Here is a 230686-nt window from a genome sequence, read left to right as displayed (position 1 = left end):
TGAGGTGCACGTACTTGTCGGGGTGGACGGACACGTTCACCCCGCCCGCGAGGGCGTAGGAGCACTCGCCGCGCCGGATGCTCTCGCAGGCCTGGTGGAGCGCCACCAGGGAGGCCGAGCAGGCGGTGTCCACCACGACGCTGGGCCCGCGGAAGTCCCCGAAGAAGGAGACCTGGTTGGCGATCGAGGACCGGTTGGCCAGCACCACCTGGTGGTTGCCCCGGGCGGACTCGGTGGCCGCCAGGACGGCGTAGTCGTCCCACATCACGCCGACGAACACGCCGACGTCGTGGCCCTCGCCGCCGAACCGCGGCGCCGGGATGCGCGACGGCGGGTACCCGGCGTCCTCCAGCGCCGACCAGGCCGTCTCCAGGAACAGCCGCTCCTGCGGGTCCATCGAGCGGGCCTGCTTGGGCGAGATCTGGAAGAACAGGGAGTCGAACGAGTCCACGTCGTCCAGGAAGCCGCCCCACCGGCCGTAGCTGCGGCCGGGCGCGGCCGGGTCCGGGTCGTACAGGGCGTCGGCGTCCCAGCGGTCGGCGGGGACCTCGGTCACGCAGTCCCGGCCGGCCGCCAGGTTGCGCCAGAACTGCTCCAGGTCGGCCGCCCCGGGGTAGCGGCCGCTGATCCCGATGACGGCGATCGGCTCGTCCGGCTCCGCCGGGCGGGATGCCCGGTCGGCCGCCGGGTCGGTCACCGGCACGGTCACCGACCCCGGCACCGGGGCGCCCAGCGGGACGGCCCGGCTCCCGGTCCCGGTCCCGACCTCGACCTCGGCCTCGACCTCGGCCGGGAACAACCGGGCCACCGCGTCGGCGTGGTCGGCGAGCAGGTGGTCGGTCAGTTCGTCGACCGTCCGGTACTCGAAGAACACGCTGCCGCTGAGCCCCGGGAAGTCCTTGCCCAGCAGGGAGTTGGCGTCCATCACCAGCACCGAGTCCATGCCGTAGTCCTGCAGCACGACCCGGCTGTCGAGCCGGCCGACGGGCAGCTTGAGCACCCCGGCCACCACGCCGCGCAGGTGCTCCAGCAGCCGGGCCCGGTGGCCGGCCCCGGCCGGGCGGCCCGCCGCGGGGGCGACGGCCGGAGCGAGCGCCGGTACGACGGCCGGGGCGGGCCCGGCCGGGGCGCCCGCGAGCGCCGCGTCCAGCGCCGCCGGGTCGCCCCAGGCCGGCACCAGCCAGGGCCGCCCGGCGGCGAGCGCCCGTTCGAAGGCCTCGACGCCCTGCTCGGCCGTCAGCGCCGCCATCCCGGTGCGCCGGGTGTACGCGGCCAGCTCCTGCTGCCCGACCAGTCCGTCCACGCCCCCGACCGCCCAGAGCGGCCAGGCGAGCGACAGGCTGCGGCCGTGCCGCGTCCCCTCGCGGGTCCGGTCGTCGCGCAGCGCCGTGTAGAGGTCCGCGAACCGGTTGCCGGTCGCGTAGCTCGCCGCGCCGAAGTCGCCGACCAGCGAGGAGACCGAGGAGAAGACCACGAAGAGGTCCAGCTCGTCGTCCCGGGTCAGCCGGTCCAGGTGGACCAGGCCGTGGGTCTTGGCGGCCAGCACCCGGCCGAACCGGACCCGGTCCCCGTCGGTGACGTGTCCGCCGTCGGCGACGCCGGCCAGGTGGAAGACGCCGTGCGGGGCGCCGAAGCGGGCCCGGGCGGCGGCCAGCGCGGCGGCGAGCTCCTCGGGCTTCGCCACGTCGGCGCGCAGCGCGCAGACCTCGGCGCCCAGCCCGGCGAGCTCCCGGTGCCGGTCCAGCGCCGCGGCGTCCGGCTCGGAACGGCCGATCAGCACCAGCTTCGCGCGGTACGTCCGGGCCAGGTGTCCGGCGAGCGCGTGCCCGATCGCCCCGCTGCCGCCGGTGAGGACGTAGACGCCGCCCTCGCGCAGCCGGGGGCGCTCGTCGGCCGTCTCCCGCTCGGCGCCGGTCAGCGGCCGCAGCACCCGCACCGCGCGCCCGCCGTCCGCCGTGCGGCGCACCTCCGCGCCGGCCACCGCGGTCGCGGCGGACAGCTCGACCGCGAGGGCGGCGGCGAGTTCCTCGGCGGGGGTCCGCCCGTCGACGGCCAGGGTCAGCAGCTCGAAGCGGGGCGCGACGGCGGCCGTGGAGCGGGCGAAGCCCGCCAGCGCGGCCCACTCGGGCCGGTCCCGGCCCTCGTCCTGGGTGTGCACCAGGGCGCAGCGGACCCGGCCGGGCAGCGCGCCGGAGCGCACCGCGTCCAGCACGTCGAGCACCGTGGCACAGGTGCGGTCGAGCAGGTCGGCCGGGGACTGCCCGGCGGCCGCGGCGGCCCCGGGGAGCACGGCCAGGTCGAGGCCGTCGGCACCGCTCAGGTCGGCCAGCGTCTCGCCGAGCCGCGGGCCCTCGGCGACGGTCACCACCCGGCGCCACACCCCGGCGGCGGCCAGCGCCGCCTCCAGCTCGGGCCGACGGCCGATCAGGGCCAGGGTGCCGGCCGGGCTCTGCTGCCCCGGCTCGGCGGCGGGCTGCCAGTGCGGCGCGTAGAGCCGCACCTGTCCTGCCGCAGCGGCAGGCGTCGACGCCGAAGCCGTGCCCGCGGTGGTCCGGCCCGCGAAGTCCCGCAGCTCGGCCAGGACTCGGCCGTGCTCGTCGTACAGGGTGAGGTCGAAGTGGCGGACCCCGGCCGTCTCACCAGTCAGCCGGGCGTGCGCGTACCGGACGGCGGTCGACCGGTCGGGCCCGTCGAGCGGGCCGACGGGGTCGAGCGGATCGACGGGGTCGAGTGCCCCCAGGCTGAACGGCACCGCCAACTCGCCCCGACCGGGGGCGGCGGTCCGACCGGCCCAGTGACAGGCCCGCAGGGCGCCGTCGAGCAGCGCCGCGGACAGCTCCGGCCCGTCGACCGCCCCCGACCCGCCGAGCCGGACCAGTGCCTCCCCCGGCCCGCTCCGGACCTCCTCGACGACCTGGTACGACTGGCCGTACGCGAAGCCCGCGGCCCGGTAGTCGGCGTACACGGACGCCCGGTCCCGGACCGGCGCCAGCCGGCCGCGGACGTCGTCCAGGCGCTGCGCGCCGGCCCCGGCCGCCGGGGCGGGCACCACGCCGCCCCGGGCATGGGTGGTCCGCCCGTCGCCCTGCCCGCTGTACACCTCGAAGCCGAGCCGGTCCCCCTCGGGCCGGAACGCGACGTACAGGTCCAGTTCGCCCCGGGGCAGTTCGACCACCCGCCCCCAGACCACGTCCCGCAGGGCGTGCCGCACGCCCGGCTCGGCCAGACCGGCCGCGGCCCGGACGAACTCCAGGGTGGCGGCACCGGCGAGCAGGGCCCGGCCCTCGATCAGGTGGTCGCGCAGCAGGCGGTCGGCCGCGCGCAGGGTCTTGCGGAACCGCACCTCCGCGACCGTCGACTCATTGGCGTCCACCAGCGGGTGGGGCGCCGTGACGCCCAGGTCCGGGTCCAGCGGGATCCAGTAACGCTCCGGCGCGAACGGGTAGTTCGGGGCGCCGACCCGGCGCGGGGCCGGGCCCGGCCGGGCCGCGTGCCAGGCCGCCCAGTCGACGTCCGCGCCGGCCAGCCAGCGGCGGGCCGACTCCGCCAGGGCGTCGTCACCGGTCACCGCGGGGACTGGCCCGCCGTCGGCGTAGCCGCGCAGCGCGGCGAGGAGGTCGGCGCCGTCGGTGGCGACCACCGCGAGCCGGGCCCGCATCGCCTCGCGGCCCACCTGAGTGGTGAAGCAGAGGTCCGCCAGCGGGACGCGGGCGTCCGCCAGGAACTCCGCCGACCGGGCCGCGTAGGCGCGCAGCCGCTCCTCGTCGCGGGCGGAGAGCAGGTACAGCACCGGCTCGTCGGCGCGCTGCTCCCCGGCCGGCCGGCCGGCCGACGGGTCGGGGCGCGGCGACTCCTCCAGCACCAGGTGGGCGTTGGAGCCGCCGGCGCCGAAGGAGCTCAGCCCGGCCCGGCGCGGCCCGCTGCCCTCCGGCCAGGCGGCCGTCCCGCGCTGCACCCGGAACGGGGAGCGGTCGAAGTCGATGTTCGGGTTGAGCTCGGCGCTGTGCAGCGAGGGCACCAGGGTCCGGTGGGCGAACTGCAGCAGCACCTTGGTCAGTCCGGCCATGCCGGCGGCGGACTCCAGGTGGCCGACGTTGGACTTGACCGAGCCGATCGGCCAGGTGCCGGGAGCGGCACCGGCCTCGCGGTAGGCGTTGGTCAGACCGGTCAGCTCGATCGGGTCGCCGAGGTCGGTGCCGGTGCCGTGGGCCTCCAGGTAGCCGATGTCCGTCGGGGTCACCCCGGCCCGGGCCATCGCGTCGGTGATCGCCCGCTGCTGCGCCCGGGGGCTCGGCACGGTGTAGCCGTTGGTCCGGCCGCCGTGGTTGACGGCGCTGCCCAGGATCACGCCGTGGATCCGGTCGCCGTCCTCGACGGCCCGGCGGTACGGCTTGAGCAGGACGGCGCCCACGCCCTCGCCCGGCACGTAGCCGTCCCCGCCGGCGCCGAAGGCCCGGCAGCGGCCGTCCGAGGAGAGGAAGCGGCCCTGGCTCAGGAACGCGTACTTGTACGGGTGCACCGAGACGTTGACGCCACCGGCGACGGCCAGCTCGGTCTCGCCCCGGCGCAGGCTCTCGCAGGCCAGGTGGATCGCGGTGAGCGAGGACGAGCACATGGTGTCCAGGGCCATGCTCGGGCCGGACAGGTCGAGGGCGTGGCTGACCCGGTTGGCGATGGTCGCGAAGGACGAGCCGGTCAGCGGCCGGCCGCCGCGCAGCGCGTCCAGCGCGCCGTGGAACTGGTACTCGCCGTACATGACGCCGACGTACACGCCGACCGGGCGGCCGGCCAGGTCGGCCCGGCGGTACCCGGCGTCCTCCAGCGCATGCCAGGAGGTCTGCAGGAACAGCCGCTCCTGCGGGTCCATCACCTCGGCCTGGCGGGGCGAGATCCCGAAGAAGACCGGGTCGAAGCGGTCCACGTCGCGCAGGAAGCCGCCCCAGCGGGTGTGGGCGCGGCCGGGCGCGGCCGGGTCGGCGTCGTACCAGCGGGTGTGGTCCCAGCGGTCCGCCGGGATCTCGGTGACGCAGTCGCGGCCGGCCAGCAGGTTGCGCCAGAACTCGTCCAGGTCGTCGGCCATCGGGAAGCGGCCGGCCAGGCCGATCACCGCGATCGCCTCGTCCTCCGGCAGGGGGGCCGCGTCCTTCCCGGCGAACCCGCGCCGGACGGAGCGGGCCGGGCGCCCGACGGCCTTGGTCGCGGTCGGCGCGGAACCGGCCCCCGGGGCGGACGCGGCCCCGCCCAGCAGGACGGCGGCGTGCTGCTCGGCGAAGAAGTCGGCCAGCTCGCCGAGGGTCGCGTACTCGAAGAACAGCGTCTTGGAGAGTCCCTCGAAGCGCTGGTCCAGCTCCCGGTTGAGCTTGGTGATCACCAGCGAGTCGATCCCGTAGCGGTCGAACGGGCCGTCCTCGGCCAGTTCCTCCGGGCCGAGACCGGTCTCGGCGGCGATCAGCCCGCGCAGCAGCCGCAGCGCGGCGGCCCGCGGCTCGCCGTCGGCGCCAGGGTCGTTGTCGTCGAGCACGGGCGCCGGCACGACAGCGGATGCGGCGGCCCTGGGCGCCGCCGGGGCGGTGAGCGCGGCGGCGATCCGCCCGGTGTCCCCGTACCCGGCGATCAGCGCACCGCCCGCGCCGAGCGCCCGCTCCAGCAGGGCGAGGCCGGCCGCGGTGGGCAGGACGCCGAAGCCGGTGCGGTCGGCGATCCCGGCCGCCGCCTCGGCGCTCTGGCGCATGCCGCCGTCGGCCCACATCGGCCAGGCGATCGCGGTCACCCGCCGATCGCGCTCGGCGTACGCCTCCAGGAAGGCGTTGGCGTACGCGTAGTCGCTCTGCCCGACGCTGCCGATGTGGGCGGCGATCGAGGAGAAGGCGACGAAGAAGTCCAGCGGATCGTCGGCGGTGGCCGCGTCCAGCGCCCGCAGCCCGGCGACCTTGGGCGCCAGGACGGCGGCGAAGTCCTCGGCGGACTTGGTGAGGGCGAAGCCGTCCCGGAGCACGCCCGCGGCGTGCACCACGCCGTTCAGCGGCCCGAACTCGGCCCGGACCTCCGCCAGCCGCTCGGCCAGCGCGGCCGGGTCCGACACGTCGGCGCTGCGGTACGCCACCCGGGCGTCCAGCGCCGCGGCCGGCTCCGCGGCCCGGCCCAGCAGCACCACCCGGGCGTCGGCACGGCTCAGCAGCCAGTCGGCGACGGCCCGGCCCAGTCCGCCCGCGCCACCCGTGACGAGGTAGACGCCGCCGTCGCGGATCCCGACCGCCGGGGCCTCCTCGGCGACGCCGACCGCCGGGACCAGGCGGCCCGCGGCCGCATGGGCGACCTCGGGGTCGCGGCCGTCCCCGGCGAGTTCGGCGGCGAGCGCCGCGGCCTCGTCCACCCCTTCGGCCAGGCCCACCGCCTGGACGGCGAGCAGCGGGTTCTCGGCCCGGACGGCGCGCGCGAAGGCCGCCAGCGCGGCGCGCTCGGGGAGCGCTCCCCCGGCGTCGTGACGGTGCAGCAGCAGCACCCGGACCGGCGCGGTCGGGCGTGCCCGGAGCAGCTCCCGCACCAGGCGCAGGGCCTGCTCGGGCGCCGGCTCGTCCACCAGCAGGACGGCGGGGGCCGCGGCCGGGAGGTCCTCGGCGTGGTCGACGGCGGTGACGTCCGCGACACCGCCCGCGGCCAGGATCCCGGCCAGCCGCTCCCGGCGCTCCGCCGTCCCGGCGACCACGACGGCCCCGGCCACGACGGCCGCAGGCGCGACAGCATCGACCGGCGCCTCGACCGGTGCGTCGACCCAGCGGCGGACCAGCAGCGCCGAGCGGTCCGACCCGCGCAGCACCCGGACGGCGAGTTCGCGCAGCTCCGCCAGCACCCGGCCGTCCGGGTCGACCACGGTGAGGTCGGCGCGGGCGACCTTGTCGCCCAGGTGGGAGACCGTCACCCGGACCCGGCACGGCCCGGCCACCGGCCCGTGCGCGACCAGCTCGCCGAGCGCCATCGGCAGGAAGCCGTCGGCCGCGTCGCCGTAGGAGCGGGCGAGCAGGACCACCAGTGCGTGCAGGGCGCCGTCCATCAGCGCCGGGTTGAGCAGGGCGCCGTCCAGCGCCGAACCGGCGGGCGGCTCCAGGGTGCCGAGCGCCTCGCCGTCGCCCAGCCGGACCTCGGTCAGCGCCCGCATCCGGGGCCCGTAGTCCAGTCCGCGCGCCCGCAGGGCGGTGTAGCAGTCCCGGTGGGCGACCGGTTCGGGGCAGCGGGCGGACAGCACCGCCAGGTCCACCGGGTCGGCCGGGTCGGCCGTCGCCGCGCGGAACCCGCCCGCCGCGTGCACCAGTTCGCCGTCGGCGAGCTCGAAGCCGCCGCCGTCCGGCTCGCGCCAGAGCGAGGCCAGCACGGTGCGCGGCCCGGCCGCGTACGAGAGCGGCTGCTCGAAGCTGACGCCGTTCAGCCGGACCGGGCCGCCGAGCGCCGACTCGCCCGCCGCGCGCGCCAGTTCCAGCGAGCCGACGGCCGGCATCACCGGTTCGCCGCCGACCCGGTGGTCCGCCAGGTAGAACTCGGTACCGGTCCGCGCACTGCTGAAGGCAAGACCGTCCAGGTCCGAGACGTTCCGGTCGAGCATCGGGTGCGGCCCGCCGTCGCCGGCGACCGGCGCGGCGGCGGCGTCCGGGCCGGCCATCCAGCACCGGCGCCCCTCGAACGGGTAGGTCGGCAGCGGGACCCGGCCGCGCCGCTCACCGGCGAACCACTGCGCCCAGTCCACCTCGGCACCGGCCGACCAGGCGCGGGCCACGGCCGCCCAGGGGCCGTCCGCCACGCCCAGCGCCGGGCCCTGCGGTTCCTCCCCGGCCGGGCGCAGCGGGATCCGCGCGGACCGGCCGGCGGCCGCGGCGGGCACCTCCCGGCCGGGCTCGGCCAACCCGGCGACGCCGTCGGCGAGTTCGACCGCACCGGTCGCACAGGCGGCGGCCCAGCCGGCCACCCCGTCCCCGTGCACGGCCGCCGGGCGCAGGCCCCAGTCGAGCCAGAGCCGCCCCAGCGCGTACTGCAGGGCGAAGACCAGGCCGGGCTCGCCGTGCCGGTCCGCGCCCGCCGCGAGCGCGGCCCGGTGGTGCTCGGCGAAGGCCGGCTCGGCGGCGCACCAGCGCTCGGCGAGCGCCCCGGCGTCGGCGACCCGCTCGGTGAAGACGAAGGACGGCTTCCCGGCGGCCGGCCGCTCGGGCAGCTCGGCCGTGCGCAGCGCGTCGGCCAGGGCCGCGCGGTCGGCCCCGGCGACGGCGAGGCGGTACTCGTGGACCCGGCGGCCCACCGCCAGGGTGTGGGCGACGTCCGCGAGCGCGGCCTGCTCCCCGCCCTCCAGGTGGGCGGCGAGCCGGTCGGCCGCGGTGCGCAGGGCGGTCGTGGTCCGCGCGGACAGGACCAGCACCTGGGTGGCGCGGGAGCCGTCGGCGGCGGGCGCCGCCGGGGCCTCCTGGAGGACGGCGTGGGCGTTGGTGCCGCCGATGCCGAAGGAGCTGACGCCGGCCCGCAGCGGCCCTTCGGCGGTCCACGGCACGGTGTCGGTGCTGATCCTGAACGGGGTGGTGGCGAGGTCGAGGGCCGGGTTGGGCTCGTGGTGGTTGACGGTCGGGACGAGCGTGCGGTGGCGCATCATCAGCGCCGTCTTGATCACGCCCGCGACGCCGGCCGCGGCGTCCAGGTGGCCGATGTTGGACTTCACCGAGCCGATGGCGCAGAAGCCGGACCGCTCGGTGCCCGCCCGGAACGCCTTGGTGAGCGAGGAGACCTCGACCGGGTCGCCGAGCCGGGTGGCGGTGCCGTGGGCCTCGACGTAGCCGATCGACTCCGGGTCGACGCCGGCCACGGCGTGGGCCTCGCGGATGACGGCGACCTGCCCGGCGGCGCCCGGGGCGGCGAAACTGACCTTGCCCGAACCGTCGTTGTTGGTCGCCGAGCCCTTGATCACCGCGTGGACGGTGTCGCGGTCGGCGATGGCGTCGCGGAGCAGCTTGAGCACCAGGACGCCGACGCCGTTGCCGAGCACCGTGCCGCTGGCCCCGGCGTCGAAGGTGCGCACATGGCCGTCCTTGGACAGGATCGCGCCCTCTTCGTACAGGTAGCCCTTGGTCTGCGGCAGCTTGACCGTGACGCCACCGGCCAGCGCCAGGTCGCACTCGCCGTTGATGAGCCCCTGGCAGGCGAGGTGGATGGCCACCAGCGAGGTGGAGCAGGCGGTCTGCACGGTGTAGCTCGGGCCCCTGAGGTCGAGCTTGTAGGAGAGCCGGGTGGCCAGGAAGTCCTTGTCGTTGCCGACCATCACCGCGAAGTGGTTCGACGTGGTGGTCTGGTCGACGCGGGGCAGCACCTCCTGCTGGAGGTAGGTGTTGATCGCCGCCCCGGCGTACACGCTGATCAGTCCGTCGTAGCGGGCCGGGTCGTAACCGGCGTGTTCCAGGGCGGCGTGACCGGTCGTCAGCAGGACGCGGTGCTGGGGATCGGTGATCGCGGCCTCGGCCGGGGTGTACTCGAAGTACCCCGTGTCGAAGAGGTCGACGTCCGGGATGACGCCGTGGGCCGGCACGTAGTCCGGGTCGTCCAGCAGCCGGGCGGGGACGCCCGCCGCCGCCAGTTCCTCGCGGCTGAACCGGGTGATGCCCTCCCGGCCCTCGCTCAGCAGGCGCCAGAAGGACTCCAGGTCGTCGGCGCCGGGGAACCGGCCGGCCATCCCGACGATCGCGACATCCGTCTCGGCCACCTCGGCCTCGGAACTGCTCACTGGCCCAACTCTCCCAACGTCCGGGCGCCCGTCCGGGCGGCGCAGGCGGTGTCGTTCCGTACCACGGCAGCTGTCGGCCGACCTTTTCGGACGGCCGATGAATGACAAGCGGGACGCACGCAAATGACCTCCGGAATACGACGTCCGGAGATCTCTCAGGGAATTCACAGGAAGATTGGCATAGAAGCCGGCCCCCCGACTCCGCGATACCCCCCGATACCGCGCCCCGAGCCTAGCCCGACCGACCCGGGCAGCACCAGGATTGATCGAACAATTGTGGCCGACCTGCCTGCCAGGCAAATGTCACGCACGCGTCAAAATGCCGTGCGGCGACGCGCCCCCACCCCTTCGGCCGCCCCGCTCGGGCGCACACGAGCAAACCCCGTCAGGACGGCGGGGTGCGGCTCATGATCGTTTGCTGCAACGGACTTGACAGCTCAGCAGGTGTCGGCGGCGCCACCGGGCGACGGCACACGGCCGCCCACGAGCCCCCTGCCGAAAGCGGCGGGAATCCGCCGGGTAATGGTCGATCCGAAAAACGTGGACGACTCTACTGAAGCCTCGTGAGAAAACCGAGGAAGGAGGAATGAACGCTCCGCGACAACTTCATCGTCTTACCCCCGCCGAAAATAACTGGAGATCAAGCTTCCGAATTTGATCGAATACCGCGGAGACTATGCCCACCAGCGACGCACTGTCAACGGTCGACTTCAGCCGCACGATGAACCCGGCACGAACGGCGGCCCGTTCGCACCCCGACCATCCCACCCCCCGGAGTCCACCCCCGGACGCCGCCGCCGGCCGCTCCCCGGCGCGGCCGCATCACCAAGATCATGAATATTCACAGGCGACAGCGTGAACCTATGCAAAATCCAAAGGTGAAGTAGGTTACAAACCTTGCAATCAAAGCCACCCGGTTTGCCCACATGCTGAGATCCATGCGATAGTCGAGCCATCGAACTTCGGCGGGCCCGACCTGGCACTGCCGACGCCCATCGCGCGACACGCACCCCCTTGGCCGCGCGATGACCTGCACGGGCCCCCACCCGCCGGACCACGGCGACACCGGGGGCCCTGCGCGTATCCGGCGCCTCAGCCGCGCTCGCGGACCTTCAGCTCGAACCAGACGCCCTTGCCGCGCGGCAGCAGGTCCGCACCCCAGCGGTCGGCGAGGTCGTCGACGATCTTCAGCCCGCGGCCGCGCTCGTTCACCGGCCGGGGCTCGGCGAGGATCATGCAGGGCAGCGAGCGGGAGGAGTCCCGGACCTCGACCCGCAGCCAGCCGGGCTTGCGACTGACGTGCAGTCCGATGGTGCGCCCGGCCGCGTGCCGCACCGCGTTGGCCACCAGCTCACTGGTGAGCAGCTCCCCGGCCTCCAGGTGCTGGTGGAGCTCCCAGGACTCCAGGACGTTCAACACCAGCCGACGGGCCACCGGGCCGGACTCCGGCCGGGACGGCAGCCGCACCTCGTTCGGCGCGGACTGGTCGCACAGCCTGCCGGAGTACATCTCCTGCAGCTCCTCGGGACTGAGCCGTTCCAGCGCCGAGAGCGCACTCCGGCCGTCGGTCCACGACGCCTCCGCGACCACTCCGGCCGCCGGAACCGGTGACTGATCTGTTTCGCCCCAACCCGCCATGCGGACCATCATTGCGGAACGCAAGCGGCCGCGTACGGACAATGAGCAAACGATCTCCCCCGAGTCGGCATATGCCCGGGGCAGGAAAGCATCGACCCGGACCGACCGAAGTCAAGCCCGGGTTGACGTGAAACCGCCGTCACCTGGCGGATCGTGCGGCTACCAGTTGCTCCACGGCAGGTTCCAGCCGCTCAGCCCGTTCGACGGGTCGAGGGTCTCCTTCTTCACCGAGTTCTTCACGATCACCACGTCCCCGACGAGCGAGCCGTCGTAGAACCTGCCCATCGTGGTGGAGTCCCCGCCGCCCTTGACGTCCTTGAGGCCCACGCAGCCGTGGCTGACGTTGTCCTCGCCGAAGCTGTTGCTCCACCAGTTGCCGTGCACATAGGTGCCCGAGGTGGTCAACCGCATCGAGTGCGGCACCTGGAGGTCGTAGGGCGCGCCGGTCATCCCGGGCAGGGTGCTGGACTGCATCCGCACCGTGCCCTCCTTGGACATGATCACCATGGTGCCGTTCCAGGTCGGGTGGTCGTCCGAGCCCGAGGTGATGTCGATGTCGGTGCTCTGCCCGCCGTCGGCGACCGTCATCCGGTGCGCGGCGGCGTCAACCGTCGAGATCTGGGATCGCCCGATCGTGAAGGGCTCGTCCCGGTCGGAGCCGTACACCCCGGGGGCGATCTCCACGCTCTTCAGGCGGTAGTGCACCGTCACCTTGGTGCCCGGCTTCCAGTACTGCTCCGGACGGAAGTCCAGCCGGCGGTCGTCGAACCAGTGGCCCTTGACCACGGTGCCGTCACTGGTCTCGAACGTGATGCCCTTCAGCACCGCGTCCCGGTTCTTCACGTCCTTGCTGAAGTCCACCGAGACGATCATGCCGACGCCGTAGGTGGCGTTGTCGTCCACGTTGTCGGAGGCCTTCGCCAGCGCCGCCGGGGTCAGCGTGGTGAAGCTGCTGTCCGCCTCGGCCACCGCACCGGCGGCGTCCGCGGCCATCGCGCTGACCTGGTAGGCGGTGCCCACCGCGAGCCCGGTGGTCGGGGTCCAGCTGGCGCCGTCCGCGGCGATCGTGCCGGGGACCTCCTTGCCGGACCTGTCGCTCACCTTGACGGTGGTGAGCTTCCCCCCGGTCGCACCGATCCTGAGCGCGCCCGGCGCCACGTCCACCGCGCCGTTCTTCGGCTCGATGCTCACCGCGGCCGTGGACGCCTTCGGCGCCGCGGTGGAGGGCGCCGTCGTCGCGGACGCGGTCGCCCCGGCCCCGGCTCCCAGATCGGCCTTGGCGGCCCCGCTGCCGCTGCCGCCCCCACTGCCCCCGCCGCACGCGGCCGTCAGCGCCATCGCCCCGCCGACCAGACCGGCGGCCACCACTCTGCGTATCGATCTCAACGCCGTTCCCTCCCTTGCTCCCCGCGGCCACGACGGACCCGAACCGTAGATGTGCCGGACCGTCGGAAAGGTTGCGCCGCCCGAGGGGCTTTCTGCCCCGAAAACCGAGCGGCCCGACCACCCCAACGGGTGAGTCCGGGCCGCTCGTCCAGAACCCCCGGGTCTACCAGTTGGCCCAGGTGATGTTCCAGCCGCCCAGCCCGTTGGAGGGCGAGACGGTCTTCTCCTTGCTGTTCACGACCTTCACCACGTCGCCGACCATCGACTCGTTGTAGAACGTGCCGGCCGACGAGGAGTCGCTGCCGCCCTGCACGTCCTGCATCGAGATGCAGCCGTGGCTGCCGTTGAGGTTGCCGAACGGCATGCCCTTGTACCAGTAGTTGCCGTGCACGAAGGTGCCGGAGGTGGTCAGCCGCATCGCGTGCGGCACGTCCGGGATGTCGTACTCGCCACCCAGACCGACGGTGTGCGAGTCCATGTGGGTGACCTTCTCCTTGGCCATGACCACCATCGTCCCGCTCCAGGACGGCGTCGCGTCGGCGCCCATGGTGACCGGCAGGGTGCTGCTCTTGCCGTCCCGCTCGACCGTCATCTTGTGGGTCTTGGCGTCGGCGGTGGAGACCATCGAACGGCCGATGGTGAACGGCTCGTCCTTGTCCACGTCCCCGTAGACGCCCGGCGCGACCTCGACGCTCTTCAGCCGGTACTTGATGGTCACCTTGGTGCCCGGCTTCCAGTACTCCTCCGGACGGAAGTCCACCCGGCGGCTGTCGAACCAGTGACCCTTGACCACGGTGCCGTTGTCGGTCTGGAACGTGATGCCCTTCAGCACCTCGTCCTTGTTCTTGACGTCCTTGGTGAAGTTCACCGAGACGATCATGCCGACGCCGTAGGTGGCGCCGTCGGCGATGTTGTCGTTGGTGGACACCTTCTTGTCCGGCGTCAGCGTGGTGAACGAGGTGGTCGACGCGGACACCAGCCCGGCGTCGTCCTTGGCCTGCGCGTCCACCTTGTACGCCATGCCGACCGCGAGCGCCGCGGCCGGCTTCCAGCCGGTGCCGTCCGGGGTGATCGCCCCCTCGACGGGCTTGCCGTTCTTGTCCGTCACCTCGACGGTGGTCAGCTTGCCGTTGCTGACGGACACCTTCAGCGCGCTCGGCGCGACGTCCTGGGCACCGTCCTTCGGCTCGACCGCGAGCACGGCCGCCGAGGCCTTCGGCGAGGCCGCGCTCCCCCCGGGGGCGGCCGTCCCGTTCGCGTCCGCGGACGCCGTCGCGGCGGCGTCCGCGGACTTCCCGCCCTTGTCGTCGTTGCACGCCGCGGTCAGCAGCAGCACCCCGCCCATGGCCAGCGCCATCGCACCTCTGCGTATCGCGGCCCCGGCCGTCTTCCCCGTCTTCACGGAATCTCCCCTCCCGATGTTCACTCACTTGACGCGGCGAGCACCCCGAGAAGTTGCACCGGATCCCGATCTTTCGTACAGCCGCTCGCCGGTGGTGCGCTCCCGGGGCGGCCTCCGACGCGCCGGAGCAGCATAGCCGGGCCCTCCCGGTGAACTCCGGGGGGAGGTGTGAAGACCACTACCGCAGGGCGCTCCCGGCCACCCACTGGTCCCACGGCACGTTCCAGCCGTTCAGCCCGTTCGACGGCGGGACGAAGTCCCCGGCCGAGGCCTTCACCTCCAGCACGTCCCCCGGGACGGTGTGCTCGAACAGCCAGCCCGCCGGGGTGTCCTTGCCGGTGCCGCCCTTGCTGTCGGCCAGCCCGATGCACCCGTGGCTGGTGTTGGCGGTGCCGAACACCCCTGGATCGGCCCAGTAGTTGCCGTGCACGAAGGTGCCGGAGGTGGTCAGCCGCATCGCGTGCGGGACGTCCTTGATGTCGTACTCGTCGCCCATGCCGACGCTCTGCGAGTTCATCCGGGTCACCTTGTACTTCTCCGACACCACCATCACCCCCCGGTAGGTGGAGTGGTCGGGGCTGCCGCCGGACACCTTGAGCACCTTCACCACCTTGCCGCCCGCACCGGCCCGGACGGTCAGCGTGTGCGCGTCCAGGTCCACCGTGGACACCTGCGCCCGCCCCACCGTGAAGTGCAGGTCCCGGTTCTGGCTGCCGAACTCCCCCGGCGAGCCCTGCACGTCCTTCAGCCGCAGCGCCACCGTCACCCTGGTGCCGGCCGCCCAGTACTGCTGCGGGCGGAAGTCCAGCCGCTGGTTGCCGAACCAGTGCGCGGCCACCGGCACCGGCGGGTCCGCGCCGACCTGCACGGCCCGCTCCACCGCCGCCCGGTCCCCGATCGGCCGGCTGAACCGCAGCGAGACCGGCATCCCCACCCCGACCGTCGACCCGTCCTCCGGCGTGAAGAAGGCCACGAAGGTGTGCGCCCGGGCCACCGTGGAGAACGCCGAGTGCTGGGCGGCCCGTTGGCCCTGGTCGTCCTCCGCGACCGCGTCCACCGTGAACGCCGTACCGAGCGGCAGCGGTCCGTCCGGCGCCCAGCCGGCCCCGTCCGCCCCGATCGTCCCCGGCAGCTCCGTCCCCTTCGCGTCCGCCAACCGCACGGACACCAGCCGCCCCTGGGTCACGTTCACCCGCACCGGCCCCTCCGGCGGCACGTCCTGCGCCCCGTCCGCAGGCAGCGCACTCAGCACCGCCCGCGACGGCGGCGGCGCCGGAGTGCGCGGACCGCCCCCGACCGCGTCCCCACCCGCCCCACCAGAAGAGCCCCCACACCCGGCGAGCACCGCCAGGCCACAGAGCCCCGCCGCAACCCGCCGCGCCCACATCCCCACTCGGCGCCGCATCCCGGGGCCTCCCACTGTTCACGTCCGATGCCCACGGAACAACGACAACCCTCCCGACAGAGACACGCCAACCCCCGAAACCCCAGCCCCACACCCCATCTCCCCCGGGCGCGCGGGCCCCACCCCGCGCGCCCGAAGCACCCCCAACCCGCACCCACCCACCCCCAGCACCCCCACCCACCTCCCCCCTCCCCTCCCCTCCCCTCCCCTCCCCTCCCCTCCCCTCCCAGGCGAGAGGGACGCGCTGCGGGAGGGGGCGGTGGAGGGGGTGGGTGCGGAGAGGGGCGTAACGGGTGATTTTCAGACTGCCAACGGCGGCCAGGCATACGCAGACAGGGTCGGCAGTCCGAAAATCACCCAGCCCCCGGAGCACCCACCCCCGGAACCGCCCCCGGCCTCACCCACCCTCCCGAGAGCCCACCCCCCAAAAACAGAACCCGCTTCCTTCCCCCACAATCCGGGAAAGAGAAGGTGAACGGGTTCCGGGACACCCCGTTCAGGGAGGGTTCGACCATGGCGTCAAGGCAGGAGCTGGAAGCCGGGGTACGGCCGGACGGCGGCCCGCACACCGCCGCACCACCGTGGCCAGGCAGCCGGCATCCCCTCGGCGCCCACTTCCGCCCCGACCGCACCAGCGGCACCAGCGGCACCGACCACACCGGCGGCCCCGACCGCCCCCGCGGCTCCGGCACCAACTTCGCCCTCTGGGCGGCCGGCGCCGAAGCCGTCGACCTCTGCCTGTTCGACGAGGCCGACCAGGAGACCCGGCACCGCCTCACCGAGCAGGACTGCCAGATCTGGCACGGCTTCCTGCCCGGCGTGCGCCCCGGCACCCGCTACGGCTTCCGGGTGCACGGCCGCTGGGACCCGTGGACGGGCGCCCGCTGGAACCCGGCGAAGCTGCTGCTCGACCCCTACGCCCGTGCCGTCGACGGCAGTTACACCTCCCACGACGCGGCCTGCTCCGCCGTCCGCAACTGGCCGGAGGCCGATGTCGCCGACACCGTCCGGGACAACCGCGACTCCGCCCCCTACGTCCCCAGATCCGTGGTCGTCCACGACGACGACGACTGGTCCGACGACCACCGCCCGAGAACCCCGTGGGCCGAGACCGTCCTCTACGAACTGCACGTCCGCGGCTTCACCATGCGCCACCCCGAGATCCCGCCGCCGCTGCGCGGCACCTACGCCGGCCTGGCCCACCCCGCCGCGATCGCCCACCTCACCCGCCTGGGCATCACCGCCGTCGAACTGCTGCCGGTGCACCAGTACGCCAGCGAGGACCACCTCCAGGCCCGCGGCCTGGTCAACTACTGGGGCTACAACACGATCGGCTACTTCGCCCCGCACGCCGGCTACTCCGCCGCCGGCTCCCGCGGCGGCCAGGTCGGCGAGTTCAAGCGGATGGTCCGCGCCCTGCACGCCGCCGGGATCGAGGTGATCCTCGACGTGGTGTTCAACCACACCGCCGAGGGCGCCGAACTCGGCCCGGCGCTGTCGCTGCGCGGCATCGACAACGCCGCCTACTACCGCCTCGCCGCCCACCGCCCGCGCGGCTACGCCGACTACACCGGCTGCGGCAACACCCTGGACACCCGCCGCCCCCAGGTGGTCCGGCTGATCACCGACTCACTGCGCTACTGGGTCACCGAGATGGGCGTGGACGGCTTCCGCTTCGACCTCGCGGCCGCCCTGGCCCGGACCACCGACGGCGTCGACATGGACCACCCCTTCCTCGCCGCGGTCGCCCAGGACCCGCTGCTCAGCCGGGTGAAGCTGATCGCCGAACCCTGGGACGTCGGCCCCGGCGGCTACCAGGTCGGCGGCTTCCCCCCGCTGTGGGCCGAGTGGAACGACCGCTACCGCGACACCGTACGGGACTTCTGGCGCGGCGCCCGACCGGACGTCCGCGAGCTCGGCTACCGGCTGGCCGGCTCCTCGGACCTCTACCAGAACAACGGCCGCCGGCCCTACGCCTCGGTCAACTACGTGACCGCGCACGACGGTTTCACCCTGCGCGACGTGGTCTCCTACGACCGCAAGCACAACGAGGCGAACGGCGAGGCCAACCGGGACGGCACCGAGGACAACCGCTCCTGGAACCACGGCGTCGAGGGCGAGACCACCGACCCGGAGGTCAACGCGCTGCGGCTGCGCCAGCTGCGCAACCTGATGGCCACCCTGCTGCTCTCGGCCGGCGTCCCGATGATCACCGCCGGGGACGAGCTCGGCCGCACCCAGGGCGGCAACAACAACGCCTACTGCCAGGACGGCGAGGTCAGTTGGCTGGACTGGTCGCTGCTGGAGCAGCCCGCCTGGCGGGGCCTGTGCGAGCTGACCGCCCGGCTGGTCCGGCTGCGCCGCTCCCACCCGGTGCTGCGCCGACGGGCGTTCTTCTCCGGCCGGGCCGCCGTCCCCGGCGGACAGCCGGACCTCGCCTGGTTCACCCCGCTCGGCAAGGAGATGACCGAGGCGGACTGGTACGCCCCGACGGCCTGCCTCGGCATGCTGCTGTCCGGCGCCGCGATGTCCGAACAGGACGACACCGGGCACCCGTTGGCCGACGACAGCTTCCTGCTGCTGCTCAACGCCGGCCACGAGCCGACCGTGTTCACCCTGCCCGGGGAGCCCTGGGCGGAGCCGGAGGCCGGGTACCGGACGCTGCTGGACACGGCCGCCGCGGGCACGGGCGAGCCGTACCCGCGGGGCGCGGTGGTGCTGGGCGGGCGCTCGCTGCAGCTGCTGCGCGTGCCCACCCGGCCGTAGCGGATCAGCCGCGGGCGTGCCCGACCTCGACGTTCTCCAGCACGCCGATCGCGTCCGGCACCAGCACCGCCGCCGAGTAGTAGGCGCTGACCAGGTAGCCGGCGATCGCCTTCTCGTCGATGCCCATGAAGCGGACGTTCAGGCCCGGCTCGACCTCGTCCGGGATGCCGACCTGGGTGAGGCCGACCACGCCCTGGTTGTCCTCGCCGACCCGCATCGCGATGAAGGAGGTGGTCTGGTCGCCCGCCACCGGGATCTTGTTGCAGGTGAGGATCGGCACCCCGCGCCACACCGGGCGCTGCTTGCCCAGCACGTCCACCGTCCCCGGGTAGACACCGCGCTTGGTGCACTCCCGCTCGAAGGCGGCGATGGCCCGCGGGTGGGCGAACAGGTAGTCGGTGTCACGGCGCATGGCCAGCAGGTCGTCCAGGTCGTCCGGGGTGGGCGCGCCCGCGTGGGTCTGGATCCGCTGGTCGAAGTCGGCGTTGGCGAGCAGCCCGAACTCCGGGTTGTTGATCAGCTCGTGCTCCTGCCGCTCGCGCAGCGCCTCGACGGTCAGCCGCAGCTGCTCCTCGGTCTGGTTCATCGGCTGGCTGTAGAGGTCGGCGACCCGGGTGTGCACCCTCAGCACGGTCTGCGCGACGCTCAACTCGTACTCGCGCGGCTCCAGTTCGTAGTCCACGAAGGCGCCGGGCAGCTCGAACTCGCCCTGGTGGCCGGCCGAGAGGTCGATCTCCGCCTCACCGTGGGCGTTCTGCGCCTGGGCGGCGTCGGTGGCGAAGCCCAGCAGCTGCTCGCGCAGGCTCGCCGAGCGGTCGATCAACTCCTGCAGCTGGGCGGCGTTCAGGGCCATCGCGACACCGGAGGTGGCCGCCTTCACGGTGTACGGCCAGGTGCCGCCCGGCTCGGTGATCACCTCGTCGCCGACGTGGTCTCCGTCCGCGAGGGTGCCGAGCACCGCCTTCTCGCCGTACTTGCCGGTGCCGATCCGGTCGACCTTGCCGTGCGCGATCAGGAACACCTCCTCGATCGGCGCCCCCTCCCGCACCAGCTCGTCGCCCGGGGCGAAGTCCCGCTGGACGAACCGGCGGGCCAGCTCGGCCAGCACCTCCTGGTCCTCGAAACCGCGCAGCGCCGGCACCTCGGCCAGCGAGGGGGCGATCACCGTCACCGAGGAACCGGTCTTGGCGAAGCTCACCCGGCCGCGCCCCGGGGCGTAGCTCAGCCGCCGGTTGACCCGGTAGGTACCGGCACTGACGTTCACCCACGGCAGCATCTTGAGCAGCCAGCGGGAGGTGATCTCCTGCATCTGCGGCTTCGACTTGGTCGTCGTCGCCAGGTTCCGTGCCGCGGTGGTGCTGAGACTGAGCTGGGCCCGCACCTGTACCGTCGCGGCGCCGGGGCCGGGGCCGGGGGTGGGCTCGGCGTCGACCGTCATGTCGGCACTCCTGTCACTCGGGTATCCATGGGTATCCGTCAGGAGATGTAATCGGCCGTTCGGCAGGCGCTCGCAAGAGGCGCACGGCGCATTCCTCCCCGCACGAACGGCCGTGCGCGCCCCGTGCTCCGCCCCTGTCTCACCCGTCCGAGTGGCCGGTTATCGCCGGACGCCACCGACAGGGGCGAAAAACCGGATGAGAAATGACGTGCTGTCCGCCTACCCTCACCGCGATGGCCGAGAACGGACAAGACGTCGACCGGACGACCGGGAGCCACCGCTCCACGGTCCACTCACTGCTGCGCCTGTGGCCCTACGCCCGGGCCGTGCGCGGCCGACTCGTCGTCTCGGTGACGGCCGCCACGCTCGCCATGCTGAGCACCCTCGCCGTCCCGGTGGTGCTCGGCCGGATCGTCGACGGCCCGCTGGCCCGGCACGACCTCCACGCCCTCTGGCCGCCGGTCGGCCTGCTGCTGCTCCTCGGACTGGTCGAGGCCGCCCTGTTCTACACCCGCCGGGTGGTCCTGTCCCGCCCGCTGGGCCGGCTGGAGGCGGACATGCGCAACGACCTCTACGCCAAGCTCCAGCGGCTGCCGGTCTCCTTCCACGACCGCTGGGGCTCCGGCCAGCTGCTCTCCCGGGCCACCACCGACATGAACGCCATGCGGCTCTTCCTGGCCTTCCCGCTGGTGTTCCTGATCGTCAACTCGGTGACCTTCCTGGCCGGCGCCGCCCTGATGCTCACCCAGGACTGGCGGCTCGCGGTGATCGTCCTGCTGCCCGCCGTGCCGCTGACGGTGCTCACCCGGCGCTTCGAGGCCGGCTACTCGCTCGGCGCCCGGCGCGCCCAGGACCAGAACGGCGACCTCGCCACCGTGGTCGAGGAGTCCGTCCTCGGCATCCGCATCCTCAAGGCCTTCGGCCGGCACCGCGCGATGGCCGAGCACTTCCGCGAACAGTCCCGGCTGCTGCGCCGCACCGAACTCGGCAAGGCCCACCAGCTGGCCATGATGTCGGCGGTCGCCGTCGGCCTGCCGGAGATCGCGCTCGCCTGCGCCGTGGCCGTCGGCGCCTACCTGGTCGCCCACGACCAGCTGAGCGCCGGCACCCTGGTCGCCTTCCTCTCCACCGCGCTCGCCCTGCGCTGGCCGGTCGAGTCGCTCGGCTGGCTGCTCGCCTACGCCAACGAGGCCGCCACCGCCACCGACCGGTTCTTCGAGGTCATCGACGAGCCCGAACCGGAGGCCCCGGTCACCGCCGCCGCGCCCGGCCGCACCCCCGACGGTCCCACCGCCGGCCCCCCGGACGGCATCCGCTTCACCGGCGTCCGGTTCCGCTACCCGGACGCCCCCGAGGGCAGCCCCGACCTGCTGACCGGCATCGACCTGCACGTCCGCAGCGGCGAGACGATGGCCCTGGTCGGCGCCACCGGCAGCGGCAAGACCACCCTCACCGCGCTGGTCCCCCGGCTGTACGAGGCGACCGGCGGCCGGATCACCCTGAACGGCCGGGACATCGCCGCACTGCCCCGGGAGGAGCTGCGCGCACTGGTCTCGGTCGCCTTCGAGGAGCCCACCCTGTTCTCCGCCACCGTCCGGGAGAACGTCCTGCTGGGCGCCCCGGGCGCGGACGAGCGGCAGTTGGCCTCGGCCCTGGCGACCGCCCAGGCCGGCTTCGTCGAGCGGCTCCCGGACGGCGTGGACACCGAGGTCGGCGAGCAGGGCCTGAGTCTGTCCGGCGGCCAGCGCCAGCGCCTCGCGCTGGCCCGCGCGGTGGTCGGCGACCCGCCCTTCCTGGTCCTGGACGACCCGCTGTCCGCGCTCGACGTGCACACCGAGGCGCTGGTCGAGCGGGCGCTGCGCGAGGTGCTCGGCTCCACCACCGCCCTGGTGGTCGCCCACCGCCCCAGCACCGTGCTGCTCGCCGACCGGGTCGCGGTGCTCGCGGACGGCCGGATCGAGGCCGTCGGCACCCACCAGGAGCTGCTGCGGGACTGCCCCCGCTACCGCGAACTGATGTCGGGCGAGGCCGCCCTCCGGCCCGAGGGGAGCACCGTGTGACCACCACCGCCGAACCCGCGAAGGCCGAGGCCGCCGAGCCGGCCGAGGAGGAGCTTCCGCCGTCCCCGACCGACGAGGAGGACATACCGGTCCCGCCCGGCGCCCCCCGGGCGCTGCTGCGCTCGCTGCTCGGCCCGCACCGGGCCCGGATCGCCGTCGCGATGGGCGTGATCCTGGTCCAGCAGGCCGCCCTGCAGTCCGGCCCGCTGCTGGTCGCGGTGGCGATGGACCGCGGCATCCCGGCGCTGCGCGCGCACGACTCCGGCCCGCTGGTCGCGGTGGTGGCCGCCTACCTCTTCTGCGCGCTGCTCAGCCCGGTGCTGCAGTGGGCGTTCACCAAGATCAGCGCCCGGGTGAACCAGGACGTCGTGCTGGAGCTGCGCGGCCGGATCTTCCGGCACGCCCAGCGGCTCAGCCTGGACTTCCACGAGCGCTACACCTCGGGCCGGATCATCTCCCGGGCGACCAGCGACATCGACGCGCTGCGCGAGCTGCTCTCCGAGGGCCTCCAGGAACTGCTGACGGTCCTGCTGTCGGTCTGCTACATCTCGGTGCTGCTGGTGGTGATGGACTGGCGGCTCGGCCTCGCCTCGCTGGTGTCCTTCCTCCCACTGGCGCTGATCGCCCACTCCTTCCGCACCCGCTCCAGCCGGGTCTACCGCCGCTCGCGCACCGCCGCCGCCTCGATGATCGTCCGCTTCACCGAGACCATGAACGGCATCCGCCCGGTGCAGGCGTTCCGCCGCGAGAAGGCCAACAACGCCGCCTTCGCGGTGGTCAGCGGGCAGTCCTCGACGGCCAACGCGGAGGGCTTCCTGGAGCTCGCCCGGTACGTCGGCCTCTCCCGGCTCACCGCCAACATCTGGTTCACCGGCATCGTGCTGCTGGGCGCCTACCTGGTCACCGAGGACGCCCTGGAGCTGGGCGTGCTGACCGCCTTCGCGCTCTACCTGCGCCGCCTGTACGACCCGCTCGACCACCTGGCGATGTTCCTGAACAGCTACCAGTCCGCGGCCGCGGCCCTGGAGAAGATCTCCGGCCTGCTCGCCCACGAGCCGACCGTCACCGAGCCCGCCGAGCCGACGGAGCTGCCGGAGGCCGCCCACAAGGGCCGCGAGGTCTCCTTCGAGCGGACCCGCTTCGCCTACCGCACCGGCCGGGAGGTGCTGCCGCCCTTCGACCTGCTGATCCCGGCCGGGCAGACGGTCGCGGTGGTCGGGGCGACCGGCGCCGGCAAGTCGACGCTCGCCAAGCTGCTGGCCCGCTTCTACGACCCGACCGACGGCCGGATCCGGCTGGACGGCGTGGACCTGCGCGAGCTGGCCACCCCGGAGCTGCGGCGCGGGGTGGTGATGGTGACCCAGGAGTCCTTCCTGTTCTCCGGCACCGTCGCCGAGAACATCGCGATCGGCCGCCCCGGTGCCACCCGTGCCGAGGTCGAGCAGGCCGCCCGGGACATCGGCGCGTACGACTTCATCGCCGCGCTGCCGGACGGCTTCGACACCGACGTGCGCAAGCGCGGCGGCCGGATCTCGGCCGGTCAGCGCCAGTTGGTCGCCTTCGCCCGCGCCCTGCTGGCCGACCCGGCCGTACTGATCCTGGACGAGGCGACCAGTTCGCTGGACGTGCCCGGCGAGCAGGCCGTGCAGCGGGCGATGCGCACCGTGCTGGCGGGCCGCACCGCGGTGATCATCGCCCACCGGCTGTCCACCGTGGAGATCGCCGACCGGGTGCTGGTGATGGACCTCGGCCGGATCGTCGAGGACGGCTCCCCGGAGCGGCTGATCGGCGGCGAGGGCCGTTTCGCCACCCTGCACCGTGCCTGGCGGGACAGCCTGGTGTAGAACTCCCCACAGTGGCGCCCCACCGGGGAGCCCCACAGTTGTGCCCGTCCGGGTGCGCCGTCACGCACCCGGGCGGGCCGCCCCGTCCCCCTGAGGCCCGAGGGCCGGTCAGTTCACGGTCACCACGTAGTCGGTGTGCCAGTAGGGCGTCCAGCAGTCCTCCACCGCGGCCACCACGTCCAGCGTCCCGCCCGGCAGCACCTGCCCGGCGACGGTCGAGGAGTCGATCACCACGGACGGATTGATGAAGATCGCGTCCTCGAACCGCGGCCCGCTCTGGTAGGCGCACACCAGGGTGCGCGGCCCGGTGCTCTTGCAGCCGTAGGGCACCGTGCCGGTCAGGGTGGTGCGCTCGGGCACGGTGATCGCCACCTCGATCGGGTGCCGGGAGTACGAGGGGCCCGCGTTGTACACCCACAGCGGCAGCGAGATGGTCGCCCCGGGGTGCCCGGTGAGGTCGCCCGGCTGCGGGATCGGGTGCCCGGCCTGCCAGGCCGAGGAGGCCCCGGTCATGAAGGTGGCCCGGGTGTCGGCGGTGGTGAAGCTGTACTGGGTGGTGTGGCCGGACTGGTCCGGGTCACCGGGGTAGTACACCTGGACGTCGCCGCTGATGGTCTGGTACGACAGGGTGATCGGCGCGACGTGCAGGGCCAGCCGCTCGACCGAGCTCGCCCCCGGCGCCAGCCCGGCCGGGATCTTGTAGGAGCTGCCGGTGCCGAAGTAGGTCAGGGCGACGGCCGGGTCGGCCGACTCCACCACGGCCGGGGCCGGGAGGTGCACCACCACCAGGGTGTCGTCGGTGGTGGTGGACGGCCCCTGGTTGGTGACCTTCACCTTCAGGGTCCCGTTCGTGCCCGGGACCACCGGGCCCTGCGGCGGGGAGATCTCCAGGGACAGCTGCGCGGTCGCCGGCGGCGCCGCGAGGGGGGCGGTGGCGGCCTGGGCCGGCCCCGCCACGAGGAACACGGAGAGCGCGGCCAGGACGGCCGTGCGAATGGTTCGCATCATGAGCATCACGCTCCCCCCGTGCGACACGCAGGGCAACCGGATGACAGCCGTCCGTAGCACGCCCGGACGGCGGTCACCCGTGCCCCGGCGTCAGCGCAGCAGCCCCGCGTCCATCCCGGCGGACTCGGCCGGCAGGGCGACCAGCCCCAGTTCGGCGGGCGAGGCCAGCCGCGGGTGCGCCGGCAGGACCCGCACGGTGTAGCCGAACGGCCCGGTGCGGCTGAGCTCCAGCGAGCCCTCGTAGCGGGTGCGGCCGTCCAGGTCGGGACCGCCGACGGGCTTGAGGGCGAGCGCCGCGGCGTCCGAGATGCCGTCGGTCTCGTCCACCCGGCCGGCGACCACCTGCACCTCGACGTCGCCCGGCTCCAGCGACCCGAGCGCGACCTGCACCCGCAGCGCCAGCGAGCTGCCCAGCTCCTGCGCCTCGGCCGGGCAGTCCGCCTCGACGTGCTCGACCCGCACGCCCGGCCAGCCGTCCCGGACCCGGCCCTTCCACTCGGCCAGCTCCCGGGCGCCCGCGTGTCCGCCGACCGCCAGCTCACGCTGGGCCAGCGCCGCCGGGGCGTACAGCCGTTCGACGTACTCGCGGACCATCCGCCCGGCCAGCACCTTGGGCCCGAGGGTGACCAGGGTGTGCCGGACCATGGCGATCCAGCGGTGCGGCAGCCCGTCGTTGCCCCGGTCGTAGAACCGGCCGGCCACCTGCTCCTCGATCAGGTCGTACAGCGCGGCGGCCTCGATGTCGTCCCGCCGCTCGGCCTCGCTGCTCTCCGGGTCGAGCACCCCGGCGCCCTCGTCGGCGGTGGGGATCGCCCAGCCGTTCTGGCCGTCGTACCACTCGTCCCACCAGCCGTCCAGGACGGACAGGTTGAGGCAGCCGTTGAGCGCGGCCTTCATCCCGGAGGTGCCGCAGGCCTCCAGCGGGCGCAGCGGGTTGTTCAGCCAGACGTCGCAGCCCGGGTAGAGGTGCCGGGCCATCGCCATGTCGTAGTCCGGCAGGAAGACGATCCGGTGGCGCACCGTCGGGTCGTCGGCGAAGGCGACCATCCGCTGGATCAGCCGCTTGCCGCCGTCGTCGGCCGGGTGGGCCTTGCCGGCGACCACGATCTGCACCGGCCGGGTGGGGTGCAGCAGCAGGGCGCGCAGCCGGTCCGGGTCGCGCAGCATCAGGGTGAGCCGCTTGTACGAGGGCACCCGGCGGGCGAAGCCGATGGTGAGCACGTCGGGGTCGAGCACCGAGGAGACCCAGCCGAGCTCGGCCTCGCCGGCCCCGCGCTGGCGCCAGGAGGCGCGCAGCCGACGGCGGGCCTCGTCCACCAGCTGGGCGCGCAGGCTGCGGCGCAGGTCCCAGATCTCGGTGTTGCCGATCCGCTCCAGTCCGGTCCAGCGCTTGGTCTCGCCGGTGGTCATCGCCTCCTCGGCGCGCTCGGCGCCGAGCTCGGCGGCGCCCAGGCGCACCACGGCCGGGTCGATCCAGGTGGCGGCGTGCACCCCGTTGGTGACCGAGGTGATCGGCACCTCGGCGGGATCGAAGCCCGGCCACAGGCCGTTGAACATCGACCGGCTGACCTCGCCGTGCAGGGTGGAGACCCCGTTGGCTCGCTGGGCCAGCCGCAGGCCCATGGCGGCCATGTTGAAGAGCTTCGGGTCCCCGTCGGGCCAGGTCTCGGCGCCGAGCGCGAGCACCGACTCGACCGGGACGCCGGGGAGCGCCGCGTCGCCGCCGAAGTGGCGGGCGACCAGGTCCCGGTCGAAGCGGTCGATGCCGGCCGGGACGGGGGTGTGGGTGGTGAACAGGGTGCCGGCCCGGACGGACTCCAGGGCGGCGGCGAAGTCCAGCCCGGCGGTGCGGTCGGCGACCAGTTCGCGGATCCGCTCGACCCCGAGGAAGCCGGCGTGGCCCTCGTTGGTGTGGAAGACCTCGGGGGCGGGGTGCCCGGTGAGCCGGCCGTAGGCGCGCACGGCCCGGACGCCGCCGATGCCGAGCAGCATCTCCTGGAGCAGCCGGTGCTCGCTGCCACCGCCGTAGAGCCGGTCGGTGACGTCCCGCTCGGCGGGCGAGTTGGCCTCGATGTCGGAGTCCAGCAGCAGCAGCGGGACCCGGCCGACCTGGGCCCGCCAGATGTGCGCGGCCAGGGTGCGGCCGCCGGGCAGGGCGAGGTCGACCCGGCTCGGGGTGCCGTCGGCCTCCCGGAGCAGGCTGACGGCCAGCTCGTCCGGGTCCAGCAGGGGGTAGCGCTCCTGCTGCCAGCCGTCCCGGTCGAGGGACTGCCGGAAGTAGCCGTGCCGGTAGAACAGCCCCACGCCGATGATCGGGACGCCGAGGTCGCTGGCGGCCTTGAGGTGGTCGCCGGCCAGGATGCCCAGGCCGCCGGAGTACTGGGGCAGCGCGGCGGCGATGCCGTACTCGGGCGAGAAGTAGGCGACCGCGGCGGGCGGCGGGGTGGTGCCGTCCTCCTGCCGGGCCTGGTACCAGCGCGGGCCGGTGAGGTACTCACGCAGGTCGTCGGCGAGGTCGCCGAGTCTGCGCAGGAACCGCCGGTCGGCGGCGAGCGCGGCGAGCCGGGCGGCCGGGACCTCCCCGAGCAGCCGCACCGGGTCCTCGCCGGTCGCGGCCCAGACCTCCGGGTCCACGGACCGGAAGAGGTCCCTGGTCTCGGGGTGCCAGGACCAGCGCAGGTTGAGGGCCAGCTCGTGCAACGGCTGGAGTTGTTCGGGCAGGACGGTGCGGACGGTGAATCTGCGGATTGCCTTCACAGCCGTGAAGCGTAGCCGCGACGCTCGGCCTGACAGTGGGTCAAGCGGGCTATTGGGCATCCGTTCGGCCTATTGATGAGATCGCATTCGGCGCACTGGTCTGCACGGGGGGCGCGCGAGGCGCACATTTCCGGGCACCGCGCTACCAATGCGTGAACGCTGTGGAACAGGTCGATTTCCGGTGGCTCATCCACTCCGGACAAAGCCCGAAACTACTGTCGTACCGCTGCAAAAACCTTGTCGCCGGTGCGAGGATGACCGAAGGTCGTTGCTGTCGCGGGGACCACGACGGCGGGTGGCGTCCCCCGTGGAACAGCACGTCCGAATCCTTTTCGCGTTGATCGTTCCCCTTCTTCCTTAGCCCGTTCGGCGCTCACCCCGGACCGGCGCGTGTCCTCGCGCCCGGTCGGCTCGTTCACGGGTCGACCGGGCCGCCCAGGGGCGCGCCCCCGGAGGCGTGCGCCGGGACGCGCACGGGTTCCGGGGCGTCCCGCCGCCGGTTCGCCGGACGCCGGGCAGGTTGCCGGGGACAACGACGCGGGCAGGCTCCGGTCGCACGTCCACCCCACCCAGCAGTCCTCCCGGTACTCCCCTGGCCCGACCCCCCGGCCCGCGGGAGCTGCCGCTGATCTCGGGCAGGAGTTTGGCATGCACGGCGACACGCGGGACCAGTCCACACCGGTGGCCGACACCGTCGACGCAGCGGTCGCGGAATCCGCCGGACGGATGGATTCTGACACTCGAACAGACCCGGCGATGCCGTCGCCCCGGGTCTCCGGAGCGGTCCGTACCGAATCCTCCGCAGCACGACCCCCCGCAGCACAGCCCTCCGCGGCGGCCCCACAACCCGGGGCCGAGGAGGGCCCGGCGGCGGCACCGCGCAAGCGCACCACCACGCGCCGCAGCACCGCCACCGCGAAGGCCGGCACCGGGGCCACCCCCGCGGACCCCGCAGGGGCCGCCGCGAAGAAGCCCGCCCGCAAGGCCCCCGCCCGCGGGAGCGCCGCCAAGACCGCCACCAAGCCCTCCGCCCGCAAGACGACAGAGAGCGACACCGTGATCGGCCGCATCCCCGTCCTGGACGTCAGCCCCCAGATCGACGCCGGCCGCCGCCCGGCCAAGGCCGTCGTCGGCGAGACCTTCCCGGTCACCGCCACGGTCTTCCGCGAGGGCCACGACGCCGTCAACGCCAACGTGGTGCTGCGTGACCCGCGCGGCCGCAGCGGCCCGTGGACCCCGATGCGCGAGCTCGCCGAGGGCACCGACCGCTGGGGCGCGCACATCACCCCGACCGCGCCCGGCCGCTGGTCGTACCTGGTGGAGGCGTGGAGCGACCCGATCGCCACCTGGCGGAAGACCGCCGCGGTGAAGCTGCCGGCCGGGATCGACACCGCGCTGGTCCTGGAGGAGGGCGCCCGGCTGCTGGAGCAGGCCGCCGCCGGAGTGCCGAAGAAGGACGGCCGGGCGCACGTGCTGGCCGCCGCCGACGCGCTGCGCGACCCGGGGTTGCCGCCGCTGTCCCGGCTGGCCGCCGCGCTCGCCCCCGAGGTGCTGGAGCTGCTGGCCCGCCACCCGCTGCGCGAACTGCTCAGCGCCTCCCGCCCGCTGCCGCTGCAGGTGGACCGCGAGCGTGCGCTGTTCGGGTCCTGGTACGAGTTCTTCCCCCGTTCGGAGGGGGCGGTGGTGGACCCGAACGGGGTCGAGCCGCCGCGTTCCGGCACCCTGCGCACCGCCGCCGAACGGCTGCCGGCCGTCGCCGCGATGGACTTCGACGTGGTCTACCTGCCGCCCGTGCACCCGATCGGACGAGCCTTCCGCAAGGGACCGGACAACACCCTGACGGCCGGTCCGCACGACGTCGGCTCGCCCTGGGCGATCGGCTCCCCCGAGGGCGGCCACGACGCGGTCCACCCGGACCTCGGCACCATCGAGGACTTCGACCACTTCGTCGCCGAGGCCGAGGCGCTGCACCTGGAGGTGGCGCTGGACTTCGCCCTCCAGTGCTCCCCGGACCACCCGTGGGTGAACAAGCACCCGGAATGGTTCAGCCACCGCGCCGACGGCACCATCGCGTACGCCGAGAACCCGCCGAAGAAGTACCAGGACATCTATCCGATCAACTTCGACCAGGACATGGACGGAATCGTCAAGGAAACCGTCCGAACCCTGCGGTTCTGGATGTCCCACGGGGTGCGGATCTTCCGGGTCGACAATCCCCACACCAAGCCCGTGGTGTTCTGGGAGAAGGTGCTCGGCGACATCGCCCGGACCGACCCCGATGTGGTGTTCCTGGCGGAGGCCTTCACCCGCCCGGCGATGATGCACACCCTCGCGAAGATCGGCTTCCACCAGTCGTACACGTACTTCACCTGGCGCACCACCAAGAACGAACTCACCGAGTACCTCACCGAACTCACCGGCGACGCCGCCGCCTACATGCGGCCCAACTTCTTCGCCAACACCCCGGACATCCTGCACGCCTTCCTCCAGCACGGCGGCCGCGCCGCCTTCGCGATCCGCGCCGTGCTCGCCGCCACCCTCTCCCCCAGCTACGGCGTCTACGCCGGCTACGAGCTGTTCGAGAACGAGCCCGCCCACCCGGGCTCCGAGGAGTACCTGCACTCGGAGAAGTACGAGCTGCGCCCGCGCGACTGGAACCGCACCGACACCCTCGCCCCGCTGCTCACCGTGCTGAACCGGCTGCGCCGTCGCCACCCCGCCCTGCGGCAGCTGCGCGACCTGCGCTTCCACCCCACCGACAACGACCAGGTGCTCGCCTACTCCAAGACCGCGACCACCCCCGAGGGCCTGACCGACCACGTGATCACGGTGGTCAACCTGGACCCGCACCACGTCCAGGAGGCCACCGTCACTCTCGACGGCGACGGCCCGTACGCGGTGCACGACGAGCTCACCGGCGCCGCCTACACCTGGGGCCGGCACAACTACGTCCGGCTCGATCCCTCAGCCGAGCCGGCTCACCTCCTCACGGTTCGGAGGAACCCAGCGTGACAGTGAACGAGCCCGTCCCCGACACCTTCCCGGAGACCTCGAAGAAGCACCTGGACCCGGAGTGGTTCAAACGGGCGGTCTTCTACGAGGTGCTGGTGCGGTCCTTCCAGGACAGCAACGGCGACGGGGTCGGGGACCTCAAGGGGCTCACGGCCAAGCTCGACTACCTGCAGTGGCTCGGGGTCGACTGCCTCTGGCTCCCGCCGTTCTTCGCCTCGCCGCTGCGCGACGGCGGGTACGACGTGGCCGACTACAAGTCGGTGCTGCCGGAGTTCGGCGACCTCGCCGACTTCATGGAGTTCACGGACGCCGCCCACGCCCGCGGCATGCGCGTGATCATCGACTTCGTCATGAACCACACCAGCGACCAGCACCCGTGGTTCCAGGCCTCCCGCTCCGACCCGGACGGGCCCTACGGCGACTTCTACATGTGGGCCGACGACGACAAGCAGTACCCGGACGCCCGGATCATCTTCGTCGACACCGAGACCTCCAACTGGACCTACGACCCGGTCCGCAAGCAGTACTACTGGCACCGCTTCTTCTCGCACCAGCCGGACCTCAACTACGACAACCCCCGGGTCCAGGACGAGATGATCGCCGGGCTGCGGTTCTGGCTCGACCTCGGCATCGACGGCTTCCGGCTGGACGCGGTGCCCTACCTGTTCGCCCGCGAGGGCACCAACTGCGAGAACCTGCCGGAGACCCACGAGTTCCTCCGGCGGGTCCGCAAGGAGATCGACGCCGACTACCCCGACACCGTGCTGCTCGCCGAGGCCAACCAGTGGCCGGAGGACGTGGTCGACTACTTCGGGGACTTCACGGCCGGCGGCGACGAGTGCCACATGGCGTTCCACTTCCCGGTGATGCCGCGGATCTTCATGGCCGTGCGCCGGGAGTCCCGGTACCCGGTGTCGGAGATCCTGGCCAAGACCCCGGCGATCCCGGGCGGCTGCCAGTGGGGCATCTTCCTGCGCAACCACGACGAGCTGACCCTGGAGATGGTCACCGACGAGGAGCGCGACTACATGTACGCGGAGTACGCCAAGGACCCCCGGATGCGCGCCAACGTGGGCATCCGCCGCCGGCTCGCCCCGCTGCTGGAGAACGACCGCAACCAGATCGAGCTGTTCACCGCCCTGCTGCTCTCCCTGCCCGGCTCGCCGGTGCTCTACTACGGGGACGAGATCGGCATGGGCGACAACATCTGGCTGGGCGACCGGGACGGCGTGCGCACGCCGATGCAGTGGACCCCGGACCGCAACGCGGGTTTCTCCTCCGCCGACCCGGGCAGGCTCAGTCTGCCGCCCATCATGGACCCGGTGTACGGCTACCAGGTGACCAACGTCGAAGCGCAGCAGAGCAGTTCGAGTTCACTGCTGCACTGGACGCGTCGCATGATCGAGATCCGCAAGCTCAACCCGGCGTTCGGCCTGGGCACCTACACCGAACTGCCGTCCAGCAACCCCGCCGTGCTGGCCTTCGTGCGCGAGTACGAGGGGGACCTGGTCATGTGCGTGAACAACTTCTCGCGGTTCGCGCAGCCGACCGAGCTGGACCTGCGGCAGTACGGCGGGCGGTACCCGGTCGAGCTGATCGGCGGGGTGCGCTTCCCGTCGATCGGCGAGTGGCCCTACCTGCTCACGCTGGCCGGACACGGCTTCTACTGGTTCCAGCTCCGGCAGCCACCGCGGCTGAGCGGGACCAGGCGGTCGAAGTAACGATCCGCCGCGCCTGCCACCCGCGGCCCGCACCGCACCACCAGACCCTCCGGGGGCGCGAGTTGACCCCCGCGCCCCCCGGAGTTCTCTGCACCACCGCGTACGGAGAACAGCCCAACGGCCACCCACACGAAGGCGTGACACCCGAGCCGTGCTCGCGTGCCGCGACCGCCGCGCCGCCGAAATCCGGAAGACTGACGGACCCCGGCCACGACCCGTCGGGCAGTCCGCGTGCTTCCGGGGAAAGGGAGTCATGTCCGAAACCTCCCGTTCTCAAGCCCATGTGCAGCACGACGCCCCGGCCGGCTCCGCCGCGCACCCGGGCGCGCGGGGCGCCGGGGCCCGGAGAACCGCCCCGGGGGTCAGTGAGCTCGTCCACGCGGCCCTGCCGCTGATCGCCGAATGGCTCCCCACCCAGCGCTGGTACGCCGGGAAGGGCCGACCGATCACCGGACTCGTCCCGGTGGTCGGCACCCCGCTGCAGGTCGGCGACCCCGCCCTGCTGCACCTGCTGCTGCGGGTCGAACACGCCACCACGGCCGGCGCCCCGCACGGCGACACCTACCAACTGCTGCTCGGCATCCGCTCCCAGGGCCCCGCGGACATCGAACCCGGCGCCGTGCTCGGCCGGCTCAACCAGGGCCCGTACGACGGAGCCGCCCTCTACGACGCGGTGCACGACCCCGAACTCACCGGACGACTGCTGGAACACCTCGCCACCGGCGACCGGTTCGGCTCGCTCTCCTTCCGCCGCACCCCCGGCTCCGGGCTGCCCGCCAACCTCCCCGGCCGCGCCTCCACCGCCGAACAGTCCAACAGCTCGGTCATCTACGGCACCTCGTACATCCTCAAGCTGTTCCGGCGCATCCACCCCGGCACCAACCCGGACCTGGAACTCTCGCTCGCCCTCTCCCGGGCCGGCTCCACCCGCATCCCCCGGGTCGCCGCCTGGTTCGAGAGCCGACTGGAACGCGCCGAACCCGCCACCCTCGGACTGCTCCAGCGCTACCTGCCGGACGCCGAGGACGGCTGGGAACTCGCCCTCGACCAGGTCGGCCGGCTCAAGGGCGACCGCTCCCCCGGCAACTTCGCCATCGAGGCGCACCGGCTCGGCCGCGCCACCGCCGAGGTGCACCGGGTGCTCGCCCGCTCCATGCCGGTCGCCCGGCTCGACCGCACCCAGACCGGCCGCCTCGCCACCGCGATGGCCGACCGGCTGGACAGCGCGGTCGCCGCCGTCCCCGGACTGCTGCGCTTCCGGGCCGCCCTGCGCACCGCCTTCCAGCAGCTCGCCGACGCCCACCCGGACGGCCTGCCGGTCCAGCGCATCCACGGCGACCTCCACCTCGGCCAGGCCATGCGCACCCCGCACGGCTGGGTACTGCTGGACTTCGAGGGCGAACCCGCCAAATCCGTCAGCGAGCGCCGCGAGCCCCAGCCCGCCCTGCGCGACATCGCCGCGATGCTGCGCTCCTTCGACTACGCGGCCGCCCACCTGCTGGCCGGCGGCCCGGTCGACCCGGAACTGGCCCACCTCGCCGCCGCCTGGGCCCAGCGCAACCGCACCGCCTTCTGCGCCGGCTACACCGCCGGCGGCGGGGCCGACCCGGCGGCCTCGCCGGAACTGATGCGGGCGCTGGAGATCGACAAGGCGGTCTACGAGGTGGTGTACGAGGCCCGGCACCGGCCCAGCTGGCTGCCGATCCCGCTGGCCGCGATCAACCGGCTCGCCCTGTCCGTCTGATCGCCCCCGTCCGCCGATCGCGCCCCCGTTGACCGCCCATCCCCGCCGCAGGAGGACCACGCCGTGACGTCGCTCGACCCGACCGGCCGCCCCACCCGCCCCGTCCCGGCCACCTTCCTGGCCGGGGCCCCCGAACGGGGCGAGCCCCGGGCGGCCGACGAACCCCGGGCGGCCGACGAGCCCGCCCCCCCGGTGGACACCCCGCTCGGGGCGCTGCGCCTGCCCGAGGCGCCGCTGCCGCCGGCCGAGGTCGACCGGCTGGTCGGCGGACAGCACCACGACCCGCACGCCCTGCTCGGCGCGCACCCGGTGCACGGCGGGACGGCGATCCGGGTGCTGCGCCCGTTCGCCGAGCGGGTGGTGGTGGAGACCGACCAGGGACCGGCCGAACTCACCCACCAGCAGGGCGGGTTGTTCACCGGCCTGCTGGCCGGCGGCGAAGTCCCCGACTACACCCTGCTGGTGTCCTACCCCGACGGCGAACCACTGCGCCAGCACGACGGCTACCGCGTCCCGCCCACCCTCGGCGAACTCGACCTGCACCTGATCTCCGAGGGCCGGCACGAGCAGCTCTGGCAGGCGCTCGGCTCGCACGTGCGCACCGTCGACGGCATCCCCGGCACCGCCTTCGCGGTCTGGGCGCCGAACGCCGTCGGGGTCCGGCTGATCGGCGGGTTCAACCACTGGAACGGCACCGGCCACCCGATGCGCTCGCTCGGCTCCTCCGGCATCTGGGAACTGTTCGTCCCCGGCCTCGCCGAGGGCGCCACCTACAAGTACGAGATCCACACCCGGCAGGGCTGGGTGCTCGACAAGGCCGACCCGCTGGCCCGGGCCGCCCAGTGCCCGCCCGGCACCGCCTCCGTGGTCACCTCCTCCGCGTACCGCTGGCAGGACGACGAGTGGATGGCCCGCCGGGCCCGCACCGCCCACCACCGGGCACCCATGTCGGTGTACGAGCTGCACCTGGCCTCCTGGCGGCCCGAACTCACCACCTACCGCGCCATCGCCGAGGAACTCCCCGGCTACCTCAAGGAGTTGAACTTCACCCACGTGGAGTTCATGCCGGTGATGGAGCACCCCTTCGGCGGCTCCTGGGGGTACCAGGTCTCCGGCTACTACGCCCCCACCGCCCGGCTCGGCGGCCCCGACGACTTCCGGCACCTGGTGGACACCCTGCACCGGCACGGCATCGGCGTGATCGTCGACTGGGTGCCCGCGCACTTCCCCAAGGACGACTTCGCCCTCGCCCGCTTCGACGGCGAACCGCTGTACGAGCCCGCCGACCCGCTGCGCGCCGAACACCCCGACTGGGGGACGCTGGAGTTCGACTACGGCCGCACCGAGGTGCGCAACTTCCTGGTCGCCAACGCCGTCTACTGGTGCGAGGAGTTCCACATCGACGGCCTGCGGGTGGACGCCGTCGCCTCGATGCTCTACCTCGACTACTCCCGCGAGGGCGGCGCCTGGACCCCCAACCAGTACGGCGGCCGGGAGAACCTGGACGCGGCCTCCTTCCTCCAGGAGATGAACGCCACCGTCTACCGGCGCTGCCCCGGCGTGATCACCATCGCCGAGGAGTCCACCGCCTGGGACGGCGTCACCCGCCCCACCGACACCGGCGGCCTCGGCTTCGGGCTGAAGTGGAACATGGGCTGGATGCACGACTCGCTGGTCTACATGTCCAAGGAGCCGGTGCACCGCAAGTACCACCACAACGAGATCACCTTCTCGATGGTGTACGCCTACTCCGAGAACTACATCCTGCCGATCTCGCACGACGAGGTCGTCCACGGCAAGCAGGCCCTGGTCTCCAAGATGCCCGGCGACTGGTGGCAGCAGCGCGCCGACCACCGCGCCTACCTGGGCTTCATGTGGTCCCACCCCGGCAAGCAACTGCTCTTCATGGGGCAGGAGTTCGCCCAGGGCGCGGAGTGGGACCACGAGCAGGGCCCGCAGTGGTGGGTGCTCGACGAGCAGTGGCCGGCCCACCGGGACCACCTCGGCGTGCGCCGCCTGGTCCGCGACCTCAACCGGGTCTACCGCGACACCCCGGCCCTCTGGGAGCTCGACACCACCCCGGACGGCTTCCGCTGGCTCGACGGCGGCGCCGCCGAGGACAACCTGCTCTCCTACCTCCGGTACGCGGCCGACGGCACCCCGCTGGTCGCCGTCTGCAACTTCTCCCCCGTCGTCCGGCACGGCCACCGGGTCGGCCTGCCCGCCCTGGACGGCCGCGAACAGCTCTGGGAGGAGCTGCTCAACACCGACGCCGAGACCTACGGCGGCAGCGGCGTCGGCAACTCCCGCCCGATCAAGGCCGACCCGGTCGAGTGGAACGGCCAACCCCGCTCCGCCGAACTCGTCCTCCCCCCGCTCGCCACCCTCTGGCTCCGCCCGGCCTGAGCCCGTAGGCTCCCCGCCCAGGACTGATCGTCGGCGGGCGGGGGGCTTGCTCATGCTGTGGTTCCTGGGACTGCTCTACCTGGGGCTGCCAGTGGTCTGCTGGGCCGTCCTGGTCCGCACCCGGGTGATCGGGGTGACCGTCCTCGTCGTCCTGGCCGGCCTCGCCTTCGCCCTGTTCGGCCTGGAACGGGAGTGGTACTTCACCCGCGCCACCGCCGAACTGGAGATCGGCTACCCGCTCGTCACCGGCCTGGTGCTGCTGGCGGGCGGGCTGGCCGAACAGCGGCTGCGCGGCCCCCGGCCGGCGAAGGAGACCGACCACCGGCTCGGCGGCTCGATCGCCGCCGTCACCGCCCACGTGCTGGCCGGCATCGTCCTCGCGGTCGGCTACCGGCTGCTGTCCTACGACGCCTTCCTCCCCAGCGCCGCCGAGGTCCCGCCACCCCCCGGCCTCACCGTCACCCACGTCGACCCGGGCTACTGCGGCTCCAACTTCTGCTCCCGCACCCTGGCCTTCGGCAGCACCGCCGGCCTGCCCCCCGCCGAGATCGAGGCCCGCCTCCGCGCCACCCTCACCGCCGACGGCTGGACCCCGGGCCCCAACGGCTCCCTGGTCCACCCGCACGGCTGGCTGCTCGACGACCGCCTGTCACAGGCCTACGTCACCGGCGCCACGGTCGAACTCTCCGGCTCGGAGTCCGTCAACGCCGCCCGCTGACGCCCGACGTGCCCGCCCGGTGCGGATGCATCGAGGCAACCGTCGACCACAGGCCCTTGGTCCCTTGCCTCTCCGCCCGCCCTCTGCTCGCGGACAGGCGTTCGCAGTGCGAAGGTATGGTCGATATGACCAGCTTCCGAGGCGACGGGACGGAGACATCCGCGTGGCGCGCAGCGTGTACGTGACCGGGATCGACCGGGGGGACGGCCGGCAGGCGGTCGAACTCGGGGTCATGGAACTGCTCACCCGCCAGGTGGACCGGGTCGGGGTGTTCCGCCCGCTGGTGCACGCCGCCGCGCCCGGCGAGCCCGGGACGGACCACATGGTCGAGCTGCTGCGCGGGCGGTACCGGATCGACCTGCCGAGTGCGGAGCTGTACGGGCTCACCTATGACGAGGCCGCCGCGCTGCAGGCCGCGCAGGGGCAGGACGAGCTGGTCTCCGCCCTCGTCGACCGGTTCCGCGCGGTGGAGCGGCGCTGCCAGGCGGTGCTGGTGCTGGGCACCGACTTCGCCGACACCAACATCCCGGACGAGCTGGCCTTCAACGCCCGGCTGGCCAACGAGTTCGGCGCCGCCGTGCTGCCGGTGGTCGGCGGACAGGGCAAGGAGGCGGAGGCGGTGATCGCCGAGGTGCGCAACGCCCACCGGGCGTACACCGACCTCGGCTGCGAGACCCTGGCGATGATCGCCAACCGGACCGCCCCCGGCGCCAAGCAGCGGATCCAGCGCACCCTCACCGAGAAGCTGCCGATCCCCGCCTACGTCATCCCGGAGGAGCCGGCCCTGGCCGCGCCGACCGTCGCCCAGCTGGTGGAGGCGACCGGCGCCGAGGTGCTGCTCGGCGACGCGGCCGGCCTGGCCCGGGACGTGCGCGGCTTCGTCTTCGGCGGCGCCATGCTGCCGACCTTCCTGGACGCGCTGACCGACGGCGCCCTGGTGGTCACCCCCGGGGACCGCGCCGACCTGGTGATCGGCTCGCTGGCCGCGCACGCGGCCGGCGCCCCGCCGATCGCCGGCGTGCTGCTGACCCTGGGCCAGCACCCCGGCCCGAACGTGCTGGCGCTGGCCGCCCGGCTCGCCCCCGGCACCCCGGTCGCGGTCGTCCCGGAGGGCAGCTGGCCCACCGCCGCCACCCTGACCCATCTGGAGGGCAAGCTCGGCTCGGCCAGCCCCCGGAAGGCCGAGATCGCCCTCGGCCTGTTCGAACTGCACGTGGACACCGCCGAGTTGACCAACCGGATCGAGGTCGGCCGGTCCGAGCGGGTGACCCCGATGATGTTCGAGCACGAGCTGCTGGAGCGGGCCCGGGCCGGCCGCCGGCACGTGGTGCTGCCGGAGGGCACCGAGGAGCGGGTGCTGCGCGCGGCCGAGATCCTGCTGCGCCGCAACATCTGCGACCTCACCCTGCTCGGCGACGTGGACGAGGTCCGCCGCAAGGCCGCGGGCCTGGGCATCGTGCTCCCGCAGGACGACCGGGGCGCCGACCGCGCCCAGGTCCGGGTCGTCGACCCGACCACCAGCCCGCTGCGCCGCCAGTTCGCCGAGCTGTACGCCCGGCTGCGCGCCCACAAGGGGATGACCGTCGAGCTGGCCCTGGACGTGGTCACCGACGTCTCCTACTTCGGCACCCTGATGGTCCAGGAGGGCATCGCCGACGGCATGGTCTCCGGCGCGGTGCACTCCACCGCGGCGACCATCCGCCCCGCCTTCGAGGTGATCAAGACCTCCCCGGGCGCGTCCATCGTGTCCAGCGTCTTCTTCATGTGCCTGGCCGACAAGGTGCTGGTGTACGGCGACTGCGCGGTCAACCCGGACCCGGACGCCCAGCAGCTGGCCGACATCGCGATCCAGTCCGCCGCCACCGCCGCCCAGTTCGGGGTGGAGCCGCGGGTCGCGATGCTCTCCTACTCGACCGGCACCTCCGGCTCGGGCGCGGACGTCGACAAGGTCCGCAAGGCGACCGAGCTGGTCCGCGCACTGCGCCCGGACATCCTGGTGGAGGGCCCGATCCAGTACGACGCGGCGGTGGACGCGAACGTCGCGGCGACCAAGCTGCCGGGCTCGGCGGTGGCCGGCCGGGCGACCGTGCTGATCTTCCCGGACCTCAACACCGGCAACAACACCTACAAGGCCGTCCAGCGCTCGGCCGGCGCGGTCGCGGTCGGGCCGGTGCTGCAGGGGCTGCGCAAGCCCGTCAACGACCTCTCGCGCGGCGCGCTGGTGCAGGACATCGTCAACACGGTGGCGATCACCGCCATCCAGTCCCAGGACGACAAGGAGCCGCAGGCATGACCGGAGGAACGCGCGTCCTCGTCCTCAACGCCGGCTCCTCGTCGGTGAAGTACCAGCTGATCGACATGCTGGACGGCGCCCGGCTGGCCTCCGGGCTGGTCGAGCGGATCGGCGAGACCGGCGGCCGGCTGGTGCACACCCCGCGCACCGGGGACGGGCGCGAGCTGCGGCAGCCCTTCCCGGACCACTCGGCCGCGCTGAAGGCCGTCGCCGAGGAGCTGTCCGCCGACGGCATCGGGCTGGACTCGCCCGAGCTGGCCGCGATCGGCCACCGGGTGGTGCACGGCGGCAAGCGGTTCACCGAGCCGACCGTGATCACCGACGAGGTGCTCACGGAGATCCGTCGGCTGATCCCGGTCGCACCGCTGCACAACCCGGCGAACATCACCGGCATCGAGGTGGCCCGCGCGCTGCGGCCCGACCTGCCGCAGGTGGCCGTGTTCGACACCGCCTTCCACGCCTCGATGCCCGAGTACTCGGCCCGGTACGCGATCGACAAGGCCGTCGCGGACGAGCACCGGGTGCGCCGCTACGGCTTCCACGGCACCTCGCACCAGTACGTCTCGCGCGCCACCGCCCGGCTGCTCGGCAAGGACCCGGCCGAGGTCAACGTGATCGTGCTGCACCTGGGCAACGGCGCCTCCGCCTCGGCGGTCAGCGGCGGCCACTGCCTGGACACCTCGATGGGCCTCACCCCGCTGGAGGGCCTGGTGATGGGCACCCGATCGGGTGACATCGACGCGGGCGTGGTGTTCCACCTGCACCGGGTCGGCGGGCTGTCCGTGGACGAGATCGACGACCTGCTCAACCGTCGCAGCGGCCTGCGCGGGCTGTGCGGCGAGAACGACATGCGCGAGATCATGCGTCGTGCCGACGCGGGGGACGCGGACGCGAAGCTCGCCTTCGACGCCTACGTCCACCGGCTGCGCAAGTACATCGGCGGCTACTACGCGGTGCTCGGCCGGGTGGACGCGATCGCGTTCACCGCGGGCGTCGGGGAGAACGCCGCGCCGGTGCGTGCGGCGGCCACCGCCGGGCTGGAGGAGCTGGGCATCGCCGTGGACCCGGAGCTGAACTCGGTCCGCTCCGGCGAGGCCCGGATCATCTCGCCGGAGTTCTCCCGGGTGGCGGTCGCGGTGGTGCCCACCGACGAGGAGCTGGAGATCGCCCGTCAGGCCTTCGCCCTGGTGCACCGCGAAGGTGAACAGTCCGAGGACTGACACGGAATTGTCTCGCCCCTCGGGACACTTCGTCGGCGATTCCCCCCGGTTCGCGCCGAATGCGCGTATAAGACGAACGGATAGACTGACCGATATGCGCCGAGCGAAAATTGTCTGCACCCTGGGTCCGGCGACGGACTCCTACGAACAGCTGAAGGCCATCGTCGAGGCGGGCATGAACGTCGCCCGACTGAACATGAGCCACGGCAACCACGCGGACCACGAGGAGCGGTACCGCAAGGTCCGCCAGGTCTCGGAGGACACCGGCAAGGCCATCGGCGTCCTGGCCGACCTCCAGGGTCCCAAGATCCGTCTGGCGACCTTCGCCAACGGCCCGGTGACCGTCGACAATGGCGACGAGTTCACCATCACCACCGAGGACGTCCCCGGTGACCAGCACATCTGCGGCACCACCTACAAGGGCCTGCCCGGCGACGTGAAGCCCGGCGACCCGATCCTGATCAACGACGGCGTCATCGCCCTGGAGGTCGTCAGCGTCGACGGCCCGCGGGTGAAGACCGTGGTGGTCGAGGGCGGCGTGCTCTCGAACAACAAGGGCATCAACCTGCCCGGCGCGGCCGTGAACGTGCCCGCCCTGTCCGAGAAGGACAAGGACGACCTGCGCTTCTCGCTGCGCCTGGGCGTCGACATGGTCGCCCTGTCCTTCGTCCGCAACGCGGACGACATCAAGGACGTCCACGAGGTCATGGACGAGGTCGGCATCCGGGTGCCGGTCATCGCCAAGATCGAGAAGCCGCAGGCCGTCGAGGCCATGGAGGAGATCGTCCTCGCCTTCGACGCCATCATGGTCGCCCGCGGCGACCTGGCCGTCGAGTACCCGCTGGAGCGGGTGCCGCTGGTCCAGAAGCAGCTGATCACCCTGGCCCGCCGCAACGCCAAGCCGGTCATCGTCGCCACCCAGATGATGGAGTCGATGATCCACGCCTCGCGGCCGACCCGCGCCGAGGTCTCCGACGTCGCCAACGCCATCCTGGACGGCACCGACGCGGTGATGCTCTCCGCCGAGTCCAGCGTCGGCAAGTACCCGGTCGAGACCGTCCGCACCATGAGCCGGATCTGCGAGAAGGCCGAGGAGGAGCTGGTCTCCCAGGGCCTCCAGCCGCTCAACCCGGGCCGCAAGCCGCGCACCCAGGGCGGCTCGGTCGCCCGCGCCGCGTGCGAGCTGGGCGACTTCCTGAACGGCAAGGCACTGGTCGCGTTCACCAAGTCCGGTGACACCGCGCGCCGGCTGTCCCGCTACCGCTCGCCGATCCCGGTGGTCGCGTTCACCCCGGACGCGGCCACCCGCAACCAGCTCACGCTGAGCTGGGGCGTCGAGTCGTACGTCACCGAGCAGGTGGCCACCACCGACGCGATGGTCGCGCAGGTCGACCGCGAGCTGCTGAAGATGGGCCAGCTGACCGAGGGCGACACCGTGATCGTCACCGCCGGCGTCCCGGTCGGCATCCCCGGCACCACCAACATGGTGCAGGTGCACCGCCTGGGCTCGCACGGCGAGTGACGCCCCGGTAGGACCGTACGAACGCTGGTGGGCCGGCCCTCCCCTGACGGGAGGGCCGGCCCACCAGCGTTGCGGCGTCCGCTGCTCGGCGGCTTCGCTACTTGCCGCTGTAGGGCGCGTCGTCGTTGAACAGGTGCATCCCCGGGATGTGCAGGGTGCCGCCGAACTGGCCGGCCTGGATGGCGGTGACCCCGGTCAGCTCCAGGTCCAGCGGGATCGGGATGGCGCCGATCAGGTCGTACAGCCAGCGCGGCAGGGTGTCCGGGGTGAGGGTGATCTCGCCCAGGTCGATCGGGATCGGCAGGCCCAGCAGCTTGGACAGGTGGCCGGACAGCCGCTCCACGTACATGGTGACCGGGCCGTTGCGCATGGTCGAGGTCGAGCCGGGGGCGCCCTGGACGTGGAAGGTGACGCCGTTGCCCTCCAGGGTCGACATGTCGAGGTTCTCGATGTCCACGCTGTCGACCACGAACTTCAGCACCCGCTTGGTGCCGGTCGGGGTCTTCACGTCGTAGACCCCGTGGAAGACCGCGCCGTGCAGGCCGAGCCGGCTGGTCTTCAGCGTCCAGTTCTGCTCCGGGACGACCTGGTCGGTGGCGGCCCGGCCGGCCGTCAGGTTGCGGGCGTCCACGTCGCAGTTGGGGTTAGCGGTGGGCGAGGCGGAGGGCGTCGGGGTGGCCGCCGGGGTCGCCGGGGCGTCCGCCGACGGGGTCCCGGACGGCATCGCCGACGGGGCCGACCGGGTGGCGGACTTCCCGCCGGGGGCGGTGGCGGTCGGCGAGGGCTGCCCGGCCGTGGGCTCGGCGGCGGACGGGGCGGCCTGCTCCGTGGCGGCCGACGGGGCCTGCGACTGGGGCTGGGGCTGCGCCGGGGTGCCGACCCGCGGGGCCGGGGCGGCCGGCGGCTTCGGGGTGGCACTGGGTGTCGCGCTCGGCGACGGACTGGGCGAACTCCCCGGGCTCAGCAGGTGGTTGATGCCGCCGACGAGGTCGTCGATCAGCCCGGCCGGCCGCGCGGCGGCCGTCCCGCCGGCGTCGCCCCGGTAGACCGCGCTCACCGCACCCGCGCCGCCGGTGGCGTCGGAGCCGAGGGCGGACCGGGTGGCCGTGGTGGTGCCCGGCTTCACCGGCGTGGTGGCCGGCGCCCCCGTGGGCGTCCCGGTCGGAGACTGGCTCGGGGCCGTCGTCGGTGCCTGGGTCGGCGCGGTGGTCGGCACCGCGCTCGGGTCGGTCGAGGGCGTGCCGGGTGCGGGTGGCGGCTCGGGCAGCTCGCTCTTGGGGACGGGCGTCTCGATCGGTGTCACGTCCGGCACCGCCACCGGCGCGTTGCCGCACGGCTTGCCCGCCGCCGACTCGGCGACCGCCGGGTTGGGCGTGTAGGCCGCCGCCATCAGCAGCGCGGTCGGCACCGCGGCCATCGCCAGTGCCCGGCCTCTCAGCCGCACCCGTACGGGCGTGCGCGGCGCCGCGTGCCGACCGGAGCGCCGCTCGGGGGCGGCTGTGCCCTCCGGTTGTTCGGCCGACCCGCTCACTTCGCCTCCTCCTGCTCCCCGGCGGTGCCCTGCCGGGGGACGGACGCCTCGGCGGCCGACTGCTCGGACCCGGCCTGGGCCGGCGACTCCTGGGGCGCGGCCTGGACGGGCAGCTCGGCGGTGGCCGCCTCGGCGGCCTCGGAGACCGCCGGAGCCTCCGGCTCGGTCTCGGCAGCGGCGGCCGGCTCGGTGGCGACGCTCTCGGCCACGGCGGTACCCGCCGGCTTGCCCCGGCGCGCGGCCCGGTGCCCCTTGGCCGGGGCGGTGGCCGGCTCCGGCATCGGAGCCCAGGAGACCATCAGCCCGCCGCCGATCAGACCGGGCAGCAGGGCCAGGCCGAAGCCCCCGAGGTTGGAGACCGGGATCGAGACCAGCGTCAGCAGGATGGTCGCGATGCCCGCGAAGACGCGTACGGCGGGCTGGAACCAGCCTGTCAGCCCGAGGATGATCATCAGCACCCCGATGATCAGCGACCCGGCGCCCGCGGTGGTGGACATCGCGATGGTCAGCCCGCCGAACGTCAGGTGCGCGTACGGGAAGTAGAGGATCGGGACGCCGGCGATCATGGCCAGCAGGCCGCCCCAGAAGGGCCTGGTGCGGCGGAATTCACGGAAGTGCCGCCAGAGCCAACCGATGGGGTTCTGCTGGCGGGGCCGCGTCTCGACCGTTGCGCTGGACATGGTGCAACTCCTCGACGTCGCTACGAGGTTGGAACGAAAAAAGGGGGGTGGCCGAGGAGCGGCGGTGGTCCGCCGCCCCCCGGCCCCAGGTGGCCCGTCATCCGGGCACGCCGCCAGGCGCGCCGTCAGCCAGGGCTCAGAAGCACTCGTTGCCCGGGCCGTCGCCGCTCTTCAGCGCGAGGTTCAGGCCGTTCAGCTTGAAGGTGCCGGCCGAGGTGGCCCGCGCGGTCTGCTGGACGGCGCTCAGGTCGGCGACCTTGGCGGACTGGGCGAAGCCGGTCGGCCCGCTCGGCAGGCCGGCGCCGCCGCCCGCCTTGGTGACCCCCGCGTGCGGGGCCCAGCCCTGGGTGGCCGAACCCGAGAGGGTGGAGGCGTCCTGGCCGATGTTCATCTGCTGGAAGGTCGCGTCCGCCTTCAGCTGCTCCAGGTCGATCAGCAGGTTGTCGGCCTGAACCGGCTTGCCCGCCTCGGTGCCCGCGTGCAGCTGGAGGGTGATCTTGCCCAGCCCGAAGGCGGACAGGTCGGTCACCACCGACTGGCACAGGTTGGTGATGTCGGCGTGGTCGAAGGCCGAGACCGCGACCGGGTGCGGCTTGCCGTTCGCCTCGATGTCGACCGAGCCGAACTGGGCGAAGTTGGTGCCGTGCAGCTGGTCGGTGCTGACCTTGAACTGCTGGCCGGAAATGCTGAACGAGGCGGCGAGCGCGCTGTTGGCGATCGAGACGCCGACCATCGCGGTGGCCGCGACGCTGGGCACCATCACCAGGGCGAAGCGCTTCCAGCGGGTCTTGCCATAGGTCTTGGACATGCGAGTCCTCCTTCTAGGACGTACATCTCCGGCTCCCCGGCGGCGCGTCCCGCGCCGGTGGGGGCCTGGGATGGGAGAGAGCTACGTCCTCGGTAGCGGAGAGCGCCTTGGGCGTCGTCGGACACGGGAGCCGCCTGCGTACCGCGGCACTCCCGTCCCGGAACCGGCCGTCCTTGCGGGACGACGGGTCGGACCGACGACATCGGCGATCACCCCCGAGCGACAACCTGCGACCGCGCGGGACCGCGCGGCCGGTCGAGGACAGGAACCGCCGTGGGACCGCGGATACCCCCCTGCCCTCCCTACCGCCGACCGGAGCCGGCGGATCACCCGGTGGGGATCCCGCGCTCCGCGTGGCCGACCGGCTGTCGGAGGGTGTGGAGTCTGGGACCGGGCGTGGCCGATCGTGCTTGAATCCCGGGCGAAGCACAAGAGGTGCCTTACTGACGGGTAATGCAACAGCAGGTGGCATTGATCATGGAGTTGACCCGAGTTGCACCGTGCGTGACGTGTTGAAGGAATCGTGACGACGAAATTCGCCGGAAACACCAATGAAACACCCGTGGGTGGTCACTGAACGTGACCACCCACGGGTGAAATCAAGATTTGGTAAACCTCTGTCCGGTTGACCCGATTGTCGCCAAATCACCAGGCGACACCGCAGGTCATCCGACGTGCCAGGCACTCGGTGCCAGGTCCGGGCCCGGACCGCCGCGACCGGGGCGCGGAACCCCGCCCCGACCGGGCCTCAGAACAGCACGCGGGCCAGCGCCGCACGGGCCGTGACGACCCGCGGGTCCTCCGGTCCGATCACCTCGAACAGCTCCAGCAGGCGCAGCCGGGCGGTGTCCCGGTCCTCGCCGAAGGTCCGGCCGACGGTGCTCACCAGGCGCCCGAAGGCGTCCTCGACGTGACCGCCCACCAGGTCCAGGTCGGCCGCCCGCAGCTGGGCCTCGACGTCCTTCGGGTCGGCGGCGGCCGCCGACCGGACCGCCTGGAGGTCCAACCCCTCGACCCGCTGGAGCAGTTCGGCCTGGGCCAGGCCCAACTTGGCCTCGGTGTTGCCCGGCTGGTCGACCAGCACGTCCTGGTACGCCCGGATGGCACCGGCCAGGTCACCGGCGTCCAGCGCGTCGTGCGCGGCGGACAGTGCCGGGTCCTCCGGGCGCTGGGCGGCGACGGCCTCGCCCGGCTCGCCGGGGGCGGCCACGGCGGCGCCGGTGCCGGAGATGCCGAAGCGCTGCTCGGCGACCAGGATCAGCTGGTCCAGCACCTTGCGGACGTTGGCGGCGCTCTCCGCACCCTGGAACAGCGGCACCAGCTGGCCGGCCACCACGGCCATCACGGCCGGGATGCCCTGGATGCCGAACTGCTGGGCGATCAGCTGGTTGGCGTCCACGTCGATCTTGGCGAGCACGAAGGCGCCGGCGTACTCCTCGGCCAGGCCCTCCAGGATCGGGCTGAGCTGCTTGCAGGGCCCGCACCACTCGGCCCAGAAGTCGATGACGACCGGCACCTCGGTGGAGCGCTGGACGACCTCGGTCTCGAAGGTGTCCTCGGTGACGTCGATGACGAGCTGGAGGGCGGGCTGGGGGGCGACTCCGTCCGCTTCGGCGGCGGCCGCCTGGCGGGCCCGCTCGGCCCGGGCCTGCTCGGCCTTCTGGGCGGCCTCACCGGCCGCCTTCACTGCGGCGAGGTCGACCGCACCGCGCAGGGCGGAGCTGTTGAGACGCGAATTCCGTGGCTGCATGGCACCATCCTCCCCCGTCGGCGCTGCTCGCGGACACCAACCTCCGGAAAGTCGCTCCGCGCGGGCTGCGCGATGCGGGTTCCCGGGCGGTGCACCCCTCCCCCGGTAGCCTGAACCGTTCGGCGCGGATCCCCACCCGCACCCGCGCCGCCCCGTCCCACGGGTGCGGCGCCTGGTTGTCACTGCTTTCGCTACAGGTCGTAGCGTAACTGGAGCCGGTGCCCCGGCCGCAAGCCCCACCGACGGTTCGGGGACGTGACCTGCCCCACTTTCCCGACCCGCCCGACTGCCCGAATCCGCGAACAGTCGCTACCGTTACCAGCCCCACCCAGGTTACTTACCAGTACATCGCAAGGAGACCCGGTGCCGGCCGCCCAGCCCTCCGCCAGCCCGGACGACACGGTCCGCCGCAGCACACCCCCGGACAGCACGGGTGGTGCAAGCGGTCCAGGCGGCGCGGGCGCGGCCCGGGCCAAGGGCCGCCCGCGCAGCGCCGCCGCCGACCTCGCGATCCTCGACGCCACCCGCGAGGCCCTCGCCGAACTCGGCTGGGGCGGACTGACCATGGGCCACGTCGCCAGCCGGGCCGGGGTCGCCAAGACCACGCTCTACCGCCGCTGGCCCTCCAAGAACGAACTGGTGGTCGACGCCGTCGCCAGCCTCTTCGACGAACTCGTGATGCCCGACCTCGGCAGCCTGCGGGCCGACATCGAGGCCGTGGTGGGCCAGTTCGCCGCCCTGCTGGCCCGCCCGGAGACCCAGGCCGCGCTGCTCGCCCTGTTCGCCGAGGGCACCCGCGACCGGCAGCTGCGCCGCCGGATCCGGGAGGCGATCGTGGACCCGCAGAAGCGGCTGGTCCGACAGGGGCGGGCGGCCGCCCAGGCGCGCGGCGAGCTGGAGGCGGACGCCTGCGCCGCGACGGCCCGCGAGGAGGTCGACATCATCTTCGACACCATCGCCGGGACGGTCGAGCACCGGGTGCTGGTCAGCGGCGAGCCGATCACCCCCGAGTGGACCCGCCGCTTCACCGACCTGCTGCTCGGCCCGCTCACCACCACCGGCTGAGCCGGGGCACGGCGAGGCCGCCGTACGGAGCGTTCCGTACGACGGCCCACGCACTCGGGCGAGGAAGGCTCAGAACGTCGCGTTCTCCCGGTACGTCCCCCACTCCTGCCGCAGCGCGTTGCAGATCTCGCCCAGCGTGGCCTCGGCCCGCACCGCGTCCAGCATCGGCGGGATCATCGACTCGCCCGAGCGGGCCGCCGCCAGCATCGCGTCCAGCCCGGCCCGCACCGCCGCGTCGTCCCGGGCCGCCTTGCGCTCGCCCAGCACCCGCACCTGCTCGCGCTCGACCTCGTGGCTGACCCGCAGGATCTCCAGCTCGGGGGTGACACTGCGCGGGTGGCAGTTGACGCCGACCACGCGCTTGTCGCCCTTCTCCACCGACTGCTGGTACTGGAAGGCCGCCTCGGCGATCTCGCCGGTGAACCAGCCGTCCTCGATCCCGCGCAGGATGCCGGCGGTGATCGGGCCGATCGCGTGGTCCTCCCGGCCCTTGTCCTGGCCGCCCTTGTCCAGGATGCGTTGGAAGATCGCCTCGGCCTGCTGCTCGATCCGGTCGGTCAGCGCCTCGACGTACCAGGAACCGCCCAGCGGGTCGGCCACGTTGGTGACGCCGGTCTCCTCCATCAGCACCTGCTGGGTGCGCAGGGCGATCTCGGCGGCCTGCTCGGAGGGCAGCGCCAGGGTCTCGTCCAGCGCGTTGGTGTGCAGCGAGTTGGTGCCGCCGAGCACCGCGGAGAGCGCCTCGACCGCGGTGCGGACCACGTTGTTGTACGGCTGCTGGGCGGTGAGCGAGACGCCTGCGGTCTGGGTGTGGAAGCGCAGCCACTGCGCCTTGTCGGTCTTGGCGCCGAAGCGGTCGCGCATCCAGCGGGCCCAGATCCGGCGCGCGGCGCGGAACTTGGCGATCTCCTCGAAGAAGTCCAGGTGGGCGTCGAAGAAGAAGGACAGGCCGGGCGCGAAGACGTCCACGTCCAGGCCGCGGGACAGGCCCAGCTCGACGTAGGCGAAGCCGTCCGCGAGGGTGTACGCCAGTTCCTGCGCGGCCGTCGCCCCGGCCTCCCGGATGTGGTAGCCGGAGACGGACAGCGGCTTGTACGCCGGGATGCCCCGGGCGCAGTGCTCCATCAGGTCGCCGATCAGGCGCAGGTGCGGCTCGGGGGCGAAGAGCCACTCCTTCTGGGCGATGTACTCCTTGAAGATGTCCGTCTGCAGGGTGCCGTTGAGCACCGCCGGGTCCACGCCCTGGCGCTCGGCGGCGACCAGGTACATGCAGAAGATCGGGACGGCCGGGCCGCTGATCGTCATCGAGGTGGTGACCTCGCCGAGCGGGATGCCGGCGAACAGCACCTCCATGTCGGCGGCCGAGTCGATGGCGACGCCGCAGTGGCCGACCTCGCCGAGCGACTTGGGGTCGTCGGAGTCGTAGCCCATCAGGGTCGGCATGTCGAAGGCGACCGAGAGGCCGCCGCCGCCCGCGTCAAGGATCATCCGGTAGCGCTCGTTGGTCTGCCGGGCGTTGCCGAAGCCCGCGAACTGGCGGATGGTCCAGGTGCGGCCGCGGTAGCCGGTGGCGTGCAGGCCGCGGGTGAACGGGTACTCGCCCGGCCAGCCGATCCGCTCGAAGCCCTCGACCGGCTGCCCGGGGGCCGGGCCGTAGACCGGCTCGACGCCGTCGCCGGAGAGGGTGGTGAAGTCCGCGTCGCGCTTGCGGGCCTTGTCGTACCGCTGCTGCCAGCGCTGCCGTCCGCGCTCGATGTCCTCGGCGTCCATGGGCCGAACTCCGCTCCGTACGGCCGCCACGGCACCGGGCGGCACAGCTATTAGGACGTCCTACTAATTTACTCGGACGTCCTAGTAGTTGTCGACGGAGACCCGCCCCGAAGAACCACGGCGCTGGGCCCCGGAAACGCCGAGGGCGCCCCTCCCCCGGTCGGGGAGGGGCGCCCTCGCGGGGCCGGTGCGGCTCGGCTCAGACGCCGGCCGGCTGGCGGGCGTCGCCTGCCGGGAGCCGCTCGGCGGCCTCGCGGGCCACCTTGCGCTCGAAGACGAAGGAGAGGAACGGGATGCAGCCCGCCGCCAGGGTCAGCACCAGCCGGCCGAGCGGCCACTTCAGCTTCTGCCCGAGCAGGAAGGTCACCACGAAGTACCCGATGTACAGGTAGCCGTGCAGCATCGCGACGTAGGTGGTCAGGTCCTCGGCGGTGCTGAAGCCGTACTTGGCGACCATGAAGCCGCAGAACACCAGCAGGGCCGTACCGGTCGCAATGGCCAGGCCGCGGTACCAGCCCAGCAGGGGGGTCGCCTTCATGATCTTCCTCGCCTCGCTCGGCATTCTCGGCCGGTACGCCCGGATCCGCGCACCGCTCCCACGAGGGTAGCCGCCCTCACGGCCGCTCCCGAGCAGCCCCCTCACCCGGATCGGTGAAGTCGCCCGCCGCCACCCGCAGCGGCTTGAGCAGGTCGAACACCTGGCGGCACTGGTCGGGGCCGTACTCCTCCAGCCCGAACTCCATCGCCATCAGCTCCCGGGTGGCCTCCTCGACCACCTCGCGGCCGCGCCCGGTGATCGCGGCGAGCACCCCGCGGCCGTCCAGCGGGTTGGGGCGGCGGGCGACCAGCCCGGCCCGCTCCAGCCGGTCGACGGTGTTGGTGACGCTGGTCGGGTGGACCATCAGGCGCTCGCCGACCTTGGAGAGCGAGAGCTCGCCGGTCCGGCTGAAGGTGAGCAGCACCAGCGCCTCGTACCGGGCGAAGGTCAGACCGTACGGCTTGAGCACCGCGTCGACCCGGGAGAGCAGGATCTGGTGGGCGCGCATGATCGAGGTGATCGCCGCCATCGAGGGCACGGTGCCCCAACGGCGGGCCCACAGTTCGTCGGCGCGGGCGATCGGGTCGAAGTCGAGTGCGAGGGGCTTGGCCACCTCCTTACCGTACCGGCGGACGGGACGTGTGCTACCAGCCGTCCTGATGGTGGACAAGCGCGACGCGTGGCGGGATCCCGCCAATCGGACGGCCAGGTCCATACCTGGACATTGCGTCGGTGTGAACGCACGACAACGGCCGCCCGGCGCACCGGGGTTGACGGTCGAACGGGCGAACGCCGCAGTAACAGGCCCCGGTTCGGACCGGAACCCGCTGAAAGTCCGGGCAAAAGACCCGCTTTGTCCTTCCGTTCACAATCCCCGTCCTTGGCGGGACTTGGCCAATTCATGAAGAAGACCTGTCATTTGATTTGCTCGATTGTCATGCTTTCCGCCAACCCCGTTCGACCGCCACCACCCCCACCCAACCGGTGGCGGCCGCCCGAACACCCGGGGTTCCCGCACGTCAGCGCCCGTCCCGCCCCGAAGGTGCCGATCCCGGCCCCCGGGACGCGGCGCGACCGCGCCCACACGCGGTTTCCCGGAAGGACTCGTCCGTGAAGCGAAAGCTCGCCGCAGTCGCCGTACTCTCCGCCACCGCGCTCCTCACCGGTGTCGTCCAGGCCGGTGCCGCGCAAGCCGGTGCCGCCCCGCAGCCCCGCAGCGGCGCCCAGCAGCACGCCGACCTGCTCGCCCAGGCGAACGGCCGGGCCGGCCAGGTCGCCCACGCCCTGTCCCTCGGCGGCCAGGAGCAACTGGTCGCCAAGGACGTCGTGGTGGACACCGACGGCACCCGTCACCTCCGCTACGAGCGCACCCTCGCCGGGCTCCCCGTCCTCGGCGGCGACCTGGTCGTGCACCAGAAGGCGGACGGCACCACCACCGCCGTCGACAAGGCGATCGGCGCGCAGCTCGCCCTGCCGAGCCTCACCCCGCAGATCCCCGCGGACAAGGCCGCCGCCCAGGCCACCGGCGCCGTGCAGTCCACCGTCGGCATCACCGTCGACGAGGACGAGGCGCCGCTGACCGAGGTGCACCAGGCGGGCAAGGCCGAGCTGGTCGTCTGGGCCGCCGACGGCAGCCCGCGGCTGGCCTACCGCACCACCGTCGAGGGCCTGCGCGCCGACGGCACCCCGAGCAGCCAGCTGCTGGTCACCGACGCGGCCACCGGCCAGGTGCTCTCCACCCACGAGCAGGTGCAGACCGCCTCCGGCAGCGGCAAGGGCGTCTTCGTCGGCACCGTCCCGCTGACCACCACCCAGAGCGGCAGCTCGTACCAGCTCAAGGACGCCGGCCGCGGCGGCCAGGCGACCTTCACCCTGAAGAACAAGACCTCCGGCAGCGGCACCCTGGTCGCCAACACCACCAACAGCTTCGGCAACGGCCTGGTCTCCAACCAGGAGTCCGCCGCCGTGGACGCCCAGTACGGCGCCGCCGCCACCTGGGACTTCTACAAGAACACCTTCGGCCGCAACGGCATCCGCAACGACGGCGTCGGCGCGGTCAGCCGGGTCCACTACGGCACCAACTACGTCAACGCGTTCTGGAGCGACACCTGCTTCTGCATGACGTACGGCGACGGCGCGAGCAACACCCACCCGCTCACCGCGCTGGACGTGGCCGGCCACGAGATGACCCACGGCGTCACCTCCGCCACCGCGGGCCTCAACTACTCCGGTGAGTCCGGCGGCCTCAACGAGGCCACCTCGGACATCTTCGGCACCATGGTCGAGTGGTACGCCAACCTGGCCGCCGACAAGCCGGACTACCTGATCGGCGAGCAGATCAACATCAACGGCGACGGCAAGCCGCTGCGCTACATGGACCAGCCCTCCAAGGACGGCCGCTCGGCCGACTACTGGTCCTCCTCGGTCGGCGGCCTGGACGTCCACTACTCGTCCGGCGTGGCCAACCACTTCTTCTACCTGCTCGCCGAGGGCAGCGGCGCCAAGACGATCAACGGCGTCAGCTACAACAGCCCGACGTACAACGGCTCCAGCCTCGCCGGCATCGGCCGGGACAAGGCCGCGGCGATCTGGTACCGCGCGCTGACCACCTACTTCACCTCCACCACCAACTACGCGGCGGCCCGCACCGGCAGCCTGAAGGCCGCGGCGGACCTGTACGGCGCGAGCAGCGCCGAGTACAACGCCGTCGCCGCGACCTGGACCGCCGTCAACGTCAAGTGACGTACGGCGGTAGGTGAGCTGGACGCCCGGGGCCTCGTTGGAGGGCAGGCCCCGGGCGTCCGTCCATGCCCGCCGTGACGTCGCTCGACCCGACCAGGCCGCCCCCGCCGTCCGTCCGCCCCCGCCGGCCGTCCACGCCCGTCGGCAGCGACTCCCGGCCATTCACCGCGGCCGCACTGTCCTTTCCCGGCCCGGATTGTCATGCTTATGACGAGGCCTTGCCGGTCGCCCCGGACCATCCCCGGTAAGAAACGGCGACAGGCTGCCGCGGCCCTTTGGGAGAGGAGGCCGTGGCAGCCTGTCGACCGCCCGTACGGGCGGGGTCGAGCCGGCGGGACGGGATCAGGCGGTGGCGGGCTGCAGCTCCCCGCGCTCCTCGCGCCCGAGCATCCGCTCCGCGACGAAGCCGCCGAACGGCAGCACCGAGAGCACGAACAGCAGGACGCCGCGCTTGGCGTCCCACTTCTGCGCCTGCCAGGCCTGGATCCAGAAGACCACGTAGAGGATGAACAGGATCCCGTGGACCATGCCCATCACCGGCACCGCGTCGAAGGAGGTGGTCCGCTTCAGCACCGAGCAGATCAGCAGCAGGATGAAGGAGATCCCCTCGGGGGCCGAGATCAGGCGCAGGCGGTGGACGGCGCTGCTGTTCACGTCGATTACCTCAATACGGGGGTCGGAGGCGCGGGCACGCTTGTGAAGCGACTCACAAGCCTTCCGGCCATTATCACCGAGCACATCTCCGGATCATCGGCCGGGGGTGGCCACCGTGCCGGATGTCACAGCCCCGCGCCAGAAGGCGGCCGGACGGGGCGGCGCGTCGCCCGCACCCCCTATCCTGCTGCCCGCGCGCCCTGCGAACCGGGCGTCGTCGGCATCGCACACGGGGGGTAGCCACCACATGTTCAAGCGCGACTGGGACCGCAGGACCTGCGCCAAGCGCGGCCACGTCACCTACCGGCCGACCGAGCCCGAACTGGCCGGTCGGCTGCACGCCGCCACCGCCGTCGGCGACGCCTGGCGCTGCCTGCGCTGCGGCGACTTCGCGCTCGGCGCCCCGCACGGCTCCGGCCCGGCGGCGGACGCCCCGCTGGTGCCGCGCGGCAAGGCGCTGCGGGACCTCTTCATCCTGCGCTTCCTGGCCGTCGAGCGGGTGCTGCGCGGAGTGATCATCATCCTGATGGCCTGGGGCGTCTGGAAGTTCTCCAACAGCCAGGAAGCCGTCCAGCGGATCTTCGAGCAGGACCTCACGATCTTCAAGCCGGTCACCGACCACTTCCACTGGGACCTCGACCACGCGCCGGTCGTCGAGACCATCCGCAAGACCTTCGGCTACCAGAAGAAGACCCTGCTGATCGTCGCCGGCGCGATGATCGCCTACGCGCTGATCGAGATCGTCGAGGCGGTCGGTCTCTGGCTGGGCAAGCGCTGGGCCGAGTACCTGACCGTGGTCGCCACCGCCGCCTTCCTCCCGCTGGAGGGCTACGAACTGCACGAGCACGTCAGCGCGGTGAAGATCTGCACGCTGGCCCTGAACATCGCCGCGGTGCTCTGGATCATGCTCTCCAAGCGGCTGTTCGGCCTGCGCGGCGGCGCGGCCGCCTTCGAGGCGGAGCGCCACTCGGCCTCGCTGCTGGAGGTCGAGGAGGCGGCCGGCACCGTCCCCCACCCCGACCGGACCCACGGGGCGCACGCACGCTCCTGACCCGAACCATTGTCCCGGGCCCGTCACGGTTCGTCCCCGCCCTCTCGCCCGGCCGCCCCCGCGGCGGCTAGATTGCGGCCGTGGCACAGTTCAGACTCCAGGGATCGCGGGTGCTCGCCGTCGAGTTGGGCGGGGACGCCGTCAAGGCCCGGCACGGCTCGATGGTCGCCTACACCGGCCAGATGACCTTCAAGAAGCTGACCGGCGGCGGGGACGGACTGCGGGGCATGGTCGCCCGCAGACTGACCGGCGAGCGGATGACCGTCATGGAGGTGAAGGGGCAGGGCACCTGCTACTTCGCCGACAAGGCCACCGAGATCAACCTGGTCCGCCTCGACGGGGAGACCCTCTACGTCGAGGCGGACAACCTGCTGTGCACCGAGGCCGGACTGCACACCGGCACCAGCTTCACCGGGCTGAACGGCGTCTCCTCGGGCAACGGCTTCTTCACCACCAAGGTGGAGGGCCACGGCTGGGCCGCCGTGACCTCCCACGGCCCCGCCGTGATCCTGCGGGTCGGCAAGGACATGCCGCTGCGGGTCGACCCGGGCGCGTACATCGCGCACACCGGCGATCTGCACCGCAGCGTCCGGTCGGGCGCGGGCTGGACCACGGTGATCGGCGAGGGCGGCGGCGAGGCCGTCCAGGTCGAGTTCACCGGCGAGGGTCTGGTGTACGTCCAGCCCTCCGAGAAGAGCACCGTCGGGGGCGACGTCTGATGGCCTTCACCCGGATCAACGGAAAGCTGGTCGAGGCCCGGGTGGAGCCCGGGCAGCGGCTGTTCAGCCAGCGCGGGGCGATGATCGGGTACACCGGCGAGGTCCGGTTCACCCCGAGCATCACCGGCGGGCAGGGCGGGGTGATGTCGATGATCGGCCGACGGGTCGCGAACGAGGACACCCCGCTGATGACCGTCGAGGGCCAGGGCCGGGTGATGTTCGGCCACGGCGGCCACCACGTCCACGTGATCGACCTGACCGGCGACACCCTGTTCGTCGAGGCGGACCGGCTGCTCGCCTTCGAGGGCACGCTGCGGCAGTCCGCCGTGTTCCTCGGCTCGCAGGGCGGGGTGATGGGCATGGTCCGCGGCCAGGTCAGCGGGCAGGGCCTGTTCACCACCCGGCTGGAGGGGCACGGCTCGGTCGGGGTGCTGGCCCACGGCGGCGTCTTCGAGCTGCCGATCGTCCCCGGACAGCCGGTGCACGTCGACCCGCAGGCGTACGTGGCGCACCGCGGCGAGGTGCGCAACAAGCTGTCCACCGCGATCGGTTGGCGCGAGATGATCGGCCGCGGCTCGGGCGAGGCGTTCCAGCTGGAGCTGTCCGGCCAGGGCACGGCGTACGTCCAGGCGAGCGAGGAGAAGCTCTGATGTCCCACCCGCCGCAGCCGCCGTACGGGGGGCACTCGCCGCACGACCAGCCGACCCAGCCGGGCTTCACGGTGCCGCCGGTGCCGCCGCACCGCGGCCGCTCCTCGGACTACCCGCCGCCCCCTCCCCCGCCGCCGCCCGGGTACGCCCCGCAGTCCGGGTACGCCCCGCAGTCCGAGTACCCCCAGCCGCCTCAACAGCCGTACGCCCAGGAGCAGTTCGGCGGCACCCAGGCCCCGCTGCCGACGGCCCACGGCAGCGTCGGCCCGGTGGTGCACGACGCGTACACCCTGCCGGCCGGCGACAACGTCAACCCGTACGCCTTCTCTGTCGAGCTGAACGGCTCCTACTTCCTGCAGAAGGGCAAGATGGTCGCCTACTACGGCGACATCACCTTCCGCGGCGTCGGCGCGGGCATGGTCGACCGGGTGCTCGGCCAGCACTTCAACTCGCCGCTGCACGCGGCGGACTGGGTGGTCGCCCAGGGCCGCGGCAAGCTGCTGCTGGCCGACCGCGCCTTCGACCTCAACTCCTACGACCTGGACGACGGCAACCTGACCGTCCGCTCCGGCAACCTGCTCGCCTTCGACCCGACGCTGCGGCTCAAGCAGTCGATCATCCCGGGCTTCCTGACCCTGATCGGCACCGGCCGCTTCGTCGCCGCCTCGAACGGGCCGGTGCACTTCGTGGAGCCGCCGGTCCGGGTGGACCCGCAGGCGCTGGTCGGCTGGGCGGACTGCCCGGCGCCGTGCCACCACTACGACCACGACTACCTGCACGGGGTGGTCGGCGGCCTGCGGCGGCTGACCGGCATCGGCGGGGCGTCCGGCGAGGAGCACCAGTTCGAGTTCATCGGCGCCGGGCAGGTGCTGGTGCAGTCCAGCGAGCTGCTGATGGCCGAGCGCTCGGTCGGCCGGGTGGACGCCGAGGCGGGCGTGCCGGCCGGCGGGGTGCCGTCCCAGTCCGACCACGACCCGGGCCGGCCCGGCGTCGGTAACCTGGGCGAAATCGGTCGGCGTTTCGGCCTGTAAACTTGTACAAGATTGAACTAAATCGGCTATGCTGGGCGCCATGGATACGCACACGATCGACGCGGCGGACACCCCTGACCCGCAGCCCGAGGGGGACACCCCCTGGCTGACCGCCAGGGAGCAGCGGATGTGGCGCGCCCATCTGGAGGTCGCCAAGCTGCTGGAGTACCAGCTCAGCCGTGAACTCCAGCCGCACAACCTGGCGATCAACGACTACGAGATCCTGGTCGTGCTCTCCGAGGCCCCGGACCACCGGATGCGGATGACCGACCTCGCGACGGCCACCCTGCAGTCGAAGAGCCGGCTCTCCCACCAGATCACCCGGATGGAGAACGCCGGCCTGGTGCTCCGCCAGGAGTGCCCCAACGACCGCCGCGGCCTCTACGCCCACCTCACCGAGCAGGGCTGGGAGACCATGCAGCGGGTCGCCCCCGACCACGTGCGCAGCGTCCGGGCCCACTTCATCGACCGGTTCACCCCGGAGCAGCTCGACGCCATCTACGAGGCCCTCGCCCCGGTCGCCGACCACCTCCGCGGCCTCCGCGGCCGCTCCTAGACACTGCGCGGGCCGCCCGTTCCGCGGAACGGGCGGCAGGTCGGCTCAGTCCGCGGTCGGATCGGCTCAGCCCGTGGTCAGACCGGCCACCAGCTGGTCGGCCGCCCCGTACGGGTCCAGTTCGCCGGAGACGACCCGCTCGGCGAGGCCGGCCAGGTGGCGGTCCCCGGAGAGGTCGCCGATCCGGGCGCGCAGTTCGGCCAGGGCGATCGCCTCGATCTCCTGGGCGGCCCGGCGGCGGCGGCGCGCCACCAGCTCGCCGTGCTCCTCCAGCCAGGCGCGGTGCTTCTCCAGCGCCTCGACCACCTCGTCCACGCCCTCGCCGCGCGCCGCGACGGTCTTGACGATCGGCGGGCGCCAGTCCCCCGCCCCGCGGGCCTCGCCGAGGCCGAGCATGTGGTTGAGCTCCCGGGCGGTGGCGTCGGCGCCGTCCCGGTCGGCCTTGTTGACCACGAAGACGTCGCCGATCTCCAGGATGCCCGCCTTGGCGGCCTGGATGCCGTCGCCCATCCCGGGGGCCAGCAGCACCACCGCGGTGTCGGCCTGGGCGGCGACCTCGACCTCGGACTGCCCCACCCCGACCGTCTCGACCAGGATGACCTCGCAGCCGGCCGCGTCCAGCACCCGCAGCGCCTGCGGGGCCGCCCAGGACAGTCCGCCCAGGTGTCCGCGGGTGGCCATCGAGCGGATGAACACCTCGGGGTCGGTCGCGTGGTCCTGCATCCGGACCCGGTCGCCGAGCAGCGCCCCGCCGGAGAACGGCGAGGAGGGGTCGACGGCGAGCACCCCGACCCGCTTGCCGAGCCGCCGGTAGGCCGAGACCAGCGCCGAGGTGGAGGTCGACTTGCCGACCCCGGGCGAGCCGGTCAGGCCCACCGTGTACGCCTGGCCGGTGTACGGCGCGAGCGCGGCCATCGCCTCCCGGAGCTGCGGGGCGGCGTTCTCGACCAGCGTGATCAGCCGGGCGACCGCCCGCGGCCGGCCCTCCCGGGCCTGCTCGACCAACGCGGCGACATCGATCATCGGGATCTCCTTGCACGGATGTCGGCGGACGGCGGATGCCGAAGGGGCTGCGGACCACTGGTGGCGGTCCGCAGCCCCGAGGGGTTCAGAGAGCAGATCAGGCCTTCGGCACGCGGACAATCAGCGCGTCGCCCTGGCCACCGCCGCCGCACAGCGCGGCCGCGCCGACGCCGCCGCCGCGGCGCTGCAGCTCCAGCGCCAGGGTCAGCACCACGCGGGCGCCGGACATCCCGATCGGGTGGCCGAGCGCGATCGCGCCACCGTTGACGTTGACGATGTCGGAGGAGACGCCGAGGTCCTTCATCGACTGGTACGCGACGGCCGCGAAGGCCTCGTTGATCTCGATCAGGTCGAGGTCGGAGACCTCCAGGCCCTCCTTGCCCAGCGCGTGCTTGATCGCGTTGGACGGCTGCGACTGCAGCGAGTTGTCCGGGCCGGCCACGTTGCCGTGGGCGCCGATCTCGGCGATCCAGGTCAGGCCCAGCTCCTCGGCCTTGGCCTTGCTCATCACGACCACCGCGGCGGCGCCGTCGGAGATCTGCGAGGAGGTGCCGGCCGTGATGGTGCCGTCCTTGGTGAAGGCCGGGCGCAGCCGGCCCAGGCCCTCGACGGTGGTGTCGGCGCGGATGCCCTCGTCCTGGCCGAAGAGGACCGGCTCGCCCTTGCGCTGCGGGATGGCCACCGGGACGATCTCGGCCTCGAAGACACCGTCGGCCTGCGCCTTGGCGGCCCGCTGGTGGGAGGCGGCGGCGATCTCGTCCTGCACCTCGCGCGGGATGCCCAGCCGGGTGTTGTGCTTCTCGGTGGACTCGCCCATCGGGATGTTCTCGTAGGCGTCGGTCAGGCCGTCGTACGCCATCGCGTCCAGCACCTCGACCGCGCCGTACTTGTAGCCCTCGCGGGACTTCGGCAGCAGGTGCGGGGCGTTGGTCATCGACTCCTGGCCGCCGGCCACCACGATGTCGAACTCGCCGGCCCGGATCAGCTGGTCGGCGAGCGCGATGGCGTCCAGGCCGGAGAGGCAGACCTTGTTGATGGTCAGCGCCGGGACGTTCATCGGGATGCCGGCCTTGACGGCCGCCTGGCGGGCCGGGATCTGGCCGGCGCCGGCCTGCAGCACCTGGCCCATGATCACGTACTGGACCTGCTCACCCGTGATCCCGGCCCGCTCCAGCGCGCCCTTGATCGCGAAGCCGCCGAGGTCGGCACCGGAGAAACCCTTGAGCGAGCCGAGCAGGCGACCCATCGGGGTCCGCGCACCGGCAACGATCACAGAGGTGGTGTTGGTCATGGGACGGGCCCCTTCGCACGTCGTGGCCAGGTGAGGTTGCGCTCAGGGTACTGACCCGTTTTCCGCCCGTCACCGGAGCGACGGTGTGATCGAGCGCACTGGCACCGTCCAGTCAACACCGTGTCAACGCGGTCCGGGTGAACGTCCGGGTGAAAGCTGGTGTGTGAGCAGGCTCGCACGTCCGGCACTGGCGCCGGCTCCGAGCGATGCGCTGCACTGGGTGCCACTTTCCGTCCACCGCCCTGGAGGCCGCCGTGCTGACCCGCATCGACCACATCGGCATCGCCTGCCGAGACCTCGACAAGACGGTCGAGTTCTACCGCGCCACCTACGGCTTCGAGGTGTTCCACAGCGAGGTCAACGAGGAGCAGGGCGTCCGCGAGGCCATGCTCCGGATCAACGGGACGGACGACGGCGGCGCCTCGTACCTCCAGCTGCTGGAGCCCACCCGGCCGGACTCCACCGTCGCCAAGTGGCTGGAGAAGAACGGCGAGGGCGTGCACCACATCGCCTTCGGCACCGCCGACGTGGACGGCGACTCCGAGGCCATCCGCGACAAGGGCGTCCGGGTCCTGTACGACCAGCCGCGGATCGGCTCGATGGGCTCGCGGATCACCTTCCTGCACCCCAAGGACTGCGGCGGCGTGCTGACCGAGCTGGTCACCTCCGCGCTGCCGGGCGGCCACGAGGAGCACTGAAACCGCCCCCGGTTGCGCCCGTCCCCGGGCGGCACACCGCGATCCGGCCCTAGCGACCCGTCAGTAACGTGGTCCGGCAGCCGGAAAACCACCACGCGGCCATTCCCCCGCGGTGCGCTCCCACTACAATGCCCAGGTGCGCGAAGACTCCGGGGGACGGAGGCGACGGGCACGGCCGATGACTGGCCTGTCCGCCCTCCGGTGGTCGGCCCGTCGCAGGGGAGTCCAGTACGCGGGCACGGCTGAACAGTCGCAAGACGGATCTGTCACCATTCTCCACAGGCAAGAGTTCGCCCAGGAGTCCACCCGGACGGGGGAACGCGGCACCGCCGCGCTCCCGCGGCCAGGACTCCGACGACCGCGGCGGACGCCCCCGGCTTTGGCAGGGGTCGTCCGGTGGCCGCGGATGCAAGGACCAGTCGGACCGGTGCCCCGGACACGGGAGCCCGGGACAGGCCGGGTCGAAGACGCGACCAGGAGATGGATGGGACCGCGGAGTGCGGGGCAACGACCGCTACGAGGTTGACGATCACCTCTCCCAGTTCGAGGCCGAGATGGGTCGGACTCGGAAGGAGCGGGACAAGGCAGTCGAGCATGCCGAGGACCTCGCCTACCAGGTGGAGGTGCTCCGGGCCAAGCTGCACGAGTCCCGGCGCATGCTCGCCCAGCCGCGCGCCTTCGACGCCGTCTCCGGCCAGGCCGAGCAGATGCTCCGCACCGCGGAGATGCAGGCCCAGCAGATGCGCGCCGACGCCGAGCGCCAGCTGCGCGACTCCCAGGCCGCGACCCAGCGGATCATGGCCGAGGCCGCCGAGCGCACCGCCCGGCTGGAGGCCGAGCTCGCCGCCCGCCGCCGCCAGCTGGAGGACGAGCTCACCGAGCTGCGCCGCTCCGCCGAGCAGCACGTCAACGGCTGGGCCGAGCAGACCCGCAGCGGCTCCGAGCAGGAGGCCCAGCGCCTCCTCCAGGACGCCCGCGCCGAGTCCGAGCGGATGGTCGCCGCGGCCCGCGCCGAGGCCACCGCCCTGGCCGACCAGGCCCGCGCCCAGACCGCCGCCGACGTGGACGCCGCCCGCGGCGAGGCCCACGCCGCCGCCGAGGCCGCCCTGCAGAAGGCCCAGAACGACGCCGAGCGCCTGCTGCGCGCCGCCTCCGAGCACGCCCAGCAGGCCGGTGCCCAGGCCGCCGCCGACGTGGACGCCGCCCGCGGCCAGGCCCAGCAGGAGCTGGCCGCCGCCCACGCCGCCGCCGAACAGCAGCTGGCCGCCGCGCAGGCCGAGATCGGCCGGCTCACGGAGCAGGCCGCCGCCGAGCAGGCCCGCGCCGAGCAGCAGCTCGGCGCCGCGAAGGCCGAGATAGAGCGGCTGCGCGACGCGGCGATCGCCGAGGCCGAGCGCACCCGCCAGGAGGCCACCGAGCTGCGGGTCCAGGCCGAGCAGGCCGCCGAGCGGCTCCAGGCCGACGCCGAGGCCGCCGCCGAGCGCCGGGTCGCCGACGGCGACGCCGCCACCGAGCAGCGCTCGCAGACCGCCCGGGCCGAGATCGCCCGACTGGTCGCCAACGCCACCAAGGAGTCCGAGGCCATCCGCGCGGAGGCCGAGGCGATCCGGACCGAGGCCGCCACCCGGCAGGCCGAGGCGGACGCCGCCAAGGCCGCCGCCGCCGAGGAGAGCGAGCGGCTGCGGGCCACCGCCGAGTCGGTCGCCGCCCAGCTGAAGGCCGAGGCCGAGGCCGCGATCGCCGACCTGCGCGCCCAGGCCGACCGGGACGTCGCCGAGCTGCGCGCCCAGGCCGAGGCCGACGCCCAGCGGCTGCGCGGCGAGGCCGAGGAGGAGGGCCGGGCGGCCGGCGCCAAGGACGCCACCGTCCACCTCGCCAAGGCCGCCAAGACCGCCGAGGAGGTGCTCGGCCGGGCCAACCAGGACGCCGAGGCCGCCCGCGGCGAGGCCTCCGCCGAGGCCGAGCGGATCCGCACCGAGGCGCACGCCGAGGCCCAGCGGCTGCGCGAGCAGGCCCAGGCCGCCGTCGAGCAGGCCCAGAACGCCGCGCTGGACGACGCCGCCGCGATCCGCGAGCGGATCGAGCAGATGCAGGACGAGGCGGCCCGGCTGCGCGCCGAGGCCGAGGAGCTGCGCGCCCAGGCCGCCGCCGAGGCCGACCGGGCCCGCAGCGAGGCCCGCCGCCAGGCCGTGCTGCAGATCGAGGAGTCGGCGAAGAACGCCGAGGAGCTGCTGACCAGGGCCAAGGCCGACGCGGACGACCTGCGCGCGGGTGCCGCCGAGGAGATCGAGCGGCTGCGCGAGCAGGCCCAGGAACAGGCCGCCGAGACCCAGGGCCGGGCCGAGCAGACCCTGGCCCGGGCCCGCGCCGAGGCCGGGAAGATCACCGCCACCGCCGAGCAGCAGGGCCAGGACGCGCTGGCCGCCGCCAAGGCCGCGGCCGCCGAGAACCGCACCGCGGCCGAGCGCGAGACCGCCGAACTCCGGCGCGACGCAACCGAGTTCGACCAGCGGGTGCGCGCCGAGGCGAGCACCGCCGCGGAGGCCCTGACCGCCGACGCCCAGGCCGGGGCGAAGGCCGTCCGGGACGCCGCGGTCGGCGACGCCGAGCGGGTGCGCGCCGAGGCCGACGCCGAGGCCGCCCGGACCAGGGGCGAGGCCGAGGCCGCCGCCGAGGCGCTGCGCGAGGAGAGCCGGCGCGAACGCGAGGAGGCCGCCAACGGGCTGCTGCGCGAGCGCGAGGAGACCGCCGAGCAGCTGGCCGCCGCCCGGACCGCCCGTGAGCAGGCCGAACTGGCCGCCGCCGAGCTGACCGAGCGCACCGACGCCGAGACCACCGCGCTGCGCACCGACGCCGAGGCCTACGCCGAGCGCGTCCGCACCGAGGCCGAGCAGGCCGCCGTCGCCCTCACCGAGCGCACCGACGCCGAGACGGCCGCCCTGCGCACCGACGCCGAGCAGGCCGCGGACGAGCTGACCCGGCGCACCGCCGCCGAGACGGCCGCCGTCCGCGAGGCCGCCGAGGCCTACGCCGACCGGGTCCGCACCGAGGCCGAGCAGACCGCGGTGGACCTCGCCGAGCGCACCGCCGCCGAGACCACCGAGCTGCGCGACAGCACCGACCGGTACGCCGCCGAACTGCGCGAGCTCGCCGAGCGCGAGACGGGCGAGCTGCGCGCCGGGGCCGAGCAGGACGCCGCCGAGCTGCGCGCCGAGACGGAGCAGTACGCCGTCGACCTGCGCGCCGAGACCGAGCAGGCCACCGCCGAGCTGCGCGCCGAGACCGAGCAGTACGCCGTCGAGCGCCGGGCCGAGGCCGACGAGCTGCTGGAGCAGGCCACCGAGGCCGCCGGCCAGCGCCGGGCCGAGGCCGCCCAGGACGCCAAGGCCACCCGGGAGAAGGCCGCCGCCGAACTGGCGCTGGCCAACGAGCAGGCCGAGACCGTCCGGGCCGAGGCCGGCCGGGAGCTGTCCGAGGCCCGCGCCACCGCCGACGGGATCCGCGCCGAGGCCGCCGCCGAGCTGGAGCAGGCGCGCGCCGACGGCGAGGATGCGGTCGCCGCCGCCCGGGCCGAGGGCGCCGAGCTGGTCGCCGCCGCCGAGGAGGAGGCCGCCGAGGTCCGCCAGTCGGTGGCCGGCCTGCACGAGGCCGCCGCCGAGCAGATCGCCGCACTGCGGGCCACCGCCGAGCAGGAGGCCGCGGACACCCGCGACCTGGCCGAGCGGGACGCCGCCGAGACCCGTGCCCTCGCCGACCGGGAGACCGCCGAGCAGCGCGAGCTGGCCGAGCGGGAGACCACCGAGCAGCGCGAGTCCGCCGACCGGTACGCCGCCGAGGTGCACGAGCTGGCCGACCGGGAGACCGCCGAGCAGCGCGCCCGGGTCGACGCCGAGACCACGGCCCTGCGCGAGCGGACCGAGCTGGAGCTCACCGCCGAGCGCGAGGCCGCCGAGGCCGAGCTCGGCCGGCAGCGCGCCGAGGCCCAGGCCTACGACGAGCACCTGCGCGCCGAGGCCGAGGCCGAGCTGCGCGCCGCCCAGGGGGCCGCCGAGCAGCTGCGCGCCGACACCGAGGCGCACGCCGCCCGTACGGTCGCCGACGCCGAGGCCCAGGGCCTGCGCACCATCGCGGACGCCGAGGAGCTGGCCGCCGGGCTGCGCGCCGAGGCCGAGGAGTACGCGCTCGCCACCCGCACCCTGGCCGACGACTACGACAGCGCCAGCCGCTCCCGCGCGGACGCCTACGACGCCGAGACCCGGGAGGCCGCCGAGCAGTTCGACAAGGCCACCCGGGACCAGGCCAAGTCCGTCCTGGAGAAGGCCTTCGCGGACGCCGAGTCGCTCGGCGAGGACGCCCAGACCACCGCGCTGGCCACCACCGCCGCCGCCGAGGAGCAGGCGGACGCGATGGTCGCGGCCGCCCGCAAGGAGGCCGACCGACTGGTCGCGGCGGGCGAGGCGGCCGGTCAGGCCGAGGTCGAGAAGGGCCGCTCCGACGCCGACGCGCTGCTCGCCGAGGCCCGCCGGGACGCCACCGCGATCCGCGAGCGGGCCGAGGAGCTGCGCGAGCGCACCGACGCCGAGGTGGAGGCGCTGCACGAGCGGGCCCGCAAGGAGAACGCGGCGGCCATGAAGTCGGCCGGCGAGCGGGTGGACGCGCTGGTGACGGCCGCCCAGGAGCAGCTGACCGAGGCCGAGGAGCAGGCGGTGGCCGCCGTCGCCGAGGCCGAGGACCGCGCCGCGGCGCTGGTCGCGGCGGCCGAGGAGCGGGCCGGCGAGCTCACCTCGGAGGCCTCCGCGGAGGCCAGCAAGGTCCGGCTGTCGGCCGTCCGCAAGGCCGAGGGCCTGCTCAAGGAGGCGGAGACCAAGCTCGCCAACTCCACCGAGCGGGCCGAGGCGCTGATCGAGAAGTCCGAGGCCAAGCTGCGGTCGGCCGAGGCGGAGGCCGAGGAGCGGCTCGACGGCGCGGCGGCCGAGGCGGAGAAGCGGCTGCGCGACGCCGACCGCACCGCGGACGAGCAGATCGAACTGGCGAAGGCGGAGGCCGAGCGGCTGATCGCCGAGGCGAAGGCGGAGGCCGAGCGGGTCACCGGCGAGGGCCGGCGGGAGCTGGACGAGCTGGTGCGCCGCCGCAAGGACATCAACACCGAGATCTCCAGGGTCCAGGACGTGCTCTCGGCGCTGGAGGCGTTCGAGGCACCGTCACCGGTCGCCCAGGCCAACGGGGGAAGCAGCACGAAGAAGGACGGGGGTGCCAAGGCCGGTGCCGGAGTTGGCTCCCCCCGGTCGGGTGGCAATCGTTCCAAGAACGCACCACCCGATTGAGCGGACATTGACGGTCATTGTCCGTGAGAGAACGGCATTTCGCCGTCGACACTCCGGTACCGTGTCAGGATTCCCTCAACCACCTCAGCGGTTTGACGACAGGAAGCCCAGAGTCCCATGAGCGACAGTCACTCCCCTCACGGCTTCGACCTGGTGCGCCGTGGGTACGAGCGCGCCCAGGTCGACGAGCGGATCACCAAGCTGGTGGCCGACCGTGACAGTGCATTGACCCGGATCAGTGCGCTGGAGAAGCGCATCGAGGAGCTCCACCTGGAGACCCAGACCGCCCAGGCGGCGGTCGCCGAGCAGGAGCCCTCCTACGCCGGTCTCGGCGCCCGGGTCGAGAAGATCCTGCGGCTCGCCGAGGAGGAGGCGAAGGACCTGCGCGACGAGGCGCACCGCGCCTCCGAGCAGCACCGCGAGCTGGCCGAGGCCGCCGCCCAGCAGGTCCGCACCGAGGCCGAGAACTACGCCAAGGACCGCAAGGCCAAGGCGGAGGACGAGGGTCTGCGGATCGTCGACAAGGCGAAGAGCGACTCCGCCCAGCTGCGCGCCGAGGCCAACAAGGACGCCCAGAACAAGCGCGAGGAGGCGGACGCCCTCTTCGAGGAGACCCGCACCAAGGCCGCCCAGGCCGCGCTGGAGTTCGAGACCAACCTGGCCAAGCGCCGCGAGCAGTCCGAGCGCGACCTGGCCGCCCGCCAGGCCAAGGCCGAGAAGCGCCTCGCCGAGATCGAGCACCGGGCCGAGCAGCTGCGCCTGGAGGCCGAGAAGCTGCGCACCGACGCCGAGCGCCGGGCCCGCCAGACCGTCGAGACGGCCCAGCGCCAGTCCGAGGACATCGTGGCGGACGCCAACGCCAAGGCGGACCGCATCCGCAGCGAGTCCGAGCGCGAGCTGGCGGCGCTGACCAACCGTCGCGACAGCATCAACGCCCAGCTGACCAACGTCCGCGAGATGCTGGCGACGCTGACCGGCGCGGCCGTGGCCGCCGCCTCGCTGCCGACCGACGACACCATGGGCGTGCCCGCCCAGCAGTCGCGCTGACCCGGCCGTCCGGCCCGGCACCGAGCAGGTCCTCACCCTTCGGGGTGAGGACCTGCCGCGTTTGCGGGTGTCACTACCTCGGGTACGCCCCGTCGGGCCGTTGGTGCCCGCTGCTGAGCTGGTTGCCCTCGTCGTCGGAGACGGTGCCGAACCAGGAGGTGCACCAGACCGAGACCGAGTCCGGCCAGTACTGCACCTCGAAGGGGTGTCCGGACCCGTAGTCGCCGTACGAGGTGACGATGAAGGTCTCCCCCGGGCGCATCCAGTAGTCCTCGCCGAGCGGTTCCAGGGTCAGCTCCACCAGCCCCTCGCCGCGATTGGTCACCGGCATCCGGCCGGTGACCTCCAGGGCGGAGTAGTCCCAGCCCGCCGCGTCCGGGCTCATCCGGCGGCCACCCGGGCGAGCAGCCGGCGGACGGCGGTGTCGAACGCCCCCGGGGACTCCAGGGCGCTCAGGTGGCCCACTCCGGGGACGACGGTCAGTTCGGCGTCCGGGTGGGCCGCCAGCATCCGTTCGGCCTCCTCCGGCGGCACCAGGGCGTCCTGGGCGCCCGCGAGGAGCGCGACCGGCACCCGGATCCCGGCCAGCACCTCCAGGGAGTCCGGACGGGCCGCCATGGCCCGCTGGGTCCAGGCGACGGCGGCCGGCGGCGCGGCGGCGACCATCGTCTGCACCCGGTCCACCAGGTGCTGCGAGTCGGGCCCGAGCTGCTTGGCCGCCACCCGCTCGTCCAGCAGCAGCCCGACACCGTCCCGGGCGGTGACGGCGGCGGCGATCCGCTCCCGGTCGGCCCGGACGGCGTCGGTGTCGGCGGTGGCGCGGGTGTTGGCCAGCAGCAGACCGGCCAGCCGGTCCGGGTGGCGGCGGGCGAAGGCGAGCGCGACGTAGCCGCCCATGGAGAGCCCGCCGAGCACCGCCCGGTCGATCCCGGCCGCGTCCAGCAGCAGCGCCAGGTCGTCGGCGACCAGGTCCAGCGAGGGCTCGTCGTGGCCCAGCTCGGTGCCGCCGAACCCCCGCTGGTCGGGGGCGAGCACCCGGACCTCGTCCCCGGTGAGTCCGGGCAGCGCGTCCAGCTGGGCGGACCACATCGAGGAGTTCAGGGGGAAGGCGTGCAGCAGCACGAGGGGTGTTCCGGTGCCGCTCTCGCGGACGGAAACCGCAGAAGGGAGCTCGCTCATGCGCCCACCGTATTCCGGTGGGACCGATGGGCCCACTCACCGGACCCACTCGACGGGCCACGACATCCGCTTTGTCCTAGCCTGACAGAGAGTAAGGGAGCGCGAATGATCGAGTTGCACGACCTGACGAAACGTTACGGCAAGACGCTCGCGGTGGACCGGCTCAGCTTCTCGGTCCCCCAGGGGGTGGTCACCGGCTTCCTCGGCCCCAACGGCGCGGGCAAGTCCACCACCATGCGCATGATCCTCGACCTGGACCGCCCGACCAGCGGCCGGGTCACCATCGACGGCAGGCGCTACGGGCAGCTCAGCGAGCCGCTCAAGTACATCGGCGCCCTGCTGGAGGCCAAGGCCGTCCACCCCGGCCGCACCGCCCGCGACCACCTGCTCTGGCTCGCCCAGAGCAACCGGATCCCGGTCAGACGGGTGGACGAGGTGCTCGCCCTGGTCGGCCTCACCCCGGTCGCCCGCAAGCGGGCCCGCGGCTTCTCGCTCGGCATGGGCCAGCGCCTGGGCATCGCCTCCGCGCTGCTCGGCGACCCGGAGATCGTCATGTTCGACGAACCGGTCAACGGCCTGGACCCGGAGGGCATCCTCTGGATCCGCAACCTGATGAAGCGGCTGGCCGGCGAGGGCCGGACGGTCTTCGTCTCCTCCCACCTGATGAGCGAGATGGCCGTCACCGCCGACCACCTGGTGGTCATCGGCCGCGGCCGGCTGCTCGCCGACCTGCCGATGCCGGAGTTCATCCGGCGCAACTCCCGCTCCGCCGTACGGCTGCGCACCCCGCAGCCCGAGCGCCTGCTCGACGTCCTGGCCGGCGCCGGGCTGCGGCACGAGCCGGGCCCGGACGGCTCCTACGAGGTGGTCGACGGCGACATCGCCCGGCTCGGCGAACTGATCGCCTCGCACGGCGTGGTGCTGCACGAGCTCAGCCCGCAGCAGGCCTCGCTGGAGGAGGCGTTCATGCAGATGACCGCGGACTCGGTGGAGTACCACGCGGGCGACGGCCCGGGCCGGGACGCGGCCGGCGCGCCCGGCGAGTGGGGCGCGGGCTGGAAGGCGGACGGCACCCGGCCGGCCGCGGCGGTGCGGCAGGAGGAGAACTGAGATGGCGTCCTTCCCGGCGGTCCTGCGCTCCGAGTGGACGAAGATCCGCAGCGTCCGCTCCACCCTCTGGACGCTCGCGCTGGCCTTCGTGGTCACGGTGGGGATCGGCGCGCTGCTGTCCCTGCTCACCAACAACAACTTCACCGAGTTCCGGCGGCACGACCAGAGCCCGTTCGACGCCACCGGCACGGCCTTCTCCGGCATCATGCTCGGCGAGCTGGCGATCATCGTCTTCGGCGTGCTGGCGATCGGCAACGAGTACAGCAGCGGGATGATCCGGGTCACCCTGGCCGCCGTCCCCCAGCGCGGCACCCTGCTGGCCGGGAAGGCGCTGGTGCTCGGCGTGCTGGCGCTCGCGGTCGCACTGGTGACCGCCTTCGCGACCTTCTTCACCGGCCAGGCGCTGCTCGGCTCGCACTCCACCACGCTGAGCGAGCCGCACGTGCTGCGGGCGGTGCTCGGCGCCGCGCTGTACCTGACGATGCTCTGCCTGTTCTCGGCCGGCGTCACCGCCATGCTGCACAACCAGACGCTCGCGCTCGGCGTGCTGGTGCCGTTCTTCTTCCTGCTCTCGCCGATCCTCTCGGCGGTGCCGAAGGTCAAGACCCTGGCCCACTACTTCCCCGACTACGCGGGCTCGCGGATGCTGCTGGTGTACGAGCAGAACGGCCAGCCGTACGGGCCGTGGACGGGCTTCGCGATCTGCCTGGCCTGGACCCTGGCGGCCCTGATCGGCGGCGCGCTGGTGCTCAAGAACCGCGACGCGTGAGGGAGTCGAGGACTCAGTAGCGCGGAGCGCCGCGGCCTCGCAGCACATTGGAGGCCCGGCGCTCGCGCGCTCCCCAGCACGCGCGGTGCCAGTGCCGCCGGTCGTCCACCCCGGCGCCGTGCTGCGGCCAGGCCACCACGTGGCCCACCCCGGGCGGGATCTCCTGGTCGCAGCCCGGGCAGCGGTAGGACCGCCCCGAGGTGCCGGCGACCGTCTGGACCACCCAGTCGTCGCCCTGGTAGTTCTCGGTGCGGCGCAGCGATCCGCCGAGCGGGGCGGCGGTCGGCTCGCCGCGCTCGCTCGGTTCGGCGCTCTTGATCCGGTTTCGGCGGGGCACGGCGGGCTGCCTCTCTTCCGGGGGGCTCGAAGTCGTCGTTCCAGCCTAGAGCCTGTCCCCCGGCGGAGGGCGGGTCCCCGGCCCTCCGGAGGCCTCTATCACGGCCCCGGACCACTGTCCGGCGTTTTTGCCGAGATCCACCCGATCATCGGGGAAATTCGGGGTTCGGCGTGCCATTGGCACATGACATCGGATACCCACGAGGGGACAGGCGGGGCCCGCAGACCCTGCGTGCACCCGAGGAGGCCCCCAGGATGACCAAGACCAGCCCCCGCGCCGAGACCCGCCGGCCCGTCGGCGTACGGCCGCCCGCGCCCGGCCCGGCGCTGACCGCCGCACCGCCGCTGACCGCGGTCGCGGGCGAACCGCTGACCGCCGTGCAGCGCTCCGGCGCACTGCCGCCGGACACCGCACCGGTACGGGTCGGCGCGTTCCTGTTGTCCGCCCAGTTCCCCGGGCAGAGCCACGGCGAGGCGCTGGAGCGCACCGTCCGGACCGCCGTCGAGGCCGAACGCGCGGGCCTGGACAGCGTCTGGCTGGCCGAGCACCACTTCGTCCCGTACGGGGTCTGCCCCGACGCCGCGACCCTCGCCGCGCTGCTGCTCGGCCGCACCCGGCGGATCGGCATCGGCACCGCGGTCAGCGTGCTCTCCAACCGCCACCCGGTGGCGCTGGGCGAACAGGCCGCACTGCTGCACCTCACCTCCGGCGGGCGCTTCACGCTCGGGGTGGGCCGCGGCGGGCCGTGGATCGACCTGGAGGTGTTCGGCAGCGGCGTGGACGCCTTCGAGACCGGCTTCCCGGAGCGGCTGGACCTGCTGCTGCGCTGGCTGCGCGGCTCCCGGGTCGGCGCGGACGGGCCGCAGTTCGCCTTCCCCGAAGTGACGGTGGTGCCGCAGGCCACCGAGCCGCTGCGCCGCCCGGGCCTGGGCAGTTGGCTCGGCCTGGGCGAGCCGACCGGCCCGGTCCGCTTCCCGCGCCAGCGGCAGGACACCGACGCCCTCGGCGAGGAACTCACCACCGCCGGACGGCCGGTGGCCGGCCCGCCGGTGGTGGTCGCCTGCACCTCCCCGGGCGGGGTGAAGCTGGCCGCCGAACGCGGCCTGCCGATGCTGCTCGGCATGCACTCCGGCGACGACGACAAGCTGCGGATGCTGGAGCTCTACCGGACCGCCTGGCTGGCCGCCAGGCGCAGCGAGGAGCAGCTGCGGCGGGTGACCCGCCAGCACGTCGCGGCCGGGGTGGCCCAGGTCGACGACCGCACCTCCACCGCCCGGGCCACCCTGCTGAGCGCGATGCCCGGCTGGTTCGAGTACGGGCTCGGCGCCCACCGCACCGTGGACGGCCGCGAGCGCAAGATGCGCGACCCGCACCAGTACACCGAACTCCTCTGCGACCTGCACCCGGTGGGCACCCCGAGGCAGTGCGCCGACCGACTGCTGGCCACCGCCGAGCGCACCGGCATCCGGCGGTTCGCCCTGCTCGCGGAGGGCAGCGGCGATCGCGAGGCGACCCTGCACAACATCGCCCGGCTCGGCTCCGAGGTACTGCCGCAACTGAGTTGAGCCACCGGGCCGGGCCCCGGGCCGCCGCTCCTCCCCCCGCACCGGGGGACGGCGGCGGCCGGTCGGGGCCGGGTCAGCAGTCCCGCAGTTCCTCGGACTGGTTGAGCAGCTGCTCCCGGACGGAGGTGAAGCGGTCGTACCGCGCCTCGTTGGCGTCCGACGGCAGGAACACCGCCACCCGGTGACAGTTCTGGAACGCCAGCCGGACCCCGAAGTGCCGCTGCAGGGCGCCCCGGATGGCATCGCTGGCCAGGGCGCGCAGCAGCTGGCCGCGGGCCTGCTCGCTGGGCGGCGGCACGTGGTTGTCGGCGAAGTCGGTACCGTCGACCTTGGCCTGGGCGACCAGCGAGCTGATCAGGTCCCAGGCGTAGGGCAGCGAGACGCGGACGCAGTCGACGAATTCCCGCTCGTCGACCTCGCCCCGCTCGGCCTTCTCCAGCAGGGCCGGTGAGACGTCGAGCGACATGGATTCTCCTCTCGCGGTCCACCCGCGCAGCGCCCGGGTGGTCATGCGTAGTCCAAGCTCACAGTGAGGGTGCGCGAAAAATCGCAGGTGACGTCCGGAACACCGTGGGACGGGGTTTCCGGCGTCGAATGCGCGGGCGGCGACGCCACGGGACGTGACGTCCTGAACACCGACCGCGTCAGAACAGCGTGGCAGTCAGCGGCGGGGCAGGCCGGTCGTTCCTACGGATTGCTCCGGAAATACGCCGTGGTGCACCAGATTGGCCTGATCCCGTCGGATCGTTCATCTGAAGTCTCCATCCCCGTTGACAGCGACCCTGCATCCGTGCCGTCACACACCGTAGCGACCCGAGGGGGCGTACGCCAGAGCGCGACGGGCGGAACCCGGATCGCCGAACCTCCATGTTCGCGGGGTTCGCGTCTTCTTCACCCGGTCGTCGCGGAATCGCATCAACTGGCCCCGGTGGGCTAGCGTGGTCGACCGTGCGTCTCGTAATTGCCCGCTGCTCAGTCGACTATGCCGGTCGGCTCTCCGCCCATCTGCCCTCCGCCACCAGGTTGATCCTGGTCAAGGCCGACGGCAGCGTCAGCATCCACGCCGACGACCGCGCCTACAAGCCGCTCAACTGGATGTCCCCGCCGTGCAACCTCAAGGAAGCCGACGGGGTCTGGACGGTGGAGAACAAGGCCGGCGAGAAGCTCATCATCACGCTGGAGGAGGTGCTGCACGACTCCTCCCACGAACTCGGGGTGGACCCCGGCCTGATCAAGGACGGCGTCGAGGCGCACCTCCAGGAGCTGCTCGCGGACCGGATGGAGGTGCTCGGTGCCGGCTGGTCGCTGATCCGCCGTGAGTACATGACCGCGATCGGCCCGGTCGACATCCTCTGCCGCGACGCCGACGGCGCCACCGTCGCCGTGGAGATCAAGCGCCGCGGCGAGATCGACGGCGTCGAGCAGCTCACCCGCTACCTCGAACTCCTCAACCGGGACCCGCTGCTGGCCCCGGTCAAGGGCGTCTTCGCCGCACAGGAGATCAAGCCCCAGGCCCGCGTGCTGGCCACCGACCGGGGCATCGGCTGCGTGGTGCTGGACTACGACGAGCTGCGCGGCATCGACGACGACAAGCTCAAGCTGTTCTGACCGGTCAGGACTTCGCCGGGGTCGTCGCGGTGGACGACCCGGACGGACTGGACGGCGGCGTGGACGGAGCGGTCGGCGACGCGCTCGGGCTGGTCGGGCTCGCCGACGGCGAGGCCCCGCCGCCCGGCTGAGTCCCGCCCCCGCCGGTGCCGCCCCCGCCCGACCCGCCGGGCTTCGGCCCCGACGGCTGGCTCGGCGGCTGCGACTGGCCCGGCTCGGGCTGCTGCGGCTGCGGCTCCTGCGGGGCGCCCGTCCCGGTGGCCCCCGGTGAGGCGCTCGACCGCCGGGACGGCGAGGTGCTGGGCGAGTGCGACGCGCTGCCGCTCGCCGAGGGCTCCGGGCTGCCGCTCGTCCCGGTGGGCGCGCTCGGCGCGGCGCCGGCCGTCGCCTCCGTCCCGGCCGTCCCCGGCGAGCCGTCCGCGGAGGGCAGCGGCAGCGGCGCGTTCCCGGTGTCGCCGACCTCGTCCAGCCGCCCGTGCGGGTCGTTGCCCTTGTGCTCGTCCGGCCCGGCCATGGTCATCGCCACCGCCGTGCCGAGCACCCCGAAGGTGAGCAGGGCCGCGGAGGCCACCACCACCCGGCGCCGCCGCCCGTTGCGGGCCTTCAGCCCGGCCGGCACCCGGGCCGCGATCTTGCGGATCACCGGCCCGCGGCCGGGCGCCGCGGCGGCGGGCGCGGCGGGCGGCAGCTGTCGGCCGTCGGCGCGCAGCAGGTCGATCATCCGGCGCGCGGCGGCGACCCCGCGCTGCTCCCCGGCGGTGGCCCGCAGGGTGAGCGCGCTCTCCAGTTCGGCGATCGCCCGGGACGGCTGCCGCAGGCAGATCGCGTGCACGCCCGCCTCGTGGTGGAACCAGGCCTGGTCGACCGCCGAGCCCGTCCGCCGGGCCGCCTCCAGGCCGAGCTGCAGCGCCCGCTCCCAGGCTCCCCAGCGCAGGGCCAGCGCCAGCGCGGGCGCCGCCGCCCGGGCCAGCCGGACCACCGCCTCGTGCCGACCGGCGGTCCGGTCCGCGAGCAGCACGCCGATCAGCACCTCGGCCTCGGCGGCGACCTGCGTCAGCGACACCGAGCTGTGCCCGACCCACCAGGCGAAGTGCTGGGCGGCGCCGTCGACGCAGCCGCGGGCCGGCCAGTGCGGGGCGAGCAGTTCCAACGCCCCGGCGGTGAGCCGGTGGTGCCCGCCGACGGACACCGCGAGTCCGGCGTCGGCGAGTTCGGCCAGCGCGCTCTCGCCCTGGCCGACGTCGATCAGCGCGGGCAGGTGCGGCGCGGTGGGGCACTCGCCGCCGAGCGCGACGGCCAGGCGCAGCACGGCCTGGGCGGACTCGCCGAGCCCCTCGGCCAGCCGGACGGCGGGCGAGGCGGTCTCGGCCACCGAGGGCAGCGGTACGGTGCGCCGCAGCGCGTTCTCCCGGATCGCCGGGTCGGGGTCGTGGACGGGCTCCTCGACGGCCCCGAAGACGTCCAGCCGGTCCTCCTCGGCGGCGACCAGCGCGTCCACCGAGACGTCCCGCTGGCGCAGCAGCGCGGCGGCCTGGACGAAGCGCAGCGGCAGACCCTCGGACTCGAACCAGAGGTCGACCGCCCAGGCCTTCTCCGCGACGTCCAGCGGCCGGCCGGCCAGCCGGCCGGTGAGGGCCAGGCAGGCGGCCCGGGAGAGCCCGGGGACGAGGTGGTCCCGCAGCCGGGAGCCCGCGGGCAGCTGCGGGGCGGCGGGGGCGACCGAGATCAGGAAGGCGCAGCCGGGGGCGGTGGCGAGCAGTTCCTCCAGCTCGGGGCCGACCGGCTCGGCCCCGTCGATCACGACGACCGCGCGGACGTCGGCGAGGTGGGCGGTCAGCTGGCCGGGGTCGGGCCGGTAGCCGGGGGCGTGGTGGGTGGCGGCGAAGAGGTCCTGGAGCAGGTCCGCGGCGGTGCGGCGGTGTCCGCAGAGCTGGACGACACCACCGGGGGTGAGGTCGGCGGCGGCCTCGGCGACGGCCGACAGCAGGGTGCTGCGGCCCGAGCCGGCCTGGCCGACCAGGCGTATCGAGCGGCCCTCGGCGAGCAGGCCGAGCAGTTCGGCGATGTCGGCCTCGCGGTCGAGCAGCGGCAGGTCGGTGGGACCGGCGCCGAGGGCCAGCGGGCCGACCGCCCGGCCGACGCCGCCGACCGGGCCGCGGGCGGGCTCGCTGCGTTCGATCCGGCGCGGGCGGGGCCGCCACTCCTCGGGACACGGTCGGGCCTCGGAGCCGTCCGGGGCGCCGACGCCGACCAGCAGGGCGCCGGAGACCAGTTCGCCGCCACGGGTACGGACGGCCTCCTGCCGGAACTCCCCGGATGGCTGTGCCACGTTCTGCTCCGCATCGTGTTCGGCCGCCGGCGTCCTACGCCGGCCGGCACACGTCTCGGTCGCGGCCACGGGCGGGCTGGGGGCAGCCGGCCCCGGGCGGCCGTCATCTGACGGGCAGACTCTTGCACATCCGGGCCCGGCCGTGCAGTGCGGTACGGGTGCGGGGAGGGTGAAGGCACGCCGGGCGTGCGGCGCCGGACCCGCGCCGGTCCGTGCGCCGTCTCCGGGCGCGCGCGCCCTCCGGGCACGCCCCCGAGGATGCGTCAGACGGCGGGCACCTCGGCGATCCCGCCGTCGACGGCGAGGATCCGGTGCAGCTTGGTGGCCACCAGCAGCCGCTGGAGCTGCGCGGGAACGGAGCGCAGCACGAGCCGGCGGCCGATCCGGCCAGCCCGCCGGTGGGTGCCCATGATCACTCCGAGACCGGTGGCGTCCCAGAACTCCAGCCGGCCGAGGTCCAGCACGAGGTCACCGAGGCCGCCGTCCACGGCCTGGTGCAGCAGGGCCCGCGCATCGGCGGCGGTGCGCACGTCGAGGCGGCCTTCGATGGCCAGCGCCCTGTGGTCGCCGGTGATGCGCATGCTCTCCTCCTTCGCCTGGCTGTCCTGCGCTGTCCTGGCTGGTCCGGTTCTGTCCGGGGGTGGGTCCGGCCCGGACCGTGCCGGGAACGGGGGAAGGGATGCCGTCCGGGCGGGCCTGAGCCCCTCGCCTCGGAATGCCGGGTTCCCTCATCTGACGGTGGAGCAGCTCCGCAGGTTGCTGTTTTCCGACCTCTTCTGAAGCAACTTCACTCGTCCGAGGGAATATACGCAGGTCCGCTCCACACCTACGCTCGATTACCGCCCAAATCACCCGTCTGCGGCACCCGGCGTGAGGAAACTCACCCACCCCGGCACGGTGGGCCGTACGACGCTCTGGTCGCACGGCCCACCAGGTCGTTCAGCCCCGCGGACTCACTTGCCCTCGTACGGGTAGAAGCCGCGACCGCTCTTGCGGCCGAGGTCGCCGGCGGTGACCATCCGGGCCATGATCTCCGGGGCGGCGAACTTCTCGTCCTGGGTCTCGGTGTAGATGTTGCGGGCGGCGTGCAGCAGGATGTCCACGCCGGTCAGGTCGGCGGTCTGCAGCGGGCCCATCGCGTGGCCGAAGCCGAGGCGGCAGGCGGTGTCGATGTCCTCGGCGGTGGCCACGCCCGACTCGTACAGCTTGGCGGCCTCGACGACCAGCGCGGTGATCAGGCGGGTGGTGATGAAGCCGGCCACGTCGCGGTTGACCACCACGACCTCCTTGCCGACGCCCTCGGCGTAGGCCCGGGCGGCCGCCATCGTCTCGTCGCCGGTCTTGTAGCCGCGGACCAGCTCGACCAGCTTCATCATCGGGACCGGCGAGAAGAAGTGGACGCCGACCACCGACTCGGGCCGCCGGGTGACGGCGGCGATCCGGGTGATCGGGATGGCGGAGGTGTTGGAGGCCAGCACGGCACCGTCCTTGGCGAGCTTGTCCAGCTCGCGGAAGACGCCCTCCTTGACCTCCAGGTTCTCGAACACCGCCTCGACCACGATGTCGGCCTCGGCGACGGCGCCCAGGTCGGTGGTGGTGGTGATCCGGCCCAGCGCGGCCTCGGCGTCCTCGGCGCTCAGCCGGCCCTTGGAGACGAACTTGTCGTACGAGGCGCGGATGCCCGCGAGGCCGCGCTGCAGCGCCTCCTCGGTCACGTCCCGCAGCACCACCGGGTGGCCGGCCTGGGCCGACACCTGGGCGATGCCGGCGCCCATCAGGCCGGCCCCGATCACGGCGATCTGCTTGCTGGACGCATTGGTCATGCTGGGTCTCCCGATGCCGTCGCCGCCCCGCGGGCGGGCCCTGAAGGCGGCTCAGGGCAGGGATCACCGCCGAAGAGCCGCATTGCTCTGCGGCGGACTCTAGTGCCCGAATCCGCTGCGCAATAGCAATCGGAAGTGTGATCTGCAACCGACCTGGTCAAGTGACCAGGATGCTGGTCAGACGGTCAGACCGAGGTCCTGGGCCAGGATCGCCGCCTGCACCCGGTTGCGCAGCCGCAGCTTGGCCAGGATCCGGCTGACGTGGGTCTTCGTGGTCGCCTCCGCCATCTCCAGCCGGGCCGCGATCTCCCCGTTGGACATCCCGGCCCCGATGCAGGCCAGCACCTCCCGCTCGCGCCCGGTCAACTCCGCGACCGCGGCCCGGGCCTCCGGTCCGACCGGCCGGCCGGGGCGGGCGAAGGTCCCGATCAGCCGTCGGGTCACCGAGGGCGCCAGCATGCCGTCCCCGCGCGCCACCGTGCGGATGCCCTCGACCAGGGTGTCCGCCTCCAGGTCCTTGAGCAGGAACCCGGCCGCGCCGGCCCGCAGCGCCCCGTAGACGTACTCGTCCAGGTCGAAGGTGGTCAGCACCAGCACCTGGGCGGCCCCGGCGTCGACCACCTGCCGGGTCGCCGAGACGCCGTCCAGCCGGGGCATCTGCACGTCCATCAGCACCACGTCCGGCCGCAGCTCCAGCGCCAGCCGGACCGCCTCCTCCCCGTCCGCGGCCTGCCCGACCACCTCGAACCCGGGCTCGGCCCGCAGGATCATCACCAGTGCCGCCCGTACCGCCGCCTGGTCCTCTGCCACCAGCACCCGGATCGTCATTCCCGTCCCTCGCTCTCCCGGCCACGCGGCAGCACCGCGCGCACGCTCCAGTACCCGTCCCTCGGCCCGGCCTCGAAACTGCCGCCGAGCAGCCCGGCCCGCTCCGCCATCCCGACCAGCCCGGCCCGGGCGCCGGGCAGTCCCCGGCCCGGCTCGCCGCGGTACGGGCTGTCGACGGCGATCCGCAGCTCCTCGGCGCCGAACTCCAGCCGCAGCGCGACCAGTCCGGGCCCGGCGTGCTTGAGCGCGTTGGTCAGCGACTCCTGCACGATCCGGTACGCGGCCAGCCCGACCGGCACCGGGACGGCGCCGCGTTCGCCGTGCTCGGTCAGCTCGAAGTCCAGCCCGACGTCCTGACCGGCCGCCCGGGCCTTGGCCAGCAGCGCGTCCACCGCGGCCAGGTCGGGCGCCGCGTAGGACTCGTCGGCCTCACCCCCGCCGCTGTCCCGAAGCAGTCCGATCATGCGACGCATTTCGGCCAATCCCTGGACGCTGTTCTCCCGGATCACCGCCAGCACCTCGACCAGCGGATCGTCCGCCGGCAACTCCCGCCGCCGGGCCACCGATTGGGCACCGGTCGCGTGGATCGCGATCGCCGACAGGTGGTTGGCCACCACGTCGTGCAACTCCCGCGCCATCCGGGCCCGTTCGGCGCCGACCGCCTCGCGCCGGTCCATCTCCGAGAGCAGCGCGGTCTGTTCGGCCCGCAGTCGCTCGGTCTCCGCCTCCTGCCGGTGCTTGCGCATCACGTCCCCGGTCCACACCGGCGCCAGGAACAGCAGCGAGCTGATCACCACGATCAGCAGCCCGGCCGGGGTGCCGCCGTAGTACAGCGCGAAGCCGGAGAGCACCAGCACGGTCGCGCCGTTGGTGAAGTGCAGCACCTTCGACATCCGCGGGGTGCCGTAGATCACCGCCGCGTACAGCAGGTCGGTGTACATGATCAGCGTCGCCAGCAGGCTCCCGCTGACCAGGCACAGCGCGCAGGTCAGCCCGCCCACCGTCACCGTGAGCACCGGCCGGGTGCGCCGGAGCAGCTCCAGCCCGGCCATCACCACCAGGGTCAGCAGCACCAGCCAGAGCGGATTGTGCTCGGGCCGGTCGTACACCTTGAAGACGATCAGCACCGCGCCGCCGAGCAGCCCGCTCAGGGCGATCAGCCGGTCCAGCCGGTGCGGGGGGAGGGACGGGAGGGGCACACCCCCATCTCACCATCCCGCGCGCACCGCCCGGCTCGGGTCCACGGAGGACCCCGCTACATCGAAAGGTGCAGGCCGGGACGGCACCCCGCGACGACGACACCGGCGCGCCCGCGGACGAGGCTGGACACCGTGATCGTCTCCCTCATCGCCGCGGCCGAGGTCTCCTGGTGGATCGTGCTCGGCCTCGCCCTCTGCGCCCGCTACCTGCTGCGGTGGCGCCGGACCAGCACCGTGCTGCTGCTCGGCCTGCCGGTGGTGGACCTCGTCCTGTACGCACTCACCGTCGTCAACCTGCGCGGCGGCGCCGAGGCGGGCTGGATGCACGCGCTGGCCGCGAGCTACGCCGGCTTCTCGGTCGGCTACGGCCCCTCGCTGGTGGCCTGGGCCGACCGGCACTTCCAGCACCGCTTCGCCGGCGGTCCCAAGCCGCCGCCCTCCCCCAAGTACGGCCCGGAGCGGACCGCCTACGAGTGGCAGATCGCCAAGCGGACGGTCGTCTCGGCCGTGATCACCCTGGGGCTGATCAGCCTGCTCGTCCCGCTCTCCGCGGGCTCCGCCCACTTCGGCACCTTCGCCCAGTGGTACTGGAAGCTGGGCCTCGCCGCCGTGGTCAACGTGATCGTGGCCGGCTGCTACTCGATCTGGCCCAAGCAGCCGCCGGCCACCGACCGGCCGTAGGACCGACAGCTGCTAGCGGTTCTCCCCCGGCACCCAGAGCACGTCACCGCGCTCCTTGTTGGCCACCCGGGCCAGGATGAACAGCAGGTCGGACAGCCGGTTGAGGTACTTCGCGGTCAGCGGGTTGACGGTGTCCCCGTGCTCGGCGATCGCCGCCCAGGTCGAACGCTCGGCCCGCCGCACCACCGTGCAGGCCAGGTGCAGGTGGGCCGCGCCGGGGGTGCCGCCGGGCAGGATGAAGCTGCGCAGCTTCTCCACCTGCTCCAGGTAGTGGTCGCAGTCCCCCTCCAGCCGGTCGATGTAGGACTGCAGCACCCGCAGCGGCGGGTACTTCGGGTCCTCGACCACGGGCGTGGACAGGTCGGCGCCGACGTCGAACAGGTCGTTCTGGACCCGGACCAGCACCGCCGCCACGTCCTCGGCCAGCCCGCCGACCGCGAGCGCGACCCCGATCGCGGCGTTCGCCTCGTTGGCGTCGGCGTACGCCATCAGCCGGGGGTCGGTCTTGGTGGTCCGGCTCATGTCGCCGAGCGCGGTGGTGCCGTCGTCACCGGTGCGGGTGTAGATGCGCGTCAGATTGACCATGCCGCCACCCTAGCCGCCGACGTTAGGCGACGTTGACCCTCTGCCCGGGCGGGGCCGCCTCCAGCCAGGCCAGGAAGCCGGTGAGCGCGTCCTCGCTCATCGCCAGCTCCAGCGGTGCCCCGTTGTGCAGGCAGCGCAGCACCACCGAGCCGGAGAGCAGCGCCAGCTCCTCCTGGCCCTCCGGGTAGCGCCGGCCGAGCACCTCGATCTCCCGACGCGGCAGCACCCGGCGCGGGCGGGGGGCGTACGAGAAGACCCGGAACCACTCGATCGAGTCACCGCTGTACCTGCCGATACCGAAAACCCACCCCTTGCCGTCGGTCGGTGGGACCGGGGCGGAGGTGGGTTTGCCGTTCTCGTCGAGGTCGGGCTGCGTCGAGGCGTCCGCGGGCATTTTGAGCCGGTAACTGCAGTCGAACGTGCCGCCGACCCGCTGGATCAGGCGGCGGCGTACGGCGAAGGCCATCAGGCCGATCACTCCCAGCGCCACGACCGCCGCACACACCACAAGCGCGAGGACCATGCTCACCTACCTCCTCGCTACCCGCGTTCCCCGTTTACGGTCGTACCGGACGACCGCGCTGACCTACCAACTACGACGACAGTCCCGGGGTCACGCTCGCGCGTCCCCGGGACCGTCGGTCGACCCCGCCAAGGGGGTCAGGCACACTCAGGCGTGGACCTTGAGGCCGCGCGCCGCGAACAGCCGCACCTCGGCGCGCCGCTCGGCGTGCTCGTCCAGGTCCGACTTGGCCTTCTCCAGTGCGCGCTCGGCACGCGCGACGTCGATCTCGTCCGCCAGCTCGGCGATCTCCGCGAGCAGAGACAGCTTGTTGTCGGCGAAGGAGATGAAGCCGCCGTGCACCGCGGCGATCACGGTGCCGCCGTCCACCGTGCGGATGGTGACCGGACCGGTCTCCAGCACGCTCAGCACCGGGGTGTGGCCCGGCATGATGCCGGTGTCACCGGAGGCCGTACGGGCGACGACGATGGTGGCCGCACCGGACCACACCTTGCGGTCGGCTGCGACCAGCTCGACGTGCAGCTCAGCCAACGTGGGCTCCTAGGCTCATGCAACCCCCGATTACTCGGGAGTTTCGGTAAGAATAACGGCCCCGCGCCCCCGGCATGAAACCGGCGGCACGGATTTGACCGGAATCACAGCCGATGTGCCGTGAGGGGTGGACCCCAGGCTCGGGGGCCACCCCTCACGGTCACTCAGCTGCTACCGGCCGCGATTACTTCTTGGCCAGCTCGGCGGCGTTCTTCTCCAGGTCCTCGATGCCACCGCACATGAAGAAGGCCTGCTCCGGAACGGAGTCGTACTTCCCGTCGGCGATCGCGTTGAAGGCCTCGATGGTCTCCGACAGCGGCACGGTCGAACCCTCGATGCCGGTGAACTGCTTCGCCACGTAGGTGTTCTGCGAGAGGAAGCGCTCGATGCGGCGGGCACGGTGCACCGTGATCTTGTCCTCTTCGGACAGCTCGTCGATACCGAGGATCGCGATGATGTCCTGGAGGTCCTTGTACTTCTGCAGGATCCCCTTGATGCGGATCGCGCAGCTGTAGTGGTCGGCCGCAATGTACCGCGGGTCGAGGATGCGGGACGTGGAGTCCAGCGGGTCGACGGCCGGGTAGATGCCCTTCTCCGAGATCGGACGCGACAGAACGGTGGTCGCGTCCAGGTGGGCGAAGGTGGTGGCCGGGGCCGGGTCGGTCAGGTCGTCCGCGGGGACGTAGATCGCCTGCATCGAGGTGATCGAGTGACCGCGGGTCGAGGTGATGCGCTCCTGGAGGAGGCCCATCTCGTCGGCCAGGTTCGGCTGGTAGCCCACCGCGGAGGGCATGCGGCCGAGCAGGGTCGACACCTCGGAACCGGCCTGGGTGAACCGGAAGATGTTGTCGATGAAGAGCAGCACGTCCTGCTTCTGCACATCGCGGAAGTACTCCGCCATGGTCAGGGCGGACAGCGCCACGCGCAGACGGGTGCCCGGCGGCTCGTCCATCTGGCCGAAGACCAGCGCGGTCTTGTCCAGAACGTCGGAGTCGATCATCTCCTGGATGAGGTCGTTGCCCTCACGGGTGCGCTCGCCGACGCCGGCGAACACGGAGACGCCACCGAAGTTACGGGCGACGCGGTAGATCATCTCCTGGATCAGAACGGTCTTGCCGACACCGGCACCACCGAACAGACCGATCTTGCCACCGCGGACGTACGGGGTCATCAGGTCGATGACCTTGATGCCCGTCTCGAACATCTCGGTCTTGGACTCGAGGTCCGCGAAGTTCGGGGCCTTGCGGTGGATCGGCCACCGGACCTCGCACTGGGCCTCGAACTCCGCCGGGTCCACGTTCAGGACGTCGCCCAGAGCGTTGAAGACCTTGCCCTTGGTGATGTCGCCGACCGGGACGGAGATCGCCGCGCCGGTGTCGGTGACCTGCGAACCGCGGACCAGGCCGTCGGTCGGCTGCATCGAGATGCCGCGGATCAGGCCGTCGCCGAGGTGCTGGGCGACCTCCAGGGTCAGGGTCTTGCGGCCGGTGCCGTCGGGGCTGTCCACCTCGACGTGCAGGGCGTTGTACATGTCCGGAATCGCGTCGACGGGGAACTCCACGTCGACGACCGGGCCGATGACCCGCGCGACGCGGCCCGTCGCCGTGGTCGGCTCAACAGTGGTGGTCATTCTCATTCGCTCCCGCGGCTCGCGTCAGCGAGCGCGTTGGCGCCACCGACGATCTCGCTGATTTCCTGGGTGATCTCGGCCTGACGGGCCGAGTTGGCAAGCCGCGTGAGCGACTTGATGAGCTCGCCGGCATTGTCCGTCGCGCTCTTCATCGCGCGGCGGCGGGCGGCGTGCTCGGAAGCGGCCGACTGCAGCAGCGCGTTGTAGATCCGGCTCTCGACGTACCGCGGCAGCAGCGCGTCGAGGACGCCCTCCGCCGACGGCTCGAAGTCGTACAGCGGGAAGATCTCGCCCTTGGCCTTCGACTCCGCCTCGGCCTGGACCTCGTCCAGCTTCAGCGGCAGCAGCCGGGCCTCGACCGCGTTCTGCGTCAGCATGGACACGAACTGGGTCGAGATCAGGTGGAGCTCGTCCACGCCGCCGGTCTCGGCCGTGAAGGCCTCGATCAGCTCGACGGCCACCGTCTTCGCGTCGCCGTAGGTCGGCTTGTCCGAGAAGCCCGTCCACGCGTTGGCCACATCGAGGTTGCGGAAGGTGTAGTACGAGACACCCTTCCGGCCGACGATGTAGGTCACCACTTCCTTGCCCTCGGCCCGCAGGCGCGCGGAGAGCGCCAGCGAGGCCTTGATGGCGTTGGTCGAGTAACCGCCGGCCAGACCGCGGTCCGCCGTCACCAGCAGGATCGCGGCGCGGGTGGCGCTCGGGTTCTCGGTGGTGAGCGGGTGCTTGGCGTTGGACCGGGTGGCCACCGCCGTCACCGCCCGGGTGAGCTCATCGGCGTACGGAGTGGAGGCCGCCACCGCGCGCTGCGCCTTCACGATGCGCGCCGCGGAGATCATCTCCATCGCCTTGGTGATCTTCTTCGTCGCGGTGACAGAGCGGATCCGGCGCTTGTAGACCCGAAGCTGTGCTCCCATGGGTCGTTACGTCCTTTCCCTCGCTACCGGACTCAGGCCTGCTCGGAGAGCAGCTTGCCGTCAGCGGTCTGGTAACCCTGCTTGAAGGCGTCGATCGCGCTGGCCAGCGCGTCGACGGTGCCCTCCTCCAGCAGACCGGTCTCGACGATGCCGGCCAGCAGGTCCTTGTGCTGCAGGCGCAGGTGGTCGAGGAACTCGCGCTCGAAGCGGCGGACCTCGGCGACCGGGACGTCGTCCAGACGGCCGGTGGTGCCGGCCCAGATGGAGACGACCTGCTCCTCGACCGGGTACGGCTGGTACTGGCCCTGCTTCAGCAGCTCGACCATGCGGGCACCGCGGTCCAGCTGGGCCTTGGAGGCGGCGTCCAGGTCGGAACCGAAGGCGGCGAAGGCCTCCAGCTCACGGTACTGGGCCAGGTCCAGGCGCAGACGGCCGGCGACCGAGCGCATGGCCTTGATCTGGGCGGAGCCACCGACGCGGGAGACCGAGATGCCGACGTTCACGGCCGGGCGGATGCCGGCGTTGAACAGGTCGGACTCCAGGAAGCACTGGCCGTCGGTGATGGAGATGACGTTGGTCGGGATGTACGCCGAGACGTCGTTGGCCTTGGTCTCGATGATCGGCAGACCGGTCATCGAGCCGCCGCCCAGGGCGTCGGACAGCTTGGCGCAACGCTCCAGCAGGCGCGAGTGCAGGTAGAAGACGTCGCCCGGGTAGGCCTCGCGCCCCGGCGGGCGGCGCAGCAGCAGGGAGACGGAGCGGTAGGCCTCGGCCTGCTTCGACAGGTCGTCGAAGATGATCAGGACGTGCTTGCCGGCGTACATCCAGTGCTGGCCGATGGCCGAACCGGTGTACGGGGCGAGGTACTTGAAGCCGGCCGGGTCGGAAGCCGGAGCCGCCACGATGGTGGTGTACTCCAGCGCGCCGGCCTCCTCCAGGGCGCCGCGGACGGACGCGATGGTGGAGCCCTTCTGGCCGACGGCGACGTAGATGCAGCGGACCTGCTTCTCCGGGTCGCCCGAGCGCCAGTTGTCACGCTGGTTGATGATCGTGTCGACGGCCACCGCGGTCTTGCCGGTCTGGCGGTCACCGATGATCAGCTGACGCTGACCGCGACCGATCGGGGTCATCGCGTCGATGGCCTTGATACCGGTCTGCAGCGGCTGCTTGACCTCCTTGCGGGCCATGACGCCGGGGGCCTGCAGCTCCAGAGCGCGGCGGGCCTCGCCGACGATCTCGCCCAGACCGTCGATCGGGTTGCCCAGCGGGTCGACGACACGGCCCATGAAGCCGTCGCCGACCGGGACCGAGAGGACCTCGCCCGTGCGGCGCACGGTCTGGCCCTCCTCGATACCGCCGAACTCACCGAGGACGACGACACCGATCTCGCGGGTGTCGAGGTTCAGCGCGAGGCCGAGCGTGCCGTCCTCGAACTTCAGCAGCTCGTTCGCCATGACCGAGGGCAGACCCTCGACATGCGCGATGCCGTCCGCCGCGTCAGTGACCGTGCCGACCTCTTCCACAGAGGCGGCGTCCGGCTGGTACGACTGGACAAAGTCGGCCAGCGCGTCCCGGATCTCCTCCGGACGGATCGTAAGCTCCGCCATCAGGCTTCCCTGCTCTCCTAGTTTGCGATCCTCGGCCCGCCATTGAGGGCCGCAAGTACTCGACTCTCGGCCGGGTCGTATGAACCGGCCGTACGTTTTGCCGACTCCTTGGGGAGCCGGTTCCCCGACCGAGGGTCGGATGTGCTGCTTGGGTTGCTCAGCCTTCGAGCGACTGGCGAGCGCCTTCGAGGCGGCTCGACACGGTGCCGTCGATGATCTCGTCGCCGATCTGCACCCGGACACCGCCGACGACCTCGGGGTCGATGTCGATGTTCAGGTGGACCTGGCGGCCGTACATCCGCCCCAGAGCGCCGGACAGGCGCTCCTTCTGGGCGTCCGACAGCGGAACCGCGCTGGTGACCAGGGCCACCACGCGCCCGCGGCGCGCGGCGGCGAGCTTCGAGTAGGACTCCAGGCCCTGCTCCAGGCTACGACCACGCGGCACGTTGACGAGGGTGGTGACCAGCCGGACGGTGCCGGCGTTGGCGCGACCGCCGAGCAGCTTGTTGATCAGCTCGGCCTTCGCGGCGGCACCGGCCTTCGGCTCGGTCAGCGCGGCGCGCAGCTCGTGCGAGCCGCTCACCACCCGGCCGAAGCGGAACAGCTCGTCCTCGACGTCGTCCAGGACACCGGCCTTGTCGGCGGCGATGACCTCGGCGTACGCGGCGAGCTGCTCGGTCGCGTCCACCAGGTCGCGCCCACCGGACCAGCGGGAGCGGACCAGGCCGGCGACCAGGTCGACGGCCGCGCCGGAGACCTGACCGGTCAGCAGCTGGGTGACCAGCTGGGCCTTGTCCTGGCCCGACCGGGACGGGTCGGTCAGGACGCGGCGCAGCGACACCTCACGGTCCAGAACGGCCGTGACCGCGGTGAGCTCCTCGGCGAGCTTGGCCGCGTCCACCGAGGTGGAGTCGGTCAGGCTCTCCAGGTTCTGCCGACCGGCGGCAAGGGCCTCACGGCTGGCGCCGATCACTTGGCCGCACCCTGAGCAACGGTGGCCTTGGCCTCCAGCTCGGTCAGGAAGCGGTCGATCACGCCGCTCTGCCGGGCGTTGTCCTCCAGGGACTCGCCCACGATGCGGGACGCCAGCTGGGTGGCCAGCGAGCCCACGTCCTGACGCAGGGCGGCAGTGGCCTGCTTCTTGTCGGCCTCGATCTGCGCGTGGCCGGCGGCGACGATGGCCTCGCGCTGACGCTGGCCCTCCTCGCGCATCTCGGCGAGCTGGGCGGCACCCTGCTCGCGAGCCTGCTCGACGATGCGGGCAGCCTCGTGACGCGCCTCGGCGAGCTCGGCGCGGTACTGCTCAAGCAGGGCCTGGGCCTCGACCTGAGCGGCCTCGGCGCGCTCCATGCCGCCCTCGATGGCGTCCCGACGCTCCGACAGCACCTTCTCGATGCTGGGGAGGAGCTTCTTGCCGAGCAGACCGAAGACGATGAAGAAGCAGAGCAGGCCGATGATGATCTCGGGCCACGCGGGCAGCAGGGGGTTCATCTTCTCCCCCTCCTCCGCGAGGTTAGCCGCGAAATTCATATCTGGACCTTCCTCGAAAGGGTCTAGCGGCGGGGGAATTACTTGCCGGCGCCGAAGACGAACGGCATGACGATGCCGATGAGGGCGAGCGCCTCGGTCAGCGCGAAGCCGATGAACATGTTGGAACGGATCAGACCGGCAGCCTCGGGCTGACGGGCCATGGCCTGGACACCGTTACCGAAGATGAGACCAACACCGATGCCGGGGCCGATCGCGGCGAGGCCGTAACCGATCGAGGCGACGGAACCGTAGACCTCAGCGAGCTGCTGCATTTCAGCTTGTCCTTTGCGGGGTGGTGGACCGGTGGTGGTTGGCCACCGGGCGTTCGGGAGGGGTGGCAGCCGGGGCTGCGAGGCTCAGTGCGCTTCTTCCAGGGCACCGGCGATGTAGCTGCTGGCCAGCATCACGAAGATGTAGGCCTGCAGGAACTGGACCAGCAGCTCGAAGGCGGTCAGGCCCACGGCGACCACGAAGGAGGCCGAGCCGTACAGCGCGCCCAGGGTCGGGCTGAGCAGGTACCAGGAGGCGATGGAGAACATCACGATCAGCAGGTGGCCGGCGAACATGTTCGCGAAGGCTCGGACCGCGAGCGTGAAGGGGCGCACGAAGATGTTGGAGAAGAACTCGATCGGCACCAGGATGAACATGACCCAGCCGGGGATGCCCGACGGCCAGCAGAGGTTCTTCAGACCGCCGACGAAGCCGTGCTTCTTGAAGGTCAGCGTCATGTAGGTGATCCACACGACCGCGGCCAGGCCCGCGGGGAAGGCGATCGACGCCGTCACCGGGAACTGCGCGAACGGGATGATCGACATGATGTTCATCAACCAGACGAAGAAGAACATCGAGACCAGCATCGGGACGTACTTCTCGCCCTTCTTGCCGATCGTCTCCATCACGATGGAGCGCTTGACGAAGTCGTAGCCGATCTCGCCGACCAGCTGCAGCTTGCCGGGGACCAGGCGCGGCTTGGCGAAGGCGGCCCAGAAGAACACGACGACCAGCAGCGCGACGATGATCGACAGCAGCATCGGCTTGTTGAAGTCGATGCCGCCGACCGAGAAGATCGGCTTGAACTGGAACTCGTTCAGACCCGGGGCCGGGAAGCCGCAGCCAGCGTCCCCGAAGTGGCAACTGCCTGAGGCGAGGGACGTGAGTTCAGCACTCACCACGGACTCCTTCGTCGTGACGCATGGTTACGGCAACCTCGGTGTGTCGGCGTGGCCTGCGACCACGGAGCGGCACTGGAACTTGATGGATTTCTCGCCGACCCCGCGCGACGGCGCTCTGCGCGACTGCGGGATCATCGAAGACTGCGCGGGTCCGGGGGGCGATCCGTCCACTCTCAGGACAGACCTGGCCGCTTCCCGTACTCCGTTGTTGCGACGGACGATAGCAGCCCGTCAGTGCGACATAAACACCGCCCCCCTCGTTGGGGGGACAGCCAGGCCTCGTCACTGTTGACGACCCTTGTCGGAGGGCTTGTCACCCTTGCTTTCCGAGGCGTCGGGGTCGACGTAGAAGGTCTTGGCCTTGAGCGCACCGCGCACCTGGAAGCCGGTGAAGACCAGCACGCAGCCGATCAGGGTGAAGGCGAAGGCCTGCCGGTGGAACAGCTCGGTGTTCTTGAACACCGCCAGCACCACGCCGACCAGCAGGATCTGAGTGGTGTACACCAGCAGCGCCGCGGCCATCATGATCTGCGGGTTCGACCTGGTCAGCCGGTCGAGCGCGAGATGGCCGAAGCTGAAGAAGGCCACCACGAGCAGCGCGCCGAAGAAGGCGCCGAGCAGGCCCTTCCCACCGGCGACGGCGAAGGAGATCGCCATGGCGATGATCCCGGCGACCGCAGTGGGAATCGCGGCGCCTCGGAGGACCCGGGCGTCGGTGGACGGCATGTCGGCAGCTCCGGCGGCATGTCGATGTGGCGGGGGACGGGCACTGATGGTGGCGGGGTGACACCGGACCGAGTGGCCGCCGCCGGGCCGCTCGCGAGCGAGTCGGGCCCGTCGAAGGAGACCGACCAGGGACGGAAGTCCTCCACCTGTCAGGTCTTTCGGCGTGTTCTCGGTACTCGTGAACGGTATCACAAACTATTTGATGAGAGCTTTACCATGAATGTGTGGCTCCTGTCACACCGACGGCGCAACGGTTCCGCCGTACGGGTGAGCCCATTTGACGGATCGTCAACTCCGCTGTCAACGGCGACCGGTGGCCTTGTCGTGACCGGAGGCCGCCGAGGACCCCCGGCTGGCTTCACCCAGAAGTTGCTTGTCCTTCGCCGACAGTTCGGCCATCGGGGCCGCGACGGACCGCCGCCGGTACCGCGGCGGGACGAAGGACTGCACCGCCCGGGGGGCGCGCGGCCGGAACCGCGGGGTGAGCAGCACCACCAGGCCGACCAGGCAGAGCCCGGCGAGGGTCAGCACCACCGCGCGGCCGGTGTTGGTCACCGAGAAGGCGACCGTCCCGAAGGCGATCAGCGCGGCCCAGAAGTACATGATCAGTACGGCCCGGCTGTGCGAGTGCCCGACCTGGAGCAGCCGGTGGTGCAGGTGGCGCTTGTCGGCGGCGAACGGGGACTGGCCGGCCCAGGTGCGGCGCACCACGGCGAGCAGCAGGTCCGCCAGCGGCAGCGCGATGACCGTCAGCGGCAGCAGCAGCGGGATGTAGATCGGCACCAGGGTGTGCACGGTGGCGGTCTGCGAACCGGTCTCACTGTTGATCAGGTCGGGGTCGACCCGGCCGGTGATCGAGATCGCGGCGACGGCCAGCATCAGGCCCAGCATCATCGAGCCGGAGTCGCCCATGAAGATCCGGGCGGGGTGCATGTTGTGCGCCAGGAAGCCCATGCACATGCCGATCAGCAGCACGCTGAACAGCACCGCGGGGGCCGCGTCGGTGATCGCGTAGCCGTACCAGAGCCGGTAGCTGTACAGGAAGAACGCCATCGCGGCGATGCAGACCATGCCGCCCGCCAGACCGTCCAGGCCGTCGATGAAGTTCACCGCGTTGACCATGACGACGACCAGGGTGACCGAGATGACCATGCCCTGGGTCGGGCTCACCGCGACCGGTCCGACGCCGGGCACCGGGAGGGTGATCACCGTGACGCCCTGCCAGACCATCACACCGGCGGCGATCATCTGGCCGCCGAGCTTCACCAGGGCGTCCACGCCCCACTTGTCGTCCAACACCCCGAGCAGGAACATGATCCCGGCGCCGGACAGCAGCGCGCGGATGTCACTGCCGCCGTTGAACACCTTGCTCAGGTTGTCCAGCTGCGAGGCGACCAGGATGCCCGCGCACAGTCCGCCGAACATCGCGATGCCGCCGAGCCGCGGAGTGGGCTCGCGGTGCACGTCACGGGCGCGGACCGGGGGCATCGCGCCGGCCGCGATGGCGAACTTCCGCACCGGGCCGGTCAGCAGATAGGTGACGGCGGCGGTGCAGAACAGCACCAGCAGATACTCACGCACCACCGGCCTCCTGCATCACTGTCGAACGGGGAGGTACCGAAGGTACTCCCCTGCCTTCCCGGGGTTCGAGGTGCGTCGCCACGGCACACACCTTATTGAGTCGGACGCCCGGGACGTGCATCGCGGTTCGCCCTCCCGGGTAGGAGATCCCGATGCCCGTGGACGGAGCGGGTCGACGGACCCGCGCACGGCCCCCGCTCAGGCCCGTTCCGGGAAGGCCGCCGCCAGCTCCCGGACCCGCTCCCCGACCGACCCGGGCGCCTCCCCGGCGAGCAGCCGGGCGATCAGTGCGGCGATCCCGGTCAGCTCCGCCTCGCCCATCCCCTGGCTGGTCACGGTACCCGTGCCCAGTCGGATGCCGGAGGCCTCGGCGGCCGGCGCCGGGTCAAACGGCAGCGCGCACTTGCCCAGCAGCAACCCGGCCGCCGCGCAGCGCCGTTCGGCCTCCGCGCCGGTCACCCCGAGCGGACGGACGTCGGCGGTCACCAGGTGGGTGTCGGTACCGCCCGTCAGAGGGCGCACACCGGCCTCTGCGAGCCCCCTGGCGAGCGCCTGCGCCCCGGACACCGTCCGTTGCGCGTACGCCCGGTAGGCGGGCGTCCGGGCCTCCGCCAGCGCCACCGCCTTGCCGGCCACCTCGTTCATCGCCGCACCGCCCTGGCTGAACGGGAACACCGCCCGGTCGATCCGCTCGGCCAGCTCCGCGGTGGACAGCAGCAGGCCCCCGCGCGGGCCGCGCAGCAGCTTGTGGGTGGCCGCGACCGTGACGTCCGCGTACGGCACCGGGGAGGGTGCCACCCCGGCCGCGACCAGGCCGGCGGTCTGCGCGACCGAGGCGATCAGATAGGCGTCCACCTCGTCCGCGATCTCCCGGAAGGCCGCCCAGTCCGGGTGCCGGGGGTGCGAGATCGAACCCGCCACGATCGCCTTGGGGCGGTGCAGCCGGGCCAGGTCGCGCACCTGGTCGAGGTCGATCAGGCCGTCCGCCTCGCGCACGCCGTAACCGGTGAAGTCGAACCAGCGGCCGGAGAAGTTGGCCCGCGAGCCGCAGCTGAGGTGGCCGCCGTGCTCCAGCGACATCGCCAGCACCCCGTCACCGGGCCGCAACAGCGCCGCGTACGCCGCGAGCATCGCCGAAGTCGCCGATCGGGGCTGGACGTTGGCGTGCGGGGCGGCGAACAGCTCGCGGGCCCGGTCGATCGCCAGCAGCTCCGCGGCGTCCGCCAGCGCGCAGCCGGTGTGGTGCCGACGCCCCGGGTAGCCCTCGGCGTACTTGTCGATCAGCGGGCCGGTCAGCGCCGCCAGGACGGCCGGGGTGGTCAGGTTCTCCCCCGCCAGCAGCTGGATCGTCTCGGCCCGCCGCTCGGCCTCGGCGGCCAGCAGGTCGGCGATCTGTGGATCCGCCCGGTGCAGCGCCTCGGACGCCCACGGGCGTCCCCTCGTCGCGGTCGAGCCGGCGGCGGCATCGGTGACGGTCATGGCAGGGCTCCCGGCGCTGCGGTGGGGCACCCCCGTCCGACGGCTGGGGGGTGTTCACCCAGCGTAGGACCGTCCCGGCCACCCGGCCCGTCGGAACGGGGCCGTTCGGCCCTCGGTCAGCGCGGCGCCGGGACGCCGGTGAGCGCGGTGACCACCGGGTCGACCGCGTGGAATATCTCCTCGCCGCAGTTGCGGAACATGCCGATCGGCGCCCCGTACGGGTCGTTCACCTCGTCGGACTCCGGGGTCGCGGCCAGCAACCAGCCCCGCAGCGCGGCGGCGGCCCGCACCAGCGCGCGGGCCCGCTCGGTGACGTCCGAGCCGCGGCGCGGGTCCGGCAGGGTGCCCGGATCGATCGTCCGCACCAGCCGGGTGAACTCCTTGATCGTGAAGGTGCGCAGGCCCGCCTCGTGGCCCATCGAGATCACCTGGGCGCGGTGGTCCAGGGTCGCCGTGAGCACCAGGTCGGCCTCGACCACGTGCTCGTCCAGCAGCTCCCGGCCGGTGAAGCCGCCGCTGTCCGCGCCGTACTCGTCCAGCACGGTCGCGGCGTGGTCCTCCATCGGCGCGCCCACGTGGCCCCAGGTGCCGGCACTCTCGACCAGGATCCGCCCGGCCACCCGGGGGCTGAGCCGGGTGTCCAGCTCACGCCGGGTGAGCCGCTCGGCGATCGGCGATCGGCAGATGTTCCCGGTGCAGACGAACAGGATCCGGAAGTGGTCCAGCGGCCTGGGACCCACGGCCAGGTACGGCGCTATGCCGGGCCCGTCATGGAGCGAGGCGATGGGTGTCAACTTCCGGCCTCCAGGTCGGGGACGACCTCCCTCAGCTGCTCGATGCTGATCGCGCCGGCCCGCAGCAGGACCGGCACCTTGCCGGTGACGTCGACGATCGACGAGGCGGTGGCGTGGTCGGCGTTGCCGCCGTCCAGGTAGACCGAGATGGCGTCGCCCAGCTGGGCCTGCGCCTCGTCGCAGGTCGCCGGGGACGGACCGCCGGTCTTGTTGGCGCTGGAGACGGCGAGCGGGCCGGTGGCGTTCAGCAGCTCGATGGCGACCGGGTGCAGCGGCATCCGGACGGCGACGGTGCCGCGGGTCTCGCCGAGGTCCCAGCGCAGCGAGGGCTGGTGCTTGGCGACCAGGGTGAGCCCGCCGGGCCAGAACGCGTCGACCAGCTCCCAGGCCTGCTCGGAGAAGTCGGTGACCAGGCCGTGCAGGGTGGTCGGCGAGCCGACCAGGACCGGCGAGGGCATGTTGCGGCCCCGGCCCTTGGCCGCCAGCAGCTCGGCGACGGCCTCCGGGGAGAAGGCGTCCGCGCCGACCCCGTAGAGGGTGTCGGTGGGCAGCACGACGAGTTCGCCGCGGCGGATGGCCGAGGCGGCCTCGCGCAGACCCGTGGCGCGGTCCCCGGCGTCGGCACAGTCGTAGCGGCGGCTCATCGGTACGGTCCCCTTCCGGAAAGGATCATGACGTTCGCGGCGGACTTCACAGCGCGGCTTCGCACGCCGTCGTGAAGTGTTCGATGTTCACGACCCGACCCTCCGGGCGGTCGTGCTGCGTCCGAATCCTCACGACCCGACCCTCCGGGCGGTCGTGAAGCGCGGCCGGTTGTTCAGGTCGCGGTGGTCGGCGGTGTCCGTCCAGCCGCGTTCCTCGTTGAAGATCCACGGCACCTGGCCGCCCTGCTGGTCGGCGTGCTCGATCACCACCGCGCCCCCCGGGCGCAGCAGCCGGGCGGCCACCCGCTCGATGCCGCGGATGGTGTCCAGGCCGTCCTCGCCGGAGAACAGGGACATCTGCGGGTCGTGGTCGCGGGCCTCCGGCGCGACATACTCCCACTCGGTGAGCGGGATGTACGGCGGGTTGGAGATCACCAGGTCGAAGCGGCCGTCCCAGGAGCGGTCGTCCTCGAAGGCCTTGGTGGCGTCCCCGGCGTGCAGGGTGACCCTGGCGCGGTCCGGGCTGGCCTCGATGTTGCGCCGGGTGTACTCCAGCGCCCCTTCGTCGAGCTCGAAGGCGTGCACGGTGGAGCGCGGCAGCTCCTGGGCCAGGGCGAGCGCGATGGCGCCGGAGCCGGAGCACAGGTCGACCACCAGCGGCTCGGCGACGTCCATGTCGCGCACCGCGTCTATCGCCCACTCGACGACCGTCTCGGTCTCCGGCCGGGGCACGAACACCCCGGGGCCGACCTCCAGTTCGAGGTAGCGGAAGAACGCGCGCCCGGTGATGTGCTGCAGCGGCTCGCGCGCCTCGCGGCGGGAGACCGCCTCCCAGTAGCGGGCGTCGAAGTCGGCGTCCTTCACCGTGTGCAGCTGGCTGCGCTTGACGTTGTGGACGTAGGCGGCGAGTTCCTCCGCGTCGAAGCGCGGCGACGGCACGCCGGCCGCGGCCAACCGCTGGGTGGCCTGGGCCACCTCGGCGAGCAGCAGGTTCATCCGTACGACCTCATGTTTCTGCGCTCCGGCTTCGGGCTTGCGTCGGGCTGGGGCGCGCCGGTCTCAGTTCTCTTGGGCCGCGGCGAGCTTGGCCGCCGCGTCCTTGTCGACGCAGGACTGGATCACCGCGTTCAGGTCGCCGTCCAGGACCTGGTCCAGGTTGTACGACTTGAATCCCGTGCGGTGGTCCGAGATGCGGTTCTCGGGGTAGTTGTACGTCCGGATCCGCTCGGAACGGTCCACCGTGCGGACCTGGCTGCGACGCGCGTCCGAGGCCTCCCGCTCGGCCTCCTCCTGCGCGGCGGCCAGCAGCCGCGAACGCAGGATGCGCATCGCCTGCTCCTTGTTCTGCAGCTGGCTCTTCTCGTTCTGGCAGGACGCCACGATACCGGTCGGCAGGTGGGTGATCCGGACCGCCGAGTCGGTGGTGTTGACCGACTGGCCGCCGGGGCCGGAGGAGCGGTAGACGTCGATCCGCAGGTCGTTGGCGAGGATCTCGACCTCGACCTCCTCCGCCTCGGGGGTGACCAGCACGCCCGCCGCGGAGGTGTGGATGCGGCCCTGCGACTCGGTGGCGGGGACGCGCTGCACGCGGTGCACGCCGCCCTCGTACTTCAGCCGGGCCCAGACGCCCTGGCCGGGCTCGGCGTTGCCCTTGGTCTTCACGGCCACCGAGACGTCCTTGTAGCCGCCGAGGTCGGACTCGTTGGAGTCGATGAGCTCGGTCTTCCAGCCGACCCGCTCGGCGTAGCGCAGGTACATCCGGAGCAGGTCGCCGGCGAACAGCGCGGACTCCTCGCCGCCCTCGCCCGCCTTGATCTCCAGGATGACGTCCTTGTCGTCACTCGGGTCGCGCGGGACGAGCAGCAGCCGCAGTTCCTCGGTCAGTTCGTCGCGGCGCGCCTCGGAGTCCTTCACCTCGGAGAGGAACTCCGGGTCCTCGGCGGCGAGTTCGCGCGCGGCCTCGATGTCCTCGCCGGCCTGCCGCCACTGCCGGTAGACCCGGGTGATCGGGGTCAGCTCGGCGTAGCGCTTGGCCAGCTTGCGGGCGTTGTTCTGGTCCGCGTGGACGGACGGGTCGGCCAGCCTCGTTTCGAGGTCGGCGTGCTCGACGAGGAGCTCTTCGACTGCCTCGAACATGGGGTGGCCTTCTTCCCGGGGGCTCAGAACGTGCAGGGGGGGTTCGGAACGGGCTGGAACTGCGGAACGCGCGCTGGGACGCGAACGGCGCCGGTCCCCGGCGCCCCCGACAACGAGTACGGGGGCACCGGGAGCCGGCGCCGAGGGAGCGCTAGGCCTTCGCGCTGTGCTGCTTGCCGAAGCGCTTCTCGAAGCGGGCAACGCGGCCACCCGTGTCGAGGATCTTCTGCTTGCCCGTGTAGAACGGGTGGCACTGCGAGCAGACCTCGGCGCGGATCTCGCCACTGGTCTCGGTCGAGCGGGTGGTGAACTCGGCGCCGCAGGTGCAGGTCACCTTCGTGACCACGTACTCCGGGTGAACGTTGGGCTTCAAGGGGTTCTCCTAGTTTTCGGGAGGGCACCGGGTCGGCGACTGGGAATGCCGCACGTGAACCGGGACCGACGGACCAGTCTGCCAGGACCGGCCGCATCTTCCCAAACCGGGGCCCGTCACGGCTTATTCCGGGGGCCGTCCCGGGCGGTCCCCGGGGCCGGTGACGGGCGCCGTCAGCGCTGCCCGGCGGCCGTCCCGGCGGGCTTCGGGGCGGCCGTCCTGGGAACGGCCTTGGGCACGGCCGTCGGGGAGGCCGTGGGGGTCGCCTGGGCGGGGTTCTCCGGCTGGGCCGAGACGATCGCCTGCGGGACCGCCTGGTCGGCCCTGAGCGCCGCCCAGACGTTCCCGGCCTGCGGCTGCTGCTCGACCACCCGGTTGGGGTCGCTGGGGGCGGCCACCACCGGCAGGGTGACCATGGTCAGCTGGTCCGGCCCGATCCCCTTGAGCTCCTGCACCAGCCCCACCAGGGAGTTCACCGAGCCGAGCGCGGAGTCGGTGGTGACGCTCTTGGTCATGGTGTCGCCGATCGACCACAGCTTGACCGGGTTGGAGAACAGTCCCATCCCGCCGGCCTGCTGGAGCAGCGACTTGACCATCTGCTTCTGCAGCTCGATCCGGCCGAGGTCGCTGCCGTCGCCGACGCCGTGCCGGGTGCGGACGAAGGCCAGCGCCTGCTGCCCGTCTAGGTGGTGCTGGCCGGCCGGGAGGTCGAGCCCGCTGTCCTTGTCGTGGATGGCCACCGTGGTGGTCACGGTGGCCCCGCCTATCGCGTCCACGACCCGGGCGAAGCCGGCGAAGTCGACCTGGAGGTAGTGGTCCATCCGCAGCCCGGTGAGCTGCTCGGTGGTCTTGACCGCGCAGGCGGCGCCGCCGGTCTCGAAGGCGCTGTTGTACATCGCCCGCTTGACCGCCGGGGCGACCTTGCCGCTGTTGTCGGTGCACTGCGGCCGGTCGACCAGGGTGTCGCGCGGGATCGAGACGATGGTGGCCCGCGAGTGGTCCTGGCTGATGTGCACCACCATCGCGGTGTCGGAGCGGGCGGTGTCGCCGGTGTCCCCGCCGGCCAGGTCGCCGTTCTCGCCGACCCGCGAGTCGGAGCCCAGTACCAGGATGTTGAAGGAGCCGTCGGTGGCGGCCGGGGGCCGGGCATCGCCGAGGCGGGAGTCGATGTCGACGCTCTTGATGTTGCCGTTGAGCTTCAGGTACGCGTAGGCGCCCGCACCGCCGCCGACGACGACGAGCGCGGCGACCGCGCAGGCGGACCACCGCAGGACCTTGCGGCGGCGACTCGGGACCCTCTTGTGCTCGGCCATACGTACCAGCGTAAAACGGACAAGAAGATCGAATGATCCCAAGCTGTCCCAACTCTGGAACAAAGCGGCCCCGGACACGGCGAACCCCGGACCGCTCGCGCGATCCGGGGTTCGGTGCCTCGGTGCCGTCCGGCTACCGTCAGTCGCCGGAACCGGGGGTGGTCTTGGCGATCTGCATCAGGAACTCGGCGTTGCTCTTGGTCTGCTTCATCTTGTCCAGCAGCAGCTCGATCGCCTGCTGCGAGTCGAGCGCGTGCAGCACCCGGCGCAGCTTCCAGACGATCGCCAGCTCCTCGCTGCCGAGCAGGATCTCCTCCTTGCGGGTGCTGGAGGCGTCCACGTCGACGGCCGGGAAGATGCGCTTGTCCGAGAGCTTCCGGTCGAGCTTGAGCTCCATGTTGCCGGTGCCCTTGAACTCCTCGAAGATCACCTCGTCCATCCGCGAGCCGGTCTCGACCAGCGCGGTGGCCAGGATGGTCAGCGAGCCGCCGTTCTCGATGTTGCGCGCGGCACCGAAGAACTTCTTCGGCGGGTAGAGCGCGGTCGAGTCGACACCACCGGACAGGATGCGGCCGGAGGCCGGCGCCGCCAGGTTGTAGGCGCGGCCCAGGCGGGTGATCGAGTCCAGCAGGATGACCACGTCGTGGCCCAGCTCGACCAGGCGCTTGGCGCGCTCGATGGCCAGCTCGGCGACGGTGGTGTGGTCCTCGGCCGGGCGGTCGAAGGTCGAGGAGATGACCTCGCCCTTCACCGACCGCTGCATGTCGGTGACCTCTTCCGGACGCTCGTCGACCAGGACGACCATCAGGTGGCACTCGGGGTTGTTGTGGGTGATCGCGTTGGCGACCGCCTGCAGGACCATGGTCTTACCGGTCTTCGGCGGGGCCACGATCAGACCGCGCTGGCCCTTGCCGATCGGCGACACCAGGTCGATGATCCGGGTGGTCAGCACGCCCGGGTCGGTCTCCAGGCGGAGCCGCTCCTGCGGGTACAGCGGGGTGAGCTTGTTGAACTCGGGGCGGCCGCGGCCGGTCTCCGGGTCCATGCCGTTGACGGAGTCCAGCCGCACCATGGCGTTGAACTTCTCGCGGCGCTCGCCCTCGCGCGGCTGGCGCACCGCACCGGTGATGGCGTCACCCTTGCGCAGGCCGTTCTTGCGGACCTGGGCGAGCGAGACGTAGACGTCGTTCTGGCCCGGCAGGTAGCCGGAGGTCCGGACGAACGCGTAGTTGTCGAGGATGTCGAGGATGCCCGCGACCGGGATCAGGACGTCGTCCTCGCCGACCTGCGGCTCGACCACGCCGGCCTCGAAGCCGTCGCGGCCACGACGGCCCCGACGGTCCCGGTAGCGGCCGCGACGACCCCGACGGCCGTCGCCGAACTCGTCGTCGTCGTAGCCGCCCTGCTGGACCTGGGGCTGCTGGGCCTGCTGGCCCTGGCCGCCCTGGCCGCCCTCGCGGCGCTGCTGGCCCTGGCCCTCGCCCTGCTGCTGGCCCTGCTGACCGCCCTGGCGGTCGGTGCGCTCGCGGCGGTTGCGGCGGTCACGACGGGACTCACGGCCGTCGCCGTCCTGGCCGGCCTGGGCCTCGGCGCCGTCCTGACGCTCGGTGCGCTCGCCGCCCTCGCGGCGGTCACGGCGCTCGCGACGGTCGCGACGGGTCTCGCGACCCTCCTCGCGACCCTCGAAGCCGCGGGTCTCGGCCGGGCGGTCGGCCTGCTTGGGCTCGGCCACCGTGACGGTGGCGGCCTCGGCGGCCGCCTCGGCGGCGGCCGGGGCCGTGGGGGCGCCGGCGGCCGAAGTGGCCCGGCGACGGGTGCGCTCGGTGCGGGCGGGCGCGGCGGCGGTCTCGGCCGCGGCCTGCACCGGGATCTCGATCTGGGCCTGCGGCTCGGCGGCCGGGGCCGCGGCGGCGGCGGCGGCCTTGGTGCGGCGGGCCGGCTTCTCGGCCGGGGCCTCGGCGTCCGCCTTGGCGGCGGTGCGCTTGGCGGCCGGGGCGCCACCGGCGGCGAGCAGCGGGTCCCCGCCGCTCTTCTCCTTGATGGTCTCGATCAGCTGGCTCTTGCGCATGCGTCCGGTACCGGTGATGCCCAGGTCACCGGCGAGCTTCTGGAGCTCGGCCAGGACCATTCCGTCCAGGCCCGCGGCGGCACTGCGGCGGCGGCGGGCCGGAGCGGCGGGGGCGGCGGCTGCGTCCGACGCCTCGGCGTCCGGGCGCGCGCCCATCAGATCGGTGGAGTCGCTCACTAAGGGTCCTTCCCTGGAGCGGACGTCGGCCTGTCTGGCTCGGCGACCGGTTGTGCTGTCCTGACCAACGCTCGACTGCGTCGGTCCGAGGCGGTGATCCCTCGAATGGCGGGAGCCCGTCGAGGGAGAGCTGCGAGGTGCGGTGCTTGACGCACGGTGGTGCTGAGGTGGCGCGTGGGCCGGTCGTGTGTCGACCTCCCCAGAGGGCGTTGCGCCCCCACGCTGCCTGCGAATCCCGGGCCCCCGTCGCGTGACGGTGGCCCGCGCTCCGCCCGTCCTGTGCCTCTAGGTGGGAGGCCGCGGGTGGGAGTCAGGTGCCGTCACGGCTTCGGGATGCGGCCGCATGTCGCGCAGGCAGGCTGCGTACGCGCTGCGGTGGGCTCCCGGAGAATCGTCGCCCCGGACATCGCGGCGGTTCCACGGCAGTGGAACGCTGGGATCGGGACGCGGCGCACCGAGCCCCGGAGGGCACATGGTGCAGCAATGAGATTAACACTACCGACCCCCTCAGACATTCCCCGACCTCGGGTTTGCCAATCGTGTCCGGACGGCCCGGCTCGCGCCGGGCCCGAACGGGCAGCTCAGACGTCCAGCGGGAGCACGGTGGCCCCGGTCCGGTCGACGCCGAGCCGGTGCGCGGCGAACGCCGGGTCGCCGCCGTGGCCGTGGTACCCGGCGAAGGAGAGCACCTTGTCGACGCCCGCCTCGTCGGTGAGCGCCAGCACGGTCGGGCCGGCCCCGGAGATGACCGCCGGGACGCCCTCCGCGCGCAGCGCGCCGACCAGCGCGGCGCTGTCCGGCATGGCGGTGGCGCGGTAGTCCTGGTGCAGTCGGTCCTCGGTGGCGGCGAGGAGCAGTTCGGGACGCCGGGTCAACGCCTCGACCAGCAGCGCGGAACGGCCCGCGTTGACGGCGGCGTCGGCCAGCGGGACGGTCTTCGGCAGCAGGCCGCGGGCGGTCTCGGTGAGCACCTCGCCGGCCGGGACGAACACCACCGGGACGACCTGCTCGGAGGGCTCCAGGGCGACCGCCTTGGCCGACTCCTCGTCGGTCCAGGCGATGGTGAAGTTGCCGCGCAGGCAGGCCGCGACGTTGTCCGGGTGGCCCTCCAGCTCGGAGGCGAGGGCCAGCAGCGCGTCGTCGTCCAGCGCGGACGGACCGCCGATGGTGACCGCGCGGGCGGCCACGATGCCGGCGCAGATGGCGGCCGAGGAGGAACCCAGGCCCCGGCCGTGCGGTATCCGGTTGGCGCAGACCACTTCGAGGCCGCGCGGCTGGCCGCCGAGCCGGTCGAAGGCGGCCCGCATCGAGCGGACCAGCAGGTGGCGCTCGTCCCGGGGCAGCGTCTCGGCGCCCTCGCCGGCGATGTCGACCGCGAGGCCGGAGTCGGCGACCCGGACGACCACGTCGTCGTACAGACCCAGCGCGAGCCCGAAGGCGTCGAAGCCGGGGCCGAGGTTGGCGCTGGTCGCGGGAACCCTGACCCGGACGGCGGCGGCACGGAACGCAGGACCGGCCATGCGGTGGACTCTCCTGGGGAAATCGGGCGGCGCGGTGCGCGTCGTCGGTACGAGGGTGGGGGAAGGACCGCGGACCCCTCGGGCCTGGCGGTCACTGTCGTCGGCGCGGCCCGTACCAGGACGGGCCCGGGGCATGTGCCACACGGCCGAACCCAGAGTATCGAAGAGAGGTTCCCCAGTGGTACACCCCGTGGGCCTTCGATCTGGTGTGTTGCCGGTTCTGGCCGGAATGCGCACCCCGCTCCGTCAGGAAGCGGGGTGGAATCGCATCGGAATGCGAAGCGGAATTGACACAAAAGTGTCACCGGAGAACTCCGACGGGCCGACCCTCGAAAGGGTCGGCCCGTCGACGCGTCAGGCCCCTTGCCCGGCCGGGCGGTCCGATCGCCCGGCCAGGCGGGCCGATCGCTCGGTCGAGTCGCTCAGTCGAGCAGCCCGAGCCGAAGGGCCGCCGCCTCCGGGTCGATCGGGACGACCTGCGGCTGCGGCGCGCCGGCCACCGCCCAGTCCGGGTCCTTGAGGCCGTTGCCGGTCACCGTGCAGACGATCCGCTGGCCCGGGTCGACCAGGCCGGCCTCCGCCTTGGCCAGCAGGCCGGCCACCGAGGCGGCCGAGGCGGGCTCCACGAAGACGCCCTCCTGCGCGGCCAACAGCCGGTAGGCGGACAGGATCTGACGGTCCGTCACCTTGTCGATGAGGCCGCCGGACTCGTCCCGCGCGGCGAGCGCGAAGTCCCAGGAGGCCGGGTTGCCGATCCGGATCGCGGTGGCGATGGTCTGCGGCTTGAGGACGGGCGCGCCGTCCACGATCGGGGCCGAACCGGATGCCTGGAAGCCCCACATCCGCGGGGTGCGCGAGGACATCCCGTCGGTGGCGTACTCCCGGTAGCCCTTCCAGTAGGCGGTGATGTTGCCCGCGTTGCCGACCGGCAGGACGTGGATGTCCGGGGCGTCGCCGAGCATGTCGACGATCTCGAAGGCCGCCGTCTTCTGGCCCTCGATCCGCACCGGGTTCACCGAGTTGACCAGCGCCACCGGGTACTTCTCGGAGAGCTCGCGGGCCAGCGTCAGGCAGTCGTCGAAGTTCCCGTCCACCTGGAGGATCTTGGCGCCGTGCACCAGCGCCTGGCCCATCTTGCCCAGGGCGATCTTGCCCTGCGGGACGAGCACCGCGGAGACCATCCCGGCCCGCACGGCGTACGCGGCGGCCGAGGCCGAGGTGTTGCCGGTGGACGCGCAGATGACGGCCTGGGCGCCCTCCTCCTTGGCCTTGGAGATGGCCATCGTCATCCCGCGGTCCTTGAAGGAACCGGTCGGGTTGGCGCCCTCGACCTTGAGGTAGACCTCGCAGCCCGTGCGCTCGGACAGCACCTGGGCGGGCACCAGCGGCGTGCCGCCCTCCAACAGGGTGACCACCGGGGTGGCCGCGGTGACCGGCAGGCGGTCCCGGTACTCCTCGATCAGGCCGCGCCACTGGTGGGTGTGCGCGCCTCGGACGACGTTCTCGGCAACGGCGTTCATGGCTGGTTCCCTATTCCCCTTCGACCCGCATGATGCTGGCCACGTCCCGCACGCTGTCCAGCGCGCGGAGCTTGTCGACCGTCGCCGACAGCGCGGCGTCGGTGGCACGGTGGGTGACCACGACGAGCGAGGCGTCGCCGTCGCGGCCCTGCTGGCGCACGGTGTCGATGGAGACGCCGTGCTCGGCGAAGACGGACGCGACCTGGGCGAGCACACCCGCCCGGTCGTCCACGTCCAGGCTGACGTGGTAGCGGGTGACCACCTGGTCCATCGGCTTGGCCGGCAGCTGCGTGTACACGGAGTCACCGGGGCCGGTGGCGCCGGCGAGCTTGTTGCGGCAGACCGCGACCAGGTCGCCGAGCACCGCGGAGGCGGTCGGCGAGCCGCCCGCGCCCGGGCCGTAGAACATCAGCCGGCCGGCCGCCTCGGCCTCGACGAACACCGCGTTGTACGCCTCGCGGACGGAGGCCAGCGGGTGCGAGAGCGGGATCATCGCCGGGTGCACCCGGGCGGTGACGGACCCGCCGTCGGCGGCGCGCTCGCAGATCGCGAGCAGCTTGACCACGGCGCCCATCTCCTTCGCCGAGGCGATGTCGGCGGCGGTCACCTCGGTGATGCCCTCGCGGTAGACGTCGGCCGCGGTGACCTTGGTGTGGAAGGCGATGCCGGCCAGGATCGCGGCCTTGGCGGCGGCGTCGAAGCCCTCCACGTCGGCCGTCGGGTCGGCCTCGGCGTAGCCGAGCGCGGTGGCCTCCTCCAGCGCCTCCGAGTAGCCGGCGCCGGTGGTGTCCATCTTGTCGAGGATGAAGTTGGTGGTGCCGTTGACGATGCCCAGCACCCGGTTGACCTTGTCCCCCGCGAGGGACTCGCGCAGCGGGCGCAGCAGCGGGATCGCGCCCGCCACCGCGGCCTCGTAGTACAGGTCGACGCCGGCCGCGGCGGCCGCCGCGTGCAGCTCGGTGCCGTCCTGGGCGAGCAGCGCCTTGTTGGCGCTGACCACCGAGGCACCCTGCTTGAAGGCCGACAGGATCAGCGATTTGGAGGGCTCGATCCCGCCCACCACCTCGACCACCACGTCGATGTCGCCCCGGCCCACCAGGGCCTCGGCGTCGGTGGTGACCAGGTGCTCGGGCACCCCCGGGCGCACCCGGCCGGCCCGGCGGACCGCGATCCCGGCGAGCTCGACCGGGGCACCGATGCGAGCGGCGAGGTCGTCGGCCGTCGTCGTCATGATGCGCGCCACCTCGGAGCCCACCACACCACAACCCAGCAACGCCACCTTCAGCGGGCGCGTACGCATCATCCGACTCCGCTCTGCATTCTTCGTGCTTCGGTATTTCCGGCGGATTTTCGGGGGCCGCCGGATACTTCGGTCCGTACCAGTCTCGGGGACTTTCCGCACGGATCTACGGTCGTTCCATGATCTGAGACGAGGATTTCGTCATCCGATATCCAGGCGCAGGAGATCCTCCTCCGTCTCGCGCCGGACGATCACCCGGGCCGCGCCGTCCTTGACGGCGAGCACGGGGGGCTTGAGGGCGTGGTTGTAGTTGCTCGCCATCGAGCGGCAGTACGCGCCGGTGGCGGGCACCGCGATCAAGTCGCCCGCGGCCAGGTCGGCCGGCAGGAAGGCGTCCCGGACCACGATGTCGCCGGACTCGCAGTGCTTGCCGACCACCCGCACCAGCATCGGCTCCGCGTCGCTGGTGCGCGACACCAGGGCCACCGAGTACTCGGCGTCGTACAGCGCGGTGCGGATGTTGTCGGACATCCCGCCGTCCACGCTGACGTAGGTGCGCAGGCCCTCCAGCGGCTTCACCGTGCCGACCTCGTACAGCGTGAACGCGGTCGGACCGACGATCGCCCGGCCCGGCTCCACGCTCAGCCGGGGGGCGTTCAGCCGCGCGGCGGCGCACTCGCGGCGCACGATGTCGGCCAGCGCGGCGGCGATCTCGGCCGGCTCGCGCGGGTCGTCCTCGCTGGTGTACGCGATGCCCAGGCCGCCGCCGAGGTCGATCTCGGGCAGCTCGACGCCGTGCTCGTCGCGGATCTCCGCCAGCAGGCCGACCACCCGGCGGGCGGCGACCTCGAAGCCCGCCATGTCGAAGATCTGCGAGCCGATGTGCGAGTGGATGCCGCGCAGCTCCAGGGCGGCGTGGCCGAGCACCCGGCGCACCGCCTCGGCGGCCGAGCCGCCGTTGAGGGAGAGCCCGAACTTCTGGTCCTCGTGTGCCGTGGCGATGAACTCGTGGGTGTGCGCCTCGACGCCGACGGTGATCCGGATCAGCACCTGCTGGCGCACGCCCTGCCGGGCGGCGATCGCGGCCAGGCGCTCGATCTCCTCGTAGGAGTCGACCACGATGCGCCCGACGCCGGACTTCACCGCGTGTTCGAGTTCGTCCACCGACTTGTTGTTGCCGTGCAGCGCGATCCGCGCCGGCGGCATCCCGGCGGCCAGCGCCACCGCCAGCTCGCCGACGCTGCACACGTCGAGGTTGAGGTCCTCCTCGTGCAGCCAGCGCACGATCGCCTTGGAGAGGAAGGCCTTTCCGGCGTAGTAGACGTCCGCCTCGGTGCCGAAGGCGTCCCGCCAGGCGCGGGCCCGGCTGCGGAAGTCCTCCTCGTCCAACACGTAGGCCGGGGTGCCGAACTCGGCCGCCAGCCGCTTGACGTCGATCCCGCCGACGGTGGCCACGCCCTCGGCGTTGCGGGAGACGGTGCGCGACCAGACCTTGGGGTCGAGCGCGTTCAGGTCGGCCGGCGGGGCCTGGTAGTGGCCCTCGGGCAGGACGTCGCCGTGGCGGGGGCCTGCGGGGTGTGCGGAACGACTCATGGTCCTGGGTTCCTTCGAGACCTATGGCGAGGGGCGGCGACGGTCTCCGTTGACCGTCAGCCGCCCCCGCTGTGCGCTTGGGGGTGGTGCTTACATCCGCTCGGGCGCCGTCACGCCCAGGAGCGTGAGGCCGTTGGCGAGCACGGTGCGCGTCGCCTCGACCAGCCAGAGGCGGGCCCGGTGGGTGTCCGTGAGCTCCTCGTCGCCCTTGGGCAGGAACATGCAGTTCTCGTACAGGCGGTGGTACTTGCCCGCGAGCTTCTCCAGGTAGACGGCGACCCGGTGCGGCTCGCGCAGCTCGCCGGCCGCGGCCAGCACGCGCGGGAACTCGCCGAGGTGGCCGAGCAGGTCGGACTCCCACTCGGTGGAGAGCAGCTCGGGTTTGAACTGCTCGACCGTGCCCTTGTCCACGCCCAGCTCGGCGGCCTTGCGGGCGACGCCGCACATCCGGGTGTGGGCGTACTGGACGTAGAAGACCGGGTTCTCGTTGGTCTGGCTGGTCAGGACGTTGATGTCCAGCGTGATCGTCGAGTCCGTGGAGGAGCGCGCCAGGGTGTAGCGGGCGGCGTCGACGCCGATCCACTCGACCACGTCGTCGATCGTGATGATGTTGCCGGCCCGCTTGGACATGCGGACCTCTTCGCCGTCGCGAAGCATCTTCACGAACTGGCCGATCTTCACCTCGATGTTGCGGTTCATGTCGTCGCCCGCGCAGGCCGCGATGGCCTTGAGACGGTTGACGTAGCCGTGGTGGTCGGCGCCCAGCATGTAGAGCGCGACCTCGGCGCCGCGGTCCCGCTTGGACAGGTAGTACGCGGCGTCGGCGGCGAAGTAGGTCTTGTCGCCGTCGGCCTTGATCAGGACGCGGTCCTTGTCGTCGCCGAAGTCGGTGGTGCGCAGGAAGACCGCGCCGTCCTTGTCGAAGACGTGGCCCTGCTCGCGCAGCCGCTCGATGGCCTTCTCGACGGCGCCGGAGTCGTGCAGCGTCTTCTCCGAGAACCACACGTCGAAGTGGGTGCCGAACTCGTCCATCGAGCGCTTGATCTCGGCCACCATGAGCTTGAGGCCCTCGGTGCGGAAGACCTCCAGCTGCTCGGCCTCGGGCAGGTCGAGCACGCCGGGGACGGCGTCGGTGAGCGCCTTGGCGATGTCGACGATGTACTCGCCGACGTACCCGCCCTCGGGCACCTCGCGACCGTTCGCGGCGGCCTGCAGGGAGGCGGCGAACTTGCTGATCTGCACGCCGGCGTCGTTGAGGTAGTACTCGGTGGTGACATCGGCGCCGGAGGCCCGCAGCACGCGCGCCAGCGAGTCGCCGACGGCCGCCCAGCGGACGCCGCCGATGTGGATCGGGCCGGTCGGGTTGGCGGAGACGAACTCCAGGTTGATCTTCAGGCCCTTGAGGGCCTCGTTGCGGCCGTAGGCCTCGCCCGCCTCGACGACGGTGCGGGCGAGCGCACCGGCGGTGGCGGTGTCCAGGGTGATGTTCAGGAAGCCCGGACCGGCGATGTCGACCTTGGCGACGCCGGTGATCCCTCGCAGGCGCTCGGCCAGGACCTCGGCAATGGCTCGCGGCGGCTTGCCGGCCGCCTTGGCGAGCTGGAGGGCCACGTTCGTCGCGTAGTCGCCGTGGTCCCGGTTCTTGGGCCGCTCGACCGTCACGTGCTCGGGCACGGCGACGGCCAGCTCGCCCGCCTCGACGGCGGAGCTCACTGCGGCCTGGATTGCCTGGGAAAGGTCTGCGGGGGTCACGACGCCAAGCGTAGGCGAGACGGGGTGCCCGCCCGCCACCCGGTTTGCCGGTTGAGACGCCCCGGCACGGCGCTGCCGGGGGTGTCAGCCGCGATCCGTGCGCTCTGTTCGCTCAGAGCGGAACCCGTCGGGCGGTCCCCCGCCGCGCATCAGCCGTCGGACCAGGGCCACCAGGTCGGCCGGATCGAAGGGCTTGCCGAGGTAGCCGTCCACCCCGACCGCCTCCCCCAGATCGAGGTCCGCCGGCGTGCAGGCGCTCACGATCGCGATCGGCAGCCCGCTGGTGTCCGGGGTCGCGCGCAGCCGGGCCGCCGTCCGCAGACCGTCCAGTCGCGGCATCATCACGTCCAGCGTCACCACGTCCGGCTTCACCCGGCGGATGATCTCCAGGCACTCGGCGCCGTCGGCGGCGGTCACCACCTCGAAGCCTTCGAGCTCCAGGTTGACCCTGATCAGCTGGCGGATCACCTCGCTGTCGTCCACCACGAGGACCCGCCCGGACACTCCCGACACCTCACCGAGGGTATCGGCGGCCCCGCCGCCCCGTCCGGCCTTTGGGCACTTCCGCCCACCGGGCGGCCCGGGACGGCCCCGACGATCTTTCCGGAAACCCGTGCACGGGCCACGCTCGAAGCCTGGTAGTGTTCATCCCGTCGGAACGCGCAAGTGACCGACAGGCCAATCGGCCCCCGTAGCTCAGGGGATAGAGCACCGCCCTCCGGAGGCGGGTGCGTAGGTTCGAATCCTACCGGGGGCACTTCGCAGGAAGTGCGACTGAGGCCCAGATCAGTGGAGTTGATCCACGGATCTGGGCCTTCGTCATGTCCGGGCGCGGGTCGGCCCCGGACGTTCCGGCGGGCCCCGGCCCCGTGGGGGCGAGGCCGGGACCCGCCGGGTCAGGGGGCGCTGCCCTCGACCTGGGTGTACAGGGTGGCGATGGTGTGGTCGAAGTAGGCGCTGTACGAGGTGTCGTCGCTGTCGCCGCCCTGCTGGTAGCCGCCGATGGCGCCGACCACGTCACCGGTGGCGGTGTTGATCCACGGGCCGCCGCTGGTGCCGGACGGGTAGGACGGGCACTGGATGACGCGCTGGTAGGAGCTCTGCTGCCCGGTCGAGTTGGTGCAGAGGATGGGCTCCTCGGAGGCCGCCGGGTAGCCGTAGAGGCGGACGGTGGCGCCGAACGGCTCGTCGGTGCCCAGCTTGTTGCCGCCGACCACGTCCTCGACGTTGCGGCCGTTGTTGGGGGCGGTCTCCAGGATCGCGAAGTCCTCGTCCACGTCGCCGTTCTGGGTCCAGCCGGAGGCGGTGTGCACCGCGGTCACCTGCCAGGTGCCGTACGGGGCGGAGCCGTCCCGGTAGCCGGGGGCGAAGGTGACGCCGTTCGCGCTGCTGAGGCAGTGCGCGGCGGTCAGCAGCAGATTGCCGGTGGCGCTGTGCAGCACGCTGGCCGTGCAGAAGTGGTTGCCCGCTCCGACCGGACCGCTGAACAGGGCGCCGACGGTGGAGGTCTCCCGGTTGTCGGCGGGGGCGGGGGCGGTCGTCCCGAGCACGACGTCGCGCACGGCGGGGGCTGCGGGGGCGGCGGCCGTCGTCGTCGGGGTGTCGGTGGGGGTCGGCGCGGCGGTCGGGGTCTGGGTCGGGGTCGGGGTCGGACTGCCGCTCGGGGTGGTGTCCGCGACCGGGGCGGGCTCCGCCGTACCGGCGGGCGCGGAGGGCGACGGGGCGGTGGCGACGGTCCGGGTGGAGCGGGCGACCTTCCCGGCGGCGGTGGCGTCGGCCAGGCTGAACCCGTGCGTCCCGGCCACCACCCCGGCCACCACGACCGCGGACAGCGCGGTGAACAACGAGGGGGCCAGCAGACGGTGACGGCGTGACCTCGCGCGGCGGTGCTCGCCCATTCCTGACTCCCCTGCCTGGTCGGTGGCGCCTCGTACGGCCATGACTATGACGCGTCAGCCTGGAAGGCTCGTTACCGCAGGCTTGGAGCACGATGAGAATCCCTCACCGGTTCAGGAGCGTATCCAAAACGGCGGCCCCGACGAAGCCGGTGTGCGTCCCGGCGGTCGTGCAGGCGAAGGCGCCCGCCGCCGACCCGGCCCGGGCGCAGTCCAGCGGCGGGTGGCCGCGGAACCAGGCGTACAGGAAGCCGGCCACGAAGGCGTCCCCGGCACCGTTGCTGTCCACCACCGGACGGCCCGGGTCGACGGCGGGCAGGTGGTGCAGCCGGCCGTCCGCGCGGGTGAGCAGGTGGCAGCCCTCGGCGCCAGAGGTGGCGACCACCGCGGTGGCCCGGCCCTCGGCGAGGATCCCGCGCATCACCCGCTCGTAGCGGTCGCGGCAGCCGGCCGTGGAGAGGAAGACCAGGTCGGAGCCGAGCGCGTAGTCGCGGTGGTGCGGGTCCTCGCCGTCCCAGTCGTGCAGGTCGGTGGAGGTGCCGCGGCCCAGCCGGTGGAGGTCGGGGTAGAGGTCCCGGTTGACGCCGGTGATCGACAGGTGGACGTGCCGGCTGCGCTCCACGTACGGGAGTTGGAAGGCGCGCGGCAGCCGCAGGTCGGCGGGGTGGCGGCCGTCGAAGAAGGAGAACCGACGGCCGGTCCGGTCCACCAGGTTGACCCCGCGCGGGGTGCCGTACGGGCTGACCAGGTGCGCGAAGTGCAGGCCGGACCGGTCCAGGGCGGCGCGGGCCAGGTCGCCCTGCGGATCGTCGCCGAGGAAGTCCAGCAGGGCGGTGCGCAGCCCGAGGTGGTGGGCGCCGAGGGCGACGCCGCTGCCGGTGTGGCCGAGGTGGTCGCGCACCGGCTCGACGTACGTCGAGTCACCGGGCGGCAGTTCCAGCCGGTCGACCCGGACGACGGTGTCGACGCCGACCCCGCCGACCACCAGCAGGTCGAACTCGGGTGCGTCGGGCGCACCGGGTGACGCGGTTGCGGGCAGCACGGCGGCGCCTCCTCGCTCCTGGACGGTGGCCAGGAGTCAAGCAGGCGCCGGAGGTTGACTGCAAGACCTTGCTGAAAGCTTTCAGTCGGTTGGCGGCCGCTCCGCCCCCGTCTCCGCCCTCGCCTCGGCGGCCGGTCGCACATCGGCCCGCACGTCGGCGACGGCCGCGGCCCGCGGGCTCGGCCGCCCGTCCACGGCGGCCGGTGCGGCCGGTGCGGACTCCGGCCCGACCGGGACGGCGGTCGCCCGGACCGGCGCCGGACGGTGGTCGATCACCAGGAAGGCCACCAGCGCGGCCGCCAGCAGCACGCCCACCGCGACCCAGGTCGCGGACACGTAACCGTGCACGGCGCCCTGGGCCCGTACCAGCGGATCGCCCGCGGCCCGGGTGGCCAGCCAGCTCGCGGTGGCGCTCGCGGCGATCGTGTTCAGCAGCGCCGTACCGAGCGAACCACCCACCTGCTGAGCCGAGTTGATGGTGGCCGAGGCCGCGCCCGCCTCGTTCGGGGCGACCCCGAGGGTGGCCAGGCTCATGGCCGGCATGAACACCAGGCCCATGCCGAAGCCGATCAGCAGCAGCGAGGGCAGCACCGTGGCGGCCCACGGGCTGTCCACCGTCATCCGGGTCAGCCAGGCCATCCCGCCCGCGGCCAGCAGCAGCCCGGGGGTGATCAGGTTCCGGGACGGCACCCTGGTCATCAGCCGGGCCGCGACGCCGGTCGAACTCAGCACGATGGCGGCCGTCATGGGCAGGAAGGAGATGCCGGAGACCACCGGCGAGAAGTGCTTGACGGCCTGGAGGTAGAAGGTCAGGAACAGGAACAGGCCGAACATGCCGATCATCGCCAGGCCCACCGAGAGCGCGCCGCCGCCACGGTTGCGGTCGGCCACGATGTGGATCGGCAGCAGCGGGTGCGCGGTGCGCTTCTCGACCAGGACGAACACCGCGATCAGGGCCACGCCCAGCAGCAGCGAGCCGATCACCAGGCCGTCGCTCCAGCCCCGGGTGACGGCCTCGGAGGTGCCGAAGACGATCGCCAGCAGACCGCCGCAGCCGAGCAGCGCCCCGGGCAGGTCGAGCTTGATCCGGCGCCCCTTGGCGATGTGGTCGCGGTCCAGCACCCGGAACGCGGCGAAGGCGGTGGCCGCGGCGATCGGGGTGTTCACGAACAGGCACCAGCGCCAGTCCAGGTACTCGGTCAGCAGACCGCCGGCGATGAAGCCGATCGCGGCGCCGCCACCGGCGATCGCGCCGAAGATGCCGAAGGCCGTACTGCGTTCCTTCGGGTCGGAGAAGGTGGTGGAGAGCAGCCCCAGCGCGGAAGGGGCGAGCAGGGCGCCGAACGCGCCCTGGAGGGCGCGGGCGCCGAAGAGCATGGCCGGACCGGCCGCCGCACCGCCGAGGGCGGAGGCGAGGGCGAAGCCCAGCAGGCCGACGGTGAAGACGCGCTTGCGGCCGAAGAGGTCGCCCAGCCGGCCGCCGAGCAGCAGCAGCCCGCCGAAGGCGAGGGTGTAGGCGGTGATCACCCACTGCCGGTCGGCGTCGGAGATACCCAGGTCCCGCTGGGCGGACGGCAGGGCGATGTTCACGATGGTGATGTCGAGGACGATCATCAGCTGGGCGACGGCGATGACCGCCAATGCCCACCAGCGGCGCCGGTCCGCGCCCTGGTGACCGATGACGGTTGCGGTGTGCGGAGACACTGGTCGAGCCTTCCGGAGCGGGTGCGGAGAAGGTCACGCAGTCGCCTACCAGCCAAACGCCGGGGTGGACGAAAGGCAAGGAAAAACCTTGCCAAATCGCCCCATATTGGACAAAAGGACCAGGCCCAGGGACTCGCGGCGGAGGTCCCGGGGCCCGGTCCGTCGGGGGCCGATGGGGGCCGGTCCGTCAAGGCCCGGTCCGTCGGGGCTCAGAGCGCGGACAGCTCCGCGACCAGGTCGTCCAGGCCGAGCGAGCCCTGCGAGAGCGCCGCCATGTGCCAGGCCTTGAGGTCGAACTCCTCGCCGCGCGCCTCGTGCGCCGCCCGGGCCGCCGCCCGGCCGCGCAGCCAGGCCCGCTCGCCCAGCTTGTAGCCGATCGCCTGGCCGGGCATGCCCAGGTAGCGGACCAGCTCGCTGTCCAGGAAGTCGGTGGACAGCCCGCAGTAGCGCCCGAAGAAGTCCCGGGCGTGCTCCGGGCTCACCGGCTCGCCCGGCCGGTACGGGGAGTCCGCCGGGAAGTCCAGGCCGGCGTGCATGCCGATGTCCACGATGACCCGCAGCGCCCGCATCATCTGGGCGTTGAGGAAGCCCAGCCGGTGGCCCGGGTCGGTGAGGTAGCCGAGCTCGTCCATCAGGCGCTCGGCGTACAGCGCCCAGCCCTCCAGGTTGGCGCTCACCCCGCCGAGGCTCACCTGGTAGGTGGAGAGCCGGTCGGCCACGTAGTTCCACTGCGCGAGCTGCAGGTGGTGGCCGGGGACGCCCTCGTGGTACCAGGTCGAGACCAGGTCCCAGACCGGGAAGCGGTCCCGGCCCAGCAGCGGCAGCCAGGTCCGGCCCGGGCGGCTGAAGTCCAGCGAGGGCGCGGTGTAGTACGGCGCGGCGGCACTGCCGGCCGGGGCGATCCGCGACTCGACCCGGGTGATCGGCTCGGCCAGGTCGAAGTGGGTGCCCTGGAGGTCCCGGACCGCCTGGTCCATCAGGCCCTGGAGGAACTCCCGGGCCGGCTCGGCGCCCTCGATCGCCGGGCCGTCCTCCTCCAGCCACTTCATCGCGTCCATCGGGTCGGAGCCCGGACGGACCTTCCCGGCCTCGGCGGTCATCTGCGCGTACAGGTCGTGGAACTCGCTCCAGGCCCAGGCGTAGGCCTCGTCCAGGTCCAGCTCGGAGCCGGTCCAGTAACGCACCCAGCGGCCGTAGCGCTCCCGGCCGACCTGGTCCGGGGTGCCGGCGGCGGCCGGGCCGTACACGTCGCGCAGCCAGTCGCGCAGGGCGGCCAGCGCCTCCGCGGCGGCCACCGCGTGCCCGGACAGCTCGGCCCGCACGCCCTCCGGCGCGCCCTGGACGAACTCGCCGAACCAGCCGCCGGGGGTCTCCCCCGCCAGCCACTCGCCGTACTGGCCGAGCACCGTCTCCACCTGGCGCGGGCCGGACAGCAGACCGCGCTCGATGCCGGCGGCCAGCGTCCGCCGGTACTGCTCCAGCGCCAGCGGGATGCGGGCCAGCCGGCGGCCGATCCGCCGCCAGTCGTCCTCGGTGTCGTTGGGCAGCAGGGTGAAGGCCTCCCGCACGTTGTGCACCGGGGAACCCAGGTTGCGCACCGCGCGGTAGTTCTCCCCCGCGTCGTGGACGGCGAGTTCGGCGGTCAGCCGCTCGCGCAGCAGCCGGGCGCAGCGGCGCTCGGCCTCCTCCTCGGCGAGGCCGGCCCGCTCGGCCTCGTCCAGCCGGGCCAGGGTGCGCCGGGCGAGGTCGGCGAGCGCCTCGTCGCCTTCGGGGGAGAGGTCGGGCAGCCGGTCGTCCTCGGGGTTGATGCCGAGGTAGATCGCGGTCAGCGGGTCGAGGTCGGCCAAGGACCGGACATAACCGTCGGCGATGCGGCGGGGAGTGTGGTCGCCGCCGGAATTGATCAGTTCTTCAACCATTCGGACATCATCGCGTTGCCCGGGCCGATTGCAAGCCCCGTCACCGCCCGGTTGACCTGCCGTGGGCCGGGATCCGACGCACGTTGACGCACGGCGGGCGGGGCAAACACCCGTTCGGGGAGATCCGGCGCGCGACAGGTCCCGATCGGCCCGACGCCCATTACGCTGACCGCCATGGAAGCCCGCCCCACCACGGCGACCGACCCGGCCCCCACGCCGGCCGTCCCCGCACCACGACCGCGCCGCGCCGGCTACCGGCGGCTGCCGGTCGAACAGCGGCGCGAGCAGCTGATCGCGGTCGCCCTGGAACTGTTCGCCGCCCGGCCGCCCGAGGAGGTCAGCCTCGACGACGTCGCCGAGGCCGCCGGCGCCTCCCGGCCACTGGTCTACCGCTACTTCGCGGGCGGCAAGCAGCAGTTGTACGAGGCCGCGCTGCGCACCGCGGCGGACGAGCTGACCGGCCGGTTCGCCGTCCCGCCGAGCGGGACGCCGTCCGAGCAGCTGGCGGCCGCGCTGGACGGCTACTTCGCCTTCGTGGCCGAGCACGACGCGGGCTACTCGGCGCTGCTGCGCGGCGGTTCGGTGGTGGAGACGGCCCGCACCTCGGCGATCGTGGACGACGTCCGGCGGGCGGCGCTGCGGCGGACCCTGCGGCACCTGGGCGTGCGGGAGGCCGGACCGCGGCTGACCCTGCTGGTGCGCTCGTGGATCGCGGTGGTCGAGGGGGCGTCGCTGAGCTGGCTGGACGAGGGACGCGTGCTGCCGGTGGCCGGGCTGCGGGACTGGCTGGTGGACCAGTTCACGGCGATGGCGGCGGCGACGGCGCTGCACGATCCGCAGACGGCGGAGGTGCTGGCGGGGCTGCTCGCGCTGGAGGGGCCGCGGGCGGAGCGGGCCGAGCGGCTGCGGGCGGTGCTGGGCGGCGGTTCGTAACGCCTGCCGGTGCGGCGGCGGTTCGCCGCGCGGGGCCTCCCGACCCCCGTGCCAAGGGTCGGTCGGCGACGGCCGTCAGGCCTTGCCGAGCACCTGGCGCTGCCGACCCAGACCGTCGATCTCGATCTCGACCACGTCGCCCGGGGCGAGGAACGGCGTGCCCGGACGGCCCAGGGTGACCCCGGCCGGGGTGCCGGTGATGATCACGTCACCGGGCTCCAGCACCATGAACCGGCTTGCGTAGCGGACCAGTTCGAGCACCGGGAAGATCATCTCCGCGGTGTCGCCGTGCTGCCGCTGCTCGCCGTTGACCCACAGCCGCAGCGCCAGCGCCTGCGGGTCGGCCACCTCGTCGGCGGTGACCAGCCAGGGCCCGAGCGGGGTGAAGGTCTCCGCCGACTTGCCCTTGTCCCACTGGCCGCCGCGCTCGAACTGGAAGGCCCGCTCGGTGACGTCGTTGGCGATCGTGTACCCGGCGATCACCCCGGCGGCCTCGGCGTGCGAGTCCAGGTAGCGGGCGGTGCGACCGATCACGACGGCCAGTTCGGCCTCGTAGTCGGTCTTCTCGCCGTCGCGCGGCACCAGCACCTCGTCATACGGGCCGACCACGGTGGAACTCGGCTTGAGGAAGATCACCGGCTCGGCCGGGATCGCGGCCCCGGCCTCGGCCGCGTGGTCGCGGTAGTTGAGCCCGATGCCGACCACCTTGCCCGGCCGGGCCACCGGCGCACCCACCCGCAGGCCGGCCAGGTCGACCACCGGCAGGACGCCGGCGGCCACCTCCCGGGCCAGCGCGGCGGTGTCCAGCCCGGCGAGGAAGGCCCCGTCGAGGTCACGGGCCCGCCCGGAGAGGTCGTACGCGGTGCCGTCCTCGCCCAGCACGACCGGGCGTTCGGCCCCCGGGGGTCCGACACGGAGGAGCTTCATCGATCCGTCACCAGCCTTTCGTCGCAGCTCACCGGGGCGGCACGGACACCGCTCCCGAGTCTGGCAACGAGGTATATCAACGGCCCGGGCCACTCGACCAGACCGTCCCGATGGGCGGATTCCCATCAAATCGCACCAGGGCGCGGGGGCCGGAATCGGCGGCCCGTACGGTTGACACCCGGGCGCCGTCGCCGGGGACCGCCGCGCGACGTCCGGGATCCGCCCGCAGCGAATCCGGCCACGCCCAGGGCGAACGTCCGCGTGCCGCGCGGCCGCGGGGCGCAGGATCCGAGGCATGGAGATCACCCGCGTACGCGACGAACTGCACATGATCACCCTGGAGTTCGGCACCGCCTACCTCTGGCGGGACGACCACGGACTGACCCTGGTCGACACCGGCATCGCCGGGTCGGCGGACGGGATCGAGCAGGGCATCCGCAGCATCGGGCTGGAGCCGACGGCCGTCCGCCGGATCGTGCTCACCCACCACCACGAGGACCACACCGGCTCGGCCGCCGAACTGGCCCGCCGCTGGAGCGCGGAGGTGGTGGCGCACCGGCTGGAGGCACCGGTCGTCCGGCGCGAGCAGCCAGCCGAGCCGCCCGTGCTCAGCCCCTTCGAGCAGCAGCTGTGGGACGGCCTGCCGCCGCTCCCGCCCGCCGAGCCCTGCCCGGTGCACCGCGAGGTCGAGGACGGGGACGTACTGGACATCGGCGGCGGCGCGGTGGTCGTGCACGTGCCCGGGCACACCGACGGCAGCATCGCGCTGCACCTGCCCGGGCCGGGGGTGCTGTTCACCGGGGACATCGCCGCCAACGTCCAGGGGCAGACCCGGCCCGGGGTGTTCCACACCGACCCGGCGCGGGCCCTCGCCTCCTTCCACCGGCTGGCCGCGCTGCCGGTGGAGACGGCGGTCTTCGGACACGGCGACCCGATCGCCACCGGCGCCTCAGCCGCGCTGCGCGCCGCCTCGGCCGCCGCCCCCGGTTCCGCCGCCGGTTCCGCCCCCGGTGGCGAGCAGCGCGGGCAGGCTTAGCGGCCGCGCCCGGCCCGGGCCGAGCCGGGTGGCCTCGCCCTGCCAGTGGGCGAGGTCGCGCCGCAGGTCGGCCCGGGCCTCCGGGCCGGTGCCGGGCTCCGCCGTGAGCGCCTCCAGCAGGTCGGCGGCGGCGCCCGGGCTGCCGTCCCGGGCCAGCCAGAGGGCCAGGTCGTGGCAGGTGCGCAGGGTGCGCGGGTCGGCCGGACCGCAGATCCGGGCGAACTCGGGGACGAGCTGCACCAGCATGTCCACCGCGTCCCCGGCCCGGCCCTCGACGCCGTGCTGCCAGGCCTGGTCGGCCCGGCGGCGCAGCTGGTCCGGGCTGGCCCCGGGCGGCCGCATCCCGGGCCGGATCCCGCGCAGCCGCTCCAGCACCTCGCCGGCGGCGGCGGGCCGGTCCGCGGGCTGCTTGGCGAGCAGTCGGGCGATCAGGTCGGCCAGCGCCGGGTCCTCGCTGCGCACCCGGGGCGGGGTCTCGTCCATGTGCTTGCGCAGGTACTCGTACGGCGAGTCGGCGCGGAACGGCCGCCGGCCGGTGCTGACCTCGTACAGCATCACGCCGAAGGCGTAGAGGTCGGCCCGGCCGTCCACGCTGCCGCCGGACCAGCACTCGGGCGCCAGGTACGGGACGGTGCCGACCACGCTGCCGGTGGAAGTGAGCCCGGTGGACTGGGCCATCATCCGGGCGATGCCGAAGTCCAGCACCTTGGCGCGGTCGCCGCTGTCCGCGATCATCACGTTCTCCGGCTTGATGTCCCGGTGGATCACCCCGTCGCGGTGCGCGACGTCGAGCGCCTCGCAGATCTGGGCCATCCAGGTCAGCGCCCGGCCGTGGTCCGGCAGGCCGTCCTTGAGGACCGCGGAGAGCGGGCGGCCGCGGACCAGCTCCATCACCAGGTAGCGGATCTCCCCCTCCTCGTCGGTGACCCGGCCGTAGTCGTGCACCGTGACGATGTACGGGTTGGAGAGCTTGCTGGCCAGCTGGGCCTCACTGACGAACCGGCCCACCGCCTCCCGGTCCTCGGCGTGCTCCGCCAGCAGCAGCTTGACCGCGACCGAGCGGCCCAGCACCAGGTCGGTCGCCCGCCAGACCACGCCGAAGCCACCCCGGCCCAGGAACTCGTCCAGCCGGTAGCGACCGCCGAGCACCTTCCCCTTGTGCATGCGCTCCCCCAACATGCCCGTGCCCGAACGGCGTTCGCCGTCGGCGGGGCCACCATAGCGGCGGGCGGGGACGAACGGGTGAACGACGGGACGCGTCCTGTCACGGCTCGGTCCCGGGCCGGCTCACGGCTCGGTCCCCGGCCGGCTCACGGCTTGGGCTTGGGCAGCCCCACCGGGTTGATCTCGGAGTTCCGCACCGCCTCGTTCTCCAGGCCCCAACGCTTGAGCACCTGCCCGTACGTGCCGTTGCGGATCACCTCGTCGAGCGCGCCGTTGAGCGCCTTGACCAGGCCGTTGTCCTTGCGGGTGGTCGCCGCGATCTTGCCCAGGACGTCCGCGCCGCCGCCGGAGTAGGTGCCGACCACCTCGGTCTGGCCGGTCTGCACGGCGTGGAAGGCCAGGCTGGGGTTGGGGCCGGTGTAGACGTCGATCCGGCCGGAGGAGAGCGCCAGGTAGTACTCGGTGCCGGAGAAGTACTTGATGTCGATCGGCTTGAGGCCGTTGCGGACGTTCTCCTCGCTCCAGGAGGTCAGCAGCTTCTCCTGGTTGGTGCCGGTGGCGACGCCGACGGAGCGGCCGGCCAGGTCCTTGGCGCCGGTGACCTTGATCCCGCTGCCCTTCTTGGTCTCGAAGCCGAGGACGTCCAGCCGGTAGGTGGCGAAGTCGTACTTCTCCTTGCGCTCCTCGGTGACGGTGATGTTGGACAGGCCCGCGTCGTACTTGCCGCTGTCCAGGCCGACGAAGATGTTCTCCCAGGAGACCGGGTTGAACTCGACCTTGAGGCCGAGCACGTCGCCGATCAGCGAGGCGATGTCCGGCTCGACGCCGATGATGGTCCTGTCGTCGTCGGCGTAGAAGTCCAGCGGCGGGGTGGTGCCGATCGAGTCGACGACCTTCAGGGTGCCCCGCTTCCTGATCTCCTCCGGCACCAGCGCCGCGATCGCGTCGACCTTGGCGGTGCTCACCCGGTTCTGCTGCGGCGACAGGTTCACCACCGTGCCGTTCGGCGCGGTGCTGCCCCGGGCCCCGGCGAGGTCCGCCGAGGCGCCGGTGGCGCCGCTGCCGCAGCCGGCCAGGACGAGGACGGCGGCGAGCGGTCCGGCGGCCAGCAGGGCGCGACGGGGTAGGGACATGGTGGAACTCCTGCTCGGTGGAGGGGACGGGGTGGTTCAGAGGACCTTGGCCAGGAAGGCCCGGGTGCGCTCGTGCCGCGGGCGGTCCAGGACCTCGGCGGGCGGGCCCTGCTCGACCACCGCGCCGCCGTCCATGAAGACCACGGTGTCGGCGACCTCGCGGGCGAAGCCGATCTCGTGGGTGACCACGATCATCGTGGTGCCGCTGCCGGCGAGGTCCTTGATGACGTCCAGCACCTCGCCGACCAGCTCGGGGTCGAGCGCCGAGGTGGGCTCGTCGAACAGCAGCACCTTGGGCTCCAGGGCCAACGCCCGGGCGATCGCGACCCGTTGCTGCTGGCCGCCGGACAGCTGCCGGGGGTAGGCGGTGGCCTTGTCGGCCAGCCCGACCCGCTCCAGCAGGGCCTCGGCCGCCGCCCTCGCCGCCGCCCGGGGGCGGCCCAGCGCGGCGATCGGCGCCTCGACCAGGTTCTCCAGCACGGTGAGGTGCGGGAACAGGTTGAAGTTCTGGAACACGAAGCCGATGCCGGTGCGCTGGCGCAGCACCTCGCGCTCCTTGAGCTCGTACAGCCGGTCGCCGGAGCGCCGGTAGCCGATCAGCTCGCCGTCGATCGCGACGTAGCCGCGGTCGAGCTTCTCCAGGTGGTTGATCGCCCGCAGCAGGGTGGACTTGCCGGAGCCGGACGGGCCGAGCACCACGGTGACCGAGCCGGCCGGGACGTCCAGGTCGACTCCGCGCAGCACCTCCAGCCGGCCGAAGCTCTTGTGCAGGCCGCGGACCTGCACCATCGGGGCGGCCTCGGTCAGGGTGGTCACGGGGTTCCTCCGGAGGTGCTGGTGCGGGTCCGCGCGAACGCCCGCAGGCGCTGCAGCGGGGTGGGCGGCGGGGTGCGCCGGGCGCCGCGGGCGAAGTAGCGCTCGACGTAGTACTGGCCGATCGACAGCACCGTGGTCAGCACCACGTACCAGACCGTGGCGACCATCAGCAGCGGTACCACCCGGCCGGTCCGGCCGTAGATCACCTGGGCCTGGTAGAACAGCTCGCCGATGGCCATCACATAGACCACCGAGGTGCCCTTGAGCAGCGAGATCACCTCGTTGGCGGCGGCCGGCAGGATGCCCCGCATGGCCTGCGGCAGCACGATCCGCCAGGCCTGCCGCCAGCGCGGGATGCCGAGCGCGGCGGCGGCCTCGCGCTGGCCGGCCTCCACCGAGACGACGCCGCCGCGGATGATCTCGGCGGCGAACGCGGCCTGGTGCAGCCCGAGTCCGAGCACGGCGGCGCCGAGCGCGCCCAGCACGCCGACCGTCTCGAACTCGCCGAAGGTCGGGCCGAACGGGATGCCGAAGCCGAACCGCTTGTAGAGGTAGGAGAGGTTGAACCAGAAGACCAGTTGGACGATCAGCGGGATCGAGCGGAACACCCAGACGTACGCCCAGGCGAGGGTCTGCAGGATCGCGCTGCGGGACAGCCGCATCGCGGCCACCACGGCGCCCAGCGCGAAGCCCAGCACCGTTCCGTAGCCGGTGAGTTCGAGGGTGCGGCCGATCGCCTGGAGGATGGTGTCGGCGGTGAAGTAGAGCCGGAAGGTGGCCCAGTCCCAGCCGGGGTTGGTGGCCAGGCCGTGCAGGAACTGGACCAGCAGGACGAGGGCCGCGAGCCCGGCCGCCCAGCGCCACGGGTGGCGGGCGGGGACGGTCCGCAGACCGTCCAGCTCGGCGGCGTCGAGGCGGGCGTCGAGGCCGACGCCAAGGCCGGCGCCGGGGCCGGCGCCCGGGCCGGACGCGGGGGCGGATCTCGACGGCGCCCGGGTGGTGACAGTCATCGGGGGACTCCTTCGACGGGCTCTGCGGTCAGGGGTGTTCGGGCGGGCTGATCTGCGATTCCTTGATCGCCGAGTCGGTGAGCCCCCACTTCCGGAGGATCCGCTGGTACGTCCCGTCCTTGATCAGCTGGTTGACCGCCGCCTGGAAGGCCGGGGTGAGCGGGGAGCCCTTCTTGAAGGCGAAGCCGACGTCCAGCCGGTGGAACTCGTTGAGGAAGCGCACCCCGGCGGCCTCCTGCGAGGCCTGGTGGCGCAGGCCGTTGATGGTGGACATCTCCACGTCCACCCGGCCCTGCTGGAGGCCGGTCAGCAGCGCCCCGCCCTCGCTGAACGCCTTGACCTCGTACGGTTTCCGGCCGGCGTCCGCGCAGACGCCCTTCTTCGCGTTGAGCGTGGTCTCGAAGGTGGTGCCGGCGCCGGTGCCGATGGTCAGCCCGCAGAGCTGGACCAGGTCGGTGACCGGTTGGACGGTGGTGTTGTCCTTCTTCACCGCGAAGCCCTGGCCGTCGTCGATGTAGGTGACGAAGTCGATGGTCTTCAGCCGGGCCGCGGTGACCCCGAAGTTGCCGGTGCCGACGTCGAACTTGCCGCTGTCCAGGGCGGGCAGGATGGTCTCGAAGGCGGCCTCCTGGCGCCGGACGGTCAGGCCGAGCACCTTGGCGACCGCGTCGGAGAAGTCCACGTCGACCCCGACCTGCTTCCGGCTCGCCTGGTCGGCGTAGAAGGCGGCGGGCGGGGCACCGAAGGACGAGCCGAAGGTCAGCACCCCGGACGCCCGCACCTCCGCGGGCAGCAGGACGGCGGCGGTGTCCGACCTGGCCAGGCCGGAGACGACGTCCTCGGTGGCGGTGGCGGCCGGTCCGCCCGCCGCCGGCCCCGCGATCTTCGGGTCCGAGCCGCACCCGGCCAGTGCCAGGACCGGCAGCAGGGCGGTGGCCGCGAGCAGCCGGCGGCGGGCGGTGGTGGTTCTCACGGGGTGCCTTTCAGTGGGTCGGGAGCAGGGCCGGCAGCGGCTTCTCGAACCGGAGCGGGCCGATGGTCAGCGGGTCGGCGGTGACGTCGAACAGCGGGGTGTAGCCGGCCGCCAGGTAGAGGCCCCTGGCCTCGGGCTGACGCGGACCGGTGGAGAGGAAGATCCGGCGGTAGCCGACGGCCGCGGCGGTCCGCTCCAGCTCGGCCAGCACCCGGCGGGCCAGGCCCCGGCGGCGGTGTGCGGAGTGGGTCCACATCCGCTTCACCTCGGCGGTCCGGTCGTCGTACCGCTTGTACGCGCCGCCGGCCACCGGCTCGCCGTCCTCCAGCAGGAGCAGCAGCACGCCGTGCGGCTCGGCGAAGGCGTCGACCGGGTAGCGGGTCATCTCCTGGTGGGCCTCGGGGCCGTAGCGGGTGACGTACTCGTGGGTGAGCTCGCGCAGCAGCGGCTCGACCAGCGGGTCCGCCAGGGTGACCTTCCGGAACTCCTGGTCGCGGCCGTCCCGGGACACCTGGTGGCGCCCGTCGCTCACGCCTGCACCGCGATCAGCTGGTGCCGGTCCCGCTCGGCGGCCTCGGCGGCCCCGGCCTTGGCGGCGTCCCGCTTGGCGACCTCCTCGCGGACGATCGGGATGACGTACCGGCCGAAGTCGATCGCGTCGTCCAGCAGGTGGTAGCCGCGCGCGGAGAGGATGTCCACGCCGAGGTCGTAGTAGTCCAGCAGCGCCTGGGCGACCGTCTCCGGGGTGCCGACCAGCGCGTTGGAGTTGCCCGCCCCGCCGGTGGCCGCGGCGGTCGGGGTCCACAGCGCCCGGTCGTAGCGCTCGCCCGCCTCGGCGATCTCGATCAGCCGCTGGGAACCGACGTTTTCAGGTGTCGCAGCCTCGGGCTGGGTGGCCACCGGGCGGCGGCGGGGCGCGAGTTCGCCGCTCTCCCGGCGGGCCCGGATGGCGGCCACCGTGCGGTGCGCCTTCTCCCAGGCCAGCTCCTCGGTGGGCGCGATGATCGGCCGGAACGCCACCTGGATCCTCGGCACGTCGCTCCGCCCGGCGGCCCGGGCCGCCTCCTTCACCCGCTCGATCTGCTCGGCGGTGCGGGCCAGCGGCTCGCCCCACAGGCAGTAGATGTCGGCCTCGGCGCCGCCGGCCGCGTAGGCCGCGTCCGAGGAACCGCCGAAGGAGACCGCCGGGCGCGGCTGCTGGACGGGGAAGACGTCGGAGACGAAGTCGTTGAAGCGGTAGTGCGGGCCCTCGTGGTCGAAGGGCTCCCGGCTGGTCCACGCCTTCTTCACGATGCCGATGTACTCGCGGGTGCGCTCGTAGCGCTGGTCCTTGGTGAGGAAGTCGCCCTCGCGCTGCTGCTCGTGGTCGGTGCCGCCGGTGATGAAGTGGACGGTCAGCCGGCCGTCGCTGATCCGGTCCAGGGTGGCGAAGGTCTTGGCGGCGAAGGTCGGGTAGGAGACGTTCGGCCGGTGGGCCAGCAGGATCTGCAGCCGGTCGAGGTGCGAGGCGAGGAAGGCCGCCGCGGCCGCGGGCTCCGGGGAGCCGGAACCGTACGCGAAGAGCACCCGGTCCCAGCCGTGCTCCTCGTGCGCCCGGGCCAACCGCAGGGTGTAGTCGCGGTCGAAGGAGGCGGTGGTGCGCGGGCTGGTCTCCGAACCGTCGCCGGTGGCGGCGATGCCGAGGAATTCGACGGGCATGACGGAACCTTTCGGGGTGGGCTGGGCCGGACCGCGGGTGGGCAGCCCGGCGGCGGCCGCGGCGGAGCGGCCGTCGAGCACGGAGCGAAGGCGAGGGGAACTGCCGGAGTGCAGCGCTGGGTCGGCTGAGGGCCGGGTGATGTCGCTGTTCTGACGATGCGTCAGTCCACGCGGTGGAGGTCGACTCCCGGCCCGTGACGGGGCACACCGAGGGAGGGCGCCCCGAGGCGACCGGGGCCGGGGAGGATCAGGCCGGACGAGCGGCCCGCTGCCGGGTCAGCCGCGACACGCCGCGGACCACACCCGACCGAAGTCGATGTGGTCGCGGGTGACCAGGGGCTGCTCGGCGTACATGGCCTCAAGTTGAGCAGTCGGCCGACTGGTCCGTCAACCATCCATCATTGCCGCACTGTTGCGATCTCCTGTCGCATGTCCGACGTGTTGCGCGCGGGCGTCGAACGGCCCCGCCCGCCCGCCGGCCACCCTTGACAGCCGTCGATCGCGCATGCGTACGATCGCAGCGGAGTGCAGTGCCGTGCGCCGGCCGCGTTGAGGGACGCGGGCCGGCGTCCGAGGGTCCCGCGTACGTGATCACGCCCGTACCTCTCCCCGCCCGCACTCCGCCCAGGAGCCGCCGCCATGGCCACCCCGCAGGACCTCCTGCCCGCCCCCGCCCGCACCGACGGCCCACCTCCGCCACCGGCCGCCGAGGCCCGGATCGTCGCCCGCCGCAAGCCCGGACAGTGGATCGCCGCGGCCGTCGCCCTGCTGCTGGCCGCGATGGCGGTCGGCTCGGTGATCCGCAACCCGGCCTTCCAGTGGGACGTGGTCGCCGAGTGGTTCACCGCCCGCTCGGTCCTCGACGGCCTGGGCCTGACGCTGTGGCTGACCGGCGTCACCCTCGCCCTCGGCTTCGTGTTCGGCACCCTCCTCGCCACCATGCGGATGTCCACCAACCCGGTGCTGCGCACGCTCGCCTGGGGCTACATCTGGATCTTCCGGGCCACCCCGCCGCTGGTCCAGCTGCTGTTCTTCTTCAACATCGGCGCGCTCTACCCGACCCTCGGCCTGGGCATCCCCTTCGGCCCCGAGTTCATCACCGTGAAGACCGTCAACCTGATCGGCCCCACCTTGACCGCCGTCATCGGGCTCACCCTGCTGGAGACCGCGTACGCCGCCGAGGTGATCCGCGGCGGCATCCTCTCCGTCGACCGCGGCCAGCTGGAGGCGGCCGCCGCGCTCGGGCTCGGCCGGTGGCGGGTGCTGCGCCGGATCGTGGTGCCGCAGGCGATGCGCGCGATCGTGCCGACCGCCGGGAACATGCTGATCGGCGCGCTCAAGGGCACCAGCATCGTCAGCGTGCTGGCCGTCTCCGACCTGCTCTACTCGGTGCAGCTGGTCTACCTGCAGTCCTACCGGGTGATCCCGATGCTGATGGTCGCCACCCTCTGGTACCTGGTGGTCACCACCGTGCTGTCCGTCGGCCAGTACTACGTCGAGCGGCACTTCGCCAAGGGCGCCAGCCGGGACGGCCGGCCGGCCACCCCGCTGCAACGCGCCCGCGCCGCGTTCGGGCGGGTGGTCCGGGCATGACGTCCCTGGTCATCGTCGGCGCCGGGCCGCGCGCCACCGGGCTGCTGGAGCGGATCGCCGCCAACGCCGCCGAACTCCTGCCCGCCGACCGGCCGTTGGAGATCCACCTGGTCGACCCGTACCCGCCCGGCGCCGGCCGGATCTGGCGCCACGAGCAGTCCCCGCTGCTGCGGATGAACTCGATGGCCGAGGACGTCACCATGTTCACCGACGAGCGCGCCACCATCGAGGGCCCGGTCCGCCCCGGCCCCTCACTGGCCGAATGGGCCCTGCGGCAGCACGAGTTCGCGCCCCACCGGGAGGTCGACGACCCGGCCGTACGGGCCGAGCTGCGCGACCTGGCGCCCACCGACTTCCCCACCCGGCGCGCCCAGAGCGCCTACCTGGACTGGGTGTTCCGCCGCGCCGTCGCCGACCTGCCGCCGCACATCACGGTCACCCTGCACCGGGACACCGTACGGCGGATCGACGGCCCGGCCGACGGACCGCAGACCGTGCACCTGGACGGCGGCACGCTCACCGCCGACCACGTCACCCTCACCCTCGGCCACCTCGACTCCGCCCCGCACCCCCGGTACGCCGCCGACGCCGACTTCGCCGCCCGGCACCACCGCTTCCACCTCCCGCCCGCCTACTCCGCCGACATCGAGGCCCGGCTGGACCGGATCGCCCCCGGCGAGCAGGTGGTGCTGCGCGGCCTCGGCCTGGCCTCGGTCGACCTGGTCGCGATGCTCACCGAGGGCCGCGGCGGCCGCTTCGAACCCACCGGCGACGGACCCGCCCTGCGCTACCTGCCGTCCGGCCGCGAGCCGGTGCTGCACCTCGGCTCCCGGCGCGGCGTCCCGTACCACTCCAAGACCGGCTACCGGCTCCAGGGGCCGCCCGCCCCGCTCCCCCGGTACTTCGACGCCGCCGCCGTGGACGCCCTGCTCGCCACCGGCCGGACCCTCGAACTGCGGCGCGACGCCTGGCCGTTGATGGCCAAGGAGATCGGCTTCGGGCACTACCACGAGCTGTTCCACGCCCACCCGGACCGCACCGCGCTGCCCTGGCCGGAGTTCCTGGCGCGGTACGACCGGCACGACTGGTACTCCCCCGAACTCGCCGCCCTGGTCGCCGAGGCCGTCCCCGACCCGGCCGACCGGGTCGACTTCGAGCGGCTCGACCACCCACTGGCCGGCCTGGAACTCGGCTCCACCGAGGAGCTCCAGGCCCACCTGCGCGGATACGTCACCGCCGACGTCGACCGCCGCGCCGACCCGGCCCACAGCGCCGACCTGGGCGCCTTCCTCGCCCTGCTCTCGCTGTTCGGCCAGCTGCCCCGACTGCTGGCCGGCGGCCGGCTCACCGCCCGCTCGGTCGCCGAGGAGGTGGACGGCTGGTTCTTCGGCTACTTCAGCTTCCTGGCCTCCGGCCCGCCCGGCTTCCGGCTGCGCCAACTGCTCGCCCTCTCCGAGGCCGGGGTGGTCCGCTTCCTCGGCGCGGGTGTACGGGTCGAACGGGACGAGCCCACCGGCACCTGGCGGGCCTCCGGCGCCACCGTGCCCGGCCACACCGTCACCGCCACCGCGCTGGTCGAGGCCTACCTGCCCCGGCACGCGCTGGCCCGCACCCTCGACCCGGTGCTGGGCGAACTGCACCGCGCCGGGCGGGTGGTGGAGGAGGTGCTGAGCGACCGGGAGCACACCCACCGCTCCGGCCTGGTCACCATCGACCCGGCCGACAGCCGACTGCTCGACCCCGCCCTGGGCGGCGCCCCGCACCCGCGCCGCACCGCGCTCGGCCCGCACACCAACCTGCGCGCGGCCGCCGCCTTCGCCCGGCCGCGCACCAACTCACCGGGGTTCCGGCAGAACGACGCCGCCGCCCGGGCGCTGCTGCGGGCCCTGGCGACGCTCCCGGCGGGGGCGCTGGTGGGGTGAGCCGCGCCCGGACCGGCCGGGGCGGTCAGGACCCGAAGATCTCCACCACCAGGTCCTCGTCCGTGACGAAGTCCGGCGCGGCGGCCACCCGTTCCCCGGCGCCCCGGACGCCCGTCCCGCGCTCCAGCTCGCGGACCAGCTCCGGGACGGGCTCCCCGCCGGCCTTCCGGATCCACCCGACCAGCCGCAGCACCTGGTCACGGTCGATCCGCACCCGCCAGGCCCGGGCGATCCGGCCCGGCGCGCGGAGGACCCCGGCCCGCTTCCGGTACTCCGCCAGGTCGGCCCGGGCCCGCATGCAGCGCCGGTCGGTCGAGCCGAAGGCCGTGACCAGCTGGGGCAACAGCTCCTCCAGCCGGGCCGCCGCACCCGGGTAGTCGCCCCGCCGGGCCTCGCAGGCCGCGAGGTCGGTCCCGGCCCGGAGGACGAGCGGGCCGCGCGGCCCCCGGACCGACCTCAGCGCCGGCAGCAACGCGGTCAGCAGGCGGATCGCGGTGACCGGCTGGCCGCTCTCCCGGACCAGTACGGTCAGCTCGTACCGCACCTCCAGGACGAGCGGATCGAGCGGCCCGAGCGCCGAGGTCAGGTCCTCGATCAGGCCGTCCAGCTGCCGGAAGCCCTCGACCGGTCGGCCGGACCTCCCGAGGTACCCGGCGAAGTCCCGCCGGGCGGCGACCACCTCCGGATCGGTTCCGCCGAGCGACCGCACGGCGGCTTCCAGCACCGGCCGCAACCGGTGCGCGGCCGGTGCGGGCCGCTCGTCCCGCGCCGCCCGTACGGTCTGCGCCAGCCGGGTCCGGGTGGCCGCCGCGTCCTCGACCGGCACCGGCGGCTGGACGGGCCGCCCGGCCCCGGCGGCCCGTGGCACCGGTTGGGGGTACAGCAGCGCGGGTCGGCCCACCGGGCGCAGCTTCGGCTCCCGGGGCTCCCGGGCCTGGGCGCGCCGCCGGACCGGCTGGACGGGCGGCGCCGGCGGCACCCGGTCCTTCACGGTCCGGACCGCGGGGGACGCCACGGGGAGCTCCGCCGGAGGCAGTTCCCGACCGTCCGCCAGGTCGGCGAGCCGCTGGGCGACCGTCCGGGCGTCGGCCGGCCGGTCGGCCGGATCCTTGGCCAGCAACTGGGCGAGCAGGGACGGCAGTTGGCGGGGAAGCCGGTACTTCTCCGGATCCACCTCCGGGGGTGGCGCGTCGAGGTGCTGGTACATCAGCACGGGCGTCGAGTCCCCGTTGAACGGCCGCTTGCCGGTGAAGAGTTCGACCAGCACGCAGCCCAGCGCGTACAGGTCGGCCCGCCCGTCCACCCGGCCGCCGGTCCAGCGCTCCGGCGCCATGTACGGCGGGCTGCCGATCACCGTCCCGGTGGTGGTCAACCCGCTGGCGCCGACGTCCAGTTGGGCGATACCGAAGTCCAGCACCTTGGCCAGGCCGTCCTCGCCGATCATCACGTTGTCGGGCTTGATGTCCCGGTGCACCATGCCCGCGTCGTGCGCCGCCGACAGCGCCTCGCAGATCTGCCGCGCCCAGCGCAGGCCCTGCTGCGGCTCCGGGCGGCCGTCCCGGATCACCTGGGTCAGGGTGGGGCCGGTGAGCAGCTCCATCACCAGGTAGGTGAGTTGCTCACCGTCCGCCTCGGCGTGCCCGAGGTCGTGCACGGTGACGATGTGCGGGTGCGACAGGTTGCCCGCCGCCGACGCCTCCCGGGCGAACCGCAGCGCGGCCTTCGCCCGGTCGCCGTCGTCGTGCCGGATGACCTTGACCGCCACCGGCCGCCGCACCCGGGTGTCCTGGGCCCGCCACACCACCCCGAACCCGCCCTGACCGAGCTTCTCCCGGAGCTCGTACCGGTCGTCGAGGACGTCACCGACGCGCACGTACCCCTCCCCCTGATCGGCTGCGTACGGATCGACTCTACCGACGGCCCTCCCCCGCCACCGGCCCAGGTGGAAGGATGGACGGGGAGCCCCGCGACGGTGCGGCGGCCCGCCAGCAGCAGAGCCCGAGGAGCGCAGTCATGGCCAAGCAGGCCCCGCAGAGCGACCCGGTGCAGGACGCCCCCGAGGTGTCCGCGCCCCAGCACGCGGCCGCCGGCCTGCCCGCCGTCGGCCACAGCCTGCGGATGGCGGCCGAGCAGATGGGCGCCCGCCGCACCCTCGCCACCCTGCTCAAGGTCAACCAGCCGAACGGCTTCGACTGCCCCGGCTGCGCCTGGCCGGAGCCGGACAAGACCCACACCGCCGAGTTCTGCGAGAACGGTGCCAAGGCCGTCGCCGAGGAGGCCACCGAGCGCCGGATCCGGGCCGAGTTCTTCGCCGCCCACCCGGTCGCCGACCTGGCCGAGCGCTCCGGCTACTGGCTGGGCCAGCAGGGCCGGCTCACCCAGCCGATGCTGCTCGACGAGGGTGCCACCCACTACCGGCCGGTCTCCTGGGACGACGCCTTCGCGCTGATCGCCGAGGAGCTGCGGGCCCTGGACACCCCGGACGGCGCCGCCTTCTACACCTCCGGCCGCACCAGCAACGAGGCCGCCTTCGCGTACCAGCTGTTCGCCCGCCGGCTCGGCACCAACAACCTGCCGGACTGCTCCAACATGTGCCACGAGTCGTCCGGTTCGGCGCTCGGCGAGACGCTCGGCGTCGGCAAGGGCAGCGTCGGCCTCAAGGACCTCTACCAGGCCGACCTGATCATCGTGGCCGGCCAGAACCCGGGCACCAACCACCCCCGGATGCTCTCCGCGCTGGAGCGCGCCAAGCGGGCCGGGGCGACGATCGTCAGCGTCAACCCGCTGCCGGAGGCGGGCCTGGAGCGGTTCAAGAACCCCCAGCACGCCCGCGGCCTGGTCGGCCACGGCACCAAGCTGACCGACCTCTTCCTGCAGATCCGGCTCGGCGGGGACCTCGCGCTGTTCCGCGCGCTCAACCGGATGATCGTGGAGCAGGACGGCGTCGACCGCGACTTCGTCGCCGAACACTGCCACGGCTACGAGGAGTTCGAGGCGCAGGTGCTGCAGACCGAGCGCGCCGAGGTGCTCGCGGCGACCGGTCTGCCCTGGGAGCAGATCGAGGAGCTCGGCCGGCGGGTGCTGGCCTCGAAGAAGATCATCGTCTGCTGGGCGATGGGCCTCACCCAGCACAAGCACGCGGTGCCGACCATCCGCGAGGTGGTCAACTTCCTGCTGCTGCGCGGCAACGTCGGCCGCACCGGCGCCGGGGTCTGCCCGGTCCGCGGGCACAGCAACGTCCAGGGCGACCGGACGATGGGGATCTTCGAGCGCCCCGCCAAGGCCTTCCTCGACGCGCTGGAGAACGAGTTCGGCTTCGAGCCGCCGCGCGAGCACGGCCTCGACTCGGTGGACACCATCCGCGCGATGCGCGACGGCAGGGTCCGGGTCTTCTTCGCGATGGGCGGCAACTTCGTCGCGGCCACCCCGGACACCGAGGTCACCGAGGCCGCGATGCGGCGCTGCCGGCTGACCGTCCACGTCTCCACCAAGCTCAACCGCTCGCACGTGGTCACCGGTGCCCGCGCCCTGATCCTGCCCACCCTCGGCCGCACCGACCGGGACGTCACCGGCGCCGGCGCCCAGTTCGTCAGCGTCGAGGACTCGATGGGGCAGGTGCACTCCTCCCGCGGCGGACTGCGCCCGCCCGCCCCCGGCCTGCTCTCCGAGACCGCGATCGTCTGCCGGCTCGCCCGCGCCGTCCTCGGCCCGCGGGACACCGTGCCGTGGGAGGACTTCGCGACCGACTACGACACCCTGCGCGACCGGATCGCCCGGGTGGTGCCGGGCTTCGAGGACTTCAACGAGAAGGTCCGCCGCCCCGGCGGCTTCACCCTCCCGCACGGTCCGCGCGACACCCGCACCTTCCCCACCGCCACCGGCCGGGCCAACTTCACGGTCAACCCGCTGACCGCCCCCGAGGTCCCGCCGGGCCGGCTGCTGCTGCAGACCCTGCGCTCGCACGACCAGTACAACACCACGATCTACGGCCTCGACGACCGCTACCGCGGCATCAAGGGCGGCCGCCGGGTGGTGCTGGTGAACCCCGCCGACGCCGCCGACCTCGACCTCGCCGAGGGCCGCTACGTCGACCTGGTCAGCGAGTGGACGGACGGCAGCGAACGCCGCGCCCCGCACTTCCGGGTCGTCCACTACCCGGTCGCCCGCGGCGGCGCGGCGGCGTACTACCCGGAGACCAACGTCCTGGTCCCGCTCGACTCCACGGCGGACATCAGCAACACGCCCACCTCCAAGGCCGTCGTCATCCGCTTCGAACCCGACAGCGCGCCGACCGCCTGACCCCGCCCGGACAGCCGGGAGGCCGCCCCACGTCACCGGACGTCGGGCGGCCTCCTCGGGTCGGCTCAGTGCAGCAGGCCGCCCAGCGGCAGCGTCGCGGTGGGGCTGCCCGGCGCGGAGGCACCGGAGGAGCCGGTGGCACCCGGGGTGCCGGTACCGGTGCCGGTCGGCGTGCCGGTGCCGGTCGGGGTCTGCGTCGGCGTCTGGGTGGGCGTACCGGTCGGAGTCCCGGTGGGAGTCCCGGTCGGGGTGCCCGTCGGCGTCTGGGTCGGCGTACCGGTGGACGGCGTGGTCGGCTCGGTCGGCGTGCCCGGGTCGGTCGGGGTGGGCGTGCCGGTGGACGGCGTCCCGCCCGGGGCGGGCGTCGCCGGGGTGCCGCCGGGCGCCGGGGTCGACGGCGCGGGGTTGGACGGCGCCGGGCTGGGCGCGATCGGGGTGACGGAGTCCCAGCCCTTCGGCAGGTCCGGCACCTTCCAGGCGCCGCCGGCGTCGTCCGCCGTGCCGTCCGGGTCGGGCCGGACGGCCCCGAGGATCGGCATCGAGCCGATCGGCGACACCTTGATGAAGGCGCCCGGCCGCGGCGCCTGGACGACCAGTCCGCCGCCGATGTACATCGCGATGTGCGAGGCGTCCTGGAAGTAGACGACGAGGTCGCCGGGCCGCAGCTGGTTCAGCGGCACGTGCTGGAGCTGCGCCCACTGCTCCTGGCTGGTGCGCGGGATCGGCTTGCCGGCGTGCAGCCAGGCCTGCGAGGTGAGGCCGGAGCAGTCGTAGGAGTCCGGCCCGGTGCCGCCCCACAGGTACGGCTTGCCGAGCTGGGCCAGGGCGAAGGCGACGGCGCCGCGACCGGCCAGCGAGGGGGTGCGCTCGCCCTTGCCGAGGGCTCCGGAGGCGAGGAAGGCGAGCTGGGCCTCGTCGGCCTTGGCCTTCTCCAGCTGCTCCAGCTCGGTGCGCTGCGCGCCGGTGAGCGAGGAGACCAGCTGCTCGACGCCGGCGAGGTCGGCCGTGACCTTGGCCTTGGCGGCGTCCTGCTGGGCGACCAGCGCCTGCGAGGCCTTGAGGGCGTCCTCGGTCTGCTTCTTCAGTCCGTCGAGGGCTTCCCGGTCGGCCTTGAGCTTGTCCAGGAACTCGGACTGCGAGCGGCTGGCCGTGGCCAGCAGTTCGGCGATGGTGACCGCCTCGTACGGGTCCTTGGAGAGCAGCAGTTCGGCGTAGGCGGAGGCGGCGCCGTTGCGGTACTGGGCGGCGGCGAGCTGGGAGGCGATATCCGTCCCGGCGTCGACCTGCTTCTGCTGGTGGTCGAGCTTGCCCTGGAGGTCGGTGAGCGCGGTCTGCTGCTCGTTGACCTTGGCGACCGAGCCGTTGTACTGCTCGGTCGCGAGCTCGGCGCTCTGGTAGAGCCCGTGCAGCTGGTCGAGCAGCGGCCCGAGGGTGGCCTTGGCCTCGGCGAGCGGGTCGCCCCCGGGGGAGACGGCCACGCCGGTGCCCGGGTCGGGTGCGGCGTAGGCGGCCTGGGTGGCCAGCGGCAGGGCGAGCGCGGCCGCCGCGAGGACGGCTCCGCACCGCAGGGCCGCCCGCACCCAGGGGCGTACGCCCGACGTTTCCGTGCGCTGTGCAGCCCCGCCCATGGATTGGTCCTCCCCGCCTTGCCCTGCCCCGGTGACGCCGACCGGGGCTCCCCCCGGACGATCCCGCAGATCCTCCCACGGGTTACTCGGCGGAAACAGAGCGCACGCGGACCGAGAGGTTAATTCTCGATTGATCTGTAGATGATCCGTTGATCTCTGGGCGACCTGTGAGACAGCTCTCAGCAAACGGGGGCGAACCGGGGCGTTCTCCGCTAATGTCCAGCTCAACGCGGCCCATGTCACCCCTCCGAAAGCTTCCAGCCATCGCCGGGCCACCATCGGAACCACGATTCCCGGCTCAGTTCACCTTCCGTTCACCAGACAGACCTACGGTCGCGACGTCAGCAACTGTCAGTGCGACAACTACGACGATTGTTTGGGTATGGAACACATCTCGTTCCTGGTGGCCGTTGTGATCATCACGGCGCTCGCCTTCGACTTCACCAACGGCTTCCACGACACCGCGAACGCGTCCGCCACCGCGATCGCGACCGGAGCCCTTCGTCCGAAGGTCGCGGTCACCATCGCGGCCCTGCTGAACTTCGCGGGCGCGTTCCTGTCCGTGAAGGTCGCCACCACCATCTCGGGCGGCATCGTCAACGAGAAGGCCGGCATCCACCCCGAGGTGATCTTCGCCGCCCTGGCCGGCGCGATCCTCTGGAACCTGCTGACCTGGCTGCGCGGCCTGCCGTCCAGCTCCTCGCACGCCCTGTACGGCGGCCTGATCGGCGCCACGATCGTCGGCGTCGGCATGAACGGCGTCAACTTCGACACCGTGATCTCCAAGATCATCATCCCGGCGGTCGCCTCCCCGATCGTCGCCGGCCTCGCCTCCTGGGGCGCCACCAAGCTGGCCTACGCGATCACCCGCAAGGGCAACTCCGCGGCCACCGACAAGGGCTTCAAGACCGGCCAGATCTTCTCCTCCTCGCTGATCTCGCTCGCCCACGGCACCAACGACGCCCAGAAGACGATGGGCATCATCACCCTGACCCTGGTCTCGGTCGGTGCCCTGCCGCACGGCGCGCTGCCCCCCACCTGGGTGATCGTCTCGGCCGGCGGCGCGATCGCGCTCGGCACCTACATGGGCGGCTGGCGGATCATCCGCTCGATGGGCAAGGGCCTGGCGGACATCAAGCCGCTGCAGGGCTTCGCCTCCGAGTCGGCCGTCTCCACCGTCATCCTGACCTCCTCGCACATGGGCTTCGGCCTCTCCACCACCCAGGTCTGCACCGGCGGCATCATGGGCGCCGGCCTCGGCGGCCCGAAGCCGGAGCTGCGCTGGAGCCTGGTCCGCCGCATGGTCTACACCTGGGGCCTGACCCTGCCGGCCGCCGGCCTGGTCTCCGGCGGCGCCGCCGTCCTGGCCCGCCAGGGCACCTGGGGCGTCGTCCTGGTCGGCGCCGTGCTGGTGGCCGGTTCGGCCGCGATGTGGATGATCTCCCGCCGTCAGCCGGTGGGCGCGGACAACGTCAACGACGTCCCCGAGGTCACCCCGGTCGAGGTCACCCCGACCACCCCGGCCAACGCCTCCCCCACTCCCGCCTCGACCACCGTCGCGGCCTGACCGCCGCCGCAGACCGAGGAGCACTCCCCATGTCCCTGCACATCAAGTGGAACGCGCTGGCCCAGACCGCCGGCATCAGCTTCGGCGTCACCGTCGCCGTGGTCGCCGTCTTCGCCCTCGGCATCCTGGCGCTGTCCCGCCGCGAGGCCGCGGCGGGCACCGGCGAGGCCGGCACCGGTACGGCCGGCGGCGGCAAGCCGGCCCTGCTGGTCGGCGCCTACGCCTGCTTCGCGGTCTGCGCGGCCGCCGTGGTCTACGGCCTGGTGCTGATCGCCGCGCCGTAGCCGTGATCCTTCCGGCGGTCCTCGCCCGGGCCAGGGCCCAGGGACCGCCGGAAACGCCGAACGGGCCGGGGAGTGCTTCCGCACTCCCCGGCCCGTCGCGCGTGTCCCCGACGCCCGGTCAGCCCTCCTGGGTGGTCCGCAGCGCGGTCTCCCGGATGAACAGCACGGTGACGAACGCCAGCGCGGCGAACGGCGCGGCCCACAGGAAGACGGTGCCCACGCCGTGGCCGAAGGCGTCGGTCACCAGCGGCAGGATCGGGGCGGGCAGCTTCGACAGGTCCGGGATGCCGCCGCCGGAGGCCGCCGCCCCGGCCGGGATGTGCGCCGCGGCGAGGTTCTCGGCCAGGTAGTGGCCGACCTTGTTGGACATCAGCGCGCCCAGCGCGGAGACGCCCATCGCGCCGCCCATGGTGCGGAAGAAGGTGACCACCGAGCTGGCCGCGCCGAGCTCGTTGCGGGGCACCGTGTTCTGCACCGCGAGCACCAGGTTCTGGCTGGTCAGGCCGAGGCCGACGCCGGTGATCGCCATGTAGAGGGAGAGCAGCCCGTAGCTGGTGTCGACCCGGGCGGTGCCGAGCAGCGCGAAGCCGATCGCGAGCAGCGCGGTACCGGTGACCAGGTAGGCCTTCCACTTGCCGTACTTGGTGATCAGCCGGCCGGCCACCGCGGAGGAGACCGCCAGGCCGAGGATCATCGGCAGGGTCATCAGACCGGCCGTCGTCGGGGACTTGTCCTTGGCCAGCTGGAAGTACTGGCTGAGGAAGGTGGTCGCGCCGTACATCCCGACGCCGACCAGCACGCTGGCGATCGCGGCCAGGGTGACGGTGCGGTACCTGAACAGGTCCGGCGGGATGATCGGCTCGGCGGCGCGGCGCTCGACCACGACGGCCAGCGCGCCGAGCAGCAGGCCGCCGCCGACCATCACCGCGGTCTGCCAGCCCAGCCACGGGTAGTTGGTGCCGGCCAGCGTGATCCAGATCATCAGCAGGCTGACCGCACCGGTGATGACCACCGCACCCAGGTAGTCGATCTTCACCTTGCGCTTGACCACCGGCAGCTTGAGGGTGCGCTGCACCACCACGATCGCGAGCAGCGCGAACGGGATGCCGACGTAGAAGCACCAGCGCCAGCCGAGCCAGGAGGTGTCCACGATGACGCCGCCGATCAGCGGGCCGCCGATGGTGGCGAGCGCGAAGACCGCGCCGAAGTAGCCGCTGTACCGGCCGCGCTCGCGCGGCGGGACCATCGCGGCCAGGCAGATCTGGCCGAGCGCGACCACACCGCCGGCCGCGATGCCCTGGAGGGCGCGGCAGGCGATCAGCTCACCGGTGTTCTGCGAGAGTCCGGCCAGCGCGGAGGTCCCGACGTAGATCAGCAGGGCTATCTGCAGCAGCAGCTTCTTGCTGACCAGGTCGGAGAGCTTGCCCCAGATCGGGGTGGCCGCGGTCATGGTGAGCAGGGCCGCGGTGATCACCCAGGTGTAGGCGGACTGGCCGCCGTGCAGGTCGGTGAGGATGTGCGGCAGGGCGTTGGAGACGATGGTCGAGGAGAGCACGGCCACGAACAGGCCGAGCAGCAGACCCGACAGGGCCTCCATCACCTGCCGGTGGGTCATCGGTCGGTCGTCGACGGCGGCTGCGGCGCCGGTCGAGGCCTGGGTGGTCGCGGTCATCTGGGTCCTTCGGCGAGGCGGGCGGAGTACGGGGCAGGGGATGCGCACACATGAAAATTCGTTGCCTTAAGCAACCATAGACCTGGATGGTTGACTTAGGCAACTTTCTTCAAGTTCCAGTAAAGCCCGCGGGCCCGACCTGCGACTCACTCCTCCGACGGTTCCCCCATCACCTCGTTGAACCGGTGCAGCAGCTCGGCGAAGCGGTCCACGTCCTCGCGCGACCACCCGCCCATCACCTCGCGCACCCGCCGCATCCGGACATCCCGGGCGGCCTCGTAGCGCCGTCGCCCGTCCTCGGTGAGCGAGACCAGCGCCGCCCGGCGGTCCAGCGGATCCGCCTCCCGGGCGACCAGCCCGAGCTCCTCCAGCGCCCGGATCTGCCGGCTCACGGTGGCCTTGCCGACCGCGAAGTGCACCCCGACGTCCGTCACCCGCACCCGCCCGGCCTGCTCGATGTAGCCGAGCATGCTGTACGCCGTGCCCTCCAACTCGGGGTGCACCCGGCGTGAGAGTTCCGCCACTCTCGCGCGCCCCCGCCGGAACATCAGTCCGACCTCGCGCTCCACCGCCACCAGGGCTTCCTCGTCCGTCACCGCGTCAGTATCGCCCAGTGGCAGTGGCCGAGAAGCGGCGCGGGAGATGGGACAACCCAACTAGTTCATGGTATTAAGTATCCGATTTCCGCCGATACGCAAGGAGATGTGGATGGCCGCCCCGGGGCAGGGTTTCGTCGCTGAACTGAAGGGCGCGGTCACGCCGCGTGCGGCACTGCTCGTGCTCGGCGTGCTGCTGCTGCAGCTCGGCTTCATCACTTCGTACGTCGGGGCGCTGCACCACCCGGCGCCGCACAAGCTGTCGATCGCGGTGGTCGCCCCGCCGCAGGTCACGCCCAAGCTGGTCGGGGCGCTGGAGCAGGTCCCGAACGAGGCGGTCAAGCCCGTCACCGCGCCGGACGCCGAGACCGCGACCCAGCAGATCAAGGATCAGAAGATCTACGCCGCGCTGGTGGTGAACCCCACCGGCACCGAGGACACCCTGCTGGTCGGCGGCGCCCGCGGCACCTCCGCCGCCAAGGCCGCCGAGACCATCACCACCGCGCTGGACAAGGCCCAGGGCCGCACCGTCACGGTCCAGGACGTCGTGCCGCTGGCCAAGGGCGACACCAACGGCCTCTCCGCCTTCTACCTGGTCATCGGCTGGTGCGTCGGCGGCTACCTGGTCGCCTCGATCCTCGGCATCAGCGCCGGCTCCAAGCCGGCCAACGCCCACCGCCTGCTGATCCGCCTCGGCGCCCTGGCGCTGTACTCGGTGGTGGCCGGCCTCGGCGGCACGATCATCGCCGGACCGGTGCTGGACGCGCTGCCCGGCTCGGTGGCGGCCCTGACCGGCATCGGTGCCCTGGTGGTGTTCACGGTCGGCGCCTTCACGATGGCGCTGCAGTGCCTGTTCGACATCATCGGCATCGGTGTCGCGGTGCTGATCTTCGTGGTGCTCGGCAACCCGAGCGCCGGCGGCGTCTACCCGGCACCGATGATGCCGCCGTTCTGGCGGGCGATCGGCTCGCTGATCCCGAACGGCGCCGGCACCAGTGCCACCAAGTCGATCGCCTACTTCGACTCCACCAACCTGGGCATGCCGATCCTGGTCCTGGTGGTCTGGGCGCTGATCGGCATCGGCATCGCCTACCTGGCCGTGCTGCGCGGCCCGCGCTCCGGCGGCCGCGAGATCGTCGCCGAGGCCCCGGCCGAGGCCTGATCCACCGCGCACCCGTCGCGGGAGCCCCCGGCCGCACCGGCCGGGGGCTCCCGCGCGTTCCGGGCCTCGGGTTTCAGGGCGTGAGCGAGCCCGGATCGGCGACGATGGCCCGCACCACACCCACCGCCGCGCCCAGCAGCGGCCCGCGCCGCCCCAGCCGGGAGACCGTCAGCCGGTCCTCCGCCCACGGCCGCACCGTCACCCGGGCGGCCAGCTCCCGCCGCATGGCCGGCAGCAGCCAGGGCGCCAGCCGCGCGTAGCCGCCGCCCAGCACCACCTCGGCCGGGTCCAGCAGGTTGACCGCCCCGGCGGCGGCGATGCCGAGCGCCCCGCCGGCCCCGGCCAGTGCCGCCCGGGCCGGCTCGTCCCCGGCACCGGCGCGATCGGCGAGCAGCGTCACCCAGTCGCCGCGCACCCCCGCCAGCCCGGCCGCCCGCAGCACCGCCGTCTCGCCCGCGTACTGCTCCAGGCAGCCGTGCGCCCCGCAGGCGCAGCGCGGCCCCTCCGGATGGACCGGGACGTGGCCGAGCTCGCCCGCGTAGCCGCGCGCACCGCGCAGCAGGCGGCCGCCGACCACCACGGCCGCGCCGACCCCGGCCTCGGCGGAGACGTACAGGAAGTCCTCCGGGCCCTCGCCCAGCCAGCGTTCGGCGAGTCCGCCGAGGTTGGCCTCGTTGTCCACCTCGACCGGCAGCTCGGCCAGGCCGTCCCCGACCGGGCCCTCCCCCGCCGGACCGTCCCCGAGCAGGCGCAGCGCGGGGCGCAGTTCGGCGGTCAGCGGCACGCCCTGCCAGCCGAGGTTGGCGGCCCGCTGGAGCAGTCCGCCGGCGCCGACCAGCCCGGGCACCGCGAGGGTCAGCCCGGCCGGGCGCAGGCCCGACTCGGCGACGGCCGCGCGCACCAGCCGGGCGAGGTCGGCCATCACCGCGGCGGGTTCCCGGCCGCGGTTGGCGCTCTCCTGGCGCCGCCAGGCGCGCACCTCCCCGCGCAGGTCGACCACGCAGACGCCGAGGTGCCGGACGCCGATCTCGGCACCGAGCCCGCCCGGCCCGAGCGGGTTGAGCCCGAGCGCGGTGCCCGGGCGGCCGACCTTCCCGCTGGGCGCGGCCGGGCCCTCCTCGACGACCAGGCCGGCCGAGATCAGCTGCTCGGCGAGCGAGGAGACCGCGGCCCGGGTGAGCCCGGTCGCGGCGGCCACGTCGGCGCGCGAGCGGGGGCCGCGCGCGATCACCCCGAGCACCAGGGCCAGGTTGGCCCGGCGCATCCCCTGCTGGCTGGCGGGCCCGGTCCGGACGCCGTCCGGCTCCCCGCGCATAACTCTCACCTCACGGTCTCGGAGCGGCTCACGGGTCCGGTGCACCTCACGGACTCACGGCACATCCCGTGGCATCTCGGGTGCAGCGTAACCGGGTTCCGGGTCGGGGGCCCGCCCCTGGTGCGTCCGGGCCGCGGCGCTGGTGAAGACCCAGCGCTGCATCGCCCAGAAGCGGAACAGCATGGCGACGAAGGTGCCGACGACCATCCCGCTGAGGAAGTCCGCGACCTCCTGCTGGAACGGGGTGACGTAGGGCTCGCGCAGGTCGAGGAGGTACCGGGAGAGTGCCAGCGGGATCACGTTGACGCCGATCGCCACCGCGCTGACCAGGAAGAACAGCAGGGCCTCGGGCCGCCGCCCGTCCGTCCGGAAGGCCCAGCGGCGGTTGAGCACATAGGAGACGACGGTGGCGATCACCGTCGCCACCGTCAGGGCCGCCACCGGCTGGTGCGTCAGGACGGTGAACTTGAGCTCGAAGTCGAGCACCGTGGTGAGCGCGAAGCAGCCGCTGCCGACCAGCAGGTACTTCACCAGTCGGCGGTGCCGCAGCAGTGCCGGTCGCAGCCGCGCGGGCACCCGGGCCAGGGCGCGCTGCGTGGGGGACGGCATCTCCGCAGTCTGGCACGCGGAGCCGCCGTCGGCCCGTGGAGAGCGCCGGACCCGGAGGCCCGGCGCCCCGGGCGCGCTACGCGGCGGCGACCAGCACCCCGGCCGGCTCCAGGGCCAGCCGGAGCACCTCCCGCACGTCCGACACCGGGTGGACGGTGAGCCGCTCCAGCACCTCGGCCGGGACGTCGTCCAGGTCGGCCTCGTTGCGCTTGGGGATGATCACCGTGGTGACCCCGGCCCGGTCGGCGGCGAGCAGCTTCTGCTTCACCCCGCCGATCGGCAGCACCCGCCCGGTCAGCGAGACCTCGCCCGTCATCGCCAGGTCGGTGCGCACCTTGCGGCCGGAGAGCAGCGAGGCCAGTGCCGTGGTCATGGTGATGCCGGCGCTGGGCCCGTCCTTGGGGATGGCCCCGGCCGGGATGTGCAGGTGCACGCCGCGGTCGCGCAGCGAGGTGACCGGCAGCTCCAGCTCGGCGCCGCGCGAGCGCAGGTAGGAGAGCGCGATGTGCGCGGACTCCTTCATCACGTCGCCCAGCTGCCCGGTCAGGGTCAGCCCGGTGCCGCCGGTCTCGGCGTCGGCCAGCGAGGCCTCGATGTAGAGGACGTCGCCGCCGGCGCCGGTGACCGCGAGCCCGGTGGCCACGCCGGGGACGGCGGTGCGCCGCTCGGCGGGCTCCTGGGCGGACTCCGGCACGTGGTGCGGCCGGCCGATCAGGGCGCGCAGGTCCGCGGCGCCGACCGTGACGGGCAGTTCGCGCTCGCCGAGTTCGGCCTGGGCGGCGATCTTGCGCAGCACCCGGGCGATCGAGCGCTCCAGGGTGCGCACGCCCGCCTCCCGGGTGTACTCCCCGGCCAGCCTGCGCAGGGCCGCCTCGTCGACGCCGACCTGTCCGTCGCCCAGGCCGGCCCGCTCCAGCTGGCGCGGGAGGAGGTGGTCGCGGGCGATGACGACCTTCTCGTCCTCGGTGTAGCCGTCCAGGCGGACCAGCTCCATCCGGTCGAGCAGCGGCTCGGGGATGGCCTCCAGCACGTTGGCGGTGGCGAGGAAGACGACGTCGGAGAGGTCGAGCTCGACCTCCAGGTAGTGGTCCCGGAAAGTGTGGTTCTGGGCCGGGTCCAGCACCTCCAGCAGGGCGGCGGCCGGGTCGCCCCGGTAGTCGGAGCCGACCTTGTCGATCTCGTCGAGCAGGACGACCGGGTTCATCGAGCCGGCCTCCTTGATCGCCCTCACCAGCCGGCCGGGCAGCGCGCCGACGTAGGTGCGCCGGTGGCCGCGGATCTCCGCCTCGTCCCGGACGCCGCCGAGCGCGACCCGGACGAACTTGCGGCCCATGGCGCGGGCCACCGACTCGCCGAGCGAGGTCTTGCCGACCCCGGGCGGACCGACCAGGGCCAGCACCGCTCCTCCCCGTCGCCCGCCGATCAGGCCGAGCCCCTGGTCGGCGCGGCGCTTGCGGACGGCCAGGTACTCGACGATCCGGTCCTTGACGTCGCCGAGGCCGGCGTGGTCGGCGTCGAGCACGGCGCGGGCGCCGGCGATGTCGTACGCGTCCTCGGTGCGCTCGTTCCAGGGCAGCTCCAGGACGGTGTCCAGCCAGGTGCGGATCCAGGAGCCCTCGGGCGACTGGTCCGAGGACCGCTCCAGCTTGTCGACCTCCTTGAGCGCGGCCTCGCGGACCTGCTCCGGCAGGTCGGCGGCCTCGACCCGGGCGCGGTAGTCGCCCTCCTCGTCGGCCGGGTCGCCGTTCAGCTCGGCGAGCTCCTTGCGGACGGCCTCCAGCTGGCGGCGGAGCAGGAACTCCTTCTGCTGCTTGGCCACGCCCTCCTCGACGTCCTTGCGGATGGTGTCGTTGACCTCCTCCTCGGCGAGGTGGTCGCGCAGCAGGGTGAGCGCGTACTCCAGGCGGGCGACCTGGTCGGCCTCCAGCAGCACCTTGAGCTTCTGCTCGGCGGTGACGAAGGGGGCGTAGCCGATGTTGTCGGCGAGCTCGCCGACGCCCTCGATCTGGGCGACCCGGTCGACGATCTGCCAGGCGCCGCGCTTGCGCAGCCACTGGGTGGACAGCGCCTTGTACTCCCTGACCAGCTCGGCGGCCCGGCCGGCCACCGGGGTGCCGACCGAGGACTCCTCGAAGGGCGTGGTCTCCACCCAGAGGGCGGCGCCGGGGCCGGTGGTGCCGACCCCGATCCGGACCCGGCGCACGGCGCGCACCAGGGCCGCCGGGTCTCCGTCGGCCAGCCGGCCGACCTGCTCCACGGTGGCCAGCGTGCCGGCCGCCGCGTACGAGCCGTCCACCCGCGGGACCAGCAGGACCTGCGGCTTGCCGGAGCCGGTGGCCGCCGCGCGGGCGGCCTCGACCGCGGCCCGCACCTCGGTGTCCTTCAGGTCCAGCGGGACGACCATGCCCGGCAGAACGACCTCGTCGTCGAGCGGCAGCACGGGCAGGGTGAGCGGTGTGGACGTCGATGCCATGATCTCTCCCCGGTCAGTGAACTTGAGTCGACCTGACTAAGGCTTCACGAGCGTCGGATGTTCCCCGACCCGTGTTCGCTGCGAGCGAACACGCCGTCACCGGAACGGCCGGAGGGAAGCCCCGTCAAAAGAACAGGGAAAGAACGGCCCAAGAGACCCCGGGCGTCAGCGCACGGTGGACGGCCGGGTACCGGCCCGCACCACGGCGGGGGTCCGGACGGCGGCCCGGACGGGACCGGCGCCGACCAGCGGGAGCCGCGGCAGCCGGAGCCGCGGCCGGGACGGTCCCCGCTCGACCCACCGCACCCAGCGCCACAGCGCCACCCCGGTGAGCAGCGCGGCCGGATGCCCGATGGCCGTGACCAGGTCCTTCTGGGAGGCGATCTGCTGGGCGATCATCAGTGCGGCACCGGCCAGCGCCGGCACCCGCCAGCGCAGCGGGAGCGACGCGATCACCGCGCCCAGGCAGGCGAACACCCCGTAGCTGACCCCGATGTCCAGGCGGTCCATCGCCTCCGGCGCCATCCGCCCGAGCCGCACCGCGGCGATCACCACGCCCTGGGAGAGCAGGGTGGCCACCACGTGCCCGGCCGCGAAGACCGCGGCCGCCCGGGCGGAGCCGACCCGGCGCTCCAACGGCGCCAGGGTGACGGCGAACCCCCACAGGTAGGGCGTCCACGATCCCCCGGCCACCCAGAACCCGCTGAGCACCAGGACCCGCAGCGGGTGCAGCAGCAGGTTGTGGCCGTCCGAGCTGGAGGCCTCCTGGAGGTGCTGGACGAGTTCCGGGTCGGCGAGCCTGGCGAAGGTCGCGGTGATCCCGACCACGGCCAGATATCCGAGGGTGAAGGGAGTGCGCCGGGGCGTCGGAACGCGTTCCAGCAGCCATTCGACGACGCCGGTGCGCAACCCCCCGCGGAGCATTCCGTACGGCGACCCCACGGCCGCGCGCCGGTCGGTGTCCTGCCGCAGTCCCGCCATGCCGACCTCCGCTCCACCCCCGCAGCCACCAGTGCCGGAAGGTGCCCAACGTACCGACGCGAAGGCCGGTTTCCGCCCTGCGGGGCGCCGTCGCCGCCACGGTACGTCGAGGTTCTGAGAGGCACCTGAGAAAAGCCGGTGAAGACCGTCGACGCGGAGAACGGTCGGATTCCCGGCATTGGTCCAGACCTTCTGTCGATTAACGCCTCAGTAGGGCCTCTGACCGGCGACTTGGCGTCAACTGAACTGCATACGTACCGTTACGCAGAGAAAATTCGCCGGGTAAGGTATCGGCCCGTGCCCACTCGTGCGGTGGGCCCGAGGGCGGCCGGACAGCCGGCCCACGGGCCGGAAACGTCCGGTCCGCCTGCCGGGAGGCATCCGCTGTCCGTACGCTGCGGAGTGCGTGGGAGAAGTGGACGGAAGACCATCCGTGCCGCGGCTCCCGGGCGTACGAACGGGACGGCGGACCCGGCACAGTCCACGACGGAACAAGACTACGAGCGGAGCCCCGCCATCCCCACAGGTGGCCGGCCCGCAGCCCTGGGGGCGGTGGCGTGACCGTGACAGAAATTCAGCAGGACAACCCCAACACCGGTGGCACGGTGAGCAGCCAGCGCAGAGTGCTGGTGGTGGAGGACGAGCCCACGATCGCGGAGTCGATCGCGGCCCGACTGGGCGCCGAGGGGTTCAAGGTCGCCGTGGCCCACGACGGCCCCGGCGCGGTGGACGGCTTCCACACCTGGCAGCCGGACCTGGTGGTCCTGGACATCATGCTGCCCGGCTTCGACGGGTTGGAGGTGTGCCGCCGGATCCAGGCCCAACGCCCGGTGCCGGTACTGATGCTGACCGCCCGCGACGACGAGACGGACCTGCTGGTCGGCCTCGGCGTCGGTGCCGACGACTACATGACCAAGCCGTTCTCGATGCGCGAACTGGCCGCCCGGGTCAACGTGCTGCTGCGCCGGGTCGAGCGTGCCCAGCAGGCCGCCCGGACGCCCGCGCTCGGCAGCCTGCGCTTCGGCGAGCTGGAGATCGACCACGTGCAGCGCCGGGTCCGACTGGCCTCGGGCGACGTCCACCTGACGCCGACCGAGTTCGACCTGCTGGCCTGCCTGGCCGCCCAGCCGCGCGCGGTGCTCACCCGCGAGCAGCTGCTGGCCGAGGTCTGGGACTGGACCGACGCGTCCGGCACCCGGACCGTGGACAGCCACGTGAAGGCGCTGCGCCGCAAGATCGGCGCCAGCTGGATCCGCACCGTGCACGGCGTCGGATACGCGCTGGAGGCCCCGCTCTCCTGACGGGGGCTCCGGGCGACGGGCCACCGGGGGGCCCGTGTCCGGCACCGCCGTGCAGACCGCGCGGGGATCACAGGGACCAATGACCTTTCCACAGCAACGCAACGGGGACGCCGACGGCGCGCGCCCGCAGACACTGGCCGCCCGAGCGGCCAGCCGGGTCTGGGCCGACATCCGTCCGCTCGACCCGGTCCGCTCGATCAAGGGCAAGCTCGCCCTGTTGGTGATCGTCTCCGTGTTCCTGGCCACCGGGATGGTGGTCGTGGCGATCCGATCCGAGACCCAGATCCGGATCATCATGGTCTTCTCCATGATCGCCTCGCTGCTGTTCATGCAGTTCCTCGCGCACGGGCTGACCGCCCCGCTGCGCGAGATGACGGCCGCCGCCCGCGCGATGGCCTCCGGCGACTACAGCCGCCGGGTCGAGGTGAGTTCGCGCGACGAGATCGGCGAGCTGGCGGCCGCCTTCAACGCGATGGCCGCCGACCTCCAGGCCGCCGACCAGCACCGCCGTGAGCTGGTCGCCAACGTCTCGCACGAACTGCGCACGCCGATCGCCGCGCTGCGGGCCGTGCTGGAGAACGTGGTGGACGGCGTGGTGCAGCCCAATCCGGCGACGCTGGGGGCCGCACTGGAGCAGACCGAGCGGCTCGGCCGCCTGGTCACCCACCTGCTGGACCTCTCCAAGATCGACGACGGCGTGGTCGACCTGGACGCCAGACCCTTCGAGGTGCGGGAGTTCCTGGACGGCGTGCTGCGCGGGGTCACCGTGGACGGCGCGACGGCCGGCGGGGCCTTCTCCCGGCGCGGCGACGTCCGGCTGGCCCTGGAGGTCAGCCCGACCGGACTGACCGCCGTGGCGGACCCGGAACGCCTCCACCAGGTGGTCGCCAACCTGGTCGACAACGCCTGCAAGCACTCGCCGCCCGGCGGCACCGTGACGGTGCGCGCCCGGCCCGAGGGGGACGACGGCGGCCTGCTGCTGGAGGTCCAGGACGAGGGCCCGGGCATCCCGCTCGCGGACCGCGGCCGGGTCTTCGAGCGCTTCAGCCGCAGCGGCACCGCGACCGCCACCGGCCCCGGCGCGGACGGCGGCACCGGTCTGGGCCTGGCGATCGCCCGCTGGGCGGTGGACCTGCACGGCGGGCGGATCGCGGTGGCGGAGTCGCCGCGCGGCTGCCGGATCGAGGTCCGGCTGCCCGGGCACGCCTGAGCGGACGGTCCCGGGTGGGCTTGAGCGGGCTCCGGGCGGACCCGAGCGGACGGACCTGACTGGCGGTCCTGAGCGGACGGGACATTTGTCACAGATCCGACACAGCCGCACACGAAGATCGTCTGCGGATCCTTATCCCTGTTTGTCCGCTTTCGCCCCACTTTGGTGGGCGATCGGCCCCGGTCGCTTCCCCTCAGATACGGCTTTCTAACGCACTTTTTCAGCCAAATTGCAGGTCAGGACTGTGATCTGGGCGACGCCTGGGGCCCGGGGACTGCGCGATCACTGGTCAGGGGCGTAGCCTTAATCCCCGCTGTCCAAACATCCCAAAAGGAAGCGGAAGAGGGCGGTTGCCGCCGTGTCGCCACAACCTGAAACCCCCAGCTCGGCAAGCTCCACTGGCTTTGGTCCAAATGAGTGGCTCGTCGATGAGATCTACCAGCAGTACCTCCAGGACCCGAACTCGGTCGACCGAGCCTGGTGGGACTTTTTCGCCGACTACAAGCCCGGTACCGAGGTGACCCCAGTGACCCAGGCCGCGACCCAGGCCGGCCCCACGCCGACCCCTGCCGCTGCCCCCGCGCCCGCTGCTGCTGCGCCGGCCGCACCCGCCGCTCCGGCCCCGGCTGCTCCGGCCCCGGCCGCCGCCGCCCCGCTGGCCGCCGCGCCCGCCGCGCCGCCGGCCCCCAAGGCCGCCGCCCCGGTCGCGCCCGCCGCCACCGCCGCGGCCGGCCCCGAGCTGGTCCAGCTGCGCGGCCCGGCCAAGGCCGTCGCCACCAACATGGACGCCTCGCTGGAGGTGCCGACCGCGACCTCGGTCCGCGCCGTCCCGGCGAAGCTGTTGATCGACAACCGCATCGTCATCAACAACCACCTGCAGCGCGCCCGCGGTGGCAAGGTCTCCTTCACCCACCTGATCGGTTACGCCCTGGTCCAGGCCATCAAGGCCTCCCCGGGCATGAACCACAGCTACAAGGTGGAGGACGGCAAGGCCTTCCTGGTCAAGCCGGAGCACGTCAACCTCGGCCTGGCGATCGACCTGGTCAAGCCGAACGGCGACCGCCAGCTCGTCGTCGCGGCCATCAAGAAGGCCGAGACCCTCGACTTCTTCGGCTTCTGGCAGGCCTACGAGGACATCGTCCGCCGGGCCCGCGCCAACAAGCTGACCATGGACGACTTCACCGGCGTCACGGTCTCGCTGACCAACCCCGGCGGCATCGGCACCGTGCACTCCGTGCCGCGCCTGATGCAGAACCAGGGCACCATCGTCGGCGTCGGCGCCATGGAGTACCCGGCCGAGTTCCAGGGCTCCGCCCCGGAGACCCTGTCCCGGCTGGGCGTCTCCAAGATCATGACGCTGACCTCGACCTACGACCACCGCGTCATCCAGGGCGCGGCGTCCGGCGAGTTCCTGCGCGAGATCCACCGCCTGCTGCTCGGCGAGAACGGCTTCTACGACGAGATCTTCGAGTCGCTGCGGATCCCGTACGAGCCGGTCCGCTGGGCCACCGACGTCGCCACCACCCACGACGACGAGGTCAACAAGACCGCGCGCGTCATGGAGCTGATCCACTCCTACCGGGTCCGCGGCCACCTCATGGCCGACACCGACCCGCTGGAGTACAAGCAGCGCAAGCACCCCGACCTGGACGTCACCACCCACGGCCTCACCCTGTGGGACCTGGAGCGCGAGTTCGCGGTCGGCGGCTTCGGCGGCCAGAAGATGATGAAGCTCCGCGACATCCTCGGCCTGCTGCGCAACACGTACTGCCGCACCGTCGGCATCGAGTACATGCACATCCAGGACCCGAAGCAGCGCAAGTGGCTGCAGGAGCGCCTGGAGAAGCCGTACGCGAAGCCCGAGCGCGAGGAGCAGCTGCGGATCCTGCGCCGGCTGAACTCGGCCGAGGCCTTCGAGACCTTCCTGCAGACCAAGTACGTCGGCCAGAAGCGCTTCTCGCTGGAGGGCGGTGAGTCGCTGATCGCCCTGCTGGACGCGACCATCGACTCCGCCGCCGAGCAGCGCCTGGACGAGGCCGTCATCGGCATGGCCCACCGCGGCCGCCTGAACGTGCTGGCCAACATCGTCGGCAAGCCGTACGGCAAGATCTTCGGCGAGTTCGAGGGCAACCTCGACCCGAAGTCGATGCACGGCTCCGGCGACGTCAAGTACCACCTCGGCTCCGAGGGCACCTTCACCGGCCTGGACGGCGAGACCATCAAGGTCTCGCTCGCCGCGAACCCCTCCCACCTGGAGACGGTCGACCCGGTCGTCGAGGGCATCGCCCGCGCCAAGCAGGACATCCTGGACCAGGGCGGCACCACCTTCCCGGTGCTGCCGATCCAGATCCACGGCGACGCGGCCTTCGCCGGCCAGGGCGTCGTCGCGGAGACCCTGAACATGTCGCAGCTGCGCGGCTACCGCACCGGCGGCACCGTGCACATCGTGGTGAACAACCAGGTCGGCTTCACCGCCGCCCCGGCGTCCTCGCGCTCCTCGATGTACTGCACCGACGTGGCCCGGATGATCGAGGCCCCGATCTTCCACGTGAACGGCGACGACCCGGAGGCCGTGGTCCGCGTCGCGCGGCTCGCCTTCGAGTTCCGCCAGGCGTTCCACAAGGACGTCGTGATCGACCTCATCTGCTACCGCCGCCGCGGTCACAACGAGGCCGACAACCCGTCGTTCACCCAGCCGCTGATGTACGACCTGATCGACAAGAAGCGCTCGGTGCGCAAGCTGTACACCGAGGGCCTGATCGGTCGCGGCGACATCACCATGGAAGAGGCGGAGCAGGCGCTCCAGGACTTCCAGGGCCAGCTGGAGAAGGTCTTCGCCGAGGTCCGCGACGCGGCCCAGGCGCCGGCCGACGCCACCGCCGGCAAGCCGGTCGCCGACTTCCCGGTCTCCATCCAGACCGGCATCTCCCAGGAGATGGTCAAGCGGATCGCCGCCTCGCAGGTCAACCACCCGGACTGGCTGACCGTCCACCCGCGCCTGCTGCCGCAGCTGCAGCGCCGCGCCGCCTCGGTCGAGGACAACACCATCGACTGGGCGATGGGCGAGACCCTCGCCATCGGCTCGCTGCTCATGGAGGGCCACCCGGTCCGCCTGGCCGGCCAGGACAGCCGCCGCGGCACCTTCGGCCAGCGGCACGCCGTCCTGATCGACCGCAAGACCGGCGAGGACTACACCCCGCTGCAGTACCTCACCGAGGACCAGGCCCGCTACACCGTCTACGACAGCCTGCTGTCGGAGTACGCGGCCATGGGCTTCGAGTACGGCTACTCGCTGACCCGCCCGAACGCGCTGGTCATGTGGGAGGCGCAGTTCGGCGACTTCGTCAACGGCGCGCAGACCATGGTGGACGAGTACATCGCCTCCGCCGAGCAGAAGTGGGGCCAGCACTCCGGCGTCACCCTGCTGCTGCCGCACGGCTACGAGGGCCAGGGACCGGACCACTCGTCCGCCCGCCCGGAGCGCTTCCTCCAGCTGTGCGCGCAGAACAACATGACGGTCGCGGCGCCGACCCTGCCGTCGAACTACTTCCACCTGCTGCGCTGGCAGGCGCACAACCCGCACCACAAGCCGCTGGTCGTCTTCACCCCGAAGTCGATGCTGCGCCTGAAGGCCGCGGCGAGTGCGACCGAGGAGTTCCTGTCCGGCTCGTTCCGCCCGGTCATCGGCGACACCACCGTCGACCCGGCGCAGGTCCGCAAGGTGGTCATCACCTCCGGCAAGTTCTACTACGACGTGGCTGCGGCCCGCACCGAGCGCGGCGTCACCGACACCGCGATCGTCCGGGTCGAGCGGCTCTACCCGCTGCCGGTGGCCGAGCTCCAGGAGGAGCTGGCCCGCTACGGCGACAACGTCCAGTTCGTCTGGGCGCAGGAGGAGCCGGCCAACCAGGGTGCCTGGCCGTTCATCGCGATGAACCTGGTCGACCACCTGCAGGTCGTCATCGGCCGGACCGGCGGCGACGCCCGTCTGCGCCGGGTCGCCCGCACCGCGGCCTCGTCGCCGGCCGTCGGCTCGGCCAAGCGGCACGCCGCCGAGCAGCAGGCGCTGATCGAGGAGGTCTTCTCGCTCTGACGAGCCGAGGACCCGCAGCACCACTGACGCCCGCGGCCTCCGCCCCCTTCCGAGGGGACGGAGGCCGCGGGCGTTCCCGTCGCCCCCGTACCGCCCCCGTACCGCCCCCGTACCGCTCCGGCCGCCGACCGGCGCGGACTATCCTGACCAGGTCAATCCCCAGCGGACCGGAGCGAACCCGTGTACTTCACCGACCGAGGCATCGAGGAGCTGGCGAACCGGCGCGGCGAGGAGGAGGTCAGCTTCGAGTGGCTGGCCGAGCGCCTGCGCGAGTTCGTCGACCTCAACCCGGACTTCGAGATCCCGGTCGAGCGGCTGGCCACCTGGCTGGCCCGGCTCGACGACGAGGACGACGACGAGTGACGTCCTGATCTCGTGACCGCCGCAGGGCCCGGGAGGCGACCGCCTCCCGGGCCCTCGGCGTCCTCCCCGTAGGGGGAGACCTCCGGGTCGGGTCCGGGGCGGGCTCGGGGGTGGAACCGCTTGCTTTTCCCAGCACGCGATATATCGTCTTCTACAGAGAACGCGATACATCGCGATCCGCTACGGGAGGCGGCAGAGATGAGCCAGTGGACGATCGAGGGGCCCGGCAGGACCACCTTCGAGGACGAGGTCCGCGCGCTGCACGTGCGCGTCATCGACGGCACCGTGAACGTGGTCGCGGCCGAGGGCCCGGCCCGCCTGGAGGTCACCGACCTCAAGGGCGACCCGCTGCACGTGACGCTCGTGGACGGCGTCCTGACCGCCACCTACAAGGACATCAACAGCTGGGGCGAGTTCGGCGACTGGATCAAGTCCATCGGCTCGGTCCGCAGCTTCTTCGACTCCTTCAAGCGCAAGCGCTCCGTCGACCTCACCCTGACCGTGCCGGCCGGCACCGAGGTCAAGGTCGGCACCGTGTCCGCGCACTCCACGGTCAGCGGCATCGACGGCCACGTCTCGGTGCAGAGCGCCAGCGGCGGCACCACCCTGGCCGGGGTCACCGGCCGGATCGACGCCGGCACCGTCACCGGCGACGTGGAGGCCCAGGCGGTCGGCGGCCGGCTCAAGGTCAACACCGTCTCCGGGCAGCTCACCGTGATCGCCGGCACCGCCGACCGGATCCAGGCCAACACCGTCACCGGGGCCGTCACCCTGGACCTCGACGTGGCCGGCGAGACCGACATCAAGGTCAACACCGTCAGCGGCCCGGTCGTGGTCCGCATCCCCTCGCTGGCCGACGCCACCGTCGAGGCCGGCTCCACCAGCGGCGACGTCTCCAGCACCTTCGACGAGCTGACCATGAACAGCACCTGGGGCGCCAAGAAGATCTCCGGCCAGCTCGGCGACGGCCGCGGCAGCCTGCACGTCACCACCGTCTCCGGCGCGGTCACCGTGCTGCGCCGCCCCGAGCCGGAGGACGACACCCCGGCGGCGCCCAAGGAACTCCCGGCCGCGCCCGTCTCCGACGCGCCCACCGGCCCCGACCTCACCAAGGAGGCCTGAGATGACCCCCGTGTTCGGCCACGGCCGGCTCCGGCTCTACCTGCTGAAGCTCCTGGACGAGTCCCCGCGGCACGGCTACGAGGTGATCCGGCTGCTGGAGGAGCGCTTCCAGGGCCTCTACGCACCGTCCGCCGGCACGGTCTACCCGCGGCTGGCGAAGCTGGAGCAGGAGGGCCTGGTCAGCCACAGCACCGAGGGCGGCCGCAAGGTCTACCGGCTGACCGACGCCGGACGCGCCGAACTCGAAGCCCGCCAGGTCGAGTTGGACGAGCTGGAGGTGGAGATCCACGACTCGGTGGCCCAGCTCGCCGGGGCGATCCGGGAGGACGTCCGGGACAGCGCCAAGGACCTGCGCGAGGAGCTGTGGCAGGCCGCCAAGCAGGCCCCCCGGCCGGACGGCCCCAAGGCCTGGACCGGCACCGACCCGTGGGCCGGCCCCTGGGGCGACAACGAGTCCTGGCAGCGCGCCAAGGAGGAGTTCGCCGAGTTCAAACGGCAGGCGAAGGAGCAGGCCAAGCGCGCCCGGGAGCAGGAGCGGGCCGCCAAGGCCAAGGCGAAGGCCGCCGAGGAGGAGGCCCGCCGACTGCGCGAGCAGGCCAAGGCCTCCCGCACCGCCGCCCAGCAGGAGGCGCTGCGGATCAAGCGCCGGGTCGAGCAGCAGGTGCGCGAGCACGCCGCGAAGGGCGACTGGCCGACCGGGCTGGCCGAGGGCCTGTCCGAGCTGACCAAGGGCCTGGCCGGGCTGGCCGACGCGGCCCGCTGGGGCCACCCGACGGAGGGGTCCGCCGAGTCGTCCGAGCAGGTCACGGTGACCCGGATCGACCTGGACAAGGACGCCTCCGACCAGGCTGACCGGTCCGCCCCCGCCGACCTGCCGCCGTGGGCGCGCACCGACCCGGCCGGGGACCCGGCCCGCGAACTGGAGCGGCTGCTCGACCGCTTCCGCGACCAGGTCCGCGACGCGGCCCGGGACGGCGGGGTCGGTCCCGAGAAGCTGGCCGAGGCCCGCTCGGTGCTGGGCACGGCCGGCGAGCGGCTGAAGCGGCTGCTCGGCTGACACACCGACGCGTCGACACGTCGACGGACCGACGGCTCCGGCCCGGTGCCTCCTCCGCAGGGGACACCGGGCCGTCGCACGACGGGAGTTGAGCCCGGCGGGGGCTGAGCCCGGCGGGGGCTGAGCACGCGATGGGTCGAGCGCGCGAGGGGTCGAGCCCGTCAGGGGTTGAGCACGATCTTGCCGAAGACCTCGCCCCCGGCGAGCCGGGCGAAACCCTTCCGGGCCTCGGCCAGCGGCAGCACCGAGTCGATCACCGGACGGATCCCCGTGTTGGCGCACAGCGCCAGCAGCCCGGCCAGCTCCTCCTTGGTGCCCATGGTCGAGCCGACCACCTTGAGCTCCTGGAAGAAGATCCGGTTCAGCTCGGTGGCGCTCGGGTTGGGGCCGGAGGTGGCCCCGGAGATGACGACGGTGCCGCCCGGGCGCAGGGACTTCACCGAGTGCGACCAGGTCGCGGCGCCGACCGTCTCCATCACCGCGTCCACCCGGGCGGGCAGCCGGGCACCGCTCTCGAAGGCCGCGTCCGCACCGAGCTCGACCGCCCGGCGGCGCTTGGCCTCGTCCCGGCCGGTGACCCAGACCCGCAGGCCGGCCGCCTTGCCGAGGACGACCAGGGCGGTCGCCACCCCGCCGCCCGCCCCCTGCACCAGCACGGTGTCACCGGGCTTGACCCCGGCGTTGGTGAACAGCATCCGGTAGGCCGTCAGCCAGGCGGTGGGCAGGCAGGCGGCCTCCTCGAAGCTCAGCTCGGCCGGCTTCGGCAGCAGGTTCCAGGTGGGGACGGCCACCCGCTGGGCGAAGGTGCCCTGGTAGCGCTCGGTCAGGATGGACGGGCGCTCGGTCGGGCCCACCCCGTGCCCCGTCCCGCCGATCACCGAGTGGACCACCACCTCGTTGCCGTCCTCGTCGACGCCCGCGGCGTCGCACCCGAGGATCATCGGCAGCCGCTCGGCGGGCAGCCCGACCCCGCGCAGCGACCACAGGTCGTGGTGGTTGAGGCTGGCGGCCCGGACCGTGACCACGCTCCAGCCGGGACGGGCCTGCGGCTCGGGGAGTTCGCCCAACTCCAGCCCGCTCAGCGGGTCGTCGGCGTCGATACGGGCGGCATAGGCAGCAAACATGCCCCGGACACTAGCCGGGACGGCCAGGGCCGGGAACCACGCGTGAGTGTGACGCGTGTCCCGGCCCCCATTACTCCCCCGCTCGCCTCCGGGCGCTCGAACCCGCTGCCGACGGTCGTCGCTCCGGCGCTCGTGCCTCGCTTGTCGCTCCTCGCTTTCGGCAGCGGCGCGCCCTTCGGCTCGCGGGGGGGTGTCGAACGTCGGATCGTCAGATCCGGGCCACGCCCTCGGCCCGGGCGGCCTCGGCAACCGCCTTGGTGACCGCCGGGGCGACCCGCTCGTCGAACGGCGAGGGGATGACCTTCTGCGGGGTCAGCTCGTCGGCCACCACGCCGGCCAGCGCCTTGGCGGCAGCCAGCTTCATGCCCTCGGTGATCCGGGAGGCCCGCACCTGGAGGGCGCCCGCGAAGATGCCCGGGAAGGCCAGCACGTTGTTGATCTGGTTCGGGAAGTCGCTGCGCCCGGTGGCGACGACCGCCGCGTACTTGTGCGCCACCTCGGGGTGGATCTCCGGGTTGGGGTTGGCCATCGCGAAGATGAACGCGCCCTCCGCCATGGTCGCCACGACCTCTTCCGGCACGGTGCCGCCGGAGACGCCGATGAACACGTCGGCGCCGGCCAGCGCGTCGGCCAGGGTGCCCTTCAGGCCGGTGCGGTTGGTCAGTTCGGCGATCTCGGCCTTGACGTCCGTCAGGTCCTCGCGGCCCTGGTGGACCACGCCCTTGCGGTCGCACACGGCCACGTCGCCGATGCCCGCGGCCAGCAGCATCTTGGCGATCGCGATGCCGGCCGCGCCGGCGCCGGAGATGACGGCCCGCAGCGAGCCGATCTCCCGGCCGGTCACCTCGGCCGCGTTCCACAGGGCCGCGGTGGTGACGATCGCGGTGCCGTGCTGGTCGTCGTGGAAGACCGGGATGTCCAGGGCCTCCTGGAGCCGACGCTCGATCTCGAAACAGCGCGGGGCGGAGATGTCCTCCAGGTTGACGCCGCCGAAGGACGGGGCCAGCCGGACCACCGTCTCGACGATCTCGTCCACCTCGGTGCAGGCCAGCGCGATCGGCACCGCGTCCACGCCGCCGAACTGCTTGAACAGGATGGCCTTGCCCTCCATCACCGGGAGCGAGGCCTCCGGGCCGATGTCACCGAGGCCCAGCACCGCGGTGCCGTCGGTGACCACCGCGACGGTGTTGGACTTCCAGGTGTAGTCGTTGACCAGCTCCGGCTGCTCGGCGATGGCCGTGCACACCCGCGCCACACCGGGGGTGTAGGCGAGGGACAGGTCGTCCGCGTCCCGCACCGGCACGGTCGCCCGGATCTCCATCTTGCCGCCGCGGTGGAGCGCGAAAACGGCGTCGACGGGATCGACGGTGTCCTGGGTGCTGCTGATGATCTCCGCTGCCACGATGACCTCTTCGTCATTGATCTGGCGAGGTGCGCGGCCGACGGACGGGCGCCCCGGCCGGAAACCGGAAACCGGGTACGCCGAGGGCGGACCCGGGGTCGGGGCGGGGGCGCTACCGTCGGATGGCGCCCTCGGATGAGGGTTTTTATGGGGTCTGGTCTGTTGTCCGCGTTGTGCTACCGGGCCGAGCGTAGGTCGGACCAAGGCATCGCACCTATGCCTTTTCGTCCTCGTCACGCACCGTTCATCGCCGTGCTGTCGCGTCTGCTGGGGCCCGAGTGTCGGAAGCACCGGACTCCGGCGGCGGCAACGGCGTGGCGGCACGCTTACCCGCGGGGGTGAACGCAGGCCCGTAGGGGATTCGGCGCTCCGGATACGGAGCCACGTGATGACTTCCGTTCCCGAGCACCCCGAGCCTGTCGGGGCTCGTCGGCCTGGTTCGAGCATTCGGGGGTCACCCGGTACCGAATTCTGACACACCCGCCGCCGGGCCCGGCAGGGCGGGATGGCAGGATCGTCTGTCCGCCATTCCGCGTACACGCGTGCGACCACCGCCGTGACCGCGGTCCGCCCCCAGGAGCACCCTCATGCCTCACCTCCCCCCTGCCCGTCGCCCGGCCTTCGCCGCCGCCGCCCTGGCGGCGGCCGGAGCCCTGCTGCTCACCGGATGCGGCGGTGGCGGGCAGGCCGCCGCGAGCGACCCGGTCAAGGACGTCCGCGACAAGCTGCCGAAGGCCCAGCGCTCGGCCGGGGTGCTGCGGATCGGCATGGACGTGAACTACGCGCCGGTGGAGTTCCGCGGCCCGGACGGCAAGCCGACCGGCCTCGACCCGGACCTCGCCGCCGCCCTCGGGAAGATCCTCGACGTGCGGGTCGAGTTCGTGGACACCCCGTTCGACAAGCTGATACCGAACCTCCAGGGCAAGCAGTTCGACGTGGCGATGTCCGCGCTCAGCGACGTCCGCCAGCGCCGCGAGGGCCTGGACGAGAACGGCAAGCAGGTCAACCCGGGCGTCGACTTCGTCGACTACTTCATCGCCGGGACCTCGATCGTCGTCCCGAAGGGCAACCCCAAGGGGATCCGGACCCTGGACGACCTGTGCGGCCGGACGATCGCCTTCCAGCAGGGCACCACCCAGGACGACATCGCCACCCGGCAGGTGGCGGTCTGCGCCCGCACCGGCCGCCAGCTGACCGTGCACCGCCTCGACACCGACGCCAAGGCGCTGGCCGAGATCTCCGCCGGCACCGCGGCGGCCGGCCTGAACGACTTCCCGGTGGCCGCCTACGCGGCGAAGAACACCGACGGCGGCGCCCGCTTCGAGGTGACCGGCGCCCAGTCCACCTCCACCCCGTACGGGATCGCGGTGCGCAAGGAGGACACCGAGCTGCGCGACACCCTGTCCAAGGCGGTGGACCAGCTGATCCGCAGCGGCGAGTACGACAAGGTCCTCGCCAAGTGGAGCGTGAGCGCCGGCGCGGCGCAGAACGCGGTGGTCAACGGCGGCATCTGAGCCCGCCGGGGCCCTTCGGGGCTCCGCCGGGGGCCCCGCCCGTCCCGGCGGGGCTTCCGGCGGAGCACAAACAGATCTGCATACTTATACGCAGGGTGACAGGGGCACGCGATCCGTCCGAATAGCGGACAGCTTGAGCCCTCGTTATCCGATTTTGATCTGGATGAGGGCCATCTGACTGTCATCAGATGGCAGGATTCCCCCCATCTCGGATCGAGCCGGCCACCGGTCGAGGCGGTTCCAGGTCGACGTCCACCTCGGCGGAGGGTGGCGGAAGCAGTACCCGCACCACCCTGGGCAGCCCCCATCCGCCCAGGCAACTGCACCACCCGGCAACGCACGTACGACGACGTACAGCGACATACCCATCCGTACGGCTCCGTACGGCCAGCTGCCCCGGTGCGCCGCTCCCGCGGCGCCTCCGCCCGATTTCTCTCCCCAGGAGGAGATCCCCCTCATGAGCGTCCGTACCCAGCGCACCCGCCTCTTCGCGGCCGGCGTGGCTGCCGTCTCCGTCTCCCTCGTACTGACGGGTTGCGGCAGCAGCAAGTCCGGGTCCTCCAGCGGTGCCAACGCCAGTGTGTCCGTCCCCGCGGTGATCTCCGACGCGTCGCTCGCCGCCCTCGTCCCGGCCGACATCAAGTCCGCCGGCAAGCTCGTGGTCGCCACTGACGCCTCGTACGCCCCCAACGAGTTCAAGGACGACAAGGGCGCCATCGTCGGCATGGACGTGGACCTGGCCAACGCCATCGCCAAGAAGCTGGGCCTGACCGCCGATGTCCAGAACGCCACGTTCGACGCGATCATCCCGGGCATCACGGGCAACAAGTACGCGATGAGCATGAGCTCCTTCACCGACACGAAGGAGCGCGAGGCCTCGGTCGACATGGTCACCTACTTCAGCGCCGGTACCGGTATCGCGGTGAAGAAGGGCAACCCGGAGAAGATCGACCCCAACGACCTCTGCGGCAAGAAGGTCGCCGTCCAGACCGGCACCACCCAGGCCGCCGCGATCAAGGACACCATCAACGCCGCCTGCACCAAGGCCGGCAAGCCGACCATCCCCAACGACGGTGACAAGTTCGACCTGCAGACCGACGTCACCCAGGCGCTGGTCTCCGGCCGCGACCAGGTCATGCTGGCCGACTCCCCGGTCGTCGACTACGCGCTCAAGCAGACCAACGGGCAGCTGGAGAAGCTCGGCGCCGTGACCGACACCGCCCCGTACGGCGTCGTGCTGCAGAAGAACTCGCCGCTCACCAAGGCCGTCCAGGGCGCCGTCCAGTCCCTGATGGCGGACGGCACCTACAAGAGCATCCTGGAGAAGTGGGGCGTGCAGGCGGGCGCGATCGACAAGTCCGTCGTCAACGGCGCCACCAGCTGACCCCACCGCTCTGACCACACCCCCTGAGGCCACACAGTGAACTCTTCCGACCAGGGGCCGGTGCCCCCGGGACGGCCCGAAACCCTCAAGGCCGTCCCGGTCCGCCACCCCGGACGCTGGGTCGGGGCAGCAGTCGTCGCGCTCCTCGCGGCCATGCTGATCCACGCCCTCACCACGAATCCCCAGTTCCAGTGGGACGTCGTCGGCACGTACCTCTTCGACTCCTCGATCCTGCACGGCCTCGGCGTCACCCTCGAACTGACCTTCCTCTCCATGCTGATCGGCGTCTCGGGCGGCGTGATCCTCGCGATCATGCGCCTGTCGCCGAACCCGGTGCTCTCCAGCACCGCCTGGTTCTACATCTGGGTCTTCCGCGGCACCCCGGTCCTGGTCCAGCTGCTGTTCTGGAACTTCCTGGGCACCCTGTGGGCCAACATCTCGATCGGCATCCCGTTCGGCCCGGCCTTCTGGTCCAAGCCGACCAACGAGGCGATCCCGCTGTTCGTGGCCGCCCTGCTGGGCCTCGGCCTCAACGAGGCCGCCTATATGGCGGAGATCGTCCGCGGCGGCATCCAGTCCGTGCCGCTCGGCCAGACCGAGGCCGCCCACGCCCTGGGCATGAGCCAGTTCAACACCATGCGCCGGGTCATCCTGCCGCAGGCGATGCGCGTGATCATCCCGCCGACCGGCAACGAGACCATCTCGATGCTGAAGACCACCTCGCTGGTCTCGTCGATCGCCCTGGAGGAACTGCTCCGGGCCGGCCAGAACATCTACTCGCGCACGTTCCAGACCATCCCGCTGCTGATCGTCGTCAGCATCTGGTACCTGCTGATGACCTCGATCCTCACCGTGGTCCAGTACTACATCGAGCGCCACTACGCCCGCGGCGCCAACCGGGTGCTCCCGCCCACGCCGCTGCAGCGGCTGCGCCGCCTGTTCGCCGGCCGGCCCGTCCCGCCGACCAAGGACGACGTGGTGCCGGGCCTCGAAGGAGGTGGCCACGTATGACCGATCTGACGAAGCCGCAGGACCGCAAGGCCGTCGCCATGGTCGAAGCCCGGGGCGTGCGCAAGTCCTACGGCCTGGTGGAAGTGCTCAAGGGCATCGACCTGGAGGTCCGCAAGGGCGAGGTGTTCGTCCTGGTCGGCCCCTCCGGATCCGGCAAGTCGACCTTCCTGCGGTGCATCAACCACCTGGAGAAGATCAACGGCGGCCTGCTCTCGGTGGACGGCGAACTCGTCGGCTACCGGATGAAGGGCGACCGGCTGCACGAGCTGAAGGACCGCGAGGTCGCCCAGAAGCGCCGGGACATCGGCATGGTGTTCCAGCACTTCAACCTGTTCCCGCACATGACCGCCATAGAGAACATCATGGAGGCGCCGGTCCAGGTCAAGGGCGAGAGCAAGGCCGAGGCCCGGGAGCGCGGCATGGCCCTGCTGGAGCGGGTCGGCCTCACCGACAAGGCGAGGAACTACCCCTCCCAGCTCTCCGGCGGCCAGCAGCAGCGCGTCGCGATCGCCCGCGCGCTGGCCATGCAGCCCAAGCTGATGCTCTTCGACGAGCCCACCTCGGCGCTCGACCCGGAGCTGGTCGGCGACGTCCTGGACGTCATGCGCGGCCTGGCCGAGGACGGGATGACGATGATCGTCGTCACCCACGAGATGGGCTTCGCCCGCGAGGTCGGCGACGCGCTGGTGTTCATGGACGGCGGCGTGGTGGTCGAGTCCGGCAATCCCCGCGAGGTGCTCACCGACCCGCAGCACGAGCGCACCAGGGCCTTCCTCTCCAAGGTCCTCTGAGGCCCGCGGAGGACCTCCGCGCCCGTACGACCGGCGCCCGGCAGGCGGTTTCCTGCCGGGCGCCGCCGTTTTCCCCCGCCGGGTAATAGGCTGGAAGCAGTCAGCCCGTTACCGAAACCCCTGGAAGGACCGCCGTGGAGCTCGCCTCGTACGCCGACCTCGCCGTTCGGCTGGTGAACACCGAGGAACCCGAGCGCGGCACCGACACCCTGACCTCGGTGGACTCGGTGCGCGGCCTGTTCTCCGACTCCGCGCGGGCCGCCGCGCTCTCCGAGGAGTCCGACGTGCCCCGGCTGCGGGCGGTGCGGACCAGGCTGCGCGGGGTGTTCGAGGCCGCCGCCGAGGGGGACGAGATCCGGGCCGTCGACCTGCTGAACAGCCTGCTGATCGAGTACCCGGTCAGCCCGCTGGTCTCCGGGCACGACTACCTGGACGACGCCGGACGGCCGCGCTGGCACCTGCACCTGGCCGACAACTCCCCCACCGCGACCGCCCACTTCAGCGCCGTCGCCTGCATGGGACTGGCGGTCCACCTCACCGAACTGGGCGCCGACCGGCTCGGCATCTGCCAGGCCGCGCCCTGCCGCAACGCCTACCTGGACACCTCGACCAACCGCTCCCGCCGCTACTGCTCCGACCGCTGCGCGACCCGCGCCAACGTCGCCGCGTACCGGGCCCGCAAGCGGCAGGAGGCCGAGGCGGCGCTGCACGCGGGCGGCTAGGGCCCTAGACCTCCTCGACGAACACCCCGAGCCGGCGGGCCAGCCCCGGCACCCGGGCCAGCCGGGAGCCGAGCAGCAGCCGTTCCAGCCCGCGCCCCGGCGCCAGCCAGGCCGGGCTCGGGCGCAGCCGCAGCAGCACCCGGCCGAGCACCAGGTCGTCCGGGACCGGGCCGTAGCTGCGGCTGTCGCTGTCCACCGGCCGGTTGTCGGACAGCAGCCACCAGCCCTTCGGGCGGCGCTCGGCGGCCCGCTTCACCACCAGCAGGTCCTGCTGGAAGGGGTGCCGGAACAGCACCACCGCGCCGGGCCGGATCGGCGCGCCGTAGCGGACCAGCAGTTGGTCGCCCTCGCGCAGGGTCGGCACCATCGACGGGCCCGCCACGTCGACCAGCCCGAACGGCACCGGGCCGACCCGCGCACCGCCCTGCGGCTCCGTGCTCCGCGCGCTCCGCGCCACGACTCCTCCTCCGGGACCGGAACCGACCTGACCGGACCGACCGCCCCCAGTCTGCCGTACGGACCGTCATCCGTTCGATGCCCGGATTACCCCGGTTCCGGGTCCGTCTTTCGCCCTAGGCCCACCCTCCGACCGCGAAACCGCGAGGCCGGAAGGGTAGTCTCGGGCGCGGGAAGACGATCTAAGGAAGGACTCCCATGTTCTCTCGTCTGTTTGCACCTCGCGCCACCGCCCACGCCCACTGTGACCTGCCGTGCGGTGTCTACGACCCGGCGCAGGCCAAGCTTGAGGCCGAGTCGGTCAAGGCCACCCAGGAGAAGTACCAGGCCAACGAGGACCCGCACTTCCGCGCCCGCGCCATCATCATCAAGGAGCAGCGCGCCGAGGCCGTCAAGCACCACATCTCGGTGCTGTGGAGCGACTACTTCAAGGCCCCGCACTTCGAGAAGTACCCGCAGCTGCACCAGCTGATCAACGACACCCTGAAGGCCGCCTCGGCCGCCAAGGCGTCCACCGACCCGGCCACCGGCCAGGCCCTGCTGGACCTGATCGCCGAGGTCGACAAGATCTTCTGGGAGACCAAGCAGGCCTGAGCCTGACGCGTCGCCACCCGACCGCCCCCGTCCGCACCGTTCGGACGGGGGCGGTCGTGCGTCCACGTGCGACCCGCCCCCGGTAAGGGTTGCCTGCCCTGAGCGGCTGTTATGCTGCCAGGGCGTCCGAGGGGGAAGTCCGGTGCGAATCCGGCGCTGTCCCGCAACGGTGAGCGCGGTCCGACCGACCGCGCCAGCCCGATCGCCCTCGGCCGCTGACCTCCCGACAACTCGCCGTGGACTGCGAGGGGACGGCGCCCGGGCCCGCCCCCGACCGGCGCCCGCCCCGGCACACCCGCGGCCCGAGGCAAGGCGCGCCCCGCACGTGAGTGACCCCGTTCGCCGAATACCGACCGTCCCGCTCGCCGTCGGACTCGCCGCCGCCCTGCTGGTCTCGCTGGTCTGCGGGGTCGCCTTCGGCGCCTCCGGGATCGAACTCCCGCGCGTGCTGCGACTGTTGGGCGCCGGGCTGACCGGCGGCCGACTGGAAGCGAGCGACGCCGCGGCGTACGCGATCGTCTGGGAGCTCCGGCTGCCGCGCACCGTGCTGGCCGCCGTGGTCGGCGGCGGACTGGCCGCCACCGGGGTCGCCGTCCAGGCGCTGGTGCGCAACGCCCTCGCCGACCCCTTCGTGCTCGGCATCTCCTCCGGCGCCGCCGTCGGCGCCAACGCCGTCCTGCTGCTCGGCGCCTTCGCCTCGCTCGGGGTGTGGGCGGTCTCCGTCTCCGCGTTCGGCTCCGCGCTGCTCGCCATGGTGCTGGTCTACCTCGCCGCCCGCACCGCCTACGGGCTCACCCCGCTGCGGCTGGTGCTCACCGGCACCGCGCTCTCCTACGGCTTCTCCGCCCTGACCACCCTGATGGTGTTCTCCTCGGACAACGCCGAGGCCGCCCGGGACGCCATGATGTGGCTGCTCGGCAGCCTCGGCGGCGCCACCTGGGGCAAGGTGCCGATCGCCGCCTGCGCCGTGCTCGCCGGCATCGCGTACCTGGCCTGCGCCGCCGGGCGGTTGGACGCGCTGGCGATGGGCGACGAGACCTCCGCCTCGCTCGGCGTGGACCCGGAGCGGCTGCGCCGGGAGCTGTTCGTGGTGACCGCCGCCGTCACCGGCACCGTGGTCGCGGTCAGCGGGGCGATCGGCTTCGTCGGGCTGCTGATGCCGCACCTGGCCCGGATGCTGGTCGGCGCCGGGCACCGCCGGGTACTGGCCGTCGCACCGCTCGCCGGGGCGCTGCTGCTGGTCTGGGTGGACATCGCCTCGCGCACCCTGCTGGCGCCCGCCGAACTGCCGGTCGGGGTGTTCACCGCGGTGCTCGGGGTGCCCGCCTTCCTGCTGATGATGCGCCGCCGCGGCCAGGCCTTCGGGGGCGCCCGGTGACCGGGGTGACGCAGGCCCAGGAGCTGGCCGTCGACGGCGTCTCGGTGGAACTGGCCGGCACCCGGCTGGTGCACGAGGTGAGCCTGGCGGCCGCGGCCGGCCAGGTGGTCGGGCTGATCGGCCCGAACGGCAGCGGCAAGTCCACCCTGCTGCGCTGCGTCTACCGGGTGCTGCGACCGGCCGGCGGCGCGGTCCGGCTGGACGGCGACGACCTGCACGCGCTCACCGCCCGCGAGGCGGCCCGCCGGGTGGCCGCGCTGACCCAGGAGCACTCCGCCGAGTTCGACTTCACGGTGGCCGAGGTGGTCGCCATGGGCCGGCTGCCGCACCGGCGCGGCCTGGGCGGCCCGACCGGGGCGGACCGGGAGCGCTGCACGGCCGCGCTGCGCCGGGTCCGGGCCGAACACCTCGCCGAGCGCGGCTTCCTGAACCTCTCCGGGGGCGAGAAGCAGCGGGTGCTGATCGCCCGCGCGCTCGTCCAGGAGCCGCGCCTGCTGGTGCTGGACGAACCCACCAACCACCTGGACATCGCCCACCAGTTGGAGGTGCTGGCGATCGCCCGCGAGGCCGGGCCGACGGTGCTCACCGCGCTGCACGACCTCAACCTGGCCGCGGGCCACTGCGACCGGCTGTACGTGCTGGCGGCCGGGCGGATCGTCGCCTCCGGCACGCCCGCGGAGGTGCTGCGACCCGCCCTGCTGGCCGAGGTGTTCGGGGTCCGGGCCACTCCGGTCCGGCATCCGGAGACCGGCGCCGTCCAGCTGCTGTTCGACCGCCTGCCCTGAATCCCGTCCGCCCTCCCCTGAATCCCGTCCGTCCTCCCGAAGCCCCGCTCCGACCCGAAAGAAGTAGCGTGCGTACCAAGGCCGTTGCCACCGCCGCCCTGCTCGCCCTCGGCCTGACCGCCTGCGGTGCCGAGATCGCCCCGAGCCAGGCCGGCAGCACCTCCGCCCACTACCCGGTGACCGTGGAGAACTGCGGCGAGAAGCTCACCTTCGCGCAGAAGCCCGCCCGGGTGGTGACCAACGACGTCAACATCACCGAGCTGATGCTCTCCCTCGGCCTGGCCGACCGGATGGCCGGCTACGTGATGCCCGACGACAAGGGCCAGGTCGACAAGGTGGCCTGGAAGGACGGCTACCAGCAGACCAAGTGGCTCTCCAAGAAGGTGCTCACCAAGGAGATCGCCCTGGACGCCAAGGCCGACCTGGTGTTCGCCGGCTGGCACTACGGCTTCGACGAGGGCAGCGGGGTCACCCCGCAGGCGTTCAAGGCGCTCGGCGTCGACTCCTACGTGCTCAGCGAGTCCTGCCGCAGCGGCAAGGGCAGCGAGCGCGGGGTGATGGACCCGCTGGAGGCGCTCTACACCGACCTGGCCAACCTCGGCGAGATCTTCGACGTCAAGGACCGCGCCGACAAGCTGATCGCCGACTCCAAGGCGAGGATCGCCGCCGTCCCGGCCCCCGGGCACCGCCCGTCCGTCTTCCTGTACGACAGCGGGCAGGACAAGCCGTACACCGCCGGGAAGTTCGCCGCCGCCGACGAGATCATCGCCAAGGCGGGCGGCGACAACATCATGGGCGACCTCGCGGACACCTGGGTCACCGCCGGCTGGGAGAGCGTGGTGCAGCGCGACCCGGAGGTGATCGTGATCAACAACTACGCCACCCCGGGCGCCGAGGAGAAGCGGAAGTTCCTGCTGTCCTTCCCGCCGCTGGCGAACGTCTCCGCGGTGAAGAACGACCGGATCTTCGTGATGGACTACGTCGACCTGGTGGAGAGCCCGCGCAACCCGGCCGCGATCAGCGCGCTGGCCGACTACCTGCGCACCGTCCCGGCCCGCTGACCGCCCTCCTCCGGTCGGGCCGGGCCCGCACCCGCCGGGCGTACGCTCGAAGTGCGAGCCGACGGAACCCGACCGGAGGAGTGCCGCCATGACCGCAACCGCGGCCGCCGCCGCCTTCGACACCCGCGCGCTGCGCGAGGGCATCGAACGCTGCGAGGCCGAGACACTGCTGGCGCTGTACGCCGAGGACGCCGAACTGCGCGTGGTCGACCGCAGGACCCAGCCCAGCCACCCCCTGGTGATGCACGGGCGGGACGAGATCGGGGCCATGCTGGACGACGTCTACGGCCGCGAGATGACCCACAAGCTGGAGCAGGTGGTGGTCCAGGACGACCGGGTCGCCTTCCTGGAGTCCTGCCGCTACCCCGACGGCGTGCGGGTGCTCGCCGCCTCGGTGGCCGGCCTGCGGGACGGCCGGATCGTCGACCAGACCACGCTCCAGGCCTGGGACGAGGCGGGGCCCGAGCAGTAGGCTCGCGGCATGATCCGCACCGCCGTCGTCACCGACGTCCCCCTGGTCCTGGCCATGATCCGCGAACTGGCGGAGTACGAGAAGGCCCCGCAGGAGGCCGTGGCCACCGAGGAGCAGCTGCGCGAGGCGCTGTTCGGCGCCGAACCGGCGGTGTTCGGCCTGATCGCCGAGGACGACACCACCGGCGAGCCGGTCGGCTTCGCGCTCTGGTTCCGCAACTTCTCGACCTGGCGCGGGACCCACGGGATCTACCTGGAGGACCTGTACGTCCGCCCGGCGGCCCGCGGCGGCGGCCACGGCAAGGCCCTGCTGCTGGAGCTGGCCCGGATCGCCGTCGAGCGCGGCTACGCGCGGGTGGAGTGGTCGGTGCTCGACTGGAACCAGCCCTCGATCGACTTCTACAAGTCGCTCGGCGCGGTGCCGATGAACGGCTGGACGGTCTACCGTCTCACCGACGAGGCACTCGCGGCCGCCGGGAGCCGTTGAACGGACGCGGAACGGACGCACGGAGTAGGGGCAAAGCCCCTGCCACCCTGCGTCGCAATGCCTTACCATGAGTAACTCCCGCACCGGGTGCGGAAGGAAGCCCCCTCGGGGGTACCAAGCAAGCACAGCGCGTCACCCAGGAGGCAAGGGTGTCCCAGATCGACAGCGATCTCGGAGTTCAGGACTTCGTGGAGGTCCGGCTGCCCGCGGCGGGGGCCTACCTCTCCGTGCTGCGAACAGCGACGGCCGGGCTCGCCGCCCGGTTGGACTTCACCCTCGACGAGATCGAGGACCTGCGGATCGCGGTCGACGAGGCCTGCGCCATCCTGCTCCAGCAGGCGGTGCCCGGCTCCGTGTTGTCCTGCGAGTTCCGGCTGGTCGGCGACTCGTTGAAGGTCACCGTCGCCGCTCCGACCACGGACGGCAAGGCTCCCGAACGGGACACCTTCGCCTGGACGGTGCTCTCCGCACTGGCCGGTGAGGTGGACTCCTCGGTCGCCGAGGACAAGACCGTGTCGATCAGCCTGCACAAGAAGCGCGGCGGGTCCGCCGCCCACTGACCGGGCACCGAGCAGCACCCTGCAAGGGCCGTCCGCCGTCCCCCTCCCGGGGCCGACGGGCGGCTCCCGGTACCGCCCCCGGGGCGGTACGACCAACGAGACGATGCCGGGGCCTCGGCCCCGGTGCTCCCGGAACGGAACGGGGGAATGGCCGTGAGTGATCTGGACCGTACCGGCCTCGCGACGGCGGGACCTGCCGTACCGACCCAGGCGAGCGTTTCCGGCCTCGCCGCCAACGACGAAGCGCACCCGAAGGACGCCCACCGGATGAGCCACCCGACCGAGCCGACGTCCGAGCCGACGCCCGCTTCCCCTCCGCCGCAGGAGCCGGCGCAGGAGGCCGCGGAGCTGCACGGCGCCGTGCCCGCCCAGGTCTCGCACCGCACCGGCGCGCCCGACCGGGAGGCCGCCCGCGCGCTGTTCGTCCGGCTGTCCGTGCTGCCCGAGGGCTCCCCGGAGCGGGTCGAGCTGCGCAACCAGCTGGTGCGGATGCACATCCCGCTGGTCGAGCACCTGGCCCGGCGGTTCCGCAACCGCGGCGAGCCGCTGGACGACCTGACCCAGGTCGCCACCATCGGGCTGATCAAGTCGGTGGACCGCTTCGACCACGAGCGCGGGGTCGAGTTCTCCACCTACGCGACGCCGACCATCGTCGGTGAGATCAAGCGGCACTTCCGCGACAAGGGCTGGGCGGTGCGCGTCCCGCGCCGGCTGCAGGAGCTGCGGCTGTCGCTCACCACGGCCACCAGCGAGCTCTCCCAGCGGCACGGCCGCTCCCCCACGGTGCACGAGCTGGCCGAGCACCTGGGGATCTCCGAGGAGGACGTGCTGGAGGGCCTGGAGTCCGCCAACGCCTACTCCACGCTGTCCCTGGACGTCCCGGACAGCGACGACGAGTCGCCGGCCGTGGCGGACACCCTGGGCGCGACCGACGAGGCGCTGGAGGGCGTCGAGTACCGCGAGTCGCTCAAGCCGCTGCTGGCCCAACTGCCGCCCCGGGAGCAGAAGATCCTGGTGCTGCGGTTCTTCCGGAACATGACCCAGTCGCAGATCGCCGCCGAGGTGGGGATCTCCCAGATGCACGTCTCCCGGCTGCTCGCCCGGACGCTGGCCCAGCTGCGGGAGAAGCTCCTCGTGGAGGAGTAGGAACGCGGAAACGACCGGACGGCCGCCACAGCTCGTGCTGTGGCGGCCGTCCGGTCGTTCGGGGGTGCGCTCGGTCCTGCCGGTGCCCGGTCCTGCCGGTGCTCAGTCCTGCTGGTCGCTGTACAGCGCCGCCGTGCACTTCGGGTTCAGCAGCGCGCCGATGCCCACCAGGCCGAGCAGTCCGACCAGCGCGCCGACCGCGATCATCGCGCCGCCGCTCTCGATCATGTAGTAAGCGACCGGCAGGCAGATCGAGTTGGTCAGCACGGCGGGACTGCGGCCCCAGCGGCGCCCCTTGAGCAGCGCGCGGGCGGCCAGTATCGGCAGCACTCCGAGCAGCACGATCACCAGGCCGCCGAACTCGTTCAGGGCCAGCTGCTTGGCCTGCCCGGAGAGCGCGGACACCATGTCCGAGACTCCGACGACGGCCAGCGCGGCGCCCTCCAGCGCGGTGATGGCGGCGCCCAGGGTGAGCGGGACCGGACGGGCGGGTGCGGGGGCGGAGGTTTCTGCGGTCACTCCAGCAGGGTAGCCGCCGGTCGGCCCGTACGGCCCCGTAGGCTTTCCCCATGCGCGCTCTCCTGGTCGTGAACCACAAGGCCACCACCACCAGTGGCCGGACCAGGGACGTACTGATCCACGCGCTGCGCAGCGACCTCAAGCTGGAGGTCGCCGAGACCCAGTACCGGGGCCACGCACGCGATCTGGCCCGGGAGGCCGCGCAGGACGGCACGGTCGACCTGGTGGTGGCGCTGGGCGGGGACGGCACCGTCAACGAAGTGGTGAACGGGCTGCTGACGCACGGCCCGGGCGAGAAGGTCCCGCGACTGGCCGTGGTGCCGGGCGGTTCGACCAATGTGTTCGCCCGCGCGCTCGGCCTGCCCAACGACCCGGTGGAGGCCACCGGCGCCCTGCTGGACGCGCTGGAGCACGGGCACGAGCGGCCGATCGGGCTGGGCAAGGCGATGACCGAGGGACTGCCGGACCGCTGGTTCACCTTCACCGCCGGCCTCGGCTTCGACGCGGGGGTGGTCGGCCGGGTCGAGGAGCAGCGCCGGGCCGGGCGCAAGTCCACCCACGCGCTGTACGTGGGACAGGCGCTCCGGCACTACTTCACCCAGCGTGACCAGCGCCGCTCGGGCCCCGTGGCCCTGGAAATCCCGGGCCGCGAGACCGTTCCGGGCCTGGTGCTGGCCATAGTCAGCAACACCTCGCCGTGGACGTTCCTCGGCAACCGTCCGGTCTACCCCTCACCACTCGCCTCCTTCGACACCGATCTGGACGCCTTCGGCATCACCCGGATGACGGCGTTCGGTACTGCTCGAACGATCCGTCAGATCCTGCGGTCGTACGGGTCTTCGAGCGATGGCACCCCGCCGGCCGGCCCGTCCGGAAAGCACGTCGTCTCCTATCACGACGTCAGACACTTCACCTTGGTTTCCCAGGAACCCGTCCCGTTCCAGGTCGACGGGGACCATCTTGGAGACCGGAGTCGCGTCAGTTTCACAGGCGTACGGCGGGCACTGCGTGTGATTGTGTGACCGGAAGCGGGCTTCGCCCTTCTTCTCGAACGCACAAGCCCCCTTCACTCCATAGAAGTACTGGCTGTGAGCTAGGCGACACCGAAGAATCAAAAATTCCTCCCCGAAGGGGGTTGTATCCGAGCCCGAGGTTTGCGAACCTCTACATGGCGATCGGGACACATCGCAGCGACGGCAACTCCGGAACCACAGGAGCGCCGACCGCGGGGTGTCCCTCGAATCGCCGAATCCCCTCCCAGCACAGACCACCCGGGCCCGATGGGCCTTTGGTCTCTTTTGCTGTTGTGGGATTCGTGAAAGCGTTCACATTCACAAGCCATTCGATTATGCCGATCGGGCCACCCCCCGCGGCAGGAGGAGTTGGACGACCATGGACTGGCGCCACCGCGCTGTCTGCCGCGAAGAGGACCCGGAGCTGTTCTTCCCGATCGGGAACACCGGTCCTGCTCTGCTGCAGATCGAGGAAGCCAAGGCCGTGTGCCGCCGCTGTCCGGTGATGGAGCAGTGCCTCCAGTGGGCTCTCGAGACCGGCCAGGACGCCGGCGTCTGGGGCGGCATGAGCGAGGACGAGCGTCGCGCGATGAAGCGCCGTGCCGCCCGCAACCGCGCCCGCACCGCCTGATCAGCAGCATCCGGTCACACGCCGTAGTACCAGCAGTAACCGCAGTACCGATCAACACATGATCAAAGGCTTCCCTGCACCTCCTGGTGAAGCCTTCCGCACAAAGGGCCTTGCTGGTCGAGGCCCCGCGACACCGGACCGTCCAGCCACTTGATACTGTTCACTTAGAGCAATATTGTGGAGCTGAGGCGCTCACCGTGTGCAACGCACATGCGAGGTGCCGCACCACCCAGAGCCCCCGTTCCGGCCGACTCCCCCCGACGGCCGGAACGGGTTGAGAGGCCCTGTCGACCCACCCCCCCCGGTCGACAGGGCCTCGTTTCTGTTTCCGCGCCCGAACGGCGGCGACGCAACGGCAGCGCCGGGCGCGCGGAGTGCGCGCCCGGCGCTTGTGTCGAGTACGCGCCCCCACCGCGCGCCGAATGCACCGACTGCACCGCGCGCCTCGGTGCACCGCGCGCCTCAGCGGACCGGGATCTCCAGGATCACCTTGGTCCCGCCGTTCGGACCGGCCACCATGTCGAAGGTCCCGCCCAACTCACCGGTGGCCAGCGTCCGGACGATCTGCAGCCCGAGGTTGCCGGCCGTCTTCGGGTCGAAGCCCTCCGGCATGCCACGACCGTCGTCCTGCACGGTGATCAGCAGGTACTCCTCCGGCCGGGCGCCGCCGTTCCAGCTGTCCGACCAGCCCATGCCGGTCGCCGGGGCCCGGCCGCGCAGCGCGCTCACCTCCAGGTTCCCGGAGGCGGTCGGACCGAAGGCGTGTTCCAGCGCGTTCTGCAGCAGTTCGGTGAGCACCATCGACAGCGGGGTGGCCACCTCGGCGGAGAGGATGCCGAAGCTCCCGGTGCGACGGGTGGCCACCCGGCCGTCCTGGGACAGCTCCATCACCATCGCCAGCACCCGGTCCGCGATCTCGTCGAAGGCGACCTTCTCGTCCAGCGCCTGGGAGAGCGTCTCGTGCACGATCGCGATCGAGCCGACCCGGCGCACCGCCTCGTCCAGCGCGGCCCGGCCGGACTCGGAGTCCATCCGGCGGGACTGCAGCCGCAGCAGCGCGGCGACGGTCTGCAGGTTGTTCTTCACCCGGTGGTGGATCTCCCGGATGGTCGCGTCCTTGGTCATCAGCTCGCGGTCGCGGCGGCGCAGCTCGGTGACGTCCCGGCAGAGCACCAGGGAACCGGTCAGGATCCCCTTGGGCTTGAGCGGGATCGCCCGCAGGGTCACCACTCCCCCCTGGGCCTCCACCTCGGTCTGCCGGGGCGCCCAGCCGCTGGCCAGCTTCACCAGCGCCTCGTGGACGGCCGAGCGGGACGGCGGGGCGAGCTCGGCGGTGGCCCGGCCGAGGTGGCTGCCGACCAGGTCGGTGGTGAGGCCGAGCCGGTGGTAGGCGGAGAGGGCGTTGGGGCTGGCGTAGGTGACCACGCCGTCCGCGTCCAGCCGGATCAGGCCGTCGCCGACCCGGGGCGCGGCGTCCATGTCGGCCTGTTCGACGCCGGGGAACGGGAAGCTGCCGGCCGCGATCATCTGGGCCAGGTCGGAGGCGCTCTGCAGGTAGGTGAGCTCCAGCCGGCTGGGGGTGCGCACGGTCAGCAGGTTGGTGTTGCGGGCGATCACCCCGAGCACCTTGCCCTCGCGCCGGACCGGGATCGACTCGACCCGGACCGGGACCTCCTCGCGCCACTCCGGGTCGCCCTCGCGGACGATCCGCCCCTCGTCGAAGGCGGCGTCCAGCAGCGGGCGGCGACCGCGCGGGACGAGGTGGCCGACCATGTCGTCCTGGTAGGAGGTGGGCCCGGTGTTGGGCCGCATCTGCGCCACCGAGACGTAGCGGATGCCGTCCCAGGTGGGGATCCACAGCACCAGGTCGGCGAAGGAGAGGTCGGAGAGCAGCTGCCACTCCGAGACCAGGTGGTGGAGCCATTCCACGTCGGCCCCGGTCAGGGTGGTGTGGCGGCGGACGAGTTCGTTCAACGAGGGCACATGGCGAGGGTAGCGCCGCCGCCCGGCAGGGGGCTCGGCGGACTGTCCGCTGGCGGTGGATGACTGTCCGGAGTTGTTTAGACCAATGTGCCGAGCGGCCTGGACAACCCAGATTGGTCTAGTCCACAATGAAAGGGCACCAAGGAGAGGCCCACCGCGCAACTGCCCTGACCGCGCGCGGCTTCTCCTCGGTCGGACGCCGCCGAACGAGGACCCCGCACAGTTCTCGATCGACTCCGGCGCCCGACGACAGCTCCGGGCTGCGGTGCCGCATGGGTTGAGGGTCCCGTGTCGGCGCCGTGGCCCGTAGTGCTTTCCGGGGCCGTGACTCCCGCCGGCCCGCTCCCCCGCGACCATGTTCCGCCGCTCAACGGTCCGGCCCCCGTCCACAGCCTGTGGACGGGGGCCGGACCGCTCCACTCAGTGGGTCTCGGTGACCTTCGCCAGGGCGCGCGGGGCGTCCGGGTCCTGGCCGCGGGCGATGGTGACCTCGTAGGCCAGCTGCTGGAGCGGAAGGATCTCCAGGATCGGCTGGACCTCCTCCGGCACGCCGGGCGGCAGCGCGAAGCCCGCCGAGGCGGCGTCCACCTGGGCCTGCTGGCCGATCACCACGAGGTCCGCGCCGCGCCCGCGCAGCCGGTCCAGCACCGGCTGGAGGGCCTCGCCGCCCTTGCCGTCCGGGACGATCGCGATCACCGGCGAGACGTTGTCCACCATCGCCAGCGGGCCGTGCAGCAGGTCGGCGCCGGAGAACGGGCTGGCCGGGATGTAGGTGGTCTCCATCAGCTTGAGCGCCGCCTCGCGGGCGGTCGGGTAGCCGTAGCCGCGCGAGGTGATGACCAGCCGCTGGGCGAAGCGGTAGCGCTCGGCCAGCGCCCGCACCTCGGCCTGGCGGGCCAGCACCCCGGCGGCCAGGCCCGGCAGCTCCTTGGCGGCCGAACCGTCCCCGCCGCGCAGGCCCTCGACCAGCAGGTAGAGCGCCAGCAGCTCGGCGGTGTAGGTCTTGGTGGCCGGCAGCGCCTTCTCCGGCCCGGCCAGCACGTCGATGTGGAACTCGGAGACCTCGGCGAGCGGGGAGTCCGGGTTGTTGGTGACGGCGAGGGTGATCGCCCCGGCCTCGCGGGCGGCCTTGGTGGAGGCGACCAGGTCCGGCGAGCCGCCGGACTGGCTGACCGTGATCACCAGGACGTCGGTGAGGTCCGGCTTGGCCCCGTACGCGGTGGTGGTGGACATCGAGGTCAGCCCGGCCGGCTTGCCGAGCAGGATCTCGATCAGGTACTTGGCGTAGAGCGCCGCGTTGTCGGACGTGCCGCGCGCGGTCAGCAGGACGAAGCGCGGGTTGCGGGCGGCGATCCCGGCCGCGATCTCGCGGATCTTCGGCGCCCCCTCGTCGAGGATGCGCTGGAGGACGGCCGGCTGCTCGGCCATCTCCGCCGCCATGATCCGGCCGGGGACGGGAACGGTCTGCGGGTCGGACATCTGGATGCCTCCGATGAGATGGGTCGACCCCGCCCGGGCGGGATGCCCGACGGGGACCTCTACGGCGGCGAGTCCGCACACTCGCTGCGGTTCTTCCTGGGCATCCTACGAGCGCTCCCCCGGCGGGGCACCCCCGGACCGCCCCCTCCCGGCGGGCGGGAGGGCGCGGTCCGGGCCGTCCGGACCGAGCGATCGGGCGGTCCGGGCGTCAGGACGGGTTGTTGATCAGCTGGTCGATCGCGGCGTCGGCGTCCTTGGTGGCCTGGTCCACGGACTTGCCCTTGAGGATCGCGGTCAGCATGTCGGGGATGATCTTCTGCTTCTCCACCGCGCCCCAGCCGGGCGCGAGCGGGGTGAACCAGGCGTCCGGGACGGCGTTGGCCGCGGCGGCGGTGCTGGGCTTGTTCTTCAGCGGGTTCAGCTGGGTGAGGTTGTTCGGCAGGATGTCCTTGTCGGCCAACGCCTGTTCGGACTTGGTGCTGGTGAACATCCGGATCCAGTCACTGGCCAGCGCCACCTGCTGGGACTTGGCGGTGACGGCGAGGTCGGAGCCGCCGATGAAGGTGGGCAGCGGCTTGCCGTCCGGGCCGGGCATGGTGGCCACCTTGACGGCGTCCTTGAGGGTCGGGTCGCCGGTGACCGGCGCGATGACGCTGGCCGCCTCGAAGCCGTTGCCGTAGAAGGACGCGGCGTGCCCGCGCGCCATCGACTCGAACTGGTTCTGCTCGTTCTGCGTCAGGTCGCCCTTGTTGTACTTGCGGACGAGGTCGACGAAGTGGCCGATGCCTTGCTGGGACTTGGCGTCGTGCAGGGTGCCGTGCCAGTTGCCGGAGCTGTCGAACTTGGCGATGCTGCCGCCGTACGCGGCCACGTAGCTCATCGCGGCGTACCAGTACGGCCCGGGCAGGTAGAGCGGGGAGAAGGTCCTGTCGGACTTGTTCTTGTCGGCGATCCGGTCCAGCGCGGTCACCAGGTCGTTCTCGGTCTTGGGGAACTCCGCGCTGCCGGTGGCCTGTTGGAAGGTGGTGGAGTTGTAGACGGCGACCCGGGCGCCGGCGTAGTACGGCACGCACCACAGCTTGTCCTGGTACGTACAGGTGTTGGCGAGCGCCTTGATCCAGCTGTCGGAGTTGTCGAAGGTGGTGCGGTCCACCGGGGCCAGTGCGCCGGAGAGCACGTACTTCATCGTCTCGGTGTTGCCGAGCTCGACCACGTCGGGGGCGTTGCCGTCGGTGAGCGCCTTGTCGAGCTTGCCGACCTTGTCGGCCCAACCCTGGTAGACCAGCTTGAGGCTGACGCCCGGGTACTTGGCCGCGAACTCGTCGTTGACCCGCTGGACCAGGTCCGGCCAGTTCTTCTGGGCGTCGTCCATCAGCCAGACGGTGACGCTGCCGGTGGCGGCCTTCGAGGCGGCGGCGGCGCCCTTGCCGTCGCCTGAGGGCGATCCGGCCGAGGAACAGGCCGTCAGTCCGACCGCGAGGGCCATGATCCCGAGCGTCGACATGAGCTGACGCTTCTTCACGCCATCCTCCGAGGGTTGTCCAGGAGCGGTGGTGCCGGCCGACAGCGTGATTGGCGCGCCCGCGGCGGGAGTCCGGGAGGGGGCGGCGAAGAGCTTCGAGGAGGGCGCGATACCACATCCGGTGAGGTTCGATTTCGAACCGGATGCATGGACTCTGGCCTAGACCAAGGGTGGTGTCAACGGCCAACAGGCCCTGTGGCCAAGGCCGTTGCAGAGCCGTTGTACCGAGTGGCGATCAGTCGCCGGGCCGTCACCGTAGGTAGGACTTAAGGTGGATTTAAGGCCTGCTTGAGAGAACACGGTCATTCGGTGAGAGTCCGGGTCAACGCCCGGGAAACAGAACGGGCCCGTCATGCGACATGCGCATGACGGGCCCGTCGGCCGACGTCCCCGGACAGCGCCGGTGAAGTCCGCCCGGACTCAGCCGATCGCTCCCGGCTGCCCGGTGAGCACCTCCACGGCCGCCAGCCCGCAGACCCGGGCGGCGCCGTGGGTGGCGATGTACAGCGCGCCGACCGGCTCGGACTGGGGCAGCCCCATCTCCACCACGGCGGCGTCCGGCCGGGCCGCCACCAGGCGGCTCAGCGCGGCGGCCATCCAGGCGTGCCGGTGGGCGTCCCGGACCACCAGCACCAGCCGGCGGCCCTCGGCCCCGGCCACCAGCTCGGCGACCAGGGCGTCCAGCAGCTCCGGCGCGGCCTCGGCCGCCGACACCTCACGGGTGCGGGTGCCCGGGAAGCGGTCGGCCAGCATGCCGGCCACGCCCCACGGGGTCACGTCGCCGACCGCGATGTTCGGCTCGTCCGAGAACGAGGCCACGTACGGGCGCTCGCTCACCGGCAGCACCTCGCGGCCCGGCGCCCGGACCACCCGCAGCGCCCGGCGGGCGGCCCGCAGGCCCACCGCGAGGTCCGGCTCGGCCTGCTCGCCCTGGGCCGCGATCCGGCCCCAGCTGCCCAGCGCCCGGACCCGGTCCGCCGCGTCCGCCAGCCGCTCCTCGGTGAGCCGCCCGGAGCGCACGCCCGCCACGATGGCGTCGCGCAGCATCAGCACGGTCTCCTCGTCGGCCAGCCCGCCGCCGACGCAGATCGCGTCCGCGCCGGCCGCCAGCGCCAGCACGGTGCCCTCGCCCATCCCGAAGGTGTCGGCGATGGCGCCCATCTCGATCGCGTCGCTGACGATCAGGCCCTGGTAGCCCAGGCCGCCGTCGGCCGGGGCGGCGCGCAGCAGGTCGCGCAGCACGGTCGGGCTCAGGGTGGCCGGCAGCTTCGGGTCCAGCGCCGGGACCATGATGTGGGCGGTCATCACGGCCTTGGTGCCGGCCGCGATGGCGGCCTGGAACGGGATCAGGTCACGGGTGCGCAGCACGTCCAGGTCGACGTCGATCACCGGCAGGCCGTGGTGCGAGTCCACCGCGGTGTCGCCGTGGCCGGGGAAGTGCTTGGAGCAGGCGGCCACACCGGCCGACTGCAGGCCCTCCACCCAGGCGGCGGTGTGCCGGGCGCACAGCTCCGGGTCGGCGCCGAAGGAGCGGACGCCGATCACCGGGTTGCGCGGGTTGGAGTTGACGTCCGCGGTGGGCGCCCAGTTGTAGTTGACGCCGGCCGCGGCCAGCGCCCGGCCCAGCTCGCGGGCGACGTCCCGGGTCAGCGCCGGGTCGTCGATCGCGCCGAGGGCCAGGTTGCCCGGCCAGGAGGAGCCGGAGCCGGCCTCCAGCCGGGTGACGTCGCCGCTCTCCTCGTCGATCGCGATCAGCAGGTCGGGGTTCTCCGCGCGCAGCGAGCCGGTCAGCGCGGAGAGCTGGTCGAGGTCGACCACGTTGCGGTCGAACAGCGCGACCGAGCCGAGCCCGGCGGCCAGGTGGCGGCGCAGCCAGGCGGGCGGCTCGGTGCCGACGAAGCCGGGCTGCAGGACGGTCAGGGCGTCCCGGTGGAGCTGGTCGCTGTCCGGGGCGGTGGGAATCAGGATGCTCACGGTGACTCAGCCCTTCACGGCGCCGTCGGTCAGACCGCCGACCGCCTTGCGCTGGAGGAAGACGAACAGGATCAGCACCGGGACGGCGAACATCGTGGAGGCCGCCATGGTGGCGCCCCAGTCGTTGCCGAAGGCGGTCTTGAAGGAGGAGAGCCAGAGCGGGAGGGTCTTGCCCTGCTCCTTGTTGACGATCAGGACGAGCGGGAACTCGTTCCACGCCGTGATGAACCCGAACAGCGAGGTCGACATCAGCCCCGGGGCCAGCAGCGGGAAGATCACCTTCACGAAGGCCTGGGTGCGGGTGCAGCCGTCCACCATGGCCGACTCCTCCAGCTCCTTCGGCACCGCGGCGATGAAGCCGCGCAGCGTCCAGATGGTGAAGGGCAGGACCATCATCATGTAGAAGAACGTCAACGGCAGCAGGCTGTTCAGCATGTCGTTGTCGCGGGAGATCATGTAGACCGCGATGGTCATGACCTCCCAGGGCGCCATCTGGGCCAGCATGATGACCAGCACGAAGGCCTTGCGGCCGCGGAACCTCATCCGGGCGACGGCGAAGGCCGCCAGGGTCGCGATCACCAGGGAGATCAGCACCGCGCCGACGGTGACGGTGATGCTGTTGGTGACGTACGTCCAGAAGTTGGGCGCGTTCACCGCGGTGGTGAAGTGCTCGAACGTCGCGTCGAAGGGGATGAAGACCGGCGTCTTGCTGATGATGTCGTTGTTCTGTTTGAACGCGGTCGCGATCATCCAGTAGACGGGGAAGATGAAGAAGACGATGAGGACGACCGCGATCACGTTCGGCCAGGTACGTCCGAAGAGAGAGCGCCTCACAGCTCGTCCTCCTGCTTGATCATGATGCGGAAGTAGTAGGCCATCAGGACGCCCAGCATCAGGATGGTGAGCACCGCGATCGCGGCGCCGACGCCGTAGTGCTGGCTGCCCGAGCCCTCCAGGAAGGCGTGCACCGGCAGGGTCCGGGTGAGCTTCTCGGGGCCGCCGCCGTTGATCGCGTAGATCTGGGTGAAGGACTTGAACACCCAGATGACCTCAAGGAAGGTCGTGGCCAGGAAGAAGGGCTTCAGGTTCGGGAAGATCACCGAGCTGAAGATCTTCGAGGAGCCGGCGCCGTCCATCCGGGCGGCCTCGTAGAGCTCCTTGGGGATGGTGGTCAGACCGGCGTACATGTTGAACGCCACGAAGGGGATCGACATCCAGACGATCAGCAGGATGACGACGAAGAAGGTCGAGTACTCGTCGCTCATCCAGTTGTAGTTGGCCATCGAGTGCCAACCGAGCTTGTCCAGGAACCAGTTGACGACGCCCCAGTTCTCGTCGAACAGCCAGGTGTAGACCGTGGTCGCGGCGACCACCGGCATCGCCCAGGCCATCAGCAGCGCGATCGACAGCGCCAGCCGCATCTTCTTGCCGAGGTGGTTGAGCAGCAGGCCGACCAGGGTGCCGCCGACCATGATCAGCACCACGTTGACCAGGGTGAAGACGACGGTGCGCCCGGTGACCGACCAGAACTCCGGGTCGCTCAGCTGCTCCTTGTAGTTGTCGAAGCCGGTCCACTCGGTCAGGTGCATCACCAGCTGGCGCCGGTTGAGGTCCTGGAACGACAGCAGGAAGGTCTTCAGCAGCGGCCAGCCGAGCAGGACGATGGTCGCCACGGTGGCCGGCAGCAGCAGCAGGTACGGTGCGGAGCGGGCGCCGAGACCGGGGCCGCCCGCGGATCTGGTGCCCTTCGGCGCGGTGCCCTTGGCCCCGCCGCCGGCGGCACCGGTGTCGATCTCGGCCACAACAGCCCTCCCTGACTCCGGGGACTGCGTCTGCACCCGGTCCGAATGCACAGCCATCGTTCTCACTTCCTCACAACCCGGCCACGACGGACGGGCGCCGCCCACCGACCCCCCCGCCGGGGGCCGGTGAGCGACGCCGCGGGAGACTGTCCTCGAACTCCCGCCACGCAGGCGGGAGTTCGAAGACAGGCCCCTGATGCCTTAGTTCTTCTGGTTGAGCCGCTTGGCGATCTCGTCGTCGTACTTCTTCGCGGTGGACTGGTAGTCGGCGCCCTGGAGGACCGCGGTCAGGAAGTCCTTGATCGGGTTCGGCACGTTCTCGACGCTGGCCCAGTTCGGGGTGATCGGGGTGGTCCCGCCGACCGCGGTGGCCACCTGGGCGGCGGTCGCGAACTCACCGGTGATCTGGCTGTTCAGGGCCGGCTTGTTCGGGATGTCGCCGGCCGCGGCGACCAGGCCCTCGTTCTTGTCGTTGAGGGCGACCTTCAGGAAGTCCTTCGCCATGTCGGTGTTCTTGCTCTGCGAGGCGATCGCGAGGTTCGAGCCACCGATGAAGACGCCGGACGGCTTGTCGGCGGTCTTGCCCGGGATCGGGAAGAAGCCGATCTTGTCCTTGGCCATGGCCTTCTCGTCCGGGAGCTCCCAGCCGAGGGCGATCATGGTGCCGATGTCACCCTTGGCGAAGACGTCCTTCTGCTGCGGGGTGGCCTCGTCCTTGTCCTTCGGACCGGTGACCGAGTAGCTCTGCAGCTTCTTGTAGGTCTCGAAGGCGCGCTGCGCCTCGGGGGACTCCAGGCCGCCGACCCACTTGCCGCCCTCCTGCTTGGCGATCTTGCCGCCCTCGCCGACCAGGAAGCCGAAGTAGGTGTACCACTCCTGGCCCGGCAGGTAGATCGGGTCGGTGACGCCCTGGGTCTTCTTCAGGGTGTCCAGGTCGGCGTAGAACTCGTCCAGGGTCTTCGGGGCGGCGGTCAGCCCGGCCTTGGCCCACAGGTCCTTGTTGTAGGCGACCACGCGGTTGGAGACCCACCACGGGGCGGCGTACTGCTTGCCGTCCAGCATCGCGGCCTCGTTCTGGTTGGCGGCCCAAGCGTCGCCACCCAGCGCGGACTTGTCCTTCGTGATGTCCAGCAGACCGCCGGAGGCGGCGTAGCCGGAGGTCTGGGTGTTGCCCAGCTCCAGGACGTCGACCGAGCCCTCGGAGAGCGCGGCGGTGATCTTCGGGCCGATGTCGGTCCACTCCTGGGTCTGGAAGTCGACCTTCGAACCCGGGTAGGTGGTCTCGAACTCGGACTTGACCGAGTCGGTCCAGCCCTTGGGGGCCGAGCCGCTCATCGTCCACACCTTGAGCGTCTTGCCCTTGTACTTGTCGGCCGCGCTGGAGGACGACGAACCGCTGTCGTCCTTCTTGCCGTCCGAGCTACAAGCCGCGAGACCGACGACCATGGCCGCGACGCCGACCGCCGCGATGAGCTGACGCTTCACGCCATCCTCCTGAGGGATGCCTGGGTTACCCCCGTCGGGTGGCAGCGGCATACCCACGCAAAGCGGGAGAACAGGTGCCGCAGAGCCCTTCGAACGGGTGGGGGGATTCATCGTTACCGATCTAGTGGTGTAGACCAGCTGCCTGGAGCTTGGCCTAGACCAATGGGCCTGTCAACGGCTGTTCGACCGATCTCGACCACCCGTTATCAAGCCGACACCGCACATCGTTCATCGCGTGATGAGGTATTCGTTCCGTAGCCATACATGCAACGATGTGATCCGTTAACGATGTGGCGGGGCGGTAAAAGGCCCCGCGAGAAGCGGGAGAACAGGTCCGATGAGCAGCGACGGGGGAACCACCGCCCAGGCCGACGACCCCGAGGCGAAGAGCCTCGCGACACCGGCCGGCGCCGACCCGACCGCGCGCGTCCCCAAGTACTACGGCCTCAAGCGCCACCTCCTCCAGCTCACCGAGACCCAGCCCGCGGGCACCCCGGTCCCGCCCGAGCGCGCGCTCGCCGCCCAGTTCGACACCTCGCGCACCACCGTCCGCCAGGCCCTCCAGGAACTGGTCGTCGAGGGCCGGCTGGAGCGCATCCAGGGCAAGGGCACCTTCGTGGCCAAGCCGAAGGTCGCCCAGGCCCTGCAACTCACCTCCTACACCGAGGACATGCGCGCCCAGGGCCTGGAGCCCACCTCCCGGCTGATCGAGATCGGCTACATCACCGCCGACGACCGGCTCGCCCCGCTGCTGGACATCAAGCCCGGCGGCCGGGTGCTGCGGATCGAGCGGCTGCGGCTGGCCAACGGCGACCCGATGGCGATCGAGGTCGCCCACCTGTCGGCCAAGCGTTTCCCCGCCCTGCGGCGCAATCTCGCCAAGCACAACTCGCTGTACGCGGCGCTGCGCGAGGTCTACGGGGTCACCGTGGCCGAGGCCGAGGAGACCATCGAGACCACCCTCGCCAACCCGCGCGAGGCCGGCCTGCTCGGCTCCGACCTCGGGCTGCCGATGCTGCAGCTCTCCCGGCACTCCTTCGACGGGGACGGCGATCCGGTCGAGTGGGTCCGCTCGATCTACCGCGGCGACCGCTACAAGTTCATCACCCGGCTGAAGCGTCCCGAGTAGTCGGGCGCCCCTCGCCCACCACGGGCACCGGCGTGCGCGGTTCGCGCGCGCCGGTGCCCGTTCGCTTTTCCGCGCTTCCCCCTGCGCTCGCACGCGTCCGTGCGCGTCGGTGCGCGTCCGTGCGTGTCCGTGCGTGTCCGTGCGTGTCCGTGCGCATCGCTGTACGGGCGCCCGAGCACCCGTTCGTGTCCGGATGGCGGGAAGTTGCACCGTATCCGGTGACATGGATCACTCCATGCCCTAGATTGCGCAGCCGTACTGACTGCCGATCACCGATGGTGCTGCTCGGCGGGCTCGCGGGGCACGTGCGGTGTCCCGGGGCTGCGGCGCCGACGGGGAGAGCCCTCCGGAGCGGAGCCGAAGATGCCGTCTGAACAGTCCCCCGACAAAGCTGTCATGCCCGAGCCATCGGACAGATCCGTCCCGGCGGTGACGCCCGAGCGGGTGCTCGCCGGGCTGGCCCTGCTCGTGCCGATCGTCGCGATGCTCTGGGTCTCCTCCTACGACAAGACCGACCCGGCGGTGTCCGGGGTGCCCTTCTTCTACTGGTACCAACTGCTCTGGGTGCCGGTGTCGGCCGTCTTCACGGTCGCCGCCTACCTGTTGATCAACCGGGACGAGAAGGCCCGCAAGGCGGCCCGGGACGGCGGTGCGCGATGAAGGACGTCAACGTGCCGGCCCTGGTGGTCTTCGCGCTCTTCTTCCTGCTGGTCACCGTGATGGGCTTCCTCGCCTCGCGCTGGCGCCGCGCGGGCGACGCCGACCACCTGCACGAGTGGGGCCTGGGCGGGCGCAGCTTCGGGACCTGGGTGACCTGGTTCCTGCTCGGCGGCGACCTCTACACCGCGTACACCTTCGTGGCCGTCCCGGCGGCGGTGTACGCGACCGGCGCCGCCGGCTTCTTCGCGGTGCCGTACACGATCGTCGCCTACCCGCTGGTCTTCCTCTTCCTGCCCCGGCTCTGGTCGGTCTCCCGGGTGCACGGCTACGTGACCCCGGCGGACTTCGTCCGCGGCCGGTACGGCTCCCGGCCGCTGTCCCTGGTCGTCGCGCTGACCGGGATCCTGGCCACCATGCCGTACATCGCGCTGCAACTGGTCGGCATCCAGGCGGTGCTGGACGTGCTCGGCGTCGGCGGCGGGGAGAACGCCAACTGGTTCGTCAAGGACCTGCCGCTGTTCATCGCCTTCGGCGTGCTGGCCGCCTACACCTACTCCTCCGGCCTGCGCGCCCCGGCGCTGATCGCCTTCGTCAAGGACGCCCTGGTCTACATCGTGATCATCGTCGCGGTGATCTACATCCCGATCCGGCTCGGCGGCTACGGGCACATCTTCGACGCGGCCGCGGCCCACTTCAAGCAGACCAAGTCCGGCGGGCTGACCCTCCCGGACAACAAACAGTGGACGTACGCCACGCTGGGGCTGGGCTCGGCGATGGCGCTGTTCATGTACCCCCACTCGGTGACCGGCGTACTGGCCTCCAAGTCCCGCAACACCGTGCGCCGCAACATGGCGATCATGCCCGCCTACTCGCTGATGCTCGGCCTGCTGGCCCTGCTCGGCTTCATGGCGATCGCGGCCGGCGTCGGCAGCGGCGTCAAGGGCTACAACTCCCAGCTGTCGGTGCCGCAGCTGTTCGCGAGCATGTTCCCGGACTGGTTCACCGGCGTGGCCTTCGCCGCGATCGGGATCGGCGCGCTGGTGCCGGCCGCCATCATGTCCATCGCGGCGGCCAACCTGTTCACCCGCAACGTCTACAAGGAGTGGCTCAAGCCCGCCGCCACCCCGGCCGACGAGACCCGGATCGCCAAGCTGGTCTCGCTTCTGGTCAAGGTCGGCGCGCTGGTCTTCGTGCTCGGCATGGACAAGCAAGCCGCCATCAACCTCCAGCTGCTGGGCGGCCTGTGGATCCTGCAGACCTTCGTGGCGATCGTCGGCGGCCTGTTCACCCGCTGGTTCCACCACTGGGCGCTGTTCGCCGGCTGGGCGGCCGGCATGGTCTACGGCACCTGGACGGCGTACGGGCTGGCCAGCCCGGCCACCAAGCACTTCGGCGGCAACGCGGCCGAGATCCCCGGCATCGGCGAGATCGGCTACATCGGCCTGACCGCCTTCGCGCTCAACCTGATCGTCGCGGTGGTGCTCACCCTGGTGCTGCGGGCGGTCAAGGCGCCCCAGCTCCCGGACGAGACCAAGCCCTCCGACTACAGCGCCGAGGGCGGCGAGGACGAGCGGGACAACGCGCCGGAGCCCGTAGCGGCGCACTGATTGGCCCTGCGCGCGCCCTGTGATCGCGCCGCCTTCTCCGTGAACACTGGAGGAGGCGGCGCGATCATATGTATGAACAGGCGTGCACGCCGGGCACCACCAGACCGGACCGGCATCCGGCCGGAACCTGATCGACCCACGGGGAGCTCGCGGCCATGGCAGAACTCGGCACCACCCTCAACGGCCAGCACCAGTCCACCCAGAACCCGCACCCGTCCGTCCAGGGGACGCACCAGGCCGTCAACGGGACGCACCACCTCGGCTCCGGCCACCGCACCGCGGCCGGCCGGCTGCCGTCCGTGCTGATCGCCACCCGGCACGGCGAGTCCACCGCCAACGTCGAGTTCCAGCTGGCCGAGGCCGTCGGCGCGCTCAGCGTCCCGATCAGCTGCCGCGACGCCGACATCCCGCTCTCCCCGCACGGCCGGCAGCAGGCCCGGGAACTCGGCCGCTGGTGGGCTGCCCTGCCCGGCGCCGACCGGCCGCACAGCGTCTGGTGCTCGCCGTACGTGCGCACCGCCGAGACCGCCCGGATCGCGCTCGCCCAGGCCGCCGGACTCGGCGCGGTGCCCGTCACCCTCGCCGTCCGGTACGACGAACGGCTGCGGGACCGCGAGCTCGGCATCCTGGAGATGCTGCCCAAGGCCGCCATCGAGGCCAAGCACCCGGAGGAGGCCGCCCGGCGGCGCAAGATGGGCGAGCTGTACTACCGCCCGCCCGGCGGCGAGTCCTGGGCCGACGTCGCGCTGCGGGTGCGCAGCCTGCTGCGGGACGTCTGCGAGGAGGAGGCCGGACGGCCCGTCCTGCTGGTCGCCCACGACTGCACCGTGCTGATGCTGCGCTACGCGCTGGACCGGCTCACCGAACAGCAGTTGATCGACCTCGGGCCGGTGCACAACTGCTCCACCAGCCTGTGGCGGGCCCAGGACGGGCGGCTGCGGCCGGAGCACTGGAACGACCTGGGCCACCTGGACGGCGCGCCCGGGGCCGACTGAGCGACGGCCGGCCGGCCCGCCTCGGAGACGGCCCGGGTGGCGGCCCGGGTGGCGGCCCCGGGTGGCGGCGGGAACCCCCGGGTACGAACCGCCGAACGCCTCCGGCACACTGGCCGGATGGACTACCTCATCCGCCACGCCCTCCCCCAGGACCTCGAAGAAGCCGGCCGGATCACCGTCGACGCCTTCGTCGGCGACGGCTTCACCCAGCCCACGAGCGGCTACGTGGAGCTGCTCCGGGACGCCGAACGGCGCTCCCGCGAGGCCGAGCTCCTGGTCGCCGTCGACGCGGCCGACGAGCGCGTCCTCGGCTGCGTGACCTTCGCCGTCGGCGGCACCGAGTGGGCCGACATCGCCACCCCGCGGGAGGGCGAGATCCGGATGCTCGCCACCGCCGCCGTCTCCCGCGGCCGCGGCGTCGGCGAGGCCCTGGTGCGCGCCTCGGTCACCCGAACCCGCGAACTCGGCCTGGCCGGCATGGCCTTCTCCACCCGCCCCGAGATGACCACCGCCCACCGCGTCTACGAGCGGGTCGGCTTCCGACGCACCCCGGAACGCGACTGGGCGCCGTACCCGGGGATGAACCTGATGGTCTACACCATGGCGTTCTGAGCCCGGCGGACCGCCGCACGGTCCTCCCCCTCCCCGGCGACCGGCAGACGATCAACAGACGTCTTTTGATATAAACCACAGATCAAGACACGTCTTGACACGTCGTGACAGTCGATCGACCGGGGGGACGCAGCACATGGACGACGGGTCCGGCCTCGGCACGCCCGCGAGCGGGCCCACGCTCCAGGACATGCGCGAGGCCCGGGGCACCCTGGCCCCGACCGCCAGCCGCTACGCGATACCCGCACCCGTGCCCCGGCCACGCGGCCCGCTGCCGCCCTCCGTCCGCTTCAAGGCGGTCGACGGGCTGCGCGGCCTCGCCATCGCCTCGGTGCTGCTGTACCACACCGACTGGTTCCAGAACGGGCTGTTCGGCGTGGACGTCTTCTTCGTCCTCTCCGGCTTCCTCGTCAGCCTGGTGCTGATCCGCGAACTGGACCGCACCGACGGCATCCGGCTCGGCGTCTTCTACCGCCGCCGGGCGAAGCGGCTGCTCCCCGGACTGTTCACCACCATCATCCTGGTCGTCGGGTTGTCCGCCCTGGTCAGCCCGCTGCGGGACGTCAGGGACCTGCGCCCGCAGGCGCTCGCCGCGCTCGGCCAGGTCGCCAACTGGGCCCAACTGGCCCGCGGCGACGCCTACTGGCAGCACTTCGCCTCGATCGACCCGCTCGCGGCCATGTGGTCGCTCAGCATCACCGAGCAGTTCTACGCGGTCTGGCCGCTGCTGCTGCTCGTCCTGTTCGGCCTGTGCCGCCGCTCACTGCGCGCGACCGGCATCGCCACCGCGGTGCTGTTCGCGGTCTCCGCCGCGGTCGCCCCGCTGATGTGGAACGGCCACAACAGCGACCGGCTCTACCTCGGCACCGAGACCCGTGCGGTCGGCTTCGCGGCCGGCGCCACCGCCGCCTTCGGGGTCTACCTCTGGCTGCGCCGCAAGGCCCGCGCCACCGACGCCGCCCGCTCGCACCGGCTCGGGGGCACCGCTCTGCCCACGCTGGTCGGCACCGCGGCCCTCGGCGGCCTGGTCTGGGCCAGCCTCTCCGTCGGCAGCTACCACGACCCGCTGCTCTACCGGGGCGGGCTGGCCGTGGTGGCCGCGCTCGCCGCGGTCCTCACCGCCTCGCTCTGCCACGACCGCGGGCCGCTGGTGCGGTTGCTGTCGCTGCCCCCGCTGCGGCTCACCGGCACCATCTCGTACAGCCTCTACCTGCTCCACCTGCCGGTGTACTGGCTGCTCCAGCACTACGTCGACGACATCTCGCCGCAGCGGCTGCTGCTGATCGGCGCGCCGGTGTCGTGGGTGCTGGCCTGGCTGCTGCACACCGGTACGGAGAAGCTGCGGGTGCTGCGGTGGCGGGTCTTCCCGGCCGTCCCGCTGCTGGCCGTCGCGACCGCGGTGGCCACCGCAGGGGCCTGGTACCTGCCCGCCTGGGTCACCCACGACATGCGTTCCGGGCCGAGCGGCAAGCCGGTGGTCCTGGTGCTCGGCGACTCCTTCGCCCAGGACCTCGCCACCGGCCTGTACCGCCACGGCGACCGCTACCGGGTGGTCGACGGCGGCATCAGCGGCTGCGGCGTGTTCGACCCGGACAAGGTGCGCACCACCTCCCAGGAGGAGTTCGACACCGAGGCAGACTGCCGGGACCGGGCCGCCGAGTGGGACCGGCAGCTCACCTCCGCCGCGCCGCAGGCCGTCCTCGTCCACCTCGGCTGGGACGCCGCCGAGCAGTACCTGGACGGCACCTGGCTCAACCCCTGCGACGACGACTACCGCAACCGGTACCGCACCCAGCTCACCCAGGCCGTGGAGCAGGTCCACCGCCGGGCACCCGGCGCCCGGGTGCTGCTGATGAACGAGCGCGTCGAGAACGGCGCCATCAACAAGACCTGGGGCAACTGCTACGACCAGCAGGTCTCCGACTTCGTGAAGGCCTCCGGCGGCACCGTCCGACTGGTCGACCTGAACGCCTTCTACTGCCCGTACGACACCTGCGTGTGGAAGGACAAGGACGGCCACTGGGTCACCCCCGCCAACGACGGGGTGCACCTCACCCCGGCCGGCATGCGGTTCGTGACGCCGTGGCTGGAGCAGCAGATCGCGGACGGGCTGGCCGGGGCCCAGCCGGACCACCCGGCCGCCCCGGCGCCGACGGCGACCCCCACGCCCACGCCCACACCCACACCGACGGCCGGCGCCACACCGACCCCGACACCGACCACCGGCAAGCCCGCCACGCGACCGGGTTCCCCTCGTCCGGCCCACACCCCGACCGGCAGGGCGACCGCCGGTGAACCCCCGGCGCAGCAGTAACAGCCGCTACGCGGGCGGCACTTCGTAGGTCTGCGCGAAGCAGTCACGGATCGCCTTCTCGGACCCCGAGCGCCCCGCGTAGTCCATCCGCGGGGTGTCCGGGGTGGGCGGCAGGGTCGGGTCGATGCCGAAGTACAGCGACCAGAAGTACAACCCGCTCAGCTTGCGCTGCTCGGCCACCCGGCACACCGCGGTGAACCAGGTGGCCTGGACGGCCTCGTTCACCTCGGTCTTCTTGTAGTACTCACCGGGTGTCTTGTACGCGCCCTTCTGCGCCGGGATGCCCACCTCGGTGAGCTTGGTGGTCGGCTGGGCGCCCGTGCCGCGCTTGTCGAGCCATGCGTTCCAACTGGCCTCCAGGTCACCGATGGGGGCGTCGTCGTCGGAGTTCCTGGCCGGCGGGTAGGCATCCACGCCGGTCACGTCGGTCGGCACCGCGATCGGGGCCTTGGACCAGTTGTCGAAGTTCGCGTCGTACGCCACCTCGCCGTGGAAGGTCTTCCGCGCCTGGTCGATCAGCCCCGGCCAGTGCGGGTCGCCCTCCAGCGAGTTGAACTCCGTGCCGATGGTGAACTCGGCCGCGTCGTGCTCCTGGGAGACCTTCAGGTACGGCTCCAGAAAGGCGGCGTAGCTGGCGAACCAGGCGTCCCGGTCGGTCGGCGCGATGTTGCCACGCCACTTGAGGGTGTGGACGTAGTCGAACACGTCCTCGTCCATGATCGGACGCACGGTGGTGCGCAGGCCCGCCCGGTGGGCGGCGTCCAGCAACAGGGCGAGGCGCTCCGGGGTGGGCGAGGTCGGACGGGCGGCGACGGCGTTCGACTTGGTACCGGTGGTGTAGTACGGGAACGTCACCGACAGGGAGTTGGCGTTCAGCCCGACCACGTACTTGACGATGCGGTCGACCTTGCCCTGGACGAAGTTGTCCGGGTCCGCCGGGTCGTCCAGCCAGTACACCTGCACGCCCCACTCGGGGCTCCCCTTCGTCCACGGACGGGCCACCTTGGGGCCGGTGTCCTCGACCGGCGGCGCGTCCTTGCCGAAGCCCCAGACCCGGCCCTGCTCGGTGGGGGCGGCGAGGTGGACGGTGGTGGGGCTCTGGTGGTCGAACCGGATCGGGTGGTCCCCCCACACCACGGGGACCGCCACGGCGACGGCGACGACGACGGTCGGCAGGACGAAGATTGCAGCGCGCTTCACAGTCGTGCTTTCCGATCAGGCCGGCTTGGCGATGACGACGAACTTGTTCTCCTCGCCCTTGAGGAACTTGATCAGTCCCCGCAGGCCGCCCCAACCCTCCAGGAAGGAGAACACCGGGATGCAGGCCACCACGACGATCGGCTCCCACCACTTGCGCCGGTGGTTGGCCGAGGCGACCACGTTCAGCCGCAGCCCCTCCCAGTACGTCCAGATGACGTAGGCGAAGTTGATCGCCCAGAGCAGCACCACGGACTGGGTGACCGGCGAGGTGTTCCAGGTGCCGGTGAACCAGGCGACCAGCAGCACCAGGCCGACGTGCTGCAGCGGGCCGAGCACCCAGCTGACCATGCCCATCCCGATGAACAGCCGGTACCGCAGCGGGATCGTCTTGTTGAAGCAGAGCGCGACCAGACCCCAGGCCCAGCGCTCGCGCTGCTTGAGGAAGTCCTTGACCCCGGCGGGCGAGGCGCCGTAGCAACGCCCGTTGAACCAGTCGCTGCGACCCGGGTAGCGCTGGCAGAAGTTCAGCGCCATCTGGGCGTCCTCGACGATGGTCTTCGGCCCGAAGTCCCAGCCGATGGTGGCCTCCACCGAGGAGCGCACGATCAACAGCTCGCCGTGGACGCCGGCGATCGGGGTTCCGGTACCGGTCATCGCGCGGAAGCGGGCGATGTCGTCGGCCGGGCGGATCGCGTCGGCGAGCCAGGTGAAGGTCGAGACCGCGTTCTCGCGGGGGTACGTCAGGATGCCCTGCGCCATGTGCTTGGCCTCGTCGCCGGCCCGGCGCTGTCGGTTGACGAACTGGGCGACGGCCGCGGCGGTGTCCGGGCCGACTCCGGTGTCGTCGTCCATGTGCAGCACCCAGACGTCGTCCTCGGCCTCGCCCTCCTCGATCCGCAGCTCGTGCGAGTAGTGGTTGGCGCGGGCCTTGAACTTGGTGCCGTTGGGCGTCTCGTACGCCTTCGGCACCGTGACCACCCGGATCAGCGGGTGCCGGGCGGCCAGGTCGTCGATCTTCTCGGCGGCGGCGCAGCCCTCCTCGGTGAGGATGTCCACCCGTAGCCACGGGAAGTAGGGCGGCAGATGCTCGACGTACGAGAGCACCGAGCGCTCCAGCGCCGGGTAGGTGTCGTGCCGACCGATGGTCGGCACCAGCACGATCAGGAAGTCGTCCTCGACCGGCGCGGGCGGGGTCATCCGCCCCACCTGCCGCAGCCGGCGGCGGACCATCAGCACGCCCTGGAAACCGATCAGCACGCCGAACACCGGCATGCCCCACAGGATGGTGATCGCCCATCCCAGCGGGGTCGGGTTGGGCACGTACGCCCAGATCGAGAAGGCGAAGATGATCAGGAAGGCCACGTAGAACGGCAACACCCGGGGCTTCCACGACATCTGTCGCTCGGCGAGCCGGGCGGCCTCGCGCGAGGTGGTGAGCACCGTCCGCACGGGGGCTGTCGATGGCATGGCGAAAATCGTTCCTCGTCTGGTGTCGGTCCGGCCCCGGGCGGGGCCGGTCGTTCACGGGCGGTCAGGTCTGCGGCGGGCGGTCCGCCGACGGCCGGTCGGTGGGCGGCGGCGCGACCGGTCCGGGCGCCACCGGGCCCGGGGCGACGGGCGGGGCGGCGGGCCACTGCTGCGGGGCGTAGGTCGGCTGGTACGGGGCGGGCGGCTGGGCGTACGGGACCGGCGACGCGGGCTGGGGCTGGACCGGCTGCGGCTGAGCCGGCGGCCAGGCGACCGGCTGCGGCGGGACCTGCTGCTGCCACACCGGCTGGGCGGGCGGCTGCTGCGGCCACGCGGCCTGCGGCTGCGGCTGCGGCTGCGGGTACAGAACCGGATTCGGAGCGGACGGGACCGTCTGCAGGATCGACCAGTGCGGTTCCCCACCCGACTCCCCGGCCTCCCCGGCCCGCTCCCGCCACTTCGACCGGGCCAGCAGCACGATCAGAGTCGCGGTGACGACCACCCCGAGCCCGAAGGTGGCGAGCTTCAGCCAACCCTCGGTGGTGCCGGTGAACCACTCGCGCTGGGGTTTGTCGAGCAGCGCGCCGGTCAGGCTGCGCACCCGGTTGTAGCCCTCGACCAGCGCGACGCCCGCCGCCACCCCGAGCGCCCAGCCACGCCCGCGCAGCAGGAGGATGCCCGAAACCAGGTAGAGCAGGCCGTAGTTGAGGCTCCCGGTCTCGGCGTCCACCGACGACCCGCCGTAGTAGAAGATGCCCTTGAGGTAGGTGGCGAAGCCGACCTGACCGAAGCAGTTGTACGCCGCCCAGGCGAGCAGCACCACGCCCCAACCGACCGCCAGGGCACCGACCCCGCGCATCGGACGCGTCTGTGTCATCCCCTACCCCCGCCCCTCCGGGCCCTCTCCCGACCGTGTACCGAACAACCCCACGGTTTCGCCGCCACAGAATGCCACACACCGCAACGGGCCCGGAATCCAACCCGTTCAACGTGATGGTCACCGGTTCCCGGCGGAGGTGCGGACCCGACGGCTCAACGGACGTGAAGACCGCCCCAGTCGATGCCCGGGCCGAACGCGCCGGAGCCGCCCGTGAGCACCAGCGGGCTGTGGTAGGTGGCGTTGACGTCGGCCGCCGTGTTGCGCGGCTGGTCCGGGGTCAGGTTCTTCTCCGTGAGCGACTGCCCCCAGACCGTCCAGATCGTCCACGGCGTGCGCCGCAACGTGTCCGGCTGGCGGGAGTTGACCGGGACGGCGAAGGACTCGGCCAGCATCCGCGGCTTGTCGTAGGCGGCGAGCCCGTCGTAGTAGCGCTTGGTCCACACCTCGCCGGTGCCGATCGGGTGCGCCGGGCTGCCGCTGTAGTCGTCCACGCCGACCACGTCCACGTACTGGGCGCCCGGGTAGTAGTCCCACGGGTCGACGCCCGGGGCGCCGTCCCAGGACACCGGCGTCCAGACGAACAGCAGGTTGTGCAGCCCCCTGGTGTCCACCAGGTAGTGGTAGGTGATCCGCCACAGCGCCTGGTACTCGGCCGGCTTCTGGCCCGCCCACCAGAACCTGCTGGCACAGTCCTGCACGTTCATCTCGTGATACGGGCGCAGCAGCACCGGCACGTCGTGCGCCGCCAGGTACTCCAGGTGATCCGCCAGGTAGGAGAGGTCGGACACCAGCGCCCGGTACTCGGGGGTGTCGTGCTGGCTGTCCACGACCCGGCCGAACCAGCCGGGGTCCTTGGCCGCGGGGGAGTTCGAACAGAGCACCCGGTCGAAGGACTTGACGTCCGATCCGGGGTAGGGCTGGTGAAAGGACATCCCGACGATCCCGGCCGGGGCACCGCCGTTGTCCGGCAGTTCGGTGCTGCTGCCGTCGCAGTTGTGCTGGACGCCGGAGGTGCCGTAGGTGCCGTCGTCGGCGCGTGGGTGGCCGGACCAGACCGCGGCCAGCAGGTCGACGGCGTCGTCGGTGTACTGCCAGCCGGGTCGGCAGGTGGGCCAGCGGCCGGCCGAGTAGGAGCGCGGGTTGCCGACGCCCCAGGCGCTCTGGCCGTAGCCGGGGCCGAGGTCGGTCTCGACGAAGCCCGGCAGCTTGCCGGTGATGTCGGCGGCCTTCCGGTAGTAGTAGCCGACCTGCTTGGTGCCGCGATAGTCGCCGTACTCCGGGTTGTTGCGCTCGTTGTGCGCCTCGACGTGCTGGCCGATCACCGTCCCGCCGCTCTTCCCGGTGCGGGCCTGGCTCTCCAGGTCGGTCAGGAACTGGTCGACGGCGCGGGCGTTCGGCGAGGCCCGCGGATCCCGGGCCAGCAGGTCCCGGCCCACGTCCGGCGGCAGGGTGCGTCCGGGCGCGCCCACCGACACCGGTGCGCGGGAGGGCTGTTCGACGTCGCTCCGGTCGGTCCGCCCGTCGCGACCCAGCAGCACGAATGCGCCGGTCGCGACGACCGCCCCGGCCACGGCCAGGACGGCGGGCTTGCCGCGCAGGGCACTGGGCAGCGCCACGGACCACTCCTCCGGTTGCTCGCCGGTACCGACCCCCACGGACCCAACCGGAACACGCGTACGAATGACTGCCCGAGAGCCTGTCACACTCCCCCGGCCCCCGCGAACGAATCCGCCGGGACCGGGGCGTCGGGGGAGGTCAGCCCGCCGGAGCCGGGGGCGGCGTGCCCTGCGCTCCCGGCGCGGCGGAGCCCGCGGCCTTGGCGCGCTGCAGCAGCTGGCCCTTCACGTACTCGGAGAATCCGGAGGCCGCCGCGGTCGCCGTGGCGTCGGGGTTGTTGCCGCCCTTCGCCGAGCCCTCGACCGTGAAGTAGGCGTACCGGCCGAGGCTGTTGTGGGTATTGGTGCAGCCGGGGTTGGCGCAGAAGGCCGGGGCGCCGGCGGCCGGCAGACCCTTGAGCTGGCCGGCGTAGTTCTTCATCGCGGTCTCGGCCTGGATCTTGTGATCGAAGACGGCCACGCCGACGGTCACCGCGCTGTCGCCGGAGACGTACGTCGCCCGGAGCACCTTCTGGCACCCCTGGTCACCGAGCACCTTGCCGAGCCCGCCGGTCGTCGAATTGCCGTCCCAGCACGGCTGGTCCAGCGCGACCATGGTCCGGTTCCAGGCCGCGCCGTTGATCGTCAGCTGCTGCGCGGAGAACAGCACGCCCGCGTCCTGCGGCGCCGGGTCGGTCGTGGCCTCCCAGATCGGCTTCGACGGGTCGTCCGTCTGGCCGGACTGTCCCCCCGGGCTCCCGGACGGGCTCGACGGCGTGGCCGTGGGCCGACCGGAGGCGGTCGAGGTCTGGCCCGCGACCGCCTTCTCACCGTCGTCCTTCTTGCCCTGGAGCAGCACCGCGCCGCCCGCGGCCAGGCCACCCACCACGACGACCGCGGCGACGATGCCGATCACCTTGAGCCTGCGCTTGCGCTTGCCCTCGGCCTCGTTGCGGTCCGCCAGCGCCGCCCAGTCGGGCTCGGCGCGCTGCGTCGGAACGGGCTGCGGGGGCTGGGGCTGCTGCTGCCACTGCGGCTGGGCCTGCGACTGCGGCTGCGGCGGCTGGGCCTGCGGCTGCGGCACCGGAGGAACGGGCTGGGGAAGCGGCTGCCCGGACGGCGCCACCGGCCCGTACGAGGGCGGCGGCGGGCCGAAGCCCCCGCTCGGCGGCGGCACCGGTCCCGGTACCACCGGCTGCTGATTCCGTGCGCCCCCCGGCCCGGCGGGAGACGTTCCCTGCGGCCCGTGCCCAGGTACGCCAGTTCCGTCGCTCATGCGCCCAGATCGTAGGGCATGCGCCCGACCGCCGATCCGCCCGGTGACCATTCCGTGCCGGAACCGGGACGCCGTCGGCGCGGACCGGGGCGTCCCGTACACACGACCGGGCTTCCCGGCGGCCTCACCCGGGCCTCCGGCCGCCTCTGCGAGGCCTCCCGCCAAGCGCCGCAAGGCCCCTCGCCCGACACCACCGGTCATCGCTCCAACACGCCACGCCGCACTACATGTGGTGTCGCATCGGAGAGATGCCACTACATGTATGCTCGCTTCTGCTGTCGATGCAGGGGAACCCGGTGCGAATCCGGGACTGCCCCGCAGCGGTGTGCGGGCGGCTCCAGGAGCCGCGCCGCGAGTCCGAGTACCTGCCGACCAGCGTGCGCACGGCCCTCCCGCAGAGGCCGCACAAGCACCAGTACGACCCCTCCGGGCCTCGCGGGCGGGCCGGGGAGACACCTCTCGCGACGTCGTTTGCGTTCGCGCCGTGCTCCCCTGCCCAGATCGGCCCGGGTGACCCCGATCACGCCGCCGATCGCCGCCAGGAGAGAGCGCCTTGACCACCGCTGCCTCAGTCACCCTGCCCGCCCAGGGCACCGGTACCGCCTTTGTCGACCCGACGGTCGCCGACCCCGGCGGCGCGCTCCTGCGGCTGCTCACCGACCGCAGCGTCGACCTCACCGAGGTCGACCCCGGCCATGTCGCCGCCGCCGCGCTGCGCGGCCGCCACGCCGGCTCGGACTTCGCCGAGCTCCGCGGGCTGGCCGTGGACGCCGCCGCGTCGATGATCGCCGAGGACCCCCAGTACTCGAAGCTCGCGGCCCGCCTGCTCGCCCTGGAGATCGTCGACGAGGCGAACAGCCAGGGTTCCACCACCTTCGCCGCCTCGATCGCCGTCGGCCACGCCGAGGGCCTGATCGGCGACACCACCGCCGCGTTCGTCGCCAAGCACGCCGCCGCCCTGGACGCCCTGATCGACGCCAAGGGCGACGACCGGTTCGAGTACTTCGGCCTGCGCACCGTGCAGTCCCGCTACCTGCTGCGCCACCCGATCACCCGCAAGGTGATCGAGACCCCGCAGCACTTCCTGCTCCGCGTCGCCTGCGGCCTGGCGGTCGGTGACACCGAGCAGTCCGTGCGCGAGGTGTCCGAGCTGTACGGCCTGATGAGCCGCCTGGAGTACCTGACCTCCTCGCCGACGCTCTTCAACTCCGGCACCCGGCACCCGCAGATGTCCAGCTGCTACCTGCTGGACTCGCCGCTGGACAACCTGGACTCGATCTACAACCGCTACGCGCAGATCGCCCGGCTGTCCAAGCACGCCGGCGGCATCGGCCTGTCCTACTCGCGCATCCGCTCGCGCGGCAGCCTGATCCGCGGCACCAACGGCAAGTCCAACGGCATCGTGCCGTTCCTGCGCACCCTCGACTCCTCGGTCGCCGCCGTCAACCAGGGCGGCCGCCGCAAGGGCGCGGCCTGCGTCTACCTGGAGACCTGGCACGCCGACATCGAGGAGTTCCTGGAGCTCCGCGACAACACCGGCGAAGAGGCCCGCCGCACCCACAACCTCAACCTGGCGCACTGGATCCCGGACGAGTTCATGCGCCGCGTGAACGCCAACGCCGACTGGTCGCTGTTCTCCCCGGCCGACGTGCCCGAGCTGGTCGACCTCTGGGGCGCCGAGTTCGACGAGGCCTACGTCAAGGCCGAGCTGGCCGGCAAGGCCGTCCGCACCATCCCGGCGCAGACCCTCTACGCCCGCATGATGCGCACCCTCGCGCAGACCGGCAACGGCTGGATGACCTTCAAGGACGCCTCCAACCGGGCCGCCAACCAGACCGCCCTGCCGGGCCGCACGGTGCACTCCTCCAACCTGTGCACCGAGATCCTGGAGGTCACGGACGACTCCGAGACCGCCGTCTGCAACCTCGGCTCGGTCAACCTCGGCGCCCACGTGGCCGCCGGCGCCTCCGCCGACGACCTGATCAACGCCATGGACTGGGAGCGGCTGGACGCCACCGTGCGCACCGCCGTCACCTTCCTCGACCGCGTGGTGGACATCAACTTCTACCCGACGGTCGAAGCGGGCACCTCCAACTCCCGCTGGCGGCCGGTCGGCCTCGGCGTGATGGGCCTCCAGGACGTCTTCTTCAAGCTGCGGCTCGACTTCGACTCGGCCGAGGCCAAGCAGCTGTCCACGATGATCTCCGAGCGCATCATGCTCACCGCCTACGAGCGCTCCGCCGACCTGGCCGAGCAGCTCGGCCGCCACGAGGCGTACGGCGAGACCCGCGCCGCCCGCGGCGAGCTGCACATCGACCACTTCCCGACGGCCGCCCCGCAGTGGGCCGACCGCTGGACCGCGCTGCGCGCCCGGATCGCCGAGACCGGCCTGCGCAACTCGCTGCTGCTCGCGATCGCCCCGACCGCGACCATCGCGTCCATCGCCGGCGTGTACGAGTGCATCGAGCCGCAGGTGTCCAACCTGTTCAAGCGCGAGACGCTCTCCGGCGAGTTCCTCCAGGTCAACCCGTACCTGGTGCGCGAGCTCAAGGAGCTCGGCGTCTGGGACCAGCAGACCCGTGACTCGCTGCGCGACGCCAACGGCTCGGTGCAGGAGCTCGGTTGGCTGCCCGAGGAGGTGCGTTCGCTGTACCGCACCGCGTGGGAGCTGCCGCAGCGCGCCCTGATCGACCTGGCCGCGGCCCGCATGCCGTACCTCGACCAGAGCCAGTCGCTGAACCTGTTCATGGCGGCGCCGACCATCGGCAAGCTCAGCTCGATGTACGCCTACGCGTGGAAGGTGGGTCTGAAGACCACCTACTACCTGCGCTCGCGCCCCGCGACCCGGATCGCCCAGGCCGCCTCCGGCACCGCCCGCGCCGCCGCGCCGGTGCCCGTGAACACCCCGACCCTCACCCCGGAGGAAGAGGCCGCGCTGGCCTGCTCCCTGGAGAACCCCGAGTCCTGCGAGGCCTGCCAGTAATGACTGCCGACGACCGCAAGATGCTGCTCGACCCCGGCTTCGAGCTGACCCTGCGCCCGATGCGCTACCCGTCGTTCTACGACCGGTACCGCGACGCGATCAAGAACACCTGGACCGTCGAGGAGGTGGACCTGCACTCCGACGTCGCCGACCTGGCGAAGCTCAGCGAGGGCGAGCGCCACCTGATCGGCCGCCTGGTGGCGTTCTTCGCGACCGGTGACTCGATCGTCGCCAACAACGTGGTGCTGAGCCTCTACAAGCACATCAACTCCCCGGAAGCGCGGCTGTACCTGAGCCGTCAGCTGTTCGAGGAGGCCGTGCACGTCCAGTTCTACCTGACGCTGCTGGACACCTACCTTCCGGACCCGGAGGACCGCAACGCGGCCTTCGCCGCGGTGGAGAACATCCCCTCCATCCACCAGAAGGCCCAGTTCTGCTTCAAGTACATGAACGCGGTCGACCACATCGACTCGCTGCAGACCAAGGAGGACCGCCGCGCGTTCCTCCTGAACCTGATCTGCTTCGCGGCGTGCGTCGAGGGCCTGTTCTTCTACGGCGCGTTCGCGTACGTGTACTGGTTCCGCTCGCGCGGTCTGCTGCACGGTCTCGCCACCGGCACCAACTGGGTGTTCCGCGACGAGTCCATGCACATGGACTTCGCGATGTCGGTCGTCGACACCGTCCGCGAGGAGGAGCCCGACCTCTTCGACGACGAGATGGCCAAGCAGGTCACCGAGATGCTGGAGGAGGCCGTCGAGGCCGAGCTCCAGTTCGCCCAGGACCTGTGCGGTGACGGCCTGGCCGGCATGAACACCGACTCGATGCGCCAGTACCTGGAGGCCGTCGCGGACCAGCGCCTGGCCCGCCTCGGGATGCCGATCCGCTACGGGTCGACCAACCCGTTCGGCTTCATGGAGCTCCAGAACGTCCAGGAGCTGACCAACTTCTTCGAGCGCCGGGTGTCGGCGTACCAGGTCGCGGTCGAGGGCTCGGTCGCCTTCGACGACGACTTCTAAAGAAGACGACTTCCGAAGAAGACGCACGAACAGCGGTGCCCCGCACCGGCCACGGCCGGTGCGGGGCACCGCTGTTGTCGGCTTCGCCAGGCGTTCGCGCCGGGCGTTCACTCCAGGCGTTCACTCCAGACGTTCGCGCCGGGCGGGGGCGCCACCCGGGGGCAGCTCCTGACGGACCGTCGGGGTCGCCTCAGGGGTGGATCGGGGTCGATCCCGATACCGGTCAGGCCTGCCGACGAGCAGGATCGATCATGTCGCTGAGGCCCACTCAGCCGTAGTGATCCACGGGGTGCCCCACATGAAGCCGCTCGCCCGCCGCGCCGCCGCCCTCGGTCTGGCCTGTTCCGCCCTGGTCGGCCTGACCGCCGCCTCCGGCGCGCAGGCCTTCGCCGCCGGGGGCGCCGACTCCCCCACCGCGACGGCCTTCCCACCACTGGACCCCGCCGCGCTCCAGGCCGCCATCGAGACCCGCCCCGCCGACGGCGCCTCCGGCGCGGTCGCCCTGGTCGCCGAGCCGGGCCGGGTGTGGAAGGGCTCCACCATCGACAGCCAGACCGGCCGGAAGATCCCGGAGAACGCGCACTTCCACGCCGGCAGCATCTCCAAGGTGTTCGAGACCACCGTCGTCCTTCAGCTCGCGGCCGAGGGCCGGATCGACCTCGACCGGACCGTCCAGGACTACCTGCCGGGCCTGCTGCCCGACACCTTCGACCCGATCACCGTCCGCCAACTGGTCAACTACACCAGCGGACTGCCGAACGTGGACGAGGGCAAGCCCCCCGCGAGCGCCGACGAGACGATCGCCGACCGGTACGACTACCGCACCTTCGACCAGATCATCCAGCAGACCCTCCGCCCCGACGACGGCCGCCCGGCGCCCGGCCCGCACTTCGCGCCCGGCACCGAACAGGAGTACAACTCCCTCGGCTTCCGGATCGCGGGCAAGCTGATCGAGCAGATCACCGGCCACTCCTTCAAGGACGAGGTCACCGCCCGCATCCTCAACCCCCTGCACCTGGACCAGACTTCGGTGCCGGAGGACGACCCCACCATGCCCCGCCCCTACCTGCACGGCTACATGAGCGACGACAGCGGCCGGGCCGTCGACACCAGCGAGCAGGGCGGCGACCCGTCCAACCTGATCTCCACCACCGCCGACCTCGACCGCTTCCTGACCACGCTGCTGCAGGGCCGCCTGCTGCCCGCCGCCCAGCAGGCGGAGCTGTTCACCCTCCCCGAGGACAGCGAGGGCAAGCCCGTGCCGTTCGTCGGCGGCACCTCCTGCAACAAGGTGGCCTGCTTCGGCGCGGGCCTGATGTCCACCCCGCTGCCGAACGGTGCCGTGCTCTGGGGCAAGACCGGTCACGACGACGGCTACGCCAACGGCATGTTCGCCACCCGCGACCTGTCCGTGCACGCCGTGTACTCGGTGTCCAACCTGGGCCTGGACTTCGGCGCCCCGACGCCCCTCTCCGGCCGCCTGCTGACGGCGGTCCTCGCCCCCGCCACGCCCCACAGCTGACCGGGCCCGCACCCCCGTGTCAGTCCGCGCCCGAGCCGCCCTGGCGCAGCGCGTCCAGCGTGGTGCCGCGCTTGCGCCGCACCAGGGCGCGCAGGGTGCCCACGTTGCGGTAGCCGACCCGGGTCGCGATCGCCTCGGCACTGAGCGAGGTGGTGCGCAGCAGGTAGGTGGCCTGGTCGAGCCGGACCTCCTGGACGAAGGCCAGCGGCGTCATGCCCAGCACCGCCCGGGCGGTGCGCTGGAGGGTCCGTTCGCCGACGCCCAGCGCCCGCGCCGCCTCGGCGAGCGGCGGCGGATCGGTCAGGCGGGCCCGCACCCAGCGCTCGAACGCGGCCATCGTCGGGTCGGCCTGGGCCAGCAACGTCGGTACGGCGAAGGCGGCTTGGGAGGGCCGGTCGCCGATCAGCAGGTAGCGGGCGACGGTGTCGGCCAGCTCCGGGCTGTGCCGGCGTACCACCCACAGCGCGAGGTCGATGTGGGCGAAGGCGGCGCCGGCGGTGGTGGCGAGGCCGTCCTGGACGAGGGTGCGGGAGTCGTCCAGCAGCACCCCGGGGTAGCGGGTGCGGAAGAACGGCCCCAGCCACCAGCTGGTGGTGGCCCGCAGCCGGTCGAGGGCGCCGGCCTCGGCGAGGAAGAAGGTGCCGGTGCAGGCGGCGCCGACCGGGGTACCGGCCTCGGCCAGCCTGCCGCTGAGCTCCACCGCCCAGGCGTTGGCGGGTGAGCGGACGGCGGCCAGCACCCCGTCGGGCGCCTTGAAGCCGGTCGCGGGCATCAGCAACAGGTCCGGCCGGTGCGGCAGTTCGCCGACGGGGACGGTCGCCAGGGTGAGGCCGTTGCCGGTGCGCACCTCGGTGCCGGCCCCGATCACCGTCGTCGTGAACGGCGGGGGCTCGTCGCCCTGGAGGCGTACGGCGTTCGCGGTGCCGAGGACGTCGAGGAGGGCGGAGAGTCCGGAGTCGAAGATGCCGTCCACGGCCGCCAGCGCGATCTGCATGTCGGAAACGGTAGCCGACACGTCGTTTCCGCCACTCGTGGGGCGGTTTTCGGCCCCGTAGCTTGGGATTCAGGCCGGACGGGGCCCATCCCGCGAGGCCCTCATGACACGTACGAGGGAGACCGACATGACGCTCAAGCTGGGTGTGCTGGCCCTGCTCACCGCCAAGCCCGGCAAGGAGGCCGAGGTGGCGGCCCTGCTGGACACCGCCCGCGGCATCGCCGCCGAGGAGGCCCGGACCGAGGTCTGGTACGCCTTCCGGGTCGACGACTCGACGTTCGGCATCTTCGACGCCTTCGCCGACGACGCGGGCCGCCAGGCCCACCTGACCGGCCGCATCCCCGCCGCCCTCGCCCAGGTCGGCCCGGACCTCCTCGCCGCCGACCCGGACATCCGCCTGATCGACATCCTCGCGGTCAAGTAGTCACCGGACAGCACGAAGGCCGGTACGGATCGCTCCGCACCGGCCTCCGGCGAACCGTCGGGAGCGCCTTACGCGTTCGGCACCGTCGCGTACTTCGGGGTGCCCTCGGCCATCTGCTTCAGGGCGTCCTTGCGGTCCCGCTTCGACAGCTTGTCGATGTACAGGAACCCGTACAGGTGGTCGGTCTCGTGCTGGAGGCAGCGGGCGAAGAAGCCGGTGCCCTCGACCCGGATCGGCTCGCCGTCCCGGTTCACGCCGGTCACCGCGGCGTACTCCGGGCGGGGCAGCTCGGCGTAGGCGCCCGGCACCGAGAGGCAGCCCTCGTTGCCGTCGTCGAGCACCCGGCGGCGGTCGGCCGGGTACTCCTCCAGGACGGGGTTGATCACGTGGCCGACGTGGCGCACGCCCTCGTCGTCGGGGCAGTCGTAGACGAAGACCTTGAGGTCCACGCCGATCTGGTTGGCGGCCAGGCCGACGCCCTCGGCGGCGTACATCGACTGGAACATGTCGTCGATCAGCGCGGCCAGCTCGCCGTCGAAGGCGGTGACGTCCTTGACCTCGCGGTGCAGGACGGGGTTGCCGACCACGGTGATCGGGCGCGCGGTGCCCTTGCTGAGGTCGGGCTCCTCGCCGATCACCTTCACGGGGGCCTCGGGCGCCGCGCCCTCCACGTCGTGCTCGTGCTGGTGGTCGTGCTGCTCGGCCTGCTCCGCCATGTCTTCCGCTTCCATAGGTCTACACGTACCTGTCCAGGGTACTCAGCAGACTTCTTCGAGATCCCGGTACGCCCGGGTTCCGGGGGCGGCCGCGACCCAGCGGTCCAGCAGCGTCCGGACCAGGGTGGCCGGAGCGGCGATCCCGCACTCGCGTTCGACCAGCCAGGACATCCCGGCCGCGCCGCCCTGGCTGAGGTGGCTGAGGTGGCCGGGGTGGGCGGCGTCGCCGTCGTCGTGCGGGTCGTGGTGGGCGACGATGCCGTCGTCCGAGGCCATCCGGCTCTCCGAGCAGGCGCGGCACAGCAGCCGCACCGAGGAGGTCCAGTCCTCGGCCGCGTACCCGGCGTCGGCGACCAGGCGTTCCAGCGCGTCCCGGTCACCGGCGGTCGAGGCCTGCAGCAGCACCACGTAGGTCGGCACCGGGGAGGGCGCCCACAGCTCGATCTCGTCGAAGACGGGGTAGGCGACGCCGTCGGTGACCCGCTCGCCGTGCGGGGCGCCGTCGTGCAGCACCACCTCGCCCCAGCGGCGGCCGGAGGACGGCAACGGGATGGACAGCACCTCGATCCGGGCCGGGTCGAGCCGGCGGCCCCAAACCACCTCGGACTCGCCGTCCGGGGACAGCCGCACCGGGGTGGTGCCGAGGTCCAGGCTGACCGGGCCGTCCACGCCGGGGCCGCCGGGCAGCTTCAGCCCGTAGGCCTGCCAGGCGCGGCGGGCCAGCGGCCAGTCCTGGAGGGCGGTGGCGGTGATGCCGAGATTCCACCAGTCGGGGGCGCCGTGCTCGCGGTCCAGCAGGGCGACGGCGCGCAGCCCGGCCGAGCGGGCCTGCTCCCAGTCGCGGCGGAACTTGTGCAGCAGGGCGAGGTTGAACCAGGAGTCGGACAGCCACGGCTCCAGGTCGGCGGCCATCACCAGCAGGGCGCCGGCGTCCTCGTAGCGGCCGTCGCCGATCAGCGTGAAGGCCCGGTCGGTCGTCTGCCGCCAGGTGGCGGACGGCCGGTGCCGTGCCCGGTGGAAGATCCTCACGTTCGTCCCTGCCGTCGTCGTCCGCTCAAGTCCCGTACCGCCGGGGCCGTCCCGTCCTCGACGGGGCCCGGTCCCGGTGTCCCGGGTCGGTGTTCCACGCTACGACCGCATCCAACCACGCCCGCCCCCGCCCGCGCTCCCCACCGCCGAGGTTGGGGCCCGCCCCTCCCCAGCCTGCCCGCCGGAGCGCACCTCCTCAACCCCTGGCGGGTGCCGCTCGACCGCGCCCCGACCGCGGGCCCCGCGCCCCGGGCCGGAACGCCCGGGCCGGACGCGGGGGGGTAGCGCGGCTCAGCCCCGGCCCTGACCGCCGAACCGGGCCAGCGCGTCCACCACCCGGGCGTCGTAGACCCGCCCGCGCCCCAGCCGCAGCACCTCCAGCGCCTCCAGCCGCCCCACCGCCTCGCCCAGGCCCCGGCCGCGGGCGGCGGTCAGCAGGTCGTCGTGGGCGTTGGCGACCCGGATGATCCGGGCCGCCAGCGGCACCGGCCCCTCGCCGCCGGCCGGCCCGGGGCAGGGGTCGGCCAGTCGGGCGACCTGCTCGGCGACCTGCCGGGGCACCCCGGTGCGGCTGATCACCTCGCTGCCGAGCCGGGCGATGCGCTGCTGCTCGTCGCAGGGCAGCAGCGCGGTGGCGCCGTCCGGCACCGGCTCGACCAGGGACAGCTGGCCGACGTCGTGCATCAGCGCCGCGTACTCCAGCAGGGCGAGCTCCCTGGTGCCCAGTCCCAGCTCGCGCCCGAGCGCGCACGCCGTGTCCGCGACCCGGCGCGCGTGGCCGTGCGGGGTGTACCCGGCGACCTCGGTGGCCCGGGCGAGGCTGGCGATGGTCTGCCCGGTGGTGGCCCGCACGGCCGCGGCCCGCCGGAAGGAGACCTGGGCGAGCAGCAGCGGGGTGCAGAACAGCGGCAGCGCCCACAGCCCGACCTCGCCGGCCGCGAGGCTGACCAGCATGCCGGTGGCGACGATCGCCGAGCCGATCCCGAACAGCGAGCGCAGCTCGTCCTCCAGCGCGGCCGGGAACCGCAGCCCGGTGACGGAGGCACGCAGCACCGCCGCCAGGGTGGCGTCGCAGAGCGCGGCCAGCGCGGCGACGGCGGTCAGGAACGCCCCGTAGGCCGGGCCCTCGGGCGAGAAGCGGTCGACCATGCCGCCGTTGTAGAGCGGCTGGAAGACGGCGGCGGCGAAGCCGACGGCGAGCAGCCGGCGGGCGGCGCTGTCACGACGGGCCGGGTCGGCCCAGGGCCGGCGCCGGTGCGGGCGGCCGGCGCGGTGCGGCAGGGCGAGGCCGGGCAGCCAGGCCAGCAGCAGGCCGGCCCCGGTCACCGCGACGACCTGGAGCGTGCCGTGCGCGGTCGGCACTCCGCGCAACGGGCCGAGCAGGGCGTACGCCAGGGCGCCGGCCGCGCCGATGGGCGCCTGTTCGCGGTCGCCCGGAAGGGTGATCCGGACGCATTCGCCGAGCGCGATCAGCGCGGTGAACGCCAGCGCGACCCTCGGCTCGGCGACCCCGCGCACCGCGACCGCGCCGAGCGCGAGCAGCAGCAGCGCGCCGGCCGCCGCGTACATCACCCGGGCGGTGCGCCCCCGTGCCGAACGGGCCCGCCCGGCCCCGGCGGCAGCGGCCCGGTCGCCGCCCCCGCCCGCGCCCCCGGTCACGGCTGCCCGGCCGCGGGAACGGTCCCGCCCTGGGCGGGCACCCGGCCCGGCGCGGCCCGCACCGGCTCCGGCACCCCGAGCGGGATGTCCGGGACGGCCCGCACGCAGTCCTCGGAGTGCACCACCGGCTGCCAGCCGTGCACGGCCAGCGCGTCGATCAGGGCCCGCACCATCACCGGGTCGAACTGGCTGCCGGAGCAGCGCTCCAGCTCGGCGACCGCCTCGGCGACCGGGCGACCGCGCCGGTAGGAGCGGGTGGAGGTCATCGAGTCGAAGGCGTCGGCGACCGAGATGATCCGGGCGAACTCGGGGATCTGCCGTCCGGCCAGTCCGCTCGGGTAGCCGCGCCCGTCCATCCGCTCGTGGTGGTGCAGGATCCCGGAGTGGGCCTCGCCGAGGAAGTCGATCCCGCGCACCAGCTCGTACCCGTACACCGGGTGGATCTCCACCGCGCGGCGCTCGTCCTCGCTGAGGGGACCGTTTCTGCGCAGCAGCTCGGTGGCCACACCGAGCTTGCCGACGTCGTGCAGGATCCCGGCGAAGCGCAGGGTGCGCAGCCGCTCGGGCTCCATGCCGAGCTGACCGGCGATCAGCACCGAGGCCCGGCCGACCCGTTCGCTGTGCCCGCGGGTGTACGCGTCCTTGATCTCCACCGCCTGCACCAGCGACTGCACGGTGGCCTGGTGGGCGTCCCGCTCGCGCTGCCCCTGGGCGAACACCCAGGCCGAGATGGACAGCGGCAGCAGCGCCAGCAGCGCGGCGAACGCCCCGTACGGACCCTGCCAGAGCACCGCGACCATCAGCCCGCCGGCCGCGTGCACCAGCACCGGAAGCCCGCACACCGCGCAGGCCCCGCGCAGCACCTCGACCGCCCGCCGGCCCTCGCTGAGCCGCACCATCACGCCCACCACCAGCCCGTTGACCAGGCAGAACGCGGCGACGGCGGCGAAGCCGGGCAGCAGCGCGGCCGGGAACCGGGAGCCGAGCAGCAGTTGAGGGCCGTGCAGCAGGTGGAAGGCGACCGAGGAGGCGAAGGCGCACAGCGCGAGCTGGGAGCCGTTGAACAGCTGACGCCGGCGGTAGCCCGGGCCGGTCGGGCCGCCGAGCAGCGCGGCCGGGACGGCGACCAGGGCGGCGGCGGCCGGCGGGAGCATCAGCACCCCGGCGAACAGCACCGGGAAGAAGGCGTTCACCCCGGGACGGGCGGGGGCCCGGCCGGCCGGTGCGGGCAGGCGCAGCAGTCGGCGCAGCAGCAGCGAGCAGGGGGTCGGCAGGCCCTGGGCGAGCGACTCCCAACAACCGTGCAGGAAGCCCAGCAGCCCGACCTTGGGCCAGTCCACCGGGTGGCCGAGCCAGTGCGGCAGCCCGGGTGCGACGGCCTGCGGCAGCAACGGCAGCAGGCCGCACAGGGCGGCCACCGGAACGGCCACCAGGTAGCGCGCCGCACCCTGCGGCAGGGTCGCGCCCCCACTGTCGGTAGCGATATCGACCTCCCCGCGTCCGGGCCCCGTGTTGCCTCAGCGCGCCGGTGACCGGCGGTGAGCGTCCGTCAGGAGAATAGGCCGCCGTCCGGGCGTGGGGACGCATGATGGCGCAATGGCGCAGTTGGCGCACCGCCAACTCACTCGATCGAGTGACGGCGCATGCGAGCAGAACGGGAGCGGCCCCGGGAGCGCATGCTCCCGGGGCCGCGGAAATCCCGGTCCGAACCGTTTCGTCCCGCTCTCGCCGGCGGGGGCGCGGACTACTCCGCCGGGGCTCCGGCCTCGACCGGCGCACCGGGGCGCACGGACGGCTCGTCGGCCGCGTCGGCGTGCGCCCTCGCCCGCCCCTGCGCCGAGGACTCCGACGGCGCCGATGACACCGACGACTCCTGCGGCTCCGTCACCGTCGGCGCCGGACGGGCGGATTCGACGTGCAGCTCGACCGAGGTCTCCACGGCGACCACCACCTGCTCGCCCGTGCGCTGCCCGGCCCGGATCGAGTCGATCCTGGCCAGCACCTTGCTGCGCAGGTCCGTCGGGGTGTCGTCACAGCCGCACGAGCGCTTGATCAGCGCCTTGATCGCCTGTTCCAGCCCGTACTGCTTCAAGCAGGGCGAGCACTCGTCGAAGTGCACGCGCAGCTTGGCGCAATCACCCTCGGCCATCTCGTTGTCGAGGAATTCATAGAGGTGGTCGAGGACCTCGCCACACTCGGTTTCGTGCGGATCGCCGCAGCTCATGAGCCCGAGCCCTTCGCTTCCTGCCCTGCCCCGCTGCCGGCCGGGACGAGCCCGCGCTCACGGGCGTAGTCCTCCAGCATGCCGCGCAGCTGACGGCGGCCGCGGTGCAGCCGGGACATCACCGTACCGATGGGAGTACCCATGATGTCCGCGATCTCCTTGTACGCAAAGCCTTCTACGTCCGCGAGATAGACGGCGATCCGGAATTCCTCCGGGATCGCCTGGAGCGCGTCCTTCACATCGCTGTCGGGGAGGTGGTCGAGCGCCTGGGTCTCCGCCGAGCGCAGACCGGTCGACATGTGCGACTCGGCCCGGGCCAGCTGCCAGTCCTCGATCTCCTCCGCCGCGGTGCGCTGGGGCTCCCGCTGCTTCTTGCGGTACGAGTTGATGAACGTGTTGGTGAGGATGCGGTACAGCCAGGCCTTGAGGTTCGTGCCCTCACGGAACTGGTGGAAGGACGCGTACGCCTTGGCGAACGCCTCCTGGAGCAGGTCCTCCGCATCCGCGGGGTTGCGCGTCATGCGCAGCGCCGCCGAGTACATCGGATCGAGGAACCCCAGGGCGTCGCGCTCGAAGCGCTCCCGCCGGGCCTCCTCGGACTCCTCCGCCGACACCCGGAAGGTGTCCTCACCGATCGCCTCGGCCAGCTCCTCACCGGTGAGCGCCTCGCCCGCAGGCAGGGCCTCGTCCGGGCCACGGCCCGGATCGGCCTCGTGCTCGGTCCCGACGACCGGACCCACCTCCTCGGCATGACGGGCACGGCCCACCGCGGGCCGCCCAGAAATGGAGGATATCGGGCTGACGGGCTTCTCGCCCGCGTCGATCCACTCCGACCAGGAGGGGACGAAGGCCGTGCCGGCCTCGCGCTCCTCAGGCCGTTCGGGGCACGCGATCGAACCCATCTGCCCTGCCTCTCACCGGTGACTCCTGCTGACGGACACGACAACCACCCCGGCCCCGCCCGCATTCCCGCCACCGCGGCCCGTTCACTCGCACGAGTGATCGAGCGGAAACGCCCTGCTCACACCGCCCGCACCAGCCCCAGCACCCAGTCCCCCACCGCCGAGCAGATCAGCGCCAGCACCTCGTCCTGCCCCACCGCCGCCCGCTTGGGCACCTCGAAGCCGTGGTTCCCGGACGGCACCGCCACCAGCCCGTACCCCCCGGGCAGCTCCGGGAACTCCCCCGGCCCGCCGAACGGGTCCGACGTGCCCTGCACCACCAGCGTCGGCAGCCCCGACCCCAGCAGCTCCTCCGCCCGGCTCTTCTCCGGCCGGCCCGGCGGATGCAGCGGGAACGCCAGCGCCACCACCCCCACCGCCCCGCTCGCCGCCCCCGTCCGACAGGCCACCCGCGCCCCGGCGCTGCGCCCGCCGACCACCAGCGGCAGCCCCTGCCCGGCCAGCCGCTCCGCCACCGGCCGCCAGCCGACGTCCAGGGTCTTCGGCGCCGGGCCCAGCTTCTTCCCCGCCACCCGCCAGGGCTGCTCGACCAGCGCCACGGTGATCCCGCGCTCCGGCAGCCGCTCGGCCAGCGCCACCAGGTCCCGGGCCCCGATCCCGCCGCCCGCCCCGTGCCCCAGCGCCACCACCGCCTCCGGGGCGGCCGCCCGGTGGTAGGTGATCCGGGCGTCCCCGGCCCCGGTCCCGACCAGTTCGGAGGAGGTGGTCATCTCTCAGGCTCCCGACGACGTGCGAAGAACTCAGAACAGGGTGGTCTCGTACTCGACCTCGGTCCACGGCTCCTTGAGCTCCGGACCGTTGTTGCGGATGCTGCCGACCGCCGGCGACACCGGTGTGGCCACCAGCGCCCCGGGCGGCGGCGGTATCAGCAGCCTCCGCAGCTCGTCCGGGTCGCTCAGCCCCGGATCCAGCCACTCCCCCCACGACCCCGGGTCCAGGAACAGCGGCATCCGCTCGTGGATCGGCGCCAGCAGCTCCTCGGCGTCCGTGGTGACGATCGTGAAGGTCACCAGCCACGCCTCCGGGTGCCCCGGCGGCACCGTCCGGTCGCGCCAGAACTCGTACAGCCCGGCGAGCGCCAGCGGGCCGCCGTCCGCCCGGGAGACGAAGAACGGCTTCTTGCGCGCCTTCCCCCGCTCCCCCGGCACCGTCTGCCACTCGTAGTAGCCGTCCACCGGCAGGATGCACCGGCGCGCCGCGAAGGCCTGCCGGTACGAGGGCTTCTCGTGCACCGTGTCCGACCGCGCGTTGATCATCTTCACCGCCGTCCCGGCGGAGTCCGACCACGGCGGCACCAGCCCCCAGCGCAGCGCCCGCAGCTGCCGCACCGGCCGCGCCGCCCCCTTCGCCAACCGCTCCAGCACCACGAAGGCGCTGTTGGTCGGCGCCACGTTCCAGTTCGGGTCCAGGGACTCCTGCGGGTCCCAGAACTCCACGTCGAACAGCTCGACGAGGTCCTCGGGCTTGCTGCTGGCTGCGAAGCGACCGCACATGCGGGCCAGCTTGCCATGCCGCCCGTCCTCAGCACTTCCTCATCCCGGCGCGAGAACCGCCCGCTGCCGTCCGGCCGTCCCCGCATGGGAGGCTGCCCCGAACGGCCCAACGCGGCACACGCAAGCGCACGGAAGCGAACGGAGGCGCAGACCCCCCGATGAACCCGAACAACCAGAACCTCGGCGAACTGTGGGACCGGGTCACCGGCACCCAGGCCGCCCCACCCGGCTGGCTGGTCCTCGCGACCGGCTGCGCCGCCCTGCTCGCCGTCCTCGCCCGCCCGCTGTGGCACGTCGCCCGCAACGCCGTCACCATCGCCCACGAGGGCGGCCACGGCCTCGCCGCCCTCGCCACCGGCCGCAAGCTGGCCGGCATCCGGCTGCACTCCGACACCTCCGGCCTCACCCTCTCCTACGGCCGCCCCACCGGCCCCGGCATGGTCCTCACCGCCGCCGCCGGCTACACCGCCCCCGCCCTGCTCGGCCTCGGCTGCGCCGCCCTGCTCGCCGCCGACCGGATCACCCTGCTGCTCTGGCTCGCCGTCCTCCTGCTGCTGGCCCTGCTGATCCGGATCCGCAACGCCTTCGGCCTGTTCACCGTGCTCATCGCCGGCGGCGCCTTCTTCCTGGTCTCCTGGTTCGGCAGCGCCCAGGTCCAGGCCGGCTTCGCCTACCTCGGCTGCTGGTTCCTGCTGTTCGGGGCGGTGCGCCCGGTCCTGGAGCTCCAGCACCAGCGCCGGATCGGCTGGGCCCGCGACTCCGACGCCGACCAGCTCGCCCGGCTCACCCACGTCCCCGCGCTGGCCTGGGTCACCGTCTTCCTGCTGATCGCCCTCGCCTGCCTCGGCCTGGGCGCCAGCTGGCTGCTGCAACCGCTCTAGCCGGCGGGCCGACCACCTCCGGACGCGCGGCCCGCGCCGGCCGGGCGAGCGGCGGGCGCCCACCATCCGGCCGTCGCCGAGGCCGTTCCGGTACGGCCCCTAGACTGGCCCCCATGACCGAGACCCTGTGGCCCGCCCCCGTCGCCACCGCCCCCGTCGACGCCACCGTCACCATCCCCGGCTCCAAGTCGGTCACCAACCGGGCCCTGGTGCTGGCGGCACTCGCCGACGGACCGGGCTGGGTGCGCCGCCCGCTGCGCAGCCGCGACTCCCAGCTGATGGCCGACGGCCTGCGCGCCCTCGGGGTCACCATCGAGGAGAAGGTCAACAACGACTCCGGCGGCACCGGCGGCGGCGAGGCCTGGCGGGTCATCCCGGCCCCCGTGCTGCGCGGCCCGGCCAACGTCGACGTCGGCAACGCCGGCACCGTGATGCGCTTCCTGCCCCCGCTCGCCGTCCTCGCCGACGGCCCGGTCCACTTCGACGGCGACCCGCGCAGCCACGAGCGCCCCCAGCACGGCGTGATCAACGCCCTGCGCGCGCTCGGCGCCCGGATCGAGGACGGCGGCCGCGGCAGCTTCCCGCTCACCGTCCACGGCACCGGCGGCCTGGACGGCGGCCCGGTCGAGCTGGACGCCTCCTCCTCGTCCCAGTTCGTCTCCGCCCTGCTGCTCTCCGGCGCCCGTTACAACCACGGCGTCGAGGTCCGGCACGTCGGCGGGCCCGTCCCGTCGCTGCCGCACATCCGGATGACCGTCGAGATGCTGCGCCTGGCCGGCGCCCAGGTCGACGCCCCCGAGGACGGCGGCGAGAAGGACGTCTGGCGGGTCACCCCCGGCGCCCTGCTCGGCCGCGACCTGGTGGTCGAGCCCGACCTGTCCAACGCCGCCCCGTTCTTCGCCGCCGCCCTGGTCACCGGCGGCCGGGTGACCGTGCGCGACTGGCCCAAGCACACCACCCAGCCCGGCGACCAGCTGCGCGACCTCTACACCCGGATGGGCGGCGCCTGCGAGTTCACCGACGAGGGCCTGCAGTTCACCGGCACCGGCCGGATCCACGGCATCGAGGCCGACCTGCACGACGTCGGCGAGCTCACCCCGGTGATCGCCGCCGTCGCCGCCCTGGCCGACTCCGAGTCCCACCTGTACGGCATCGCCCACCTGCGCCTGCACGAGACCGACCGGCTGGCCGCCCTCGCCAAGGAGATCAACGACCTCGGCGGCGACGTCAGCGAGACCGAGGACGGCCTGCGGATCCGCCCGCGCCCGCTGCGCGGCGGCATCTTCCACACCTACGAGGACCACCGGCTGGCCACCGCCGCCGCGGTGCTCGGCCTCGCCGTGCCCGGCGTCGAGGTGGAGAACGTCGGCACCACCGCCAAGACCCTGCCGGACTTCCCGAAGATGTGGGCGGAGCTGCTCGGCGACGGCGACGGCACGGACGACGGCGCGGCGGCGGGCGCCTGAGCGGAGACTGGAACCATGCGCCGCTACGGCAAGGACGCCGACGAGGACGACATCCGCAACCGCCCCGCCCGCCGGGGCTCCCGGCCGCGGACCCGGATCAGGCCCAAGCACGAGGACGCCGCCGAGGCGATGGTGCTCACCGTCGACCGCGGCCGGATCACCTGCCTGATCGACCCGGGGACCAAGCAGGAGCGTGAGGTCGTCGCCATGAAGGCCCGCGAGCTGGGCCGCAAGGGCGTCGTCGTCGGCGACGTGGTGAACCTGGTCGGCGACCTCTCCGGGGACACCGACACCCTGGCCCGGATCGTCCGGGTCGAGGAGCGCAGCTCCGTGCTGCGCCGCACCGCGGACGACGACGACCCGTACGAGCGGATCGTCGTCGCCAACGCCGACCAGCTGGCCATCGTCACCGCGCTGGCCGACCCCGAGCCCCGCCCCCGGCTGATCGACCGCTGCCTGGTCGCCGCCTACGACGCGGGCATGGAGCCGCTGCTGGTGCTCACCAAGGCCGACCTCACCCCGGCCGACGCGCTGTTGGAGTCCTACGCCACGCTCGGCATCGACTACGTGGTCACCCGACGGGACGAACTGGAGACCACCGGCGCCGAGGCCGTCCGCGAGCACCTGCGCGGGCTCTCCACGGTGTTCATCGGGCACTCCGGCGTCGGCAAGACCACCCTGGTCAACGCCCTCGTCCCGGACCGCCAGCGGCAGACCGGCCACGTCAACGCGGTCACCGGCCGCGGTCGGCACACCACCGTCTCGGCCCTCGCGCTGCGGCTGCCCCCGCCGCCCGGCGTCAAGCCCGGCTCCCGCAAGGCCCTCGACCCGGGCTGGGTGATCGACACGCCCGGGTTCCGCTCCTTCGGCCTGTCCCACATCGACCCGTCCCGGGTCATCCACGCCTTCCCCGACCTGGAGCCCGGCACCGTCGACTGCCCGCGCGCCTGCAGCCACGACGAGCCGGACTGCGCCCTGGACGCCTGGGTCGCCGACGGCCACGCCGATGCCGCCCGGCTCTACTCGCTGCGCCGTCTGCTGGCCAGCAAGGAGGCCCGCGAGGGCGACTGAGGACCCGGCCGCCCCCGGGCCGGTGCCCCGTTCGAGGTGTCGGACCGCCCCGTCCTGGCGATCATAGGAAAGTCGGGCCGGGTGCGGCCCGTCCGTCGATCGACTGGGAGGGCACCCGATGGCATGGGCCCTGGTGGTCCTGGCCGGCCTGCTGGAGACCGGCTTCGCGATCAACCTCAAGCTCAGCGAGGGCTTCACCAAGCTCTGGCCCACCATCAGCTTCTGCGTGTTCGCACTCGGCAGCTTCGGGCTGCTCACCATCTCCCTGAAGAGCCTGCCGGTCGGCCCCGCCTACGCGGTGTGGACCGGCATCGGCGCGGCCGGCACGGCCGTCTACGGCATGGTCTTCCTGGAGGAGACCACCTCGGTGCTCAAACTGGTGTCCATCTCCCTGGTGATCGCCGGCGTGATCGGACTCCAGCTCAGCGGCTCGGCCCACTGAGCCGCCACGCGTCCACCCGCCTCCGGGGCGGCCTGGGCTAGGGTTTCCGGCATGGCCGACTACCACGACGATCTCCGACTCGCCCACGTCCTCGCCGACTCGGCCGACTCGGTCACCCTGGAGCGTTTCCGCGCCCTCGACCTCAAGATCGAGACCAAGCCGGACCTCACCCCGGTCAGCGACGCCGACAAGGCCGCCGAGGAACTGGTGCGCAGCGTCCTCCAGCGCGCCCGCCCGCGCGACGCCGTCCTCGGCGAGGAGTTCGGCCTGCAGGGCTCGGGCCCGCGCCGCTGGGTGATCGACCCGATCGACGGCACCAAGAACTACATCCGCGGCGTCCCGGTCTGGGCCACCCTGATCGCCCTGTTGGAGGACGGCCCGGACGGCGTCGAGCGCCCGGTGGTCGGCATCGTCTCCGCCCCGGCGCTGCAGCGCCGCTGGTGGGCCGCCAAGGACCTGGGCGCCTACGCCGGCCGCAGCCTGGCCAAGGCCTCCCGGATCCACGTCTCCGGCGTCTCCCGGATGGCGGACGCCTCCCTCTCCTACTCCTCGCTCACCGGCTGGGAGGACCGCGGCCGCCTCGACCCGTTCCTGGACCTCACCCGGGCCTGCTGGCGCACCCGCGCCTACGGCGACTTCTGGTCCTACATGATGGTCGCCGAGGGCGCCGTGGACATCGCCGCCGAGCCCGAGCTGTCGCTGTGGGACATGGCCGCGCCGTGCATCGTCGTCCAGGAGGCCGGCGGCCGCTTCACCGGCCTGGACGGCGTCCCCGGCCCCGGCGGCGCCGACGCGGTGGCCAGCAACGGCCTGCTGCACGACGAGGCGCTGCGCCGGCTGTCCGTCTGAGCACGAGTGGTGCGGGCCCGTACGACCAGTGGGAGCTGGTCGTACGGGCCCGCCGTCATGATCGGTCCGGCTACTGCTTGCGCAGCTCCCGGACCGCCGCCTCCAGCCGCTGCCCGTAGTCGGCGTCGGCCTTGCGGAAGTTGTCGACCGCCCGCTCCACGATGTCCTCGCGGTCGGCGGAGACCTTGGCGATGAAGCCCGCCAGGTTGGCGATCAGCCGCTGCTTCTCGTCCTCGGAGAACAGCCGGTACAGGGTGCCGGCCTGCACGAAGTCGTCGTCCTCGGCGTGCGAGGGCGCCGGGTGGGTACCGGTGGCGCCGTCGACGGCGGTCGCGGCCCAGAGCGGCCGGCCAGTCTGCACCGGGCCGCCGAAGCTGTTCGGCTCGTAGTTCTTCTGCCGGCCGTGGCGGCCGTCGTAGAGGTGGCCGTCGCGGCCGTTGGTGCGGGCCTCGGTGGCGTGCGGGCGGTTGACCGGCAGGTGGTCGGCGTTGATGCCGACCCGGTAGCGGTGGGCGTCCGCGTAGGCGAAGAGGCGGCCCTGGAGCATCTTGTCCGGGGACGGGCCGATGCCGGGCACGAAGTGCGACGGGGAGAACACCGACTGCTCGACCTCGGCGAAGACGTTGTCGGGGTTGCGGTTGAGCTCCAGCCGGCCGATCTCGATCGGCGGGTAGTCGGCGTGCGGCCAGACCTTGGTCAGGTCGAAGGGGTTGAAGCGGTAGCCGGCCGCGTCGGCCGCCGGCATGATCTGGACCTGCACCGTCCAGCTGGGGAAATCGCCGCGCTCGATCGACTCGCGCAGGTCGCGCTGGTGGCTGTCCGGGTCCTCGCCGGCGAGCCGGTTGGCCTCGGCCTGGGTGAGGTTGCGGATGCCCTGGTCGGTCTTGAAGTGGTACTTGACCCAGAAGTGCTCGCCGGCCTCGTTCTGCCACTGGAAGGTGTGCGAACCGTAGCCGTTCAGGTGCCGGTAGCTGGCCGGGATGCCGCGGTCGCCGAACAGCCAGGTCACCTGGTGGGTGGCCTCGGGCGACAGGCCCCAGAAGTCCCAGACGTTGTCGGCCTCCTGCGAGCCGGTGTACGGGTCCCGCTTCTGGGTGTGGATGAAGTCGGGGAACTTGATGGCGTCCTTGATGAAGAACACCGGGGTGTTGTTGCCGACGAGGTCGTAGTTGCCCTCCTCGGTGTAGAACTTCAGCGCGAAGCCCCGCGGGTCGCGCACCGCGTCGGCCGCGCCCAGGTTGCCGGCCACGGTGGAGAAGCGCAGGAAGACCTCGGTCTGCTTGCCGACCTCGGACAGGAACGCCGCCCGGGTGAAGGGCGTCAGGTCGGCGGTCACCGTGAAGGTGCCGTACGCGCCGGCGCCGCGGGCGTGCACCACGCGCTCCGGGATCCGCTCCCGGTTGAAGTGCGCGAGCTTCTCGAACAGCAGCTGGTCCTGGATCAGGGCCGGGCCGCCGACGCCCGCCGTCTCGGTGTTCTGGTTGTCGGCGACGGGGGCACCCGCCTCCGTGGTGAGCGTCGGGCGCAGCTCGTCCTGCGTGGTCATAACGGGTCGCCTCCGAGGTGTCCGGTCGTGATGACACGATCCTAACTTGGACTTCGTCTAAGTCAACACTGGCACCAATCTCAGAGCGTGACTTACTCTGGTCCCATGAGTGACCTGCTGGAGAGACTGCGCGGACGCGGCTGGCGGCTGACCTCGCAGCGCCGCGTGGTGGCCGAGGTCCTCGACGGCGAGCACGTCCACCTCACCGCGGACGAGGTGCACGCCCGCGCCACCGCCCGGCTGCCCGAGATCAGCCGCGCCACCGTCTACAACACGCTCGGCGAACTCGTCGCCCTCGGCGAGGTCCTGGAGGTCGCCACCGACGGCCGCGCCAAGCGCTACGACCCCAACGCCCACCGCGCCCACCAGCACCTGATCTGCTCCGGCTGCGGCGCGATCCGCGACGTCCACCCGCACGGCGACCCGCTCGCGGCCCTGCCCGCCGCCGAACGCTTCGGCTTCGCGGTCACCGCCGCCGAGGTCACCTACCGCGGGCTGTGCCCGAACTGCCGCCCCTGACAAGGCCTTCGGCCGCGCCGGGCGGTGCTACGCGCTGAGCTCGGCGTGCAGCGCCCCCAGCAACCGCCCGGCCCGCTCGGCCACCTCGGCCGGCCCCTGGTCGATCGCCCGTCGGCACCAGTTCTCGGCCTGCACCGGCTCGCCCCGGCGCAGCGCCAGCAGCGCCAGCCGCAGCGCCGCCCGCCCGTGCCCGGCGTCGGCGGCCCGGGTGTACCAGAGCATCGCCTCCGCCTCGCTGTCCTGCCGGGCCAGCAGCAGCCCCAGGTTGAACGCGGCACTGCGGCTGCCCGCCTCGGCGGCCCGCCGGTACCAGCTCTCGGCGATCTCCAACGCCCCCCGCTCGGCCGCCCGCACGCCCATCCGCACCTGCGCCCGGCGGTGCCCCGCGTCGGCCGCCAGCGCGTACCAGTGCTCGGCCTCGGCGTCCGCGTCCCCGCGCCGGTCCAGCACCGACGCCAGCCGGAACGCGCCCTCCGCCGAGCCGCCCGCCGCCGCCTGCCGGTAGCGCTCCAGCGCCCCGGACAGGTTGCCGCGCTGCTCCTGGGCCACCGCCAGCTGCAGCGCCGCCTCGCCGTGCCCCTCGGCGGCGGCCCGCGCGTACCACTCCTGGGCCTGCCGCCCCTCGCCGCGCCCGGCGTGCAGCACGCCCAGGTTGAAGGCGCCGTCCACGCTGCCGGCCTCGGCGGCCTTGGAGAACCACGGCTCGGCGCCGGACTCGTCGCCGCGCTGCAGCAGCACCACGGCCAGCGCGTTGCAGGCCTCCCGGTGCCCGGCGTACGCGGCCCGCCGGTACCACTGCTCGGCCTGCTGCTCACGGCCGGTGCCGGCGCAGAGCAGGCCGAGGTTGAAGGCGCCGTTCTGGTCGCCCGCGTCCAGCGCGGTGCGGTACCAGTGCTCGGCGGCCCTGGCCTCGCCGCGGCCGGCGTGCAGGGCGCCGAGCGCGTTGGCGGCGTTGCCGTCACCGCCCTCGGCGGCCTCCTGCCACCACTCGGCGGCGGCGACGACGTCCCCGGAGTCGCGCAGCAGGAAGCCGAGCGCGCAGGCCGCGCGCGGCTCGCCGTTCTGCGCGGACTGCCGGTACCAGCGGGCCGCCTCCTCCAGCAGCGGGCGGTCGGTGCCGGCCCGCTCCTCCAGCAGCACGCCCAGGCGCAGCGCGGCACGGGCGTGGCTGCGGGCGGCGGCGGTGCGGTACCAGGCCTCGGCGGTCTCCTTGTCCCCGGCGGCCTCGCGCATCCGGGCCAGCCGGTAGGCGGCCTCGCGGTGCCCGGCGTCGGCGGAGACCTTGAACCAGCGCTCGGCCCGCACGTCGCGCCGGTGCTCCATCAGGTCGCCGAGCGCGTAGGCGCCCAGCGGGTGGCCGTGGTCGGCGGCGAAGTGCAGCCAGTACTCGGCGGCCTCCTCCTCGCCCTGGTCGCGCAGTTGGAGCCCGAGCGCGTGCGCGGCGGGGGCGCTGCCCGCCACCGCCGCCTGGCGCCACCACTGGGCGGCCTCGGCGCGGTGGCCCTGCTGGTGCAGCAGCACGCCCAGGTTGTTGGCGGCGGCCCGCACCCCGGCGGCCGCGGCGGCGCGCAGGTAGGGCTCGGCGTCCTCCAGGTCGCCGCGGCGCAGCAGCAGGGTGCCGAGCCGGCCCGCGGCGTCCGCGTCGCCGCCGTCGGCGGCCTGCCGGTGCCGGGCCTCCAGCGCGGCGGACTCCCGGGCGGCCAGCGCGGTCTCGAAGCTGGTCGGGTCCAGCCCGGCCGGGTCCAGCGCGGCGGCCGCGGCGGCGGGCACGCCGTCGCCGTCCGCCGTCCCGTACGGGCCGACGGCGGCCGAGAACTGGCGGGTGGACACGTGGACCAGGCTGTCGGGACCGAAGCCGTCGGCCCCGGGCCGCTCGGACAGTCCGCTGGTGCGCTGGGCGGGCAGGGCTCCGGGACGGTGCTGGGGACTCTCGGCGCTCTCCGCCCAGGCGTCGGTGTCCGCCTCGACGGCCGCACCGGACTTGGCGCCTGACTTGCCGATCAGCCTCATGCCGACTCCCGCTCCCCCAGAGTGTCGCGGCATCGTGCCCCGGCCGTCGGCCGGGGGGACTCCCAGGAGAGGTGCCGGACCGGACGGCCCGTCAGCGGCCGTGCACCGTCCCCCGTGTGTCCCATCGTCGCATCACCCGCTACCCGCGTACACCTGCCCCGGCCGAATTCGGGCGGGGCGCACCAGAAGCCGACGAAATTGCTTCGGCGCTTTGTCGATTTCCCGACACTTCCACCCCACAAACCCCGGTGCCGTCCCCGTTGGCGACGGTCGATAGTACCGGAGCGGTTCCCGCCGCTTCCGGACGAGAACGTCCGGACACGACAGAGGCCCGGAGGAATGATCCTCCGGGCCTCTGACACTGAGTAGCGGGGACAGGATTTGAACCTGCGACCTCTGGGTTATGAGCCCAGCGAGCTACCGAGCTGCTCCACCCCGCGTCGGTGATCAAACAATAGCACGGAACAGCGGGGGCCCCGAACCACGGAAAACGAACCACGGAAAACACCGATGGCCCGGAGGAAGGATCCTCCGGGCCATCGGCACTGAGTAGCGGGGACAGGATTTGAACCTGCGACCTCTGGGTTATGAGCCCAGCGAGCTACCGAGCTGCTCCACCCCGCGTCGGTGAGACAACCGTAGCACGGACGCGGGGTGGGACCAAAAACGGTCTCCGCAGCTCAGCGGGACTACGGGCGGGGGCTCGCCGTCCCCGACCCGGTCGGCGTCGCCGCCGGCGGCACCGGTGCCTGGCCGCCGCCCCGGGCCGCGTCGGCTGCCTTCAGAGCGTCCCCGAGCGCCTTCTGGGCGTTGCCGTACGCCACCCAGTCGCCGTTCTTGAACGCGGTCTGGCTGTCGTTGTACGCCTTCTCCGCGTCCGAGAGCGCCTTCTGCAGCTCCGGCGAGAGCGTCCCGCCCGGCGCCGGGGTGCCCGGCCCGGTCGGCGTGGGCGTCGGCGTCCCCGGCGAGGTCGGGGTCGTCCCGGTCCCCGGCGTCGTGCCGCCCGGGACGGCCCCGCCGCCCGGGTTGGACGGCGCGACCGGCGTGGCCGGCGGGGCCTGCCCGTTGAACAGCTTCTTCAGCGCGTCCTCCAGGGTGTTCTCGAAGGCCACGTTGTCGTCCCCGTACACCGCCAGCACCTTCTGCAGCGTCGGGTACTTGGCGCCGCGCCCGCGCACGTACACCGGCTCGACGTTCAGCAGTCCGCCGCCGACCGGCAGGGTCAGCAGGTTGCCGTACTCCAGCTCGGTGTCACCGCCGCTCTTCAGCGCGAAGATCTGGTTGGCCACCTCCTGGCGGGAGTTGAACTTCGACTGCACCAGACCGGGGCCCGGGGCGCCGCTCTCGCCGGTCATCTTCAGGATCCGGATCTTCCCGTAGTCCTCGCCCGGATCCGCGTTCACCGCCATGAACGCCGCCAGGTTCGGCCGCTGGTTGGGCACGAAGCTGCTGGTCAGCGAGAAGCTCGCGGCGGGGGCGTCCGGCATCCGCACCGTCACGTAGTACGGCGGCTGGACCTGCTTGGTGTCACTGGTCGGGTCCACCGGGACCTGCCAGATGTCACTGCCGTTGAAGAAGGAGTTGGCGTCCGTCACGTGGTACTGGCCGAGCAGGTCGCGCTGCACCTTGAACATGTCCTGCGGGTAGCGCAGGTGCGGCAGCAGCGTCGCCGGGATGTCCGCCTTCGGCTCCACGGTGCCCGGGAAGGCCTTCATCCAGGTCTTCAGCACCGGGTCCTTGTCGTCCCACTGGTAGAGCTTCACCTCACCGGTGTACGCGTCCACCGTCGCCTTGACCGAGTTGCGGATGTAGTTGACCTGGTTGGCGACGGTCAGCAGCTCACCGCGCTGGTTGGTCAGCGAGTCCTTGGTCGCGGTGCCCAGCGTCGTCTTCGACGAGAACGGGAAGCCGTCCGAGGTGGTGTAGCCGTCCACGACCCACACCACCCGGCCGCCCTGCACCACCGGGTACGGGTCGGCGTCGATCGACAGCCACGGCGCGACCTTCTCCACCCGCTCCTTCGGCGTCCGGTTGTAGATCACCTTGGCGCCGTCGGTGATCGCCCCCGCGTACAGGATCTGCGGCTCGGCGAAGCGCACCGCGTACGCGGCCCGGGTGATCGGGTTGTCCAGCGACACACCGCTCGCACCGGCGTACGTGTACTCCACGTTCTGACCGGTCTTGACGTCGGTGTAGTCGATCTCCTTGTTCGAGCCGCCGACGATCGAGTACGTCGTCGTCTTCTCGCCGTAGTAGATCCGCTGCTCGTAGTCGCCCAGCGAACCGGTGGCCGGCAGGCCGGACTCGGTGAACACCGGACCGCCCTTGTCGTCGACCTGGTTGCCCTTGGCGACCGCCGCGCCGTAGCCGTGGGTGTACTTGAAGTGGTCGTTGATCCAGTTCCGCTGCACCCCGTTGAGGTCCAGCTCGCGCAGGCCGATCACGGTGTCCTGCTTGTCCGCGCCGGTCCCGTAGCGGTCCACCGACAGCGTGCTCGGGAACGCGTAGTAGTTGCGCTGCTGCTCCAGCGACTGGAACGTCTGCGACACGATGTTCGGGTCCAGCAGCCGCACGTCCGCGATGGTCTGCGCGTCCGGCTTCAGCGCGTCACCCGTGGTCGAGCCCTGCGGGCTGTACGGGGTCGTCTCCGAGTCCGCGATCCCGTACGCCTGCCGGGTCGCGTCGATGTTCTTCTGGATGTACGGCGTCTCCTTGGCCTGCTCGTTCGGCTTGACCTGGAACTGCTGCACGATCGCCGGGTACAGCCCGCCGATCAGCACCGCCGACAGCACCATCAGCCCCAGCCCGATCAGGGCCGGCGCCCAGGTGCGGCGGATCGGGGTCAGGAAGAACAGCACCGCGCAGATGATCGCGACGAAGAACAGGATCGTCTTGGCCGGCAGGAACGCGTTGGCGTCCACGTAGCGCAGGCCCGTCCAGCCCGACACCCCCTTGTAGGAGCCGGTCTTCACCGCCAGCGCGTACCGGTCCAGCCAGTACGCCACCGCCTTCAGCAGCACGAACACGCCCAGCAGCACCGCCAGGTGCCCCTGCGCGCCCGCGCTCGCCCGACGGCCCGGACCCTGCAGCCGCAGCCCCCCGTACAGGTAGTGCACCAGCGCCGAGGTCAGCAGCGAGACGATCACCGCGCTGAACGCGAAGCCCAGCACGAACTCGTAGAACGGCAGGTCGAAGGCGTAGAACGAGACGTCCATGCCGAACTGGGCGTCCTTCTCACCGAAGGACGTCGCGTTGGTCCACATCAGCCAGGTCCGCCACTGGCCCGACGCCGCGGCACCCGCCACCAGCCCGATCACCAGCGAGACGCCGATCAGCGCCCAGCGCTTGAACGGCGCCAGCCCCGACCGGTAGCGGTCCAGGCTCTGCTGCTCCACCGACATCGCCGACAGCGGCGGCCGCAGCCGGTGCGCCAGCCAGATGTTGAAGCCGACGATCACCGCCATCAGCAGGCCGAACACCGCGAACAGCCCGATCTTCGTCCACAGCTGGGTGGTGAACACCGAGGAGTAGTGCACCGACCTGAACCACAGCCAGTCCGTCCAGAACCCGGCGAACATGACGAACAGCAGGAACAGCACCGCGAGCACGCCCAGAGTCAGCAGGGCCACTCTCGCCCGCCGGGAGGGGGGGCCCACCCTCCGCCGGAAACCCGGCCCTGAGCGTTCCGGCATCTGGAATACCACGGTGGCACCTCAGCTGTGTCGTCTGGAATCGGTCGGTCGTCAGAGCAACTTAACCAGGCTTCGGCCGAGTTCCCACCGTTAGCAGACGGTTACGACGGCGTTCCCCCGTCACCCCCGCCGCCCCCGCCCCGGCGAGCGTCCCGCGCCCGGCGTGTGAGGATTGAGTCATGTCCGACGCGTCTGATCTGAACAATTCCCCCGACGACGTCTCCAAGCTCCCCGCCGCCACCCCCCTCACCCGGGCCGCGCTGGAGATCGACGAGTACGCCGCCACCCTCGGCTGGGACCTCCCGGCCCGGCTGTTCGCCCTGGTGGACAGCGCCGCCCTGCGCAAGGCCGACCCGCGCATCGCCAAGCAGCTCGGCCTCGCCGACACCGACGAGCTCGGCCTCACCCCGGTCGAGCAGGACGAACTGCCCGCCGGCATGGAGCTCGACAAGTTCCTCGGCACCATCGCCTGGCCCGCCGCGGTGGCCGGCTGCGCCCTGGTCGTCGAACGGATGATGCTGCCGCCCGGCGCCGAGCAGTCCCGCCCCCGGGGCGCCAGCGACGCCCAGCTCGCCGAGTGGGTGGCCAACCACCCCAAGCGCGAGGAGGTGCGGATCACCGCCGCGGTGCTGCGCGACGGCAAGAAGGAGATCGCCCTGCGGCTGCGCTCCAAGGACGTCGCCCGCGAGGTGCTGACCGGCCCGGACCTGGTCCCCGGCCTGACCGACGCCCTGCTGGCGACCTTCTCCTAACCCCCTACTTGCTACTTGGGGCAGGACGGCAGCGCGGAGGTCTGCCCGGAGCGGATCTGCTCCAGCGACTTCAGCGCGCCGTCCAGGGTGTCCGTCTTGATCAGGGTCAGCCCGGACGGCACGTTCTTGGTGGCCTCGGCGCAGTTCGAGGACGGGGTGAAGAAGTACTGGGCCCCGGCGTCCCGGGCGGCGATCAGCTTCATCGATATGCCGCCGATCGGGCCGACCTTGCCGTCGTCGTCGATGGTTCCGGTGCCGGCCACGAACTTGCCGCCGGTGAGGTCGCCGCCCGGGGTGAGCTTGTCGATGATGCCGAGCGAGAACATCAGGCCGGCGCTCGGGCCGCCGACGTCCTGCAGCCCGATGTCGATCTGGAACGGGTAGGTGTGCCGGATCCCGGTGCCGATGCCGACCACCGCGAGCTCGGCCCGCTCCGCCGGGGCCTTCGGGTCGAGGTCCTTGGCCCGCACGGTCGGGACGGTGACGTCGGTCTTCGCCCCCGGGGTGGCCGCGGCGTTGCCGGAGGTGTCCTTGACCCGCGGCACCACGGTGAAGACCACCGACTCGCCCGGCTTGTGCTTGGTCACGGCGGCGACCACCTGGTCGACCGAGGAGACGGCGGTGCCGTCCACGGCGACGATCTGGTCCCCCGCGTGCAGCCGGCCCTCGGCCGGGGCCCCCGCGGTGACCGACTTGACGATCAGTTCGTCGCCGACCGGGACGCCCAGCTGCTTGAGCGCGGCGGTGCGGGCGCTGTCCTCGGAGGAGGCGAACTCCTCGGCGTTCTGCTTCTTGGCGTCGGCGTCCGACTGCCCCTTGGGGTAGACGTTGTCGTGCGGCACCACCAGCACGTCGTCGCGCAGCCAGCCGATCACCGCGTTGACCAGGCTGGGCTCGTACTTGGCCCCGGTGACCTGGACGGTGGTCATGTTGAGGTGCCCGCTCGTCGGGTACGAGTCGCGCCCGGTGATGGTGATCACCGGCTTGCCCCCCTGCTCGCCGAGCGTGTTGTACGTCGGGCCCGGGCTCATCTCCGTGTACGGCACCTTCATCAGCACCGAGACGCAGAGCAGCGCTATGAGCAGCAGGGTGGCAGCGAGCATCGTCGCGGAGCGGCGTGGCATGCCTCGACAGTACGGGACGCGGGTGACGCACCGCCCGGCGGGCCACCGGCTCGTCAGCGGCCGGGGTGCTCCTCCGGGGCGGCGGTGCCGGCCGTGGTGCGTTCCATCGCGGCCATGAAGCGCCGGTGCTCGGCCAGCGAGGCCGGATCGCCGGTGGCCCTGGGGGCCCGCTGGGCCCAGCCCGCCCAGGCGGCCGCGACCAGGACGGCGACAACCGGAATGATCAACCAGGCGAGCGCACCCATGTCAGTACTCCCCAGCTCGTCGTGTCTATGAGCAGATTAACCACTCCGGCGGACAACGCGGCCGGCGCCATCCGGGTTACGGGACGGCCGATCGGCTCACTTCCAGGGAGTATCCGGCGCCCCCGTCCGGACCCGTTCGGGTGAGGCCGCGGCGCGCCTGACCCGGGAGACGCACTCCGTGTGCGAGCGGTTCCGCCCGGGGGCGGCGGAACGGTCAGCAGCCCCCGGCGCCGACCCACTCCTCCTCGCCGTCGGAGAAGACCTGGTGCTTCCAGATCGGCACCTCGTGCTTGAGGTCGTCGATCAGCCGGCGGGCGGCCGCGAAGGCCTCGCCGCGGTGGGCGCAGGAGACGGCGACGATCACCGCCTTATCGGTGACGTCCAGCCGGCCCACCCGGTGCACCGCGGCCAGCGCCCGGACCGGGAAGTCCGCGACGACCTTCTCGGCGATCCGGCGCATCTCCTCCTCGGCGGTGGGGTGGCAGCTGTACTCCAGCGCGGCGACCGACTTGCCGCCGTCGTGGTCCCGGACCGTCCCGACGAAGACGGTGGTGCCGCCGGCCGCGTCGTCGCCGACCGCCTCGTACACCTCGTCCAGCGAGAGCGGGGTCTCCCGGATGGCCAGCAGCCGGATGGGGTCGTGGTTCTCGGACATGACCCCATGATGGCTCATCCGGGGCCGCCCGCGACAAGGGGCTTCCGCATCACGATTCAGAGATTTCGCATCGTGAGAAACCGCGGGCGCCGGGACGGCCGGCCCACCGCCCCTCAGAAGCGACGCCGCTTACGGGCCCGGCGCACCAGCGCCGCCGTACCGACCAGCGCCACCGTCGCCCCGGCCGCCCCCAGACTGGTCGCGGCCTCCTTGCCGCCCAGCCGGCGCCCCGCCACCGCGTGCTTGCCGGACACCTGCGCCAACAGCTCCGCCAACACCTGCTCATTGGTGAACTCCGGCCGCCAGCCCGCCTCGTGCAACCGGCTGCCGGACACCACCCACGGGTACATCGTGTACGCCAGGTCCCCCGCCGGGGCCGGCGTCAGCCCCAACCGGTGCAGCCGCGCCGCCGTCCCCAGCGCCAACGCGGCCGGCAGCTCCATCCGCCGGATCCCCGACAGCCGCTCCACGTCCTCCTGCTCCAGCCAGCCGTCGCAGCCGACCGTCACCTCGCCCTCCACCAGACCCAGCGCCGCGTACTCCAGCGCCGCCGCCAGGTCGTCCACGTGGCAGAACTGCCAGCACGGGCGCGAACCGGCCACCACCAGCAGCCTCGGCGCCTCGAAGTGCCGGGTCAGCACCGTGTCCACCCCGGGACCCACCACCACCGCCGGCCGCAGCACCGTCACCTGCAGCCCCGGATGGGCCCGCGGCGCCCGCCGGGCCAGCCGCTCGATCTCCAGCAGGTCCCCGACCAGCGAGGCCTCCTCGGTCGCCCGCAGCTCGGAGTCCTCCGCCAACGGCACCTCGTTGTCGGCCAGCGCGCCGTAGACCATCGCCGACGTGCACAGCACCACCCGGTGCACCCCCGCCGCGGCCGCCGCCGTCAGCACCGTCTGGGCGCCGCGCACGTTGTAGGCGCTGCGCGCCCGCGGATCGGACTCCATCCCGAAGTCCATCGCCAGGTGCACCACCACGTCGACCCCGGCCAGCCGCTCGGCCACCGCCGGATCCCGCACGTCCAGCACCCGCCACTGCACGCCCGGCACCTCACCGCGCCGGTCGTCCACCGCCAGCACCCTGCGCACGTGCGGCGAGGCCACCAGCCGGGCGGCGACCCGCTCGCCCAGCACCCCCGCGGCACCGGTGACGGCCACGGTCAGCGGCCGCCCGCCGTAGGCTGGAGGCGGCGACGCCGTGGCGTCCGGGTCGTCCTCTCCAGCGGTCAGCCCAGAGCGAACGTCCGAGGGCGGGGAACTCACCGGCCATCCTCCACGGTTAGCTTATGTGCGTACGTACGTGTGTCACGTACGTCCATCCTGCCCGAGGCGAAGGCCCGGCGGTGCACCCGGCGCGGGCCTAGCGCACCGGAGCCGCCCACGAGTCCCCCGCTCCACCGGAGCCCCGGGCGGACCGCACTTCCCGCCACACCCGTATGACGGCCGACCGGATCGAGGACCCCGTGAGCGACCTTCCCTTCGGATTCGGCGTTCCCCCCGAGGAGCCCGAGGACGGCAAGGCCAAGCCCGACGACGCGCAGCAGCAGAAGAAGGACCAGGGCCAGGAGGGCACCGGCGGCCCCCAGTCGTTCGGCTTCGGAACCGGCAACCCCTTCGGCGCCATGTTCGGCATGCCCGGCGCCCCGGGCGGCCCCGGCGGCGCCGACAACCCCTTCGCCGCGATGTTCGGCGGCATGAACCCCGGCGACCTCGGCGCCGCCTTCCAGCAGCTCGGCCAGATGCTCTCCTTCGAGGGCGGCCCGGTGAACTGGGAACTCGCCCAGAACATCGCCCGGCAGACCGTCGTCGCCGAACCCGCCGAGGGCAAGAGCAAGGACCGCTCCGTCGGCGCCTCCGAGCGCGCCGCCGTCGAGGAGGCCGTACGCCTGGCCGACCTGTGGCTCGACGGCGTCACCGAATTCCCCTCCGGCGCCGGCACCGCCGTCGCCTGGAGCCGCGCCGAATGGATCGAGGCCACCCTCCCGGTCTGGAAGGACCTCGTCGACCCGGTCGCCGAACGCGTCGGCACCGCCATGGGCGGCGTCCTGCCCGAGGAGATGCAGGCCATGGCCGGCCCGCTGATGGGCATGATGCGCTCCATGGGCGGCGCCATGTTCGGCACCCAGATCGGCCAGGCGCTCGGCGCCCTGGCCGGCGAGGTGGTCGGCTCCACCGACGTCGGCCTGCCGCTCGCCCCGGCCGGCAAGGCCGCCCTGCTGCCGCAGAACGTCGCCGAGTTCGGCGAGGGCCTGAACGTGCCCGCCGAGGAGGTCCGGCTCTACCTCGCCCTGCGCGAGGCCGCCCACCAGCGGCTCTTCGCCCACGTGCCGTGGCTGCGCGCCCACCTGCTGGGCGCCGTCGAGGCCTACGCCCGCGGCATCAAGGTCGACACCTCCCGCATGGAGGAACTCGCCGGCCAGCTCGACCCGAGCAACCCCGAAGCACTCCAGGAGGCACTGGCCGGCGGCCTGCTCCAGCCCGAGGACACCCCCGAGCAGAAGGCCGCCCTCGCCCGCCTGGAGACCGCGCTCGCCCTCGTCGAGGGCTGGGTCGACGCCGTCGTCCACGCCGCCGCCGAACCCCACCTGCCGCAGGCCGGCGCCCTGCGCGAGACCGTCCGCCGCCGCCGCGCCGCCGGCGGACCCGCCGAGCAGACCTTCGCCACCCTGGTCGGCCTGGAACTGCGCCCGCGCCGCCTGCGCGACGCCGCCCGGCTGTGGGCACTGCTCGCCGACGCACGCGGCATCGAGGGCCGCGACGCACTCTGGGAGCACCCCGACATGCTGCCCACCGCCGCCGACCTGGACGACCCGGACGCCTTCGTGCACCGCGGCAGCGGCGACCTGGAGGGCGGCTTCGACTTCGACGCCCTCGACAAGCTGCTCGGCGAGGCCGCGGCCGGCCAGTCCGACCCCGCCAAGCCCGACCTGACCAAGCCCGAGAGCACCCCCGAGGCCAAGCCGGAGACCAAGCCGGAGCCGCCGAAGGGCGACCAGGACGGCACCGACGGAAAGGGCGAGCCCACCGCATGACGGCCACCGGGACGGCCGCGTCCACCCTGCACGCGGACGCCGTCCGCACCCTGACCGACTGGCAGCCCGCCGAGCACGACCAGGACCGGCTGCGGCTCGACTACCTCGCGCACCTCGCCGAGCAGCCCGAGGGCCTCTACCGCTCCTGCCTGCCCGCCCACATCACCGCCAGCGCCGCGGTCGTCGACCCGGCCGCCGGACGGGTGCTGCTCACCCTGCACCCCAAGGTCGGCATCTGGCTGCAGATGGGCGGGCACTGCGAACCCGGTGACGCCGACCTCGCCTCGGCCGCGCTGCGCGAGGCCGTCGAGGAATCCGGCATCCCCGACCTCGTCCTGCTGCGGGAGAACGGCGCCCCCGTCCCCGCCAAGCTGGACCGGCACCTGGTCCGCTGCACCGGCAAGGACCGGCCGGAGAACACCCACCTCGACGTCCAGTACATCGCGCTCGCCCCGGCCGGGGCCCAGGCACTGATCAGCGAGGAATCGCTGGACCTGCGCTGGTTCGACTACGACCGGCTGCCGGAGCTCACCGACCACTCGGTGCGCGACCTGGTCGCCCGGGCGCGACGGCTGACCGCCTGACGGACTGAGGTGCGAGGCACCGAAGGGGGCGCGGACCGAACGGTCCGCGCCCCCTTCCGTTTGCCCGCGTCACCTTGCCCGCGTCACCCGCAGGAAGCCGCCGGATCCGGCGGCGACGACGCACCGTGCCGGGCCCCCGGGATGTGCGGCAACCGGGCCGCCGACACCACACCCTCCAGATAACCGCGCGCCCGCTCCGTCCGCGGATAGGCCGCCAACAGCGCCCAGAACGCCGGACCGTGGTCCGGCACCAGCAGATGCGCCAGCTCGTGCAGTAACACGTAGTCCAGCACGTACTCCGGCATGCCCTGCAGCCGGTGCGACAGCCGGATCGTCCCCTCACTGGGAGTGCAGGAGCCCCAGCGCGAATTCTGGTTGGTCACCCAGCGGACCTGCACCGGCTGGGCCCGCCCGTCCAGATAGGCCGCCGACAGGTCCCGGGCCCGCGCCATCAGGGCGTCGTCCCCGAGGACCCGGCGGCGCTCCTGGGCGGCGAGCTTCTCCAGCATCTGCGCCACCCAGCGCTGCTCCTCGGCGTGCGACAACCGGGCCGGGATCAGCACCACGGTGCGGTCACCCTCGCGGTACGCGGAGACGGTACGGCTACGGCGGGCGCTGCGCCGCACCTCAACCCGACTGCGGTCGTGCGCCTCGGAGGAGGCGGCAGTGGCGGGCGGGTGCTGCGGTCGCGCCTGCTGCGCCTCGCGCGGCGTCTCGTGCGACTTCTCGCGCTGCTTCTCGTCCGGGCGCCCTCGTGTGTTCGGCGTCGCCATCTGTGACCCGGACGCTGCACGGGCACGCCGACGCGACACCGGTGGATGGGAGTCCCGCTCGGCTGCCATGGCACACGACGTTACCCGGAACCACTGACAGAAGTCCGGTGCCGTGGCCGAAATCTTTCATGGAGCGATCGCGAACGAAAGGCCGACGGGGAGTGTCCGGAAACCGTCGCACGGAAGGATGGGCAGTTATCCACAGGGCACGCGAACAGATCTTGTGATCATGCTCCCGGACCTGTGGATAACTTTCCGCACGCCGTCGGCGCGATGGGGCATGCTGCGGTCAGCCGTCCGGAAACGATCGGAAGGGAGATCGTCGTGCGCCTCGTACTCAAGCCCGCCCTGTCCCGCAGCTGGCGGGACTCCGAGACCCTGCAGTTCGGCACCGTCACCCGGTACGCCGGGGTGCTCGGCAACGCCGACAAAACGCTGTGCGAATTCCTCGACCTGGTCGACGGAACGCGCGACCGGCCCGAGCTGCTGTCCGCCGGAGAACGGATCGGGCTCGGCCGGGAACCCACCGACACCCTGCTAAGCGAACTGGAGGAGACCGGGCTGCTGGACGACGCGGAGGCGACCGACCGGGCGCTGTCCCGCTACCCGCTGCCCCACCGGGACCTGCTCGGGCCCGACCTCGCCTCACTGTCCCTGGTCCACTCCGGACCGGGCGCCGCACCGGCCGTCCTGGCCCGCCGGGCCGAGACCCGGATCGAAGTGCGCGGCGCGGGCCGGGTCGGCGCGGCCGTGGCGACGGTACTCGCCGCCGGCGGCACCGGGACGGTCACCGTGGCCGACAGCGGCCGGGTCCAGCCCGGCGACTGCTCGCCCGCGGGACTGCCGCCCGCAGACGTCGGGCGGCTGCGCGCGACGGTCGCCCGGGAGGCGGTGCAACGGGCCGCGGGCCGCCCGCTGGTCCCGGTGCCGCGGAAGAAGACCGACGGCCCGCCGCCCGACTTCGTGGTCCTCGCGCCCCGGGACGGCAGCGCCGCCTTCGCGGGCGGGACGTACGAGGCCCGGCTGCTGCTCCGGGCCGGGGTACCGCACCTGTACGTCGGCGTGGTCGAGGAATTCGGCATCGTCGGGCCGCTGGTGATCCCGGGCAGGTCCGCCTGCGGCCACTGCCTGGTGCTGCGGCGGGAGGACGAGGACGCGGCCTGGCCGCGGGTCCTGGCCCAACTTGCGGACAAGGGCCCCGGCCGGGCCCGAACGCCGGCCTGCGACACGGCCCTGGCGACGGCCGTCGCCGGACTGGCCGCACTGCACGTCCAGGTCTACCTGGACGGCGGCCGTCCCCCGAGCGTCGACGGCTGGTGCGAGATCTCGGCAGGCGACGGCATGCCCCGCCGCCTGCGGCTGCGCGGCCACCCGGACTGCGGCTGCCTGTGGCAGCCGCTGCCGCCGAACTGAGGAGGAGGGAGGAACGAGGAAGGTACCGGGCACGGGCCCGGCGGACGCAGGGCTCAGCGGCCGCCTGACCCGGCGCCCGGACCGAGACCGGCGGAGCGCCCTGGGCGCGACACCTTGCCAGGTGAGCCCATGGCCAGGTGAGCCCATGGCCAGGTGAGCCCATGGCCAGGTGAGCCCATGGCCAGGTGAGCCCATGGCCAGGTGAGCCCATGGCCAGGTGAGCCCAT

The 230686-nt window shown here is 72.6% G+C and carries 181 protein-coding genes, 3 tRNA genes, 1 pseudogene and 2 riboswitches (1 of these 187 cut by a window edge); of the genes and pseudogenes, 77 read left to right on the top strand and 108 right to left on the bottom strand.

Features of this window, described 5'->3' with window-relative positions; genetic code table 11:
* The 3 genes from ACIP4P_RS21240 to ACIP4P_RS21230 all read right to left on the bottom strand — a co-directional run.
* Nucleotides 1-9751, bottom strand: partial view of an SDR family NAD(P)-dependent oxidoreductase gene (locus ACIP4P_RS21240; RefSeq protein WP_400920576.1) — the 5' portion only. 5039 nt of this gene lie to the left of the window's left edge; only the first 9751 of its 14790 coding nucleotides appear in the window; the start codon lies at nt 9749-9751; its stop codon lies off the left edge, out of view.
* 1092 nt (nt 9752-10843) lie between these two features.
* On the bottom strand, nt 10844-11389 hold the full coding sequence (locus ACIP4P_RS21235; RefSeq protein ID WP_400920574.1) for an ATP-binding protein: 546 nt from the start codon (nt 11387-11389) through the stop codon (nt 10844-10846).
* Between the two features lie 159 nt (nt 11390-11548).
* A complete protein-coding gene (locus ACIP4P_RS21230) occupies nt 11549-12490 on the bottom strand; it encodes an Ig-like domain-containing protein (protein ID WP_400920572.1) in 942 nt (313 codons plus the stop codon).
* Between the two features lie 10 nt (nt 12491-12500).
* On the opposite strand from ACIP4P_RS21230, the gene ACIP4P_RS21225 reads away from it, so the two are divergent.
* Nucleotides 12501-12824, top strand: coding sequence for a hypothetical protein (locus ACIP4P_RS21225; protein WP_400920570.1), 324 nt, complete (start codon nt 12501-12503; stop codon nt 12822-12824).
* Nucleotides 12825-12938: 114 nt separating this feature from the next.
* Here the strand turns inward: ACIP4P_RS21225 and ACIP4P_RS21220 are convergent, their stop codons facing one another.
* Nucleotides 12939-14177: an Ig-like domain-containing protein gene (locus ACIP4P_RS21220; RefSeq protein WP_400920568.1), complete on the bottom strand. Its 1239-nt coding sequence runs from the start codon at nt 14175-14177 to the stop codon at nt 12939-12941.
* 178 nt (nt 14178-14355) lie between these two features.
* On the bottom strand, nt 14356-15564 hold the full coding sequence (locus ACIP4P_RS21215; protein ID WP_400920701.1) for an Ig-like domain-containing protein: 1209 nt from the start codon (nt 15562-15564) through the stop codon (nt 14356-14358).
* A gap of 531 nt (nt 15565-16095) precedes the next feature.
* On the opposite strand from ACIP4P_RS21215, the gene glgX reads away from it, so the two are divergent.
* Nucleotides 16096-18348: a glycogen debranching protein GlgX gene (gene glgX, locus ACIP4P_RS21210; RefSeq protein ID WP_400920566.1), complete on the top strand. Its 2253-nt coding sequence runs from the start codon at nt 16096-16098 to the stop codon at nt 18346-18348.
* A 4-nt stretch (nt 18349-18352) separates the two neighbouring features.
* Here the strand turns inward: glgX and ACIP4P_RS21205 are convergent, their stop codons facing one another.
* Nucleotides 18353-19786 carry a family 2B encapsulin nanocompartment shell protein gene (locus ACIP4P_RS21205; RefSeq protein ID WP_400920563.1) on the bottom strand — a complete coding sequence of 478 codons (1434 nt, stop codon included), beginning with the start codon at nt 19784-19786 and terminating at the stop codon, nt 18353-18355.
* 233 nt (nt 19787-20019) lie between these two features.
* Here ACIP4P_RS21205 and ACIP4P_RS21200 point away from each other — a divergent pair, with 233 nt between their 5' ends.
* Nucleotides 20020-21846, top strand: a complete 1827-nt coding sequence (locus ACIP4P_RS21200; protein WP_400920561.1) for an ABC transporter ATP-binding protein — start codon at nt 20020-20022, stop codon at nt 21844-21846.
* Nucleotides 21843-23690 (top strand): ABC transporter ATP-binding protein, encoded by a 1848-nt coding sequence (locus tag ACIP4P_RS21195; RefSeq protein WP_400920559.1) that lies wholly within the window; start codon nt 21843-21845, stop codon nt 23688-23690. The genes ACIP4P_RS21200 and ACIP4P_RS21195 overlap by 4 nt, the downstream gene beginning before the upstream one ends.
* 108 nt (nt 23691-23798) lie before the next feature.
* On the opposite strand, the gene ACIP4P_RS21190 is transcribed toward ACIP4P_RS21195, so the two are convergent.
* Nucleotides 23799-24698, bottom strand: coding sequence for a hypothetical protein (locus ACIP4P_RS21190; RefSeq protein WP_400920557.1), 900 nt, complete (start codon nt 24696-24698; stop codon nt 23799-23801).
* A 90-nt stretch (nt 24699-24788) separates the two neighbouring features.
* Nucleotides 24789-27455 carry an alpha-glucan family phosphorylase gene (glgP, locus tag ACIP4P_RS21185; protein WP_400920555.1) on the bottom strand — a complete coding sequence of 889 codons (2667 nt, stop codon included), beginning with the start codon at nt 27453-27455 and terminating at the stop codon, nt 24789-24791.
* Between the two features lie 1056 nt (nt 27456-28511).
* Here glgP and ACIP4P_RS21180 point away from each other — a divergent pair.
* The 8 genes from ACIP4P_RS21180 to pyk all read left to right on the top strand — a co-directional run bounded on the left by ACIP4P_RS21180 (nt 28512) and on the right by pyk (nt 42091).
* Nucleotides 28512-30467, top strand: a complete 1956-nt coding sequence (locus ACIP4P_RS21180) for an alpha-1,4-glucan--maltose-1-phosphate maltosyltransferase (protein ID WP_400920699.1) — start codon at nt 28512-28514, stop codon at nt 30465-30467.
* The gene (treS, locus tag ACIP4P_RS21175) at nt 30464-32188 is read left to right on the top strand and encodes a maltose alpha-D-glucosyltransferase (RefSeq protein WP_350512045.1); all 1725 of its coding nucleotides are present in this window, start codon (nt 30464-30466) and stop codon (nt 32186-32188) included. The genes ACIP4P_RS21180 and treS overlap by 4 nt, the downstream gene beginning before the upstream one ends.
* A 253-nt stretch (nt 32189-32441) precedes the next feature.
* Nucleotides 32442-33932, top strand: a complete 1491-nt coding sequence (locus ACIP4P_RS21170) for a maltokinase N-terminal cap-like domain-containing protein (RefSeq protein WP_350512044.1) — start codon at nt 32442-32444, stop codon at nt 33930-33932.
* A gap of 63 nt (nt 33933-33995) precedes the next feature.
* A complete protein-coding gene (gene glgB, locus ACIP4P_RS21165; protein WP_400920552.1) occupies nt 33996-36338 on the top strand; it encodes a 1,4-alpha-glucan branching protein GlgB in 2343 nt (780 codons plus the stop codon).
* A gap of 52 nt (nt 36339-36390) precedes the next feature.
* A complete protein-coding gene (locus ACIP4P_RS21160) occupies nt 36391-37056 on the top strand; it encodes a hypothetical protein (RefSeq protein WP_400920550.1) in 666 nt (221 codons plus the stop codon).
* Nucleotides 37057-37219: 163 nt separating this feature from the next.
* Complete coding sequence (gene pta / locus ACIP4P_RS21155; protein WP_400920548.1) at nt 37220-39349, top strand: phosphate acetyltransferase; 2130 nt, start codon at nt 37220-37222, stop codon at nt 39347-39349.
* Complete coding sequence (locus ACIP4P_RS21150) at nt 39346-40569, top strand: acetate kinase (protein ID WP_400920546.1); 1224 nt, start codon at nt 39346-39348, stop codon at nt 40567-40569. Before pta ends, ACIP4P_RS21150 begins: the two co-directional genes overlap by 4 nt.
* A gap of 94 nt (nt 40570-40663) precedes the next feature.
* A complete protein-coding gene (gene pyk / locus ACIP4P_RS21145; protein ID WP_350512039.1) occupies nt 40664-42091 on the top strand; it encodes a pyruvate kinase in 1428 nt (475 codons plus the stop codon).
* A gap of 97 nt (nt 42092-42188) precedes the next feature.
* On the opposite strand, the gene ACIP4P_RS21140 is transcribed toward pyk, so the two are convergent.
* The 4 genes from ACIP4P_RS21140 to ACIP4P_RS21125 form a co-directional block, all read right to left on the bottom strand.
* Nucleotides 42189-43622: a hypothetical protein gene (locus tag ACIP4P_RS21140; RefSeq protein ID WP_400920544.1), complete on the bottom strand. Its 1434-nt coding sequence runs from the start codon at nt 43620-43622 to the stop codon at nt 42189-42191.
* Nucleotides 43619-44302 (bottom strand): DUF6114 domain-containing protein, encoded by a 684-nt coding sequence (locus tag ACIP4P_RS21135; RefSeq protein WP_400920542.1) that lies wholly within the window; start codon nt 44300-44302, stop codon nt 43619-43621. The genes ACIP4P_RS21140 and ACIP4P_RS21135 overlap by 4 nt, the downstream gene beginning before the upstream one ends.
* Before the next feature lie 136 nt (nt 44303-44438).
* Entirely contained in the window at nt 44439-45110 is a 672-nt protein-coding gene (locus ACIP4P_RS21130) for a DUF6230 family protein (RefSeq protein WP_350512036.1), read from the bottom strand.
* 748 nt (nt 45111-45858) lie between these two features.
* Complete coding sequence (locus ACIP4P_RS21125) at nt 45859-46860, bottom strand: tetratricopeptide repeat protein (protein WP_400920538.1); 1002 nt, start codon at nt 46858-46860, stop codon at nt 45859-45861.
* A 363-nt stretch (nt 46861-47223) separates the two neighbouring features.
* Here ACIP4P_RS21125 and ACIP4P_RS21120 point away from each other — a divergent pair, with 363 nt between their 5' ends.
* A complete protein-coding gene (locus tag ACIP4P_RS21120) occupies nt 47224-47925 on the top strand; it encodes a TetR/AcrR family transcriptional regulator (RefSeq protein ID WP_400920536.1) in 702 nt (233 codons plus the stop codon).
* Nucleotides 47926-47994: 69 nt separating this feature from the next.
* On the opposite strand, the gene ACIP4P_RS21115 is transcribed toward ACIP4P_RS21120, so the two are convergent.
* The 3 genes from ACIP4P_RS21115 to ACIP4P_RS21105 form a co-directional block, all read right to left on the bottom strand.
* Nucleotides 47995-49695: a methylmalonyl-CoA mutase gene (locus tag ACIP4P_RS21115; protein WP_400920534.1), complete on the bottom strand. Its 1701-nt coding sequence runs from the start codon at nt 49693-49695 to the stop codon at nt 47995-47997.
* A gap of 199 nt (nt 49696-49894) precedes the next feature.
* Nucleotides 49895-50233 carry a DUF3817 domain-containing protein gene (locus ACIP4P_RS21110; protein ID WP_350512032.1) on the bottom strand — a complete coding sequence of 113 codons (339 nt, stop codon included), beginning with the start codon at nt 50231-50233 and terminating at the stop codon, nt 49895-49897.
* Nucleotides 50234-50309: 76 nt separating this feature from the next.
* Nucleotides 50310-50846, bottom strand: coding sequence for a MarR family winged helix-turn-helix transcriptional regulator (locus tag ACIP4P_RS21105; RefSeq protein ID WP_400920531.1), 537 nt, complete (start codon nt 50844-50846; stop codon nt 50310-50312).
* Between the two features lie 497 nt (nt 50847-51343).
* On the opposite strand from ACIP4P_RS21105, the gene ACIP4P_RS21100 reads away from it, so the two are divergent.
* On the top strand, nt 51344-52975 hold the full coding sequence (locus tag ACIP4P_RS21100) for a M4 family metallopeptidase (protein WP_350512030.1): 1632 nt from the start codon (nt 51344-51346) through the stop codon (nt 52973-52975).
* 342 nt (nt 52976-53317) lie between these two features.
* On the opposite strand, the gene ACIP4P_RS21095 is transcribed toward ACIP4P_RS21100, so the two are convergent.
* Nucleotides 53318-53635 (bottom strand): DUF3817 domain-containing protein, encoded by a 318-nt coding sequence (locus tag ACIP4P_RS21095; RefSeq protein WP_350512072.1) that lies wholly within the window; start codon nt 53633-53635, stop codon nt 53318-53320.
* Nucleotides 53636-53876: 241 nt separating this feature from the next.
* On the opposite strand from ACIP4P_RS21095, the gene ACIP4P_RS21090 reads away from it, so the two are divergent.
* From ACIP4P_RS21090 to ACIP4P_RS21070, 5 genes are all read left to right on the top strand, one after another.
* Nucleotides 53877-54680 carry a DUF2127 domain-containing protein gene (locus ACIP4P_RS21090; protein WP_400920529.1) on the top strand — a complete coding sequence of 268 codons (804 nt, stop codon included), beginning with the start codon at nt 53877-53879 and terminating at the stop codon, nt 54678-54680.
* An 80-nt stretch (nt 54681-54760) separates the two neighbouring features.
* Nucleotides 54761-55399 carry an AIM24 family protein gene (locus ACIP4P_RS21085; RefSeq protein WP_350512028.1) on the top strand — a complete coding sequence of 213 codons (639 nt, stop codon included), beginning with the start codon at nt 54761-54763 and terminating at the stop codon, nt 55397-55399.
* Nucleotides 55399-56049, top strand: coding sequence for an AIM24 family protein (locus ACIP4P_RS21080; protein ID WP_400920526.1), 651 nt, complete (start codon nt 55399-55401; stop codon nt 56047-56049). The genes ACIP4P_RS21085 and ACIP4P_RS21080 overlap by 1 nt, the downstream gene beginning before the upstream one ends.
* A gap of 239 nt (nt 56050-56288) precedes the next feature.
* Complete coding sequence (locus tag ACIP4P_RS21075) at nt 56289-57080, top strand: AIM24 family protein (RefSeq protein WP_400920697.1); 792 nt, start codon at nt 56289-56291, stop codon at nt 57078-57080.
* A gap of 40 nt (nt 57081-57120) precedes the next feature.
* Entirely contained in the window at nt 57121-57636 is a 516-nt protein-coding gene (locus ACIP4P_RS21070; RefSeq protein WP_400920524.1) for a MarR family winged helix-turn-helix transcriptional regulator, read from the top strand.
* 66 nt (nt 57637-57702) lie between these two features.
* Here the strand turns inward: ACIP4P_RS21070 and meaB are convergent, their stop codons facing one another.
* On the bottom strand, nt 57703-58659 hold the full coding sequence (meaB, locus tag ACIP4P_RS21065) for a methylmalonyl Co-A mutase-associated GTPase MeaB (RefSeq protein ID WP_400920522.1): 957 nt from the start codon (nt 58657-58659) through the stop codon (nt 57703-57705).
* 97 nt (nt 58660-58756) lie between these two features.
* A complete protein-coding gene (locus tag ACIP4P_RS21060) occupies nt 58757-59950 on the bottom strand; it encodes an acetyl-CoA C-acetyltransferase (RefSeq protein WP_400920520.1) in 1194 nt (397 codons plus the stop codon).
* A gap of 254 nt (nt 59951-60204) precedes the next feature.
* Between ACIP4P_RS21060 and mce the strand changes: the two genes are divergently transcribed.
* The 3 genes from mce (at nt 60205) to ACIP4P_RS21045 (ending at nt 67019) form a co-directional block, all read left to right on the top strand.
* Nucleotides 60205-60648 (top strand): methylmalonyl-CoA epimerase, encoded by a 444-nt coding sequence (mce, locus tag ACIP4P_RS21055; RefSeq protein WP_400920518.1) that lies wholly within the window; start codon nt 60205-60207, stop codon nt 60646-60648.
* A 497-nt stretch (nt 60649-61145) separates the two neighbouring features.
* Complete coding sequence (locus ACIP4P_RS21050) at nt 61146-65972, top strand: hypothetical protein (protein WP_400920516.1); 4827 nt, start codon at nt 61146-61148, stop codon at nt 65970-65972.
* A 117-nt stretch (nt 65973-66089) separates the two neighbouring features.
* Nucleotides 66090-67019 (top strand): cellulose-binding protein, encoded by a 930-nt coding sequence (locus ACIP4P_RS21045; RefSeq protein ID WP_350512021.1) that lies wholly within the window; start codon nt 66090-66092, stop codon nt 67017-67019.
* 73 nt (nt 67020-67092) lie between these two features.
* On the opposite strand, the gene ACIP4P_RS21040 is transcribed toward ACIP4P_RS21045, so the two are convergent.
* Entirely contained in the window at nt 67093-67404 is a 312-nt protein-coding gene (locus ACIP4P_RS21040) for a hypothetical protein (protein WP_350512020.1), read from the bottom strand.
* On the bottom strand, nt 67401-68198 hold the full coding sequence (locus ACIP4P_RS21035) for an alpha/beta fold hydrolase (protein ID WP_400920513.1): 798 nt from the start codon (nt 68196-68198) through the stop codon (nt 67401-67403). The genes ACIP4P_RS21040 and ACIP4P_RS21035 overlap by 4 nt, the downstream gene beginning before the upstream one ends.
* Before the next feature lie 105 nt (nt 68199-68303).
* Here ACIP4P_RS21035 and ACIP4P_RS21030 point away from each other — a divergent pair, with 105 nt between their 5' ends.
* Both ACIP4P_RS21030 and ACIP4P_RS21025 read left to right on the top strand, forming a co-directional pair.
* Entirely contained in the window at nt 68304-69308 is a 1005-nt protein-coding gene (locus ACIP4P_RS21030) for an ABC transporter ATP-binding protein (RefSeq protein ID WP_400920511.1), read from the top strand.
* Nucleotide 69309: 1 nt separating this feature from the next.
* Entirely contained in the window at nt 69310-70077 is a 768-nt protein-coding gene (locus ACIP4P_RS21025; RefSeq protein WP_350512017.1) for an ABC transporter permease subunit, read from the top strand.
* A gap of 13 nt (nt 70078-70090) precedes the next feature.
* On the opposite strand, the gene ACIP4P_RS21020 is transcribed toward ACIP4P_RS21025, so the two are convergent.
* Entirely contained in the window at nt 70091-70414 is a 324-nt protein-coding gene (locus ACIP4P_RS21020) for an ATP/GTP-binding protein (protein WP_350512016.1), read from the bottom strand.
* Between the two features lie 254 nt (nt 70415-70668).
* Here ACIP4P_RS21020 and ACIP4P_RS21015 point away from each other — a divergent pair, with 254 nt between their 5' ends.
* Nucleotides 70669-71979: an LLM class flavin-dependent oxidoreductase gene (locus ACIP4P_RS21015; RefSeq protein WP_400920508.1), complete on the top strand. Its 1311-nt coding sequence runs from the start codon at nt 70669-70671 to the stop codon at nt 71977-71979.
* A gap of 73 nt (nt 71980-72052) precedes the next feature.
* Here ACIP4P_RS21015 and ACIP4P_RS21010 read toward each other — a convergent pair whose 3' ends face one another.
* A complete protein-coding gene (locus ACIP4P_RS21010) occupies nt 72053-72445 on the bottom strand; it encodes an SCO5389 family protein (RefSeq protein ID WP_400920506.1) in 393 nt (130 codons plus the stop codon).
* Between the two features lie 482 nt (nt 72446-72927).
* Between ACIP4P_RS21010 and nucS the strand changes: the two genes are divergently transcribed.
* The gene (gene nucS / locus ACIP4P_RS21005; RefSeq protein WP_350512013.1) at nt 72928-73587 is read left to right on the top strand and encodes an endonuclease NucS; all 660 of its coding nucleotides are present in this window, start codon (nt 72928-72930) and stop codon (nt 73585-73587) included.
* Between the two features lie 4 nt (nt 73588-73591).
* On the opposite strand, the gene ACIP4P_RS21000 is transcribed toward nucS, so the two are convergent.
* The 5 genes from ACIP4P_RS21000 to ACIP4P_RS20980 all read right to left on the bottom strand — a co-directional run bounded on the left by ACIP4P_RS21000 (nt 73592) and on the right by ACIP4P_RS20980 (nt 79766).
* On the bottom strand, nt 73592-75916 hold the full coding sequence (locus ACIP4P_RS21000) for an ATP-binding protein (protein WP_400920505.1): 2325 nt from the start codon (nt 75914-75916) through the stop codon (nt 73592-73594).
* A gap of 263 nt (nt 75917-76179) precedes the next feature.
* Nucleotides 76180-76497 carry an STAS domain-containing protein gene (locus tag ACIP4P_RS20995; RefSeq protein WP_350512011.1) on the bottom strand — a complete coding sequence of 106 codons (318 nt, stop codon included), beginning with the start codon at nt 76495-76497 and terminating at the stop codon, nt 76180-76182.
* A gap of 372 nt (nt 76498-76869) precedes the next feature.
* Nucleotides 76870-77739 carry a 3-hydroxyacyl-CoA dehydrogenase family protein gene (locus ACIP4P_RS20990; RefSeq protein ID WP_350512010.1) on the bottom strand — a complete coding sequence of 290 codons (870 nt, stop codon included), beginning with the start codon at nt 77737-77739 and terminating at the stop codon, nt 76870-76872.
* A 177-nt stretch (nt 77740-77916) separates the two neighbouring features.
* Nucleotides 77917-78567, bottom strand: a complete 651-nt coding sequence (locus ACIP4P_RS20985) for a response regulator (protein WP_400920503.1) — start codon at nt 78565-78567, stop codon at nt 77917-77919.
* On the bottom strand, nt 78564-79766 hold the full coding sequence (locus tag ACIP4P_RS20980) for a sensor histidine kinase (RefSeq protein ID WP_400920501.1): 1203 nt from the start codon (nt 79764-79766) through the stop codon (nt 78564-78566). Before ACIP4P_RS20980 ends, ACIP4P_RS20985 begins: the two co-directional genes overlap by 4 nt.
* 132 nt (nt 79767-79898) lie before the next feature.
* Between ACIP4P_RS20980 and ACIP4P_RS20975 the strand changes: the two genes are divergently transcribed.
* Complete coding sequence (locus tag ACIP4P_RS20975; protein WP_400920499.1) at nt 79899-80447, top strand: hypothetical protein; 549 nt, start codon at nt 79899-79901, stop codon at nt 80445-80447.
* 12 nt (nt 80448-80459) lie between these two features.
* Here ACIP4P_RS20975 and ACIP4P_RS20970 read toward each other — a convergent pair whose 3' ends face one another.
* The 26 genes from ACIP4P_RS20970 to ACIP4P_RS20845 all read right to left on the bottom strand — a co-directional run bounded on the left by ACIP4P_RS20970 (nt 80460) and on the right by ACIP4P_RS20845 (nt 108362).
* Nucleotides 80460-81032 carry a cob(I)yrinic acid a,c-diamide adenosyltransferase gene (locus tag ACIP4P_RS20970; protein ID WP_350512006.1) on the bottom strand — a complete coding sequence of 191 codons (573 nt, stop codon included), beginning with the start codon at nt 81030-81032 and terminating at the stop codon, nt 80460-80462.
* 22 nt (nt 81033-81054) lie between these two features.
* A complete protein-coding gene (locus ACIP4P_RS20965) occupies nt 81055-81555 on the bottom strand; it encodes a DUF2550 domain-containing protein (RefSeq protein ID WP_188302971.1) in 501 nt (166 codons plus the stop codon).
* A 147-nt stretch (nt 81556-81702) separates the two neighbouring features.
* The gene (locus tag ACIP4P_RS20960) at nt 81703-82086 is read right to left on the bottom strand and encodes a F0F1 ATP synthase subunit epsilon (RefSeq protein WP_316526266.1); all 384 of its coding nucleotides are present in this window, start codon (nt 82084-82086) and stop codon (nt 81703-81705) included.
* A 184-nt stretch (nt 82087-82270) separates the two neighbouring features.
* On the bottom strand, nt 82271-83716 hold the full coding sequence (atpD, locus tag ACIP4P_RS20955; RefSeq protein WP_400920495.1) for a F0F1 ATP synthase subunit beta: 1446 nt from the start codon (nt 83714-83716) through the stop codon (nt 82271-82273).
* A 2-nt stretch (nt 83717-83718) separates the two neighbouring features.
* Nucleotides 83719-84633 carry a F0F1 ATP synthase subunit gamma gene (locus ACIP4P_RS20950; RefSeq protein WP_400920493.1) on the bottom strand — a complete coding sequence of 305 codons (915 nt, stop codon included), beginning with the start codon at nt 84631-84633 and terminating at the stop codon, nt 83719-83721.
* Nucleotides 84634-84665: 32 nt separating this feature from the next.
* A complete protein-coding gene (gene atpA, locus ACIP4P_RS20945; RefSeq protein WP_400920491.1) occupies nt 84666-86240 on the bottom strand; it encodes a F0F1 ATP synthase subunit alpha in 1575 nt (524 codons plus the stop codon).
* A 157-nt stretch (nt 86241-86397) separates the two neighbouring features.
* Nucleotides 86398-87213 carry a F0F1 ATP synthase subunit delta gene (locus ACIP4P_RS20940; protein ID WP_400920489.1) on the bottom strand — a complete coding sequence of 272 codons (816 nt, stop codon included), beginning with the start codon at nt 87211-87213 and terminating at the stop codon, nt 86398-86400.
* The gene (locus tag ACIP4P_RS20935) at nt 87210-87770 is read right to left on the bottom strand and encodes a F0F1 ATP synthase subunit B (RefSeq protein ID WP_400920487.1); all 561 of its coding nucleotides are present in this window, start codon (nt 87768-87770) and stop codon (nt 87210-87212) included. Before ACIP4P_RS20935 ends, ACIP4P_RS20940 begins: the two co-directional genes overlap by 4 nt.
* A gap of 38 nt (nt 87771-87808) precedes the next feature.
* Entirely contained in the window at nt 87809-88042 is a 234-nt protein-coding gene (gene atpE, locus ACIP4P_RS20930; protein WP_350511999.1) for an ATP synthase F0 subunit C, read from the bottom strand.
* An 84-nt stretch (nt 88043-88126) separates the two neighbouring features.
* Nucleotides 88127-88939 carry a F0F1 ATP synthase subunit A gene (atpB, locus tag ACIP4P_RS20925; RefSeq protein WP_400920484.1) on the bottom strand — a complete coding sequence of 271 codons (813 nt, stop codon included), beginning with the start codon at nt 88937-88939 and terminating at the stop codon, nt 88127-88129.
* Between the two features lie 285 nt (nt 88940-89224).
* Complete coding sequence (locus ACIP4P_RS20920; RefSeq protein ID WP_400920482.1) at nt 89225-89668, bottom strand: hypothetical protein; 444 nt, start codon at nt 89666-89668, stop codon at nt 89225-89227.
* Nucleotides 89669-89968: 300 nt separating this feature from the next.
* Entirely contained in the window at nt 89969-91249 is a 1281-nt protein-coding gene (locus tag ACIP4P_RS20915; RefSeq protein ID WP_400920480.1) for an MraY family glycosyltransferase, read from the bottom strand.
* Between the two features lie 198 nt (nt 91250-91447).
* Nucleotides 91448-92728 (bottom strand): serine hydroxymethyltransferase, encoded by a 1281-nt coding sequence (gene glyA / locus ACIP4P_RS20910; RefSeq protein WP_400920478.1) that lies wholly within the window; start codon nt 92726-92728, stop codon nt 91448-91450.
* Nucleotides 92729-92844: 116 nt separating this feature from the next.
* On the bottom strand, nt 92845-93486 hold the full coding sequence (locus tag ACIP4P_RS20905; protein WP_350512070.1) for a protein-tyrosine-phosphatase: 642 nt from the start codon (nt 93484-93486) through the stop codon (nt 92845-92847).
* A gap of 32 nt (nt 93487-93518) precedes the next feature.
* On the bottom strand, nt 93519-94166 hold the full coding sequence (locus tag ACIP4P_RS20900) for an L-threonylcarbamoyladenylate synthase (protein WP_350511994.1): 648 nt from the start codon (nt 94164-94166) through the stop codon (nt 93519-93521).
* Nucleotides 94167-94295: 129 nt separating this feature from the next.
* Complete coding sequence (gene prmC / locus ACIP4P_RS20895; protein ID WP_188302982.1) at nt 94296-95162, bottom strand: peptide chain release factor N(5)-glutamine methyltransferase; 867 nt, start codon at nt 95160-95162, stop codon at nt 94296-94298.
* A gap of 63 nt (nt 95163-95225) precedes the next feature.
* Nucleotides 95226-96302, bottom strand: a complete 1077-nt coding sequence (prfA, locus tag ACIP4P_RS20890) for a peptide chain release factor 1 (protein ID WP_350511992.1) — start codon at nt 96300-96302, stop codon at nt 95226-95228.
* Nucleotides 96303-96453: 151 nt separating this feature from the next.
* On the bottom strand, nt 96454-96675 hold the full coding sequence (gene rpmE, locus ACIP4P_RS20885; RefSeq protein ID WP_316526281.1) for a 50S ribosomal protein L31: 222 nt from the start codon (nt 96673-96675) through the stop codon (nt 96454-96456).
* A gap of 173 nt (nt 96676-96848) precedes the next feature.
* On the bottom strand, nt 96849-97988 hold the full coding sequence (locus ACIP4P_RS20880) for an LCP family protein (RefSeq protein WP_400920473.1): 1140 nt from the start codon (nt 97986-97988) through the stop codon (nt 96849-96851).
* Between the two features lie 139 nt (nt 97989-98127).
* The gene (gene rho, locus ACIP4P_RS20875) at nt 98128-100233 is read right to left on the bottom strand and encodes a transcription termination factor Rho (RefSeq protein ID WP_400920471.1); all 2106 of its coding nucleotides are present in this window, start codon (nt 100231-100233) and stop codon (nt 98128-98130) included.
* A 581-nt stretch (nt 100234-100814) separates the two neighbouring features.
* Nucleotides 100815-101753 carry a homoserine kinase gene (thrB, locus tag ACIP4P_RS20870; RefSeq protein ID WP_400920469.1) on the bottom strand — a complete coding sequence of 313 codons (939 nt, stop codon included), beginning with the start codon at nt 101751-101753 and terminating at the stop codon, nt 100815-100817.
* A gap of 422 nt (nt 101754-102175) precedes the next feature.
* Complete coding sequence (thrC, locus tag ACIP4P_RS20865) at nt 102176-103273, bottom strand: threonine synthase (protein WP_400920467.1); 1098 nt, start codon at nt 103271-103273, stop codon at nt 102176-102178.
* 10 nt (nt 103274-103283) lie between these two features.
* Complete coding sequence (locus tag ACIP4P_RS20860) at nt 103284-104576, bottom strand: homoserine dehydrogenase (RefSeq protein ID WP_400920465.1); 1293 nt, start codon at nt 104574-104576, stop codon at nt 103284-103286.
* A gap of 138 nt (nt 104577-104714) precedes the next feature.
* Complete coding sequence (gene lysA, locus ACIP4P_RS20855) at nt 104715-106106, bottom strand: diaminopimelate decarboxylase (RefSeq protein ID WP_400920463.1); 1392 nt, start codon at nt 106104-106106, stop codon at nt 104715-104717.
* Nucleotides 106107-106196: 90 nt separating this feature from the next.
* Nucleotides 106197-107858 (bottom strand): arginine--tRNA ligase, encoded by a 1662-nt coding sequence (argS, locus tag ACIP4P_RS20850; RefSeq protein ID WP_400920461.1) that lies wholly within the window; start codon nt 107856-107858, stop codon nt 106197-106199.
* Nucleotides 107859-107942: 84 nt separating this feature from the next.
* The gene (locus ACIP4P_RS20845; RefSeq protein WP_400920694.1) at nt 107943-108362 is read right to left on the bottom strand and encodes a PleD family two-component system response regulator; all 420 of its coding nucleotides are present in this window, start codon (nt 108360-108362) and stop codon (nt 107943-107945) included.
* Between the two features lie 181 nt (nt 108363-108543).
* Between ACIP4P_RS20845 and ACIP4P_RS20840 the strand changes: the two genes are divergently transcribed.
* Nucleotides 108544-108615: transfer RNA gene (locus ACIP4P_RS20840), tRNA-Arg, on the top strand.
* Between the two features lie 139 nt (nt 108616-108754).
* On the opposite strand, the gene ACIP4P_RS20835 is transcribed toward ACIP4P_RS20840, so the two are convergent.
* The 4 genes from ACIP4P_RS20835 to ACIP4P_RS20820 all read right to left on the bottom strand — a co-directional run bounded on the left by ACIP4P_RS20835 (nt 108755) and on the right by ACIP4P_RS20820 (nt 114418).
* Nucleotides 108755-109756, bottom strand: coding sequence for a trypsin-like serine peptidase (locus ACIP4P_RS20835; RefSeq protein WP_400920459.1), 1002 nt, complete (start codon nt 109754-109756; stop codon nt 108755-108757).
* 103 nt (nt 109757-109859) lie between these two features.
* Nucleotides 109860-110795, bottom strand: coding sequence for a carbohydrate kinase family protein (locus ACIP4P_RS20830; RefSeq protein ID WP_400920457.1), 936 nt, complete (start codon nt 110793-110795; stop codon nt 109860-109862).
* Nucleotides 110796-110876: 81 nt separating this feature from the next.
* Nucleotides 110877-112409, bottom strand: a complete 1533-nt coding sequence (locus ACIP4P_RS20825) for an MFS transporter (protein ID WP_400920692.1) — start codon at nt 112407-112409, stop codon at nt 110877-110879.
* A 299-nt stretch (nt 112410-112708) separates the two neighbouring features.
* Nucleotides 112709-114418, bottom strand: a complete 1710-nt coding sequence (locus ACIP4P_RS20820; protein ID WP_400920455.1) for a DUF885 domain-containing protein — start codon at nt 114416-114418, stop codon at nt 112709-112711.
* A gap of 174 nt (nt 114419-114592) precedes the next feature.
* Between ACIP4P_RS20820 and ACIP4P_RS20815 the strand changes: the two genes are divergently transcribed.
* Nucleotides 114593-115351, top strand: a complete 759-nt coding sequence (locus ACIP4P_RS20815) for a TetR/AcrR family transcriptional regulator (protein WP_400920453.1) — start codon at nt 114593-114595, stop codon at nt 115349-115351.
* Between the two features lie 75 nt (nt 115352-115426).
* On the opposite strand, the gene ACIP4P_RS20810 is transcribed toward ACIP4P_RS20815, so the two are convergent.
* Entirely contained in the window at nt 115427-116278 is an 852-nt protein-coding gene (locus ACIP4P_RS20810; RefSeq protein WP_350511977.1) for a fumarylacetoacetate hydrolase family protein, read from the bottom strand.
* Nucleotides 116279-116573: 295 nt separating this feature from the next.
* Between ACIP4P_RS20810 and ACIP4P_RS20805 the strand changes: the two genes are divergently transcribed.
* Nucleotides 116574-117314, top strand: a complete 741-nt coding sequence (locus ACIP4P_RS20805; protein ID WP_400920450.1) for an MBL fold metallo-hydrolase — start codon at nt 116574-116576, stop codon at nt 117312-117314.
* On the opposite strand, the gene ACIP4P_RS20800 is transcribed toward ACIP4P_RS20805, so the two are convergent.
* The 7 genes from ACIP4P_RS20800 to ACIP4P_RS20770 form a co-directional block, all read right to left on the bottom strand.
* Nucleotides 117228-118478: a serine/threonine-protein kinase gene (locus tag ACIP4P_RS20800; protein ID WP_400920448.1), complete on the bottom strand. Its 1251-nt coding sequence runs from the start codon at nt 118476-118478 to the stop codon at nt 117228-117230. The two genes, ACIP4P_RS20805 and ACIP4P_RS20800, sit on opposite strands and share 87 nt — an antisense overlap.
* A gap of 146 nt (nt 118479-118624) precedes the next feature.
* Nucleotides 118625-119611 (bottom strand): ABC transporter substrate-binding protein, encoded by a 987-nt coding sequence (locus ACIP4P_RS20795; RefSeq protein ID WP_400920446.1) that lies wholly within the window; start codon nt 119609-119611, stop codon nt 118625-118627.
* Between the two features lie 36 nt (nt 119612-119647).
* The gene (locus ACIP4P_RS20790) at nt 119648-120400 is read right to left on the bottom strand and encodes an amino acid ABC transporter ATP-binding protein (RefSeq protein WP_400920690.1); all 753 of its coding nucleotides are present in this window, start codon (nt 120398-120400) and stop codon (nt 119648-119650) included.
* A 23-nt stretch (nt 120401-120423) separates the two neighbouring features.
* The gene (locus tag ACIP4P_RS20785) at nt 120424-121437 is read right to left on the bottom strand and encodes an amino acid ABC transporter permease (protein WP_400920444.1); all 1014 of its coding nucleotides are present in this window, start codon (nt 121435-121437) and stop codon (nt 120424-120426) included.
* Between the two features lie 28 nt (nt 121438-121465).
* Complete coding sequence (locus tag ACIP4P_RS20780) at nt 121466-122410, bottom strand: ABC transporter substrate-binding protein (RefSeq protein WP_400920442.1); 945 nt, start codon at nt 122408-122410, stop codon at nt 121466-121468.
* A 10-nt stretch (nt 122411-122420) separates the two neighbouring features.
* Entirely contained in the window at nt 122421-122921 is a 501-nt protein-coding gene (locus ACIP4P_RS20775; RefSeq protein ID WP_400920688.1) for a GNAT family N-acetyltransferase, read from the bottom strand.
* A gap of 17 nt (nt 122922-122938) precedes the next feature.
* Entirely contained in the window at nt 122939-124108 is a 1170-nt protein-coding gene (locus tag ACIP4P_RS20770) for an LLM class flavin-dependent oxidoreductase (protein WP_400920440.1), read from the bottom strand.
* Nucleotides 124109-124747: 639 nt separating this feature from the next.
* On the opposite strand from ACIP4P_RS20770, the gene ACIP4P_RS20765 reads away from it, so the two are divergent.
* Complete coding sequence (locus ACIP4P_RS20765) at nt 124748-125701, top strand: amino acid ABC transporter permease (RefSeq protein WP_350511969.1); 954 nt, start codon at nt 124748-124750, stop codon at nt 125699-125701.
* Nucleotides 125698-127623 (top strand): FAD/NAD(P)-binding protein, encoded by a 1926-nt coding sequence (locus ACIP4P_RS20760; protein WP_400920437.1) that lies wholly within the window; start codon nt 125698-125700, stop codon nt 127621-127623. Before ACIP4P_RS20765 ends, ACIP4P_RS20760 begins: the two co-directional genes overlap by 4 nt.
* Nucleotides 127624-127648: 25 nt before the next feature.
* Here ACIP4P_RS20760 and ACIP4P_RS20755 read toward each other — a convergent pair whose 3' ends face one another.
* Nucleotides 127649-129496, bottom strand: coding sequence for a protein kinase (locus ACIP4P_RS20755; RefSeq protein WP_400920435.1), 1848 nt, complete (start codon nt 129494-129496; stop codon nt 127649-127651).
* 140 nt (nt 129497-129636) lie between these two features.
* On the opposite strand from ACIP4P_RS20755, the gene ACIP4P_RS20750 reads away from it, so the two are divergent.
* A complete protein-coding gene (locus tag ACIP4P_RS20750; RefSeq protein WP_400920433.1) occupies nt 129637-131922 on the top strand; it encodes an FdhF/YdeP family oxidoreductase in 2286 nt (761 codons plus the stop codon).
* Between the two features lie 65 nt (nt 131923-131987).
* Here the strand turns inward: ACIP4P_RS20750 and ACIP4P_RS20745 are convergent, their stop codons facing one another.
* The gene (locus ACIP4P_RS20745) at nt 131988-133550 is read right to left on the bottom strand and encodes an NlpC/P60 family protein (protein ID WP_400920431.1); all 1563 of its coding nucleotides are present in this window, start codon (nt 133548-133550) and stop codon (nt 131988-131990) included.
* Nucleotides 133551-133932: 382 nt separating this feature from the next.
* Between ACIP4P_RS20745 and ACIP4P_RS20740 the strand changes: the two genes are divergently transcribed.
* Nucleotides 133933-135117: an inorganic phosphate transporter gene (locus tag ACIP4P_RS20740; protein WP_350511964.1), complete on the top strand. Its 1185-nt coding sequence runs from the start codon at nt 133933-133935 to the stop codon at nt 135115-135117.
* 29 nt (nt 135118-135146) lie between these two features.
* Nucleotides 135147-135401, top strand: a complete 255-nt coding sequence (locus ACIP4P_RS20735) for a hypothetical protein (protein WP_400920428.1) — start codon at nt 135147-135149, stop codon at nt 135399-135401.
* A 118-nt stretch (nt 135402-135519) separates the two neighbouring features.
* Here the strand turns inward: ACIP4P_RS20735 and ACIP4P_RS20730 are convergent, their stop codons facing one another.
* Nucleotides 135520-137073, bottom strand: coding sequence for an MDR family MFS transporter (locus ACIP4P_RS20730; protein WP_350511963.1), 1554 nt, complete (start codon nt 137071-137073; stop codon nt 135520-135522).
* Nucleotides 137074-137219: 146 nt separating this feature from the next.
* Nucleotides 137220-137669, bottom strand: coding sequence for a MarR family transcriptional regulator (locus tag ACIP4P_RS20725; RefSeq protein WP_350511962.1), 450 nt, complete (start codon nt 137667-137669; stop codon nt 137220-137222).
* Between the two features lie 112 nt (nt 137670-137781).
* Here ACIP4P_RS20725 and ACIP4P_RS20720 point away from each other — a divergent pair, with 112 nt between their 5' ends.
* Nucleotides 137782-138831: an ABC transporter permease gene (locus tag ACIP4P_RS20720; RefSeq protein WP_350511961.1), complete on the top strand. Its 1050-nt coding sequence runs from the start codon at nt 137782-137784 to the stop codon at nt 138829-138831.
* Nucleotides 138832-138904: 73 nt separating this feature from the next.
* Here the strand turns inward: ACIP4P_RS20720 and ACIP4P_RS20715 are convergent, their stop codons facing one another.
* The 4 genes from ACIP4P_RS20715 to ACIP4P_RS20700 form a co-directional block, all read right to left on the bottom strand.
* Nucleotides 138905-140146 (bottom strand): ROK family protein, encoded by a 1242-nt coding sequence (locus tag ACIP4P_RS20715; RefSeq protein WP_400920425.1) that lies wholly within the window; start codon nt 140144-140146, stop codon nt 138905-138907.
* A gap of 54 nt (nt 140147-140200) precedes the next feature.
* Complete coding sequence (locus ACIP4P_RS20710) at nt 140201-140755, bottom strand: GtrA family protein (RefSeq protein ID WP_400920423.1); 555 nt, start codon at nt 140753-140755, stop codon at nt 140201-140203.
* A 76-nt stretch (nt 140756-140831) separates the two neighbouring features.
* Entirely contained in the window at nt 140832-143228 is a 2397-nt protein-coding gene (gene lon, locus ACIP4P_RS20705) for an endopeptidase La (protein ID WP_400920421.1), read from the bottom strand.
* A 165-nt stretch (nt 143229-143393) separates the two neighbouring features.
* Nucleotides 143394-144209, bottom strand: a complete 816-nt coding sequence (locus ACIP4P_RS20700; RefSeq protein ID WP_400920419.1) for a rhomboid-like protein — start codon at nt 144207-144209, stop codon at nt 143394-143396.
* A 563-nt stretch (nt 144210-144772) separates the two neighbouring features.
* Between ACIP4P_RS20700 and ACIP4P_RS20695 the strand changes: the two genes are divergently transcribed.
* The 6 genes from ACIP4P_RS20695 to ACIP4P_RS20670 all read left to right on the top strand — a co-directional run bounded on the left by ACIP4P_RS20695 (nt 144773) and on the right by ACIP4P_RS20670 (nt 153355).
* Nucleotides 144773-145510 (top strand): response regulator transcription factor, encoded by a 738-nt coding sequence (locus ACIP4P_RS20695; RefSeq protein ID WP_094742879.1) that lies wholly within the window; start codon nt 144773-144775, stop codon nt 145508-145510.
* Nucleotides 145511-145589: 79 nt separating this feature from the next.
* Nucleotides 145590-146720 (top strand): sensor histidine kinase, encoded by a 1131-nt coding sequence (locus tag ACIP4P_RS20690; RefSeq protein WP_400920416.1) that lies wholly within the window; start codon nt 145590-145592, stop codon nt 146718-146720.
* 358 nt (nt 146721-147078) lie between these two features.
* Nucleotides 147079-150813 (top strand): multifunctional oxoglutarate decarboxylase/oxoglutarate dehydrogenase thiamine pyrophosphate-binding subunit/dihydrolipoyllysine-residue succinyltransferase subunit, encoded by a 3735-nt coding sequence (locus tag ACIP4P_RS20685; protein WP_350511955.1) that lies wholly within the window; start codon nt 147079-147081, stop codon nt 150811-150813.
* Nucleotides 150814-150993: 180 nt separating this feature from the next.
* Complete coding sequence (locus tag ACIP4P_RS20680; RefSeq protein WP_350511954.1) at nt 150994-151176, top strand: DUF6104 family protein; 183 nt, start codon at nt 150994-150996, stop codon at nt 151174-151176.
* A gap of 198 nt (nt 151177-151374) precedes the next feature.
* Nucleotides 151375-152298 (top strand): DUF4097 family beta strand repeat-containing protein, encoded by a 924-nt coding sequence (locus tag ACIP4P_RS20675; protein ID WP_400920413.1) that lies wholly within the window; start codon nt 151375-151377, stop codon nt 152296-152298.
* A gap of 1 nt (nt 152299) precedes the next feature.
* Nucleotides 152300-153355, top strand: coding sequence for a PadR family transcriptional regulator (locus ACIP4P_RS20670; RefSeq protein ID WP_400920411.1), 1056 nt, complete (start codon nt 152300-152302; stop codon nt 153353-153355).
* A 161-nt stretch (nt 153356-153516) separates the two neighbouring features.
* Here ACIP4P_RS20670 and ACIP4P_RS20665 read toward each other — a convergent pair whose 3' ends face one another.
* Complete coding sequence (locus ACIP4P_RS20665; protein WP_400920409.1) at nt 153517-154479, bottom strand: zinc-binding dehydrogenase; 963 nt, start codon at nt 154477-154479, stop codon at nt 153517-153519.
* Nucleotides 154480-154687: 208 nt separating this feature from the next.
* Nucleotides 154688-155881 (bottom strand): NADP-dependent malic enzyme, encoded by a 1194-nt coding sequence (locus tag ACIP4P_RS20660; RefSeq protein WP_400920407.1) that lies wholly within the window; start codon nt 155879-155881, stop codon nt 154688-154690.
* 587 nt (nt 155882-156468) lie between these two features.
* Here ACIP4P_RS20660 and ACIP4P_RS20655 point away from each other — a divergent pair.
* The 5 genes from ACIP4P_RS20655 (at nt 156469) to ACIP4P_RS20635 (ending at nt 161303) form a co-directional block, all read left to right on the top strand.
* A complete protein-coding gene (locus ACIP4P_RS20655) occupies nt 156469-157395 on the top strand; it encodes an ABC transporter substrate-binding protein (RefSeq protein ID WP_400920405.1) in 927 nt (308 codons plus the stop codon).
* Between the two features lie 457 nt (nt 157396-157852).
* A complete protein-coding gene (locus ACIP4P_RS20650) occupies nt 157853-158779 on the top strand; it encodes an ABC transporter substrate-binding protein (RefSeq protein ID WP_400920403.1) in 927 nt (308 codons plus the stop codon).
* A 36-nt stretch (nt 158780-158815) separates the two neighbouring features.
* Nucleotides 158816-159790, top strand: coding sequence for an amino acid ABC transporter permease (locus tag ACIP4P_RS20645; RefSeq protein WP_400920401.1), 975 nt, complete (start codon nt 158816-158818; stop codon nt 159788-159790).
* Nucleotides 159787-160581, top strand: coding sequence for an amino acid ABC transporter ATP-binding protein (locus ACIP4P_RS20640; RefSeq protein ID WP_400920399.1), 795 nt, complete (start codon nt 159787-159789; stop codon nt 160579-160581). Before ACIP4P_RS20645 ends, ACIP4P_RS20640 begins: the two co-directional genes overlap by 4 nt.
* Nucleotides 160582-160715: 134 nt before the next feature.
* A complete protein-coding gene (locus tag ACIP4P_RS20635; RefSeq protein ID WP_400920397.1) occupies nt 160716-161303 on the top strand; it encodes a CGNR zinc finger domain-containing protein in 588 nt (195 codons plus the stop codon).
* 4 nt (nt 161304-161307) lie between these two features.
* Here ACIP4P_RS20635 and sodX read toward each other — a convergent pair whose 3' ends face one another.
* Entirely contained in the window at nt 161308-161670 is a 363-nt protein-coding gene (gene sodX, locus ACIP4P_RS20630; protein ID WP_350512064.1) for a nickel-type superoxide dismutase maturation protease, read from the bottom strand.
* Between the two features lie 287 nt (nt 161671-161957).
* Here sodX and sodN point away from each other — a divergent pair, with 287 nt between their 5' ends.
* The 8 genes from sodN to ACIP4P_RS20590 all read left to right on the top strand — a co-directional run bounded on the left by sodN (nt 161958) and on the right by ACIP4P_RS20590 (nt 168241).
* Nucleotides 161958-162353 (top strand): superoxide dismutase, Ni, encoded by a 396-nt coding sequence (sodN, locus tag ACIP4P_RS20625; protein ID WP_045699892.1) that lies wholly within the window; start codon nt 161958-161960, stop codon nt 162351-162353.
* Nucleotides 162354-162442: 89 nt separating this feature from the next.
* Nucleotides 162443-162582: riboswitch (cobalamin riboswitch) on the top strand.
* Nucleotides 162583-162678: 96 nt separating this feature from the next.
* The gene (locus tag ACIP4P_RS20620) at nt 162679-163731 is read left to right on the top strand and encodes an iron ABC transporter permease (protein ID WP_350511942.1); all 1053 of its coding nucleotides are present in this window, start codon (nt 162679-162681) and stop codon (nt 163729-163731) included.
* Nucleotides 163728-164516 (top strand): ABC transporter ATP-binding protein, encoded by a 789-nt coding sequence (locus tag ACIP4P_RS20615; RefSeq protein ID WP_400920394.1) that lies wholly within the window; start codon nt 163728-163730, stop codon nt 164514-164516. Before ACIP4P_RS20620 ends, ACIP4P_RS20615 begins: the two co-directional genes overlap by 4 nt.
* Before the next feature lie 68 nt (nt 164517-164584).
* The gene (locus tag ACIP4P_RS20610) at nt 164585-165577 is read left to right on the top strand and encodes an ABC transporter substrate-binding protein (protein ID WP_400920392.1); all 993 of its coding nucleotides are present in this window, start codon (nt 164585-164587) and stop codon (nt 165575-165577) included.
* Between the two features lie 88 nt (nt 165578-165665).
* A complete protein-coding gene (locus ACIP4P_RS20605) occupies nt 165666-166049 on the top strand; it encodes a nuclear transport factor 2 family protein (RefSeq protein ID WP_350511939.1) in 384 nt (127 codons plus the stop codon).
* Nucleotides 166050-166058: 9 nt separating this feature from the next.
* Entirely contained in the window at nt 166059-166535 is a 477-nt protein-coding gene (locus ACIP4P_RS20600; RefSeq protein WP_400920389.1) for a GNAT family N-acetyltransferase, read from the top strand.
* Between the two features lie 149 nt (nt 166536-166684).
* Nucleotides 166685-167095, top strand: coding sequence for an anti-sigma regulatory factor (locus ACIP4P_RS20595; protein WP_350511937.1), 411 nt, complete (start codon nt 166685-166687; stop codon nt 167093-167095).
* 153 nt (nt 167096-167248) lie between these two features.
* Nucleotides 167249-168241, top strand: a complete 993-nt coding sequence (locus ACIP4P_RS20590; protein ID WP_400920387.1) for an RNA polymerase sigma factor SigF — start codon at nt 167249-167251, stop codon at nt 168239-168241.
* Nucleotides 168242-168343: 102 nt separating this feature from the next.
* Here ACIP4P_RS20590 and ACIP4P_RS20585 read toward each other — a convergent pair whose 3' ends face one another.
* Nucleotides 168344-168760, bottom strand: a complete 417-nt coding sequence (locus tag ACIP4P_RS20585) for a hypothetical protein (protein WP_400920385.1) — start codon at nt 168758-168760, stop codon at nt 168344-168346.
* Nucleotides 168761-168810: 50 nt separating this feature from the next.
* Here ACIP4P_RS20585 and ACIP4P_RS20580 point away from each other — a divergent pair, with 50 nt between their 5' ends.
* Nucleotides 168811-169782, top strand: coding sequence for a diacylglycerol kinase family protein (locus tag ACIP4P_RS20580; RefSeq protein ID WP_350511934.1), 972 nt, complete (start codon nt 168811-168813; stop codon nt 169780-169782).
* A 370-nt stretch (nt 169783-170152) separates the two neighbouring features.
* Nucleotides 170153-170404 (top strand): WhiB family transcriptional regulator, encoded by a 252-nt coding sequence (locus ACIP4P_RS20575; RefSeq protein ID WP_014138019.1) that lies wholly within the window; start codon nt 170153-170155, stop codon nt 170402-170404.
* 462 nt (nt 170405-170866) lie between these two features.
* Here ACIP4P_RS20575 and ACIP4P_RS20570 read toward each other — a convergent pair whose 3' ends face one another.
* From ACIP4P_RS20570 to ACIP4P_RS20540, 7 genes are all read right to left on the bottom strand, one after another.
* Nucleotides 170867-172378 carry a sensor histidine kinase gene (locus ACIP4P_RS20570; RefSeq protein ID WP_400920685.1) on the bottom strand — a complete coding sequence of 504 codons (1512 nt, stop codon included), beginning with the start codon at nt 172376-172378 and terminating at the stop codon, nt 170867-170869.
* Between the two features lie 429 nt (nt 172379-172807).
* On the bottom strand, nt 172808-173866 hold the full coding sequence (locus ACIP4P_RS20565; RefSeq protein ID WP_350511933.1) for an SIS domain-containing protein: 1059 nt from the start codon (nt 173864-173866) through the stop codon (nt 172808-172810).
* Nucleotides 173867-174074: 208 nt separating this feature from the next.
* Complete coding sequence (locus ACIP4P_RS20560) at nt 174075-175370, bottom strand: extracellular solute-binding protein (protein WP_400920683.1); 1296 nt, start codon at nt 175368-175370, stop codon at nt 174075-174077.
* Nucleotides 175371-175808: 438 nt separating this feature from the next.
* Entirely contained in the window at nt 175809-177362 is a 1554-nt protein-coding gene (locus ACIP4P_RS20555) for a glycoside hydrolase family 3 protein (RefSeq protein WP_400920382.1), read from the bottom strand.
* Between the two features lie 6 nt (nt 177363-177368).
* Entirely contained in the window at nt 177369-178196 is an 828-nt protein-coding gene (locus ACIP4P_RS20550) for a carbohydrate ABC transporter permease (protein ID WP_350511932.1), read from the bottom strand.
* Nucleotides 178193-179221, bottom strand: a complete 1029-nt coding sequence (locus tag ACIP4P_RS20545) for a carbohydrate ABC transporter permease (protein ID WP_400920380.1) — start codon at nt 179219-179221, stop codon at nt 178193-178195. Before ACIP4P_RS20545 ends, ACIP4P_RS20550 begins: the two co-directional genes overlap by 4 nt.
* Before the next feature lie 144 nt (nt 179222-179365).
* Nucleotides 179366-180649: an extracellular solute-binding protein gene (locus ACIP4P_RS20540; protein ID WP_400920378.1), complete on the bottom strand. Its 1284-nt coding sequence runs from the start codon at nt 180647-180649 to the stop codon at nt 179366-179368.
* A 337-nt stretch (nt 180650-180986) separates the two neighbouring features.
* On the opposite strand from ACIP4P_RS20540, the gene ACIP4P_RS20535 reads away from it, so the two are divergent.
* From ACIP4P_RS20535 to ACIP4P_RS20510, 6 genes are all read left to right on the top strand, one after another.
* Nucleotides 180987-181778 carry a GntR family transcriptional regulator gene (locus ACIP4P_RS20535; RefSeq protein ID WP_350511929.1) on the top strand — a complete coding sequence of 264 codons (792 nt, stop codon included), beginning with the start codon at nt 180987-180989 and terminating at the stop codon, nt 181776-181778.
* 396 nt (nt 181779-182174) lie between these two features.
* On the top strand, nt 182175-182438 hold the full coding sequence (locus ACIP4P_RS20530) for a DUF3311 domain-containing protein (protein ID WP_400920375.1): 264 nt from the start codon (nt 182175-182177) through the stop codon (nt 182436-182438).
* Nucleotides 182435-184045 (top strand): monocarboxylate uptake permease MctP, encoded by a 1611-nt coding sequence (gene mctP / locus ACIP4P_RS20525; RefSeq protein ID WP_350511927.1) that lies wholly within the window; start codon nt 182435-182437, stop codon nt 184043-184045. The genes ACIP4P_RS20530 and mctP overlap by 4 nt, the downstream gene beginning before the upstream one ends.
* A 155-nt stretch (nt 184046-184200) precedes the next feature.
* Complete coding sequence (locus tag ACIP4P_RS20520) at nt 184201-185040, top strand: histidine phosphatase family protein (RefSeq protein WP_400920373.1); 840 nt, start codon at nt 184201-184203, stop codon at nt 185038-185040.
* A 117-nt stretch (nt 185041-185157) separates the two neighbouring features.
* Complete coding sequence (locus ACIP4P_RS20515) at nt 185158-185652, top strand: N-acetyltransferase (RefSeq protein WP_350511925.1); 495 nt, start codon at nt 185158-185160, stop codon at nt 185650-185652.
* A gap of 136 nt (nt 185653-185788) precedes the next feature.
* Nucleotides 185789-187966 carry an acyltransferase family protein gene (locus ACIP4P_RS20510; RefSeq protein WP_400920370.1) on the top strand — a complete coding sequence of 726 codons (2178 nt, stop codon included), beginning with the start codon at nt 185789-185791 and terminating at the stop codon, nt 187964-187966.
* Between the two features lie 6 nt (nt 187967-187972).
* Here ACIP4P_RS20510 and ACIP4P_RS20505 read toward each other — a convergent pair whose 3' ends face one another.
* The 5 genes from ACIP4P_RS20505 to ACIP4P_RS20485 form a co-directional block, all read right to left on the bottom strand.
* Nucleotides 187973-189166, bottom strand: coding sequence for a glycoside hydrolase family 113 (locus ACIP4P_RS20505; RefSeq protein ID WP_400920368.1), 1194 nt, complete (start codon nt 189164-189166; stop codon nt 187973-187975).
* A gap of 15 nt (nt 189167-189181) precedes the next feature.
* On the bottom strand, nt 189182-190633 hold the full coding sequence (locus ACIP4P_RS20500; RefSeq protein WP_350511922.1) for a glycosyltransferase family 2 protein: 1452 nt from the start codon (nt 190631-190633) through the stop codon (nt 189182-189184).
* A 64-nt stretch (nt 190634-190697) separates the two neighbouring features.
* Entirely contained in the window at nt 190698-191510 is an 813-nt protein-coding gene (locus tag ACIP4P_RS20495) for a hypothetical protein (protein WP_400920365.1), read from the bottom strand.
* 155 nt (nt 191511-191665) lie between these two features.
* Nucleotides 191666-193129 carry a glycoside hydrolase family 26 protein gene (locus ACIP4P_RS20490; protein WP_400920363.1) on the bottom strand — a complete coding sequence of 488 codons (1464 nt, stop codon included), beginning with the start codon at nt 193127-193129 and terminating at the stop codon, nt 191666-191668.
* A gap of 139 nt (nt 193130-193268) precedes the next feature.
* Nucleotides 193269-194192 (bottom strand): hypothetical protein, encoded by a 924-nt coding sequence (locus ACIP4P_RS20485; protein WP_400920361.1) that lies wholly within the window; start codon nt 194190-194192, stop codon nt 193269-193271.
* 437 nt (nt 194193-194629) lie between these two features.
* Nucleotides 194630-194772, top strand: a riboswitch (cobalamin riboswitch).
* 189 nt (nt 194773-194961) lie between these two features.
* Between ACIP4P_RS20485 and ACIP4P_RS20480 the strand changes: the two genes are divergently transcribed.
* The 3 genes from ACIP4P_RS20480 to ACIP4P_RS20470 all read left to right on the top strand — a co-directional run bounded on the left by ACIP4P_RS20480 (nt 194962) and on the right by ACIP4P_RS20470 (nt 199905).
* Nucleotides 194962-197367: a ribonucleoside-diphosphate reductase subunit alpha gene (locus ACIP4P_RS20480; protein WP_400920681.1), complete on the top strand. Its 2406-nt coding sequence runs from the start codon at nt 194962-194964 to the stop codon at nt 197365-197367.
* The gene (locus tag ACIP4P_RS20475) at nt 197367-198383 is read left to right on the top strand and encodes a ribonucleotide-diphosphate reductase subunit beta (protein WP_350511918.1); all 1017 of its coding nucleotides are present in this window, start codon (nt 197367-197369) and stop codon (nt 198381-198383) included. Before ACIP4P_RS20480 ends, ACIP4P_RS20475 begins: the two co-directional genes overlap by 1 nt.
* A 298-nt stretch (nt 198384-198681) precedes the next feature.
* The gene (locus ACIP4P_RS20470; RefSeq protein ID WP_400920358.1) at nt 198682-199905 is read left to right on the top strand and encodes a serine hydrolase domain-containing protein; all 1224 of its coding nucleotides are present in this window, start codon (nt 198682-198684) and stop codon (nt 199903-199905) included.
* 19 nt (nt 199906-199924) lie between these two features.
* Here the strand turns inward: ACIP4P_RS20470 and ACIP4P_RS20465 are convergent, their stop codons facing one another.
* Nucleotides 199925-200899, bottom strand: a complete 975-nt coding sequence (locus ACIP4P_RS20465; protein ID WP_400920356.1) for a GlxA family transcriptional regulator — start codon at nt 200897-200899, stop codon at nt 199925-199927.
* Nucleotides 200900-201026: 127 nt separating this feature from the next.
* On the opposite strand from ACIP4P_RS20465, the gene ACIP4P_RS20460 reads away from it, so the two are divergent.
* The gene (locus ACIP4P_RS20460; protein WP_400920354.1) at nt 201027-201323 is read left to right on the top strand and encodes a putative quinol monooxygenase; all 297 of its coding nucleotides are present in this window, start codon (nt 201027-201029) and stop codon (nt 201321-201323) included.
* A 68-nt stretch (nt 201324-201391) separates the two neighbouring features.
* On the opposite strand, the gene def is transcribed toward ACIP4P_RS20460, so the two are convergent.
* The 8 genes and pseudogenes from def to ACIP4P_RS20420 all read right to left on the bottom strand — a co-directional run bounded on the left by def (nt 201392) and on the right by ACIP4P_RS20420 (nt 209406).
* Nucleotides 201392-202039 carry a peptide deformylase gene (gene def / locus ACIP4P_RS20455; RefSeq protein WP_350511915.1) on the bottom strand — a complete coding sequence of 216 codons (648 nt, stop codon included), beginning with the start codon at nt 202037-202039 and terminating at the stop codon, nt 201392-201394.
* A gap of 42 nt (nt 202040-202081) precedes the next feature.
* Entirely contained in the window at nt 202082-203068 is a 987-nt protein-coding gene (locus tag ACIP4P_RS20450) for a tetratricopeptide repeat protein (protein WP_400920352.1), read from the bottom strand.
* 291 nt (nt 203069-203359) lie between these two features.
* Nucleotides 203360-204637 carry an HD-GYP domain-containing protein gene (locus ACIP4P_RS20445; protein WP_400920679.1) on the bottom strand — a complete coding sequence of 426 codons (1278 nt, stop codon included), beginning with the start codon at nt 204635-204637 and terminating at the stop codon, nt 203360-203362.
* A gap of 86 nt (nt 204638-204723) precedes the next feature.
* Complete coding sequence (locus tag ACIP4P_RS20440) at nt 204724-206157, bottom strand: HD-GYP domain-containing protein (RefSeq protein ID WP_400920350.1); 1434 nt, start codon at nt 206155-206157, stop codon at nt 204724-204726.
* A 500-nt stretch (nt 206158-206657) separates the two neighbouring features.
* A pseudogene (rsrA, locus tag ACIP4P_RS20435) lies at nt 206658-206951 on the bottom strand (mycothiol system anti-sigma-R factor); the annotation flags it as partial.
* Nucleotides 206948-207853, bottom strand: a complete 906-nt coding sequence (locus ACIP4P_RS20430; RefSeq protein ID WP_400920348.1) for a sigma-70 family RNA polymerase sigma factor — start codon at nt 207851-207853, stop codon at nt 206948-206950. The pseudogene rsrA and the gene ACIP4P_RS20430, both read right to left, overlap by 4 nt.
* A gap of 119 nt (nt 207854-207972) precedes the next feature.
* A complete protein-coding gene (locus ACIP4P_RS20425; RefSeq protein WP_400920346.1) occupies nt 207973-208623 on the bottom strand; it encodes an alpha/beta family hydrolase in 651 nt (216 codons plus the stop codon).
* A 30-nt stretch (nt 208624-208653) separates the two neighbouring features.
* The gene (locus ACIP4P_RS20420; protein ID WP_400920344.1) at nt 208654-209406 is read right to left on the bottom strand and encodes an SOS response-associated peptidase; all 753 of its coding nucleotides are present in this window, start codon (nt 209404-209406) and stop codon (nt 208654-208656) included.
* Nucleotides 209407-209564: 158 nt separating this feature from the next.
* Here ACIP4P_RS20420 and ACIP4P_RS20415 point away from each other — a divergent pair, with 158 nt between their 5' ends.
* From ACIP4P_RS20415 to hisN, 5 genes are all read left to right on the top strand, one after another.
* Nucleotides 209565-210287, top strand: a complete 723-nt coding sequence (locus tag ACIP4P_RS20415; protein WP_400920342.1) for a M50 family metallopeptidase — start codon at nt 209565-209567, stop codon at nt 210285-210287.
* 113 nt (nt 210288-210400) lie between these two features.
* Nucleotides 210401-211753, top strand: coding sequence for a 3-phosphoshikimate 1-carboxyvinyltransferase (gene aroA, locus ACIP4P_RS20410; protein ID WP_400920340.1), 1353 nt, complete (start codon nt 210401-210403; stop codon nt 211751-211753).
* A gap of 15 nt (nt 211754-211768) precedes the next feature.
* Nucleotides 211769-212824 (top strand): ribosome small subunit-dependent GTPase A, encoded by a 1056-nt coding sequence (gene rsgA / locus ACIP4P_RS20405; protein WP_400920338.1) that lies wholly within the window; start codon nt 211769-211771, stop codon nt 212822-212824.
* A gap of 118 nt (nt 212825-212942) precedes the next feature.
* The gene (locus tag ACIP4P_RS20400) at nt 212943-213266 is read left to right on the top strand and encodes a DMT family transporter (RefSeq protein WP_400920336.1); all 324 of its coding nucleotides are present in this window, start codon (nt 212943-212945) and stop codon (nt 213264-213266) included.
* A gap of 51 nt (nt 213267-213317) precedes the next feature.
* Nucleotides 213318-214115: a histidinol-phosphatase gene (gene hisN / locus ACIP4P_RS20395; RefSeq protein ID WP_350511905.1), complete on the top strand. Its 798-nt coding sequence runs from the start codon at nt 213318-213320 to the stop codon at nt 214113-214115.
* A gap of 70 nt (nt 214116-214185) precedes the next feature.
* Here the strand turns inward: hisN and ACIP4P_RS20390 are convergent, their stop codons facing one another.
* Nucleotides 214186-215661 carry a catalase gene (locus tag ACIP4P_RS20390; RefSeq protein WP_400920334.1) on the bottom strand — a complete coding sequence of 492 codons (1476 nt, stop codon included), beginning with the start codon at nt 215659-215661 and terminating at the stop codon, nt 214186-214188.
* A gap of 105 nt (nt 215662-215766) precedes the next feature.
* Here ACIP4P_RS20390 and ACIP4P_RS20385 point away from each other — a divergent pair, with 105 nt between their 5' ends.
* The gene (locus ACIP4P_RS20385) at nt 215767-216180 is read left to right on the top strand and encodes a Fur family transcriptional regulator (RefSeq protein ID WP_400920332.1); all 414 of its coding nucleotides are present in this window, start codon (nt 215767-215769) and stop codon (nt 216178-216180) included.
* 27 nt (nt 216181-216207) lie between these two features.
* Here ACIP4P_RS20385 and ACIP4P_RS20380 read toward each other — a convergent pair whose 3' ends face one another.
* The 4 genes from ACIP4P_RS20380 to ACIP4P_RS20365 all read right to left on the bottom strand — a co-directional run bounded on the left by ACIP4P_RS20380 (nt 216208) and on the right by ACIP4P_RS20365 (nt 221882).
* Entirely contained in the window at nt 216208-218190 is a 1983-nt protein-coding gene (locus tag ACIP4P_RS20380) for a tetratricopeptide repeat protein (RefSeq protein ID WP_400920330.1), read from the bottom strand.
* 366 nt (nt 218191-218556) lie between these two features.
* Nucleotides 218557-218630 (bottom strand) — tRNA-Met (locus tag ACIP4P_RS20375).
* 110 nt (nt 218631-218740) lie between these two features.
* Nucleotides 218741-218814, bottom strand: a tRNA-Met gene (locus tag ACIP4P_RS20370).
* Between the two features lie 65 nt (nt 218815-218879).
* Nucleotides 218880-221882 carry a UPF0182 family protein gene (locus ACIP4P_RS20365; protein ID WP_400920328.1) on the bottom strand — a complete coding sequence of 1001 codons (3003 nt, stop codon included), beginning with the start codon at nt 221880-221882 and terminating at the stop codon, nt 218880-218882.
* A gap of 179 nt (nt 221883-222061) precedes the next feature.
* Here ACIP4P_RS20365 and ACIP4P_RS20360 point away from each other — a divergent pair, with 179 nt between their 5' ends.
* On the top strand, nt 222062-222634 hold the full coding sequence (locus ACIP4P_RS20360; protein WP_400920326.1) for a PPA1309 family protein: 573 nt from the start codon (nt 222062-222064) through the stop codon (nt 222632-222634).
* A gap of 11 nt (nt 222635-222645) precedes the next feature.
* Here the strand turns inward: ACIP4P_RS20360 and ACIP4P_RS20355 are convergent, their stop codons facing one another.
* From ACIP4P_RS20355 to ACIP4P_RS20340, 4 genes are all read right to left on the bottom strand, one after another.
* Nucleotides 222646-223758 carry a PDZ domain-containing protein gene (locus ACIP4P_RS20355; protein ID WP_400920324.1) on the bottom strand — a complete coding sequence of 371 codons (1113 nt, stop codon included), beginning with the start codon at nt 223756-223758 and terminating at the stop codon, nt 222646-222648.
* 53 nt (nt 223759-223811) lie between these two features.
* On the bottom strand, nt 223812-224003 hold the full coding sequence (locus tag ACIP4P_RS20350; RefSeq protein ID WP_350511898.1) for a hypothetical protein: 192 nt from the start codon (nt 224001-224003) through the stop codon (nt 223812-223814).
* A 214-nt stretch (nt 224004-224217) separates the two neighbouring features.
* Entirely contained in the window at nt 224218-224658 is a 441-nt protein-coding gene (locus ACIP4P_RS20345; protein ID WP_400920322.1) for a molybdenum cofactor biosynthesis protein MoaE, read from the bottom strand.
* 113 nt (nt 224659-224771) lie between these two features.
* Complete coding sequence (locus ACIP4P_RS20340) at nt 224772-225920, bottom strand: NAD-dependent epimerase/dehydratase family protein (protein ID WP_188303064.1); 1149 nt, start codon at nt 225918-225920, stop codon at nt 224772-224774.
* 200 nt (nt 225921-226120) lie between these two features.
* Here ACIP4P_RS20340 and ACIP4P_RS20335 point away from each other — a divergent pair, with 200 nt between their 5' ends.
* Nucleotides 226121-227689 carry a zinc-dependent metalloprotease gene (locus tag ACIP4P_RS20335; protein WP_400920319.1) on the top strand — a complete coding sequence of 523 codons (1569 nt, stop codon included), beginning with the start codon at nt 226121-226123 and terminating at the stop codon, nt 227687-227689.
* On the top strand, nt 227686-228273 hold the full coding sequence (locus ACIP4P_RS20330) for an NUDIX hydrolase (RefSeq protein ID WP_400920317.1): 588 nt from the start codon (nt 227686-227688) through the stop codon (nt 228271-228273). The genes ACIP4P_RS20335 and ACIP4P_RS20330 overlap by 4 nt, the downstream gene beginning before the upstream one ends.
* Nucleotides 228274-228356: 83 nt before the next feature.
* Here the strand turns inward: ACIP4P_RS20330 and ACIP4P_RS20325 are convergent, their stop codons facing one another.
* Nucleotides 228357-229046: a M48 family metallopeptidase gene (locus ACIP4P_RS20325; protein WP_400920315.1), complete on the bottom strand. Its 690-nt coding sequence runs from the start codon at nt 229044-229046 to the stop codon at nt 228357-228359.
* Between the two features lie 324 nt (nt 229047-229370).
* Here ACIP4P_RS20325 and ACIP4P_RS20320 point away from each other — a divergent pair, with 324 nt between their 5' ends.
* Entirely contained in the window at nt 229371-230459 is a 1089-nt protein-coding gene (locus ACIP4P_RS20320; protein ID WP_350511893.1) for a ThiF family adenylyltransferase, read from the top strand.
* Nucleotides 230460-230686 lie beyond the last annotated feature (227 nt).

Origin of the sequence: Kitasatospora sp. NPDC089509 (assembly GCF_044749365.1) — a bacterium.
Taxonomy (GTDB): domain Bacteria; phylum Actinomycetota; class Actinomycetes; order Streptomycetales; family Streptomycetaceae; genus Kitasatospora.
This window is presented reverse-complemented; position numbering and strand designations above follow the sequence as displayed.

Coding starts and splice junctions, on each gene's coding strand:
- ACIP4P_RS21235 (WP_400920574.1), bottom strand. CDS start 11,389: ATGGCGGGTTGGGGCGAAACAGATCAGTCACCGGTTCCGGCGGCCGGA.
- ACIP4P_RS21215 (WP_400920701.1), bottom strand. CDS start 15,564: ATGTGGGCGCGGCGGGTTGCGGCGGGGCTCTGTGGCCTGGCGGTGCTC.
- glgX (WP_400920566.1), top strand. CDS start 16,096: ATGGCGTCAAGGCAGGAGCTGGAAGCCGGGGTACGGCCGGACGGCGGC.
- ACIP4P_RS21205 (WP_400920563.1), bottom strand. CDS start 19,786: ATGACGGTCGACGCCGAGCCCACCCCCGGCCCCGGCCCCGGCGCCGCG.
- ACIP4P_RS21200 (WP_400920561.1), top strand. CDS start 20,020: ATGGCCGAGAACGGACAAGACGTCGACCGGACGACCGGGAGCCACCGC.
- ACIP4P_RS21190 (WP_400920557.1), bottom strand. CDS start 24,698: ATGATGCGAACCATTCGCACGGCCGTCCTGGCCGCGCTCTCCGTGTTC.
- ACIP4P_RS21170 (WP_350512044.1), top strand. CDS start 32,442: ATGTCCGAAACCTCCCGTTCTCAAGCCCATGTGCAGCACGACGCCCCG.
- ACIP4P_RS21160 (WP_400920550.1), top strand. CDS start 36,391: ATGCTGTGGTTCCTGGGACTGCTCTACCTGGGGCTGCCAGTGGTCTGC.
- ACIP4P_RS21150 (WP_400920546.1), top strand. CDS start 39,346: ATGACCGGAGGAACGCGCGTCCTCGTCCTCAACGCCGGCTCCTCGTCG.
- pyk (WP_350512039.1), top strand. CDS start 40,664: ATGCGCCGAGCGAAAATTGTCTGCACCCTGGGTCCGGCGACGGACTCC.
- ACIP4P_RS21135 (WP_400920542.1), bottom strand. CDS start 44,302: ATGTCCAGCGCAACGGTCGAGACGCGGCCCCGCCAGCAGAACCCCATC.
- ACIP4P_RS21130 (WP_350512036.1), bottom strand. CDS start 45,110: ATGTCCAAGACCTATGGCAAGACCCGCTGGAAGCGCTTCGCCCTGGTG.
- ACIP4P_RS21125 (WP_400920538.1), bottom strand. CDS start 46,860: ATGCAGCCACGGAATTCGCGTCTCAACAGCTCCGCCCTGCGCGGTGCG.
- ACIP4P_RS21115 (WP_400920534.1), bottom strand. CDS start 49,695: ATGGACGCCGAGGACATCGAGCGCGGACGGCAGCGCTGGCAGCAGCGG.
- ACIP4P_RS21110 (WP_350512032.1), bottom strand. CDS start 50,233: ATGAAGGCGACCCCCCTGCTGGGCTGGTACCGCGGCCTGGCCATTGCG.
- ACIP4P_RS21090 (WP_400920529.1), top strand. CDS start 53,877: ATGTTCAAGCGCGACTGGGACCGCAGGACCTGCGCCAAGCGCGGCCAC.
- ACIP4P_RS21080 (WP_400920526.1), top strand. CDS start 55,399: ATGGCCTTCACCCGGATCAACGGAAAGCTGGTCGAGGCCCGGGTGGAG.
- ACIP4P_RS21070 (WP_400920524.1), top strand. CDS start 57,121: ATGGATACGCACACGATCGACGCGGCGGACACCCCTGACCCGCAGCCC.
- meaB (WP_400920522.1), bottom strand. CDS start 58,659: ATGATCGATGTCGCCGCGTTGGTCGAGCAGGCCCGGGAGGGCCGGCCG.
- ACIP4P_RS21060 (WP_400920520.1), bottom strand. CDS start 59,950: ATGACCAACACCACCTCTGTGATCGTTGCCGGTGCGCGGACCCCGATG.
- ACIP4P_RS21045 (WP_350512021.1), top strand. CDS start 66,090: ATGAGCGACAGTCACTCCCCTCACGGCTTCGACCTGGTGCGCCGTGGG.
- ACIP4P_RS21040 (WP_350512020.1), bottom strand. CDS start 67,404: ATGAGCCCGGACGCGGCGGGCTGGGACTACTCCGCCCTGGAGGTCACC.
- ACIP4P_RS21035 (WP_400920513.1), bottom strand. CDS start 68,198: ATGAGCGAGCTCCCTTCTGCGGTTTCCGTCCGCGAGAGCGGCACCGGA.
- ACIP4P_RS21030 (WP_400920511.1), top strand. CDS start 68,304: ATGATCGAGTTGCACGACCTGACGAAACGTTACGGCAAGACGCTCGCG.
- ACIP4P_RS21025 (WP_350512017.1), top strand. CDS start 69,310: ATGGCGTCCTTCCCGGCGGTCCTGCGCTCCGAGTGGACGAAGATCCGC.
- ACIP4P_RS21015 (WP_400920508.1), top strand. CDS start 70,669: ATGACCAAGACCAGCCCCCGCGCCGAGACCCGCCGGCCCGTCGGCGTA.
- ACIP4P_RS21010 (WP_400920506.1), bottom strand. CDS start 72,445: ATGTCGCTCGACGTCTCACCGGCCCTGCTGGAGAAGGCCGAGCGGGGC.
- ACIP4P_RS20995 (WP_350512011.1), bottom strand. CDS start 76,497: ATGCGCATCACCGGCGACCACAGGGCGCTGGCCATCGAAGGCCGCCTC.
- ACIP4P_RS20990 (WP_350512010.1), bottom strand. CDS start 77,739: ATGACCAATGCGTCCAGCAAGCAGATCGCCGTGATCGGGGCCGGCCTG.
- ACIP4P_RS20985 (WP_400920503.1), bottom strand. CDS start 78,567: ATGACGATCCGGGTGCTGGTGGCAGAGGACCAGGCGGCGGTACGGGCG.
- ACIP4P_RS20970 (WP_350512006.1), bottom strand. CDS start 81,032: ATGGTCAATCTGACGCGCATCTACACCCGCACCGGTGACGACGGCACC.
- ACIP4P_RS20965 (WP_188302971.1), bottom strand. CDS start 81,555: ATGGTCCTCGCGCTTGTGGTGTGTGCGGCGGTCGTGGCGCTGGGAGTG.
- atpD (WP_400920495.1), bottom strand. CDS start 83,716: ATGACCACCACTGTTGAGCCGACCACGGCGACGGGCCGCGTCGCGCGG.
- ACIP4P_RS20950 (WP_400920493.1), bottom strand. CDS start 84,633: ATGGGAGCACAGCTTCGGGTCTACAAGCGCCGGATCCGCTCTGTCACC.
- atpA (WP_400920491.1), bottom strand. CDS start 86,240: ATGGCGGAGCTTACGATCCGTCCGGAGGAGATCCGGGACGCGCTGGCC.
- ACIP4P_RS20935 (WP_400920487.1), bottom strand. CDS start 87,770: ATGAATTTCGCGGCTAACCTCGCGGAGGAGGGGGAGAAGATGAACCCC.
- atpE (WP_350511999.1), bottom strand. CDS start 88,042: ATGCAGCAGCTCGCTGAGGTCTACGGTTCCGTCGCCTCGATCGGTTAC.
- ACIP4P_RS20920 (WP_400920482.1), bottom strand. CDS start 89,668: ATGCCGTCCACCGACGCCCGGGTCCTCCGAGGCGCCGCGATTCCCACT.
- glyA (WP_400920478.1), bottom strand. CDS start 92,728: ATGACCGTCACCGATGCCGCCGCCGGCTCGACCGCGACGAGGGGACGC.
- ACIP4P_RS20900 (WP_350511994.1), bottom strand. CDS start 94,166: ATGAGCCGCCGCTACGACTGTGCCGACGCCGGGGACCGCGCCACGGGT.
- prmC (WP_188302982.1), bottom strand. CDS start 95,162: ATGAACCTGCTGCTCGCCGAGGTGGCCCAGGCCACCCAGCGGTTGGCC.
- prfA (WP_350511992.1), bottom strand. CDS start 96,302: ATGTTCGAGGCAGTCGAAGAGCTCCTCGTCGAGCACGCCGACCTCGAA.
- ACIP4P_RS20880 (WP_400920473.1), bottom strand. CDS start 97,988: ATGGCCGAGCACAAGAGGGTCCCGAGTCGCCGCCGCAAGGTCCTGCGG.
- thrB (WP_400920469.1), bottom strand. CDS start 101,753: ATGGCCGGTCCTGCGTTCCGTGCCGCCGCCGTCCGGGTCAGGGTTCCC.
- thrC (WP_400920467.1), bottom strand. CDS start 103,273: ATGAACGCCGTTGCCGAGAACGTCGTCCGAGGCGCGCACACCCACCAG.
- ACIP4P_RS20860 (WP_400920465.1), bottom strand. CDS start 104,576: ATGATGCGTACGCGCCCGCTGAAGGTGGCGTTGCTGGGTTGTGGTGTG.
- lysA (WP_400920463.1), bottom strand. CDS start 106,106: ATGAGTCGTTCCGCACACCCCGCAGGCCCCCGCCACGGCGACGTCCTG.
- ACIP4P_RS20835 (WP_400920459.1), bottom strand. CDS start 109,756: ATGGGCGAGCACCGCCGCGCGAGGTCACGCCGTCACCGTCTGCTGGCC.
- ACIP4P_RS20825 (WP_400920692.1), bottom strand. CDS start 112,409: ATGATCGTCCTCGACATCACCATCGTGAACATCGCCCTGCCGTCCGCC.
- ACIP4P_RS20820 (WP_400920455.1), bottom strand. CDS start 114,418: ATGGTTGAAGAACTGATCAATTCCGGCGGCGACCACACTCCCCGCCGC.
- ACIP4P_RS20815 (WP_400920453.1), top strand. CDS start 114,593: ATGGAAGCCCGCCCCACCACGGCGACCGACCCGGCCCCCACGCCGGCC.
- ACIP4P_RS20810 (WP_350511977.1), bottom strand. CDS start 116,278: ATGAAGCTCCTCCGTGTCGGACCCCCGGGGGCCGAACGCCCGGTCGTG.
- ACIP4P_RS20805 (WP_400920450.1), top strand. CDS start 116,574: ATGGAGATCACCCGCGTACGCGACGAACTGCACATGATCACCCTGGAG.
- ACIP4P_RS20800 (WP_400920448.1), bottom strand. CDS start 118,478: ATGCACAAGGGGAAGGTGCTCGGCGGTCGCTACCGGCTGGACGAGTTC.
- ACIP4P_RS20795 (WP_400920446.1), bottom strand. CDS start 119,611: ATGTCCCTACCCCGTCGCGCCCTGCTGGCCGCCGGACCGCTCGCCGCC.
- ACIP4P_RS20790 (WP_400920690.1), bottom strand. CDS start 120,400: ATGGTGCAGGTCCGCGGCCTGCACAAGAGCTTCGGCCGGCTGGAGGTG.
- ACIP4P_RS20785 (WP_400920444.1), bottom strand. CDS start 121,437: ATGACTGTCACCACCCGGGCGCCGTCGAGATCCGCCCCCGCGTCCGGC.
- ACIP4P_RS20770 (WP_400920440.1), bottom strand. CDS start 124,108: ATGCCCGTCGAATTCCTCGGCATCGCCGCCACCGGCGACGGTTCGGAG.
- ACIP4P_RS20765 (WP_350511969.1), top strand. CDS start 124,748: ATGGCCACCCCGCAGGACCTCCTGCCCGCCCCCGCCCGCACCGACGGC.
- ACIP4P_RS20760 (WP_400920437.1), top strand. CDS start 125,698: ATGACGTCCCTGGTCATCGTCGGCGCCGGGCCGCGCGCCACCGGGCTG.
- ACIP4P_RS20750 (WP_400920433.1), top strand. CDS start 129,637: ATGGCCAAGCAGGCCCCGCAGAGCGACCCGGTGCAGGACGCCCCCGAG.
- ACIP4P_RS20745 (WP_400920431.1), bottom strand. CDS start 133,550: ATGGGCGGGGCTGCACAGCGCACGGAAACGTCGGGCGTACGCCCCTGG.
- ACIP4P_RS20740 (WP_350511964.1), top strand. CDS start 133,933: ATGGAACACATCTCGTTCCTGGTGGCCGTTGTGATCATCACGGCGCTC.
- ACIP4P_RS20735 (WP_400920428.1), top strand. CDS start 135,147: ATGTCCCTGCACATCAAGTGGAACGCGCTGGCCCAGACCGCCGGCATC.
- ACIP4P_RS20730 (WP_350511963.1), bottom strand. CDS start 137,073: ATGACCGCGACCACCCAGGCCTCGACCGGCGCCGCAGCCGCCGTCGAC.
- ACIP4P_RS20720 (WP_350511961.1), top strand. CDS start 137,782: ATGGCCGCCCCGGGGCAGGGTTTCGTCGCTGAACTGAAGGGCGCGGTC.
- ACIP4P_RS20715 (WP_400920425.1), bottom strand. CDS start 140,146: ATGCGCGGGGAGCCGGACGGCGTCCGGACCGGGCCCGCCAGCCAGCAG.
- ACIP4P_RS20710 (WP_400920423.1), bottom strand. CDS start 140,755: ATGCCGTCCCCCACGCAGCGCGCCCTGGCCCGGGTGCCCGCGCGGCTG.
- lon (WP_400920421.1), bottom strand. CDS start 143,228: ATGGCATCGACGTCCACACCGCTCACCCTGCCCGTGCTGCCGCTCGAC.
- ACIP4P_RS20700 (WP_400920419.1), bottom strand. CDS start 144,209: ATGGCGGGACTGCGGCAGGACACCGACCGGCGCGCGGCCGTGGGGTCG.
- ACIP4P_RS20690 (WP_400920416.1), top strand. CDS start 145,590: ATGACCTTTCCACAGCAACGCAACGGGGACGCCGACGGCGCGCGCCCG.
- ACIP4P_RS20675 (WP_400920413.1), top strand. CDS start 151,375: ATGAGCCAGTGGACGATCGAGGGGCCCGGCAGGACCACCTTCGAGGAC.
- ACIP4P_RS20670 (WP_400920411.1), top strand. CDS start 152,300: ATGACCCCCGTGTTCGGCCACGGCCGGCTCCGGCTCTACCTGCTGAAG.
- ACIP4P_RS20665 (WP_400920409.1), bottom strand. CDS start 154,479: ATGTTTGCTGCCTATGCCGCCCGTATCGACGCCGACGACCCGCTGAGC.
- ACIP4P_RS20655 (WP_400920405.1), top strand. CDS start 156,469: ATGCCTCACCTCCCCCCTGCCCGTCGCCCGGCCTTCGCCGCCGCCGCC.
- ACIP4P_RS20650 (WP_400920403.1), top strand. CDS start 157,853: ATGAGCGTCCGTACCCAGCGCACCCGCCTCTTCGCGGCCGGCGTGGCT.
- ACIP4P_RS20640 (WP_400920399.1), top strand. CDS start 159,787: ATGACCGATCTGACGAAGCCGCAGGACCGCAAGGCCGTCGCCATGGTC.
- sodX (WP_350512064.1), bottom strand. CDS start 161,670: ATGGTGCCGACCCTGCGCGAGGGCGACCAACTGCTGGTCCGCTACGGC.
- sodN (WP_045699892.1), top strand. CDS start 161,958: ATGTTCTCTCGTCTGTTTGCACCTCGCGCCACCGCCCACGCCCACTGT.
- ACIP4P_RS20605 (WP_350511939.1), top strand. CDS start 165,666: ATGACCGCAACCGCGGCCGCCGCCGCCTTCGACACCCGCGCGCTGCGC.
- ACIP4P_RS20600 (WP_400920389.1), top strand. CDS start 166,059: ATGATCCGCACCGCCGTCGTCACCGACGTCCCCCTGGTCCTGGCCATG.
- ACIP4P_RS20580 (WP_350511934.1), top strand. CDS start 168,811: ATGCGCGCTCTCCTGGTCGTGAACCACAAGGCCACCACCACCAGTGGC.
- ACIP4P_RS20575 (WP_014138019.1), top strand. CDS start 170,153: ATGGACTGGCGCCACCGCGCTGTCTGCCGCGAAGAGGACCCGGAGCTG.
- ACIP4P_RS20565 (WP_350511933.1), bottom strand. CDS start 173,866: ATGTCCGACCCGCAGACCGTTCCCGTCCCCGGCCGGATCATGGCGGCG.
- ACIP4P_RS20560 (WP_400920683.1), bottom strand. CDS start 175,370: ATGTCGACGCTCGGGATCATGGCCCTCGCGGTCGGACTGACGGCCTGT.
- ACIP4P_RS20545 (WP_400920380.1), bottom strand. CDS start 179,221: ATGGCTGTGCATTCGGACCGGGTGCAGACGCAGTCCCCGGAGTCAGGG.
- ACIP4P_RS20535 (WP_350511929.1), top strand. CDS start 180,987: ATGAGCAGCGACGGGGGAACCACCGCCCAGGCCGACGACCCCGAGGCG.
- ACIP4P_RS20530 (WP_400920375.1), top strand. CDS start 182,175: ATGCCCGAGCCATCGGACAGATCCGTCCCGGCGGTGACGCCCGAGCGG.
- mctP (WP_350511927.1), top strand. CDS start 182,435: ATGAAGGACGTCAACGTGCCGGCCCTGGTGGTCTTCGCGCTCTTCTTC.
- ACIP4P_RS20520 (WP_400920373.1), top strand. CDS start 184,201: ATGGCAGAACTCGGCACCACCCTCAACGGCCAGCACCAGTCCACCCAG.
- ACIP4P_RS20515 (WP_350511925.1), top strand. CDS start 185,158: ATGGACTACCTCATCCGCCACGCCCTCCCCCAGGACCTCGAAGAAGCC.
- ACIP4P_RS20510 (WP_400920370.1), top strand. CDS start 185,789: ATGGACGACGGGTCCGGCCTCGGCACGCCCGCGAGCGGGCCCACGCTC.
- ACIP4P_RS20500 (WP_350511922.1), bottom strand. CDS start 190,633: ATGCCATCGACAGCCCCCGTGCGGACGGTGCTCACCACCTCGCGCGAG.
- ACIP4P_RS20495 (WP_400920365.1), bottom strand. CDS start 191,510: ATGACACAGACGCGTCCGATGCGCGGGGTCGGTGCCCTGGCGGTCGGT.
- ACIP4P_RS20475 (WP_350511918.1), top strand. CDS start 197,367: ATGACTGCCGACGACCGCAAGATGCTGCTCGACCCCGGCTTCGAGCTG.
- ACIP4P_RS20470 (WP_400920358.1), top strand. CDS start 198,682: ATGAAGCCGCTCGCCCGCCGCGCCGCCGCCCTCGGTCTGGCCTGTTCC.
- ACIP4P_RS20465 (WP_400920356.1), bottom strand. CDS start 200,899: ATGCAGATCGCGCTGGCGGCCGTGGACGGCATCTTCGACTCCGGACTC.
- ACIP4P_RS20460 (WP_400920354.1), top strand. CDS start 201,027: ATGACGCTCAAGCTGGGTGTGCTGGCCCTGCTCACCGCCAAGCCCGGC.
- def (WP_350511915.1), bottom strand. CDS start 202,039: ATGGCGGAGCAGGCCGAGCAGCACGACCACCAGCACGAGCACGACGTG.
- ACIP4P_RS20445 (WP_400920679.1), bottom strand. CDS start 204,637: ATGTACGCGGCGGCCGGCGCGCTGCTGCTGCTCGCGCTCGGCGCGGTC.
- ACIP4P_RS20430 (WP_400920348.1), bottom strand. CDS start 207,853: ATGGGTTCGATCGCGTGCCCCGAACGGCCTGAGGAGCGCGAGGCCGGC.
- ACIP4P_RS20425 (WP_400920346.1), bottom strand. CDS start 208,623: ATGACCACCTCCTCCGAACTGGTCGGGACCGGGGCCGGGGACGCCCGG.
- ACIP4P_RS20420 (WP_400920344.1), bottom strand. CDS start 209,406: ATGTGCGGTCGCTTCGCAGCCAGCAGCAAGCCCGAGGACCTCGTCGAG.
- ACIP4P_RS20415 (WP_400920342.1), top strand. CDS start 209,565: ATGAACCCGAACAACCAGAACCTCGGCGAACTGTGGGACCGGGTCACC.
- aroA (WP_400920340.1), top strand. CDS start 210,401: ATGACCGAGACCCTGTGGCCCGCCCCCGTCGCCACCGCCCCCGTCGAC.
- rsgA (WP_400920338.1), top strand. CDS start 211,769: ATGCGCCGCTACGGCAAGGACGCCGACGAGGACGACATCCGCAACCGC.
- ACIP4P_RS20400 (WP_400920336.1), top strand. CDS start 212,943: ATGGCATGGGCCCTGGTGGTCCTGGCCGGCCTGCTGGAGACCGGCTTC.
- hisN (WP_350511905.1), top strand. CDS start 213,318: ATGGCCGACTACCACGACGATCTCCGACTCGCCCACGTCCTCGCCGAC.
- ACIP4P_RS20390 (WP_400920334.1), bottom strand. CDS start 215,661: ATGACCACGCAGGACGAGCTGCGCCCGACGCTCACCACGGAGGCGGGT.
- ACIP4P_RS20385 (WP_400920332.1), top strand. CDS start 215,767: ATGAGTGACCTGCTGGAGAGACTGCGCGGACGCGGCTGGCGGCTGACC.
- ACIP4P_RS20380 (WP_400920330.1), bottom strand. CDS start 218,190: ATGAGGCTGATCGGCAAGTCAGGCGCCAAGTCCGGTGCGGCCGTCGAG.
- ACIP4P_RS20365 (WP_400920328.1), bottom strand. CDS start 221,882: ATGCCGGAACGCTCAGGGCCGGGTTTCCGGCGGAGGGTGGGCCCCCCC.
- ACIP4P_RS20360 (WP_400920326.1), top strand. CDS start 222,062: ATGTCCGACGCGTCTGATCTGAACAATTCCCCCGACGACGTCTCCAAG.
- ACIP4P_RS20355 (WP_400920324.1), bottom strand. CDS start 223,758: ATGCCACGCCGCTCCGCGACGATGCTCGCTGCCACCCTGCTGCTCATA.
- ACIP4P_RS20350 (WP_350511898.1), bottom strand. CDS start 224,003: ATGGGTGCGCTCGCCTGGTTGATCATTCCGGTTGTCGCCGTCCTGGTC.
- ACIP4P_RS20345 (WP_400920322.1), bottom strand. CDS start 224,658: ATGTCCGAGAACCACGACCCCATCCGGCTGCTGGCCATCCGGGAGACC.
- ACIP4P_RS20330 (WP_400920317.1), top strand. CDS start 227,686: ATGACGGCCACCGGGACGGCCGCGTCCACCCTGCACGCGGACGCCGTC.
- ACIP4P_RS20325 (WP_400920315.1), bottom strand. CDS start 229,046: ATGGCGACGCCGAACACACGAGGGCGCCCGGACGAGAAGCAGCGCGAG.